216 protein-coding genes, 3 tRNA genes and 1 pseudogene (2 of these 220 only partly in view) are annotated in these 226,036 nt (G+C 64.0%); 112 read left to right on the top strand and 108 right to left on the bottom strand.

Annotation, left to right across the window (positions count from 1 at the left end; all coding sequences use genetic code 11):
• Both VE26_RS16335 and VE26_RS16330 read left to right on the top strand, forming a co-directional pair.
• A protein-coding gene (locus tag VE26_RS16335) for a DNA-3-methyladenine glycosylase (RefSeq protein WP_046106476.1) crosses the window boundary here: on the top strand, positions 1–49 show its 3' portion. The gene continues 515 nt to the left of window position 1, outside the view; only the last 49 of its 564 coding nucleotides appear in the window; its start codon lies beyond the left edge, outside the window; it ends in the stop codon at positions 47–49.
• A 183-nt stretch (positions 50–232) separates the two neighbouring features.
• A complete protein-coding gene (locus VE26_RS16330) occupies positions 233–547 on the top strand; it encodes a hypothetical protein (protein ID WP_046106475.1) in 315 nt (104 codons plus the stop codon).
• Positions 548–568: 21 nt separating this feature from the next.
• Here VE26_RS16330 and VE26_RS16325 read toward each other — a convergent pair whose 3' ends face one another.
• From VE26_RS16325 to VE26_RS16295, 7 genes are all read right to left on the bottom strand, one after another.
• Positions 569–2,578, bottom strand: a complete 2,010-nt coding sequence (locus VE26_RS16325; RefSeq protein WP_046106158.1) for a beta-N-acetylhexosaminidase — start codon at positions 2,576–2,578, stop codon at positions 569–571.
• A 90-nt stretch (positions 2,579–2,668) separates the two neighbouring features.
• Positions 2,669–3,535 carry a MurR/RpiR family transcriptional regulator gene (locus VE26_RS16320; RefSeq protein ID WP_046106157.1) on the bottom strand — a complete coding sequence of 289 codons (867 nt, stop codon included), beginning with the start codon at positions 3,533–3,535 and terminating at the stop codon, positions 2,669–2,671.
• Between the two features lie 30 nt (positions 3,536–3,565).
• Positions 3,566–4,642, bottom strand: a complete 1,077-nt coding sequence (locus tag VE26_RS16315; protein ID WP_046106156.1) for an ABC transporter ATP-binding protein — start codon at positions 4,640–4,642, stop codon at positions 3,566–3,568.
• 75 nt (positions 4,643–4,717) lie between these two features.
• The gene (locus tag VE26_RS16310; RefSeq protein ID WP_046106474.1) at positions 4,718–5,920 is read right to left on the bottom strand and encodes an extracellular solute-binding protein; all 1,203 of its coding nucleotides are present in this window, start codon (positions 5,918–5,920) and stop codon (positions 4,718–4,720) included.
• Between the two features lie 56 nt (positions 5,921–5,976).
• Positions 5,977–6,819, bottom strand: a complete 843-nt coding sequence (locus tag VE26_RS16305) for a carbohydrate ABC transporter permease (RefSeq protein ID WP_046106473.1) — start codon at positions 6,817–6,819, stop codon at positions 5,977–5,979.
• Between the two features lie 89 nt (positions 6,820–6,908).
• Positions 6,909–7,796, bottom strand: a complete 888-nt coding sequence (locus tag VE26_RS16300) for a carbohydrate ABC transporter permease (RefSeq protein ID WP_046106155.1) — start codon at positions 7,794–7,796, stop codon at positions 6,909–6,911.
• A gap of 19 nt (positions 7,797–7,815) precedes the next feature.
• A complete protein-coding gene (locus VE26_RS16295; RefSeq protein ID WP_046106154.1) occupies positions 7,816–8,967 on the bottom strand; it encodes a Gfo/Idh/MocA family protein in 1,152 nt (383 codons plus the stop codon).
• A 362-nt stretch (positions 8,968–9,329) separates the two neighbouring features.
• Between VE26_RS16295 and VE26_RS16290 the strand changes: the two genes are divergently transcribed.
• From VE26_RS16290 to VE26_RS16275, 4 genes are all read left to right on the top strand, one after another.
• A complete protein-coding gene (locus tag VE26_RS16290) occupies positions 9,330–9,818 on the top strand; it encodes a hypothetical protein (protein WP_046106472.1) in 489 nt (162 codons plus the stop codon).
• Positions 9,819–9,938: 120 nt separating this feature from the next.
• Positions 9,939–11,129, top strand: a complete 1,191-nt coding sequence (locus VE26_RS16285) for an MFS transporter (RefSeq protein WP_046106153.1) — start codon at positions 9,939–9,941, stop codon at positions 11,127–11,129.
• Positions 11,129–12,562: a M81 family metallopeptidase gene (locus VE26_RS16280; protein WP_046106152.1), complete on the top strand. Its 1,434-nt coding sequence runs from the start codon at positions 11,129–11,131 to the stop codon at positions 12,560–12,562. The genes VE26_RS16285 and VE26_RS16280 overlap by 1 nt, the downstream gene beginning before the upstream one ends.
• A 55-nt stretch (positions 12,563–12,617) precedes the next feature.
• Positions 12,618–13,382 (top strand): DeoR/GlpR family DNA-binding transcription regulator, encoded by a 765-nt coding sequence (locus VE26_RS16275; protein ID WP_046106151.1) that lies wholly within the window; start codon positions 12,618–12,620, stop codon positions 13,380–13,382.
• On the opposite strand, the gene VE26_RS16270 is transcribed toward VE26_RS16275, so the two are convergent.
• A complete protein-coding gene (locus VE26_RS16270; RefSeq protein WP_046106150.1) occupies positions 13,379–14,110 on the bottom strand; it encodes a copper homeostasis protein CutC in 732 nt (243 codons plus the stop codon). The two genes, VE26_RS16275 and VE26_RS16270, sit on opposite strands and share 4 nt — an antisense overlap.
• A complete protein-coding gene (locus VE26_RS16265) occupies positions 14,107–15,021 on the bottom strand; it encodes an ROK family protein (RefSeq protein ID WP_046106149.1) in 915 nt (304 codons plus the stop codon). The genes VE26_RS16270 and VE26_RS16265 overlap by 4 nt, the downstream gene beginning before the upstream one ends.
• Positions 15,022–15,119: 98 nt before the next feature.
• On the opposite strand from VE26_RS16265, the gene VE26_RS16260 reads away from it, so the two are divergent.
• Positions 15,120–15,836 carry a class I SAM-dependent methyltransferase gene (locus VE26_RS16260; protein WP_052715967.1) on the top strand — a complete coding sequence of 239 codons (717 nt, stop codon included), beginning with the start codon at positions 15,120–15,122 and terminating at the stop codon, positions 15,834–15,836.
• Here VE26_RS16260 and VE26_RS16255 read toward each other — a convergent pair whose 3' ends face one another.
• The 19 genes from VE26_RS16255 to VE26_RS16165 form a co-directional block, all read right to left on the bottom strand.
• Positions 15,837–16,484: a ThuA domain-containing protein gene (locus tag VE26_RS16255; protein WP_046106148.1), complete on the bottom strand. Its 648-nt coding sequence runs from the start codon at positions 16,482–16,484 to the stop codon at positions 15,837–15,839.
• A 1-nt stretch (position 16,485) separates the two neighbouring features.
• Positions 16,486–18,117: an acyltransferase gene (locus VE26_RS16250; RefSeq protein ID WP_046106470.1), complete on the bottom strand. Its 1,632-nt coding sequence runs from the start codon at positions 18,115–18,117 to the stop codon at positions 16,486–16,488.
• A gap of 44 nt (positions 18,118–18,161) precedes the next feature.
• Positions 18,162–19,172: a hydroxyacid dehydrogenase gene (locus VE26_RS16245; protein ID WP_046106147.1), complete on the bottom strand. Its 1,011-nt coding sequence runs from the start codon at positions 19,170–19,172 to the stop codon at positions 18,162–18,164.
• The gene (locus VE26_RS16240; protein ID WP_046106146.1) at positions 19,169–21,022 is read right to left on the bottom strand and encodes a DUF2264 domain-containing protein; all 1,854 of its coding nucleotides are present in this window, start codon (positions 21,020–21,022) and stop codon (positions 19,169–19,171) included. The genes VE26_RS16245 and VE26_RS16240 overlap by 4 nt, the downstream gene beginning before the upstream one ends.
• Complete coding sequence (locus tag VE26_RS16235) at positions 21,022–22,056, bottom strand: ABC transporter ATP-binding protein (protein WP_046106145.1); 1,035 nt, start codon at positions 22,054–22,056, stop codon at positions 21,022–21,024. Before VE26_RS16235 ends, VE26_RS16240 begins: the two co-directional genes overlap by 1 nt.
• The gene (locus VE26_RS16230; protein WP_046106144.1) at positions 22,053–23,072 is read right to left on the bottom strand and encodes an ABC transporter ATP-binding protein; all 1,020 of its coding nucleotides are present in this window, start codon (positions 23,070–23,072) and stop codon (positions 22,053–22,055) included. The genes VE26_RS16235 and VE26_RS16230 overlap by 4 nt, the downstream gene beginning before the upstream one ends.
• A complete protein-coding gene (locus tag VE26_RS16225) occupies positions 23,062–24,195 on the bottom strand; it encodes an ABC transporter permease (RefSeq protein WP_052715966.1) in 1,134 nt (377 codons plus the stop codon). Before VE26_RS16225 ends, VE26_RS16230 begins: the two co-directional genes overlap by 11 nt.
• Position 24,196: 1 nt before the next feature.
• Positions 24,197–25,189 (bottom strand): ABC transporter permease, encoded by a 993-nt coding sequence (locus VE26_RS16220; RefSeq protein WP_046106143.1) that lies wholly within the window; start codon positions 25,187–25,189, stop codon positions 24,197–24,199.
• 226 nt (positions 25,190–25,415) lie between these two features.
• Positions 25,416–27,314 carry an ABC transporter substrate-binding protein gene (locus VE26_RS16215; RefSeq protein ID WP_046106142.1) on the bottom strand — a complete coding sequence of 633 codons (1,899 nt, stop codon included), beginning with the start codon at positions 27,312–27,314 and terminating at the stop codon, positions 25,416–25,418.
• A gap of 404 nt (positions 27,315–27,718) precedes the next feature.
• Positions 27,719–28,726 (bottom strand): LacI family DNA-binding transcriptional regulator, encoded by a 1,008-nt coding sequence (locus tag VE26_RS16210; RefSeq protein ID WP_046106141.1) that lies wholly within the window; start codon positions 28,724–28,726, stop codon positions 27,719–27,721.
• 73 nt (positions 28,727–28,799) lie between these two features.
• The gene (locus VE26_RS16205; RefSeq protein WP_046106140.1) at positions 28,800–29,660 is read right to left on the bottom strand and encodes a 2-hydroxy-3-oxopropionate reductase; all 861 of its coding nucleotides are present in this window, start codon (positions 29,658–29,660) and stop codon (positions 28,800–28,802) included.
• The gene (gene hyi, locus VE26_RS16200) at positions 29,657–30,442 is read right to left on the bottom strand and encodes a hydroxypyruvate isomerase (RefSeq protein WP_046106139.1); all 786 of its coding nucleotides are present in this window, start codon (positions 30,440–30,442) and stop codon (positions 29,657–29,659) included. The genes VE26_RS16205 and hyi overlap by 4 nt, the downstream gene beginning before the upstream one ends.
• Before the next feature lie 3 nt (positions 30,443–30,445).
• Entirely contained in the window at positions 30,446–31,363 is a 918-nt protein-coding gene (locus tag VE26_RS16195) for a sugar phosphate isomerase/epimerase family protein (protein ID WP_046106138.1), read from the bottom strand.
• A gap of 11 nt (positions 31,364–31,374) precedes the next feature.
• Positions 31,375–32,406: a Gfo/Idh/MocA family protein gene (locus VE26_RS16190; protein WP_046106137.1), complete on the bottom strand. Its 1,032-nt coding sequence runs from the start codon at positions 32,404–32,406 to the stop codon at positions 31,375–31,377.
• Between the two features lie 16 nt (positions 32,407–32,422).
• Positions 32,423–34,120 carry an ABC transporter ATP-binding protein gene (locus tag VE26_RS16185; protein ID WP_046106136.1) on the bottom strand — a complete coding sequence of 566 codons (1,698 nt, stop codon included), beginning with the start codon at positions 34,118–34,120 and terminating at the stop codon, positions 32,423–32,425.
• Positions 34,121–34,132: 12 nt separating this feature from the next.
• Positions 34,133–35,227, bottom strand: a complete 1,095-nt coding sequence (locus VE26_RS16180; protein ID WP_425283881.1) for an ABC transporter permease — start codon at positions 35,225–35,227, stop codon at positions 34,133–34,135.
• A gap of 87 nt (positions 35,228–35,314) precedes the next feature.
• The gene (locus VE26_RS16175) at positions 35,315–36,301 is read right to left on the bottom strand and encodes an ABC transporter permease (protein ID WP_046106134.1); all 987 of its coding nucleotides are present in this window, start codon (positions 36,299–36,301) and stop codon (positions 35,315–35,317) included.
• A 128-nt stretch (positions 36,302–36,429) separates the two neighbouring features.
• A complete protein-coding gene (locus tag VE26_RS16170; protein ID WP_046106133.1) occupies positions 36,430–38,541 on the bottom strand; it encodes a family 10 glycosylhydrolase in 2,112 nt (703 codons plus the stop codon).
• Between the two features lie 82 nt (positions 38,542–38,623).
• Positions 38,624–40,552 carry an ABC transporter substrate-binding protein gene (locus VE26_RS16165; protein ID WP_046106132.1) on the bottom strand — a complete coding sequence of 643 codons (1,929 nt, stop codon included), beginning with the start codon at positions 40,550–40,552 and terminating at the stop codon, positions 38,624–38,626.
• 223 nt (positions 40,553–40,775) lie between these two features.
• On the opposite strand from VE26_RS16165, the gene VE26_RS16160 reads away from it, so the two are divergent.
• Positions 40,776–41,756 (top strand): LacI family DNA-binding transcriptional regulator, encoded by a 981-nt coding sequence (locus tag VE26_RS16160; RefSeq protein WP_046106131.1) that lies wholly within the window; start codon positions 40,776–40,778, stop codon positions 41,754–41,756.
• A 160-nt stretch (positions 41,757–41,916) separates the two neighbouring features.
• Here VE26_RS16160 and VE26_RS16155 read toward each other — a convergent pair whose 3' ends face one another.
• The 5 genes from VE26_RS16155 to VE26_RS16135 all read right to left on the bottom strand — a co-directional run bounded on the left by VE26_RS16155 (position 41,917) and on the right by VE26_RS16135 (position 46,181).
• Complete coding sequence (locus tag VE26_RS16155; protein ID WP_046106130.1) at positions 41,917–42,951, bottom strand: sulfate/molybdate ABC transporter ATP-binding protein; 1,035 nt, start codon at positions 42,949–42,951, stop codon at positions 41,917–41,919.
• Between the two features lie 12 nt (positions 42,952–42,963).
• A complete protein-coding gene (gene cysW, locus VE26_RS16150) occupies positions 42,964–43,842 on the bottom strand; it encodes a sulfate ABC transporter permease subunit CysW (RefSeq protein WP_046106129.1) in 879 nt (292 codons plus the stop codon).
• Complete coding sequence (cysT, locus tag VE26_RS16145) at positions 43,826–44,668, bottom strand: sulfate ABC transporter permease subunit CysT (RefSeq protein ID WP_046106128.1); 843 nt, start codon at positions 44,666–44,668, stop codon at positions 43,826–43,828. The genes cysW and cysT overlap by 17 nt, the downstream gene beginning before the upstream one ends.
• Positions 44,669–44,805: 137 nt before the next feature.
• Positions 44,806–45,078 (bottom strand): hypothetical protein, encoded by a 273-nt coding sequence (locus VE26_RS16140; RefSeq protein WP_046106127.1) that lies wholly within the window; start codon positions 45,076–45,078, stop codon positions 44,806–44,808.
• Positions 45,079–45,152: 74 nt separating this feature from the next.
• Positions 45,153–46,181, bottom strand: coding sequence for a sulfate ABC transporter substrate-binding protein (locus VE26_RS16135; RefSeq protein ID WP_046106126.1), 1,029 nt, complete (start codon positions 46,179–46,181; stop codon positions 45,153–45,155).
• Positions 46,182–46,420: 239 nt separating this feature from the next.
• Here VE26_RS16135 and VE26_RS16130 point away from each other — a divergent pair, with 239 nt between their 5' ends.
• Positions 46,421–47,179, top strand: a complete 759-nt coding sequence (locus tag VE26_RS16130) for an SDR family NAD(P)-dependent oxidoreductase (RefSeq protein ID WP_200897259.1) — start codon at positions 46,421–46,423, stop codon at positions 47,177–47,179.
• On the opposite strand, the gene VE26_RS16125 is transcribed toward VE26_RS16130, so the two are convergent.
• Genes VE26_RS16125 through VE26_RS16115 form a run of 3 tightly spaced genes read right to left on the bottom strand, consistent with a single transcriptional unit; the run spans position 47,169 to position 48,821 of the window.
• On the bottom strand, positions 47,169–47,585 hold the full coding sequence (locus VE26_RS16125) for a DUF2177 family protein (RefSeq protein WP_046106125.1): 417 nt from the start codon (positions 47,583–47,585) through the stop codon (positions 47,169–47,171). The genes VE26_RS16130 and VE26_RS16125 overlap by 11 nt on opposite strands.
• Positions 47,586–47,595: 10 nt before the next feature.
• Positions 47,596–48,249 (bottom strand): ChrR family anti-sigma-E factor, encoded by a 654-nt coding sequence (locus VE26_RS16120; RefSeq protein ID WP_046106124.1) that lies wholly within the window; start codon positions 48,247–48,249, stop codon positions 47,596–47,598.
• Positions 48,246–48,821, bottom strand: a complete 576-nt coding sequence (locus VE26_RS16115) for a sigma-70 family RNA polymerase sigma factor (RefSeq protein ID WP_046106123.1) — start codon at positions 48,819–48,821, stop codon at positions 48,246–48,248. Before VE26_RS16115 ends, VE26_RS16120 begins: the two co-directional genes overlap by 4 nt.
• 285 nt (positions 48,822–49,106) lie before the next feature.
• Between VE26_RS16115 and VE26_RS16110 the strand changes: the two genes are divergently transcribed.
• Together VE26_RS16110 and VE26_RS16105 are read left to right on the top strand one after the other, a co-directional pair.
• Entirely contained in the window at positions 49,107–50,411 is a 1,305-nt protein-coding gene (locus tag VE26_RS16110; protein ID WP_244465719.1) for an NAD(P)/FAD-dependent oxidoreductase, read from the top strand.
• Entirely contained in the window at positions 50,408–51,148 is a 741-nt protein-coding gene (locus tag VE26_RS16105; protein ID WP_046106121.1) for a DUF1365 domain-containing protein, read from the top strand. Before VE26_RS16110 ends, VE26_RS16105 begins: the two co-directional genes overlap by 4 nt.
• Positions 51,149–51,215: 67 nt before the next feature.
• Here VE26_RS16105 and VE26_RS16100 read toward each other — a convergent pair whose 3' ends face one another.
• The 3 genes from VE26_RS16100 to VE26_RS16090 form a co-directional block, all read right to left on the bottom strand.
• Positions 51,216–52,154 (bottom strand): Gfo/Idh/MocA family protein, encoded by a 939-nt coding sequence (locus VE26_RS16100; RefSeq protein ID WP_046106120.1) that lies wholly within the window; start codon positions 52,152–52,154, stop codon positions 51,216–51,218.
• A gap of 84 nt (positions 52,155–52,238) precedes the next feature.
• Complete coding sequence (locus VE26_RS16095; protein WP_046106119.1) at positions 52,239–52,601, bottom strand: VOC family protein; 363 nt, start codon at positions 52,599–52,601, stop codon at positions 52,239–52,241.
• A 69-nt stretch (positions 52,602–52,670) separates the two neighbouring features.
• On the bottom strand, positions 52,671–53,924 hold the full coding sequence (locus VE26_RS16090; RefSeq protein WP_046106118.1) for a glycerate kinase type-2 family protein: 1,254 nt from the start codon (positions 53,922–53,924) through the stop codon (positions 52,671–52,673).
• 158 nt (positions 53,925–54,082) lie between these two features.
• Between VE26_RS16090 and VE26_RS16085 the strand changes: the two genes are divergently transcribed.
• Genes VE26_RS16085 through VE26_RS16065 form a run of 5 tightly spaced genes read left to right on the top strand, consistent with a single transcriptional unit; the run spans position 54,083 to position 56,877 of the window.
• On the top strand, positions 54,083–54,772 hold the full coding sequence (locus VE26_RS16085) for a DUF1045 domain-containing protein (protein WP_046106117.1): 690 nt from the start codon (positions 54,083–54,085) through the stop codon (positions 54,770–54,772).
• Between the two features lies 1 nt (position 54,773).
• The gene (locus VE26_RS16080; RefSeq protein WP_152658902.1) at positions 54,774–55,913 is read left to right on the top strand and encodes an alpha-D-ribose 1-methylphosphonate 5-triphosphate diphosphatase; all 1,140 of its coding nucleotides are present in this window, start codon (positions 54,774–54,776) and stop codon (positions 55,911–55,913) included.
• On the top strand, positions 55,910–56,476 hold the full coding sequence (phnN, locus tag VE26_RS16075; protein WP_160297860.1) for a phosphonate metabolism protein/1,5-bisphosphokinase (PRPP-forming) PhnN: 567 nt from the start codon (positions 55,910–55,912) through the stop codon (positions 56,474–56,476). The genes VE26_RS16080 and phnN overlap by 4 nt, the downstream gene beginning before the upstream one ends.
• A gap of 58 nt (positions 56,477–56,534) precedes the next feature.
• Positions 56,535–56,684 carry a hypothetical protein gene (locus VE26_RS18270; protein ID WP_046106114.1) on the top strand — a complete coding sequence of 50 codons (150 nt, stop codon included), beginning with the start codon at positions 56,535–56,537 and terminating at the stop codon, positions 56,682–56,684.
• Positions 56,671–56,877 carry a hypothetical protein gene (locus VE26_RS16065; protein ID WP_046106113.1) on the top strand — a complete coding sequence of 69 codons (207 nt, stop codon included), beginning with the start codon at positions 56,671–56,673 and terminating at the stop codon, positions 56,875–56,877. The genes VE26_RS18270 and VE26_RS16065 overlap by 14 nt, the downstream gene beginning before the upstream one ends.
• Before the next feature lie 69 nt (positions 56,878–56,946).
• On the opposite strand, the gene VE26_RS16060 is transcribed toward VE26_RS16065, so the two are convergent.
• Positions 56,947–57,162, bottom strand: a complete 216-nt coding sequence (locus VE26_RS16060) for a hypothetical protein (protein ID WP_046106112.1) — start codon at positions 57,160–57,162, stop codon at positions 56,947–56,949.
• A gap of 506 nt (positions 57,163–57,668) precedes the next feature.
• Between VE26_RS16060 and VE26_RS16055 the strand changes: the two genes are divergently transcribed.
• Positions 57,669–58,715 (top strand): LacI family transcriptional regulator, encoded by a 1,047-nt coding sequence (locus VE26_RS16055; RefSeq protein WP_046106111.1) that lies wholly within the window; start codon positions 57,669–57,671, stop codon positions 58,713–58,715.
• A gap of 9 nt (positions 58,716–58,724) precedes the next feature.
• Here VE26_RS16055 and VE26_RS16050 read toward each other — a convergent pair whose 3' ends face one another.
• Together VE26_RS16050 and rirA are read right to left on the bottom strand one after the other, a co-directional pair.
• Positions 58,725–60,539: an ABC-F family ATP-binding cassette domain-containing protein gene (locus tag VE26_RS16050; RefSeq protein ID WP_046106467.1), complete on the bottom strand. Its 1,815-nt coding sequence runs from the start codon at positions 60,537–60,539 to the stop codon at positions 58,725–58,727.
• A 246-nt stretch (positions 60,540–60,785) separates the two neighbouring features.
• Positions 60,786–61,262 carry an iron-responsive transcriptional regulator RirA gene (gene rirA / locus VE26_RS16045; RefSeq protein ID WP_046106466.1) on the bottom strand — a complete coding sequence of 159 codons (477 nt, stop codon included), beginning with the start codon at positions 61,260–61,262 and terminating at the stop codon, positions 60,786–60,788.
• Positions 61,263–61,443: 181 nt separating this feature from the next.
• Between rirA and VE26_RS16040 the strand changes: the two genes are divergently transcribed.
• Positions 61,444–61,782, top strand: a complete 339-nt coding sequence (locus tag VE26_RS16040; protein ID WP_280136897.1) for an HU family DNA-binding protein — start codon at positions 61,444–61,446, stop codon at positions 61,780–61,782.
• Here the strand turns inward: VE26_RS16040 and VE26_RS16035 are convergent.
• From VE26_RS16035 to VE26_RS16020, 4 genes are all read right to left on the bottom strand, one after another.
• On the bottom strand, positions 61,766–62,953 hold the full coding sequence (locus tag VE26_RS16035; protein ID WP_046106109.1) for an ROK family transcriptional regulator: 1,188 nt from the start codon (positions 62,951–62,953) through the stop codon (positions 61,766–61,768). The two genes, VE26_RS16040 and VE26_RS16035, sit on opposite strands and share 17 nt — an antisense overlap.
• Before the next feature lie 162 nt (positions 62,954–63,115).
• A complete protein-coding gene (locus tag VE26_RS16030) occupies positions 63,116–64,054 on the bottom strand; it encodes an aldo/keto reductase (protein WP_046106108.1) in 939 nt (312 codons plus the stop codon).
• A complete protein-coding gene (locus VE26_RS16025; protein WP_046106107.1) occupies positions 64,026–64,583 on the bottom strand; it encodes a hypothetical protein in 558 nt (185 codons plus the stop codon). The genes VE26_RS16030 and VE26_RS16025 overlap by 29 nt, the downstream gene beginning before the upstream one ends.
• Positions 64,556–64,948, bottom strand: coding sequence for a VOC family protein (locus VE26_RS16020; protein WP_046106106.1), 393 nt, complete (start codon positions 64,946–64,948; stop codon positions 64,556–64,558). The genes VE26_RS16025 and VE26_RS16020 overlap by 28 nt, the downstream gene beginning before the upstream one ends.
• A gap of 224 nt (positions 64,949–65,172) precedes the next feature.
• Between VE26_RS16020 and VE26_RS16015 the strand changes: the two genes are divergently transcribed.
• The 4 genes from VE26_RS16015 (at position 65,173) to VE26_RS16000 (ending at position 70,415) form a co-directional block, all read left to right on the top strand.
• A complete protein-coding gene (locus VE26_RS16015) occupies positions 65,173–66,762 on the top strand; it encodes an ABC transporter substrate-binding protein (RefSeq protein ID WP_046106105.1) in 1,590 nt (529 codons plus the stop codon).
• A gap of 68 nt (positions 66,763–66,830) precedes the next feature.
• Positions 66,831–67,811, top strand: a complete 981-nt coding sequence (locus VE26_RS16010; protein WP_046106104.1) for an ABC transporter permease — start codon at positions 66,831–66,833, stop codon at positions 67,809–67,811.
• A 13-nt stretch (positions 67,812–67,824) separates the two neighbouring features.
• Positions 67,825–68,775: an ABC transporter permease gene (locus VE26_RS16005; RefSeq protein WP_425283880.1), complete on the top strand. Its 951-nt coding sequence runs from the start codon at positions 67,825–67,827 to the stop codon at positions 68,773–68,775.
• Entirely contained in the window at positions 68,775–70,415 is a 1,641-nt protein-coding gene (locus VE26_RS16000; protein ID WP_046106102.1) for an ABC transporter ATP-binding protein, read from the top strand. Before VE26_RS16005 ends, VE26_RS16000 begins: the two co-directional genes overlap by 1 nt.
• A gap of 113 nt (positions 70,416–70,528) precedes the next feature.
• Here VE26_RS16000 and VE26_RS15995 read toward each other — a convergent pair whose 3' ends face one another.
• Positions 70,529–71,575: a Gfo/Idh/MocA family protein gene (locus VE26_RS15995; RefSeq protein WP_046106101.1), complete on the bottom strand. Its 1,047-nt coding sequence runs from the start codon at positions 71,573–71,575 to the stop codon at positions 70,529–70,531.
• A gap of 79 nt (positions 71,576–71,654) precedes the next feature.
• Here VE26_RS15995 and VE26_RS15990 point away from each other — a divergent pair, with 79 nt between their 5' ends.
• Entirely contained in the window at positions 71,655–72,380 is a 726-nt protein-coding gene (locus VE26_RS15990; RefSeq protein WP_046106100.1) for an SIMPL domain-containing protein, read from the top strand.
• 20 nt (positions 72,381–72,400) lie between these two features.
• On the opposite strand, the gene VE26_RS15985 is transcribed toward VE26_RS15990, so the two are convergent.
• From VE26_RS15985 to VE26_RS15965, 5 genes are all read right to left on the bottom strand, one after another.
• Positions 72,401–75,061: a bifunctional diguanylate cyclase/phosphodiesterase gene (locus VE26_RS15985; RefSeq protein ID WP_200897258.1), complete on the bottom strand. Its 2,661-nt coding sequence runs from the start codon at positions 75,059–75,061 to the stop codon at positions 72,401–72,403.
• Between the two features lie 128 nt (positions 75,062–75,189).
• Positions 75,190–75,600: a methylmalonyl-CoA epimerase gene (gene mce, locus VE26_RS15980; protein ID WP_046106099.1), complete on the bottom strand. Its 411-nt coding sequence runs from the start codon at positions 75,598–75,600 to the stop codon at positions 75,190–75,192.
• Positions 75,597–77,717: a methylmalonyl-CoA mutase gene (scpA, locus tag VE26_RS15975; RefSeq protein ID WP_046106098.1), complete on the bottom strand. Its 2,121-nt coding sequence runs from the start codon at positions 77,715–77,717 to the stop codon at positions 75,597–75,599. Before scpA ends, mce begins: the two co-directional genes overlap by 4 nt.
• Positions 77,717–79,696, bottom strand: coding sequence for an acetyl-CoA carboxylase biotin carboxylase subunit (locus VE26_RS15970; protein WP_046106097.1), 1,980 nt, complete (start codon positions 79,694–79,696; stop codon positions 77,717–77,719). The genes scpA and VE26_RS15970 overlap by 1 nt, the downstream gene beginning before the upstream one ends.
• A 10-nt stretch (positions 79,697–79,706) precedes the next feature.
• On the bottom strand, positions 79,707–81,239 hold the full coding sequence (locus VE26_RS15965; protein ID WP_046106096.1) for an acyl-CoA carboxylase subunit beta: 1,533 nt from the start codon (positions 81,237–81,239) through the stop codon (positions 79,707–79,709).
• A 121-nt stretch (positions 81,240–81,360) separates the two neighbouring features.
• Here VE26_RS15965 and VE26_RS15960 point away from each other — a divergent pair, with 121 nt between their 5' ends.
• Positions 81,361–82,773: a helix-turn-helix domain-containing protein gene (locus VE26_RS15960; protein ID WP_046106095.1), complete on the top strand. Its 1,413-nt coding sequence runs from the start codon at positions 81,361–81,363 to the stop codon at positions 82,771–82,773.
• Here the strand turns inward: VE26_RS15960 and VE26_RS15955 are convergent.
• Together VE26_RS15955 and VE26_RS15950 are read right to left on the bottom strand one after the other, a co-directional pair.
• Positions 82,770–83,324, bottom strand: coding sequence for a gamma carbonic anhydrase family protein (locus tag VE26_RS15955; RefSeq protein ID WP_046106094.1), 555 nt, complete (start codon positions 83,322–83,324; stop codon positions 82,770–82,772). The genes VE26_RS15960 and VE26_RS15955 overlap by 4 nt on opposite strands.
• Positions 83,325–83,337: 13 nt before the next feature.
• A complete protein-coding gene (locus VE26_RS15950) occupies positions 83,338–84,747 on the bottom strand; it encodes a protein adenylyltransferase SelO (RefSeq protein WP_046106093.1) in 1,410 nt (469 codons plus the stop codon).
• A 105-nt stretch (positions 84,748–84,852) separates the two neighbouring features.
• On the opposite strand from VE26_RS15950, the gene VE26_RS15945 reads away from it, so the two are divergent.
• Complete coding sequence (locus VE26_RS15945) at positions 84,853–85,533, top strand: HAD family hydrolase (RefSeq protein WP_152658899.1); 681 nt, start codon at positions 84,853–84,855, stop codon at positions 85,531–85,533.
• Between the two features lie 286 nt (positions 85,534–85,819).
• Complete coding sequence (locus VE26_RS17265; RefSeq protein WP_052715964.1) at positions 85,820–86,710, top strand: cell wall hydrolase; 891 nt, start codon at positions 85,820–85,822, stop codon at positions 86,708–86,710.
• Between the two features lie 55 nt (positions 86,711–86,765).
• On the opposite strand, the gene pckA is transcribed toward VE26_RS17265, so the two are convergent.
• Positions 86,766–88,358: a phosphoenolpyruvate carboxykinase (ATP) gene (gene pckA, locus VE26_RS15935; RefSeq protein WP_046106463.1), complete on the bottom strand. Its 1,593-nt coding sequence runs from the start codon at positions 88,356–88,358 to the stop codon at positions 86,766–86,768.
• Between the two features lie 268 nt (positions 88,359–88,626).
• On the opposite strand from pckA, the gene VE26_RS15930 reads away from it, so the two are divergent.
• The 10 genes from VE26_RS15930 to tsaE all read left to right on the top strand — a co-directional run bounded on the left by VE26_RS15930 (position 88,627) and on the right by tsaE (position 98,281).
• On the top strand, positions 88,627–89,343 hold the full coding sequence (locus tag VE26_RS15930; protein ID WP_046106091.1) for a response regulator transcription factor: 717 nt from the start codon (positions 88,627–88,629) through the stop codon (positions 89,341–89,343).
• A gap of 7 nt (positions 89,344–89,350) precedes the next feature.
• Positions 89,351–91,135 carry a sensor histidine kinase gene (locus VE26_RS15925; RefSeq protein WP_046106090.1) on the top strand — a complete coding sequence of 595 codons (1,785 nt, stop codon included), beginning with the start codon at positions 89,351–89,353 and terminating at the stop codon, positions 91,133–91,135.
• A 9-nt stretch (positions 91,136–91,144) separates the two neighbouring features.
• Complete coding sequence (locus tag VE26_RS15920) at positions 91,145–91,612, top strand: HPr kinase/phosphorylase (RefSeq protein WP_084620604.1); 468 nt, start codon at positions 91,145–91,147, stop codon at positions 91,610–91,612.
• Positions 91,613–91,754: 142 nt separating this feature from the next.
• Complete coding sequence (locus VE26_RS15915; RefSeq protein ID WP_046106089.1) at positions 91,755–92,159, top strand: PTS sugar transporter subunit IIA; 405 nt, start codon at positions 91,755–91,757, stop codon at positions 92,157–92,159.
• The gene (locus tag VE26_RS15910; protein WP_046106088.1) at positions 92,159–92,458 is read left to right on the top strand and encodes an HPr family phosphocarrier protein; all 300 of its coding nucleotides are present in this window, start codon (positions 92,159–92,161) and stop codon (positions 92,456–92,458) included. The genes VE26_RS15915 and VE26_RS15910 overlap by 1 nt, the downstream gene beginning before the upstream one ends.
• Positions 92,455–92,988 (top strand): GrpB family protein, encoded by a 534-nt coding sequence (locus tag VE26_RS15905; RefSeq protein WP_046106087.1) that lies wholly within the window; start codon positions 92,455–92,457, stop codon positions 92,986–92,988. The genes VE26_RS15910 and VE26_RS15905 overlap by 4 nt, the downstream gene beginning before the upstream one ends.
• Before the next feature lie 57 nt (positions 92,989–93,045).
• Entirely contained in the window at positions 93,046–93,558 is a 513-nt protein-coding gene (locus VE26_RS15900; protein WP_046106086.1) for a DUF2937 family protein, read from the top strand.
• A gap of 96 nt (positions 93,559–93,654) precedes the next feature.
• The gene (gene ahcY, locus VE26_RS15895; protein WP_046106085.1) at positions 93,655–95,058 is read left to right on the top strand and encodes an adenosylhomocysteinase; all 1,404 of its coding nucleotides are present in this window, start codon (positions 93,655–93,657) and stop codon (positions 95,056–95,058) included.
• 310 nt (positions 95,059–95,368) lie between these two features.
• Positions 95,369–97,816 (top strand): sensor histidine kinase, encoded by a 2,448-nt coding sequence (locus VE26_RS15890; RefSeq protein WP_046106084.1) that lies wholly within the window; start codon positions 95,369–95,371, stop codon positions 97,814–97,816.
• 36 nt (positions 97,817–97,852) lie between these two features.
• A complete protein-coding gene (gene tsaE, locus VE26_RS15885) occupies positions 97,853–98,281 on the top strand; it encodes a tRNA (adenosine(37)-N6)-threonylcarbamoyltransferase complex ATPase subunit type 1 TsaE (protein ID WP_046106083.1) in 429 nt (142 codons plus the stop codon).
• Here tsaE and VE26_RS15880 read toward each other — a convergent pair.
• Positions 98,268–98,732, bottom strand: coding sequence for a DUF1810 domain-containing protein (locus VE26_RS15880; RefSeq protein WP_244465718.1), 465 nt, complete (start codon positions 98,730–98,732; stop codon positions 98,268–98,270). The two genes, tsaE and VE26_RS15880, sit on opposite strands and share 14 nt — an antisense overlap.
• Positions 98,716–98,874, bottom strand: coding sequence for a hypothetical protein (locus VE26_RS18130; protein ID WP_160297859.1), 159 nt, complete (start codon positions 98,872–98,874; stop codon positions 98,716–98,718). Before VE26_RS18130 ends, VE26_RS15880 begins: the two co-directional genes overlap by 17 nt.
• Positions 98,875–99,024: 150 nt before the next feature.
• Here VE26_RS18130 and VE26_RS15875 point away from each other — a divergent pair, with 150 nt between their 5' ends.
• Positions 99,025–99,309: a hypothetical protein gene (locus VE26_RS15875; RefSeq protein ID WP_046106082.1), complete on the top strand. Its 285-nt coding sequence runs from the start codon at positions 99,025–99,027 to the stop codon at positions 99,307–99,309.
• A gap of 114 nt (positions 99,310–99,423) precedes the next feature.
• On the opposite strand, the gene polA is transcribed toward VE26_RS15875, so the two are convergent.
• The gene (gene polA / locus VE26_RS15870) at positions 99,424–102,342 is read right to left on the bottom strand and encodes a DNA polymerase I (RefSeq protein ID WP_046106081.1); all 2,919 of its coding nucleotides are present in this window, start codon (positions 102,340–102,342) and stop codon (positions 99,424–99,426) included.
• 206 nt (positions 102,343–102,548) lie between these two features.
• On the opposite strand from polA, the gene VE26_RS15865 reads away from it, so the two are divergent.
• Positions 102,549–102,929, top strand: a complete 381-nt coding sequence (locus tag VE26_RS15865) for a response regulator (RefSeq protein ID WP_046106080.1) — start codon at positions 102,549–102,551, stop codon at positions 102,927–102,929.
• An 8-nt stretch (positions 102,930–102,937) separates the two neighbouring features.
• On the opposite strand, the pseudogene VE26_RS18550 reads toward VE26_RS15865, so the two are convergent.
• Positions 102,938–103,279, bottom strand: a pseudogene (locus VE26_RS18550) (transglycosylase SLT domain-containing protein); the annotation flags it as partial.
• Positions 103,280–103,824: 545 nt separating this feature from the next.
• Between VE26_RS18550 and VE26_RS15855 the strand changes: the two are divergent.
• A tRNA-Arg gene (locus VE26_RS15855) sits at positions 103,825–103,901 on the top strand.
• A 137-nt stretch (positions 103,902–104,038) separates the two neighbouring features.
• Here the strand turns inward: VE26_RS15855 and VE26_RS15850 are convergent.
• Both VE26_RS15850 and VE26_RS17260 read right to left on the bottom strand, forming a co-directional pair.
• Positions 104,039–104,263 carry a hypothetical protein gene (locus VE26_RS15850; protein ID WP_046106079.1) on the bottom strand — a complete coding sequence of 75 codons (225 nt, stop codon included), beginning with the start codon at positions 104,261–104,263 and terminating at the stop codon, positions 104,039–104,041.
• A gap of 3 nt (positions 104,264–104,266) precedes the next feature.
• Complete coding sequence (locus VE26_RS17260) at positions 104,267–105,442, bottom strand: hypothetical protein (RefSeq protein WP_052715961.1); 1,176 nt, start codon at positions 105,440–105,442, stop codon at positions 104,267–104,269.
• A gap of 108 nt (positions 105,443–105,550) precedes the next feature.
• On the opposite strand from VE26_RS17260, the gene VE26_RS15840 reads away from it, so the two are divergent.
• The 14 genes from VE26_RS15840 (at position 105,551) to VE26_RS15775 (ending at position 120,423) form a co-directional block, all read left to right on the top strand.
• Entirely contained in the window at positions 105,551–105,886 is a 336-nt protein-coding gene (locus VE26_RS15840) for a PepSY domain-containing protein (RefSeq protein ID WP_046106078.1), read from the top strand.
• A complete protein-coding gene (locus tag VE26_RS15835) occupies positions 105,886–106,557 on the top strand; it encodes a response regulator transcription factor (RefSeq protein WP_046106077.1) in 672 nt (223 codons plus the stop codon). Before VE26_RS15840 ends, VE26_RS15835 begins: the two co-directional genes overlap by 1 nt.
• Positions 106,554–107,915: a sensor histidine kinase gene (locus tag VE26_RS15830; protein WP_046106076.1), complete on the top strand. Its 1,362-nt coding sequence runs from the start codon at positions 106,554–106,556 to the stop codon at positions 107,913–107,915. The genes VE26_RS15835 and VE26_RS15830 overlap by 4 nt, the downstream gene beginning before the upstream one ends.
• 232 nt (positions 107,916–108,147) lie before the next feature.
• Positions 108,148–109,386, top strand: coding sequence for an ABC transporter substrate-binding protein (locus VE26_RS15825; protein ID WP_046106075.1), 1,239 nt, complete (start codon positions 108,148–108,150; stop codon positions 109,384–109,386).
• A gap of 157 nt (positions 109,387–109,543) precedes the next feature.
• Positions 109,544–110,575, top strand: coding sequence for a carbohydrate ABC transporter permease (locus VE26_RS15820; RefSeq protein ID WP_046106074.1), 1,032 nt, complete (start codon positions 109,544–109,546; stop codon positions 110,573–110,575).
• Between the two features lies 1 nt (position 110,576).
• Positions 110,577–111,464 carry a carbohydrate ABC transporter permease gene (locus VE26_RS15815; RefSeq protein ID WP_046106073.1) on the top strand — a complete coding sequence of 296 codons (888 nt, stop codon included), beginning with the start codon at positions 110,577–110,579 and terminating at the stop codon, positions 111,462–111,464.
• A gap of 6 nt (positions 111,465–111,470) precedes the next feature.
• Positions 111,471–112,529: an ABC transporter ATP-binding protein gene (locus VE26_RS15810; RefSeq protein WP_046106072.1), complete on the top strand. Its 1,059-nt coding sequence runs from the start codon at positions 111,471–111,473 to the stop codon at positions 112,527–112,529.
• Position 112,530: 1 nt separating this feature from the next.
• Positions 112,531–114,063, top strand: a complete 1,533-nt coding sequence (locus VE26_RS15805; protein WP_244465717.1) for an amidase — start codon at positions 112,531–112,533, stop codon at positions 114,061–114,063.
• 104 nt (positions 114,064–114,167) lie between these two features.
• On the top strand, positions 114,168–115,496 hold the full coding sequence (gene hisD, locus VE26_RS15800) for a histidinol dehydrogenase (protein WP_046106071.1): 1,329 nt from the start codon (positions 114,168–114,170) through the stop codon (positions 115,494–115,496).
• A gap of 1 nt (position 115,497) precedes the next feature.
• Positions 115,498–116,262, top strand: coding sequence for an SDR family NAD(P)-dependent oxidoreductase (locus VE26_RS15795; protein WP_046106070.1), 765 nt, complete (start codon positions 115,498–115,500; stop codon positions 116,260–116,262).
• Positions 116,247–117,317 carry a LacI family DNA-binding transcriptional regulator gene (locus tag VE26_RS15790; protein WP_046106069.1) on the top strand — a complete coding sequence of 357 codons (1,071 nt, stop codon included), beginning with the start codon at positions 116,247–116,249 and terminating at the stop codon, positions 117,315–117,317. The genes VE26_RS15795 and VE26_RS15790 overlap by 16 nt, the downstream gene beginning before the upstream one ends.
• Before the next feature lie 79 nt (positions 117,318–117,396).
• Positions 117,397–118,434 (top strand): cupin domain-containing protein, encoded by a 1,038-nt coding sequence (locus VE26_RS15785; protein WP_046106068.1) that lies wholly within the window; start codon positions 117,397–117,399, stop codon positions 118,432–118,434.
• Positions 118,435–118,438: 4 nt separating this feature from the next.
• On the top strand, positions 118,439–119,566 hold the full coding sequence (locus tag VE26_RS15780) for a cobalamin-independent methionine synthase II family protein (RefSeq protein WP_046106067.1): 1,128 nt from the start codon (positions 118,439–118,441) through the stop codon (positions 119,564–119,566).
• 155 nt (positions 119,567–119,721) lie between these two features.
• Positions 119,722–120,423 carry an RraA family protein gene (locus VE26_RS15775; protein WP_342018457.1) on the top strand — a complete coding sequence of 234 codons (702 nt, stop codon included), beginning with the start codon at positions 119,722–119,724 and terminating at the stop codon, positions 120,421–120,423.
• A 53-nt stretch (positions 120,424–120,476) separates the two neighbouring features.
• On the opposite strand, the gene hisD (VE26_RS15770) is transcribed toward VE26_RS15775, so the two are convergent.
• Positions 120,477–121,775 carry a histidinol dehydrogenase gene (gene hisD / locus VE26_RS15770; protein ID WP_046106066.1) on the bottom strand — a complete coding sequence of 433 codons (1,299 nt, stop codon included), beginning with the start codon at positions 121,773–121,775 and terminating at the stop codon, positions 120,477–120,479.
• 170 nt (positions 121,776–121,945) lie between these two features.
• Between hisD (VE26_RS15770) and VE26_RS15765 the strand changes: the two genes are divergently transcribed.
• From VE26_RS15765 to VE26_RS15745, 4 genes are all read left to right on the top strand, one after another.
• Complete coding sequence (locus VE26_RS15765) at positions 121,946–123,388, top strand: NAD-dependent succinate-semialdehyde dehydrogenase (protein ID WP_046106065.1); 1,443 nt, start codon at positions 121,946–121,948, stop codon at positions 123,386–123,388.
• Positions 123,385–124,485 (top strand): Zn-dependent alcohol dehydrogenase, encoded by a 1,101-nt coding sequence (locus VE26_RS15760; protein WP_046106064.1) that lies wholly within the window; start codon positions 123,385–123,387, stop codon positions 124,483–124,485. The genes VE26_RS15765 and VE26_RS15760 overlap by 4 nt, the downstream gene beginning before the upstream one ends.
• Positions 124,485–126,398 carry an alpha/beta fold hydrolase gene (locus tag VE26_RS18545; RefSeq protein ID WP_244465716.1) on the top strand — a complete coding sequence of 638 codons (1,914 nt, stop codon included), beginning with the start codon at positions 124,485–124,487 and terminating at the stop codon, positions 126,396–126,398. The genes VE26_RS15760 and VE26_RS18545 overlap by 1 nt, the downstream gene beginning before the upstream one ends.
• Before the next feature lie 333 nt (positions 126,399–126,731).
• Positions 126,732–127,568, top strand: a complete 837-nt coding sequence (locus VE26_RS15745) for a division plane positioning ATPase MipZ (protein WP_052716005.1) — start codon at positions 126,732–126,734, stop codon at positions 127,566–127,568.
• Positions 127,569–127,584: 16 nt separating this feature from the next.
• On the opposite strand, the gene VE26_RS15740 is transcribed toward VE26_RS15745, so the two are convergent.
• The 3 genes from VE26_RS15740 to VE26_RS15730 form a co-directional block, all read right to left on the bottom strand.
• Entirely contained in the window at positions 127,585–128,745 is a 1,161-nt protein-coding gene (locus VE26_RS15740; RefSeq protein ID WP_046106062.1) for a GDSL-type esterase/lipase family protein, read from the bottom strand.
• An 18-nt stretch (positions 128,746–128,763) separates the two neighbouring features.
• Entirely contained in the window at positions 128,764–129,342 is a 579-nt protein-coding gene (locus VE26_RS15735; protein WP_046106061.1) for a TetR/AcrR family transcriptional regulator, read from the bottom strand.
• A gap of 76 nt (positions 129,343–129,418) precedes the next feature.
• Positions 129,419–130,456, bottom strand: coding sequence for a LacI family DNA-binding transcriptional regulator (locus VE26_RS15730; RefSeq protein ID WP_046106060.1), 1,038 nt, complete (start codon positions 130,454–130,456; stop codon positions 129,419–129,421).
• Positions 130,457–130,621: 165 nt separating this feature from the next.
• Here VE26_RS15730 and VE26_RS15725 point away from each other — a divergent pair, with 165 nt between their 5' ends.
• The 8 genes from VE26_RS15725 to VE26_RS15690 all read left to right on the top strand — a co-directional run bounded on the left by VE26_RS15725 (position 130,622) and on the right by VE26_RS15690 (position 139,791).
• Positions 130,622–131,656, top strand: a complete 1,035-nt coding sequence (locus VE26_RS15725) for a Gfo/Idh/MocA family protein (RefSeq protein ID WP_152658876.1) — start codon at positions 130,622–130,624, stop codon at positions 131,654–131,656.
• A 14-nt stretch (positions 131,657–131,670) separates the two neighbouring features.
• Positions 131,671–132,573 carry a sugar phosphate isomerase/epimerase family protein gene (locus VE26_RS15720; protein ID WP_046106059.1) on the top strand — a complete coding sequence of 301 codons (903 nt, stop codon included), beginning with the start codon at positions 131,671–131,673 and terminating at the stop codon, positions 132,571–132,573.
• 75 nt (positions 132,574–132,648) lie between these two features.
• Entirely contained in the window at positions 132,649–133,686 is a 1,038-nt protein-coding gene (locus VE26_RS15715; protein WP_342018456.1) for a LacI family DNA-binding transcriptional regulator, read from the top strand.
• Positions 133,687–133,794: 108 nt separating this feature from the next.
• Positions 133,795–135,024, top strand: a complete 1,230-nt coding sequence (locus VE26_RS15710) for an ABC transporter substrate-binding protein (protein WP_046106057.1) — start codon at positions 133,795–133,797, stop codon at positions 135,022–135,024.
• A 67-nt stretch (positions 135,025–135,091) separates the two neighbouring features.
• Entirely contained in the window at positions 135,092–135,994 is a 903-nt protein-coding gene (locus VE26_RS15705) for a carbohydrate ABC transporter permease (protein WP_046106453.1), read from the top strand.
• Positions 135,991–136,818: a carbohydrate ABC transporter permease gene (locus tag VE26_RS15700; RefSeq protein ID WP_046106056.1), complete on the top strand. Its 828-nt coding sequence runs from the start codon at positions 135,991–135,993 to the stop codon at positions 136,816–136,818. The genes VE26_RS15705 and VE26_RS15700 overlap by 4 nt, the downstream gene beginning before the upstream one ends.
• Positions 136,815–137,870: an ABC transporter ATP-binding protein gene (locus VE26_RS15695; RefSeq protein ID WP_046106055.1), complete on the top strand. Its 1,056-nt coding sequence runs from the start codon at positions 136,815–136,817 to the stop codon at positions 137,868–137,870. Before VE26_RS15700 ends, VE26_RS15695 begins: the two co-directional genes overlap by 4 nt.
• Positions 137,871–137,880: 10 nt before the next feature.
• A complete protein-coding gene (locus VE26_RS15690; RefSeq protein ID WP_046106054.1) occupies positions 137,881–139,791 on the top strand; it encodes a glycoside hydrolase family 127 protein in 1,911 nt (636 codons plus the stop codon).
• Positions 139,792–139,881: 90 nt separating this feature from the next.
• Here VE26_RS15690 and VE26_RS15685 read toward each other — a convergent pair.
• Positions 139,882–139,971 (bottom strand) — tRNA-Ser (locus VE26_RS15685).
• Between the two features lie 220 nt (positions 139,972–140,191).
• Between VE26_RS15685 and VE26_RS15680 the strand changes: the two genes are divergently transcribed.
• From VE26_RS15680 to VE26_RS15670, 3 genes are all read left to right on the top strand, one after another.
• Positions 140,192–140,515, top strand: coding sequence for a hypothetical protein (locus VE26_RS15680; protein WP_152658875.1), 324 nt, complete (start codon positions 140,192–140,194; stop codon positions 140,513–140,515).
• 71 nt (positions 140,516–140,586) lie between these two features.
• A complete protein-coding gene (gene msrA, locus VE26_RS15675) occupies positions 140,587–141,243 on the top strand; it encodes a peptide-methionine (S)-S-oxide reductase MsrA (RefSeq protein WP_046106052.1) in 657 nt (218 codons plus the stop codon).
• An 83-nt stretch (positions 141,244–141,326) separates the two neighbouring features.
• Entirely contained in the window at positions 141,327–141,725 is a 399-nt protein-coding gene (locus VE26_RS15670; RefSeq protein ID WP_052715960.1) for an MmcQ/YjbR family DNA-binding protein, read from the top strand.
• On the opposite strand, the gene VE26_RS15665 is transcribed toward VE26_RS15670, so the two are convergent.
• Together VE26_RS15665 and VE26_RS15660 are read right to left on the bottom strand one after the other, a co-directional pair.
• Complete coding sequence (locus tag VE26_RS15665; protein WP_046106051.1) at positions 141,707–143,527, bottom strand: hypothetical protein; 1,821 nt, start codon at positions 143,525–143,527, stop codon at positions 141,707–141,709. The two genes, VE26_RS15670 and VE26_RS15665, sit on opposite strands and share 19 nt — an antisense overlap.
• A 41-nt stretch (positions 143,528–143,568) precedes the next feature.
• Entirely contained in the window at positions 143,569–144,246 is a 678-nt protein-coding gene (locus VE26_RS15660; protein ID WP_244465715.1) for a TetR family transcriptional regulator C-terminal domain-containing protein, read from the bottom strand.
• A 138-nt stretch (positions 144,247–144,384) separates the two neighbouring features.
• Here VE26_RS15660 and aptA point away from each other — a divergent pair, with 138 nt between their 5' ends.
• From aptA to VE26_RS15605, 12 genes are all read left to right on the top strand, one after another.
• Positions 144,385–145,713, top strand: a complete 1,329-nt coding sequence (gene aptA / locus VE26_RS15655) for an omega-aminotransferase AptA (protein WP_483088777.1) — start codon at positions 144,385–144,387, stop codon at positions 145,711–145,713.
• 66 nt (positions 145,714–145,779) lie between these two features.
• Positions 145,780–147,276: a CoA-acylating methylmalonate-semialdehyde dehydrogenase gene (locus VE26_RS15650; RefSeq protein ID WP_046106048.1), complete on the top strand. Its 1,497-nt coding sequence runs from the start codon at positions 145,780–145,782 to the stop codon at positions 147,274–147,276.
• 157 nt (positions 147,277–147,433) lie between these two features.
• Positions 147,434–148,684: a Zn-dependent hydrolase gene (locus VE26_RS15645; protein WP_046106047.1), complete on the top strand. Its 1,251-nt coding sequence runs from the start codon at positions 147,434–147,436 to the stop codon at positions 148,682–148,684.
• A 76-nt stretch (positions 148,685–148,760) separates the two neighbouring features.
• Positions 148,761–150,212, top strand: a complete 1,452-nt coding sequence (gene hydA, locus VE26_RS15640; RefSeq protein WP_046106046.1) for a dihydropyrimidinase — start codon at positions 148,761–148,763, stop codon at positions 150,210–150,212.
• A 9-nt stretch (positions 150,213–150,221) separates the two neighbouring features.
• Positions 150,222–150,353: a hypothetical protein gene (locus VE26_RS18730; protein ID WP_280136896.1), complete on the top strand. Its 132-nt coding sequence runs from the start codon at positions 150,222–150,224 to the stop codon at positions 150,351–150,353.
• A gap of 47 nt (positions 150,354–150,400) precedes the next feature.
• Complete coding sequence (locus tag VE26_RS15635) at positions 150,401–151,237, top strand: ABC transporter ATP-binding protein (RefSeq protein WP_046106045.1); 837 nt, start codon at positions 150,401–150,403, stop codon at positions 151,235–151,237.
• Positions 151,238–151,277: 40 nt separating this feature from the next.
• On the top strand, positions 151,278–152,144 hold the full coding sequence (locus tag VE26_RS15630; RefSeq protein ID WP_046106044.1) for an ABC transporter permease: 867 nt from the start codon (positions 151,278–151,280) through the stop codon (positions 152,142–152,144).
• The gene (locus tag VE26_RS15625; RefSeq protein ID WP_046106043.1) at positions 152,141–153,244 is read left to right on the top strand and encodes an ABC transporter permease; all 1,104 of its coding nucleotides are present in this window, start codon (positions 152,141–152,143) and stop codon (positions 153,242–153,244) included. Before VE26_RS15630 ends, VE26_RS15625 begins: the two co-directional genes overlap by 4 nt.
• 20 nt (positions 153,245–153,264) lie before the next feature.
• Positions 153,265–154,242 carry an ABC transporter substrate-binding protein gene (locus VE26_RS15620; RefSeq protein WP_046106042.1) on the top strand — a complete coding sequence of 326 codons (978 nt, stop codon included), beginning with the start codon at positions 153,265–153,267 and terminating at the stop codon, positions 154,240–154,242.
• A gap of 269 nt (positions 154,243–154,511) precedes the next feature.
• A complete protein-coding gene (locus VE26_RS15615) occupies positions 154,512–155,405 on the top strand; it encodes a hypothetical protein (RefSeq protein WP_046106041.1) in 894 nt (297 codons plus the stop codon).
• 205 nt (positions 155,406–155,610) lie between these two features.
• On the top strand, positions 155,611–156,021 hold the full coding sequence (locus tag VE26_RS15610) for a VOC family protein (protein WP_046106040.1): 411 nt from the start codon (positions 155,611–155,613) through the stop codon (positions 156,019–156,021).
• Positions 156,022–156,128: 107 nt separating this feature from the next.
• Positions 156,129–157,256 (top strand): Gfo/Idh/MocA family protein, encoded by a 1,128-nt coding sequence (locus VE26_RS15605; RefSeq protein ID WP_046106039.1) that lies wholly within the window; start codon positions 156,129–156,131, stop codon positions 157,254–157,256.
• A 33-nt stretch (positions 157,257–157,289) separates the two neighbouring features.
• Here VE26_RS15605 and VE26_RS15600 read toward each other — a convergent pair whose 3' ends face one another.
• Positions 157,290–157,895 (bottom strand): hypothetical protein, encoded by a 606-nt coding sequence (locus VE26_RS15600; protein WP_046106038.1) that lies wholly within the window; start codon positions 157,893–157,895, stop codon positions 157,290–157,292.
• A 153-nt stretch (positions 157,896–158,048) separates the two neighbouring features.
• Between VE26_RS15600 and VE26_RS15595 the strand changes: the two genes are divergently transcribed.
• Entirely contained in the window at positions 158,049–158,942 is an 894-nt protein-coding gene (locus tag VE26_RS15595) for an NAD(P)/FAD-dependent oxidoreductase (protein ID WP_046106037.1), read from the top strand.
• Between the two features lie 17 nt (positions 158,943–158,959).
• On the opposite strand, the gene VE26_RS15590 is transcribed toward VE26_RS15595, so the two are convergent.
• Complete coding sequence (locus VE26_RS15590; protein ID WP_046106036.1) at positions 158,960–159,997, bottom strand: aldo/keto reductase; 1,038 nt, start codon at positions 159,995–159,997, stop codon at positions 158,960–158,962.
• 72 nt (positions 159,998–160,069) lie between these two features.
• On the opposite strand from VE26_RS15590, the gene trhO reads away from it, so the two are divergent.
• Together trhO and VE26_RS15580 are read left to right on the top strand one after the other, a co-directional pair.
• Complete coding sequence (trhO, locus tag VE26_RS15585) at positions 160,070–161,107, top strand: oxygen-dependent tRNA uridine(34) hydroxylase TrhO (RefSeq protein WP_244465714.1); 1,038 nt, start codon at positions 160,070–160,072, stop codon at positions 161,105–161,107.
• Between the two features lie 82 nt (positions 161,108–161,189).
• Positions 161,190–162,149: a LysR family transcriptional regulator gene (locus VE26_RS15580; RefSeq protein WP_046106035.1), complete on the top strand. Its 960-nt coding sequence runs from the start codon at positions 161,190–161,192 to the stop codon at positions 162,147–162,149.
• Here VE26_RS15580 and VE26_RS15575 read toward each other — a convergent pair.
• Positions 162,124–162,876, bottom strand: coding sequence for a LytTR family DNA-binding domain-containing protein (locus tag VE26_RS15575; protein ID WP_046106034.1), 753 nt, complete (start codon positions 162,874–162,876; stop codon positions 162,124–162,126). The two genes, VE26_RS15580 and VE26_RS15575, sit on opposite strands and share 26 nt — an antisense overlap.
• Before the next feature lie 102 nt (positions 162,877–162,978).
• Between VE26_RS15575 and VE26_RS15570 the strand changes: the two genes are divergently transcribed.
• Positions 162,979–163,494: a DUF2306 domain-containing protein gene (locus tag VE26_RS15570; protein WP_046106033.1), complete on the top strand. Its 516-nt coding sequence runs from the start codon at positions 162,979–162,981 to the stop codon at positions 163,492–163,494.
• On the opposite strand, the gene VE26_RS17255 is transcribed toward VE26_RS15570, so the two are convergent.
• Entirely contained in the window at positions 163,491–164,294 is an 804-nt protein-coding gene (locus VE26_RS17255; protein ID WP_052715959.1) for an alpha/beta fold hydrolase, read from the bottom strand. The two genes, VE26_RS15570 and VE26_RS17255, sit on opposite strands and share 4 nt — an antisense overlap.
• Positions 164,295–164,334: 40 nt before the next feature.
• A complete protein-coding gene (gene mbfA, locus VE26_RS15560) occupies positions 164,335–165,315 on the bottom strand; it encodes an iron exporter MbfA (RefSeq protein ID WP_046106449.1) in 981 nt (326 codons plus the stop codon).
• Positions 165,316–165,476: 161 nt separating this feature from the next.
• On the opposite strand from mbfA, the gene VE26_RS15555 reads away from it, so the two are divergent.
• From VE26_RS15555 to VE26_RS15535, 5 genes are all read left to right on the top strand, one after another.
• On the top strand, positions 165,477–165,866 hold the full coding sequence (locus VE26_RS15555) for a hypothetical protein (RefSeq protein ID WP_046106032.1): 390 nt from the start codon (positions 165,477–165,479) through the stop codon (positions 165,864–165,866).
• Between the two features lie 56 nt (positions 165,867–165,922).
• Entirely contained in the window at positions 165,923–166,444 is a 522-nt protein-coding gene (locus VE26_RS15550; protein WP_046106031.1) for a YcnI family copper-binding membrane protein, read from the top strand.
• Between the two features lie 62 nt (positions 166,445–166,506).
• Positions 166,507–168,096, top strand: a complete 1,590-nt coding sequence (locus tag VE26_RS15545) for a copper resistance CopC/CopD family protein (protein ID WP_046106030.1) — start codon at positions 166,507–166,509, stop codon at positions 168,094–168,096.
• 11 nt (positions 168,097–168,107) lie between these two features.
• Entirely contained in the window at positions 168,108–168,632 is a 525-nt protein-coding gene (locus VE26_RS15540; RefSeq protein ID WP_052715958.1) for a copper chaperone PCu(A)C, read from the top strand.
• Positions 168,633–168,635: 3 nt separating this feature from the next.
• Positions 168,636–169,226 (top strand): SCO family protein, encoded by a 591-nt coding sequence (locus VE26_RS15535; protein ID WP_046106029.1) that lies wholly within the window; start codon positions 168,636–168,638, stop codon positions 169,224–169,226.
• Between the two features lie 28 nt (positions 169,227–169,254).
• Here the strand turns inward: VE26_RS15535 and VE26_RS15530 are convergent, their stop codons facing one another.
• From VE26_RS15530 to VE26_RS15520, 3 genes are all read right to left on the bottom strand, one after another.
• Positions 169,255–170,508: an NAD(P)/FAD-dependent oxidoreductase gene (locus tag VE26_RS15530; RefSeq protein WP_046106028.1), complete on the bottom strand. Its 1,254-nt coding sequence runs from the start codon at positions 170,506–170,508 to the stop codon at positions 169,255–169,257.
• 163 nt (positions 170,509–170,671) lie between these two features.
• On the bottom strand, positions 170,672–171,583 hold the full coding sequence (locus VE26_RS15525) for a LysR substrate-binding domain-containing protein (RefSeq protein ID WP_046106027.1): 912 nt from the start codon (positions 171,581–171,583) through the stop codon (positions 170,672–170,674).
• A gap of 240 nt (positions 171,584–171,823) precedes the next feature.
• On the bottom strand, positions 171,824–172,717 hold the full coding sequence (locus VE26_RS15520; protein WP_052715957.1) for an extensin family protein: 894 nt from the start codon (positions 172,715–172,717) through the stop codon (positions 171,824–171,826).
• 102 nt (positions 172,718–172,819) lie between these two features.
• On the opposite strand from VE26_RS15520, the gene lepA reads away from it, so the two are divergent.
• Entirely contained in the window at positions 172,820–174,625 is a 1,806-nt protein-coding gene (gene lepA / locus VE26_RS15515) for a translation elongation factor 4 (protein WP_046106026.1), read from the top strand.
• A gap of 24 nt (positions 174,626–174,649) precedes the next feature.
• Here lepA and VE26_RS15510 read toward each other — a convergent pair whose 3' ends face one another.
• Both VE26_RS15510 and VE26_RS15505 read right to left on the bottom strand, forming a co-directional pair.
• Positions 174,650–175,177, bottom strand: a complete 528-nt coding sequence (locus VE26_RS15510; RefSeq protein WP_046106025.1) for a hypothetical protein — start codon at positions 175,175–175,177, stop codon at positions 174,650–174,652.
• A 59-nt stretch (positions 175,178–175,236) separates the two neighbouring features.
• Positions 175,237–176,058, bottom strand: a complete 822-nt coding sequence (locus tag VE26_RS15505; protein WP_046106024.1) for an alpha/beta fold hydrolase — start codon at positions 176,056–176,058, stop codon at positions 175,237–175,239.
• Positions 176,059–176,454: 396 nt separating this feature from the next.
• On the opposite strand from VE26_RS15505, the gene VE26_RS15500 reads away from it, so the two are divergent.
• On the top strand, positions 176,455–179,061 hold the full coding sequence (locus VE26_RS15500) for a PBP1A family penicillin-binding protein (protein WP_160297858.1): 2,607 nt from the start codon (positions 176,455–176,457) through the stop codon (positions 179,059–179,061).
• Between the two features lie 69 nt (positions 179,062–179,130).
• Here VE26_RS15500 and VE26_RS15495 read toward each other — a convergent pair whose 3' ends face one another.
• The 4 genes from VE26_RS15495 to VE26_RS15480 all read right to left on the bottom strand — a co-directional run bounded on the left by VE26_RS15495 (position 179,131) and on the right by VE26_RS15480 (position 181,618).
• The gene (locus VE26_RS15495) at positions 179,131–179,814 is read right to left on the bottom strand and encodes a L,D-transpeptidase (protein ID WP_046106445.1); all 684 of its coding nucleotides are present in this window, start codon (positions 179,812–179,814) and stop codon (positions 179,131–179,133) included.
• A gap of 55 nt (positions 179,815–179,869) precedes the next feature.
• On the bottom strand, positions 179,870–180,208 hold the full coding sequence (locus VE26_RS15490) for a hypothetical protein (protein WP_046106023.1): 339 nt from the start codon (positions 180,206–180,208) through the stop codon (positions 179,870–179,872).
• Positions 180,209–180,257: 49 nt separating this feature from the next.
• The gene (locus VE26_RS15485) at positions 180,258–181,007 is read right to left on the bottom strand and encodes a M48 family metallopeptidase (protein WP_046106022.1); all 750 of its coding nucleotides are present in this window, start codon (positions 181,005–181,007) and stop codon (positions 180,258–180,260) included.
• Between the two features lie 146 nt (positions 181,008–181,153).
• Positions 181,154–181,618 carry a DUF2852 domain-containing protein gene (locus VE26_RS15480; RefSeq protein ID WP_046106021.1) on the bottom strand — a complete coding sequence of 155 codons (465 nt, stop codon included), beginning with the start codon at positions 181,616–181,618 and terminating at the stop codon, positions 181,154–181,156.
• 181 nt (positions 181,619–181,799) lie between these two features.
• Here VE26_RS15480 and VE26_RS15475 point away from each other — a divergent pair, with 181 nt between their 5' ends.
• Together VE26_RS15475 and VE26_RS15470 are read left to right on the top strand one after the other, a co-directional pair.
• A complete protein-coding gene (locus VE26_RS15475; RefSeq protein ID WP_046106444.1) occupies positions 181,800–183,122 on the top strand; it encodes an ActS/PrrB/RegB family redox-sensitive histidine kinase in 1,323 nt (440 codons plus the stop codon).
• A 38-nt stretch (positions 183,123–183,160) separates the two neighbouring features.
• On the top strand, positions 183,161–183,712 hold the full coding sequence (locus VE26_RS15470; RefSeq protein ID WP_046106020.1) for an ActR/PrrA/RegA family redox response regulator transcription factor: 552 nt from the start codon (positions 183,161–183,163) through the stop codon (positions 183,710–183,712).
• A 111-nt stretch (positions 183,713–183,823) separates the two neighbouring features.
• Here the strand turns inward: VE26_RS15470 and gyrB are convergent, their stop codons facing one another.
• From gyrB to mutM, 6 genes are all read right to left on the bottom strand, one after another.
• Positions 183,824–186,277 carry a DNA topoisomerase (ATP-hydrolyzing) subunit B gene (gene gyrB, locus VE26_RS15465; RefSeq protein ID WP_046106019.1) on the bottom strand — a complete coding sequence of 818 codons (2,454 nt, stop codon included), beginning with the start codon at positions 186,275–186,277 and terminating at the stop codon, positions 183,824–183,826.
• A 98-nt stretch (positions 186,278–186,375) separates the two neighbouring features.
• Positions 186,376–187,491 (bottom strand): DNA replication/repair protein RecF, encoded by a 1,116-nt coding sequence (gene recF / locus VE26_RS15460; RefSeq protein WP_046106443.1) that lies wholly within the window; start codon positions 187,489–187,491, stop codon positions 186,376–186,378.
• 141 nt (positions 187,492–187,632) lie between these two features.
• Positions 187,633–188,754 (bottom strand): DNA polymerase III subunit beta, encoded by a 1,122-nt coding sequence (dnaN, locus tag VE26_RS15455; protein ID WP_046106018.1) that lies wholly within the window; start codon positions 188,752–188,754, stop codon positions 187,633–187,635.
• A gap of 373 nt (positions 188,755–189,127) precedes the next feature.
• Positions 189,128–190,576 (bottom strand): chromosomal replication initiator protein DnaA, encoded by a 1,449-nt coding sequence (gene dnaA / locus VE26_RS15450; protein WP_046106017.1) that lies wholly within the window; start codon positions 190,574–190,576, stop codon positions 189,128–189,130.
• A 905-nt stretch (positions 190,577–191,481) separates the two neighbouring features.
• Positions 191,482–191,748, bottom strand: coding sequence for a 30S ribosomal protein S20 (gene rpsT, locus VE26_RS15445; RefSeq protein ID WP_046106016.1), 267 nt, complete (start codon positions 191,746–191,748; stop codon positions 191,482–191,484).
• A 201-nt stretch (positions 191,749–191,949) separates the two neighbouring features.
• Complete coding sequence (gene mutM, locus VE26_RS15440; RefSeq protein ID WP_046106442.1) at positions 191,950–192,834, bottom strand: bifunctional DNA-formamidopyrimidine glycosylase/DNA-(apurinic or apyrimidinic site) lyase; 885 nt, start codon at positions 192,832–192,834, stop codon at positions 191,950–191,952.
• 95 nt (positions 192,835–192,929) lie between these two features.
• Here mutM and ubiE point away from each other — a divergent pair, with 95 nt between their 5' ends.
• The 7 genes from ubiE to VE26_RS15405 all read left to right on the top strand — a co-directional run bounded on the left by ubiE (position 192,930) and on the right by VE26_RS15405 (position 198,084).
• Positions 192,930–193,694, top strand: a complete 765-nt coding sequence (gene ubiE, locus VE26_RS15435; protein ID WP_046106441.1) for a bifunctional demethylmenaquinone methyltransferase/2-methoxy-6-polyprenyl-1,4-benzoquinol methylase UbiE — start codon at positions 192,930–192,932, stop codon at positions 193,692–193,694.
• 3 nt (positions 193,695–193,697) lie between these two features.
• Positions 193,698–195,239, top strand: a complete 1,542-nt coding sequence (gene ubiB / locus VE26_RS15430) for a 2-polyprenylphenol 6-hydroxylase (RefSeq protein ID WP_046106015.1) — start codon at positions 193,698–193,700, stop codon at positions 195,237–195,239.
• A gap of 90 nt (positions 195,240–195,329) precedes the next feature.
• Positions 195,330–195,929: a hypothetical protein gene (locus VE26_RS15425; RefSeq protein ID WP_152658868.1), complete on the top strand. Its 600-nt coding sequence runs from the start codon at positions 195,330–195,332 to the stop codon at positions 195,927–195,929.
• Positions 195,929–196,390, top strand: a complete 462-nt coding sequence (dut, locus tag VE26_RS15420; protein WP_046106013.1) for a dUTP diphosphatase — start codon at positions 195,929–195,931, stop codon at positions 196,388–196,390. The genes VE26_RS15425 and dut overlap by 1 nt, the downstream gene beginning before the upstream one ends.
• On the top strand, positions 196,341–197,111 hold the full coding sequence (locus VE26_RS15415) for a DUF2259 domain-containing protein (RefSeq protein WP_084620586.1): 771 nt from the start codon (positions 196,341–196,343) through the stop codon (positions 197,109–197,111). The genes dut and VE26_RS15415 overlap by 50 nt, the downstream gene beginning before the upstream one ends.
• Positions 197,101–197,832 (top strand): HesA/MoeB/ThiF family protein, encoded by a 732-nt coding sequence (locus tag VE26_RS15410; RefSeq protein WP_046106011.1) that lies wholly within the window; start codon positions 197,101–197,103, stop codon positions 197,830–197,832. The genes VE26_RS15415 and VE26_RS15410 overlap by 11 nt, the downstream gene beginning before the upstream one ends.
• A gap of 57 nt (positions 197,833–197,889) precedes the next feature.
• Positions 197,890–198,084 carry a hypothetical protein gene (locus tag VE26_RS15405; RefSeq protein WP_046106010.1) on the top strand — a complete coding sequence of 65 codons (195 nt, stop codon included), beginning with the start codon at positions 197,890–197,892 and terminating at the stop codon, positions 198,082–198,084.
• Between the two features lie 15 nt (positions 198,085–198,099).
• On the opposite strand, the gene fabB is transcribed toward VE26_RS15405, so the two are convergent.
• Both fabB and fabA read right to left on the bottom strand, forming a co-directional pair.
• Entirely contained in the window at positions 198,100–199,326 is a 1,227-nt protein-coding gene (gene fabB / locus VE26_RS15400) for a beta-ketoacyl-ACP synthase I (RefSeq protein WP_046106009.1), read from the bottom strand.
• Positions 199,327–199,416: 90 nt separating this feature from the next.
• Entirely contained in the window at positions 199,417–199,947 is a 531-nt protein-coding gene (gene fabA / locus VE26_RS15395; protein WP_046106008.1) for a 3-hydroxyacyl-[acyl-carrier-protein] dehydratase FabA, read from the bottom strand.
• Positions 199,948–200,121: 174 nt separating this feature from the next.
• On the opposite strand from fabA, the gene irrA reads away from it, so the two are divergent.
• From irrA to VE26_RS15365, 6 genes are all read left to right on the top strand, one after another.
• Complete coding sequence (irrA, locus tag VE26_RS15390) at positions 200,122–200,568, top strand: iron response transcriptional regulator IrrA (protein ID WP_046106007.1); 447 nt, start codon at positions 200,122–200,124, stop codon at positions 200,566–200,568.
• A gap of 109 nt (positions 200,569–200,677) precedes the next feature.
• Positions 200,678–201,514 carry an arylamine N-acetyltransferase family protein gene (locus tag VE26_RS15385; RefSeq protein WP_046106006.1) on the top strand — a complete coding sequence of 279 codons (837 nt, stop codon included), beginning with the start codon at positions 200,678–200,680 and terminating at the stop codon, positions 201,512–201,514.
• 3 nt (positions 201,515–201,517) lie between these two features.
• A complete protein-coding gene (locus VE26_RS15380; protein ID WP_046106005.1) occupies positions 201,518–202,117 on the top strand; it encodes a YdeI/OmpD-associated family protein in 600 nt (199 codons plus the stop codon).
• On the top strand, positions 202,117–202,656 hold the full coding sequence (locus VE26_RS17250) for a DUF1697 domain-containing protein (RefSeq protein ID WP_052715955.1): 540 nt from the start codon (positions 202,117–202,119) through the stop codon (positions 202,654–202,656). The genes VE26_RS15380 and VE26_RS17250 overlap by 1 nt, the downstream gene beginning before the upstream one ends.
• Entirely contained in the window at positions 202,653–203,549 is an 897-nt protein-coding gene (locus tag VE26_RS15370; RefSeq protein ID WP_046106004.1) for a ribokinase, read from the top strand. The genes VE26_RS17250 and VE26_RS15370 overlap by 4 nt, the downstream gene beginning before the upstream one ends.
• 96 nt (positions 203,550–203,645) lie before the next feature.
• Positions 203,646–204,023, top strand: coding sequence for a DUF4354 family protein (locus VE26_RS15365; protein WP_052715954.1), 378 nt, complete (start codon positions 203,646–203,648; stop codon positions 204,021–204,023).
• Between the two features lie 69 nt (positions 204,024–204,092).
• Here the strand turns inward: VE26_RS15365 and infC are convergent, their stop codons facing one another.
• Positions 204,093–204,629: a translation initiation factor IF-3 gene (infC, locus tag VE26_RS15360; protein ID WP_200897274.1), complete on the bottom strand. Its 537-nt coding sequence runs from the start codon at positions 204,627–204,629 to the stop codon at positions 204,093–204,095.
• Positions 204,630–204,784: 155 nt separating this feature from the next.
• On the opposite strand from infC, the gene VE26_RS15355 reads away from it, so the two are divergent.
• Positions 204,785–205,588 carry an alpha/beta hydrolase gene (locus VE26_RS15355; RefSeq protein ID WP_046106438.1) on the top strand — a complete coding sequence of 268 codons (804 nt, stop codon included), beginning with the start codon at positions 204,785–204,787 and terminating at the stop codon, positions 205,586–205,588.
• Here the strand turns inward: VE26_RS15355 and VE26_RS15350 are convergent.
• From VE26_RS15350 to VE26_RS15335, 4 genes are read right to left on the bottom strand one after another with little or no spacing between them, the layout of a single operon-like run.
• Positions 205,585–206,241: a GNAT family N-acetyltransferase gene (locus tag VE26_RS15350; RefSeq protein ID WP_046106002.1), complete on the bottom strand. Its 657-nt coding sequence runs from the start codon at positions 206,239–206,241 to the stop codon at positions 205,585–205,587. The two genes, VE26_RS15355 and VE26_RS15350, sit on opposite strands and share 4 nt — an antisense overlap.
• Positions 206,238–207,110, bottom strand: coding sequence for an SDR family oxidoreductase (locus tag VE26_RS15345; protein WP_052715953.1), 873 nt, complete (start codon positions 207,108–207,110; stop codon positions 206,238–206,240). The genes VE26_RS15350 and VE26_RS15345 overlap by 4 nt, the downstream gene beginning before the upstream one ends.
• Complete coding sequence (gene queG, locus VE26_RS15340; RefSeq protein ID WP_244465713.1) at positions 207,110–208,231, bottom strand: tRNA epoxyqueuosine(34) reductase QueG; 1,122 nt, start codon at positions 208,229–208,231, stop codon at positions 207,110–207,112. The genes VE26_RS15345 and queG overlap by 1 nt, the downstream gene beginning before the upstream one ends.
• Before the next feature lie 42 nt (positions 208,232–208,273).
• On the bottom strand, positions 208,274–208,954 hold the full coding sequence (locus VE26_RS15335) for a glutathione S-transferase family protein (protein WP_046106000.1): 681 nt from the start codon (positions 208,952–208,954) through the stop codon (positions 208,274–208,276).
• Between the two features lie 110 nt (positions 208,955–209,064).
• Here VE26_RS15335 and VE26_RS15330 point away from each other — a divergent pair, with 110 nt between their 5' ends.
• Entirely contained in the window at positions 209,065–209,877 is an 813-nt protein-coding gene (locus VE26_RS15330; protein ID WP_046105999.1) for an undecaprenyl-diphosphate phosphatase, read from the top strand.
• Between the two features lie 75 nt (positions 209,878–209,952).
• On the opposite strand, the gene VE26_RS15325 is transcribed toward VE26_RS15330, so the two are convergent.
• On the bottom strand, positions 209,953–210,585 hold the full coding sequence (locus VE26_RS15325; RefSeq protein ID WP_046105998.1) for a LolA family protein: 633 nt from the start codon (positions 210,583–210,585) through the stop codon (positions 209,953–209,955).
• Between the two features lie 105 nt (positions 210,586–210,690).
• On the opposite strand from VE26_RS15325, the gene VE26_RS15320 reads away from it, so the two are divergent.
• Positions 210,691–210,993 (top strand): hypothetical protein, encoded by a 303-nt coding sequence (locus tag VE26_RS15320; protein WP_152658867.1) that lies wholly within the window; start codon positions 210,691–210,693, stop codon positions 210,991–210,993.
• Positions 210,994–211,067: 74 nt separating this feature from the next.
• Here VE26_RS15320 and VE26_RS15315 read toward each other — a convergent pair whose 3' ends face one another.
• From VE26_RS15315 to VE26_RS15295, 5 genes are all read right to left on the bottom strand, one after another.
• Positions 211,068–213,782 carry a DNA translocase FtsK gene (locus tag VE26_RS15315; RefSeq protein ID WP_084620580.1) on the bottom strand — a complete coding sequence of 905 codons (2,715 nt, stop codon included), beginning with the start codon at positions 213,780–213,782 and terminating at the stop codon, positions 211,068–211,070.
• 250 nt (positions 213,783–214,032) lie between these two features.
• Positions 214,033–215,424, bottom strand: coding sequence for an ammonium transporter (locus VE26_RS15310; RefSeq protein ID WP_084620578.1), 1,392 nt, complete (start codon positions 215,422–215,424; stop codon positions 214,033–214,035).
• A 22-nt stretch (positions 215,425–215,446) separates the two neighbouring features.
• Entirely contained in the window at positions 215,447–215,785 is a 339-nt protein-coding gene (locus VE26_RS15305) for a P-II family nitrogen regulator (protein WP_046105997.1), read from the bottom strand.
• Between the two features lie 341 nt (positions 215,786–216,126).
• On the bottom strand, positions 216,127–217,488 hold the full coding sequence (locus VE26_RS15300; RefSeq protein WP_046105996.1) for an ammonium transporter family protein: 1,362 nt from the start codon (positions 217,486–217,488) through the stop codon (positions 216,127–216,129).
• 29 nt (positions 217,489–217,517) lie between these two features.
• Entirely contained in the window at positions 217,518–217,856 is a 339-nt protein-coding gene (locus tag VE26_RS15295; RefSeq protein ID WP_046105995.1) for a P-II family nitrogen regulator, read from the bottom strand.
• A 282-nt stretch (positions 217,857–218,138) separates the two neighbouring features.
• Here VE26_RS15295 and VE26_RS15290 point away from each other — a divergent pair, with 282 nt between their 5' ends.
• Complete coding sequence (locus VE26_RS15290) at positions 218,139–219,359, top strand: FAD-dependent monooxygenase (protein ID WP_046105994.1); 1,221 nt, start codon at positions 218,139–218,141, stop codon at positions 219,357–219,359.
• On the opposite strand, the gene VE26_RS15285 is transcribed toward VE26_RS15290, so the two are convergent.
• From VE26_RS15285 to VE26_RS15275, 3 genes are read right to left on the bottom strand one after another with little or no spacing between them, the layout of a single operon-like run.
• Positions 219,360–219,593: a Trm112 family protein gene (locus VE26_RS15285; RefSeq protein ID WP_046105993.1), complete on the bottom strand. Its 234-nt coding sequence runs from the start codon at positions 219,591–219,593 to the stop codon at positions 219,360–219,362.
• Complete coding sequence (locus VE26_RS15280; protein WP_046105992.1) at positions 219,593–220,252, bottom strand: LON peptidase substrate-binding domain-containing protein; 660 nt, start codon at positions 220,250–220,252, stop codon at positions 219,593–219,595. Before VE26_RS15280 ends, VE26_RS15285 begins: the two co-directional genes overlap by 1 nt.
• A gap of 12 nt (positions 220,253–220,264) precedes the next feature.
• The gene (locus VE26_RS15275) at positions 220,265–221,206 is read right to left on the bottom strand and encodes a thioredoxin family protein (RefSeq protein ID WP_046105991.1); all 942 of its coding nucleotides are present in this window, start codon (positions 221,204–221,206) and stop codon (positions 220,265–220,267) included.
• Positions 221,207–221,399: 193 nt separating this feature from the next.
• Between VE26_RS15275 and VE26_RS15270 the strand changes: the two genes are divergently transcribed.
• Positions 221,400–221,474: transfer RNA gene (locus VE26_RS15270), tRNA-Gly, on the top strand.
• Between the two features lie 73 nt (positions 221,475–221,547).
• Here VE26_RS15270 and VE26_RS15265 read toward each other — a convergent pair.
• The 4 genes from VE26_RS15265 to VE26_RS15250 form a co-directional block, all read right to left on the bottom strand.
• On the bottom strand, positions 221,548–222,027 hold the full coding sequence (locus tag VE26_RS15265) for an Rrf2 family transcriptional regulator (RefSeq protein WP_046106433.1): 480 nt from the start codon (positions 222,025–222,027) through the stop codon (positions 221,548–221,550).
• Between the two features lie 75 nt (positions 222,028–222,102).
• The gene (locus VE26_RS15260) at positions 222,103–223,608 is read right to left on the bottom strand and encodes a tripartite tricarboxylate transporter permease (RefSeq protein WP_046105990.1); all 1,506 of its coding nucleotides are present in this window, start codon (positions 223,606–223,608) and stop codon (positions 222,103–222,105) included.
• Between the two features lie 12 nt (positions 223,609–223,620).
• A complete protein-coding gene (locus tag VE26_RS15255) occupies positions 223,621–224,082 on the bottom strand; it encodes a tripartite tricarboxylate transporter TctB family protein (RefSeq protein ID WP_046105989.1) in 462 nt (153 codons plus the stop codon).
• A gap of 200 nt (positions 224,083–224,282) precedes the next feature.
• Positions 224,283–225,266: a tripartite tricarboxylate transporter substrate-binding protein gene (locus tag VE26_RS15250; RefSeq protein ID WP_046106432.1), complete on the bottom strand. Its 984-nt coding sequence runs from the start codon at positions 225,264–225,266 to the stop codon at positions 224,283–224,285.
• Positions 225,267–225,490: 224 nt separating this feature from the next.
• Between VE26_RS15250 and VE26_RS15245 the strand changes: the two genes are divergently transcribed.
• Positions 225,491–226,036 carry the beginning of a sensor histidine kinase gene (locus VE26_RS15245; RefSeq protein WP_052715951.1) on the top strand. It continues 1,338 nt past the right edge of the window, so 546 of the gene's 1,884 nt are visible here — the first part of the coding sequence; the start codon lies at positions 225,491–225,493; its stop codon lies off the right edge, out of view.

The raw sequence follows: 226,036 nt of genomic DNA, 5'->3' as shown, positions 1-226,036 counted from the left end.
CAGCTCCCCCTATCTCAGCCGTCCCCTGCCCCGCGCCCAGGATTTGTGAACGGCGCAGAGGCAACAGCGGGCTTGCGGCACCGTTGCTCGGAAAGGCCGGCGCGCGTCAACCGGACACGGTGGCATAGGGCATGGAGACGGTTTTTCCGGTTTCTCGCTCCAGTCCGCCTCAGGCGGATGGAACCCTTGTCCCACCCGCGTCGGCCATGGTTCTTTTTCAGGAGGTGTGATCATGCCCCAGGGAGACAAGGGCGCTTATACCGACAAGCAGAAGCGCAAGGCCGAGCATATCGAGGAGAGCTACGAAAAGCGCGGCGTCTCCCACGAGGAAGCGGAAAGCCGCGCCTGGGCCAGCGTCAACAAGGATGATGGTGGCGGCAAGAAATCCGGCTCCGGCCGTGGCGCGAAGACCGGTCACCCTGCCGCGCACAAAGGTGGCAAGAAAGGGGGGGCGGCTTCGGCCAGCCGCAGCGCCGCGGACCGCTCGGCCTCGGCCAAGAAGGCTGCCGCCACGCGCAAGCGCAATGCGGAGAACCGGGCGCACTGATGCTGCGCCCGGCCCGGGGTCCTAGAGCTTTTCTTCGTAATGGCCGTACATGATCGGCATCAGGCCCACCAAGGCCTTGAACCGTTCCCAGCTCTTGCGCTCGGGCAGGGTCCATCCTGCTTCGGCAATGGCCGACAGCCGCGGGAAGACCAGACGGTCGAAGATGGCGCGATCGGTCATGCTTTCGGACCAGATACAGCTCTGGATGCCCAGAAGATGCTTGAGCCCCTCCTCCGAAAATCCGTCTCTGGCCTCGAACTCATAGGTTTCCTGCGGGCCCGACCACCCGGCCCAGCCAGCGCCCGGCTCCGCCCAGGACACGCCATTGGCCATGTCGAGATAATAGCGCTGGCCGGGGGAGACGACGATGTCGAAGCCGCGCTCGGCCAGAGCGGCATTGATCTCCACATTGCGCCAGCCGATGACATAGGCCTTGTCCTTGGCCACCGCATCGCCATGGGCGGCTTCTTCCCAACCGCCGGTTATGGCGCCCTTGGACGCGATATAGCCGTGCACGCGCCGGATGAATTCGGCCTGGAGGATCGCCGTGGGCGAGCCCTCGATCTCGTCGGCGCCATGGTGATTGCCCAGCTGGTTGAACTGGGCCTCATGCTTGGCGCGCATGGCCGGGCCGGCCATCTTTTCGATCATGTCGAGCGCCAGCGGCGAGCCGGACCAGGCGGCCAGCGGCACTTCGTCCGCGCCAAGGTGGAAAATACCAGCCGGGAACAGCTCCAGCGTCTCGTCGATCACTGTCTCGACGAAGGTATAGACCGGCTCATGCGCGGGATTGAGGCTGTTGTTGGGAAAACCCTGAACCGACTGGTACTCACCCTGCTCACCGGGGTCGCGCAGTTCGGGCAGCGCCTGAAGCGCGGCATAGAAATGCCCCGGCATGTCGATTTCGGGGATGATGGCGATGGCCAGATCGTCTGCCAGCGCCACGATCTCACGCACCACGTCCTTCGAATAATAGCCGCCCGTGGGCTGCGGGCCCGAGCCGAGCAGCGGCGGCAGGGCCTTGCCATGGCCGCGCCAGGCGGCAATCTCGGTCAGGGCCGGATAGGCGTCGATCTCGAGCCGCCAGGCCTCGTCCTCGGTCAGGTGCCAGTGGAACTTGTTCATCTTGTTCCAGGCCATGATGCGGATCAGGCGGCTGACTTCGGCACCGGTATAGAACTGGCGCGCCACGTCGAGATGGCTGCCGCGAAAGGCAAAGCCGGGCGCGTCATTGATCACGCCCCCGCTAGGCCAGGTAAAGGTGCCCGGATAGTGCCGGGCGCCGCGCAGCATGTGCCCCAGGGTCACGAGGCCATAAAAGAGGCCCGCATGGGTCGAGGCGGAAACGCCGGCGCTGTTTTCGGAAAATGCGATCTCATAGGCTTCCGCGCCCAGCCCTGCCTTTTCGGTGACATGGACCGGCATGCCGCCCTCGGAGGCCGGGCGGACGATGGCTTCCACCGCAAAGAGTTCCGCGGTCAGGTCCGCAAAGGCGTCGGCGGCGCGAATGGCCAGTTCGCCCTCGGGCTTGAGGTCGAGCCCGACCGGGGCGATGCGGCTGCCCGTCGTGGCGACATGGTTGGGCCAGGGAATGATCGAATGGGCCACCGGCGCCTTGGCCGGCACGTGGAACCGGGCCGCACCCTTGAGCAGGGGCGCGTTATGCCCCTTGCCCTGGGTGGGAGCGGTAACGAGGGAGACGATATCGCCCCCCTCGAGCACGAGATAGGCCGAATTGGCGCCGTCGCTCCAATGCCGCAGACCATAGGATAGGCCGCGGGCCGTCGCCGTCCAGGTCTGGCCGGGCTCCAGCACGAAGCCATCGGGCGGCGCGATCAGGGTATGATTGGACAGGCGCTTGAGCAGCTTGCCGTTTTCGAGCGTGGCATGGGGATCGATGCGGGCGGGCCCGGAAAAGCCGAGCTGGAAATTGGCGATGGGCGTGTCGCCATGATTGGTCAGTTCAAGCCCATAGCCCAGCGGCTCCTGCTCGGTGGCAGGCGACCAGGTGGTGACGAGGGAAAATGACATTGGCAAAGTCCTGAAGCTATGGCGATTTGGAGGTCTTCGTCCGGGCGCGGGGGCAGGACGAAGGAGCGGAGCGTGGCATGAGAGAAGCCCTCAATCCCCCAAGGGCTGGGCATCATCCCCGTCACGGTTGACGACGAGCTGGTGCTTGATGCGGCGCATCGCGGCAATGGCCGAGCCGCCCAGCCGCGTGGCCATGGTCTGGGCCAGAATGTCGAGATTGGCGAGAAAGGCGTAGCGACCGGGCGTGGGCCGCAGGATATCCTGGTTTTCCCGCCAGGTGACGGGCAGGAACACGTCGGCCTGATCGGCCATGGCGGAGCCGGCGCGCGACATGACCACGCGCGGCAGGCCATACTCGCCGGCAATGGCCAGCGCCTTGACGAGCGGCAGGTTGTTGCCGGAGAGCGAGAAGGCAATGATGGCCGTACCGGGCGCTGCCGCGGCGGCGCGCATCATCTGTACCTGATGGTCGGTGGATGATGCGACCTTGAGGCCGAGCCGGAAGAAGCGCGCTTCGGCCTCCATGGCCAGCATGGACGATGAGCCTCCCGAACCGAAGGAGAGCATGTATTTGGATTTGACCAGTGTCTCTGCTGCCCGCTCCACCGCGTCGAAATCACAGGTCTCGAAGGTTTCGTAGACGGTGGACTGGATGCCGTTGACAACCCCTTGCGCGATTTCGCGCACCGAGCTTGGGCCCGAGGCCGGTGCGAAATAGCGCTGCCCGACGAACCGCGACTGGGCCAGGCGCACCTTGAAGTCGGCATAGCTGTCGCAGCCGAGACGCCGGCAAAAGCGGGTCACGGTGGGCGGCGAGACTTCGGCCTGCGCGGCAAGGTCCACGATGGACATCTTGAGCACGCTGTCGGCATCGCTCAGCACGATTTCGGTCAGGGCCCGCTCGGAGCGCGTGAAGGTGTCCTTCTCGGTCTGCAACAAACCTACGATATCGAGCATCGTGCCTCCCCTCACCGGCTGCGTGCCGGCTTAGTACACGGCCAGGCCTCTGGCGTCGAACAGGTGGACCTTGTCGATGGCGAAATTCATCTGCACGCTTTGGCCATCGGTCAGCTCGGGATTTCCCTCGAACAGCCCGATGAAGTTCTCTCCCCCCGGAAGGGTCGAATAGGTGATGGTGTGAATCCCCAGCTGTTCGACGATATTGGGTGTCGTTTCCAGCGTGAATTCACCGGCGCCAAGCCCCAGATGCTCGGGACGGATGCCCAGTGTTACGCTCTGGCCGGCAATTGCCGTGCTGGTGCGCGGCAATTCGATGGTGCCCAGCGAGCCCAGATCGATCAGCGCGCGCGACCCATTGGCCGAGCGGACGGTGCCGGAAATGAAGTTCATTTTCGGGCTGCCGATGAAGCCGGCGACGAAGAGATTGTCGGGCCGGTGATAGAGGTCGAGCGGCGAGCCGACCTGGGAAATGGTGCCGGCATCGAGCACGACGATCTTGTCGGCCATGGTCATGGCTTCGACCTGGTCATGGGTCACGTAGATCATGGTCGACCCGAGCCGCTTGTGCAGCTCCATCAATTCGATGCGCATTTCCGAGCGCAAAGCGGCGTCGAGGTTAGAAAGCGGCTCGTCGAACAAAAAGATTTTGGGCTGGCGCACGATGGCGCGGCCGATGGCGACGCGCTGGCGCTGGCCGCCCGACAATTGGCCGGGGCGATGCTGCAGGCGGGATTCGAGCTGGAGCACCTTGGCGGCAGCGGCAACCCGGGCGTCCACTTCGGTCTGGGGCAGTTTTTCGACGCGCAGCGGAAAGGCGATGTTTTCGTAGACGCTCATATGCGGGTAGAGCGCATAGGACTGGAACACCATGGCAATGCCGCGCTGCACCGGCGGCAGGTCGTTGACCACCCTTCCGCCGATCTCGATCTGGCCCTCGGAGACGTCTTCGAGCCCGGCGATCATCCGCAACAGGGTGGACTTGCCGCAGCCCGAGGGGCCGACAAAGACCACGAATTCGCCTTCGGACACGTCCAGGTCGATGCCCTTGATGATACGGGCTTCGTTGAAGGACTTTTCGAGGCGCTTGAGGCTCAATTGCGACATGGTTCGCGTCTCCGGCGATGCGGGGGATGGGTGTGCCGCCGCCCCTGCGGGCGGCGGCGGAGGTCTGGGAGGACCTTACTTGTACTGCTCGAGCTCGGCAGCGGCAGTATCGAGCGCAGCCTGCGGCTCGGCGGCACCGGTCACGACGGACTGGACCATTTCGATCATCACGTTCTGCAGGCCGATATAGTCGTTGAACAGCGGCTCGGGACCACCGAATTCGATGGAGGTCAGGAAGGGCTCCCAATAGGGGGTCGCCGCGACCAGTTCGGCCGTCTGGGGTTCGAGAGGACGAAGCGGGGTCAGGCCCTGCGCCATTTCGGCCGCCCACTGACGCTCGGGGGCAGTGATGAACTTGGCAAGGCTGGTTGCCTGCTCCTCGACGCCGGTGCCCTTGAACACGGCAAGGGCGTCGGTGATCAGCAAGGTGCCCGGGCCCTGGGCGTCGGGGCCGAGCGGCAGGGTGGTAACGCCCCAGTTCATGCCGGCTTCCTCGGCGCGCAGAGCCGCACCAACCGAGGCTTCGATCATGGCGACACCGCCATCGAGCCAGATGGCACGGACTTCGTTCTGCTCATAGGCAGTCGGACCCTCTTCGGAATAGGGCACGATGTCCTTGATGGCCTGGAGGGCGGCCAGCACCTGCGGCGAGTTGATGGTGATGTTGCCATCGGCATCGATGATCTGGCCGTTATTGGTGTAAACCCAATGCAGGAACTGGTGCATCGTGTTGTCGAACGTCTTGGCGACTAGGCCATAACCGGCGGCGTCGGTGTTTTCGGTGATCTGCTTGGCGAAAGCGATCTTTTCTTCCCAGGTCTTGGGCGGGGTCTCGGGGTCGAGGCCGGCTTCCTCGAACAGGTCCTTGTTCCAGAAGAAGGCCTTGGTCGAGAAAGCCACCGGCACGCCCCACTGGGTGCCATCGAAGGTCACTGTGTCGGGAACGTAATTATAGTAGGAGGCCTTTTCCTCGTCGCTCATCGGCACGGGCACGATCAGGTCGTTCATGGCGAACTGCTTGAGGGTGCGCGAGCCGACATAGGCGAGCGAAACCGGGGTGCCGGCAGCGGCGAGCGTCGTCACCTTGTCCTGGCACTGGCCCCAGCCCACGACTTCGGGGACGACCTTGAAGCCGGGATTTTCGGCTTCCCATTCGGCGAAGTAGTCGGCATAGCCGGCAGTGAGCTCGTCGCCGCAATTGATGAAGGTGATTTCCTTCACGTCCTGGGCAAAGGCGCCGGTCGCGGCGCTGGCCAGCGCCAGCGCGGATACGGCCATCAAACCGATAGTCTTGTGCATTATAGTCTCCCTTGATGCGGGCCCCCTCGGGCCCATTACTGCTTCACGGCGCCTGCGGTCAGCCCGGCGACGAGATAGCGCTGCAGGAACACGATGACGATCATGACCGGCAGGATTCCGACGAAAGACGCCGCCATCAGCTCGTTCCAGACCACTTCCTGCTTGCCGAAGAAGGCGAAGAGCCCGATCGGCAGCGGCATGAATTCGGTGCGGGAATTGAAGGTCAGCGCAAAGATGAATTGCTGCGCATAGGCGCCGATAAAGGTCATGATGGCGACCACGACGATGCCCGGCATGGCCAGCGGCAGGATGACCCGGCGCAGCGTATAGAGGCGCGATGCCCCGTCGACCCAGGCGGCCTCGTCCAGCTCGCGCGGAATGCGCAGCATATAGGTGCGCAGCAGCCAGATGGAGGACGGGATGAGGAAGGCCGCACCCGGCACGATCATGGCCCAATAGGTGTTGAGCAGGCCCAGCGTGCGCATCAGGCGGAAGAGCGGGATGAGCAACACAGCCCCGGAGAACATGTTGACCGCCAGGAACCCGGCCAGCATCAGCCCCGCGCCGGCAAAGTTGAACCGGGCAAAGGCATAGGCGGCGGGCACCACGATCGCGACCACGATCAGGGTGACGACGGTCGAGATAAAGAACGAATTGAAGATGTGCATGCCCAGCATCGGCACGGACGACCACATGCTGACATAGGCGTCGAAGGAGCCGTTCTTGGGGATGAAGCTATAGGGCCGCGAGAAGAGCTGCGCCAAGGGCTTGAGCGAGACCAGGAAGCCTTCGATGAACGGGGCCAGCACGAAGAACAGGAAGATCGCGATACCGACATAGAGCGCCAGGACTTCGTACCACTTGTAGCGGTCGATCATCGGCTTGGAGGCAGACCAGAGGCGACGCTGCGGCTTGACACTGACCTTGCTGTCGGCTGCGGCGATCTCGGTGGTGCGGGCGACGTCACTCATTTGGCTTCTCCCTGCTGGAGCTTGCGCACGGCGCGGAAGTAGACGAGGCAGAAGATCGTCACGAAGATCGAGATCACCACGGCACGGGCTGCGCCTTCGCCGTATTTGCGGCTGCCGATGGCGGTCTTGTAGGTGTCGATGATCATCGTCGTGGTAGAGCCCGAGGGGCCGCCCTGGGTCAGGATCCAGATGATGTCAAACGAATTGAAGGTGGCGATGAGCGAGAGCAGGCTCATGGTCACGATGGCCGGGATCATCAGCGGCACGGTGATGCGGCGGAACCGGTAGAAGCGTCCGGCCCCATCGGTCCAGGCAGCCTCGTGCAGGTCCTTGGGAATGGATTGCATGGCAGCCAGGAAGTAGATGGTGACCATCGGCACGCCGATCCACACGTCGGTGACGATGGTGGCCCAGAATGCGGTGTGACCATAGGCGAGGAAGGCGATCGGGCCATTGGTCAGGCCCAGGTTCTGCAACAGGCCCGAGATCATCCCGAACTGGCCGTTATACATCCAGCCCCACATGAAGATGCCGATGGCCATCGGCACGATCCAGGGCGGCATGGTGAGGATGCGGAACAATGTCTGGCCGGGAATGGCGGCATTGAGCAGCACGGCGCCGCACATGCCGATGACCATCTTCAGGGCGACCGAGAAGAAGGTCCAGATGAAGGTGCGGATGATGACGTCGGTAAAATTGCCCGCGCCGAAGATGCGCTCGTAATTGGCCCAGCCGACGAAGTCATAATCGGGCCGCAGCGAGGCATTGGTGAAGGAGAGGATGATCGTGTCCACCAGCGGATAGGCCACGATCGTGAGGATGTAGATCAGGGCCGGTGCCAGCAGGGCGAGAGCAAAGAGAGTGGCGCTTCTGGTGCTGGTCATCGGCCTGTCCCTATCCTTGTCAGCTGCGTCCGAGCGCGCTGTCGAAGCGCGTCCAGATGGCAGTCATGTCCACCACGGTCTTGTTGCGCATGGCTTCGTCCATGCTGAGCGCCAGCAATCCAGCTTCGAGCGCGTCGGTCACCGAAACCGGCAGGGGCGCCCCGTCATGCAGGTGCTTGAGAATATCCTCGGCCATCTGCTCGTCGGCACCGTAATGGGCGGACAGGTCGCTGGCCGTATAGGTCTTGTCCGCGATCCGGTCCTTGGTCCGGGCATCGGTGACCTTGAAGTAATTGCGGACGAAATCGCCCTCCGCCATGCCCTTGGCGCCGATCACCGCGAAGCGGCGGAAATCGTCGGGGACATTGAGATTGGTGTGGAAGGTCAGCGCCGCACCGTTTTCGTACTGCACGATGGCAGTCTGGAAATCGATGATGTCGCCATCGCTGTCGAAGACCTTGTCCGAGCCCAGCCAGCCGGACGGCTTGCGGTGATATTCGGTGAGGTCGTTGGCGCCGGAACCCTGCGGCGCATTGTCGGGCGTGAAGCTGCGCCGGCCGCCGAAGCTGGCGACATAGCGCGGGCGACAGCCCATGACGCCATTATAGAGATCGAGGTCGTGGCAGCATTTCTCCAGCATGAAGCTGCCGGCATATTTTTCGTAGCGCCGCCAGTCGCGCATGAAGAAGGCGCCGTGATAGGGCGGGATGTGCTCGGAGGCTTCGATGGAGGCGACCTGCCCCAGCGCACCTTCGGCCTGCGCCCTGCGCAAATCGACATAGAGCGGGGCGTAGCGCAGCACCAGACCCACCATGACCCTGTCAGAGCCATATTGACCGATCAGCTCGGCCAGCGCCATCGTGTCCTCGATCGTGGTCACGACAGGCTTTTCGGCAAAGATCTTAATGCCGCGTTCAAGGCCGATGCGGATATGTTCGAGGTGCAGATGGTTGGGCGAACCGACCATCAGCAGGTCGAGCTTGCCCTCTTCGATCAGCGCGTCGAGGTTTTCATAGGCCTTTCCGACGGAGACGCCATGCTCCTGGGTATAGGGCAGGCCGGCCGGGGCAGGATCGACATAGCCGACGATTTCGAAATCGTCCCGCGCCAGGGAAAACACCCGCGCCAGATAGCCCAAACGGTAGCCGAGGCCGATAATGCCTACCCGCATAGCAACGATGTTCCCTGCCTTATTAGACCGCCGGCCTCTTGCGGACCGGTGACGTTTGTGTAAACGATTTTCAAGACTAGGCACCTTCCCTGAGCAATGTCAACACACATTCGGCGGCCACACAATACCAATTTAAGCCACCTCGGAAAATGCCCAAAGCGCTTGCGTATTGCCGCATTTCTAGGCCGTTCGGACGCTTTTTATCGCGCATGAATTATAGACAATGCCGATGGAAAAGCGCAGCATGTCGCAATTGGTATCCATGCATCCTCTTTCACGAGGTCGCAGCGTGATGACATGGCTGAAAATATGAAACAGAAATGGTGGACGTGCATCAGCGCGCCGAAACCCAAGAGATCGAGATGAGCCTTTCCCAAGACCCCTTTGCCGACGACCCTGACCGTTCTGCGATCTGGACCATGCTGGTGCCGCGCGACATCCGGGCCTATGTCAATGCCGACTGGTCCATGGTGGAAGACGATTTCGTCGCCGACGATTTCCTGGGCCTGCATGGCAACAAGACCGCCAATCCCGATGGCTGGACCATCAGCTTTCCCACCCTCGCGCACTATCGCGAGGAATGGCTGCGCCAGGCTCATGAAGGGCGCGCCGTCGCCTATGCCGAGGACGTCGAGGCCGGCATCCACCGCGCCACGCGGCTAACCGAAATCGAGATCAGTGGTGATCGCGCGGTGGCCCACAAGAAGTTCGACGGCGAAATCAAGCTGGCCGATGGTGGCGTCGATCGGCTCAACTGGCAGACCCTTTATTTCTGTCGCAAGGTCGAGGGCCGCTGGAAACTCACCGGCTTCGTCGGCTACCTCCCCTATCCGATGGGAACCCCAGGCTAAGCGCCTGCCAGACTTGCCGTGCCAGGGCGTGACGCGCCCAACCCTGCCCTCCCCATCATGGGGAGGGGGCCGTATCCCCGCCAGCGGACAGACCGGTGGCCTCCCTTATCGAGTTGAGCCATGCCCCTCCTCACCCCCCAACGTCTCATCATGCTGGTCTTCTTCCTCCAGCCTGTCGCCTTCGGCTCCTGGCTGCCGCGCATTCCCGAAGTCCAGGCGGGCCTCGGACTTGGGCCGGCCGCCCTGGCGCTGGCCCTTCTCGGCATGCCGGTCGGCACTCTGCTCACCCTGCCCTTTGCCGGCCCGCTGGTGGGTCGGATCGGGGCGCGGACCACAATTATTGTCGGCTTCGTCTATTATGCCATCGCCGTGAGCCTGCCGGCCTTTTCGCCCGATCCGCTCCTGCTGTTCGTGGCGCTGATCCTGGCCGGCTCGGCCATTTCCTTTCTTGAACTCGGCCTCAATGTCGGCGCCGATGCGGTCGAAAAGGCCACCGGCCGCCTGATCATGACCAAGTCGCACGGATTTTGGTCCATCGGCATCATGGTGGGCAGCCTGATCGGCTCCGCAATGGCCGGACTGGGGCTTGCTCCACATTGGGCCATTGCCGCCGTGGCGCTGGTGACCCTGCCCATGGGTATTGCCGCAGGCCTGGCGCTGCCGCCCCTGGAGGCCGAGCAGGCTTCGGCCGACACGCCGCAGCGCTCCGCCTGGTCCCTCCCCAGCCCGGCCCTGATCGGGATCTGTCTCTTTGTCTTCGGCATCACCATGACCGAAGGCGCCATGGCCGATTGGTCGGCCATCTTTCTGCGCGATGCTCTCATGGCCGAAGGCGGCATTGTCGGCCTGGGCTATTCGGTTTTCGCCTTCATGGTCGCGGCGGGCCGGTTCGGCGGCGATAGCCTCAAGGCCCGGCTGGGCGCGGTGGGCACGGCGCGGCTCTGCGGCACGCTGGCCGTGCTCGGCGCGGTGCTCCTTTATCTCGCCCCCAATGTCACCATCGCCCTCATCGGGTTCGGCACGATCGGGTTCGGCGTTTCGGTCGGCTTCCCGCTGGCCGTCACGGCCGCCGCCGGCATTGGCGATCGCGCGGCGTCCGCCAATGTGGCCGTTCTGTCCTTCGTGGCGCTGACAGGGTTCCTCATTGGTCCGCCGCTGATTGGCTTTGTCGCCGAGCACAGCGACATCCGCATCGGTGTGGCCTGTGTCGTACCCTTCCTGCTGCTCAGCCTCTTTCTCACCGGCCGCCTCAGGGCGCGCCCGGTGACGAGCAAACATAATCCTGAAGCCGAGATTGCCGGGGTCCTCTGATGCGCATCGCCGTTGCTGGCCTGCATACCGAATGCAGCACCTATAATCCCGTCCTGGCCCGGGAAGCCGATTTCCGTGTTCTGCGCGGACCGTCCATGCTCAAGGATCAGTATTTCGATTTCCTGACGCACTTCCCGGCTGAGTTCATCACTATCCTGCATGCGCGCGCCATTGCCGGCGGTCCGGTGGCGCGTGGCGTTTACGAGGCGTGGAAAGCCGAAATCCTGGAGGGACTGCGTCAGGCCATGCCGCTCGACGGCGTCTACCTGGCCATGCATGGGGCCATGTTCGTCGAAGCCATGTTCGATGCCGAGGGGGATTTCATCGCGGCCGTTCGCGAGGTGGTCGGACCCGATGTGATCATCGCCGCCAGCTACGACCTGCACGGCAATGTCAGCCAGAAAATCGTCGACGCACTCGATATCTTTTCCACCTATCGCACCGCGCCCCATATCGATGTGCCCGATACCATGCGCCGCGCCGTCACCATGCTGGTGCGGGCCCTGCGAACGGGCGTGCGGCCAAAGCTGGCCTGGGCGCCTGTGCCGGTGCTCCTGCCCGGCGAGCGCACCTCAACCCAGGACGAGCCGGCCCGCAGCTTCTATACCCGCCTTCACGAGATCGAAGAACCGACCGGGATCTGGGATGCATCCTTCCAGGTCGGCTATGTCTGGGCCGACGAGGCCCGCGCCACGGCCTGCGCCGTGGTGACCGGCACCGACAAGGCCGCGATGCAGCATGCCGCCCGCGGCCTGGCCCAGGATTATTGGGACATCCGCACGCAATTTGTCTTCGGCATGGAGACCGGCTCGATCGCAGAATGCGTCGCGCGCGCCATTGCCAGTCCCACTCATCCCGTCGTTCTGGCGGAATCGGGCGACAATCCCACCGGAGGCGGCGTGGGTGACCGGGCAGAGATGCTCGCTGCCCTCATCGCCCGGGATGCGCAGGGCGTGATCTTTGCCGGCATTGCCGACAGCGTCGCGACCGAAGCGGCCTATGCTGCAGGCATCGGCGCCCGCATCGCCCTTCATATCGGCGCCAGCCTCGATCGGTCCAGCACGCCCGTCGATGTCGAGGCAGAGGTCCTCTTCCTCCTGTCCACGGACGAACCGCGCCTGCGCGAGGCGGTGGTCAGGATCGGCGGCATCGATCTGGTGCTGACCGCCCGCCGCCGCCCCTTCCACAACATTGCCGACTTCACCCGGCTGGGTCTCGACCCTGCATCGGCGCGGATTATCGCCGTCAAGTCCGGCTATCTTTCTCCAGAGCTCGGTCCACTCGCCAATCCGGGCATCATGGCGCTCTCGCCCGGCGTGGTCGATCAGTTCGTCGAGCGCACCGAACGCCACCATACGCCCCGCCCCTCATACCCGTTCGACACCGACTTCGATTTCGTTGCCGACGTGAAGTGGTCGGCGCGTTCGGCGTAGCGCTTTCGCAAGCACCTGCTTTCGTTTATTTACAAAACGAAAGCAGGTGAACCGAATGAACCCTTCGATGCGGCAGGCCAAGATCGTCGAGCGCGCGCGCCAGGATGGCGACGTCAGCGTCGAGATGCTCGTGGCCGCGTTCGGTGTCACCCCGCAGACGATCCGCAAGGATCTCAACGATCTCTGCGGCCGGGGCGTACTCAAGCGCACCCATGGCGGGGCCATGCACCCTTCGGGGGTCGAGAACGTGGAATACGAAGCCCGTCGCGGTATCGCCCCGGCCGAGAAGCGCGCCATTGGTCGCGCTGCCGCCGCACTCATTCCCGACCACGCTTCGCTGTTTATCAATATCGGCACGACAACCGAAGCGGTCAGCCAGGCGCTGTCCGGCCATCGCGGCCTCATGGTCATCACCAACAACATCAATGTCGCCAATCACCTGCGTGCCGTGCCCGGTACGGAAGTGGTGATTGCAGGCGGCGTTGTGCGTCCGGCCGATGGCGGCATCGTCGGCGAGGCTGCGGTGGATTTCATCCGCCAGTTCAAGGTGGATTTTGCCGTGATCGGCGTTTCGGCCATCGACCCGGACGGCGCCCTGCTCGATTTCGATTTCCGCGAAGTGAAAGTGGCGCAGGCCATCATCGCCAATGCGCGCCACGTGATCCTCGTCGCCGATTCCACCAAGCTGACGCGCACCGCGCCGGTGCGGATCGGCCATCTCTCGCAGGCACACAGCTTCATCACCGACACCTGCCCGCTCGACTCCATCCGCCAGGTTTGCGCAGAGGCCGGCGTGCGGCTGGTCGAAACCGGCAGTTAATCAGGTACCGCGCGCCGGTCGAGCACGGCCCGCAGCGCCATCACCTTGTCGCGGCTGGTAGCCCGGCGCGCCGGGCTCTCGAAGCCCAGCCTTCGGGCCGGGGCGCTGGCCGGATCGCCCGGCACCCCGCAGGAGGCGTGCAGCGCCTCAAGCGGCACGCGGTCGAGCAGGGCCGGGGCGGTGCTGGCATCGATGCCCGAGCCGGCCATGATGGCGATCCGGTCCCCGGCCACGGCCAGGGCTCGCTCCAGATCCTTTATCCCCTCCGGTGCCGTCGCCGCGCGTCCGGAGGTGAGGATGGTGTCAAAGCCCAGCGCAATGGCGGCTTCCAGCGCCTCCTCCCAGTCCGGGACGATATCGATGGCGCGGTGCAGCGTCATGCCGAGGCCCCCGGCTTCCGCCGCCAGCATGGCCAGGACCTCGAGATCGAGCCGCCCGTCGGGCCGGCTGGCGCCGAGCACAACGCCGTCCAGTCCCGCCGCCCGCATATGGGCAATCTCGGCCCGCATGGCCTCGACATCGCTCTCGCCGAAGACAAAGTCGCCCGGCCGCGGGCGGATCATGGCCCGCACCGGTACATTGGCGCGCCCGGCCAGCGCGACGAGGCCCGGGCTGGGCGTCAGCCCACCCAGTTCAAGCACCGAGCACAGTTCCACCCGGTCCGCCCCGCCCTCGAGCGCCGCCTCGAGGCCGGCGGCGTCATCGACGCAGATTTCGAGCAGCGTCATGCTCGCTCCTCCGAAAAGCTCAAGGCTGCAGCGCCGAGCAGGCCCGCATCGACGCTCAATTGCGCGGGCACCACCAGCGGCCGGTCGATCCGCCGCAGGATGGCGCCGCGCACATGCTCGTCGAGCCGGGCGATCAAAGCTGCGCTATTGCCCAGGCCCCCGCCCACCGGCACGATGTCGGGTCCGATAATGTTGACCACCAGCGCCAAAGGCTGCGCCACCAGCTCCAGATAAAGCGCGATGGTTGCGGTCGCGTCAGGCTCGTCCTGTTCCCAAGCCGCGACGATCTCGGTGCTGGCCAGGGTCCGGCCATGCAGATGCTGATGCAGCCGTTCGAGCCCCCGCGCGCCACCGACCGTATCGAGGCACCCCGACTGACCGCAACCGCAGGCGAAATGGGGCAGATGGTGCGGCGGCACCTTTGTTTCGGTCGCAACGATCGTGCCATGCCCCCATTCTCCCGAGAGCCCGCCCGCCCCGCGCAGCAGCCTGCCCTCGGCAACGATGCCCCCGCCCACGCCGGTCCCCAGGATCGCGCCGAACACCACGCGGTGTCCTTTGCCCGCGCCGGCATGGGCTTCGGCGAGGACGAAGCAATCGGCGTCATTAGCGACGAGCACCGGCCGGTCCAGCAATTCAGCCAGCTCATCGCCCAGGGCGCGCCCGTCAATGCAGGGAATGTTGGCGACCTTTACCCGACCGTTCTCGGGGTCGACGACGCCGGTGATCGATATCGCCACCGGGCTGCCGGCCGGCGCTCCGCCTTGGGCGATAAGGGTACGCATGGCGGCGGCGAAGGCAGCAAAATCCTGCTGCGGCGTCGGCAGGCGCCCGATGGACTCGATGACGTCGGGCCCCGGGGCTCGTGCGGCCTTGATCGTGGTGCCGCCGATATCGAAACAGGTGCGCATGAGGGGTCCCTTCTGAGGGCATTTAGGACGGCGGATACCCGGCAGGCAAGCGCCACTTCCCGCTAGCGCATCAGCCCGGCGCGCGGCACTATGGGCCCATGAGCACCGACCTTTATCCCGCCGACTTTTATGCCGAACGGCGCCGCCACACCGCCTATGCGGCCCAGCGCCTCCTCGCCGCCCTGCCGCCGGGCCTGGCGCGCGGCAGGATCGCCGATATCGGCTGCGGCACCGGAACGTTTCTGTCGGCTGCGCTCGAGGCCGGCGCCCACTTCGCCTTCGGCATGGAGGGGGAATGGGTGCGTCCCGACATGCTCGACAATGCGCGCATCCAGTTCCAGCCGGCCGATCTCGAACGCGGCTTTGCCGGGCCCGCCGTGGACCTGGTGCTCTCGCTCGAAGTGGCCGAGCATCTCTCGCCCGGGCGCGCGGAGAGCTTTGTCGCCGATCTTTCGCGCATGGCGCCCGCCGTCCTCTTCAGCGCCGCCATTCCCGGTCAGGGCGGGGTGGGTCATGTCAACGAGCAATGGCAGAGCTATTGGGCCGAGCTCTTTGCCGCGCAGGGATATAGTGCGCACGACGTCATCCGCCCCACGCTCTGGACCGACGAGGCCGTACCGGCCTGGTACCGGCAGAATGCGGTGCTTTATCTGCAGTCTGAGCTTGCGGGGCAGCTGGGCCTCGTGGCAATCGCGCCGGGCCAGCTCGATCGCGTCCACCCCGCCTTCTGGGCCCGCGCCAATCGCGAACTCAAATATGCCGATGCGCTGCCCGAATCCGAAGTGCTGCGGCGCCAGGCGCAGCAACAGCAGTAGTCAGCGCGCCGCCCAGAGCAGGCCGCGTTTGAGAATCGTGCGCACCTGCGGGATGTCCAGCTCGTCCGCCGTGTGGCCGAGCGACGAATAAAACACCCGCCCCTTGTCATGCGTTGTGGTGAAGACGACGGGCATGACCACATCCTTGCGCCAGGGATGGACCGCACCCGAAAAGGTCGTCGTGGCCAGCACCTCCACTGCCGGGTCGTAGTTGAGGTAATATTGCTCGGAGGTGTGCTCGAAGCTCTCGATTCCGGCCATGATCGGGTGATCGGGGCGGGTCACATCGACCCTATAGGTCAGGATATTGCCTGGATGCTGCACCCAGTAGCAGCTGGCCGCGTAGCGGAAGGGCACCGAGGCGCGAAAACTCGTCGCCAGGCCCATATGATAGCCGGCAAGCCCCGTCCCGGCGCGAATGGCGGCAATCAGATTGGCCATCTTTTCGGGCGCGAGCGTGCCATCGGTGATGACCGGCACGACAAGAGCGTTGCTGCCCACATCCTCTGCGCCCAGCGCGTCATAATCGGACGTCACCGTGACGGCAAAGCCCTCCTCTTCGAGCAGGCCGCGCACCACATGGGCCCCGCGCTCGGGCGTGTGCAAGTCCATCCCGCCCCAGACGACGAGCGCTTTCCTGTCGGCCATTCTACACTCCCAATCCTACCGCTTCGGTCCGGTGCACGCCTTTGGGCACGAAGGCGAAATCACCCTCGAGCCTGAGCAGTCTTGCCGCCAGATGCATCACCGAGAGCCACATTTCGGTGCCCTGCAGGCCCGCCACCTGCCCATCGGCAAAGGCGAAACCTTCCCCGTCGATCCAGCGCTCGCCTGCCCGCGCGATGACGCGGCAGGCAATGTCCTCGGCTTCGGCGCGGCGATGATCGGTCTGCCGGAGACAAAGCCATAGCGGATGGATGGTGTCGAGCAGGTTGCAGGCCGTGTAGGTCGCGCCCGAAAATCCACCATGATTGCGATAATTGAGCAGCACCGAGTCGATGGCTTTTTCCGGGCTGGGCACGGTAATGCCGAACTGGGCATAGGTGCCGCGCGTCAGCCGGTAGAAGCCATTGACCGGCTGCAGCAATCCTTCTTCCCGCGTCGGCGCACCCCAGAGGCCCGAAGCCCGGTCCTGATGCAGGGCCAGCCAGCCGAACAGCGTGTCGCGCGTCGGGCCGGAGGTGAAATAGCGCGCATTGAAATAAAGCGCGGTGCCGATGGCATCGACGGCGGCACCCGCGCCCCAGGCCCGGGTTCGCCAGGGCAGTCCCTCCAGCCAATGACAAAGGTCGGGCGCCGCAATTTCGACCGCTTCGACCCTATGCAGCAATTGGCTGCCCAGCACTTCGAGCGCATAGCCGGCGGCAAGGATATTATAGAGGGCCAGCCCGTCGTCGCGCAGGGCCATGCCCGGCTTGGGCGGCTGATAGGGATCGGGAAAAAGGCCCGTCTGCCGGTCCTGCACCGCCTGCAGGCGGGCAATGGCCCGGGGCACATCCAGCCCCTCGGGCACGCTGCCAAAGCCGGCCGCAATCTCGATGGCGTCGCAGAGATGGCGAATGCTCCGGCGCGCCTCACCATGGCTTTCGCGGGAGAGATAGTCGCCCTCCTCCCGGTTGCGCGCCAGCACGTCCTGATATTGGCCCAGTGCCCGCGCGCCCAGCGTCTCAAGCTGGGTGCGCGCATCAGTCGTGCGGCTGCGCCCGCGAAACCGCAGCACCCTGGCCGGCACGCCGCCGACGATGGCCAGCGGCGGCACATCCCTGCTGACCACCGAGCCGGCCGCGACCACGGCGCCGCGCCCGATCGTTACACCGTCCACCACGACCGCATTGGCGCCGATCCACACATCGTCCTCGATGACGATGCCGCGGGTGGCATGTTTCTGGGTCCAGATCGGCTGGTCAGGGTCATCGAAACCGTGGTTGAAACCCACGAGCGAAGCGTGGCTGGCAATGCGCACGCCATCACCGCAGCGCACCTGGCCTGAAATCATGGCATAGGCATTGACCGTGCAATGGGCACCGAAACATACATCTCCGCGCACCAGGGCATGTCCCCCGATCCAGCTTTCCGCGCCCAATTCCAGGCGTGTGGTGAAGATCGCCGCCCTCTCGGCCACATAGGCCGTGGGATGGAATGTCGCCCCCGCCCGCGTGGAGAGCTCTGTCTGCCGCGCCCGATGGTCTGCGCTGTCGATATGTTCCGGCTTGCGATCCCAGGTGAGAAATTGCAGGCGGGCCTGTTGCCAGGCGTCGTCGTCCTGGTTCTCATCGGACATCGCGCCCGCGCCTGCCGCGTCGGATGAGGGGGAACCCGCCGCCATCACGCCAGTCTCTCCAGCAATTCGGGGGCGATCTCGTACAGCATGGGCTCGCCCCGGACAAAGCGCTCCACCTCCTCCACCGCCATCAGCCCCAGCCGCGCCCGCTCGGTGCCGATCGCGCCGGCAATGTGCGGCGTCAGGAACACATTGGGCAGGGCGAAGAAGGGCGAACCGGCTTCGGGAATTTCGGGATCGGTGACGTCGATGACAGCATGGATGCGCCCGGTCTGCAACTCGGCCAAGAGAGCCGCCTCGTCGATCAGGGCGCCGCGAGCCGTATTGATGAAACCTGCGCCTTCCCGCATCAGCTTGAGTTGTCGCGAGCCGATCATGCCACGGGTCGAGGGCAGTGACGGCGCATGCACCGAGACCAGGTCGGCGCGGGCCATGAGCACGTCGAGGTCGACCAGCTCGGCATAGTCCGTCACCGGATCGCCCGCCTGCACGAAGGGATCGTAGAGAATGACGGTGAAGTCGAACCCGGCCAGCATGGAGGCCACCTTGCGGCCGATGCGCGAGGCGCCCACCAGCCCGATGGTGCGGCGGAAATTGCCGATATTGGCGTCCATGAGAGCATAGGAAGAGCGGCGGCTCGGATCGGCGCGATAGAGATCGCGCAATTCGAAGGTGCGCTTATTGGCAAAGAGAATTGCTGCCAGGGTAAACTCGGCTACCGGCACGGCATTGGCTTCCGCAGCATGGGTCACGTGGATGCCTCGCCCATAGGCGCTGGCATCGACCGTGAACTTCACCGTCCCGGCGGCATGCGCGATCAGCCGCAGATTGGGGGCGGCTCGCAGCACGTCCGGGGTGAGCATGGGACAGCCCCAGCCGGTGACGAGGATTTCCGCTGCCTCCAGCACATTTCGCGCGCCCGGGTCGGAGAAATTCTCGATGGGTGTCTCGGAGATCACCTCGCAACAGGTCCGCAGGCGCTCCATCGCATCGGCTTCAAACACATGCCGCGTCTTGTCGGCCCTCAGGGCAAAGGCAAGTTTTGGCCGCATCAGAACCGCTCCGGCACCAGGATGGCGCTAACCTCGACGCCCTTTTCGGCAAAGAGCGCTTCGAGTTGATCGAGGTCGGGGGCGGCGGGGGGATGAGACAAGGCCCGATCGGCCGCATCCCCCGCGGGCAGGGCCATGGCGGCAGTCATCAATATTGTTTCGCCGGCTGCAATCGCCCCGCGCAATTGCGGCACGATGGTCTTGGAGGCGATGAGATTGGTGTTCGGCAAAGCGCGGAAAGCCCGCCCCTCGCGTTGGCCGGCAAGATCGACAATGGCGCTGAGATCGGTCTGGCTCTTGGCGACCGCGCGGCCCGCCTCGTCGATATAGGTGTCGGCATTGAGGTCCGCCCGGGCAATGGCAAAGCCGCCTTCGGTGGCGTGCAGGGCCCTTGGCGTGCGGATGCGGTGGACGCGCACGTGCCAATCGCCCTGCGGCACCAGCCAGGTTTCAACGCTGACATCCTCCCAGGGCTTCCAGCGGGAAAACAGGCTGTTCTCGGCAATGAGCGCGGTTTCGAGCGCCTCGCGGACACGGTAATGGCGATTGTCGTCGGAAAAGGCCAGCGCCCCGTCGAAGGCGCCGGACTGATAGGCCCGCTCGTCCACCTCAACCGAAAAGCCATAGCGGCTCGAGTAGACGAACTTGGCATATTTTTCGGTGCCGTGGCGCATCTGCCAGTTCTGCTGGCCGCTGGAGAGCGCCACCACATTGCCCCTGGTATGCTGCATGACCATGCCGGGATGCCGCAGCGGCACCGGCGTCTGGTCAAAGTCGGCCTCGACCTCCTCGGCCGTCCAGAACGGATGGTCCTCGGGCAGCGCCAGCGGCAGGAAGGCTTTCAACGCCCAATAAGGCGAGCCGGCCGAATTGTAGCTCTCGGACATGAAGAGGTTGGGGTAGCCATAGCCGATGGAAAGGATGCCATCGCGGTCGGCAATCGGCAGCTTGCTCCACCAGCGCAGGTGGCGCATGAAATGGCCCTTGACGACGCCCCAGGGCAGCGCCTCGACATCGGCAAAGGCCAGCGCACCCCAGAAGCCGCCGCAGGCGAAGCGATAGGTGAGGCTGCGCCCGAAGGCCAGTGTGCCGCCATCCTCGTCGAACCAGTGCTGGATGTCCTTGGCAAAGAGCCGCGCCCGTTCCTTGTAGTCGGCCACGCGCTTGTCATCGCCCTTGGCGAGCTTTGCATAGATCAGGCCATAGAAATGCATGGCGAAGGGAATGTAATGATCGATGCGGCGGATAGCGCCGTCGCGATACCAGCCGTCGTCGATGTAGAAGTCCTCCAGCTCCGCGAGATAGGCGTCGGTCAGCGAGCGGTCGAAGTCGACACCGCATTGCTCGAGGCCCAGATCGACGAGGATGCGGAAGAACTTCCAGTTATTGGGCGCGTAGTCGAATTGACGCGCATGCTTGAGATAGGCGGCAAGATTGTCCTTTGCCCGTTGCGGCAGCGGTTCCCAGACCAGATGGGGCAGCATTTTCATGGTGAAGCCGATGGCGGCGAGTTCCACCATGCGCTGGTCGGTCGAATTGACCTGCCCCCAATATTCGGGATGGTCGGGGTCGGTGCCATTGGCCAGACCCTGCCGGTAGATTTCCCAATGATCGAAGTCGCCGCCCCCGGCGGCCAGCGGCGTCAGGCCCCAGAGCGGGCGGGCGAAGCCTTCGAGATCGGCAGCGGCGCGATCGAAATGGGCGCCGGCGCCATCGAGCCGGACGCGAGCCCCGCCTTTGGAAAAATAGGGCAGCAAGGGCGCAAACAGATCGCGCAGGCCCTTTTCGACATCGGCACGGCTTTTGAGCGGGTTGCCGAACAGCGGATTGGCGGAGGCGGGATCATAGGTCATCAGGCAGGCACCTTGTTTGGCGCATCGTCATAGGCGCCGTGGAGTTCGAGCGTTTCGGCAAAATGGCAGGCGGCCAGCTGGGCCGTGCCGTTGACGGAGCGCAGCGCGGGCTTTTCCTGCCGGCAGAGATCGGCGGCGTATTTGCAGCGGGTGTGGAACGGGCATCCGACGGGCCGATTGCCCAGATAGGGAATTTCGCCCTTCAGTTCCTTGTTGCGCCCCTTGCGCCGCGTGGGATCGGCAATCGGCAGCGCGTCGAGCAGCATTTCGGTGTAGGGGTGGCGCGGTCGCTCGAACAGCATCTCGGTGGGCGCGTTTTCCACCACATGGCCCAGATACATCACCACCACCCGGTCGGCGATGTAATTGACCACGCCCAGATCGTGGCTGATGAAGATATAGGTCAGCCCGAACTCGGCCTTGAGATCGTCGAGCAGGTTCAGCACCTGCGCCTGGATTGAGACGTCGAGTGCCGAAACCGCCTCGTCGGCGATGACCAGCCTGGGGTCCAGCACCAGCGCCCGGGCAATGCCGATGCGCTGGCGCTGGCCACCCGAAAAGGCATGCGGATAGCGGCCGGCCGCATCGGGCGCGATGCCCACCTTGGCGAGCACGTCATAGACCTTGTCCTCGAGCGCCCGCCCCCGGGCGATGCCATGGACGCGCAGGGGTTCGGCAACGATGTCGAAGACGCGCATATTGGGATTGAGCGAGCTCATGGGGTCCTGGAAGATCATCCGGATCTCGCGCCGCCACGGCTTGAGCTGGCGCTTGCCCAGGCCGGTCAGCTCCACCTTGGCCTTGTCGCGCGGATGATAAAAGACATGGCCATGGGTCACCGGCTGCGCCTGGATGATGCAGCGGCCCAAAGTGGTCTTGCCGCAGCCGCTTTCGCCCACGATGGCGAGGGTTTCGCCGGCCTCGACCTCGAGCGAGACGTCGTTGAGCGCCACCAGTTCACGCGAGGCGCCGAACAGGCCTCCGCCCAGCGTATAGATCTTGGAGAGATTTTCGACGGTCAGCAGCGCGGTCATGCCAGCTCCTTGGTCTGGACCTGTTCGAGCAGGTGGCAGCGGGCGATATGGTCGGGGCCGAGCACCGTGCGGGCCGGGGCTATGCCGGCGCAGGGCTCGAAGGCATAGGGGCAGCGGCTGGTAAAGGCGCAGCCCTGGGGCCGGTCGCGCGGCGAAGGCACGTTGCCCTTGATCGGGGAGAGCCGGACGCGGTCGGCCTTGCGCGACAGGCGCGGCACCGAGTTCATCAGCGCCTGGGTATAGGGATGGCGCGGCTGGCGGAACACGTCGTGGACGTCGCCCTGCTCCACCACGTCGCCCAGATACATGACCGCGATCTCGTCGGCGATCTCGGCCACCACGCCCAGATCATGGGTGATGAAGAGCATGGCCATGCCGTAATCGTCCTGCAATTGCCGCAGCAGGTCGAGGATCTGCGCCTGCGTCGTCACATCCAGCGCGGTGGTCGGCTCGTCGGCGATCAGCAGGCGCGGCGTACAGGCCAGGGCCATGGCGATCATGGCGCGCTGGCGCAGCCCGCCGGACAATTCAAACGGATAGGCATTGGCGCGATCCTTCGCGCCGGGCACCCCGACCTGGTCGAGCACCTCGATGGTGCGCTGGCGAGCCTGTTTAGGGTTCAGCCGCTCATGCAGGATGATGATCTCGTCGATCTGGTCACCGATCGTATGGACGGGCGACAGCGAGGACATCGGCTCCTGGAAGATCATCGAAATCTGCGCCCCGCGGATGGCGCGCATGGCCTCGCTGTCGGGCTTGAGCCGGGCAATGTCGACAGCCCCGCCCGCCCCGTCGAACAGGATCTTTCCGGTGCGGATATCGGCATTGCGGTCGAGCAGGCGCAGCACGGCCCGGGCGGTCACGGACTTGCCGCAGCCGCTTTCGCCGACCAGTGCCAGCGTCTTGCCCGGGGTCAGCGTCAGGTCGACCTGGCGCACCGCCTCGATATCGGCCTCGTCGGGCGAGGTGAAGGAAATCGACATGTCGGTGATGGTGACAATGGGACTAGCGGCCATGGGGATCAGCGGCGTCACGAAGGCCGTCTCCGAAGAAATTGAGGGCGAGGATGACCACGACCACGCAGATGCCTGGGGTCAGCAGCCAGGGCGCAGTGGCGAGCGTGCGGATATTCTGCGCTTCCTGCAGCAGCGTGCCCCAGGAAACGATGGGCGGCTGCAGGCCGAGGCCCAGGAAACTGAGCGCGGTTTCGGCCAGGATCATGCCGGGAATGGCCAGGGTTGCCGCGGCGATGATGTGGCTGGTGAAGATGGGCACCATGTGGCGGGTGATGATGCGCCAGTCGCTGGCGCCATCGAGCTGGGCGGCGGTGACGAAATCCTCGGTGCGCAGGCTGAGAAACCGCCCGCGCACCACGCGCGCCAGTTCGGTCCAGCCGATGAGGCTGAGGATGATGGTGATGGCGAAATAGGTCTGGAGCGCGCTCCAGTCCCTGGGCAGCGCCGCGGCCAGGCCCAGCCAGAGCGGGATGGTAGGCATGGAGCGGATGAATTCGATCACCCGCATGACCGCGCTGTCGAAGACGCCGCCATAATAGCCGGCAAAGCCGCCGATCACGATGCCGAAGAACAGGCTCAGCGTCACCCCCGCCAGCCCGATGGAGAGCGAAATGCGCGTGCCATGGATCAGCCGGCTCAGCAGATCGCGACCCAGCCGGTCGGCACCCAGGATATAGAAGGGATCGCGCGGGTTCTCGACACCCATGAGCTTGACCGACATGGGGATGAAGCCGGCGAGCTGATAGGGTTCGGAGGGCGCAAAGAACCTCACCGGGATGATTTCCTCGGGGTCGATGACGAAGGTGCGGCGCATGGCGGCCGGGTCGACCTCGGAGCGATAGCCATTGACATGGGGCTGGAAGCGCCAGCCATCTTCATCGGCAATGATGAAGTTGAGGCCCTGGGGCGGCGCATAGGTGTAGCGGGCGCTATAGGCGGACGGGTCGGTGGGGGCGAGAAATTCGGCGAGCGCTGCCACGAGGTAGAAGGCGACAACGATCCAAAGGCTCACCACGGCCAGCTGGTGCTGGCGGAAGCGCCGCCACATCAGGCCCAGTTGCGATTCCCGGCGGACCTTGGCCGGGCTCAGCTCTGCGGGTGGGGCAATGGTTTCCGTGGCCATGTTATTTGCTCCCATAACGAATGCGGGGATCGATCCAGGCCAGAAGCAGGTCCGAGATCAGCGTGCCGATGACGGTGAGGACGCCCAGCAGCATGATGATCGCCCCAGCCAGGTACATGTCCTGGCTGGTGAGCGAGCGCAGCAGCAGCGGGCCGGCAGTGGGCAGGTTGAGCACGACCGAGACGATGACCGAGCTCGACACCAGGGCGGGCAGCAACCAGCCAATGGTGGAGACCAGCGGATTGAGCGCCACGCGCACGGGATATTTGAGGATCACCTTCCATTCGGGCAGGCCCTTGGCGCGGGCGGTCACCACATAGGGCTTCTTGAGCTCGTCGAGCAGGTTGGCGCGCAGGATGCGGATCAGCTCGGCCGTACCGGCGGTGGCCAGGACCAGCACCGGCGCCCAGGCCCGCGACAGGAAATCCATCAGCTTGGGCAGCGACCAATGCGCGTTCTCGAAACCGGGCGAATAGAGCCCGCCTATGGTGGTGCCGAACCAGACGAAGCTGAGATACATCAGCAGCAGCGCCATGAGGAAATTGGGAATGGCGAGGCCGATGAATCCGGCAATCGTCGCCAGATAATCGCCGAGCGAATATTTCTTGACCGCCACATAGATGCCAATGGGCAAGGCAATGGTCCACATGACCAGTACGGCAAGGCCTTCCACGAGGAGCGAATTGCCCAGTCGGCCCCAGATCAGGCTGGTCACCGGCGCCTTCCATTCAAAGCTCTGGCCAAAATCGCCGCGCGTCAGGATGCCGGAGATCCATTTCCAGTACTGCACGATGAACGGCTCGCCGAAGCCATATTGGTTGCGCAGTGCCTCGATCATGCGTGGGTCGACCCGTTCGCCCTGGGCGGACAGGGAGGCGACATAGGTGGTGAGATAATCGCCAGGCGGCAGCTGGATGATGGCGAAGGCCACAAAGCTTACCGCCCAGAGGGTCAGCACCATGGCGATCAGGCGGTTGGTGACGAAACGCAGCATTGGCGTCTCCTGAATAACTGGGGCCTTTGGTCCGCTCCCCCAGGGGGAGAGCGGTTCGGGCGAGGCGCTGGGTCTTCCACGATCAGGGAAAACTGGATGGCTCAGCACCCCACCCAGGCTCCCTCCCCTCAAGCGGCGGGAGGCGATGGAGCCGACGCGGCGGAAGCCTTGTCTCAGCGCCCCCGCGGCTCATGGGAAAGCCGCGGGAGGCCGGGAGGGACCCGTTCTAGTCGAAGTACCACTGGAACGGGTCGTAGGGGGCCGGGGTGGGGAACAGATAGGCGTGCAGCATCGGCTCGGCGATGTTCCGCATATTGTTCTTGGCAATGTAATAGCCATTGCCCGGCAGCGAGACACCGATGACCGGGAAGTTCTCCTTGGCGATGGCCAGGATCTGCTTCATCAGGTCGTCGCGAACGGCGGGATCACCTTCGCCGCGCAGCTGGGTATAGAGATCCATCTGCTCTTTGGCCCAATCGGCGGGCTCTTCGGCGATTTCAGGATCGCTGCCATTATACCAGGCCTGCCAGCGGAAGGCCCAGACGGATTCCGCGCCGGAGGGCATGTAGTAGCGCGGCTCCTGGATGACATCGAGGCCGCCGTCACCCTGCCAGATCTGGGCGTCGTAATCGCCGACCAGGCGCTTGTCGTAATAGAGCGTGCGATCGATGTTGTTGAGTTCGATATTGATGCCGCCGGCCTCGAGCTGGAGCTGCATCAGTTCCATCATGTCCACCCATTCCGACCGGAACGAGGAGATGAGATCGATGGTGACGTTGAGCGGGGTGCCGTCGGCAAAGGTGTAGTAATCGCCATTGCGCACCAGACCGGCCGCCTCGAAGGCCGCTGCGGCGGCATCGGGGTCGTATTCGGTATATTGCTTGGCCATTTCCTCGTCATAGAAGGGACTTTCCGGGCGCGGCGCGGCCTGGAAGGGTTCGCCCTGGCCGGTGAAGACCACGTCGATGATTTCCTCGCGGTCGAGAAGGTGGCTGATGCCGATGCGGAAATCCTTGTTCTGGAACAGCTCGCGGCGCTTCTCATCCACGTGGTTGAGGTTGAACTGCAAAACCAGCGTGTTCATGTTGGAGGGCACATTGGCGCCCAGGCGATAATCGCCCTGCTCCTGACCGTCGAAGAACAATGGCTGGTTGACCACAGTGGCGATATGGCGATCCTGGAAGTCGATCTCGCCGTTGAGCGCCATCAGCGTGATCTCTTCGAGCGAGTCCGAGACGCGCATGTCGAGCCGGTCGATATAGGGCAATTGGTTCCCCTCGGTATCGACCTTCCAGTAATAGGGATTGCGCACGAAGGTGGCGCGGGTGGCGTCGCCCGTCAGGGGCTGCTCGACCATCCAGGCATTCATGAAGGGCAGTTCGGGATTGCCCCAGCGAATGGTTTCTGTGGCCCAGCCGCAGCGGTCCTCCATCCAGGCTTCCCAAGTCTCGAAGCCCGCCGCCTGCGCTTCCGCGCCGGCATTCTCGTTATAAGCGGGGTAGAACTGGCTGCAATATGCCTTGTTGAGCGATACCAGCGTCAGGCCGTTGACGCTGGCCAGCTCGTCCATGATGACGCCGTTGGGATTTCCGAAGACGAGGCTGAACGTCGTATCGTCCACGACCTCGACGCTGACCGGGTTCTGCGGGTTCTTGATGAAGGTGCCGCCGCCATAGGTCGGCTCGGAGAACAATTCGACGGCAAAGGCAATGTCCTCGCTGGTGAACGGGGTGCCGTTGTTCCACTTGAGGCCGTCGCGCAGCTTGAACGTATAGGTGCGCGAATCCGCGCTGACTTCCCAGCTTTCTGCGAGGTTGGGAATGATCTCCTTCCACTCCCGGTCATAGCGGACCAGCCCGTCATAGGCCACGGTGCGGGCGATCCAGGCATTGTCGAGGCCGCCGCGCAGGGCGCTGCGCCAGGTGCCGCCATAGGTGCCGATGCTCTCCACCGGCTCGATGACCAGCGGATTGGCCGGCAGGCGCTCTTCAAGCGGTGGCAGCGCGCCGCTCGACACCAGCTCGTCCAGCATGGGCGCCTGCTGCGACAGGGCCGGCCCGGATGCGGCCAGCAGGGCCATAAAGGCCACCGCGCCGCTCAAGCCCAAACCAGAGACATTTCTCATTCGTGTTCCTCCCTTTGCCCGGATCGGTCCGGATGTGACGTCGAGGCCGCGCGTCCTCCCGCGCGCCTCATCTCTCCTCCGACCGGATCGTCTTTCCGGTCTTCCCCACTGCCTTGCCCGTCCGTTCGCCGGATTTTGGCGCTAAGGCCGCAAGGACAGTGTCAACGCTAACAAGGTGCTGACCTCAGGGGGCGAAGGGCAGCGTCAACGCTTGCAAGTTACACATGAGATTGCGCAAGATTCAACAAATTTGCGTATTTCACGCAATTATTGCAATTTTGCGGAATTTGCGTCGCGGCGACAAGCGGATGGGTTATCCGGTCCGCAGTACAGGGGCCGGCTTTTCAACATCGTCGGGAAAAAACTTCGAAAAAAATTACCGCCTGACGCGGTTGCCGACGTGCTCAACCAATGCGGCGGACGGTCTCGCCTTCCACCAGCGTCAACCCGACTTCGAGCTGCAATGGGGCCTGTTCGCCTTCGAGCTTCATGGCCATGAGCCGCACGACGCCCCGCCCGATGCCTTCTCGGTCCACCCGTACGGTGCTCAGTCGCGGACTGGCCATGCCGGCAATGGGCAGATCGTCAAAGCCCATGAGCGAAAAGCCCGCCGGCATTGGTGAATCGGCGCCCAGCAGGCTCTCGATCATCGTCACCGCCACGCTGTCATTCCAGCAGAATACCGCTGTGACATCGTGCTTGCCGGCCATCAGATCTTCCAGCAATTGGCGGCTGGAATGTTCGTTGGAGATGACCACGACCCCTTCGGCGCCGGGATATTCGGCCATTGCCGCCTCAAAGCCGAGCCGGCGCTGCCGGATCGTGGGACGGTGGTGATAGGTATAGTGCAGGATGCGCCGATGTCCGTGGTAGAGCAGGAATCGCGTCGCCATGCGGGCGCCGTAGAAATTGGCGGGCGAGACGGTACTCAACCGCATTTGCGGGTCCGAGCCATTGGCCAGGACGAGGGCGATTTCGGCATCCTCGCTCCAGCGGATCGTTTCGTCGTCCGGGTCGATGCCGGCCAGGATCACCCCGTTGGCACCGGTCTTGGCCACGTGGCGCCGCAGGAAGTCGAGCGTCACCATATCCTCGTTGACGAGGCGCACGTCGAGCGCCAGCCCGACCTCGTCGGCCTGGGCCCGCATGCCCTCGACAATGCCGTGGTAGAAGCTCGCCAGATTGCCGATGGCACTGCTCAGCGGCACCAGCGCCAGCGCTCTCTTGTCGAGATTGCCGGTTTGCGGGGGATGCTTGGACTTGTAGCCCAGCATGCGGGCGACGCGCTGCACGTCGCGCCGCACCCCGTCGCTGATGCCGATCTCGTTGGCGAGCGCGCGGGACACGGTGCTGACCGAAACGCCCAGTTTTTCCGCGATGTCGGCCTGGCTCGCGCGTCTCGTGGGCGCCATGGTGCAATCCTTTACTGCCTCAACGCAATATTTGCGTTTCCGAGGCAGATCAAGCGCCGCTCAGGCTAGCCGATCACTTTTCCTGCATAAGCGCAAAAATTGCCGAGTGATCCTTGTCCCCCAGCCCCTTGGCCATCGCCCGGTCCATCATCTGCGCCAGGCTCGCCGCATGGGGCAAGGACAGGTCCAGCGCCTTCGCCGCCTCCATGGCCAGGCCGATATCCTTGCGGTGCAGGCGAATGCGGAAGCCCGGCTCGAAGGTCTCATTGACCATGCGCTCGCCATGAACCTCGAGGATGCGTGACGCTGCAAAGCCGCCCATCAGCGCCTCGCGTACCTTGGCCGAGTCAGCACCGGCTGCCTTGGCGAGCAGGAGCCCCTCCGCCACCGCTTCGATGGTGAGGCCGACGATAACCTGGTTGACCACCTTGGCGGTCTGTCCTGCACCCACCTCGCCGATGCGGGTAATGTTCTTGCCCATGATCTCGAACAGCGGCCAGGCGCGATCGAAATCGGCCTCGGAGGCCCCCACCATGATCGTCAACGAGGCGGCCTTTGCACCCACTTCGCCGCCCGATACCGGGGCATCGACATAGCTGGCGCCCTTTTCGCCGATACGTGCGGCGAAGTCCTTGGTGGCCACGGGGGAAATCGAGCTCATGTCGATAACCATTTTGCCGGCCGAAAGCCCTTCTGCAACGCCGTTGGCTCCGAAGAGAACCGCTTCCACATCGGGTGTGTCGGGCACCATGAGGATGATGATCTCGGCGGCCTCGGCGACGGCCTTTGCACTATCGAGGGCTGTCCCGCCAGCCTCGACCAGGTGCTGCGAGATGTCCTTGACCCGATGGAGAAACACCTCATGTCCGGCCGCGATCAGATGACCTGCCATGGGGCGGCCCATGACGCCAAGGCCGATGAAACCGATCTTCATGCGCGTGTTCTCCATTCGTTGAACCAGCCCAGACCGGCAGAGGTACCGGCGAGCGGCTTGTATTCGGCACCGACCCAGCCGTCATATCCGGCCTCATCCAGCGCCTTGCAAATATTGCGATAATTGATCTCGCCCGTCCCCGGCTCGTTGCGTCCCGGATGGTCGGCGATCTGCACATGAGCGATGCGCGATTGCAGGCGTTCGAAGGTGGGCAGGAGATCACCCTGCACCACCTGCATGTGATAGAAATCGTACTGCAAGTGGACATTGTCGTGCCCGACCGCCTCGGCGATGCGCTCGAAATCGTCCGTGGAATTGACGAGAAAGCCGGGAATGTCGCGGGGGTTGATCGGCTCGAGCAGAAGCTTGATGCCGGCCTCGGCCAGGCGCGGCGCGGCATAGGCGAGATTGTCGATCAGGACCTGTTCGAGCGCAGCGCGATCATGGCTAGCTGGCGCGATTCCGGCGAGGCAATTGATTTGCATGCAGGCGGTGGCCTGGGCGTAGGCGATAGCTGTCTCCACGCCCTGACGGAACTCTTCGACGCGGTCGGGGTGGCAGGCAATGCCCCGCTCGCCAGCGCCCCAGTCGCCGGCCGGCAGGTTGAACAGGGCCTGGGTCAGATTGTGCTGCTGCAAGAGGGCAGCAACTGCCTGCCTGTCCTGATCGTAGGCGCCGACATATTCGATGGCTTCGAACCCGTCATTGGCGGCAGCCGCAAAGCGCTCCATGAAGGGCAGATCTGTATAGAGCATTGAAAGATTTGCCGAAAAACGGGGCATGGATCAGGCTCCCTTCAACGGGCCGGGATAGGGGATGAAGTCCCCGCCGCGACAGGATTTGAGATAATTGAGCGCATGGACCTGGCCGACCATTTCGAGTTCCTCGCGATAGACCGGATCATGCCAGCCTTCGATATCGATGGCGCCGGTATAGCCGACGAGGCGCAGTTCGGAGATGACATCGGCCCAATTGGTGTCGCCGAAGCCGGGCGTGCGCATCCAGACGGCCTTTTCCTTGCCACCGAAGCCGTGCTTCTTGATCACGTCCCAGCGGATGGTGGCGTCCTTGCCGTGAACGTGGAAGAACTTGTGACCCCATTCGCGGATTTGTGGAATGGGATCAATGAGATAGGCCATCTGGTGGCATGGCTCCCATTCAAGGCCCAGATTGTCTTCCGGCAGCTCGTTGAACATCATCGACCAGGCATCGGGATTGTGGGCGATGTTCCAGTCGCCGGTGGCCCAGTTGCCGCCGTGCATGGCGCAGTTTTCAAAGGCAATTCTGACCCCTTTGTCGGCAGCGCGTTTCGAGAGCTCGCCCCAGACCTTCTTGAACTGGGGCAGGCTTTCCTCGATGGGGCGATTGCGGATGCGGCCGGTGAAGCCGGCAATGCAGGTGGCGCCGAAATGGTGGGCATTGTCGATCAATGCTTCCCAGCCACGCAGAGTTTCGACGTCTTTATCCTTGTCTTCCAGAGGGTTACCGAACATGCCCATGGTTGAGATGGTCACGTCGCGATCGCCGATCGCCTCCTTCATGCGCTTGGCGAGTTCCGGAAGGTCCTTGTTCACGGTCTGCCAGAAATAGGGCTCGATGCTTTCAAAACCGTGCGGCAGGATCTTTTCGAGATAGCCGATCGGGTCGGGTTCGTGCCCACGGATCATGGTGCCGATGCGAATGGCTTTGGGGTCTATAGCCATGAAATATCTCCTTAAATTACGATCTCGACGCGGCGGCCCTGCTCGCTGGCGTCGATGGCGCCCAGCACCATGGCGAGACTTTTTATATTCTCGCTGCCCACGGTTTCGGGTATCGGCCCGCCCTGGGTGGCGCGGATGAAATCGGTGATCACGCCCATATGGCCGCCGATGCGATCGGCGGGCTCAAGTGCTGGAATTTCAAGGACTTGCGTGTCGGGCAGAAGTCTTCCGGCCTCATGGGGCAAGCTGTGTTCGGCGCGGATGTCATCGGCGCCGTCCCAGAGAATGGAGCCTTGCGTGCCGGTAATGCGCCAAGTGCTTTCCCAGCTCGTGCGCAGGCCCGGCGCGCACCAGGACCCCCGGTAAGTCATTACAGCGGCACGCGAAAATCGGAAGCTGGCGAGAGCCGAGGAATCCCGTTCATACCAGCTGGCCTTGGGATTCCACTCCTCGGCATAGGCCGACACGGCCACATCGTCGGCAAGGAAGCGCGCGGCGTCGAAAGTGTGGACGGCCATATCGAGCAAAAGCACGTGCGGCATGGTCTCCCGGAAGCCGCCGAAATGCGGGTCGAGGAAAAAATCGCAATGAAGTCCAGTAACTTCGCCGATGGCCCCGGAGGCGATCAGCCGGCGGATGCGGCGTAGCTGGGCGAGGTAGCGACGGTTCTGGATGACGACGTGGAGACGCCCTGCGGCCTGGGCCCGGGCGACCAAATCCCTTGCCTGATCAAGGGTTTCGGCCATGGGCTTTTCGGAAAGAACATGGGCGCCCGCGGCGAGTGCTGTCGAGACGATTCCGTGGCGTACTGCGGGAATGGCAACATCGAGCACGATGGCTGGATTGTGCTTTTCCAGCATCGGTTTAAGGTCCGTGCCGATATCGGGATTGATCCCCTGTTCAGCGGCGCGGGCCTCGGCATTGGCAGGATTGAGGTCGACGATGCCGACGATGTCGACGCCGCCGATGGACTTGATGCAGTCGAGCCATTTGCGGCTCATGGCACCGGCACCGACCAGCACGGCCTTAGCATTTGAGGTCATTTGGCTAGCAGACTGTTCACGTTGAGAGTGTGGAAAGGCGCGTACGGTGCAACATGCGCTTGTTACGCGGATCGGGATTGGGCACCGCCGAAATCAGGGCGCGGGTATAGGCCTCGTCGGGCTCGGTGCAGATCTTTTCCGCGGACCCGATCTCGACCAGCTTGCCCCGATGCATGACGGCGACCCGGTCGCAGAAATAGCGAACGACCGAAATGTCGTGCGAGATGAAGATGAAGGAGAGACCGAGCCGCTGCTGGATGTCGAGCAGCAGATCGAGGATCTGGCTGCGGATCGACACGTCGAGGGCCGAGGTGGCCTCATCGGCGATGATGACGCGCGGATCGAGGGCGAGCGCGCGGGCGATGCCGATGCGCTGGCGCTGCCCGCCGGAGAAGGCGTGGGGGTAGCGCTCCATCACATCGGGGGAGAGTCCGACCAGACGGAGCAGTTCGGCGACTTTTTCATCGATCTGCTTTTGCGTGCGCCTGCCCTCGACGACCAGTGGATCGCCTACGATTTGCCGGATGGTCATGCGCGGATTGAGCGAGGCATAGGGGTCCTGAAAGATCAGGCGCACGTCGGCGTGGAATTTGCGGAGACCCGACTTGTTGAGCCCGGTGACGTCGATGTCATTGCCCTGGCGATCCTTGTAGATGACCTGGCCCGATGTCGGCTCAACGGTGCGCAGGATGAGGCGACCCAGCGTGGTCTTGCCCGAGCCGCTTTCGCCGACAATGCCGAGATTTTCGCCGGCATTGAGCACGAGACTGACATCGTCCACGGCCTTGACGGCAAACTTCTTGCCACCCAGGAAGCCCTTGGCGCCGCCATAGGTCTTGGCAAGGTTTTTGACGACGAGGATCGGTTCAGGCGCAGCATCGCGGATGGCGCGGATTTCTGCGGGCTGTTCGAGCTTTTGCGTCGAGGCCAGAAGGCGCTGCGTATAGGGGTGCTGCGGCGCGTGGAAGATGGTGTCGACATCGCCGGTCTCGACGATTTTGCCGAAGCGCATGACGGCGACATCGTCGGCCACTTCGGCCACGACACCCATGTCATGGGTGATGAGCAGCATGGCCATGCCGCGCTCGGTCTGAAGCCGCTTGATGAGATCGAGAATTTCCGCCTGAGTGGTGACATCTAGAGCGGTGGTCGGCTCGTCGGCAATGAGGATGTCCGGGTTGCAGGCGAGTGCCATGGCGATCATGGCGCGCTGGCGCATGCCGCCGGAAAACTCGAAGGTGTAGCGGTCGGCCATTTCCGCCGGATTGGGGATTTCCACCTGCCCCAGGAGTTCGATGGTGCGAAGGCGGGCAGCCTTCTTGTCGAGGCCGGAATGAAGGCGCAGGACTTCGTCGATCTGGCTACCGATGGTGTGGACCGGCGAGAGCGAGGACATCGGCTCCTGGAAGATGAGGCCAATGCGGGCGCCGCGCACCGCACGGACCTGCGGTGCGTTCGCAGCCAGTTGGGCCAGATCGGTTTCCTGGCCCTGGGTGCGCAGGATGATGCGGCCCGACACCATGTGGCCGGGGCGATCGACAATGCGCATGAGCGAGCGGGCGGTGACCGATTTGCCGGAGCCGCTTTCGCCCACGAGAGCCAGGGTGCGGCCGCGATGAAGCTCGAAATTCACGTCGCGCACGGCATGCAGGATATGGGTGCGCAGGTGGAAGTCGAGGGAGAGATTTTCGACGCTGAGAACGGGCTTTTCCATTTGTCTGTGTCCTCAGGTTTCGTAGGGGTCAGCGGCGTCGCGCAGACCATCGCCGAAGAAGTTGAAAGAGAGCACGGCCACGACCACGGCAAGGCTCGGCCAGATCAGCAGCCACGGCGCGGTGGAGATGGAGCGGATATTCTGCGCGTCCTGCAGCAGGACGCCCCAGGAAACCACCGGCGCCTTGAGCCCGACGCCGAGGAAGGAGAGCGAGGTTTCGGCAATGATCATCGAGGGTACGGCCAGGGTGACGACGGCCAGGATGTGGCTCGTCAGCGAGGGCAGGATATGGCGGAAGATGACGCGGCGTTCGCCCGAGCCGTCGAGCTTGGCGGCGGTGACGAAATCCTCGTTCCTGAGCGCAAAGAAACGACCACGCACCTCGCGCGCCAATCCGGTCCAGCCCAGGAGCGAGACGATGATGGTGATGACGAAATAGACGTTTATCGGTGACCAGGTGAGCGGGATGGCGGCCGCCAGCCCCAGCCAGAGCGGAATGGTGGGCATGGCCGAGACCACTTCGATGACGCGCTGGATGGCTGTATCGACCCAGCCGCCGAAATAGCCGGAGATGGAGCCGAGCACGACGCCGAGGAACAGCGACAGCGTGACCCCGATAAGGCCGATCGACATGGACACGCGCGTCCCATAGACGAGGCGGCTCAAGAGGTCCCGGCCCAGCCGGTCGGCACCGAGCAGGTACATGGTGTCGTTGGGATCGAGTGGGCCGATCAGGTGACGATTGGCGTCGAAGATGTTCCAGAGCTTATAGGCCGGGCCTTCGACGAAAAAGCCGATGGGAATGATGACATCGTCATCCACCACGAAGGTGCGGCGCAGGGCGGCCTGATCGATCTCGACGCGATAGCCCTTCACATGCGGCTGGAATTCGCCGGCATTGTTGAAAAGACCGATGGTCTGGGGCGGTGCATAGGTGAACTGGGCGCGACTGGTGTCGGGGAGGCCGGGCGCGAGGAATTCGGCAAAGGCGGCGACCAGATAAAGTGCCAGGATCACCCCGCCGCAAAACAGGGCCACCTTCTGGGCGAGGAACTTGCGCCAGATCAGTTTCCACTGACCGGCAGCGGCATCGGAAATGGGGTCCATACCGGGCTTGAGCCCGGAAATGGCGGGACCATGTTCCTCTTCGATGACCTTGGCGTCGAGGGCGGGAGAGCTACTCATGCCATCACCTCAATTGTACCGGATGCGCGGATCGAGCAGCGCCAGCAGGATGTCGGAAATCAGCATGCCCACAAGGGTCAGCACGCTGAGCAGGAGAATGAAGCTGCCCGCCAGATACATGTCCTGGGCCACCAGCGCGCGCAGCAGGAGCGGCCCGGCGGTGGGCAGGTTGAGCACGATGGCGGTGATGGTGACACCCGAAATGAGGTCTGGCAGCACCCAGCCGATGGCGGAGACGAAGGGATTGAGGGCGATGCGCACCGGGTATTTGAGGATGACCTTGTATTCCGGCAGGCCCTTGGCGCGGGCGGTGACCACATAGGGCTTGGATAATTCGTCGGTGAGATTGGCGCGCAGGATGCGGATCATGGCGGCGGTGCCGGACATGCCGATGACGAGGATGGGGATCCACAAATGCAGAATGAGGTCCCAGAGCTTGGCCCAGCTCCAGGGCGCATCGACATACTCTGGCGAGAACAGCCCGCCCACCGACTGGCCGAAAAAGCGGAACGAGACATACATCAGCGTCAGGGCCAGGATGAAGTTAGGCACGGCCAGGCCAATGAAGCCGAAGAAAGTAAAGACGTGATCGCCGATGGAATTGCGGCGCACTGCCGAATAGATGCCGATGGGCAGCGACACGGCCCAGACCAGCAACAGAGCGGCAAAGGAAATGGCGAGGGTGGACCCCATGCGCGACCAGATGACCTCGGCCACTGGCTGGTTCCACTCGAAGGAAAAGCCGAAATCGCCGCGGGTCAGGATGCCCCACATCCATTTGCCGTACTGCACCCAGACGGGCTGATCGAGCCCATATTGGCTGCGCAGCCGTTCGACGGTGGCCGCATCGATGGGCGCGCCGCCATCGGCGAGGGTGGACATCAGCGAGGTGAGGTAGTCACCGGGCGGAAGCTGGATGATGGCGAAGGAGATGATCGACATGCCGAACAAGGTCGGGATCATGTAGGCCAGTCGCTTCAGGATATAGTTCAGCATTGCCGTTCCTCTTTCGGCCTTGCGGGGAGATTCGGCGCCGCGCGCCGGATCCGGGGGTTTGGTGCAGGGGCAGGCCCCTCACCCGCCGCTTCGCGTCGACCTCTGCCCGAGCGGGAGAGGTGAAGGGGTTATGCCCAGAGCAGGTGCACCACTTCCATGGTCTCGATCTCGGTGATGTCGAGGCTGGCGCGATTGCCCTGCACTGTCACGATCAGCTCGGTGCCGGACACCAAAAGGCTGGCCGAGCGAAGGGTTTTGCCCTCCGGAATTTCGATGGACACCTTGAGCGGGCCGACCGGCCAGGTGTCGCGGAGCGGACCCTTCATCATCATGGGATTGGTGAGATTGAGAATGCAGAGCGTGCGGCCATCGGCGCTGTCATGCAGTCCCAGATCGAAGACGCCGCGGCCCTCGAGGGTGACCTCGGGCGCCTTGCCCAAGGCCCATTTGACAGCATTGGCAATGAGCAGGCCCTGGTCGGGAGCCAGGTAGGTCCAGAACACCTCGCCGATATTCCACGGGATATAGGCGATGCGGCCACCGGCAGCGGTGGTGCGGGCGGAGACGCCCACGCCCTGGGGCGGCAGGCGCGGATAGACTTCCTCCATGGGCAGATCGGGGAAATCAGGCACGGTGAGGAAGGGCTGATCGAGCTCGGTGGTGGGCGCAACCGCCACCAGCTCAGTGCCGCCGATGATGCGCTGGGAATTGTGGAAGCCGCGATTGATGGGGTGCACGCCATTGATGGCGACGTAGGAATTGCGGACCTTGTCGCGGGGCGGGCTTTTCATGGTCACACCGAAGACGTCGGCGAGACCGAAATCGGAGCGGGCCTCGCCCTTTTCGTCATAGAGCGAGGTCTGGTGCGCGGCCACGACCGACCCGCCGCCGGCGACGTAATCGCGGATGGCCTGGCACTGTTCGTCTGAGAGATAGGTGGCATTGGCCAGGATCACGACCTTGAAGCGCTTGAGCGCCTCGGCGGTCATCACCTGATCAGAGATGAATTCGAAGGGCAGCCGGGCTTCGACCAGCGCCTGGTAGAAGCCCAGGTCGTTGAGCTCGGCCAGGTGGCGCTTGTCCGGGTCCCAGTGGCGCAAGGTGGTGGCCGGATCGATGACGGCGATTTCGGCCGTGGGCTCGGTGCCGGTCAAGGCCGCTTCGACCTTTGCATGCAGGCGGAATGCGTTGGCGGTGGGCTCGACCCAGCGGTCGTCGGGAATGCAGGCGTTGAACTTGGTGAACCAGGGGAAGAGGCCCTGGGTGATGCCGGCATGGATCCATTGCTCGATTTCGGGACCGGACTGCACCGAATCCTTCCAGCGCGGGATTTCCTCGGGCCCGATCGAGGTGATGAGGCCGACCGGGCGATCGCGGAAGGTGGCGCGGATGCGCTTGCCGTTGCGGCCTGCCGACCAGGCCGGCTCGACATTGCGGCGCCCCTGATGGTCCACGAACAGGATGGGGCAATGCTTCTTGATGACGGAGAGATCGAACTCCATCAGCGAGGAGCCGCTCATATTGGGAATGAAGCTGGCATGCGGCTTGACCTTCTTGACCTCGTCATCCCAATGGGCGACGAGCCTGGTCAGGGTCGTGCGGCGCCAAGCGGCCCAGGCCTGCCAGACCGGATCGGCGGCAAGGCTGGTTTCGGGCAGGTCATAGCCGGAATAGGCGCGGAAATTGTCTTCGCAGGCCTTGCAATAGCAGACGCCATGGCCCTGCCAGCGATTGCCGAACACGGCGTCGATGTCGTACTTCCCGGCGATCTCGACGATGACCTTCGTCATGAAATCGAAATTGTAGCTCGAATAGGCGCAGGTGACGTAGATGCCGGGCATGGCCCAGTGCTCGCGTGGCTGGCGATCGACGGTCAGCGAGACCCATTCGGGATGGGCCTCGGCGGCATCGGCATGGATGGCGTGGGGATCGACGCGGGCCATGACATGCATGTCGAGCTTGCGCGCCTCATCGACCAGACGGCCGAACGGATCGGTGTCGCCGATGAACTTGGAGACGTAGTGCAGCGGGATTTCGCTGGGATAATAGGCGATGTAGCCGCCCGCCGAGAGGCAGAGGGCGTTCGACTCTGTGCGCCGGAAGACATCGACCCAGAAATCGGGATCGTAGCGCTGCGGATCGTCCTCGACGAAGGTCAGCTGCGTCCAGCGCGTGGCGCTCTTGTACCAATCGGGGCTGCGCAGGCCAGGCGCGGTGGGGCTGTCTTCGAGCTTGAGCATCGGGGGGAGGTCCAATCTGGCAGAGGGGGGCACCGGCGGCAGGAACCGACCGCCGGCGCAGAGAGCTGACGCGGGAGGGGCGTCAGCTGATGTAATATTGTTCCGGGTTGGTCGGCGCCGGCGTCGGATAGCCCCAGGAATTGGGCATGGATGGCGCCATGTTGCGAATGCGGTTGGCGACCACGCCATAGCCGTCCATGGGCAGGGTGATGCCGAAGACGTAGAACTGGTCGGCGGCGATCTGAATGATCTCGGCCATCAATTCGCGCTGCTGATCCTGATCGCCGGTCTGACGCACCTGGTTGTAGAGCTCGAACTGGCGCTGGGTCTCGGCCGAGGGCTCGACGGCATCGGGCGAGGACGGATCGTTGTACCAGATCTGCCAGCCCTTGGCGTAGAAGGCCTCGGTGGTATTGGGGAAGTAGTAGCGCGGATCGAGCACGGCCGAGATGCCGCTATTGCCGCCGAACTTGTGCACGGTGGCGTCGTATTCGCCGCCCTGGCGAACGCGCACTTCCCAGAGCGAGCGATCCATGGTGCGCATCTGTACGTCGAGCCCGACGGCGCGGAGCATGGGCAGGACCAGCTGGAAGCTGTCGACGAAGGTCTGGCGCACCTGGTCGATCTCGAAAATGATCGAGAGACGATTGCCGTTTTCCATCAGGCGATAGCCTTCGCCGTCCTTGTTGGGCATGAGCGCATCGAGCAGCTCATTGGCGCGGGCCGGGTCGAACTCGGTATATTGGGTGGCGAGCTGCTCGTTATAGAGCGGGTCCTCGGCCCGGATAGAGGGCTGGGCGGGGGCGCCCTGGCCGATGAAGATGGTGTCGATGACGGCCTGCCGGTCGATGGCGTGGCTCAGCGCGATGCGGAAATCCTTGTTCTGGAACAAGGCGCGCTTGGTCTCGTCCGGGTGGGTGAGATTGAGCTGGAACACCATCTCGTTGGGCTCGGTCGAGGTGGTGGTGTAAAAGCCGTAGCGGCCGGTTTCCTGCCCGTCATAGAGCACGGCGCGATTGGCGGGCGTGGCGATCCACTGGTCGATGACGTCGATCTCGCCCTGCAGGGTTTTGAGCAGCAGCACCTCGTTGTCGGCGGCCACGGCATAGGTGACGCGATCGATATAGGGGAGCTGGTTGCCCTCGGTATCGACCTTGAAATAGTAGGGATTGCGGTCGGCGATGGAGAAATCGGCGGATTCCCCGATGGGCTGGACGATCTTCCAGCCGTAGAGGGTGGGGATGTCCTTGTTCTTGAAAATCTCGCCGTCGACGGCGATGCCGCTCATGATCTGGAACAGCTGCACCCAGCCGGTCATGCCGCGATCCTGGGCCAGTTTATCGGCGTCGGGATTGTACTTGATGTGGAACTGCTCGAGGTAGTGACGCGGCGTGCGGGTCGCGCGGTCGTCATTGGCCCAGGCGAGGCGCATCGGCAAAAGACCATTGGGCTGGCTGAAGATGATCTGGAAGGTGGTTTCGTCCACCTTTTCGAACCGGGCCATGGAGCCATCGGTGGAGCGCAGGGGGGTCGGAGCGCTGACGGTCAGCTCTTCGTTGAGCAGCACGTCCTCGTAAAAGAACATGATGTCGTCGGTGGTGAAGGGCTGGCCATCGGACCATTTGTGCCCTTCGCGCAGCTTGAAGGTATAGACGGTGGCATCCTCGTTGGCTTCGTAGCTTTCGGCCACATTGGGGATGACGCCGGTGAAATCGGGCGTGAAGCGCACCAGCGGCTCGTAGCCCTGGTAGCGGTGCATCATGTTGAGCGAGCCACCTCCGACCAGAGCCGCGCGCAGATCGCCGCCATATTGGCCGATGCTCTCGAGCGGCTGAACCACCATGGGATTGAGCGGCAGGCGCTCGGCCAGCGGCGGCAAGGTGCCTGCGGCGACAGCCTCGGCCAGAGCCGGCGCTTCCTTGAGCGGCGCCTGGGCGAAGACGGGAATGGCGGGGAGCAGCATAGCGGCGCCGGTGGCAGCCAGAAATGTCCTGCGGGAAATGGTGGTCATCGTGGTTCCTCCTCCGCCCGGGCGACCTAACATGTCACTCTTCGAGCTAACGGAAGCTTCACAGCACCAAACTGTTAGGTCAATATGTTTTTCGAAATCGTTTCCGAAATTTGATCGCACTGGCTAAAACACTGCGCATTAACAGCATTTTCGCGACTTCAGGGCTGCGCTTGCGCATAATTTCTGGCGTGATACAACCTAACGAATTGCGCGAGAGCTGCCTTTGAAGAAAGTTACGCTTCAAGACATTGCCGACAAATTGGGTGTGTCCAAATTCGCCGTTTCGCGCGCCCTTTCCGGCAAGGATGGGGTCAGCGAGGAGACGCGCCTGCGCATAGAAGGCAAGGCGCTGGAAATGGGCTATCTGCGCGCCGCCGACATGATCCCGGCACAAAAGGTCATCCAGATCGTGTTTGCCGAACACGACCCGGTCAACAGCGAATTGTGGATGCAGATGCAGAACGGCATCCAGTTCGAAGCTGCGGCGGCCGGCTATCAGCTGCACACCCATTGGGCGCCCGATGCCGAACGCGCCCAGGCCATCGCACTTTCCGGGGTCGGCATCATTCTCGTCGGCCAGCATGGGACGGAGATCGTTTCGGCGCTGGGAGCCTCTGGCCGGGCCATGGTGCGGCTGGGCTGGGTGCTGCCGCTGGAACAGACCGATCAGGTCAGCGGCGCCGACCACGAGGCCGGCAATGCGGTGGGCCAGTATCTGCTGGCGCGCGGACACAAGCGGGTCGGCTTCGTGCATGGCAGCCGGGTGCTGCGCGGCCGCATGGAGCGCCTGTTCGGCCTGCGCGAGGCACTGCTCGCGGACGACGACGCCTCGGTCTGCGAAATCCAGTTCAATGCCGACAATCCCTTCGCCCAGTCGTTCCTGGGGCTCAAGGCAGAAGGCGACATGCCGACCGCCCTGTTCTGCTCGCATGACAGCCTGGGCGTCTTCGTGGTCTCGGAACTGCACCGACTGGGCTATCGCGTACCAGAGGACGTCTCGGTGATCGGCTATGGCGACTTTGCCGCCGCCACCCAGATTTCGCCGATGCTGACGACGCTGCGCCTGCCGGGCGGCGACATGGGGATTGCCGCGCTGCGCCTATTGCTCGAGCGCATGGACGCGGACCGACGGCAATTGCCGCCGCGCCGGCTGATGCTGGTGCCGGAGCTGATCGAGCGCGATTCCGTGGCCGATCTGCGATAAGAGTTGGGGGAAGAGCGCCCTTGCGTTTGACTGCGCTTCGACAGTCATCCCGTGTCGCGCCCGGCCAGCACCCGCGAGCGGAGGCCCTCCAAGCCGAGATCGCCGCGTTCGCGAGGATAACTGCGAGCACGCCCCGACGGCGTGAGCGGAAAACCCGATGCTATAAAGCGGGGAACAATTGCCAGCGCCTGGGGCGGAAGGCGATGCGGGAGCGTTCATTGGCCGGATGATCGAACGGCAGGTCGATCTCGACGCGATGGGCGGCGCCGCCCAGTTCGAGCTCGACACGGCGCGTACCCCCTACCCTGCGGCTCGACGCGACGATACCGGCAAGAGCCGCATCGCCTTGGACGAGTTCAATGTCATGGGGACGGAAAAACAGGCGCGCCGGCCCCTGATGCCCGGGAGCCGCGACACCGATCGGGCGGTCGCCCAGCCAGAGATCGCCTTTTTCGGCGGTGACGGCCAGCTCGCTCGATTCACCGATGAAGCCGAAGACGAAGGGCGAGGTGGGCGTGTCGTAGACGCTGTCGGGCGTCCCGACCTGTTCGATGCGCCCCTGGCTCATGACGCAGAGGCGGTCGGCGAGTTCCAGCGCCTCTTCCTGGTCATGGGTGACGAAAATAGTGGTGTGGCCGGTGCGGTCATGGATTTCGCGCAGCCATTTGCGCAGCTCGCGCCGGACCTGGGCATCGAGCGCGCCGAAGGGCTCATCGAGCAGCAGGACCCTGGGTTCGATGGCCAATGCGCGGGCAAGAGCGACGCGCTGGCGCTGGCCGCCGGACAATTGATTGGGATAGCGCTTTTCGAGCCCGGAGAGCTGAACCAGATCGAGCAATTCGAGGGCGCGGCGGCGGATTTCACCGGCAGCCGGGCGGCTAGAGCGCGGGCGCACCTTGAGGCCGAAGGAGACGTTTTCCAGGATCGTCATGTGCCGGAAGAGCGCGTAATGCTGGAACACGAAGCCGATGTTGCGCTCCTGAACGCTTTTCTCGGACGCATCCTCGTCGCCGAAGAAAATCTTGCCCTCGGTGGGCCGTTCCAGCCCGGCAATGAGCCGCAACAGGGTGGTCTTGCCCGATCCCGAGGGCCCGAGCAACGCAATCAGTTCGCCCGAATGGATGTCCAGCGACACATCGTGCAGAGCTGGAAACTTGTCGAATTCCTTGCGGACGTTTTGAACGCGTACTTCCATTGAACCTTCCTGTCAGTGACCCCGGCCGGTGGCGGCGAGTTCTTCGCCAAAACGCCATTCCAGGGCCGACTTAAGCACGAGAGTAACCAGGGCCAGCAAGGCCAGGAGCGAGGCCAGCGCAAAGGCCGCCGTGCCCTGATACTCGTTATAGAACATTTCCACCTGCAGGGGCATGGTGGTGGTCTGGCCGCGGATCTTGCCCGAAACCACGGCCACGGCGCCGAACTCGCCCATGGCGCGGGCATTGCACAGCAGCACGCCATAGAGCAGGCCCCACTTGATATTGGGCAGCGTCACCCGCCAGAAGGTCTGCCAGCCCGAGGCGCCAAGCGAGAGCGCGGCTTCCTCGTCGCCGGTGCCCTGGTCCTGCATGAGGGGGATCAGTTCGCGCGCCACGAAAGGGAAGGTCACGAAGATGGTGGCCAGGACAATGCCGGGAACGGCGAACAAGATCTCGATGCCGTAGGACTTGAGCCACGGCCCCAGGACGCTGCCGGTGCCGAAAAGGAGCACATAGACAAGGCCCGAAATCACCGGGGAAACCGAAAAGGGCAGATCGATCAGGGTGATGAGGAAGGCCTTGCCCTTGAACTCGAACTTGGCGATGGCCCAGGAGGCGGCAATGCCGAAGACAACATTGAGCGGTACGGCAATGGCGGCCACCAGGAGCGTCAGTCGGATGGCCGACTGGGCATCGGGGGTGGAAAGGGCCGCCAGGAAGCCGCCGATATTGTTGCGGAAGGCCTCGATGAAGACGGCCACGAGCGGCATGACCAGGAACAGCGCCATGAAGGCGAGGCCGATCAGGATCAGGGACCAGCGAACCCAGACCGGCTCGTTGGTCGGCGAGACGCGGTGTGCGCGAGCGCGCAATCTAGTGGCCATAGCCATATCTCCTGCGGCTCCAGGCCTGAATGAGATTGATGACGAAAAGCATGGCGAAGGAAATGGCCAGCATCACCGTGGCGATGACGGCGGCGCCGGCATAATTGAACTCTTCGAGCCGGATGACGATCAGGAGCGGCGCGATTTCCGAGACAAAGGGAATGTTGCCGGCAATGAAGATGACCGAGCCGTATTCGCCGACCGCCCGGGCAAAGGCGAGCGCGAAACCGGTGAGGATGGCCGGCGCTAGGCTGGGGAGGAGAACGCGCGAAATGGTCTGGAAGCGGTTGGCGCCGAGAGTAGCGGACGCCTCCTCGACCTCCTTACTGGTCTCTTCGAGAATGGGCTGGATGGTGCGCACCACGAAGGGCAGGCCGATGAACACCATGGCGATAGTGATGCCGATGGGCGTATAGGCAACGCGCACGCCGAGCGGGGCCAGCACCTGCCCGACAAAGCCATTGGGTGCATAGATGGCGGTGAGCGCAATGCCGGCCACGGCAGTGGGCAGGGCAAAGGGCAGGTCGACCATGGCATCGAAGATGCGCCGGCCGGGAAACCGGTAGCGCACGAGGACCCAGGCGATCAGCGTGCCGAAGACCACGTTGATGCCGGCAGCGATGAGCGCGGTCACGAAACTGGTGCGCAGGGACGCGAGCACGCGCGGATCGAGCGCCATGGACCAGAAGCCGTTCCACCCGAGCCCCGCCGACCGCAGCACCAGTGCAACTAGGGGCACCAGAATGATCAGCGAGAAATAGGCGAGCGTAAAACCCATCGTCAGCCCGAAACCGGGAATGACGCTGGCTTGGCGGATGCGAAACACACTCATGCCGTGTGCTCGAAGGACATTAAAGCTCGAAGCACGTTCCGGCCCCCTTGACTGGTCCTAACCCTATGCGATCGGTCGTGTTTCTCAAGTTATCGATCCGACAAGTTTACGGGTGATGATAGAAATTCGTTCTGCGTTCAGCGCCAGAAGCGCCATGTCCGTTTTCCAGCATTGTCGGCGCCGATAGAGAAGGGGAAGAAATATCCTGGATTGTCGCCTGACGCGGACGCATGGCTAGGCTCCGGCGCCTTGCCGTTAAGAGACCAGGCATCCTGTTCGGCGCGGGTGAGGGGAACGGCGCCCTGGGCCGGATCGGGCAGACCGCCGAAGAAGTTGGCTTTGGCGGGGGCTTCGTCGCCGGCGTGGCGGGCCAGCTTACCGGGGCCGAATATTCCAAAGAAGTGAACCATGTCAGTCTCCCAATGCGGTTGCGGGGCCAAAGACAGGTGCGGCCGGCTGTTCGGGCCGGCCGCGGGATCGAATGTTACTGGGTGGGACCGGAATAGATCTGGTCGAAGATCCCGCCGTCGCCGAAGAAGGCGGGCTGGGCTTCGCGCCAGCCACCGAAATCCTCGATGGTGACGAGGTTCACCTCGCCGAAGCGGGCAATGTCCTCGGGGGCCGCGGCGTCCGGATTGGACGGGCGGTAGTAATGCTTGGCGGCTATCGCCTGGCCCTCATCGGAATAGAGATAGTCGAGATAGGCCTGGGCGACTTCGCTATTGCCCTTGCGCTCGGCATTGCCGGGGACCAGGGCCACTGGAGGTTCGGCCAGGATCGAGACCGAAGGCGTCACGATGTCGAAGGCGTCGGGGCCGAGTTCCTCAAGCGCCAGATAGGCCTCGTTTTCCCAGGCGAGCAGCACGTCGCCAATGCCGCGCTGCACGAAGGTGGTGGTGGAGCCACGGGCGCCGGTATCAAGGACGGGGACGTGCTTATAGAGCTCGGTGATATAGTCCCGCGCCGTGTCATCGCTGCCGCCATCCTGCGCCTTGGCCCAGGCCCAGCCTGCGAGCAGGTTCCAGCGCGCGCCGCCCGAGGTCTTGGGATTGGGGGTGATGACTTCGACGCCCTCGTCGATCAGGTCGCCCCAGTCGGCAATGGCCTTGGGATTGCCCTTGCGGACGAGGAAGACGATGGTCGAGGTGTAAGGCGCGCTGTTATTGGGCAGGAGCGTGCGCCAGTTTTCCGGGATCAGGTTCGGATTGGCATCGGAAATGGCATTGATGTCGCTTTCGAGCGCCAGGGTCACGACGTCGGCTTCGAGCCCGTCGATCACGGTGCGAGCCTGGGAGCCGGAGCCGCCATGGGTCACCTGGATGGCGACGCTTTCGCCCTTGGTCTCTTGCCAATGGCGGACAAAGGCCTCGTTGAACTCGCGGTAGAGCTCGCGCGTCGGGTCATAGGAGACGTTGATCAGCGTCTTGTCCTGGCCATGCGCCGTCAGGGCAAAGCCCATGGCCAAGGATGCGGCGAGGGCGGTATAGGCGAAAATCCTGGCTGTCCGTTTCATCGGAACCTCACGAGTGATGATGATGAAACCCTATCAAGTCAGTCGGGATTGAAAAGGCGCAGACTTGCCCGCCAAAGCCGCAGTATAGAAAATTTTACTCTCAAACTCTGCCAGGGCTACCAATTGGCACAATATCATTCTGAACTTTCGGCGTGAACTCTGTGCGCCTTGCGCAGGATGGCGTGCCTCGGCCGGCCCCAGGCAGGACCTGGGGCATCCAAAAGCGGGGTCGAGACGTAGTGACTTTCATCGAACAGGAGACGATCATCATGGCCGCAGGCGAGAAAATCTGGATCATCGGGGGCAGCAGCGGCATCGGTGCCGCGCTGGCCGAGGCCTATGCGGCGCGCGGCGCGCTGGTGGTGATTTCCGGGCGCAAGCAGGAAGCGCTGGACGAGGTCTCGGCCCGGCTGGGCGGCCAGGTGCGCGGCGTGGCCGCCGATGTCAACGACGTGGACAGTCTCGCGGCCGCCGCCTCAGCCCACGGTCCGTTCGACCGGGTGATCACGACGGCCGCAATCTATGATCCCGGCGCGGTGCTCAAGGCGGACCAGGAAAAGGCCGAGAACATCATCGTGGCCAATCTCACTGGCACGTTCAACGTGGCGCGGGTAGGCGCAAAACATGTGCGCAAGGGTGGGCAGGTCGTGCTGTTCGGCTCGGCCGCAGCAATTTTCGGGCTGCCACAGGGGCAGGTCTACTCGGCCACCAAGGCGGGCATCGTCAACCTGGCGCAAAGCCTGCGCGCCGAATTGTGGCCGGATGTCGATGTGCGGCTGGTGACGCCGGGCTTCGTGCGGACGCGACTGACGGACCAGAACACGTTCGAGATGCCGGCGATCCTCGAGCCTGAGGATGCAGCGCGGCGGATTCTCAAGGGACTGGACGGCAAGAGCTTCGAGGTGGCGTTCCCGCGCCGGCTGATCTGGCCGCTGCGCCTTCTGGCCGCTCTACCGAAACCGATCGCCTTTGCGCTGAGCGCGCGGCTCAAACAGTGAGCCGCGCCGCCCAATAACCGCCCAGGGCCGCCGCGCCGGTGACGAAGCCGCCCCAGAGCAGATCGACCGCGCTGACCTTCCAGGACCAGTCCTTGAGGGTGGCGAGGTTGGTCATGTCATAGGTGCCATAGGCAATGAGGCCCAGCGCGATGCCGGCGACCAGCGCCCAGACCCAGGACTGGGCATTGAGGGCGGGCACGACGGCAAAGCCGACCACGCCCACGACGTAGAAGAGATAGAAGACGCCGGCAGCGACGACATTGGGCCGCTCGAGCAGCAGATGTCCGATTTCGGAACGATAGAAACCGATGGCCAGGAAACCGAGCCAGATGAAGTCGAGAGCGAAGAAGACAACGGCTGAACCAGCGTAAGCTGCGAGCAGTGTACCGAACGATAATCCAGCCAATTGGCCCTCCTCAGATCCCAAACAATGGTTGCACCAGACGCACGAGGCGGCTGCGGAACTTCAACGGCGCATCGGTGATGGCCAGGCAGATGCAATCTTCATCGGTGCCGGCAATGGGCTGATGGGTCAGCTCGCCATCGGCCTCTTCGAGATCGCCCGGACCGAAATGATCGACTTCGTCGTGAAAGCTGCCCTTGAGCACCAGCGTCAGTTCACGGCCGCCATGGCTATGTTCGGGCACCGGCTTGCCGGCCGGAATTTTCAGCAGCCGAGCCTGCGTCTCGCCATCGTCGATCTTGATCATGCATTGATGACCAGCGCCGATATTGCGCCATTTGATGTCGGCCAGATTGCCGACATAGGAGCGCAAGGGCTCGGGCAGTTCGCTGCTGGCCATGGACCGGCGCGGGCGGGTATCGGCGCGGCTGGGAGCGGGGGCCTCGCCCAGACGGGATTTCAGCTGGTCCCAGGCATCGGCAGGACCCTGAACGGGTTCGAGCGCGTCGACCAGCACACCGGCCGCGGCCTCGACCAGGTCCAGCCGCTTGCGGCAAGGGGGGCACATGGCCAGATGCGTGGCGACGGCAAGGGACCAGCCTTCGGCAAGGTTGCCGGAAGCATAGTCGAGCAGCAATTCTTCACTGATGTGGTGCTTGACGCTCATTTCACATCCTCCAGCGCGGCGCGCAGGCGCCCAAATGCGAGGCGAATGCGGGATTTGACGGTGCCGATGGGCAGGCCGAGCTGTTTGGCGATCGTGCTGTGAGAGGCTTCATCGAAGAAAGAAAGGCGGATCAGGTCAACCTGTTCCTGGGGGAGAGTCTGCATTGCTTTATGTAAGGCATCGTGGCTTTGCCGCTGTTCCATGAGGTTGGCGGCGTCAGGTTCGGGATCGGCGGCGAGGGCTGGATCATTGGGGTCGAGTTCGGGCCGACGCTGCTTGCGCCAGGCGTCGATCCAGATATTGCGGGCGATGGTGAAGATCCAGGCGGAGGCGGGGCCACGGGAGGGATCGTATTGCCCCGCCTTGCGCCAGATCGCCAGCATGGTCTCCTGCATCAGGTCCTCGGCCGCCTGCGCATTGCGCGTCATCTTCAACAGATAGGCGCGAATACGCGGTGAGTAGTCCTGGAACAGGGCTTGAAACGCGTCCATGTCGGCATGGGCGGCGATCGCGATGATCTGTCTGCTCACATCCTCGGCTGGGGCCGTGGCTCGTTCCTGTTCCGTGTTCACCGGCAGATGTCCATTCCTCGTGCGCGACGCAAGGGGGCGCCGTGCTGGTAGCACAGCATTGTCGCATGGGCCGGCAAATGGGTAAATCGCAAGTGTCATGCCCTCTCTACGCCGTGAGAAAAAAAGCGGATCACAAGTCCGAATAAAATTCGGCAAGACCCTAATGGGATGCGATAATCGGGGCTTCGGCATGATCCGAAGCGCGGGGCGGATCGTAGCGCCTCCATATCATTTGGGACCTCAATTATGTATCATGACCCCGCCGCCTTTTCTGGTTCCCGACCCATGCGGCAGCGCATAGCCGTCATCGGAAGCGGCGTGTCCGGCCTGTCGGCCGCCTGGCTGTTGTCCAAGACCCATGACGTGGTGATCTACGAAGCCGAGGGCCGCGTCGGGGGTCATGCCAACACGATCGACATACCCGGAACGGGTCCGGTCGATACCGGCTTCATCGTTTACAACAATCGCAATTATCCCAATTTCGAAGCCATGCTCGCCCATCTGGGCGTCGAAAGCATCGCCACCGAAATGTCCTTTGCCGCCTCGCTCGACAATGGCGACTTCGAATATTGCGGCGAGGGTATCCTGGGCATGCTGGGCCAGCGCCGCAATGCGTTCCGCCCGCGCTTCTGGAGCCTCTTCCGCGATCTGCTGCGGTTTTACAACGAAGCGCCAAAGGTATTGAACCATCCGGACCTACGCGGATTGACGCTGGACGAATATCTGCGCCGAAACAATTATTCCCAGTCCTTCGTGGAAGGGCACCTTTTGCCCATGGCAGCGGCCATCTGGTCTTCCAAGGCAGAGGATATCCGTTCCTACCCGCTCTTTGCTTTCGTGCGGTTCTTCGAAAGCCATGGCCTGTTGCAATTGCGCGAGCGCCCCAACTGGCGCACGGTCAAGGGCGGCAGCCGCAGCTACGTACAGACGCTGCTGGGCGAATTTTCCGGTGACGTGCGGCTGTCCACCCCGGTCGCCCGCGTCGAGCGCGACCCCAAGGGCGTCACCGTGATCGACGCCAACGGTCATGCGGACCGCTTCGACAAGATCCTGATCGCCAGCCATGCCGACCAGGCGCTGGCCATGCTGGACCGCCCCGAGGCTCTGGAAGCCGAATTGCTGGGCGCGTTCGACTATACCGAGAACCTGGCCGTGGTGCACACGGACAAGAGCCTGATGCCGCGTCGCCGGCGCGTCTGGTGCTGCTGGAACTACATGTCCAACGGCAAGGAAGACGAGGAAATGCTCTGCGTCACCTATTGGATGAATGCGTTGCAGAGCCTCAAGGGCCAGGACATTTTCGTGACGCTCAATCCCAATCGCGATCCGGCGGGGGAAGTGGCGCGCTTTTCCTATACCCATCCCCTGTTCGACACCAAGGCGATCCATGCCCAGGAAAATCTCTGGCGCATACAGGGGATGAACAATACCTATTATGCCGGCGCCCATTTCGGCCGCGGTTTCCATGAAGACGGGCTGCAATCTGGCCTGGCTGCCGCCGAGGCCATGGGCTCGATCCCCCGTCCCTGGTCCGTGCCCAACCCCTCGGGCCGCATCACCCTCGCGCCGCTCGAAGCGCTGGTGGCATGAGCCTGAACTCGGCCATCTATGTGGGCCATGTGGTCCATCACCGGCACCGCCCGAAAAAGCACTTCCTGCGCTATCGGGTGTTCTCGCTGCTGATCGACATCGACGAGCTGGCCGAGCTCGATGGCCTGCGCTGGTTCGCGCATAACAAGCGCGCGCTCTTCAGCTTTCGCGACAGGGACCATGCCGATGGCGGGAACCTTCGGGATTGGGCGCGCGCGCAACTGGCGGCCGAGGGATTGCCGGCGCCAGGCCGCATTCGCATGCTGTGCTATCCGCGCATCCTGGGCTATGTCTTCAACCCGCTGACCGTATGGTATTGCGATGACGAGGACGGGACGCCGCTGGCCACGATCTACGAGGTGCACAACACCTTTCACGAGCGGCACACCTATGTGCTGCCGGTAGCGGCCGAAAAGCAGGAGGCGGACAAGGCCTTCTACGTGTCACCCTTCATCGACATGAACTGCCATTACGCGTTCAAGCTCAGTGCGCCCGGTAAATCGGTCCTCGTGTCGATCAACGAGACGCAGGACGGCGCGCCGCTGCTCTATGCGGCCTTTGCCGGCAAGCGTCGAGACCTGAGCGATGCCAATCTCATCAGACTGTTCTTCAGCCATCCCCTGATGACGCTCAAGGTGACCGCGGGCATCCATTGGGAAGCGCTCAAGCTCATCGCCAAAGGCATCCGGATCCGCTGGCACAGCGACCGCAAGAAGGCGGCGGCGGGCGAGCCCTGAAGTCCTCCCTGCCCCCGGAAAGGGAGCCCCACTCGTCAGACGGGGCCCTGCCCGACCTCTTGCGTCATCACCACTCGAAGTCGGGGCCGTTTTCGCGGGCGCCCATGAGGAAGACGTCGCTCATCAGGCGCAGTGGGGCGGCGTCCACATCGCTTTCATGGGCATCGAGCAGGTTGGCGAAGCGCTCATAGATGCCTGCATATTCGGCATCGCCATGCTCGAGGACGACCTCGTCATTGACGCGCAAGGTGCGGCCACCGCGCTCGAGCTTGACCGCATTGCCCTTGCCGGTGGTGAAGGCAATGGTCCAGATTTCCCCGCTTTCTTCGAGCCAGTTGAAGCCGCAGGACATTTCGGGGCGATGCGGCTGGCCGGACTTGAAGCCGATCTCGACGTCCACCGGGGTCTGTCGATTGGCCGGGAAGGTGAGCCTGGCGCTTTCCACGAAAACCGGAAAGGGCATGACCTTGGTGAAGATCGAAAAGGCGTTGATGCCGGGATCGCAGACCCCGAAGCCGCCCGGCTCCCAGACCCAGTCCTGGCCCGGATGCCATTTGCGCACGCTTTCGCGCCAGTCGATGCGGACCGATTGCACACCCTCCTCGGCCAGCAGCGCCTTGGTGCGGTCGACCGCGGCATTGTACTGGCTGTGCCAGGTCTGGAACAGCACGCGGTCGAGACGGGCGGCGTGGGCGATAAGGTCGTCGAGCTCGGAAATGGTGGTGGTGGGGGGCTTTTCCATCATCACGTCCTTGCCGGCATCGAGCGCCTCGCGGACATAGGTGTGGCGGATGCCCGGGGGGGTACAGATGGAGACAAGGCCGATCTCGGGCATGGCATCATAGAGCGCGGCGGGGGTCTTGAAGACCGGCACGTCGCCATGGCCGATGCCGCGGGTGGAGACCGTGGCGGCGAGCTCGAAGTCATCGGACGCGTCAATGACCGGCAGATGCTGGTCCTGTGCGATCTTGCCGACGCCGATGACGGCGATTTTACGCTTGGCCATGCCTAAACTCCCTCGAAGCGGTGCCGCTATAGAGCAGAGCCCGCCCCTTGCTGCCAAGATCAAGAATGCAGAAAAGTATGATTTTTATCCGGGCAAAGGACCGGACGCCGGCTCCCAGAGCTCGATGGGATTACCCTCCGGATCATGGATACGGGCAAAGCGCCCGGTTTCTGGGCTGTCCCATTCCTGCGGGCGGGTTTCGACGGCAATATCGGCGGCGCGCAACTGGCCGATCAGGGCATCGAGGTCGTCGACGCGCAGATTGATCATCCATTGCCGGTCGGCAGGGAAATAGTCGGTCTCTTCGCGAAAGGGCGCAAAGATGGTCGGGCCGGCAGCCTGGGACCAGAACTCGGCGATACCCAGATGGGTCTCGTACCAATGCGCCAGCGCCTTGGTGTCACGGGCGCGAAAGAAGAGGCCGCCGATCCCCAATGCCCTGGCCATGATGCCCTCCTGCTCTCCGGTGAGCAGGCTCGCGCCTTTGCGGGCAGGGAGTCAAGCGGGATCGGGGCGCTAGCGGATGAGGATGGCGCGGAAATCGTTGACATTGGTCCCGGTGGGGCCGGTGACGAAGAGATCGCCGATGGACGCGAAGGCGGAATAGGCGTCGTTGTTGGCAAGGGCGGCCTGCGGATCGATGCCAGCCTGACGCATGCGGCTGGCCGTGGTGCCGTCGACATGGGCGCCGGCATTGTCCTCGGAGCCGTCTATGCCGTCCGTATCGCCGGCAAGCGCGCTGACATTGGGCAGGCCATCGAGGGCGATGGCCAGGGAGAGCAGGAATTCGCCATTGCGTCCGCCCCGGCCGTTGCCCCGCAGGGTGACAGTGGTTTCGCCGCCGGACAAAAGCACGACGGGGCGGGTGAAGGGGCGATTGCGCTGGACGATTTCGCGCGCCAGAGCGGCATGGACCCGGGCGACGTCGCGGGCTTCTCCTTCGATGGCATCCGAGAGGATGGCCGCTTCGACGCCCTGGCTGCGGGCATAGCCAGCCGCCGCCTCGAGCGAGAGCGCGGCCGACGCAATGGTGACCACGCTGTTGCGCGCAAAGACCGGATCGGCGGCATCGGGCGGCAGATTGCCCTCGCCGGAAAGAAGCTGTGCGGCGGGCGCGGGCAGGTCCAGCCGGTAGAGCCCGGCGAGGCGCCGTGCTTCGGCCCTGCCCCCGGTCAGCGGCAGGGTGGGGCCCGAGGCGACGAGCGCCGGATCGTCGCCCGGCACATCGGAGACGACCAAGGTCGCAACGCGGGCGGGCGCGCAGGCCGCGGCCAGCCGACCGCCCTTGATGGTGGAGAACTGGCTGCGAATGAGGTTCATCACCCCGATCGGGGCGCCCGAGGCGAGCAATGCCCTGTTGATGTCCTGCTCGTCGGCCAGAGTGAGACCGGCGGCAGGCGCCGGCAGCAGCGAGGAGCCGCCGCCCGAGATCAGCGCGACGACGAGATCGTCGGCAGTCAGGCCGGAGACGAGCTGCATGAGGCGGCGGGCCGCTTCAGCGCCGGCCGCATCGGGCACCGGATGGGCAGCCTCGACGATTTCGATGCGTTCGCAGGGCTCGGCATAGCCGTAGCGGGTGACCACAAGGCCGCTCAGCGGGCCAGGCCAGGCCTTTTCGAAGGCGCGGGCCATCTGCGCGGACGCCTTGCCGGCGCCGATGACGATGGTGCGTCCGCGCGGCGGCTCAGGCAGGTGGCGCTCGACCGCCAGGGCCGGCTGGGCCTGGGCAACAGCCTCGTGAAAGAGCGTTTCGAGCAGGGAGCGGTCCATGGCGGGCTGTCCGGGCTGGCAGGAGAGACGCCGCTCTTGTGGCCAGCAAGACCTGTTTTGTCCAGACCTAACGCAGATGCGCCAAGGGCGCGACGCGCGATAAGCCTTGTCAAACACTCGACACATAGGTCCACTAGCTCGGCCCCACAGGAGTTTTCATGCCGCAAAGATTCGCCATTTACTACGCGCCGGACGTCAATGACGCCCTGTGGGACCGGGCGACGGTCTGGCTGGGACGGGATGCGGATACCGCTGCGCTCGTCGAGGGCGCCGTGGCCGGGCTGGAGCGGACGCGATTGCTCAACCTGACGCAATCGGCCGGCCGCTATGGCTTTCACGCCACCCTCAAGCCGCCTATGGCCCTTGCCGAAGGGCGAAGCGAGGAGCATTTGCGGGCCGCGCTCGAGGATTTTGCCCGCGTCACCAGGCCGGTGGCGCTGGGGCCGCTGACGATCGGGGATATCGACGGCTTCCTGGCGTTGATCCCGGATGGCGAAAACCCGGAACTGCAGGACCTGGCCGGACGGATCGTCGATCATTTCGAGCCGTTCCGCGCGCCGCTCGATCCGCGCAGCCGCGAGGCGCGGGCGCAAACGGGCCTCAGCCCCCGCCAGCTGGAACTGCTCGATGCCTATGGCTATCCCTATGTGCAGGACGAGTTCCGCTTTCACATGACGCTGACCGACCGGCTGGAGGGCGAGGACCGATCCGAGCTTTATGACAGCGCGCGCATCTGGTTCGGGCCGGTGCTCGAGACGCCGATGCACCTGGACCGGCTGGTGCTGTTCCACGAACCGGACAGCGGAAAGCCCTTCCGGCGCATCGCCGAATTTGCCTTCAAAGGATAGAATCGTGTCGCAAACCGTCTTCACCAATGCCCGGATCGTGCTCGCCGACGAGGTCGTGACGGGCAGCGTGAGCCTGGTCGATGGGCGCATCGCTGCCATCGATACCGGGCCGTCCCGCAGCGGCGAGGATTTCGATGGGGACTACCTGATCGCCGGGCTGGTCGAATTGCATACCGATCACCTCGAGAACCATTACCGGCCACGGCCAGGGGTGTTCTGGGACCCGATGGCGGCCCTGCATGCCCATGACGTGCAGATCGCCGGATCGGGCATTACCACCGTGTTCGACGCCGTGCGCATCGGTTCGGATGCCGACCTGCCCAACATGCTCGACCATGCCCGCCAGATGGTGGAGGCTGTGCGTAGCGGTGGCGCAGCGGGCTGGATGCGGGCCGAGCATTTCATCCATCTGCGCTGCGAATTGCCCAGCCATGACGTGGTGGAGCATTTCGAGACGCTGGCCGACCATCCCAAGACGCGGCTGGCTTCGGTGATGGACCATACGCCCGGCCAACGACAATTCCGCTCGCTGGACGATTACAAGCGTTTCTACGCCAAACAGATGGGCGGCACGGCAGAGCAATTGCAGGCCTTCATCGATGCGCGGCAAGCCGAGCACGAGCGCTATTCGGCAGCAAACCGGCAGGCCATCGTGGCACGGGCCCACGAGCTGGGCCTGGCCATTGCCAGCCATGACGACGCCACGCTCGCCCATGTCGAGGACGCCGAACGGGACGGCGTGGCCATTTCGGAGTTCCCGACGACGCTCGAGGCCGCATCGGCAGCCCATGATGCCGGCCTTGCCATCTTGATGGGGGCGCCCAATGTGGTGCGAGGCAAGTCTCATTCGGGCAATATCTCGGCCACGGACCTGGTGGCGGCAGGCCTGCTCGACATTCTCAGCTCCGATTATGTGCCCTTTGCGCTGTTGCAGGCGGCCTTCCTGTTGCCCAGCCGGGTCGAAGGCCTTGACCTCAGCCGGGCCTTGGCTACCGTGACGATGAATCCGGCCCGCGCCGCCGGACTCGATGACCGGGGCGAGATCGCCACCGGCAAGAGAGCCGATCTGGTCCGCGTCGCCGCCAATGCGCCGCTGCCGGCAGTGCGGTCCGTCTGGCGCGAAGGATTGCGGGTGAGTTGAGCGACAGGCCAGCGGGTGTATTGGTTCTGGTGATCGGCCCCTCGGGGGTCGGCAAGGACACGTTGATCGGCGGCGCGCGCAAGGCGCTGGATGGCGACAAGCGCTTCAGCTTTGTTCGCCGCCTCGTGACCCGTCCGGCCGATATCGACCTCGAAGATCATGTCAGCCTGGACCCCGACGAATTCGAACGGGCGCGCGCCGCCGGGCGCTTTGCCCTTACCTGGGAAGCCCATGGGCTGCATTATGCCCTGCCCATCGGGGTGGATACCGACCTGACCCTGGGGCGGGTGGTGATCGCCAATATATCGCGCCACGCCGTACCGGCGGCACTGGCAAAATATCCGCTCTGCCGGGTCGTGCAGGTTTCAGCCGAAATCTCGCTGCGTGCCGAGCGGCTGGCGCGTCGTGGCCGGGAAGGCCGTGACCAGATCGTGGCGCGGCTGGCGCGGGAAGGCGCGGCTTTGCCGGCCGATATCAGCCCCATTGTCATCGACAATTCCAGTTCGGTGGGCATCGGGGTCACCGCTTTCGTGATGAGCCTGCGCGCCATAGCCGAAGAATGAACAATTTCGCCCCTGATGCGTTGGCGTCACGAGGAACCAAAAGCGTCAGGAGTTTTCCTTGTCCCGTAACGGTCTTTTTGCCGTGATCGCCGTATTGGCCATCGCGGTCGTTGCTTTCGCCATCTACACCTATCAACAGGAACAGGCGCGCCCCGGCATCGAGGTTCGCGTGGACGACACGGGGATTTCGATCGATGGAAACGGCTGATCCCAACGGCACAATGCGTCGCCAGGCCATAGCCACCGCGCTGGCCGCCGAAATCGAACGGCAGGCGCAGACCGGCGCCTCGCGCATCGACGTGGAGGCTCTGGCCGAAGCGGTGGAGACCGCCCTCGACCCCACGCCACCCATTTCGGAAGGCAAGCGCCCGTCCGAGCTCAACGCCACCAATGACGGCTAGGCCGCCCCGGCGCTGCATTCAGTGGTTTGATGAGAAACTGACAAGCCGGTGGTCCTCCCACCGGCTTTTTCATGCGCTCTCGCCGCTCGCAAGTGCGTCGCGCACGGCCAGATGGGCCATTTCCACATTGGGGAAACGCTGCCCGTCTATAGCAAAGGCCGGGAGCTTGACCGCGAGGAACCGGAAGCCCCCGGCATCGGGCACGACAACACCCTGCGGCTCGCCGGCCACTTCGATCACGATGGGCCTGACACGTTCGGCCCTGTTCAGACTGTTTTCCTGCATTTGTGGAGTCTCCACTTGCGCGTCGGGTCATCGACGGCGCGCCTCCAGTTCGGAGGGCAGCACCTTGGCCAGCAACGCGGGTTCTATCGGGGTTTTGAGACGGGGATGTGACGGGTGGTCACATTCGTTTCGAGCGACAGGACCCTTGCCAGCGTTTGGCGCGATAATGGTGGAGTACTACGGTCGAACACACGGCATGGAGAGTGAAGGTCGTCGATGTCGTCATCGTCATTCCTTTCCTTGCGGTGTTGGACGGATCAGGGTTGGCCACACCTTTGGCGCAGCAAAAGCAAGATAGGCGAGCATTTGCGCTTTTGCCAGAGTGCGGCGATGCGTAAAGCGACGAAAAAGCGAAAAAGCCTGCTCCACTTTCGTCTACCCGCGATAATCTGACTTAGCAAGTCATATATCGCCGCCAGTATCTCGCTTGCGCGAAGGCGTGCAATCTGGTCTTGTTTTCGACCAATATAGCGTCCCCGCCGGCCTCGGCGGGTGGGAGGGGAAGAGTGTCCGACGAAGAGTTACCGCCCGCCACGCGCGGCAAGCGGGGCGCAAAGCCGTCCGGCAAACCCACACTCAAGACCATAGCCCAGATGACGGGACTGGCTGTCACCACCATCTCGCGGGCGCTCAACAACGCCCCCGAACTGGCCCAGGAAACCCGCGACCGCGTCCAGAAGATTGCCGCTGAAATCGGCTACCTGCCGGACCGGGCGGCCTTGCGCCTCAAGACCGGGCGCACCAATGTCATCACGCTGATCCTCGAGCCGGACGAGCAGATCTATGGCTTCGGCACCAACCTGGTGACAGGGATCACCGAAGCGCTGCGCGATACACCCTATCACCTGGTGATCACCCCCCTGTTCCGCAATGTGCCGCCGCTCGACCCCATCCGCCATATCGTGCGCAACCGCATGGCCGATGGGGTGATCTTCTCGAAGGCCGAGACCTATGACGAGCGCATCCGCTTCCTGCTCGACAACGATTTCCCCTTTGTCAGCCACGGCAGAAGCCTTTGGCCGGAGCCGCATGCCTATGTCGATTTCGACAATGACAGCTATGCCTATGGCGCGACGCGACACCTGGCTGCAAAGGGCTGCAAGAAGGTGTCGATTATCCTGCCCGACAGCGCGCTCACCTATACCGACCATCTGCGCAACGGCATCATCCGGGCTGCGGCGGAAGCGGGCATCGCCCATGAATTTGCCGCCGACGTCAATCTGGGCAGCCCCACCGACGCCATCCGCAATTACGTGATGAAGCGCACCAAGCGGGCCGATCCGCCCGATGGCTATGTGTGCGCGTCCGAAGTCTCGGCCCTGGCGGTGATCGGCGCGCTGACCGATGCCGGCAAGATCCTGGGCGAGAATGCCCATGTGGTGACCAAGCAGTCGACCTCGATGTTCATGCAGTTCCAGCCCAAGGCGGAAACCGTGCAGGAAGATTTCGCCGAGGCCGGCCGCAATCTGGGTTCGATCCTGCTGCGCCAGATCACCGGGGATACCGAGGGGCTGCACTACCTGGCCCAGCCCCACTTCGACTGGAAGGACTAGACGGCGACTTCAGCCCCCGGCCTCGAGTTCTTCCCGCAGCATTTCAAGCTCGAGCCATTGCTCCTCGGCGGCCGCCTTGCGGGCTTCCGCCGCTTCAAGTGCCTTGGACCGGGCCGCAAACCCGGTGGGGTCCTTGGTGTAGAAGGCCGGGTCCGCCAGCGCAGCATTGAGGGCGCGGATCTCGGCGTCGAGCTTGTCGATTTCCTTGGGCAGGGTTTCAAGGGCATGCTTGTCCTTGAAGCTCATCTTGCGCCTTGTGGCCGCGGGCGGCGCCGGCTCGGCCCTGGGCTTTTCGGCCTTCGCCGCCTTTTCGACGGTCCTGGCGGTGACACCCTGCCCGCGCTGGGCCACCATGTCGGAATAGCCGCCGGCATATTCGGTCCAGCGCCCGTCTCCCTCGGCCATGATCACCGAAGTGGCGACGCGGTCGAGGAAGTCGCGATCGTGGCTGACGACGACGACGGTCCCCGCATAGTCGGACACCATCTCCTCGAGAAGATCGAGCGTTTCGAGGTCGAGGTCGTTGGTGGGTTCGTCCAGCACCAGGAAATTGGAGGGCAGCGCCAAGGCGCGGGCCAGGGCGACGCGGGCCCGCTCGCCGCCCGAAAGCTTGCCGATGGGCGTATTGGCCTGCTCGGGCGTGAACAGGAAGTCCTGCATATAGCCCATGACGTGCTTCTGCTCGCCATTGATCTTGAGGGTGTCACTGCCGCCGCCCGTCAAGGCGTCGCGCAGGCGCGTCTCGGGTTCGAGCCGGGCCCGGCCCTGATCGAGCATGGCCAGCTCGATGGCCGCGCCGAGCTTGATCGTGCCGCTATCAGGGGCAAGCAGGCCGGTCAGCATCTTGATGAGCGTGGTCTTTCCGGCCCCGTTGGGCCCGACGATGCCGACGCGGTCGCCGCGCAGCACGCGGGTGGAAAATTCGCGCACTACGGTCCGCGCGCCGAAGCTCTTGGAGATGTTCTCGGCTTCCGCCACGAGCGCGCCGGAGGTCCGCCCTTCGCTGACCGCCAGGGTGACATTGCCGGTGACCTTGCGCTGGTCGCGCCGGTCCTGACGCAGATTGGCGAGCTTTTCCAGGCGCCCGACATTGCGCTTGCGCCGGGCGGTGACGCCGTATCGCAGCCAATGCTCCTCGCGCACGATCTGGCGATCGAGCTTATGGCGGTCCTTTTCCTCCTGTTCGAGCACCTCGTCGCGCCAGCTTTCGAAGGCGGAAAAGCCGCGTTCGATGCGGCGGGTGACGCCGCGGTCGAGCCAGACGGTGGAACGGGAGAGATCGGAAAGAAAGCGCCGGTCGTGGCTGATCAGCACCATGGCCGAGCGCATCTGGCTCAGTTCATCCTGCAGCCATTCGATGACCGGCAGGTCGAGATGGTTGGTGGGCTCGTCGAGCAGGAGCACGTCGGGCTGAGGCGCCAGCACCCGCGCCAAAGCGGCGCGGCGGCCCTCGCCGCCCGAGAGACTGGCCGGGTTTTCGTCGCCGGTGAGGCCCAGGGCATTGAGCAGGTATTGAGCGCGATAGGCATCGTCGCCAGGCGCCAGGCCCGCCTCTACATAGGCAAGCGTGGTGGCATAGGCGCTGAGGTCGGGCTCCTGGGGCAGGTAGCGGATGGTGGCGCTGGGTTCGGCGAAGCGCTTGCCGCCATCATGCTGGACCAGGCCAGCCGCGATCTTGAGGAGAGTGGATTTGCCCGAGCCATTGCGGCCGACCAGCGCGATGCGCTGGCCCGGCGAAACGATGAGCTCGGCAGCTTCGAGCAGGCGCGTCCCGCCAAAGGTGAGCTGGATATCCTGGAGCGTAAGAAGCGGTGGGGCGGCCATGATGTGTCCGGAAAGAATTGGCCCGGATAGAGCATAGCGGGCCATGCAGATCAATGATGGCCAGGAAAAAGGCCGGTCAGGACGTTGAGGATCCTGGCCGGCCCGGGGAGACGGCAGCAGCAAGCCCCGTCAGCTCCAGCGCGCCGACCCACAGGCCCCAAGGGGTCGCGAGCGCCATGGCCCCTAACAACCATTTTAAAAGTTGATTGTCAAACTCATATTTGACTCACGTGGTCAGATTTTGCGTCAGGCAGCCGTTATGGCGGCGATGCTTTCATTGACCGCGTCGGCTGTGGAAATGCCCAGTCGCTCGCGGATGGAGCGCTTCTTGCTGGCCAGATCGGCGATGGTGTGGCGGCTCAGCACCTCGAAGAACGCGCCCAAGGCCTCGCGCAGTGCGCCGTTGAGGTCGCATTCCCCGATCAGGGGACAATCGGCGCCGTCCTCGAAACACTCCGCCAGAGCGAAGTTCTCCTCGGTGAGGCGAATGGTGTCGAGCAAGGTGATCTGGTCAGCCGGCTTGCCCAGCTTGATGCCGCCATGGCGCCCGCGCACGGTCTGAAGCAGTCCGTTCTCGACGAGCGGCTTGATCAGCTTGAACAGGAACAGCTCGGAAATCCCATAAGCCCGGGCGATCTCGGCCACACGGCTCAACCCAGGTTCATTGACGGCGCAATAGACCAGCGTGCGGATGGCATAATTGGATTGGCGGGTCAGTCTCACGAGCAGGCATTCCTTGACGAAAGCGCCGAATGGCAGGGTTCGGTGAATGTGCCGCAACTTATAACCATTCTAAAAAATGTCAATTAATCCTGAAACACGATGTCATGATTTTTGGGCGCGAGAGGTGCTGGACAAGGGTTTATGTTCTCGTTAGGAATTTAATTGGTGGAGGGTTCCTTAGGTGGATAAAACCGTAACGCGTGCAATGCTTTCGCAGCGGGTGGCGGAGACGACCGATCACGCTCGGCCAGATGTCGACGCGCTTGCCCGGCAGATGTTCGACCTGATCGGCGAGGCGCTCAAGGGTGGGGAAACCGTCAAAATGACGGGGTTCGGCACCTTGCAGGTCCGCTCGCGGGCCGAACGGCTTGGCCGCAATCCGCGCACGGGAGAGACCTATACGATCGTACCGCGCCAGACCGTTATCTTCGTGCCGGGCGGCAAATTGCGCGAGGCGCTCGACATTGCAGCGCAGAAGGCCGAAGCGGGCAAGGCAGGCGACGCTAAAAATACCGGTTGAAGAGCGTCAGCTCGGCGGCGCCGATGGCGGGTGCCAGGCCCCCATAGACCCCGATCTGTACGGGGGGCACTTCGAAATCGATGACCGGCAGCGCGCCCAGTTCGGCCTCGACGCGGCGCGCCAGCTTTTGGGTCCATTCCGGATCGAGCACGCTGTCAATGATAACCAGAGGGGCCTCGACCAGGGTGGTGGCATTGAAAATGGTGCGCGCCAGCGCCCTGGCGCTGTCACCCAGCCAATTGTCGGCTTCCTCTTGAATATCGGGCCAGTCCCATTGGGAGACGGGAATGTTGCCCGGACCCTTCCCGATGGCCTTTAGCCTGTCGGCAAGGGCGGAGACCGAGGCGACCGAATAGACCTGACGCAGGCCCCCTGCATCCAGCTGCACCAGCATCATGCCCAGATTGGCGGCATTGCCGGTCGTCCCGTGCCAGAGCGCCCCATCACCGACCACCCCGGCCGCCACGTAATGGGAGACGAGAAAATAGAGCACATTGGCGGGGCGCGGCTTGGGGAGGGCGATCAGCTCTGCCCAGCAGGCTGCGTTGCCGTCATTGAAGAGCGAGACATCCAGGGCCGTGCGCTGACGCAATTCTGCCGCGACATCGACATTGCGCCAGGGGTCGGACTGGGCGGAGGACCACCCCACCCTGTCGAGCTGGTCGGCCATGCCCCCGGGCAGGGCCACGCCGAGGTCATAGAGGCGTTCTGCACCTTCGGCGGGGAGAGAGGCGCGCAATTCCGCGACGAAACGCGCGATCTCGTCGAAAATGCTGGTGGCGTCGGGATAGGCAAAGTCGATGCGGCGATGCTCCAGCACCTGGGCGTGCATGTTGAGCAGCAAGACGTCGAGATGGGTCCATCCGAGCTCGACGCCAATGGCAAAACCACCATCGCGCTTGAGCAGGATAGGCGTAGCGGGCTGGCCCCGCTTGCCGCGCAAGGCCTGCCCACGCTCAATGAGGCCATCGCGTTCGAGGCCGGACAGAATGGCCGAGACGGTCTGTGGCGCAAGGCCGGAAATGCGCGCTATCTCGGCATTGGAGACGCCGGAATTGAAGCCGACGACCATAAGCACGGTCTTTTCGTTGGCTCGTCGCAGGCCTTCATGCCGTATGGCCCGCCCACCGGCATCGAAAATATCACGTGTGGAACGGGGTGGCTTGGACATGGCGCGGACCCGGATCAGCGGCGCGCCAGATGCGCGCCGTCCTCTTTGCGTCGAGTTGAGAAGGCTTTGCCGCGACAAAAGCCGCGACCGAAAGGCGCAGCATCATGGCAAAGCCTTGGCGATGCGCCAAGCCCCTAACAGGACTGAAGAAGTTCGTCCCGATCAGGCACCTGCGGCGGTCAGCTCCCGCTCGATTTCCTCGGGCAGGGTCAGCCGCACGCCCTTGGCGAGGCTCCTGACCTGTTCCACCGAGGTTGCCGAGGCGATGGGCGCGCTGACACCCTTCTGCGCCACCAGCCAGGCAAGGGCGATCTCGGCCGGGCTGGCCTCGAGCGCGTCTGCCGCCTTGTCCAATGCGGCCAGCAGGCGCTGCCCCTTGTCATCGAGATAATGGGACAGGCCACCACCGCGCGGCGACTGGCCGAGATCGGCGCTGGAGCGATATTTGCCGGTGAGGAACCCGGAGGCGAGGCTGTAATAGACGATGGCGCCCACCTCATTCTCGAGCAGGTAGGGGCGCAGAGCATCGAACTCGGCACGATCGTACAGATTGTAGCGCGGCTGGGTCACTTCATAGCGCTGCAGGGTCTTGACGATGGCAGTCTGCTGAGCCGCCTGCATCATCTCAGTGGTGAAGTTGGACGCCCCGATCGTGCGCACCTTGCCGGCCCGGATCAACGTGTCATAGGCGGCCAGGGTTTCTTCATGATCCGTGTCCGGATCTGGCCAATGGCTGAAATAGAGGTCGATGTAATCGGTCTGGAGGCGCGCCAGCGACGCTTCGACACCCGCCTTGATGGCATCGGCCTTGAGCCCGCCGGGCTGCTTGGCCGAGTTGACCTTGGTGAAGATGTGGACGCTTTCGCGATTGCCACGGGCCTTGAGCCATTTGCCGATGATGGTCTCGCTCATGCCGGGCGGATTGCCGGGCACCCAGTTCGGATAGCCCTCGGCGGTATCGATGGCGGTGAAGCCGGCTTCGACATAGGCGTCGAGAATGTCGAAGCCCCTGGCCTCGTCCACGGTCCAGCCGAACACATTGCCGCCCAATACGAGCGGCTCGATCACCAGTTCACTGCGTCCCAGGGGGCGGCGGTTCATCATGTTCTCCTTGATCGGTTTCGGCCTCAACGTCCGGGGGGCCATTTCGTTCTGCGGCAGGGGACCTGGGCGCGCACCAGTAGAGCGCCTCGCCGATCGCCTTGAAGGAGCCCTTGAGGTCGATATAGGCAAAGCCGGCTTCCGGATCGTCTTCATGACGCAGGTAAACGAAGGTGCCCTGCTGCAGCCGCTCGAACAGGCCGCCATCGGGGTCGAGCAGACGCGCCCCATAGGGCGACGGCGCCTCAATCGTATCGAAAGAGCGGTCCTCCCGGTCCAGCGTCATCTGCCAGCGCCCGGCCACGCCCATTGCGCGGGTGGAATGGATGTGGATACCCGGGGTGAAATCATCCTCGCAGCGCACGGCCAGGCAGGTGAAGCGGCCCGGCTCGGCGGCGCGATCACAGCCCAGGCTTGCCCGATCGCCCTCGCCGGGCAGGGGCGAATAGTGCCAGCCAGGCGTCTGGGCCGAGGCGGGCGGCGCCAGAAGCAGGGCGGCGATCAGCGCCGCGGCTCGATGAGATCCCATTTGTTTCCATAAAGATCGGCGAAAACGGCGACCCTGCCATAGGGCTCGTCACGCGGCGTCTCGAGAAAACGGACGCCGGCGGCCAGATAGCGCGCATGATCGGTGGCAAAGTCATCGGTTTCGAGAAAGAGCATGACGCGGCCGCCGGCCTGATTGCCGATGGCCTGGTGCTGGGACGGACCAACGGCGCGGGCCAGCAGCAATCGTGCTCCCCGCCCCGATGACGGACCAACGCAGACCCAGCGCTTGCCACCGCCCAGATCGCTGTCCTCGAACAGCACGAAGCCCAGGACATCGCGATAAAAGGCGATGGCCTCATCATAATCGGCAACGACAAGGGCGACGGTGGCGATGGCTTGACGCATGGGCCCATGACATGCGCCGCGACCGCGTCCCGGTCAAGCCAGAGCGGGCGAACTGATTTGCAAAAAACCGTCCATACTTGTGGATAGGCATTAGGCAGGTCAGTAAATTGACCAAATGGTCAGCGAATATCGTTGCGCTCCTTTTCAATCTAGGCTTTTGTGTGGCCCAAGCCTCCGGCGCCTCGGCGCTGAGAAGGCGTTTGTCAAGGAACGGGAGACTATCCATGCACTCATCACTGACCCGCATCGCGGCGGTTCTTATCGCCTCCACGATGCTCGCCGGTGTTGCGAATGCCGAAACGATCCGCTGGGCGCGCTCTTCGGATGCGCTGACTCTGGATCCGCATTCGCAGAACCAGGGCAATACCCACACGCTCGCCCACCACATCTATGAAACCCTGGTCGGCCGCGACAATGACGGCAACCTGACCCCGCGCCTGGCCACCGAATGGGCCCTCAAGGACGGCGATGACACCGTCTGGGTGTTCAAGCTGCGCGAAGGCGTGAAATTCCACGACGGCGCCGACTTCACCGCCGAGGACGTGGTCTATTCCATGACCCGCGCCAAGAGCGAATTTTCCAACATGCGGCAGCTGCATGCCGAAGTGGAATCGGTCACTGCAGTCGACGACTACACCGTCGAGTTCAAGATGGTCGGCCCCTCGCTGATCTACCCGAACAACCTCACCAACACCTTCATCATGGACAAGACCTGGTCGGAAGCCAACGACCTGGACGTGGTGCAGGACTTTGCCAGCGGCGCGTCGAACTATTCGGTTCTCAACACCAATGGCACCGGCCCTTACACGTTGGTTTCGCGCGAGCCGGACGTGCGCACCGTGCTGGCCTATAACGAAGGCTGGTGGGGCGAGCAGCCGGAAGTCACCGATATCGAATATATCGTGATCGCCGATGCCGGCACCCGCGTCTCGGCACTGCTCTCGGGCGAAATCGACATCGTCCAGGACGTGCCGCCGCAGGATATCGAGCGCCTCTCCAATACCGAAGGCTTCAAGGTCGAGACCGGCCCGGAAAACCGCTTCATCTATTTCGGCTACAAGTTCGGCGATGAGCCGCTGAAGTCGTCCAACATCACCGACAGCAACCCGTTCAACAACCCGCTGGTGCGCGAGGCCATGGAACTGGTGCTCGATCGCGATGCGATCCAGCAGGTGGTGATGCGCGGCCAGTCGATCCCGACCGGCATTCCCAACCCGCCCTTCGTCAATGGCTGGACCGAAGAACTCGACGCCTACCCGGCTCCCGATGTGGAACGCGCCCGCGAGCTGATGGCCGAAGCCGGCTATGCCGATGGCTTTACCGTCACCCTCGACACGCCGAACAACCGCTATGTCAACGACGAGGCGATCTCGACCGCCTATGTGGGCATGCTCGGCCAGATCGGCATCCAGGTTACCCTGGCTTCGCGTCCCGTCGCCGAACACTCGCCGCTGATCCTGGCGAGCGACACCGACTTCTACCTCCTGGGCTGGGGCGTGCCGACCTTCGACAGCGCCTATGTCTTCAACGACCTGATCCACACCAAGGAAACCGGTGAAGACGCCGAACTGGGCGGCTACAATGTCGGCATGTACTCGAACCCCGAACTGGACGAGATGATCGTCTCGCTCGGCGTCGAGAGCGACGAAACCGTCCGCAACCAGACCATTGCCGACATCTGGGAAGTGGTGAAGGCCGACCGCGTGCTGCTGCCGGTGCACAACCAGGTGCTCGCCTATGCCATGCGTGATGGCGTGACGCTGCCGGTCCAGCCGGAAAACCAGCCGAACATGACCACGGTCACCTTCGAGTAAAGCCTATCCATCCCGAGCCGCCGCGTGGAGTCACGTCTCCCGCGGCGGCTCTCATTTGAGGGGGCGCCATGCTCGCCTTTATTGCCCGGCGGCTCTTGCAGTCCGTCCTCGTCATGCTTGTGGTGGCGTTCATCGCCTTCCTGGTGTTCCGCTATGTCGGCGATCCGCTCGCCGCCTTGATGAGCCAGGAAGCGCGCCAGGCCGATTTCGACGCGGCGCGCCAGCGTCTCGGCCTCGACCAGCCCTTCTACATCCAGTTCTTCACCTTCGTGGGCAACGCGCTCCAGGGCGAATTCGGCATTTCCTATCGCCTGCAGCAGCCGGTGAGCCAGCTGATCCTCGACCGCCTGCCGGCCACGATCGAGCTTGCCTTCGCCTCCTCCATCATCGCCCTGATCGGCGGCGTGGTCTTGGGCATCTACACCGCCCTGCGCCAGCGCGCCTTCTCCACCGGCGTGATCATGACCCTGTCGCTGGTGGGCGTCTCGCTGCCTACATTCCTCATTGGTATCGGTCTGATCTATGTCTTTGCCGTCGAGCTGAAATGGCTCCCCTCCTTCGGGCGCGGCGAAGTGGTGGCGCTGGGCTGGTGGCGCACGGGGCTTCTCACCCAGTCGGGCCTGCGCTCGCTGATCCTGCCCGCCATCACGCTCTCGCTGTTCCAGCTGACGCTGATCATGCGCCTCGTGCGCGCGGAAATGCTGGAGGTGATGCGCACCGACTATATCCGCTTCGCCAAGGCCCGCGGCCTCAGCAAGCGGGCGATCAATTTCGGCCATGCGCTCAAGAACACCATGGTGCCGGTGATCACCATTACCGGGTTGCAGCTCGGCTCGGTCATCGCCTTCGCCATCATCACCGAGACGGTGTTCCAGTGGCCGGGCGTCGGCTCGCTGTTCGTCAATTCCGTCGCCGTGGTCGACGTTCCGGTGATGGCCGCCTATCTCGTCTTCGTGGCGCTGATCTTCGTGGTCATCAACCTCATCGTGGACATCCTCTATTTCATCGTCGATCCGCGCCTGCGCGACGGCGCCAGAACCGGGAGATAAGATCTTGACGGATCTGCCCCATTCCCCAGAGCAGCCGGTGCCGGCTGCCAAGACCTCGCGCTGGAAGCTCTTCTGGACTTCCGACGTCATGTGGTCCTATCGGCATTCGCCAGTCGCCATCGTCGCCTCCATCGTGGCGACGGTGCTTATCCTCATGGCGGTGCTGGCGCCGCTGATCGCGCCCTATAATCCGTTCAACCCGGCGACGCTCAATCTCATGGACGGGTTCACCCCGCCCAATTCGAACTCGATGTCGGGCAAGTATTTCGCGCTGGGCACCGATAGCCAAGGGCGCGACGTGCTCTCGACCATCATGTATGGCTCGCGCGTGTCGCTGTTCGTGGGCCTGATGGCAACGCTCTTCGCCATGCTGATGGGTGTCAGCCTGGGCCTGGTTGCCGGCTATGTCGGCGGTCTGGTCGATGCCATCATCATGCGCGTTACCGACGTTCAGCTCTCGTTCCCGGCCATTCTCATCGCGCTTTTGATCTTCGGGGTGGCGCGCGGCATCATTCCGCCCAACCAGCAGGAAGGCGCAGCCATCTGGGTGCTGATCATCGCCATTGGCCTCGCCAACTGGGCGCAGTTCGCCCGTACCGTGCGTGGCGCAACCATGGTGGAGCGGCAGAAGGACTACGTGGCGGCGGCCCGGCTGATGGGCGTCAATCCGTTCATCATCCTGTTGCGCCACGTCCTGCCCAACGTCGTCGGTCCGGTGCTGGTGATCGGCACGATCGGGTTGGCCCTGGCCATCATCGAGGAAGCCACGCTTTCCTATCTGGGCGTCGGCGTGCCGCCCACCCAGCCCTCGCTCGGAACGCTGATCCGCATCGGCCAGCAATTCCTGTTCTCCGGCGAATGGTGGATCCTGCTGTTCCCGGCCATCACCCTTGTCCTGCTCGCCTTGTCGGTCAACCTCCTGGGTGACTGGCTGCGCGATGCCCTCAACCCGAAGTTGCGCTGATGACCGAGCCCGTTCTTTCCATCAGGGACCTCGTCGTCGAGTTCCCCTTCCGCGATGACGTGTTCACTGCCGTCAACGGCGTCTCCTTCGACATCATGCCCGGCGAAGTGGTCGGCGTGGTGGGCGAGTCGGGTGCCGGAAAGTCGATGACCGGTTCAGCCGTCATCGGCCTCATCGAGCGGCCCGGCCATATCGCTGCCGGCGAAATCCGGCTCAAGGGCGAGCGCATCGACAACCTGCCCGAGGAGCAGAAGGCCAAGCTGCGCGGCAAGCGCATCGGCATGGTGTTCCAGGATCCCCTGACCAGCCTCAACCCGCTCTATACGGTGGGCCAGCAGCTGATCGAAACGATCCGCACGCACCTGCCGCTATCGGAAGCCGAAGCGCGCCAGAAGGCCATCGACCTGCTCTCGGAAGCCGGCATTCCCAAGGCCGCCGAGCGCATCAATTCCTATCCGCACCAGTTTTCGGGCGGCATGCGGCAACGCGTGGTGATTGCTCTGGCCATCGCCGCCGAACCGGAACTGATCATCGCCGACGAGCCGACTTCGGCGCTCGACGTGTCGGTGCAGGCCCAGATCATCAAGGTGCTCAAGAAGCTCTGCGCCAATCATGGCGCCGCCGTCATGCTCATCACGCACGACATGGGCGTGATCGCCCAGACCGCGGATCGCATGGTGGTGATGCACCAGGGCAAGGTGGTGGAAACCGGCACGGTTGGCGACATCATCCGCCGGCCGCGCGAGCCCTATACGATCAAGCTCATCGATTCCATTCCGACCATCAAACGCCAGGACGACGCCCCGGCCGCGCCGGAAGCAGCCAACGATGCCGGCGCCTATGTGCAGGTGCGCAACCTGGTGCGGGATTTCGAGATCGGCGGGGGCAGCTTCACCAAGCTGCTGCCGGGAAAAACCGAACTGTTCCGGGCCGTAAACGATGTGAGCTTCTCCATTCCAAAGGGCGAAACTTTCGGTCTCGTGGGGGAATCGGGTTCGGGCAAATCCACCTGCGCCAAGATGATTGTGGGCCTGTTGCGTCCGACCTCGGGCAATATCCTGGTGGACGGGCACGATATCTGGGCCGGCGGGGAAGGCCACAAGGAGCGTCGCAAGCGCGTCCAGATGATCTTCCAGGACCCTTATGCCAGCCTCAATCCGCGCTGGCGCGTTGCCGATATCATCGCCGAACCCATGCGCACGCTGGGCATTGCCCGCAATCGGCGCGAAGTGGACGACCGGGTTGCCGAATTGCTGCGCCGCGTGCGGCTCGACCCCTCGGTCATGCGCAAGTTCCCGCATGAATTCTCCGGCGGCCAGCGCCAGCGCATCGCCATCGCGCGGGCATTGTCGAGCCAGCCCGAATTCATCGTCTGCGACGAGCCCACTTCGGCTCTCGACGTTTCGGTGCAGGCGCAGGTGCTGGAACTGATGAGCGAATTGCAGGCCGAATTCGGCCTCACCTATCTGCTGATCAGCCATAACCTGGCCGTGGTGCGGCAGATGTCCACTGCCGTGGGCGTGCTGCATAATGGCGTGCTGGTGGAAAATGGCCCAACCGACGCCATCTTCGACAATCCGCAGGCGGACTATACCCGCATGCTGCTCGATGCCGTGCCGGACATTTCCAAAGTGGCGTAAAGCGCCCTTGGCCCTCTCCCAAGGGAGGGGGCCTTACCCGACAATCGGACGCTGCCCCCTCTCTAAAGCCGTTAGCCCGCTAAGGGCGTGCCCGGCCCGCGAACCGACCGGCCTTACCCTCCTTGCAAAACCTCTACGCGCCGGCCTTCCCTGCCGGAGCGGATCAGCGCGTCGATCAGGCGGTGCACATTAAGCGCCGTGTGCCCGGTCGAGCGCGGCGGGCGCCCTTGGTGGACGGCCAGGATAAAATCCTCGATCTGGGCCTGGTGCCAGTCAAAGGGGAATGCCATGGGGTCGGCGCCGCCGCCGCCCAGGCTCGCTTCGCCGATGGTTTCGCTGCGGCCATCCATCCAGTTGAGCGTCAGGTTGCCGCCGGTCAACGTGGCGGACGCCCGTTCGAAATTGAGGGTCAGGCTTTCCGGGCCGCCGGGAAAATTGGCGGTGGTGGCCATGAGCCCGCCGACGGCGCCATTGGCGAATTCCATGCCGCCGGCGACGAAGTCCTCGGTTTCCATGCGGTGCAATCCGGTCGTCGCCGAAAGGGCGGTCACGGCCCTGACAGGTCCCGTCAGACTGAGCATCAGATCGAGCGAGTGGATGGCCTGGGTGATGAGCACGCCGCCACCATCCTGGGCGAAGGTGCCACGTCCGGGCTTGTCGTAGTAGGCCTCCTGGGACCGCCACCACGGCACGAGCAGCTGCGCGGCATGAAGCGGGCCCAAGGTCCCGCCGGCCACCTTTTCAGCCAGAGCCATGGATGCCGCGCGAAACCGATGCTGGAAGATGATGCCGAGCGTGACACCGGCCGCATCGCAAATCCCGACAATGCGTTCGGCCGCCTCGACGCTCCGCTCCACCGGCTTTTCCATGAGCACATGCTTGCCGGCGGCGGCCGCAGCGGCGACCAAGGGCTCGCGCGCATTGGGCGGCGTGATGATGAGGATGGCCTCGACTGCGGGATCGGCCAGCAAAGCTTCGTAGCTCCGGGCGGCAGGCAGATCATATTCGGAGCAGAAGCGCTCCAGTTCCTGCCTGTCGCGACGCCAGACGCCCCGGACGTCGACCTTGTCGCGCAGCGCCTTGAGCGCCAGCGCGTGCGGCTTGGCGCCCATCCCGGCACCCACCACACCGATCCCGAAACGTGCCTGTTCATTCCCCATTCAGCCCGAGCCTCCTCTGCCTTTATCGCGCCACGATCGCGGCGCTCAGTGCCCCTCAGGGGCATTATAGGGGACTATCATGAAATTGGTGGGTGTTGTTGCGGCGTTGCTGGTCGCTATCGGCATTTCGCTCGGCGGCTGGTTCATCGGAACGGCGCTGGTCGAGAGCCGGCAACCCTTGCGCACGGTGACGGTCAAGGGCCTGTCCGAACGCGCCGTACAGGCTGATCTGGGATTCTGGCCGATCCGGTTCGTCGCCACCGGGCCGACACTGCAGGCCGCACGCACCAGCCTTGAGGCTTCGGAAGCCTCGGTGCGCGGCTTCCTGGGCGATCGCGGCTTCGCCGAGGGCGAAATCCAGGTGCAGAACGTGCTCGTGGAGGACCGGGCGGCCGGATACAATGCCGGTTCGACCCCGGACGAATACCGCTTCGTGCTGACCGAGGACATGCTGGTGACGACGGATAAGGTCACCGAACTGGCCGATGCCAGCCGCTCGGTCGCGGATCTTCTGCGCCAGGGCGTGGTGTTCTCCTCGGACAGCTACAGCGCCGGCGCCTCGTTCGTCTTCACCAATATCAATGACCTCAAGAGCGAAATGCTGACCGAGGCCACCACCCGCGCCAAGGAAACCGCCGCGCAGTTCGCCACCGAATCCGGCGCGCAGGTGGGCGATATCCAGACCGCCAACCAAGGCGTGTTCGAGGTATTGCCGGCTGTCGAAATTCCCAATGACCGGCCGGAAAAGCAGATCGACAAGAAGGTGCGCGTGGTCACAACGATCACCTATTTCCTCGTCGACTGAACCTTTGTTGAGCCGGCCTCTCAGCCGACCTGCCGCCAGGACTGCCCGGCAAGGAATGTCGAGAATGCGTTCGGGCTCATCGGGCGGGCCAGGGCATAGCCCTGAAGAATATCGCAGCCCAGATCGGCCAGGATTCTGGCATGCTCCATGGTTTCGACCCCCTCGGCGACGATCTCGATATCCATGGATTTGCCGATATCGACGATGGAGGCCACGAGCTGGCGCTGAGCCGGCTCTTCGAGAATGGGCAGGACCAATTGCCGGTCGATCTTGAGGCGGCGGGGATGGAGTTTCTGCAGCGATACGATCGAGGCATAGCCGGTGCCGAAGTCGTCGATCTCGACATCGATGCCCAGATCCTTGATCTGCTCGATATTCCAGGCCACGAGGCCGTCACTTTCATCCAGATAGATCGACTCCACCAGCTCGAAGGCGAGCCGGCCCGGTGGCAGATCCAGATCGCGCAGGCTGCCGACGAGACCCTCGTCGTGCAGGCGTCGCAAAGAGACGTTGACCGAGACACGCGGGACGACGAGCCCATTGCGCTCCCAGCCGCGCAAGTCATGGAGCGCCCGGTCGAGCACGATGCGGTCGATCTGGGCCATGACGTTGAGTTCTTCGGCAACGGCCATGAAGGTATCGGGGCCCTTGAGGCTGCCCGAGGGGTGCTGCCAGCGGACCAGCGCTTCGACGCCCGCCAGATCCAGGCTCTGGGCATGGAACTGGGGCTGGTAATGATTGACGAAGGCGTCGGTATCGAGCGCCTGCAGGACCTCGTCGGCGACGCGCTTGGTGTTGACCACTTCGGACTGAAGCGCGGCCGAGAAGAATTCGTGGCGGTTCCGGCCCCTGCCCTTGGCCCGGTAGAGGGCGATATCGGCATTGATCAGCAATTGCTTGACGTCAATGCGCGCATCCCGGCTGACGGCGACCCCGATGCTGACGCCGAAGCGACATTCGTGCCCGTCATGCAGGGCCGGCTTGCGCATTTCACGCACGATGCGCTCGGCCATCTGGTGCAGTCTTCCATCATTGTCGCCGGCGCTGGAGACGATGACGAATTCGTCGCCGCCGATGCGAGCGATGAAATCGGTCTCATGGCAATTGGCGCGCAGCACATTGGCGGTGTGGACGAGCATGGCATCGCCGGCGGCATGGCCGAGCGTATCGTTGATCTGCTTGAACCGGTCGAGGTCCATGTGCAGCAGCGCAATCGAGCCGGAGCCGAGATAGCCATTGAGCGCGTGTCGGGAAAGCGTTTCATCGAGGAATCGACGATTGGGCAGGCCTGTGAGGCTGTCGTGCAGGGCGTTGTGCTCGATGCGGCTGCGCGCCAGCTCGAGCTCGGCTGCCCGGGCCTCGGCCTGGCTCTTGGCGAGGCGCAGATCCTGATTGAGCAGCACGTCAGCCGTCACGTCCCAATTGACGCCGATGACCTTGTCGGGCTGGTCGGGCTCGGAGAAACGGGCGGCGATCGAGCGGACGTGTCGCACTTCGCCGCTGGGCAGGACGATGCGGTAATCGCTTTCGTAACGGCCCACGGCGATCTGCTCGCGGAAGTCCTGTTCGGCACGCTCGCGGTCTTCGGGATGCACGGCGTTGCGCCAATGAGCGTGGCTGCGCAACGTGCTGTCCTGGGGCAGGCCATAGAGCTGGCTGGTGCGGTCGTCCCAGTTTTCGACGCCACTGAGCAGATCGAGTTCCCACACGCCCACCTTGGAGACATCGAGCGCCAGATTGAGCCGGCGGGTCAGGCGCGCCAGATCGGTTTCACGGGCGCGCAGCTGGCGGATGTAATCATGCCGCTGGCCGACCATGCGGGCTGTGAGGGCGATGGGAAAGAGGATCAGCGCGCCGGCCAGGATCATGATGCCGCGCATGGCCCAGATGCCCGACGGATCCGGCAACCAGCCGCCGGAGGGAATGGCCGAGATTTCCCAGGTGCCAGAGGGCAGGATCACCTCGGCGGTGACAGGATTGCGGTCACGGATATCGGGCCCGAAGAAACGCTCGCCGCTTCCGCCCAGGCCATCGTGGCCAGTTATGGAGATGTGGAGGTCAAGCTCCGGATCGGTCAGCCCGCTATCGGCATAGAGGCGATCGACATCGACCACGGCGGAGACCACCCCCCAGAAGCGGCGATCCGGCCCCTCCCCGACATGGACCGGAAAGCGACCGACGAAGCCCTGGCCGCCCTGGACCAGGTCCACGGGGCCGGCAATGTTAAGCCGGTCGGTCAGCATCACCTTTTCCACGGCCGGCCATTGTGCGGGCATCTTGCGATAATCGAGGCCGATAGCTGCCTGGTTGCCTTCGAGGGGATAGGTCATGCGAATGACCAGATCGGGCGCCGCGGCAACGGAGCGCAATTGGCTGTCCTCCTCGAACAGGCGGCGCGCCAGGGCATCGTAGCGGGCCTGGTCCATGTTCGGCTCGGTGCTGATGGTGGCCACAAGGCCCTTCACCAATTGCACATTGCCCGAAATATTGCCTTCGAGCTTGGCGCGGATGACCGAAATCTTGGCGAATGTATCGGCGCGCAGCCGGCTTTCGGCCAGTTGCACATTCTGCCGATCAAGCAGGATGAATGACACGAGGATGATGCCAAGTGCCACCAGGACGGGCACGAGCATGGTGCGCCGCCAATCCCCGCGATGTGTGTCGTCGCCAGCCCTGATCATCAAGACGCCTGTTCAATGCAGCGTTCTTTTCACCCTTGCACAGTCTAGTTGCGGGGGCTGAAGACGAGCTTAAGGCGGGCTGCAAAAATGCGCGTGGTAAAGCAACGGTAAAAGCGAGATGGGACCGCTCAGCGCCCGACCTGTTCCAACTCGATCAGGGTGCCGTCGAAATCCTTGGGATGGAGAAAGATGACCGGCAGACCATGAGCGCCGGTGCGGGGCTGTCCGTCGCCCAGAACGCGGGCGCCCTGCCCCTCCAGCGTCTTTATGGCGGCCAGGATATCGGGCACCTCAAAGCAGAGATGGTGCATGCCACCCGCAGGATTTTTCTCGAGAAACGCGGCGATGGGCGAGTTTGCGCCCAATGGCTCGAGCAGTTCCACCTTGGTGTTGCCGGTATCGATAAAGATGACACTTACCCCGTGCTCCGGCAGCGCCTGTGGCGCGCCGACACTTGCGCCGAGCCGGTCGCGATATTTGGCAGCGGCAGCAGCGAGGTCAGGGACGGCAATGGCAATGTGATTGAGGCGGCCGATCATCGGTTGGACAGCCTTCCCTCGATTTCGTTGAGCACCGAGAAGGCTGCGTCGAGCACGTTGGTGCCCGGGCCGAAGATTGCGGCCACGCCGGCCTCGTAGAGCATGTCGTAATCGGGCTCGGGAATGACGCCGCCGACAATAACGGTGACGTCGCCGAGCGCCCGCGCCCTGAGCGCGGCAACGAGCTCGGGCACCAAGGTCTTGTGACCGGCGGCGAGCGATGAGACGCCCACCGCATCGACCCGCAGCTCTTGAGCATGGGCCGCGACTTCCGGCGCGGTCTCGAACAGGTCGCCCATATGTACGACAAAGCCCAGATCGGCAAAGGCGGAGGCGATGATCTTGGCGCCGCGATCATGGCCATCCTGCCCCATCTTGGCGATGAAGATCGCTGGCGCCCGGCCTCGCGCCGCCCGGAAGGCGTCGATGCGCGCGGTGACCGACTTCAGCTGCGGATCGTCGCCATATTGGCCTGCGTAGACGCCGGAAATCACCCTCGTGATCGCCCGGTGGCGCCCGAAGACGTCTTCCATAGCCTGCGATATTTCCCCCAGCGTGGCGCGGGCCCGGGCCGCCTCGATGGCGGCTTCGAGCAAATTGCCCTCGTCCTTGGCCGCATATTCGCGGAGCGCCGCGAGCATGGACTGACAGCGGGCCTCGTCGCGCGTGTCGCGGAGGCGCTGCAATTGCGACACCTGCTCGGCACGGACCTTGGCATTATCGATCTCGCGAACCTCGATGGTCTCCTCGACATCGACGCGATAGCGATTGACCCCGACAATGACGTCCTCGCCGCGGTCGATGCGGGCCTGACGCTGGGCCGCCGCCTCCTCGATGGCCATTTTCGGCCGACCGGAAGCAACGAATTCGGTCATGCCGCCCTGTTGCTCGGCCTGCTCGATCAAGGCGCTTGCACCCGCGACCAGGTCGGCGGTCAATGCCTCGATGTAATGGGAGCCCCCCAGGGGATCGACCACGTCGGTGATGCGGCTTTCATGCTGAAGGATCAGCTGGGTATTGCGGGCGATGCGGCTCGAAAACTCGGTCGGCAAGGCGATGGCCTCGTCGAAGGAATTGGTATGCAGGCTTTGCGTGCCGCCCAGCGTTGCCGCCAGCGCCTCGATGGTGGTGCGCACGATATTGTTGTGCGGGTCCTGCTCGGTGAGCGAGACGCCCGAGGTCTGGCAATGGGTGCGCAGCATCTTGGACCGCGGGTCCCTGGCACCCAGATCGGTCATGATCCGGCTCCAGAGCTGACGCGCGGCGCGCAGCTTGGCGACTTCGAGGAAGAAGTTCATGCCGATGCCAAAGAAAAAGCTGAGCCGCCCGGCAAAGGCATCGATATCGAGGCCTTTTGCCTGGGCCGCGCGCACATATTCCATACCGTCGGCCAGCGTATAGGCCAGCTCCTGCACCGCCGTCGCCCCGGCCTCGTGCATGTGGTAGCCGGAAATGGAAATGGAATTGAAGCGCGGCATGCGCTGGGCGGTATGCGCGATAATATCGCCGACGATACGCATCGAGGGCTCGGGCGGGTAGATATAGGTGTTGCGGACCATGAACTCCTTGAGGATGTCGTTCTGGATGGTCCCTTCGAGCTTGTCCTGGGTGACGCCCTGTTCTTCGGCGGCGACGATGAACATGGCCAGCACCGGGATCACCGCGCCGTTCATGGTCATCGAAACGCTCATCCGGTCGAGCGGAATGCCGTCGAACAAAACCTTCATGTCCTCGACGCTGTCGATGGCGACACCGGCTTTGCCGACATCGCCAACGACCCGGGGATGGTCGCTGTCATAGCCGCGATGGGTGGCAAGGTCGAAGGCGACCGAGAGGCCCTTTTGCCCTTTCTCCAGCGCCTGACGATAAAAGGCATTGCTCTCGCGGGCCGTGGAGAAACCGGCATATTGGCGGATGGTCCAGGGACGATTGGCATACATGGTGGCCCGTACGCCGCGGGTGAACGGCTCGACGCCGGGGATTTCCCCGTCATCGCCCAGATAGACAGGCTTCACGCCGATGCCGCCATAATCGCGATCCAAGGCGGAAAGGGGCGTGTCCTTCAGTTCTTTCTGGGCAAGCTTTGCCCATTTTTCATAATTGTCTTTGCCGGACATCACACCGCCTCGAATTCGATCATGACCTGATCCACCGCCAGGACGGCACCGGGCACGACATGGACCTTGGAAACCCGGGCCCGCTTTTCGGCCTTGAGCACGTTTTCCATCTTCATGGCTTCGACGATGGCGAGCGTCTGGCCGTCCTCGACAACGTCGCCCTCGCTGACATCGATGCGAACCACCTGGCCCGGCATGGGGCAGAGCAGGAACCGGCTCATATCCGGTGGGACCTTGACCGGCATGTGTTTCAGATATTGCGCCACATGGGGCCGCAGCGCGAGCACTTTGAGGTCAGCACCGCGATAGCGGATGCGGAAGCCTGAGGTTGTCGGGGTGACCTTGAGCACGGCATGACGCCCGCCCGACCAATCGAGATGGGCCAAGCTGTCGCCAGGCTGCCAGGTGAGCCGCACGGCCTCGGATCGCCAGTCGAGATCGACGAGGATGTCGGGCCCGTGCTGGTGCAGGACCACTGTTTCTGCACGCTCGCCGACCTGCACATGCCATTGGCTTTCGCTTTGCGCGCCGCCGCGGCGCTGCTCGCGCCGGGCCATGAGCATGGCGGCTGCGGCGATGACATCGAAATGTTGATCCTCGCATAGAGCCCCGCCGGAGAACCCGTCCGGGAATTCCTCGGCAATATAGCCGGTGGTCAGCCGCCCCTCGCGGAACCGCTCCTGCTCCATCACGGTCGAAAGGAAAGGCAGATTATTGCCCACGCCCTCGACCTCGAAGCTATCCAGCGCAATCGCCATGGCATCGACCGCCTGCAGCCGCGTCGGCGCCCAGGTGCAGAGCTTGGCGATCATCGGGTCGTAGAAGGTGGAGATTTCGCCACCTTCGAAGACGCCGGTATCGTTGCGCACGACCAGCGTTTCCGACGCGCTCTCCGTCGGCGGTCGGTAGCGGGTCAGCCGCCCCGTGGAGGGGAGAAAATTGCGGTAGGGGTCTTCGGCATAGAGCCGGCTTTCGATGGCCCAGCCCTTGCGCTCCACCTGGTCCTGGGCCAGCGGCAATTTCTCGCCATTGGCGACGCGCAGCATCATCTCGACCAGATCGAGACCGGTGATCAATTCGGTCACCGGATGCTCGACCTGCAGGCGCGTGTTCATTTCGAGGAAGTAGAACTTGCGGTCCTTGTCGACGATGAATTCGACCGTGCCGGCGCTGCGATAGCCGACGGCTTTGGCCAGCGCCACAGACTGCTCGCCCATGGCCTGGCGCGTCGCCTCGTCGAGGAAGGGGCTGGGTGCTTCCTCGATCACCTTCTGGTTGCGCCGCTGGATCGAGCATTCGCGCTCGTTGAGATAGAGCACGTTGCCATGGCCATCGGCGATCAGCTGGATTTCGATATGGCGCGGCTCGGTGACGAATTTTTCGATGAAGATGCGATCATCGCCGAAGGAGGAGGCCGCCTCCGACCTGGAGCGCTCGAAGCCTTCGCGGGCTTCGGCATCGTCGTGGGCGATGCGCATGCCCTTGCCGCCACCGCCGGCCGATGCCTTGATCATGACGGGGTAGCCGATTGAGCGGGCGATGGTCACCGCGTGTTCGGCGTCGTCGATCAGGCCCATATGGCCGGGCACGGTGGAGACGCCGGCCTCGGCAGCGAGTTTCTTACTGGTGATCTTGTCACCCATCGCCTCGATAGCCTTGGGCGGCGGGCCAACAAAGATGATGCCCTCGGCTTCGAGCGCCTCGGCAAATCTGGCGTTTTCGGAGAGGAAGCCATAGCCGGGATGCACCGCCTGTGCACCCGTGGCTTTGCAGGCGGCAATGATCCTGTCGATCTGAAGGTAGGAGTCCTTGGCGGGCGAAGGGCCGATATGAATGGCCTCGTCGGCCATGCGGACATGGAGCGCTTCCCGATCGGCGTCGGAATAGACCGCGACGGTGGCAATGCCCATCTTCCGCGCCGTCTTGATGACCCGGCAGGCAATCTCGCCGCGATTGGCGATGAGGAGTTTGGTGATCATTTTTCTCTCCTCACAGCGGAATATTATCGTGCTTCTTCTTCGGCCCCTGCACGCTCTTGTGCCGGAGGGTCGAGAAGGCGCGGATGACGCGGCGCCTTGTGCCATGGGGCATGATGACGTCGTCGATGAAGCCGCGTTCGGCGGCGACGAAGGGGTTGGCGAAACGGGCTTCGTAGTCGGCGGTGCGCTGGGCGATCTTGTCCTTGTCGCCCAGTTCGGAGCGATAGAGGATTTCCGTCGCGCCCTTAGCGCCCATGACGGCGATCTCGGCCGAGGGCCAGGCGTAGTTGATATCGGCCTTGATGTGCTTGGATGCCATCACGTCATAGGCGCCGCCATAGGCCTTGCGCGTGATGACGGTGACGAGCGGCACGGTCGCCTCGGAATAGGCAAAGAGCAGTTTTGCGCCATGCTTGATGATGCCGCCATATTCCTGCGCGACGCCGGGGAGGAAGCCGGGCACATCGACAAATGTCAGGATCGGGATTTCGAAACTGTCGCAGAAGCGGATGAAGCGGGCGGCTTTCTTGCTGGCATTGATGTCGAGGCACCCGGCCAGCACCAGGGGCTGGTTGGCCACGACGCCCACCGTATGCCCATCGAGCCGGATGAAGCCGATGAGGATATTGCCGGCGTGGTCCTTCTGGATTTCGAGGAAATCGCCCTCGTCGGCGACGGTCTCGATCACCTCGCGCATGTCGTAGGGCTTGTTGGCGCTGTCGGGGATGATGGTATCGAGCTTGTCGTCGCGCCGGTCGACGGGATCGTGGCTCGGCAGGCGCGGCGGCTTCTGTCCGGCGGCCAGGGGCAGGTAGGAGAACAAGCGCCGCACTTCGAGGAGGGTCTCGATGTCGTTGGCAAAGGCAGCGTCGGCGACCGAGGATATTTTCGTGTGGGTGGAGGCGCCGCCGAGCTCTTCCTGGGTGACCGTCTCATTGGTGACGGTTTTCACCACATCCGGGCCGGTGACGAACATGTAGCTTGTGTCCTCGACCATGTAGATGAAATCGGTCATGGCCGGGGAATAGACCGCCCCGCCGGCACAGGGGCCCATGATCACCGAGATCTGCGGCACGGCGCCACTGGCCTGCACATTGCGCCAGAACACGTCGGCATAGCCGCCCAGAGAGGCGACGCCTTCCTGGATGCGTGCGCCGCCGGAATCGTTGAGACCGATGACCGGGGCGCCGTTCTGCATGGCTAGATCCATGACCTTGCAGATCTTCTGGGCATGGGTTTCGCTCAGCGAGCCGCCAAAGACGGTGAAATCCTGGGAAAAGACATAGACCAGCCGGCCGTCGATCGTCCCCCAGCCGGTGACCACGCCATCACCAGGGATGATGGTTTCCGCCATGCCGAAATCACGGGCGCGATGGGTGACGAACATGTCGTATTCTTCAAACGAGCCGGGATCGAGCAGCACGTCGAGCCGCTCGCGCGCGGTCAGCTTGCCCTTGCCGTGCTGGATATCGATCCGCCGCTGCCCACCCCCCAGGCGTGCATTGTCCCGCTTGGCCTCGAGAGCGGAAATGATGTCCTGCATGAGCGTGCCTCCGATGGTCTGACCGGACCTTAGCCCGACGCGACGCCGACCCCAAGACAGGAAAAGGCGGGACTGCTACAAACACACACAGGCAAGCATGTGATTTTGTGAGGTTGTGAAGATGGCGGCGCGAAAAGTGTTTGCCGGAGCAAAATTGCGGGCCCTGCGCGCCCAGCACCGCCTGACTCAGAGCGAGCTGGCGCTGCGGCTCGATATTTCCGCGTCCTATGTCAACCAGCTCGAGTCCAACCAGCGCCCTCTCACCGCATCGGTCATGCTGGCGCTGGCGGAGGCGTTCGACCTGGACCTGGCCGGGCTGGCCACGGACGCCTCGGACCGGCTGGTGATGGATTTGCGCGAGGCACTGGCGGATCCCGTCTTTGGCGAAGTGGTACCCAACCTGCAGGAGCTCAAAAGCGTCGCCAGCACAGCACCAGACATGGCCCGGGCCGTCCTCGCGCTCTATGGCGCCTATCGCAAAAGTACGGAACGCCTGGCCGGCATGGATGCAGCCCTGTCGCGGGACCCGCAAAGCGGGGTGGCCAGCGCCTATGAGGATGTGCGCGATTTCTTTCACTATGCCGACAATTACATCGATCCGCTGGACCGGGCGGCAGAGGCGGTTTCGGATGAATTGGGCCCCCTCGGGCCAGACCGACTGCGTCGACTGATCGACTATTGTGCCGAAACACATGGCATCAGGGTGGTGCTGGACGTGCCAGTGCGCCCCGACACCCTGGTGGAGTTCGATCGTTCTAGCCGCCTGCTGCGCGTCAATGCGCATCTCGAGCCGTCCAGCCAGTTCTTCCGCATCGCCTCGACCCTGGCCGGGCTCGAACAGGCCACGCTGATGGATGCCCTGCTCGACGAGGCCAGCTTTTCGGCACCGGAGGCAAGGCCGATCGCGCGGATGGGGCTGGCCAATTATTTCGCGGGGGCCCTGCACATGCCCTATGGATCGTTCCTCAAGGCGGCAGATGCCTATCGGTTCGATATCGAAGAGCTGGCGCGCGTGTTCGGCGCGAGCCTCGAACAGGTGGCGCACCGGCTTTCCACCATGCAGCGGCCGCGCGAAAAAGGCGTGCCCTTCTTTTTCGCCCGGGTCGATGCTGCCGGCACGATCACCAAGCGCCATTCGGCGACGGCGCTGCAATTTGCCCGCTTCGGCGGGGCCTGCCCGCTGTGGAACGTGCATCGCGCCTTCGAAGCGCATGGCCAGATTATCCGGCAATTGGCAGAGACGCCGGACGGAAGACAATATCTGTGCCTGGCCTGGAGCCACGAGAAGCGCATGGGCGGCTATCGCGGCACGACGCGCCGCTATGCCTATGCCCTGGGCTGCGAGATTTCCCATGCCGGGCGGCTCGTCTATGCCGACGATCTCGATCTGACGCGGACCGGGTTCGAGCCCATTGGGATTTCCTGCCGCATCTGCGAGCGCCGCGCCTGTCCGCAGCGGGCGGTCCCCCCTTTGGCGTCGGCTATTTCAGTTTCGGCCGACCGGCGCAACGTGGTGCCCTACGACATCGGCTAGGCGGGATCGAAATCGGGATCACGGCGATCGAAGGGCTTCAGGCCGGACGCAAAGCGGCGGGCGTTCTGCACATAGCGATCGGCCGAAGCCGCAAGCGCCTCGACACCCTCGCGGTCGATTTCGCGCACGACCTTTGCCGGTGCGCCCATGACCAGGCAATTATCAGGAATGACCTTGCCCTCGGTCACCAGTGCATTGGCCCCGATCAGGCAATTTTTCCCGATGACAGCACCATTGAGCACGGTGGCGCCCATGCCGATAAGGGAATTGTCGCCAATGGTGCAGCCATGCACAATGGCGCCATGACCGATGGTGACGTTTTCGCCAATGCACAGGGGATAGCCGCGGTCGGTGTGCAGCACGACATTTTCCTGCACATTGGTGCGGGCGCCGATGGTGATGGTTTCGATATCGCCGCGCGCAACGACCCCGAACCAGATCCCGACTTCGGGGCCGACGACGACGTCCCCCACTAGGGTCGCATTTGGGGCAATGAAGCCGATATCGGGGTCGATCCGCGGAGCAATCTCGTCCAGCGCGTAGATGGTCATGAAAATCCCTCCCTCAAGGCTTGATGCCGTAGGCATCGCGCATCTGCGCGATTTCCGAAAGGGCGTTTTCGAATGCTGTCCAGTCATCGGCCTCCGCCACCGGGGCCCAGATCGCCTCGACATCATCGATCAGCATGGTCCGCGGCCGTGTCCGCGCGAAATAGGCGTGGTCGAGGTTGACGTCGACGCTGGGGCCATAAAGTTCGAGTAGATCGGCCACCGGACGGAACGCCTCGCTGGCATAATGGTGGGCGGCAGGACTGCGTGCGGCACGCAGGCTGCTGAGGGCACCGCCGCGCCAGTCGAAAAAGAACTGCTCGTAGGGCGATTGGCTTGCAGAGAGAAATCCGAACACTGCCGTCACCAGGGCACCGTCCTGCTCCAGCGCGCGCGGCTCAAGCCCCAGTCGACGCAATATCTGCGCCGGCAGCTCCGCCCGAAACCGCGGCCAGATCGTATTGAGCGCCGGCTCGAGCTGTTCGATGGAAGAGACTGGCACGAGGCATTCGGCCAGCCGCGTCAGGTTCCATGCCAAGGTGTCCGGCTGGCGCCCGAAAGCATAAAGGCCGGTCTCATCGAAATAGGCGGCAGTAAAGTCCGGATCGTAATGAGGCAGGAACCGCCAGGGCCCGTAGTCGAAGCTCTCGCCGGTCATGTTGATATTGTCGGTATTGAGGACGCCATGCACGAAGCCGGCGGCGGTCCACTGGGCGCCCAGCCGCGCGACTTTGGCCACCACCGCCTCGAGAAAAGCGGCGGGTTTGTTCGGCGTGTCGGCCAGCTCGGGGTAATAATTGGCGACGCAATAGTCTACGAGGCGCGCCAGATTCTCCGTGTCCTCCAGATAAGCCAGCCGCTGGAATGTGCCGATGCGGATATGGCTGTGGCTGAGGCGGGTCAGCGCGGCCGAGCGCGTCGGCGAGGGCTCGTCGCCCCGGTAGAGTTGCTCGCCGGTCTCGACCAGGGAAAAGCTCTTGGAGGTATAAACGCCAAGGGCTTCGAGCATTTCGGTGGCCAGCACTTCGCGCACACCGCCCTTGAGGGTGAGCCGGCCGTCGCCACCGCGCGACCACGGCGTCTTGCCGGTGCCCTTGGTGCCGAAATCAAGCAGGCGGTGATCCACCGGATCGATGCATTGGGCGAAAAGGAACCCGCGCCCGTCGCCGAGATCGGGATTGTACGAGCGGAATTGATGGCCGTGATAGCGCAAGGCCAGAGGTTGGGTCAGCGATCCAGCAAGGGGCTCGAAGCGACCGAAATGGGCCAGCCAGCGCGTCTCATCCAGCATATCAAGGCCGAGGCGCCGGGCCCAGCGCTGATCGCGGTGGCGCAGGATGGTTCTGGGAAAATCGATGGGGGCGACGCGATCATAGAAGGCGTCGCCGAGTTCTTCGTGGCGGCGGGCTGGCATAAACTGGCTCATGGCAGCCGAACGCTATCATGGCCGAAACGGTTCGTCGCCAGCAGGAAAGCCATGCACAGGACAGTCTGGCGGATGACACAAATGGGGCCTATAGGTCCAGGAATGATGCCCGCTTCCGACACGCTCCGCCTCCGCCCCTTCCAGGCCGCCATTTTCGACATGGACGGCACGCTGCTCGACACGGAAGCGGTGTTTCGCGAGATCGTCTACGATGTCTGCACCGAACTGGGCTTCGAGATGACCCATGACGTGCATCAGTCCATGGTCGGCTCCAGCCATGAACGCACCAACCAATTGCTGATCGAGGCCTATGGCGTGGCGTTCCCCTATGCGCTGTTCGACGAGAGGTGCCGCGTCACCATGCGCGAGCGCAGTCACGCCGGTGTTCCGGTCAAGCCGGGTGCTGTGGAGTTCATCACCGAATTGAGAGACCGCGGCATCCCCACCGCAGTTGCCACCTCTTCGCGCAATCCCCATGCCGCCCATCATCTGGGGGCAGCAGGGCTGCTGGACCTGTTCGAAACCGTGGTGACGCGAGACGACGTGGTCCATCCCAAACCGCATCCCGAGCCCTATCTGACGGCGGCCAGGCGCCTGGGCGTGGAGCCTGTGCATTGTCTAGCACTCGAAGACAGCCATGCCGGCGTGCGCGCCGCCCATGCTGCCGGCATGCAGACGATCATGGTGCCCGACCTCGTGGGACCCAATGCCGAAATCGAGGCGCTGGGCGTCTCGGTCGTGCCGAGCCTGATGCTGGTGCACCTGGCCGCGTTTGCCCGCGACTAAGAAGTGATTAACCATGTCGGGTAATGGATAAAACCTTATCGAATGCGGTAAGGCCCCCTTCAGCACGACCCAAGCTCCTGCAAAACAAGGGTTTCCTTGCTTTCTCTGCTCCGTTAACCCTGTCTTAAGTCGCTAACGGCTATGGTTAACCAGCCGTAAATTTCGACTTCCATCCCGGACGGCGCTTGGCTAGTGTGCAGCCGGGAAGTGACAGGGTGCCCCAAACGGCATCCTCCAAGAAGGTCCGCCGGATATGGCTGGCAGGACCCAGGGGTTAGGACGGGGCATGATATCGGACCGGCAGCAATTCTTGGCGCGCGCGCTTTCGCCGGTGCTGGCCCTTTGTGCCGCCGCACTCGTGCTTTTCGTGATCGTCACTCCTGCCCAGGCCGATACGACAGTCACTCTGCCCGAAACGATTCCGGTCGCCATTGCCGAATTGCGCACCCAGCCGGCCATTGGGGCGACACGGGTTCCGCTTGCCCCCGGCGAGCTGTCGCTGACGCCCCAATTACTCGCCAATTACGGTCAGCGTCAGCTGGCCCTGCGTTCGGTGGACGTCACGCTTGCCGGACCGCAGCCTGAACTGACGCCGGACCTGCTCATGGGCTATATCGGCCGAGCTTCCTATGGCGGCAATACGGCCCTTTCAGCCATTGCCAGTCTTGCCGGGCCGGCGCCACGTCCGCAGCCGAGCGTGACGTCCGACATGCTGGCCGGCTATGTCCAGTCCGGCTACGAGCCGATGGAAAAGCGGCTCGAGCGCGCCGATACCGAGCGCGATTGCTTGGCCCAGGCGATCTATCACGAAGCGCGCGGCGAGAGTGCTGAAGGACAGCTGGCCGTGGCCAATGTGATCGTGAACCGCGCCCGTTCGGGGGAATTTCCGGACTCCCTGTGCGGCGTGATCTACCAGAATGCCAATAAGGGCCTCTATCGGTGCCAGTTCACCTTTGCCTGTGACGGGCGAGACAATACGCCGGGCGAACGCCGTGCCTGGGCCAAGTCCAAGGATCTGGCGCGCGAAGTCTATGCCGAGTTCGCACAAGGCAAGGACATCGGCGTCCTGCCCGGATCGGCGCTCTATTACCACACGACGGCCGTGGCCCCGTCCTGGTCACACACGTTCAGTCGCGTGGCGGCGGTGGATTCGCACATCTTCTATTCGCCGAACTGAGCTTGCCATCTCGGCAGACGAAAAGGGCGCCCAAGAGCGCCCTTTTGCTTGTCGTTCATTCCGCCGCCATCTGCAGCCGAGGCCCTGCCTCAGCGTCGGCCTCGGGGCCGAATTTCTCGAAATTCGCCCGGAAAAGCCCGACAAGCCTCGTGGCCTGGGCGTCGTAGAGCTCGGGATCGGGCCAGGTCCGGCGTGGATCCAGCAGGCGTTCGTCGATGCCCGGGACGTTGAGGGGCACCTCGAAGCCGAACAGGGGATCAAAGCGCATATCGGCATGGTCCAGCGCTCCATCCAGCGCCGCGCTGAGCAGCAGGCGGGTCGAGGCGATGTCGATGCGCTTGCCCTGACCATAGGCGCCGCCGGTCCAGCCGGTATTGAGCAGCCAGGCCTGAGCGCCGCTGGTGCGAAGGCGTTCGGCCAGCATCTGACCGTAGACGCTGGGGTGCAGCGGCATGAAAGGGGCCCCGAAACAGGCCGAAAAGGTGGCCTGTGGCTCGGTGATGCCACGCTCGGTACCGGCGACCTTGGCGGTATAGCCGGACAGGAAATGGTAGACCGCCTGGTCAGGGGTCAGGCGGGCCAGCGGTGGCAGGACGCCAAAGGCGTCGGCGGTGAGGAAGACGATCGTGCGGGGCGTGCCACCGACGCCGCCGCGCGCCACAGAGGGGAGCACGTCGAGCGGGTAGGCGGCGCGCGTGTTTTCGGTGAGCGTTACGTCGTCAAATGCTGGCACATTGTGAGCGTTGAGCACGACATTTTCGAGCACGGTGCCGAAACGGCGGGTTGCGGCGAAAATCTCCGGCTCGGCACTGGCCGAAAGCTTGACCGTCTTGGCGTAACAGCCCCCTTCGAGGTTGAAAACACCATCCTCGCTCCAGCCATGTTCGTCATCGCCGATCAAGGGGCGGGCCGGATCGTTGGACAGGGTGGTCTTGCCCGTGCCCGAAAGACCAAAGAACAGGGCAGCCTCGCCATCGGGCCCGAGATTGGCCGAGCAATGCATGGGCAGCACGCCGCGCGCCGGGGCATGGAAGTTGAACAGCGAGAACACCGACTTCTTGATTTCACCGGCATAGAGCGTCCCGGCGATCAGTACGAGGTTGCGCGTCATGTCGAGCGCGATAACGGTTTCGGTGCGGCTGCCGTGGCGGGCCGGGTCGGCCTTGAAATGGGGCGCATGGACGATGGTGACCGGCATGGCGGCATCGGAAGCGGCAATGTCCTCGCCGCGCCGGATCAGCAGATTGCGGATGAAGAGCGCGTGCCAGGCGCTGGGCGTGACGACCGTCACGTCATATTGGTGGCGCGGATCGGCGCCGGCCAGAAGATCCTGGCGGTAAAGCGACTGCCCCCCCAGGTGCGCGCGAATGTCGGCCAACAGCACATCGAAATGGTCCGGGCTCATGGCGCCCGAATTGTCCCACCAGACGCTGGCATCGGTGCGCGCATCGCGGACGATGAACTTGTCCTTGGGCGAGCGGCCCGTATAGGCCCCGGTGGTCACCGAGAGGGCACCATCGGCGGTCAATACGCCATGCCCCTGCCCGAGCGAAGCGGCAACCAGGGCCGGCGCATTGGCGTTGTCGCTAAGCGATGTGGCGGCTGCGGACAATGCGGTCCGAAGGGCGTCGTGATCGAACGCTGTCATCTTGATCTCCACGCGCCGCAATCAATGCGGCCTATGGACGGCAAAATAGGGAGCGATACCGGCCGCGAACCATCCGGAAATCGGTCGTAAGACTGAAGTTGCATCGCACGGAACTTGTATGGAACCCGCGGAGAATTGGCACGAGACTTTGCACCAGACTTGGCCGTGCCTTATTTAATGCGTAATTGTCGCCTGCAACGGGCGCAAATACCTGTCAGCGAACCGGCAGGGCTTTGACCTTGCAGCGTCACGAAGAGAAAGGCAGACCATGCCAAAAATCGCCCTTGTGGACGATGACCGCAATATTCTCACCTCCGTTTCCCTCACGCTGGAAGCCGAGGGCTACCAGGTTGCCACCTATACCGACGGTGCCTCGGGACTGGAGGGGCTGACCAGCGACAAGCCGGACCTGGCCATTCTCGATATCAAGATGCCGCGCATGGACGGTATGGAATTGCTGCGCCGCCTGCGGCAGAAGTCCGATGTGCCCGTCATCTTCCTCACCTCCAAGGATGAAGAGATCGACGAATTGTTCGGGCTCAAGATGGGCGCCGACGACTTCATCACCAAGCCGTTCAGCCAGCGACTGCTGGTGGAGCGCGTTAAGGCGATCCTGCGCCGTTCGGCACCACGCGACCCCGTCGCGGCGGGCACAGGCAGCGCCGAGCCCGCGCCCAGCAAGGCGCTGATCGAGCGCGGCGCGCTGGTGATGGACGAAGAACGGCATACCTGTACCTGGAAAGGCCAGCGGGTCACGCTCACGGTCACCGAATTCCTCATCCTGCAGGCGCTTGCGCTGCGGCCGGGCGTCGTCAAGTCGCGCAACGCGCTGATGGATGCCGCCTATGACGACCAGGTCTATGTCGACGACCGCACCATCGACAGTCACATCAAGCGGCTGCGCAAGAAGTTCAAGTCAACCGACGACGACTTCGAGATGATCGAGACGCTCTATGGCGTCGGCTATCGCTTCAAGGAGCAATAAGGCACAAGTGGCCGTCCTGGACCCACAACTCGACGATCCCGATAGCAAGAGAGACGAGCCCCCTGCCGGCGCGGCGAAAACGCCCGGCAGGAAAAGGCGACGTTTTATCCTGCGTCCGGTCGCCCGGGTTTTCGGCGCGATCGGACGCTTCGTCAATTTTGCCATTTTTTCCAGCCTGACGCGGCGCATCGTGGTGCTGAACATGGCGGGCCTCTTGGTTCTGGTGGTGGGCATCCTCTACCTCAACCAGTGGCGCGCCGGCCTGATCGATGCCCGGGTGCAATCGCTGCGCGTGCAGGGCGAGATCATCGCCGCGGCCATTGCCGCCTCGGCGACGGTGGACAGCGACATCATCTCGATCAATCCCGACCGCCTGCTGAATGCCCAGGGGGCCAATGTGTCCCCGCTTTCCTATTTCGACCCGAGCCTTGAATTTCCCATCAGCCCGGAGCGGGTGGCGCCGCTGCTGCGCAACCTCATCACTCCCACCCGCACCCGGGCCCGCATCTATGACCAGGGCGGCCTGCTGATCCTGGACAGCGACAATATCTATGCCCGGGGCGAGGTGTTGCGCCGCACCATCGACACCAGCCAGCCGAGCTTTTTCCTGGCCGATTGGTGGAATGCCATCATCTCCTGGGCGCCGGGGGACAATTATCCAACCTATCAGGAATACCAGGCCGATGAAGGCGCGCGTTATCCCGAAGTCGCCTCGGCGCTTCAGGGCGCCCCGGCCGATTTCGTGCGTGTCGACAGCCAGGGACAATTGGTGGTTTCGGTGGCGGTGCCGGTCCAGAGGCTGCGCGCCATAGTGGGGGCGATCCTTTTGTCCACCGCGCCGGGCGATATCGATTCGGTGGTGGCGCAGGAGCGCTGGAGCCTGCTGCGCATCGCCCTGATCGCGGCAGGGGTGCAGATCGTGCTGTCGCTGCTGCTGGCCGGGACCATTGCCGGCCCGATGCGGCGGCTTTCGGCAGCGGCCGAACGGGTACAGACGGCAGGCGATGCGCGCGCGGAAATCCCCGACCTCACCGACCGGCCCGACGAGATCGGTCATCTGTCAGGCGCGCTGCGGCGCATGACCGACGCGCTCTACAACCGCATCGAGGCCATTGAGCGCTTCGCCGCCGACGTGGCCCACGAGCTGAAAAACCCACTGACCTCGCTGCGATCGGCCGTCGAGACGCTGCCGCTGGCAAAGCGGGCGGAGGACCGGGCACGCCTCAACGAAATCATCCAGCACGATGTCAAACGCCTCGACCGGCTGATCACCGACATTTCCAGCGCCAGCCGGCTCGACGCCGAACTGGCGCGCGAGAGCGCCGAGCTGGTCGATGTCGAAAAGCTGGCGGAGGCCATGGTCGCCATCCAGAAGGACATGGCTGCAGGCCGCCGGGTCGAAGTGGTGATGGGCAAGCGCTCGGGACGCGGATCGACGACAATCAGCGGCCACGAGAGCCGGCTGGCGCAGGTCTTTGCCAACCTGATCGACAATGCCGTGTCATTTTCGCCCGAAGGCGGCACCGTGACGGTCGCCATCGGCACCGAGGGCGATGCAATCACCGTGACGGTAAGCGACGAAGGCCGCGGCATCACTGGGGACACCGCCAAGATCTTCCAGCGGTTCTATACCGACCGCCCCGAGACAGAGAGCTTCGGCAATCATTCCGGCCTTGGTCTATCCATCTCCAAACAGATCGTGGATGCCCATAAAGGCACGATCCGGGCGCATAATCGTACCGACCGGTCGGGCGCGGTTTTTACAATTGTATTGCCAAGAGCGCGCAAATAGACTTGGGGCATGAGCAAGCCACAAAACATGCACGGGACCGGATTGGTCCTGGGCGATACGGGAATATTGCTGCGCGGCCCATCCGGTGCGGGAAAATCCGTTTTGTCGATGGCCTTGCTGGATCGCTGGGAAGGCCGGGGGCAAAAGGCGTTCCTGGTTGCGGACGACCGCGTGGATATCCGCGACGACGGCGATTTCCTGACCATGCTGGCGCCGCCGCAACTGGCCGGACTGATCGAATTGCGTGGGCGGGGCATCGTTTCCCGGCCGCATGTCGAGAGCGCCAGGCTGCATCTGGTCATCGACCTCGTCCCCGAATTGATGCGTCTTGTGGAAGAAGAAGAGCTGCAGACAGAGCTTTTCGGACATGACGTGCCGCGCGCTCCGGTGCCCCAGGCCGGCATCGTGAGTCTGGGCCACCAGGAATTGCTGGTGGTCGAGGCGGTGCGCGCAAGCCTGGAAGCCGCAAAGACGTGACAATTTACCCCTTGCAAGGCCGAAGGCGGGGGACAAAGGTGTGCGCGAATGTTCTGTCAGCGCCCGATGACAGGACCGTTTGGGGCTCAGGGACGAAAACCGCGCAGGGATGTGCCATGGTTCGTTCGATTGGGGAAAGTGCATGATCGGATTGGTTCTGGTGACCCACGGCGCGCTTGCCGACGAATTCAAGCTGGCCATGGAACATGTGGTGGGACCGCAGGAGCAGATCGAGACCATTGCCATCGGTCCCGAAGACAATGCCGAAGCGCGCCGCGAGGACATCCTCAAGGCTATCGACCGTGCCGATAGTGGCGACGGCGTCATCATCCTGACCGACATGTTCGGCGGCACGCCCTCGAACCTGGCAATCTCGGTGATGCAGAACCGCCATATCGAGGTGATCGCAGGCGTAAACCTGCCCATGCTGGTCAAGCTCGGACGCGTGCGCGGCGAGATGAGCATGGAAGATGCGGTCAACATTGCCCAGGAGGCGGGCAAGAAATACATCACCGTTGCCAATGCGGTCCTGGGTGGAGCCAGCTGATGGATGCGAGCAGGGCGGTTGCCCAGCAATTAACCATCGTCAACCGCAAGGGCCTGCATGCGCGGGCTTCAGCCCGCTTCGTGCGTACGGCTGAATGTTTCGACGCCAATATCAGCGTGATCAAGGACGGCACCTCGGTGGCGGGAAATTCCATCATGGGGCTGATGATGCTGGGGGCGGGCCCCGGCGCCACGATTTTGGTTCAGGCGAGTGGCAAGCAGGCACGCGAAGCGCTCGAAGCGATCACCGAACTGGTCAATAACGGCTTTGACGAGGACGTGGACGGGGCCGAGGCGTGAACGATGGCGTGATCCTTGCGGATTACGACCCTGCCTGGGCCAGACGTTTCACCATTGAGCAGGACCGGCTGCGCGCGGTTCTAGAACCCGAGCCGCTGACCATCGCGCATATCGGCTCGACCGCGATCATCGGCCTGGCCGCAAAACCGGTCATCGACATCCTGATCCATGTTGCAGACCGCGCGCAGGCGCTGGCCTCGATCCCGGCGGTCGAAGCGCTGGGCTATGCCAATGTGCCCAATTATGTCGATCCGCACCGGGTGGTGCTGATCAAGCGCCGCGCGGACGGGGAGCGGACGCATCATGTGCATGTGCACAGCGACGCCGACGAAGTGCGACGGCACCTGATGTTCCGCGATCGCCTGCGGACCGACCCGGTCGCCCTTGCCGATTACGCCGCGCTCAAGCGGGATCTGGCGCAGCGCTTCCCCGCGGACCGGGCGGCCTATTCCAAGCACAAGACCGCCTTTATCGACGCGATGGTGCTGGGCATGGGCGGGCCGGCGCGCAAGACACCCTGGAACCCCTGACTTTTTCCTGCCGTTTCCTGGGTCCATGGTGAGGGCTTGATCCGAGGGGAGGCAGGTTTGCGGCGATTGATTGCGGGGGTCGGCGGCATCGCTCTGGCAGCGAGCCTCAGCCAGTTTCCAGAATATGCCCAGCAATATACCCAGCGCCTGGGCGGCGCGGTGGATGAGTTGCGGGTCATCACCGAGGATTTCGACCGGGCGGCGCAGGCCGGCGGCATGGACCGGCAAGGTGCGCTGCAACGGTACAGCGTTTCGAACGACACGTTCCTGGCCGGGCGCGGGACGAGCATGGCGCAGACCTTCATGCGCTACGAGCAGCTCAGCGCGACGCTGGCGCGGATAGAGGGCGCCGGCCCGCTGGAGCGGCTGCAAACGCTGCCGGCCTATCTCGACAGCGATATCGGCCAGCGCACGCTGGAAAATTACCGCCCCGCCATGCCGGTAACGGTGGAAGGCGTGCTCTATGCCGGCGCCGGCTTCATCCTGGGCTATCTGCTGGTCTCGGGCATCGTGCGGTTCTGCGCCCTGCCCTTTCGCCGGCGGCGCCATGGCCATGTCTACCGGGCGTGAGTGCGGCATATAAGGATTTCTTTATATCCGTCATTGATCGGTAAGGACTGCTCCCGTATAGGAAGAGCAAAGACCAATCCTGCTGTGGAGCCAGCCATGACCAAGAGCGCGACCGATTATTCGGTCAAGGACATTTCCCTCGCCGATTTCGGGCGCAAGGAAATCTCCATTGCTGAAATCGAGATGCCGGGCCTGATGGCGATCCGCGAGGAATATGCCGCCAGCCAGCCGCTCAAGGGCGCCCGCATCGCCGGATCGCTGCATATGACGATCCAGACCGCGGTGCTGATCGAGACGCTGGTGGCGCTGGGCGCCGATGTGCGCTGGGTGTCGTGCAACATCTTCTCCACCCAGGATCATGCCGCCGCCGCCATCGCCGCAGCGGGCATTCCCGTCTTTGCGCACAAGGGCGAGACGCTGGAAGAATATTGGGACTTTACCGACCGCATGATGGAATGGGGCGATGGCGGCACGCCGAACCTGATCCTCGATGATGGCGGCGACGCCACCATGCTGGTGCTGACCGGCGCCAAGGCGGAGACCGATCCGTCGATCCTCGACAAGCCGGGCAACGAGGAAGAGGAAATCTTCTTTGCCACGATCAAGAAGCGCCTGGCCCGCAATCCGGGTTTTTATTCGGCGATCCGCGCCAATATCAAAGGCGTGTCGGAAGAGACGACGACAGGCGTGATGCGCCTTTACCAATTGCATGCCAAGGGCGAGCTGCCCTTCCCGGCTATCAACGTCAACGACTCGGTGACCAAGTCGAAGTTCGACAACAAGTATGGCACGCGCGAAAGCCTGGTCGACGCGATCCGGCGCGGCACCGACGTGATGCTGGCCGGCAAGGTCGCCATCGTGTGCGGCTATGGCGATGTGGGCAAGGGCTCGGCGGAATCGCTGCGGGGCGCCGGCGCCCGCGTGCTGGTGACCGAAGTCGACCCGATCTGCGCCCTGCAGGCCGCCATGGAAGGGTTCGAGGTGGTGACCCTGGCCGAGGCCGCACCCCGCGCCGACATCGTGGTGACCGCGACCGGCAATCGCGACGTGCTGATGGTCGATGACATGCGCAAGCTCAAGGACATGGCCATCGTCTGCAATATCGGCCATTTCGACAACGAAATCGACGTGCTCGGCCTGCGCAATTTCAAGTGGACCAATGTCAAGCCGCAGGTCGACCTGATCGAGCAGCCCAATGGCAACCGCCTGATCCTGTTGTCAGAAGGGCGCCTGGTCAATCTGGGCAATGCCACCGGCCATCCGAGCTTTGTGATGTCGGCATCGTTCTCGAACCAGACGCTGGCCCAGATCGAATTGTGGACCAATGGCGCCACGATCGAAAAGAAGGTGCATGTGCTGCCCAAGCACCTGGACGAGAAGGTCGCCGAGCTGCACCTGGCCAAGCTGGGCGCCAAGCTGACCAAGCTGACCCCGGTTCAGGCCGACTATATCGGGGTGACCGTCGACGGCCCGTTCAAGTCGGGCGAATATCGCTACTAAGACGCAGGCCTCAACTTTTCTGCGCAAAGCCCGGCCAATCGTGCCGGGCTTTTACACTTTTTAAAGGTTTCTGTTTCGTTCTCCGGTCAAGCGCTTTCCGCCACATTTGCCCGCAACGCACAGCCATGAAGACTCTTTTGCCCGATTCCCCTGCCCGCTATGGTTCAGTGATTCGGGCGGCGCGGGGACATGCCGCCTGTCGGGGGCAGCCGGGACAGAGCATTGTCCTGCGTCAGGCCGCCCTGTCTTTAAGTGGCGTACCGGCCGTTCTGGCCGGGTTTGCACAGCAATGAAGCGAAAGAGGGCACGCATGGCGCCGGAACGGCTCCGGAAGCATTTGGGATTCGCAGCGATCGCGAGCGCACCCCTCACCCTGATCATGGCCGCCCCCGCTCTGGCCCAGGGTTTTGTTCCGGCACAGCTGGGCGGCATCGCGCCCCTCGCCGTTGCGCTGGGCGCCGGCGGCTTTGCGCTGGCGTCGATGGCCATTATCCGCACCATCCAGGCCGAGAGCCGTGCCGCGCGGCGCCGCGCCGCCGACCAGATCGCCAATCTGCGCGCCATGGTGGACGAATACGAAAACCTGATTTCCGGCAGCAATGAACTGACGGTGCTCTGGAGCGACCAGGGTGCGCCGCGCATTCTGGGCCAGGCCGGAACGGTGCTGCCCGAGGGGCGCCAGCCGCAGAGCCTGCTCAACCTGCATTCCTGGCTCGGCGCTGCCGAAGCCAATCGCCTGGGGGACCTGCTGGACGAACTGCGCCTCCAGGGCCGCGGATTCACTGCCAGCGTGCGCACCTCCGAGGGCAAGGTGGTGCGGGTGACGGGCTGGACGATGGGGACCGGGGCAGCCCTGCGCCTGCGCCCCGCCTTTACCCAGCCCAGCGACGAAGCCGCCCTTGTGGCCGACACGAGCGCCGAAACCGCCAGCGACGACAAGCAAAGCGCCCGCACCATTCTGGGGCTCCTGTCGCTGCCAGCCTATCTGCGCGATAGCAACGGCAGGCTGTGCTTTGCCAACAGCGCTTATTGCGCGCTGGCCAAGGCCCTGGGCAAGACCTGCTCGGAAACCGAGCCGACCGAAATCATCGAGCCGGGCCTGCGCGCCCGCAACCAGGGCCATCCCGGTGGCGTCCTGGTCGACCTGGGCGACAAGGGGCGTTTCGAGCTGGTCGAAAGCGCTCTGCCCGAAGGCCTTGCCGGTTATCTGCGCCCACAGGAAGCGGCACGTGCGCCGGTCGAGTCGGGGCTCGCCCATATCGGTGGCATCATCGATGCGCTGGCCACCCCGATCGCCATTTTCAATTCGCGGCGGGAGCTGACCCAGTTCAACGCTGCCTATGCCAATCTCTGGAACCTCAGCCGCGCCTTCCTCACCCCCGGGCTCGACGAACGCGCGATCCTCGACAAATTGCGCACGCTGGGCATGCTGCCCAACCAGGTGGATTACCATACCTGGCGGGCCAAGCACCTCGAGAGCTATGAGCGCAAGGCGCCCTTCGAGGCCGACCCGTGGCACCTGCCCGACGGGCGCACCATCAAGGTGATTTCCGCCCCCGCCGGCCCCAATGGCGGCGTCATCTACGTGTTCGAGGACCTGACCGAGCGGCTGGAGCTGGAAAGCACCAACAAGGCGTTCACCAATGTGCTGCGCGAAAGCATGAACGCGCTGAGCGAAGCGGTGGCAGTGTTCGGCACCAATGGGCGGCTGACGCTGTCCAACCCGCAGCTTTCCAAGCTGTGGAAGCTGCCGATGAACGCCTTTGGCAGCAGCCCCCATATCGACCAGTTGGCCGAGGCCAGCGGGCAGGCCATTCCCGAGGACGGCGCTACGATCTGGCGCGACCTCAAGCGCTCGATCATCGATCTCAACCCCACCCGCACCGACCGGCATGGCCGGATCAACCGCTCCGACGGGCGGCTGATCGACTATGCCATTACCCGGCTGCCCGACGGGCAGACGATGATGACCTTTCTCGATGTCACCGAAAGCGCCTCCTATTCGAAGGTGCTCAAGGAGCGCAACGATGCCCTGGTCGCCGCAGACCGGCTCAAGGACGCGTTCGTGGAAAACGTCTCCTATGAACTGCGCAGCCCGCTGACCAATATCATCGGCTTTGCCGATCTGCTTTCCGACATGGAGGGGGGCAGCTTCAACGCACGGCAGCGCGAATATATCGACTATATCCGCGCCTCCTCGGTGACGCTGGGCGTGCTGATCGACAATATTCTCGACCTGGCATCGGTCGATGCCGGCATTGCCGAGCTCAATCCCGAGCCGCTCGACGTGATGGCGCTGGTCGACAAGGCCAAGGCCGGGATCACCGCGACCTTCCCAGAAGTTGCGGGCGACGCACCCAATCTCGTCATCGACATCGAGCCGGACCTTCCGGTCTTCGTCGCCGACCGGACGCGCATCGTGCAGGTGCTCTACAACCTGCTGTCCAACGCCGCGCGGTTCTCGCCGCCGGGCGGGGAAATCCGGCTTTCGGCCAGCCATCGCGGCGACCGGATGATCTTCGTCATCGAGGACGAGGGCCCCGGCATTACTGACGAGATGAAGGCCGCCATCCTGACCCGGCTGGACGGGCCGCAATCGGGTGGGCGGCAACGCGGCGCGGGGCTGGCGCTCTCGATCGTGCGGACCTTCGTCAACCTCCATGGTGGCACGATTTCGGCGGAAAAGCGTGAGCCCAAGGGCAGCCGCATCATCGTCAACCTGCCGCTGGACAGCGCCCTGGCCGGCGTGGCCGAATAGGCCTGGGCCCGAAGCGGGCAAAGGGGCGGACCCGACATGGACGAGCGCGAAACCTTTCTGGCAGACGATGCGGCCACTGCCGCGTTCGGCGCTGAAATTGCCGCCCAGCTCAGGGGCGGCGACATTGTCAGCCTCGAGGGGGATCTGGGCGCCGGCAAGACGGCACTGGCCCGCGCCATCATCCGCGCACTGGCCGGAGACGCGGAGCTCGAAGTCCCCTCGCCCACCTTTGCCATAGTGCAGCCTTACGAGACCGAAGCCGGGCCGGTCCTGCATGCCGACCTCTACCGCCTGGCCGATATTGCCGAAGTGGACGAGCTGGGACTTATGGACGACGACGCCGCCATCATCTTGGTCGAATGGGCGGCGCGCGTCCCCGAAATGGCGGCAGCGGCAACGCTGATCGTCAGCCTTGTCATTCCACTCGGCGGGGATGGACGGCTGGCCCGCATCACCCGCCGGTAGCGCCCAGGAGCGCAAGGGTGCGGGGGTCTTCCGCGCCGGAATTAAAGGCGTCGAGCGCCCGGGCGAAGAGGGGCTCGCCCGGCACGGCGCGGGCAAAAAGCGTCATCGACGAGATGAACTTGAGATCATCGGGTGCGCCGAAAATGGCATGCAACGCTCTCGGCGCCATTCCATCGGGTGCATGGAGCAGCACGGCGCGCGTGGTTTCGAGCAGACGCGCGCCAAGTACCGGGTGAGCGGCATAGGCGCCGGCTTCGGCAAGGCCCTGGAGCGCATAATGGCGGGCCATGTCGCTGTGGCCGAGGCCCGCAAGCTGGGGAAAGATGAACCACATCCAGTGGGTGTCCTTCCGCCCGGCGCGCAATTGCTGGAGCACCTGCGGATAGACCTTGTCCTGCGCGGCAAGGAACCGGGTCACCATGGCGCCGTGGACATCACGCAGGCTGGTCATCTTCGGGCTTGGGCTTGGGGTGATCGGGATCGTGCACCTTTTCAAATTCGCCGGCCGGCTGCTCGGCGTCCTCGCGGCCCTCGACCAGCGATTTCGTGTCGTCGTTCTGGCCGGCATTGCCGGGCTGCTCGCGATGAGGCATGGCGGTCTCCTTTTGCGGTTCCGCAACAGGAACGGCAGGGGGCGGATGCGGTTGCAGCCGAGCCTTAACCCTTCGTTCACCATCACCAGGGGTTTTTGGAGCCCAGCGCGCGGCCATGCATTGCATTTATATCAAATGCGAGGCAGCCCCATGGCTTATTCAGAACACATGCCCGACGCCTATATCGCCGAATTCCTCGATCTGGCGCGCTCGGCCAATGTCGATTTCGACATCGTTCACGACCGGCTTCACATGCGCATGGTCAATCCCGACTGGGCCATGTGGTCGCCCATCCGCCACCTGCTGGACGAGATCGGCACTGACCGCATCGAAGCCTTTGTCCGCAGCGAAGCCGCCGCGCGCGACGTGGTCGATCGCAGCGCCGAGGCCAGCGCCGAGCGCCTGAGCCTGGCAGCGGAGGCAATGCGGGGGTGAGTTTTTGCGCTCAAGCTTTTTGAACATTGCGTGTCACCCCGGCGCAGGCCCGGGCCCAACGGACCGCATTTCTAGCCCGTTGGAGACGCCTCCAATACTCTGCTCACTGCCAAATCAGTGCGCCTCGTCCCAGTTCCTGGCCGCATGCGCATCCACCTGAATCGGCACGGATAGCATGACCGCCGGTTCGGCGGCTTTTTCCATGACGCGCTTGATCACCGGGATGGCCACCTCTTCCGTGCCCTCGGGGACTTCGAAAATCAGTTCGTCGTGGACCTGGAGCAGCATGTCGGCTTCGATGCCGGCCTTTTTCAATTCGCCTTCCATGCGGATCATGGCGCGGCGGATGATGTCGGCGGCGGAGCCCTGGATGGGGGCATTGATGGAGGCGCGCTCGACAAAGGCCCGTTCGGAGGGATTGCCGGAGTTGGCATTGGGGAACTGGATCTTGCGGCCGAAAATGGTGGTGACGTGGCCATCGGCCTTCACCCGCGCCTTCTGGGCGTCCATGTAATCCTTGATGCCGGGGAAGCGCTCGAAATAGGTCTTGATATAGTCGCCGGCGACGCCGCGCTCGATGCCCAGCTGGTTGGCGAGGCCGAAGGCGGAAATGCCGTAGATGATGCCGAAATTGATGGCCTTGGCTCTACGGCGCACTTCGCTTGGCATGCCTTCCACCGGCACGTTGAACATTTCGGACGCCGTCATGGCGTGAATGTCGAGACCCTCTTCGAACGCATCCTTGAGCGCCTGGATATCGGCGATATGGGCGAGGACGCGCAATTCGATCTGGGAGTAGTCGGCCGAGATCAGCACCTTGCCCTGAGGGGCGACGAAGGCGGTGCGGATCTTGCGGCCATCCTCGGTGCGGACCGGAATGTTCTGCAGGTTCGGCTCGTTGGAGGAGAGCCGGCCGGTCAGAACGGAGGCCTGCTGGTAGGAGGTATGAACGCGGCCGGTGCGCGGGTTGATATAGGTGGGCAGGGCATCGGTATAGGTGCCCTTGAGCTTGGTGAGCTGGCGCCAATCGACAATGGTGCGGGCGAGGGGAATGCCCTTGAGGGCAAGGTCCTCGAGCACGTCGGCCCCGGTGGACCAGGCGCCGGTCTTGGTCTTGGTGCCACCCTCGAGCCCCATCTTGTCGAAGAGGATTTCGCCCAATTGCTTGGGAGAACCGAGGTTGAAGCTCTGCCCGGCCAGCTCATGGGCCTCGGCTTCAAGCGCGGCGGCGCGCTGGGCGAAATCGCCCGAAAGGCGGGCCAGGATCTGCCGGTCGACCATGATGCCGCGCGCTTCCATACGGGCGAGAACCGGCGCCAAGGGGCGTTCCAGGGTCTCGTAGAGATTGGTGGCGTTTTCGGCGGCGAGGCGCGGTTTCAGCACATGCCAGAGGCGCAGGGTAACATCGGCATCCTCGGCGGCGTAGCGGGCCGCAGCGGCGATTTCGAGCTGATCGAAGGTCTTTTGCGCCTTGCCCGTGCCAGCGAGCGCGCCATAGGTGATGGTCTTGTGATCGAGCCAATGCTCGGCCAGGACGTCGAGGCCGTTATAGCGCGGGCCATCGAGCGCATAGGAGATCAGCATGGTGTCATCGATCGGCGCCAGGGCGATACCGTAGCGTTCGAGAACTTCCATGTCGTATTTGACGTTCTGCCCGATCTTGAGGATCGAGCGATCCTCGAGCACCGGCTTGAGGCTGTCGAGCACGGCGCCGATGGGCAGCTGGCCCTCGACCAGGCCCCCGCCCCCCAGCAGGTCCCCGGGATTGGCGTGGCCCACCGGGATATAGCAGCCCTGGCCCATTTCGGTGGAGAGGCAAATGCCGACGAGATCGGCCTGCTGGGGGTCGAGGCTATCGGTCTCGGTATCCACCGCCACATGACCCTTGGCCATGATCCTGTCGACCCAGGCCGCGAGCTGCTCGGGCGTGGTGACGATCTCATAGGCCTCGTAGTCGAGCGGGATCGCCTTGACCCGCGCATGTTCCTCGGCAGCGAGGCGGGCAGGACCGGTGCCGGGCACGACATTGGCGGCCAGTTTGGCCTTGGCGACGGAAAGCGACGTGGATTTCTGTGGCGCACCGACATCGGTGCTGCCCCCGGCCCGGAGCTCGGGATCGGGCGCGAAATCGTCGGGATCGGCCTCGAGCAAGGCAGCAAGGCGCTTGGTGATGGTAGCAAATTCCATCGCCTTCAAGAACGGGAACAGCGCCGAGGGGCTCATGGGCTGGCGAACGAGGCCATCGAGGTCGATCTCGACCGGGACCTGGCGCTCAAGGGTCACGAGGCGCTTGGAAATCCTGGCCAGCTCGGCATTGTCGATCAGCTTCTGGCGGCGGGCGGGCTGCTTGATCTCTTCGGCGCGGGCGAGCAGGGTTTCGAGATCGCCATAGGTATTGATGAGTTCGGCGGCCGTCTTGACGCCAATACCGGGCACGCCGGGGACATTGTCGACGCTGTCGCCGCACAGTGCCTGGACATCGATGACCTTGTCGGGTGTGACGCCGAACTTGGTGAAGACCTCGTCGGGGCCGATCCAGCGCAGCGGCGGCTGGCCGGGGCGGGGAATGGTATCGAGCAGGCGAATGGAGCCGTCGGGCTCGACCAGCTGCATCAGGTCCTTGTCGGAAGAGGCAATGGTGACCTTCATCCCCGCATCGCGCGCCATGCAGGCATAGGTTGCCATGATGTCGTCGGCCTCCCAGCCCTCCATTTCGATGGAGGGAATGGAAAAGGCGCGGGTCGCCGAACGCGTCAAGGGAAATTGCGGCACCAGTTCCTCGGGCGCCGGCGGGCGCTGAGCCTTGTACTGGTCGTAGATGTCGTCCCGGAAGGTCTTGCCCTTGGCGTCGAAAATGACGGCCATATGCGTGGGCGCCTCATCGGCGTCCATGTCCTGCGTGAGCTTGAACAGCATGTTGCAAAAGCCCTGGACACAGCCCACCGGCAACCCGTCGGACTTGCGGCTCAGTGGCGGCAAGGCGTGGAAGGCGCGGAAAATATAGCCCGAGCCATCGACGAGCAGCATATGCATGAAACGATTCCTCTTCGGTTCCGAGCGCAGAGTTTAGCCGCTCGCACCCTGATATGGCACCCATTTTTGCCCAGGCCTGTCAGCAGCGGCCGGACTTTTTGCACTGGACCCAACTTCGCCACTTTCATAGGCTAGCCAAGCCGCGCAAATATGGGGCGAAGCCTGCCCCCGAAAGCCAGTAGCGGCCGAAAGGATTAGTTGTGACAGTGAGCCCGCAGCAGGGCCTCGGCGCCACCATTCTGGTGGTCGACGACGATGCCTTGATCACGCTGAACATGGTGGATCAGCTCGCTGACCTCGGTCATACCGCACTCGAAGCCTATTCGGGCCGCGAAGCGCTGGCCATCCTGCAGCAACGCAGCGACATCGCCATGCTGATCACCGATTATTCCATGCCCGGAATGAGCGGCGTCGAGCTGGCCGAGGCAGCCCTGGCGCTGCACCCGGACCTCGCCGTGCTGCTGGCAACCGGCTATGCCGAATTGCCCGATGGCAATGGCTGCGCCCTCCCCCGTATCGAAAAGCCGTTTCGGGAAGACGAATTGCGCGCCAAGATCGAAGAATTGCTGGCCACGGAAGCCGGCTAGGCCCGCGCTCAGCGCAGGCCGCTCTTTTGCAACAGCCCCAGACGCTTGGCGTCGTAGTAATAGCCGCGGGCATAAAATTGCACCGCGCGATCCTCGTTGCCGCCGGCGGTGACATAGGCACCGGCCAGGTAGCGCACCGCGTAACGCAGATTGGTCTCGGCATCGAGCAGGCCGCCGGCCTCGCCGGAAAAACCCATGCCGCGCGCCGTCGCGTGGCTGATCTGCATGAGACCATAATAAGGACCGTTGCGGGCAGCAGGATTGTAGCCGCTTTCACGCACGATCACCCGACGCACGAGGTGTTCGGGCACATCATATTCATTGGCATAATGGGCGATAAGCCCATCCAGCTCGCCGCGCGTACCGCCCGCATAGGCCATGACGAAATCGTCGGCAGCCCGTGGCACCGCCGCGGCAGCGGGCACATGACCTTCAGGAGTCTGGGGCGCCATGCTGGCAATGGCAGCACTTGCCGTTGCAGAGCGATTGCCTGGCAAGGGCTTTATGCCGGCAATCGAACATCCGGTCAGAACCAGGACAGAGGCAAGAGTGGCGATCATGGGGAGCGGCCGAGCCGTCATACGCAATCCTCTATGTGCCCCATTTCCAATCCTTGTGGCGCTAAAGCGCAATCACGGCGGCTTGATGGCGGAAATGCGACACAACCGCAAGTGTTATCGGGCAGGGCTCTTAATTGAACGCCGTCTCTGCTTGCAAGGCAAGTGGTTAAGAACGTGTTTACGCCGGCGGGTGCTGGTGCAGGAAGAGCGGCTGGATTTGAGCTTTGGCTGGAAGATCTGTGGCGCGCCTCCTCCGCGCACAAATCTTTGCAAATTTGGGCCGTGGCGCTTCCACCCGCCCCGATTTTCGCGTAAGCACTGCGCCAGGCAATTGAGCACCCGTAGCTCAGCTGGATAGAGCGCTGCCCTCCGAAGGCAGAGGCCACAAGTTCGAATCTTGTCGGGTGCGCCATTTTTGGCTGAGAGAGCTCTCAGCCAGGCCTTTCTCTCATTTGATTATTGAAATGATGTCGATGCCGGCATGCGGCTGGCTAGCCCTCGTGCAGCATAGCGAAAGCCCGCATCTGGGGGATGCGGGCTTTGCAGGGTCTAGAACAGGCGGTCCCAGATCGGAGGGCCGGGGAGTTCGTCGAGCAGCCAGATGGCGGCTAGAATTGCCAGCGCGATGAGGCCGATGCGCGGCCAGGGATTGCCTTCCTCGCGCATAGGAGGCGGGTTGTGTGCCCCGGCTTCGAGGCGGCCGATACGGCTGGCATGATCGGCCTGAATGGCTTCGAGGCGCGCCAGGCGCTGGTCGAGATACGGATCGGTCATGGCTTAGAAACCCTGGCGCACCAGGCGTTCCCGATAGACCTCGCCGGCAAAGTCGACATGGAGCCGAACGGTCTCGCCTTCGGGATTGACGGCATCGACCTCGACATGGCGTGGCTTGGCCTCGACATCGCGCACTTGATAGCCCGCAGCCTCGACCGAGGCGATGATTGCTGCCTCGTCAAAAGCGGCTGCAGGAGCCGCCCGGCCGTCGTCGACCGAGATGGCGCCGACCCGGTCGTCAAAACCGATTTCGACCTCGATCTCGCGGCCGGCTTCGGTATAGCCCTCGACCTTATAATGGCGCGGGCCCACCTCGAATTCACGCACGTCGACGATGCCGCGCTCGGCGATCACGGCCTGTACGCCCTCGGGCAGGAGCGGGGTGAGAGAAAGGGCATCGCGCGGGGCATCGTCGTCGAGATCGAACTTTCGCAGCGTACCATCAAGGCCAAATTCGATCTCGAAATCGTGCCCAGCCTCGGTATAGCCCTCAAGCTTGAAATGGCGGGGGCCGGCTTCATAATCATGGAGGTCGACCAGGCCGGCCGCGCGCGCCGCAGACGCGACATTGTCGGGAAGAAGCGCCAGAAGGTCGACACTGGAGGCCCGGACATCGTCATCCACGTCGAGTTTGCGCAACGTCCCATCGAGCGCGATTTCGATCTCGAGGGCGCGGCCATCGGCATCGCGGCCCTTGAACTCGAAATGATTGCGACCGCGATCGTCGAGGCGCAGATCGGAAAAGCCCATGGCTTCGATGGCTGCACGAGCACCAGCTTCATCAAGAGGCGCTGCGGCGGCAGCAGCGGGAACCGGAGCGGCGGGCGTTGCCGGCGCCACAACGGGCGCTGGATTGGCCGCCGGGCGCGGGGCCGAAAGGACTTCGGTACCGTCCTGCCGGGTAATGGCGCTGGCAAGGAAACCATTGGGCGTATCGGTGCCGACAATTACGAGAGCATCACCCGTGCCGATCGCGGCGCCTGCCGGCAATTCGCCCTGGGCCTCGACCAAAACGCGCCCTTCGCCATCCTCGAGAATGAAGCGATTGCCGAAAACCTCGCCGACACGGCCCTCGATGACCGTGCTGGAAAGACTGTCGAGCGGCACCTGGGCGAGGGCCAGGCCTGCGGGGGCCGCCAGAAGGGCGGCTGCGACCAGGGTGATCTTGGAAAGGGACATGGCTTTCTCCTGTGGTTGGTGTGAAACATCCCTAGCAGGAGGGCATTGAACCCAGCTGGAACTGCGCGGTTCAATTTCGGTTCAGGCTTTGCCTGCTATTGTGTGGCGATGAAACGCTTGATTGTCATGCCCGTTCTGGCGCTTGCGCTGATGCTGACCGCTCCGATGCCGGCTTGGGCGCAGGCTCCTGCTGAAGAGTCAGCGCAGGATGCGCTGCTGCCCATTACCGGCGCCATGGCGGCGGTGACGGCGCGCTTTGACGGGCAGATCGTGGCCGCCGAACTGCAACCGGGACGCCCTGAGGACATGACCGACATTGTCTATGCCTTTCGCCTGCTGACGGCGCGGGGCGACATCCTGGCCTTGCGCGTGGATGCGATGAGCGGGCAGATTCTGGAGGTCGATGGCCGGGGCCTTGTGGATGCGCGGCGGAGACAAAACTGATGCGGGTGCTGGTGGTCGAAGACGATGAGAGGATCGCGGCCGGCCTTATCGCCGCACTCAATGAAGGGGGCTTTGCCACCGACCGCGCCGCCGACGGCACGGAAGGCGAATATCTGGGCCAGACCGAGACCTATGACGCGGTGGTGCTGGATCTGGGCCTGCCGGGAATGGACGGCATCGCCGTGCTCGAGGCCTGGCGCAAGGCGGGGCGGGCCATGCCGGTGCTGATCCTGACCGCGCGGGAGGAATGGTCCGAAAAGGTACGCGGCTTTCGGGCGGGAGCCGACGATTACGTGACCAAGCCCTTCCGCATCGAGGAAGTGGTGATCCGGCTGCGCTCGCTGGTGCGGCGGGCGGCAGGACATGCCAGCACGATCCTCACCTGCGGCCCGCTGGAATTCGATACCCAGATCGGTCTCTTCACCCGTGACGGCCTGGCGCTGAAGCTGACCGCCTTCGAATATCGGGTCCTGGCCTATCTCATGCACCACCCGGAACGGGCGGTGACGCGCACCGAATTGTCGGAGCATCTTTATGACCGGGACACCGAACGCGACTTCAATTCGCTCGAAGTGATCATCGGGCGGTTGCGCCGCAAGATCGGGGCCGGACTGATCGAAACGGTGCGAGGCCAGGGCTACCGTCTCGGCGCCAGCCCGGAGGCGCAATGATCGGCAGGCATTCGCTGGCGCTCAGGCTGATGGTGCTGGCGCTGGGCGCCAGTCTCGTGGCGCTGGTGGCGGCCGGGCTGGTGATCTCCGGCCTGTTGCGCACATTCGTGGTCGAGACGTTCGAAACCAATCTCAATGCCACCATGGTGGCGCTGATGGCCAATACACAATTCGACGAGGATGCCGGCAGGCTGCGCCTCGACGCCTCGGTTGCCGACCCCCGGTTCGAGCAGCCCTTTTCGGGCTGGTATTGGCAGATCGCCGATGCCGATCAGGTGCTGATCGGCTCGAGCTCGCTCTGGACGGACACCCTTGGGTTGGGCCTGGCCGAGCCGGATGGCAGCGTGCGCCGACGGATGATGAGCGGACCGCAGGGGGAAAGGCTATTGGTGCTGGAGCGCGACTTCACCGCGCCTGGCGGCACCGGGCGACTGCGCGTTTCGGTGGCCATGCCGGAAGCGCTGATCGAGGCCGAGGTGTCTCGTATCGTGGGCCCGCTGATCTGGTCGCTGAGCCTTTTGGGGCTGGGGCTGAGCCTGGCCATCATCGTCCAGGTGCGCCTGGGGTTGCGCCCGCTGCGGCAGGTGGAGGCCGATCTCCGGGCGATCGAAACCGGACAGCGGGACACCCTGCCGGCTGCGCGGCACGACGAGCTTGCGCCGCTGGTGGCGCAGATCAACAGCCTTCTGGCTCATTCGCGCAGCACCATCGAGCGAGCGCGAACGCATGTGGGCAATCTCGCCCATGGGCTCAAGACGCCGCTTTCGGGCCTCGACGCGCTTCTCGCTCGCAGCGCCATGCCGGAGGCGGAACGCACCGAGGTCGAGACGCTTTCGGCCAGCATGAACCGGATGATCAGCCAGCACCTGCGCCGGGCCCGCAGCGCCGGCGCCGTCGGCATTGCCGGGGCGCGCACGCCCCTGGGCGCGGTGGTCGACGACCTGCTGCCGGTGTTTCGCGGCATCTACGCGGATCGGCAGCTGGCGTTCAATGTCAGCGGGGACAAGGACGCGATCTTTGCCGGCGAGCGTGACGATCTCGAGGAAATGCTGGGCAATCTCATCGACAATGCCGCCAAATGGGGGCGCAGCCGGATCGATATCGCTGTCGAAACGCCGCCGGCCGGCAAGATCGCCGTGACCGTCTGCGACGACGGGCCGGGCATGGACGACGCCCAGTTCGCGCTGGCGCGGGAACGCGGGCGGCGGCTGGATGAGAGCCGACCCGGCTCAGGGCTCGGCCTTGCCATTGTGAGCGATCTCACGGCACTCTATGGCGGCGCACTAAGGCTCAAGCGCGCCGATCTCGGCGGGGTCGCGGCGTGCCTGGAACTCCCCGCTGCGCCCACGGGCAACTGAGTTCTGACAAACCGGGCTTTCGCGAAAATTTGAAGTGCGTTTTGCATACGCATGCAAAAACTGTTGCATTCGTATTCAAGCGCACATACCAATTGTGACGTGCGGAAGACATGGCTGGTCGAAACCGGGGTCGAGGGCGTCGGGAACGGGCAGCTGCGGGAGCGTAATCGACAACAGGAGATGGTCGGCGCACTGGTCAAAGGGAAGCGCCGTTCACCGTCAGGAGAACGAAATGAAACTATTGCTGAAGACCACCGTATCGCTGGGCGTGCTCTGCCTGACGGCCGGTGCGGCCTTTGCCGAATGCGGTATCGAGGGCACCGGCTCGGTGCGCATTCTGTCCAATGACTTCGAGGCCCTGCGCCTGGTCAACACCACCGCGGCCGAATGTGCCGGCGGCTCGGTCACCGTGACCTCGAACGCCACGGCCGAACACAAGAATATCCAGGTTCCGGCCCTCACCATCAACCCGGCCGAGTACAGCGTGGCCGTGGTGGCCAACAATTCCATCGTGCCGCTGCTCAATGACGACCTGATCCGTCCGCTGGACGACCTGATCGCCCAGTACGGCCAGGACCTGCAGCCCAACCAGCTGATCAAGATCGATGGCAAGACCATGGCCATCGCCTTCATGGGCAATGCGCAGCACCTGTTCTATCGCAAGGATATCCTGGATCAGGCCGGCATTGCCGAGCCCAAGACCTATGAGGACATCCTGGCCGCTGCCGAGAAAATCAAGGCCGATGGCCTGATGCAGTATCCGCTGGCCGCTTCGGACAAGCCCGGCTGGGATCTGGCTGCCGAATTCGTGAACACCTATCTGGGCACGGGCGGCGAATTCTTCGCCACCGGTTCGGCCGAACTCGACATCGACAACGCAAACGGCCTCAAGACGCTCGAGACCATGAAGGCACTGACCGCCTACATGGATCCCGACTACCTGACCTTCGACGCCAATGGCATCCAGGCCGAATACAAGGCCGGCAATGTCGCCATGATGGTGCAGTGGGGTTCGCTGGCCGGTGACATGCTCAATGGCGAAGGTGCCGCCGACGGTGTGGTGGAAAACACCGTGCTGGCCGCCGCTCCGACCGTTGGTGGTGGCAGCGTGCCGGCCGTGGCCCTGTGGTGGGACGGCTTCACCATCGCCAAGAACATCTCCGATGAAGACGCCGCCGCCTCGTTCCAGGCCATGGTGCACGGCATCAGCCCCGACATGGTCGCCGCCAACCCGACCGTCGCCACCTGGCTGGTGGCCGGTTACGAGCCCGGCCCGGCTGCTGTCGGCGTGATCGCCACCGCCAATGCCGGCGCCCGCGCCTATCCGATGCAGCCCTATATGGGCCTGCTGCACACGGCCCTCTCGGTCGAACTGGCCGAGTTCATGGCCGGCTCGGAAAGCGCAGAACAGGCTCTGGCCGACGTCAAGGCCGCCTATGACACCGCTGCCAAGGAAGGCGGCTACCTCTAAGGATATTCGGCCAGCCGGCCGCATAATCCTGCACATCGCGAAGGGGTCCGCGCCAGATCGCGAAGGACCCCTTCGCCCCCGCACCTCCCGGGCCCGGGCGGTGAAGGCGGATCGGACCGCTGCGCCCCATTAATTTGCCGCGTCAGGGAGGCATTGCATGCCGCACAAGACATTCTTTGCCTTCATCCTGCCCTCGCTGATCGCGATGGTGCTCTTCATCGCACTGCCCATCGTCTCGGTAGTGGTGCAGAGCATGCATGTCGAGCATGGCCGCATTCTGGTTTCGGTGGAGAATTGCCAACCGTTCGGGGGGTGCACGACCGAGACGCGCGTCGACACCGCTGCCATGGCGCAATTGCGGGCCGAACAGCCGATGGGCCAGTTTAACGGCTTTGGCACCTATCTCAACCGGGGCCATCTGGCGGTCAACGAAATCGGCGCCATCCTGGCCAACAACACTGGCCTGGGCGACATCGTCAGCCGCATCTACAACCTGCCCTTCTATAAGGCGCTAAGCTTTACCCTGGTCTTCTGCTTCGTGGTGACGCCGCTGGCCATGGGCCTGGGCTTCATCATCGCGCTGGGCGTCAACACCATCCCCAAGATGCTCAAGGGGCCGGTCATCTTCTTTTCGCTGCTGCCCATGATCATCACGCCGCTGATCGGCTCGCTGATCCTGTACTGGATGATCCAGCCCAACGGCATAATCGGGGCCAATCTGCGCGTCCTGTTCGACGATCCGACACTGTCACTGCGCCAGTCACCAGTGCTGACTTGGCTGTCGCTGCTGTTCTACGGGGTCTGGACCAATGCCCCCTTCAGCTTCGTGGTGTTCTATGCGGGCCTGCAGACCGTGCCTGCCGATACGCTGGAATCGGCGATGATCGACGGCGCCAGCCGCTGGGAGCGCATCCGCTACGTGGTGATCCCTCACCTGGCACCGCTCGCCACCTTCGTGGCGCTGGTGCAGCTGATGGACAATTTCCGCGTCTTCGAGCCGATCGTGGGCTTTTCGGCCGAGGCCAATGCAACATCCCTCAGCTGGCTGATCTTCAACGATCTTTCCGGCGACGCGCTGTTGTTCGGTTCTGCCGGCGCCACCTCGGTCATCACCATTATCGGTGTCATCATCCTGCTTACCCCGGTGCTGATCCGCACCTGGCGCGAATTCAATCACAAGGTGGTCTGACATGACTGGATCGAGTGTCTCCCAACGCCGCCCGTTGGCAATGAACATCGTGATCTTCGGGCTCCTGGCGATCTGGATCGTGCTGGCCGCTTTCCCCTTCGCCTGGACGGTGTGGGGATCGTTCAAGGTCGAGCCGGACTTCTTCTCGCGCCAGAACTGGATGAACGCCATTACCGGCCCCTTCACCCAGCGTCAGCATGGCGCCCCCTTCACCGGCGACGGCTATTACGGCGCCTGGGTCACCCGCGAATTCTGGCGGGCCGTGGGCAATACGGCCATCGTGACCGTTTCGGTGACCGTGATCTCGCTGACCCTGGGCACGCTGGGTGGCTATGCCCTGGCCCGTTCGGGGCACCGCTATGCGTTCTGGATCCTCATCGCGGCTCTGGTGTTCCGCGCCATGCCGCACATTACCCTGGTCTCGGGCTATCTGCTCCCCTTCTTCCAGCTCAATGTCTGGGGGGTGCTGCCAACCACGATCATCGTGCTCGTGGCCATCAACCAGCCCTTTACGCTGTGGATGCTGCACTCCTTCTTCCTGTCCATTCCAAAGGACCTGGACGAGAGCGCCATGGTGGATGGCTGTACACGTTTCCAGGCCTTCCGCCGCGTCATCATTCCGGTCATGTGGCCGGGCGTGGTGACGACGGGATTGTTCAGCTTCCTGCTCGCCTATAATGACTTCGCGGTAACCTCGATGCTGCTCAGCGCCGACAACCAGACCATGGTGCCCAAGATTTCGAGCTTCCTCGGCTCGGTGCAGGAGCAAGGCAATGTCATGTTTGCCGTGGCTGCCGTGGTCTCGGCTACCGTGCCGCTCTTTATCCTCGTCCTCTTCTTCCAACGCCAGATCGTCAGCGGCCTGACCGCCGGCGCAGTGAAAGGCTGATCGCAAATGGCCCAGATTCGTCTCAAGAACGTATCCAAGCGCTGGAGCAATTTCGTCGGCGTCGATAATTTCAACCTCGACATTGCGGACCAGGAATTCCTGGTGCTGCTGGGGCCCTCGGGCTGCGGCAAGACCACCACGATGCGCATGATCGCCGGCCTCGAGGACATTACCGAGGGCGAAATCTGGATCGGGGACCTGCTGGTCAACAAGCTCGAGCCCAAGGATCGCGACATTTCCATGGTGTTCCAGAGCTACGGGCTCTATCCGAACATGACGGTCTACGAAAACATCCGCTTCCCACTCAAGGTGCGCAAGGTGCCCCAGGAGCAACACCACGAGCGCGTCATGGCGGCCAGCAAGATGGTGGAACTGGACGATTTCCTCGAGCGCCGGCCCGCCGCCCTCTCGGGTGGCCAGCGCCAGCGCGTGGCGCTGGCCCGCGCCATCGTGCGCGAGCCCAATGCCTTCCTCATGGACGAGCCGCTGTCCAATCTCGATGCCAAGCTGCGCGTCTCGACGCGTGCCCAGATCAAGAACCTGCATCACACGCTCAAGCGCACCACGATCTATGTGACGCATGACCAGATCGAGGCCATGACCCTGGCCGACCGCGTCGTGGTGATGAGCAAGGGGCTGATCCAGCAAGTCGGCACCCCGATGGAAATCTACGACCGCCCGGCCAACACATTCGTTGCCAGCTTCATCGGCTCTCCGGCCATGAACCTGGTGCATGGCGATATCCAGGATGGGGTCTTTACCGGCACCAATATCCGCATCGAGGGGCTCTCCAAATCGGTCAAGGGGCCGGTGACGCTCGGCTTCAGGGCCGAGGACGCGACGCTGGCGGGTGAGACCGGCAATATTTCGGCGCCGATCTATTCGGTCGAGCTCCTCGGCGAAGCCACGATGATCGCCATGCGCGTCGCCGGCGAACTGGTCTCGATCAAGGTCGGCAAGGATTATCGCGCAGAGATCGGCGACATGGTGCGGGTCGACATCGCTCCAGCCGCCTGTCACCTGTTCGACCGCACCAGCGGCACTCGCATCGAGACGACCGCCTAAGATGGCTGCCGCCAAGCCGCAGCCGGCCGATCGTGAGGGCAATGTGCAGGACGGGCTCGACGCCGCGCTGACACGGCATGGCCTTGATGTGTCCCCCGCCGAGCAGGTCGGACTGCGCCAGCTCGTGGGCTGGATGCAGTCCGGCATCGCCGCTCTGCCCGAGGAGGCTTCGCCTGGCGCGGCTCGGGCCGCGCTCGATCTGAGCTTTGTCGAACAGGGGCGGCTGCTGCGGAACGGGACATTTACCGCCCGGGCTCTGACAGAAGCCTGTCTCGAACGGATCACGGCGCGCGATGGCGCCTATCGAGCCTTCTATGCAGTGCTGGCGGAGCGTGCTCTGGCCGATGCCGAGCGGGCCGACAGCGAGCTGGCCAATGGCCACGATCGCGGCCCGCTGCACGGGATCCCCGTCGGCATTAAGGACCTCATCGATGTCGCGGGCGTGCCGACGACGGCCGATGCGCCCGGCCGCGCCGACGCCCTTGCCGAAGCCGATGCGCTGGTCGTATCCCGGCTGGCCGAAGGCGGCGCGGTGATCGTCGGCAAGCTGGCCACCTATGAATGGGGCACTGTGGGCCCGGACAAATCGGGGCTGTTTCCCCCGGCCCGCAATCCCTGGAAGCTCGACCACATTACCGGCGGCTCGTCCTCGGGCAGCGCCGTGGCAGTGGCGGGCGGGATGCTGCGCACCACGCTTGGCACCGACACCGGGGGCTCGCTGCGGGGTCCGGCATTTTATTGCGGGGTCGTGGGGCTCAAGCCGACGCTAGGCCTTGTGCCCGACACCGGCACCCTGCCCATGGCCGCGAGCATGGACCATGTCGGGCCGATAAGCTCGAGTGTGGCCGAAGCGGCCCTGACGCTCGACGTTATCGCCGGCAGCCAGGCGTCCAGGCTCATCGGGACCTCGATCTCCGGACTGCGCATCGGCTATGGCCGGGACTGGTTCGCACAGGATCCGCAGACCATGCCTTGCGTGCTCGCAGCCATGGATGCGGCCATGTCGACGCTTTCCCAGCTCGGGGCTGTGATCGAAGAGGTGAGCCTGCCCGATTATCCGGCTATCGAAGTGGCCGCCGCCGCTGTGCTGCACAAGGAAAGCTTCGACTATCACGCCGCCAATCTGCGGGACCATCCGCAGGATTATGGCCGCCGCTGTTTCCTCAGCCTCGCCGCCGGGTTGGCGCTGACGGATGAAGAGGTCGCGCGTGCCCGTCGCGCCGGCGCAGCCTTCCGCGCCGATGTCGACCGCCTGCTGGGCCGCTTCGACGCCCTGGTCACCGTGGGCGCACTCACCACCGCCCTGCCCGCCGCGCCATTCGAGAAGGAAGCGGTGTGGACGCCCATGCGAACGATCGGGTTCAATCTCAGCGGTCACCCGGTCCTGGCGGTGCCCGTCGGGTTTGATGACGGATTGCCCATGGGCATGCAGATTATCGGTCGGCACCATGACGAAGCGCGGATCGTGCAAATCGGCGACGCCTTCGAACACGCCACGGACCATGCGGTGCAAAGGCCGCCCGGGCTCTCCTGACATTTCTGCGGCGAGGCGATTTCGCCTCCGACCAATGTTTCAGTTTACAGTTTTGCATACGTATGCAATATGGTGCATTACAGAACAGACGAGGAGCGGCGAACATGCCAACCTGGCTCAAGCGCGGTAAGGATGTCGAGGAGCGGGCGGAAGCCGACCGGCAGGTCCGGGCCACTGTCGAGACCATCCTGGGCGATATCGAAAAGCGCGGCGACCAGGCCGTGCGCGAACTCAGCCAGAAGTTCGACAAGTGGGAGCGCACCGATTTTCGCCTCAGCCAGCGCGAGATCGACGATTGCCTGGCGCAATTGACCGACCAGGACCTGCACGACATCGAATTCGCCCAGACCCAGGTGCGCAATTTCGCCCAGGCGCAGCGCAACACGATGACGGACCTTGCCATCGAGACGCTGCCGGGCGTGACGCTGGGGCACAAGCATGTGCCGATCAATGCCGTGGGCTGCTACGTGCCCGGCGGCAAATATCCCCTGCTCGCATCCGCCCATATGTCGGTGATCACCGCCAAGGTCGCCGGCTGCGCGCGGGTCATCACTTGCGCTCCGCCTTTCGGAGCCAAGCCGGCACCGGCTGTCGTCGCCGCACAGGCGATGGCCGGTGCCGATGAAATCTACGTGCTCGGCGGCATCCAGGCGATCGGCGCCATGGCGATCGGTACCGAGAGCATCGATCCGGTCGACATGCTGGTGGGCCCCGGCAATGCCTTCGTGGCCGAGGCCAAGCGGCAGTTGTTCGGCCGCGTGGGCATCGACCTTTTCGCCGGCCCTACCGAAACGCTTGTGATCGCCGACGAAACGGTGGACGGTGAAATGTGCGCCACCGACCTTTTGGGCCAGGCCGAACACGGCCCGACGAGCCCGGCGATCCTGCTCACCAATTCGGAAAAGCTGGCGCGCGACACCATGGCGGAGATCGAGCGCATTCTCGACATCCTGCCGACCGGCGAAATCGCCCGCAAGAGCTGGGAGGATTTCGGCGAAGTCATCGTTTGCGAGAGCTACGAGGACATGCTGGCCGTCGCCGATGGCATTGCGTCCGAGCATGTGCAGGTGATGACCGACCGGGACATGTGGTTCCGGGACAACATGACCAATTACGGCGCACTGTTCCTGGGACCGCGCACCAATGTTGCCTATGGCGACAAGGTCATCGGCACAAATCACACCCTCCCCACGATGAAGGCAGCGCGCTATACCGGTGGCCTGTGGGTGGGGAAATTCATGAAGACCTGTACGTGGCAGACCGTTACGAGCGATGAGGCTTCGGCGATGATCGGGGAATATGGATCGCGCCTCAGCATGCTCGAAGGCTTTGTCGGCCATGCCGAACAGGCCAATGTGCGCGTGCGCCGCTATGGCGGTCGCAACGTGCCCTATGGCACCGGTGCCAGCCCGCGTCCGCAGGCGGCCGAATAGAATGGCCCTGCCCCGCACCCCCAGCTTCCGTCTCGACGGCAAGCGTGCCCTTGTCACCGGGGGCACGCGGGGTATAGGGCTGGGCGCCGCCGTGGCCCTGGCTGAAGCGGGAGCCCATGTCACCATTGCCGCCCGTACGGCCAGCGACATCGAGACCGTCGTCTCCGAAATGGCCGCAGCGGGCCTTGAGGCCGAGGGCGTGGCGCTCGACATCACTGACAATCGTGCGGTCAAGACCTATGTCGCGGACGTCGAGCCGTTCGACATTCTCGTCAATTCGGCGGGGACGGCCCGCCATTCGGACTTCGCCGACATCACCCCAGCCGATTACCAGGCGGTGATGGACGTCAATCTGGGGGCGACGATCTTTGTGTCCCAGGCGATCGTCAGCCGGCTGATCGAAACGGGCAAATCCGGCTCGATCATCCACATCTCCTCGCAGATGGGACATGTGGGCGGGCCGCGCCGGGCGGTCTATGCCGCGAGCAAACATGCTGTGGAGGGCCTGACAAAGGCCATGGCAATCGAGCTGGGGCCCAATAATATCCGGGTGAACACGGTGTGTCCCACTTTCGTGGAAACCGAGTTGACGGCCAAGAACCTGAGCGACCCGGACTTTCGCAGCTGGGTGCTCTCGAAAATCAAGCTTGGCCGGCTGGGACGAGTGGAAGACATGATGGGGCCGATCGTGTTCCTGGCCTCCGAAGCCTCGGGGCTGGTGACGGGAACGTCCCTCTTGGTGGATGGCGGATGGACATCGGAGTAAGAAAACCGGGCGTCACGTCCAGCCAGGTCGCCGAGCATGCCGGCGTCTCGCAATCGGCCGTGTCCCGTGCCTTTACGCCCGGCGCTTCGATTTCTCCCAAGACGCGCCAGAAGGTCCTGGCGTCCGCCAAGACGCTGGGCTATCGGCCCAATGCCATTGCCCGCTCGCTCATCACCAATCGCTCGCGCATCATTGCGGTGGTGATGGCATATCTCGAAAACCTTTTCTATCCCGACGTGCTTGAAGAGCTGGGACGCGCCCTGGCCGCCGAGAATTATCACCTGCTGCTGTTCACCGGGTTCATGGATCGCGACAGCGACCCGGTTTTCGATCAGCTTATGCAATATCGCGTCGACGGCATCATCCTCGCCTCGACCTCGCTCTCCTCCGAATTGTCCGAGGAATGCGCCACCGCTGGCATTCCGGTGGTTCTCTTCAACCGGACGACCGAGCGCGACGCGGTTTCGAGCGTCACCACCCGCAACCGTGAAGGCGGCAAGCGCATCGCCGATTTCCTCGTGGCCGGTGGTCACACCAGCTTCGGCTATATTGCCGGTCTGGAAAACTCCTCGACCAATCGCGACCGTTTCCAGGGCTATGCCGAAGGTCTGGCCGGCCACGGCATAACCGAGATCATCGTTGAAACCGGCAATTATTCACGCAGCGAAGCGCAGGATGCGGCGCGACGCATGTTTTCACTGACGAAACGGCCGGAAGCGCTGTTCGTCGCCAATGACCACATGGCCGTGGCGGTGATGGATGTGGCGCGCTACGAATTCGGTCTGCGTATCCCCGAGGACATTTCCATTGTCGGCTATGACGATGTCGGCCCCTCGACCTGGTCTTCCTATGGCATCACCTCGATGAGCCAGCCGGTCAAGCGCATGGTGGAGGCCACGGTCGACATCCTGATGGACCAGATCGCCAGCGGCGAAATCGAGGCGGAACACCGCATCCTCAACGGCGACCTCGTCGTGCGCAGCTCGGCACGACTGCCCCAGAGCGGCATCGTCGCGCGAGACGGACAACAGATTTACCGGCCCAGGGAGGGATGATGCCTGTTTCCGCCCTCATCCGGCCCGCTTTACGCCCTCTTATGCATACGAATGCAATTCGACTGAAAGGATTGTCCCCATGACCAAGTGGACGCAGACTGAAATGGAAAAGCGCCTGGTGCGCTATGCCGATCTCAAGGGTTTGCGCAATGCGTTCATCGACGCGCGCACGCCCGGCTCGGATCGCAAGGAAAACTTCACCATCATCGGGCCGGGCGTTTCGGAAAATCCCGCCCAGGTGGTGCATATCCCCGAGGCCCACGGCTTCAATGTCGGCGCGGCCCGCCAGCCCTTCGGCTGCACCAATTCCCAGCACAGCCACCTGACCGCCGAGACCTTCGTGGTCCATACCGGCAAGTGGCGCTTCGTCTTCGGCGCCAACAAGGACGAAGGCTATCTCGATGTCGAACCCGGTGACGTGGCGACCGTCCCCACCCATATGTTCCGTGGCTTTGAAAAGCGCGACGAGGGCACCGGCTTTCTCTACGTGGTGCTCGGCCATGATGATCCGGGCAAGGTGGTCTGGGCACCATCGGTTTTCAAGATGGCCGAGGATTTCGGGCTGAAGCTGCTCAAGGGCGGCAAGCTGATCGACACGACGCTGGGCGAAAAGGTGCCTGAGGGTGCCGAACTCGAACAGCCCCCCAGCGCCGAAAAGCTCAAGGAACTGGCCACCCCGCCGATCGAGGAACTGGCCAAATACGCGCTCAAGCCTGAGCAGATGAAGGCGAACCCGAATTCGCCGCTTGCCGGTGAAGGTGTCGAAGAGGCTGCGCTGATCGGTGACGTGGACGCCCAGGACGGCTTCAAGGCCGGCCCGATCATCGGCCACTGGGACCATGGCTTTGCACTCCGCCGCCTGAAGCTGGAAACCGGTGCGACGATCCCGGCCCATAGCCGAAGCGAGCAGGAAGTGATCTTCGTGCAGTCCGGCACGCTGGAAGTGAATTGGGCCGATGGCTCGATCATCATGGGTGCCGGCGATACGCTGACCGTTCCGGTCGGGCTGGCGCATGGCTTCCGCAACCCGGCTTCGGCCGATGCCATCGCCTTTGTGGTGCGTGGCGCCTCGGCCCCAGCCGCGCCGCACTTCGCTACCGCACAAGCCGCAGAGTAAAGCCATGGCACACAAGATCCTCACCACCCATGTCGGCTCGCTGCCGCGCTCCAAGCAGGTGACGGACCTTGTGTTCGCCCGCGAAGCCGGCGTCCCGATCGAGGAAGCCGGCTTCAATACCATCATCACGGCAGCGGTGAATGACATCGTCGCCCGGCAAAAGGCGGCGGGCATCGACCTGCCTTCCGACGGGGAGATGAGCAAGATCTCCTATGCCACCTATATCAAGGATCGGCTGACCGGTTTTGATGGGGACAGCTCGCGCAAGCCGCCGGCCGATCTCGAACTGTTTCCCAATTTCCTCAAGCGCCAGGCCAGCAGCGGCGGCACGCCGACCTATCGCCGGCCCAAGTGCGTCGGCGAGATCACGGTCAAAAGCCTCGAGCCGCTGCGTGAGGACGTCCGCGCTTTCCAGGCAGCCCTCGATGCCCATGGCTATGCCAGGGGCTTCATGAATTCGGCGACGCCGGGCGTCATTGCCCTGTTCCAGCCCAACGAATTCTACAGCACCCAGGACGAGTATCTCGAAGCCGTCGCCGAAGGCATGCGGGCCGAATATGAAGGCATTGTCGATGCGGGCTTCATCCTCCAGCTCGACGCGCCCGATCTCGGGCTCGGCCGGCACATGATGTACAAGGACCTCGACGACGACGGTTTCCTCAAGGCGGCGGGGCAGCATATCGAGGTGATGAACCATGCGCTGCGCAATGTGGATGGATCCAAGGTGCGCATGCATGTGTGCTGGGGCAACTACGAAGGCCCCCATATCTGCGACATTGCGCTCAAGAAAATCCTGCCTGGCCTGCTCAAGGCCAAGCCGCGCGCGCTTCTGTTCGAGGGCGCCAATCCACGCCACGCGCATGAGTGGATCGACTGGAAAAATGTCGACCTGCCGGATGATTACGTGCTGATCCCGGGCGTCATCGACTCGACCTCCAATTTTGTCGAGCATCCTGAACTGATCGCGCAGCGCCTGCAGAATTTCGTCGATATCGTTGGCGCCGAGCGGGTCATTGCCGGCACCGATTGCGGCTTCTCGACCTTTGCCGGCTTCGGCGCTGTGGACCCCGATATCGTCTGGGCCAAGCTCCGGGCGCTGAGCGAAGGCGCGGAGATTGCAAGCCGACACTGATCGAGCGGCTTCGTCACCACCTCTCCCTTTGGGGGAGAGGTCGGCGTGCAGCGCCGGGTGAGGGAGCCTTTTCTGAACGAGGGGCAGGCCCCCTCACCTGACCCGAAGGCGGGTCGACCTCTCCCCAAAAGGGAGAGGTGAAGAGGAGAACCCAAGTGCCAACCATTTCACCCGAAACCCTCGCTGCCCTGCGGGGCGCCGATACCCCGACCGTCTGCAATGCGCTGGAACACGTGATGGGCGGCCGCACGGCGGAAGGCTTCACCAAGACCCCTGTCGTCTGTGCCGATCCCGCCCTGCCCCCGATCGTAGGCTTTGCACGCACGGCCAAGATCCGCGCCTCGTCGCCGGCGCAGAAGCCGGCGGCTGAAGTGCGCACCCTGCGCATGGCCTATTACGAATATGTCGCCGAGGGCGAGGGCCCCAATGTGGCCGTGATCGAGGACACCGATTTTCCTCATGCAATCGGCGGGTTCTGGGGCGAAATGCAGGTGGCCCAGCACAAGGGGCTGGGCATCGCCGGTACCCTCACCAATGGGGTATTGCGGGATCTCGGCATGCTCGACGAGGGCTACCAGGTGATCGCCGGATCGGTGGGGCCAAGCCACGCCTTCGTGCATGTGACCGAACTCGATTGCCCGGTGACGGTCTTTGGCATGAGCGTGCGACCGGGCGACCTGATCCACGCGGACCGGCATGGCGCCGTGGTCATTCCCGCCGAGCATATCGAGCGCATGGCCTGGGCCATCGACGTGGTGATGCGCAAGGAAGTGCCAATCCTGACGGCTGCACGCGCACCGGGCTTTACGGTCGAGAAGCTGAAGCAAGCCTGGCTTGAAGCGGACAAGATCAGCTGAACTGGTCTTCTTCCCAAAAGAAGAAAAAGGCCCGCTTGCGCGGGCCTTTCGTTTTAGTGGGCCTTGGATTGCATCCGATCGAGCCGCAGTTGGGCGGCACGGCGGTGGCCTTCAAGGCCCTCGCTGGCCGACTGGCGCGCAGCGGGCGGGGCAACCTGTTCGACGCCGCGTTCGTCGAGCCATTGATGGGTCGCGATCTTGACATAGGCACCGACCCAGAGGCCGCCGGTATAGGCGCCTGCGCCCATGGTGGGGAGCGTGTGGTTGGTGCCTGAGCACTTGTCGGAATAGACGACGCTGGCCAGTTCGCCGATGAACAGCGAGCCGTAATTGCGCAGCTTTTTCGCGAAACCCTTGGCGTCGGTGGTGTGGACCTGCAGATGCTCGGCAGCGATGAGGTCGGAATAGCCGATCATGGCCTCTTCGCTGTCGCAGACGGTGATCTCGCCGTAATTGATCCAGGCCTCGCGGGCCGTGTTGGCGGTCGAGAGCGTTTCGAGCTGCTTTTCGACTTCGGCAAGCGTGGCTTCGGCCAGGGCGCGATCGGTGGTGATGAGACCGACGCGGGTGCGGATGTCGTGCTCGGCCTGGGCGAGCAGGTCGGTGGCGATCATCTCGGCATCGCCGGAGCTGTCGGCAACAACGAAAATCTCAGACGGGCCAGCGAGTTGGTCGATGCCGACAGGGCCAAAGACCTGGCGCTTGGCCTCGTTGACGAAGGCGTTGCCGGGGCCGACGATCTTGTTGACAGCCGGGACGCTCTCGGTGCCATAGGCCATGGCGGCGATGGCCTGGGCGCCGCCGATGCGGAAGATGCGGTCAGCGCCGGACAGGGCACAACCGGCGATCATGGCCTTGTGGGCGTTGGGCGGGAGGCAGGCGATGACCTCGTCGACACCGGCAACCTTGGCCGGGACGATGGTCATTATCGGAGCAGATAGAAGGGGATAGCGGCCACCGGGCACGTAGCAGCCGACGCGCTGGATGGGGATGACGCGATGACCCATGTGCACGCCCGGCAGGGTCTCGACCTCGAGCGGCAGGATGGTGGCGAGTTGCGCCTCGGCGAATTTGCGCACGTTGGCGATGGCGAATTCGGTATCCTTGCGGGTCTGCGGATCGAGTTCGGCCAGCGCGGATTCGCGTTCTGCATCAGTGACTTCGAACACTTCGAGGTCGGATTTGTCGAAGCGGGAGGAATAGTCGCGCACGGCCGCATCGCCGTTTTTGCGGACATTGGCGATGATCTCGCTGACCAATGTTTCCACCGGTGCATTATCGCTCACCGAGGACCGCTCGGGGGCCTTCACATAGGACACGCCGGGAAAGGGCGCTGTTGCGTTTTCAGTCATCGAACTTGGCTCCGCGAGTGGCATCTGGCGGCAATTGGCTAGCAGACTGTTAGCGTTGAGCGCCGCCCAGGGTGGATGATTTGATCTTGCATACGTATTCAAAATTTGCCAGAGTTTTTTGCAGGAATGGGTTCTGGCCGTGGTCACTGTCGGCACCCGAGGAGACTCGCATGCACTATCCGCAGACCGACCTGTTCATCGCCGGAACGTGGCGAAGGTCGGCGTCGGGCCAGACCACAGAGGTCCGCAATCCGGCAAGTGGTGAAGTGATCGGGCAGGTCGCCAAGGCGACCGCTGCAGATCTCGACGAGGCTATTGCAGCGGCTTGCGAGGGTTTTGCGCAATGGCGCCTCGTACCCGGCTTCGAACGCGCCACCATCCTGCGCCGCGCGGCCCAGCTGCTGCGCGAGCGGGTCGAGGCCATGGCCCCGCTGATCACCATGGAGCAGGGCAAGCCGCTCAAGGAAGCGCGGGCCGAAATTTTCTTTGCGGCAGAGGTGACCGAATGGTTCGCCGACGAGGCCCGCCGCACCTATGGCCGGCTGATCCCTGCGCGCGAACCCGAGATTTCGGCGCAGGCGGTCATGGAGCCGCTCGGGGTCATTGCCGGGCTGACGCCCTGGAACTACCCGGTGGGGCAGGCGGTCCGAAAGATCGCAGTCGCCCTTGCGGCGGGATGCTCGATCATCGTCAAGGTTGCCGAGGAAACGCCGGCGGCAGCCGCCGAGATGGTGCGGGCCTTCAATGATGCCGGCCTGCCAAAAGGGGCGCTGCAACTGGTCTTTGGCGACCCGGGGATGATCTCGAACCATCTCATCGGCCATCCCGATGTGCGCGGCATCAGTTTTACCGGGTCCACCGCCGTCGGCAAGATGCTGACCGGGCTTGCCGGACAGCATCTCAAGCGCTGCGTGATGGAGCTGGGCGGGCATGCCCCGGCCATCGTCTATGGCGATGCCGATCTGGATGGCGCTGCCGCCGCCCTTGCCGGAGACAAGTTTCACAATGCCGGGCAGGCCTGCATTGCGCCGACGCGGATCCTCGTGGAAGACCACGCCCATGCTCGCTTCCTCGACGGTTTCGTCGCCGCAGCAGAAGCCGTGCGTCTGGGCGATGGGTTCGATGCGGCCTCGACCATGGGCCCCCTGGCCAATGGCCGCCGGATCACGGCACTGACGGCGCTCGTCGAGGACGCCGTGGCGCAAGGCGCCCGGCTCGTCACCGGCGGACCGGGCGGGGAAAATCGCGGCTATTTCTTCAAGCCGACCGTGCTGGCAGATGTTCCGATGACGGCGCGGATCATGAATGAAGAGCCTTTCGGACCCGTGGCGATCATCAACCGCTTCACCGGAACCGATGCTGCCCTGGCCGAGGCCAACAGGCTGCCCTATGCGCTGGCGGCCTATGGCTATTCCAGCGATGCGGGGCATATCGAGGCCATGCGCCGCTTCATCCGCTCGGGCATGGTCTCGATCAATCACAATGGCCTGGGCTATCCCGAAGTGCCGTTCGGCGGCATCCTGGATTCCGGCTTCGGCGACGAGGGCGGCATCGAGGCGCTGCGCGAAATGATGTATACCCGCTTCGTCTCGGTGCGGAGTGTTGCCGCATGAGGGCCGCCGTTCTGCGCTCCTTCGAGCGCGACATGGATATCGAAGACGTGCCGGTGGCCGATCCGCGTGACCGCGAAGTGCTGGTGCGGATCATGGCGACCGGCGTTTGCGCCAGCGACCTGTCGACCATTCGCGGCAAGACCAGCGCCGCGCTGCCGCTGATCCCCGGGCATGAAGCGGCCGGAATTGTCGAGCGGGTCGGCTCGGGCGTATCCAAGGTGCAGCCGGGCGACCGGGTGGTGCTCAGCTGGGCGCCCAATTGCGGACATTGCTTTTACTGCCAGGACAGCCATCCCACGCTGTGCGATGTCTATGGCGGCGCAGCGAGCAGCGGCGGGCTCTGGGACGGGACCAGCCGGCTCGGGCCCATCGGGGCGCCGATCCGGCATTATTCCTGCGTCTCCTCCTTTGCCGAACTGGCCGTGGTGCCCGAAACGGGCTGTATCAAAATCGACCCCGACGTGCCCTTTGCCGTCGCGGCGCTAGTGGGCTGCGCGGTGACGACGGGCTTTGGCGCGGTGATCAATGACGCGGCTGTGCGCGCAGGTGACGCCATTGGCATAATGGGTGTGGGCGGGGTGGGCATCAATGCCATCCAGGCAGCAAGGCTGGCCGGCGCCGAGACCATCATTGCGCTCGATACCAATATCGGGAAGGCCGAGCTGGCGCGCGCCAACGGGGCCACCCATTTCATCAACGCGGCCGACAGGGATGGGCTGGAGCAGGTGCGGGCGCTGACCAGTGGACGCGGTGTGGACCACATGGTGGAATGCACCGGGCACCCGGCCGCAATGTCGGCAGCCTATGCCATGACGCGCCCGGCCGGAAATGTGGTGATCGTGGGCATTGCGCCAAAGGGCACCGATCTGGCCGTTCCGGCTATCGGTTTTCCCGGATCGAAAAAGCGCATCATCGGGTCCATCTATGGCGGGGGCGTGCCGGAGCGCGACATCACCAAGATCCTGGCGCTCTACCGGGCGGGGCGCCTGGCGCTGGACAGCCAGATTGGCAAGAGGATCGGCCTTGCGCAGGTCAACGACGCGCTGAAATGGCTGGAACAGGGCGTTCAGGCCCGCACCATCATCGAGTTCGCCTGATGAACGCAGCGGCCAAACCCAGTATCGAGACAAAGGGGCAGAGCCTGCCCTTGCTGATGCTCGCCGGAACGGCATGCGATGCCCGCCTCTTTGCGCCGCTGGTTGAGCTGCTCGGCCAGGAGCGCGTCACCATCGTCGAGATGAACGGCGCCGAGACAACGGCGGCAATGGCCCAGGCCGTGCTGAAGGGTGCGCCGGAGCAGTTTGCGCTGCTGGGCTTTTCGCTGGGCGGCATCGTGGCGCTGGAAATGGCCGCGCAGGCCCCCGGGCGGTTGGCAGGACTGGCGCTGGTCAACACGACGCCGCGCCCGGACCCGGAGGCCAATGCCAGCACCCGGCGCGCGGCGGTGGGCAAAGCGCGCAACGAGGGCATGGATGGCTATGTGCTCGACGCCTGGACCGAACTGGTGTCGCCGGCCAATGCGGAAGACGAAAGCCTCAAGGCACTGATCCTCGACATGGCCCGCAAGGCAGGGGTCGATGCCCTTGCCAGCCAGTCCGAGATCGCCATCAACCGGGTCGACAGCCGGCCGCGGCTTTCCGATATTGCCGTTCCTACACTGGTGCTGGCCGGGGAAGACGAGCGCGTCTGCCCGATCGCGGCGCATCGCGAAATCGCCGACGCCGTTCCCGGCGCCCAGTTCTTTACCATTCCCAAGGCCGGGCATTTCGCCCCGCTTGAAAATCCGGCCGGGCTGGCGCGTCATATACGCGACTGGCTGGGCCGGCTCGCACCGAACCCAAAGTGGCCGTCCACGACGCAAGGAGAGATTATGAGCGACCCGACGAGCAATCCCAAGACCAAGGGCGCCTCAGCCGTCGCGCTTGACGAATCCGTGCTGCAGGTGGAGCGCCGCGACTATCCCGACCTCGCCCCCACGAACCGCCCGCGCAGCCAGTCGCTCGACGGCTTCGACGACATCTATACCGACATCGTCGACTACATCATCCGCTGCACCCACAAGATCTGGGACGAGCGCGATATCGGGCTGATCTATACCCATTACACGCATAATTGCGTGCTCTACGGCACCACCGGCACGATCTATAACCGCGAAGACGTGGTGCGTGATACGATCCAGCGCCTCGTCTCCTTCCCCGAGCGCCGCGGCATGGGCACGCAGGTGATCTGGAACGGCAACGACAAGGACGGCTTTTATACCAGCCACCTCGTCACCGGCTCGGGCCGCCACACCCAGTATGGCCATCTCGGCCAGCCGACGGGCAAGCCCTTCGTCAGCCGCACCATTGCCGACTGCATGGTGCACCGGAACAAGATCTACCGCGAATGGGTCGTTGCCGATCAGATGGCGATCATCCAGCAGTTGGGGCTCGACCCGAACCATTTTGCCATGCGCACGGCCAAGCAGAAATTCGCCGCTGGCCTGACCTCGCTCGATATCGGCGAGAACCGCCGCTTCCTCGGCCAGACGCCGCCGCAGGACCAGGCCGACCTGTCGCTGGCCCACAATGACGTGGAAGCCCAGACCATCGAGATGCTGCACGAGGTGTTCACCAAGCGCATGTTCGGCCGCATCGCCCAGGATTATGCGCCCAATGCGCAATATCACGGGCCGCTGATGAAGGAGCTTTATGGCGTTGCCGCCATCATCCACCAGCATCTGGGCCTCATCGGCTCGCTGCCGGACGCCTCCTACGAAATCCAGCATGTGGCCTCCAATCCCTGCGAGGAAGGCGGCACCAAGGTCGCCGTGCGCTGGATCATGGAAGGCCATCACCTGGGCTATGGCATTCTGGGCTCGCTGGGCGACCCGACCGGCAAGCGCGTGCAAGTGATGGGCATGAGCCATTATCACTGGAAGGACGGCAAGGTCGTCGACGAATGGAATGTCTATGACGAACTGAGCCTTCTGGTGCAGGTCAAGCTGGGCCAGCTGGCCGAAGGCGAATAAGCCGATCTTTTCGGGGGCCGCGATCGTGCCGCAGAGGGCGCGATTGCGTCCCCCGATGTCTTTCGAGGCTCGGCCCTGCTGCCGGCCGGCCACCTCGGAGGGGCTGTGCCAAACCGGCCCGATGGCGGGCGGGGGCCAGATCCCAAACCGCAGCACAGCCACCCAAATGCCGAAAATCTTCCACGGCGACCCTGTCGGCGTGCGCTTCGGCATGGCCGCGCGCTGATGACCGAGCGGTGGAGAGGCCATCGCAACCCAGCCAATTTTAGGTCTTTGTTAACCATGAAGTCGGTTCATGGCAGCACGATATCGGCCCTGATTTGGAGCGGACAAATGGCGTATGGCGGCACCCATGTGATCGTGGTGGGAAATGAAAAGGGCGGCTCGGGCAAGTCGACGACCGCGCTGCACCTGGCCGTCTATCTGCTGCACCAGGGCTATGGGGTGGCGACCATCGACGTGGACAGCCGCCAGCAGACCCTGACCCGCTATATCCGCAATCGCCGGGCCAGTGTCGAAACCAGCGGGCGGGACATTCCCCTGCCCCGCCATGTGCACCTGCCCACGGCCTGGGGCGATTCCATCCGCGAAAACCAGAAGGTGGAACTCGACATCTTCACCCGGGCCATGGACGAGCTGGCCGGTGCGGTGGACTTCGTCATCATCGACACGCCCGGTTTCGACGGCAATCTGGCGCGCCTCGCCCATGGCGCTGCCGACAGCATCGTCACCCCGATCAATGACAGCATGATCGACCTGGACGTGCTGGCGCGGATCGACCCCAAGACCGGCCAGCCGCTGGAAGCCAGCCCCTATTCGCGCAATGTGCAGAAGGCGCGCGCCGAGCGACAGGCGCGCGACGGCGGGCTGACCGACTGGGTGCTGGTGCGCAACCGCATTTCCAATCTGGGCTCGCACAATGCCAGCCGCGTGCAGGACATCGTCGAGCGGCTGGCGCAAGGCCTCAATTGCCGCGTGGCGGACGGGATCGCCGAGCGCGTGATCTTCCGTTCGCTGTTCCTGGCGGGCATGACGGTGTTTGATCCACTCGATGCGGACCTCCTGGGCGGTGCGCCGTCGATGTCGCATGTCAATGCGCGCCAGGAATATCGCGCCCTGGTTTCGGCGCTGCGCCTGCCAGAGAATACCAGGATGTCGCTTTCGGCGTGACTGGCCGGCAGGCGACCTAATCCGCCAATATCCTGCCCAGACGCTCGGTGAAGCGCTGGCCGATCAGCGCATGGATCTCTGCATCAGGATGGAGCCCGTCCGGCAGAGGCAGGATCGCATTATCCGCCTCGCCATAAAGATCGCGCCCGTCGAGATAGGCGATGTGGGGATCGTGCCGGGCGCGGCGCGCCACAATGGCGGCGAGCCGTTCGCGGATGCTGACCAGAGTGAGCTTGCCAGCGGCCATCTCGGCCGGATCGCCCGACGCGACAAAACCCAGACGGCCTTGACGCAGGGCCTCGGGATCAAAGCGGCCCGGGCCTGGCGTGGTTTCGTGGATGGGGCAGAAAATCGGCGAGATGACAAGGAGGGGAATGTCGGGATGCCCCTCGCGCAGAGTGTCGAGAAAGCCTTCCACGGCCGGACCGAAAGCGCGCATTCGCATCAGGTCGAGATTGAAGAGGTTGATGCCGATCTTGATGCTGAGGAGGTCGGCCGGGCGGTCGCGCATGGCGCGGGCGGTGAAGGGATCGAGCAGGGCGCTGCCGCCAAAGCCGAGATTGGTGAGATCGAGGCCGAGATTTCGGGCCGCGATGACGGGCCAGATACCGGTTGGCGAGGTCGCGTTGGAGCCTTGGCTGATGGAGCTGCCATGATGGACCCAGCGCTTTTCCCTGCCCGAAACGATGGGAAGCAGCGGGGCATCCGAGCGCAAGGCGACGAGCTCGGTGGTCTCGTCATGGGGCAGCCAGAGCGTGACGCGCTTGGCGCGTGATGGCAGATTGTCAAAGCGCAGGATCTGCGGCGACCCGGGAATGGGCGTGACGCTGCCCTGGGCCATGTCGATCTCGAGGACCATGCCGCCCAAGGCGCGGCGCTGCTGGACGAGGACATCGTCGATGCAGAGATCATAGACGCCGTCGGGGCGCGGCGGCATGCCCAGATAGCGCCTTTTGGTCGGCAGGGTTTCGAGCGCGATGGTGCGCGCCTCGGTGGTGAAATCGAGGCGCACGCCGGAGGGCTGGGACTGGGCCATGGCCAATTGCGGGTCGCTGTTCTGCGCCAGCGCGGTGGCAGGCAAGCGATGGGGCAACAGGCCCGTGGGGCGATGCTCGAGCCAGAAGGCCCCGCGCAGGATGGCGTCGTCGATCGGCGTGGTGAAAGCAAGGTCGGTCATAGGATCACGAAGGTCGATTCAAAGGGAAGGAGGGGAGCCCCAGGTCGAAAGCGTCGCGTGCAGCGCATCGAGCCCGCGCAGGAAGGAAGTCTCGGCGTCCGGGGCGCTGTGATCGAAACTGCCCGCCAGCGAGAGCAGGGAAAAGCCGAGCACGAAGGACCCCACGAGGCGGACCGCATGGACTTCGTCCGCCTGGACGAGGCCATAGCTGCGCAACATGGCAAGGCTCAGCCGGGAGAGCCGCATGCCGTCGCTGCGCCGGGCATCTTCCGGGACGAGGGGGTAGCGCGCCGCAGTGAAAAGCCCGGGATGATCGCCGGCGAACCGCAGATGCGCCTGGGCAAAGGCGACGAGCGCATCGCGGCCGGAGCGGCCGGCAATACCGGTTTCGACACGGTCGGCCAGCTGAGTGAGGGCGCGGAAGGCGAGGCCGGTGCGCAGGTCATGCGCATTAGCGATATGGGAATAAAGGGTTGGCAGGCGCACATCGAAATGGCGCGCCAGATCGGCAAGCGTTAGGGCGTCAAAGCCCTTCTCATCGGCCAATGTGCCGGCAGCCTCGATCAGTCGATCCCGCGATAGTCCCGCCCTTGGCATGGCCCAAATCCTAATGAAGTTAGCCAATAAGCTAATATCATTAGTTTTGGTTTGGCAAGAGGGGCGGTACGGAGCCTTAAGGCGGCGCCGGCATATCGCTCTGACCTTCGACCAGTTCGAGCGGCATGACCTTGCGCACGATGCCGAGGGGATAGTGATGGGCATAGGCCGGCATGGTGGCGAGCAGCGCTTCGGCCAAAGCAGTGCCCAGATCGCGCAGCGACAGACGGAAGCAGGTGAGCCTGGGCACGAGAAAATGGGCTTGCGGGCTGTCGCGGCCGATCAGCGCGAAGTTTTTTCCGGGCACGAGGCCGACCTGATAGAGCCCGTTATAAAGGCCGACCGACATCACTTCATTGGTGAGCACGAAGCCGGTAGGACGCTTGTCGGCCGGCATGGCCGCGATGGCATGGGCGACCTGATGACCGCCGCGTTCATTGGGAAAGACGCGGAAGACCAGGTCCGGATCGAAGGCGATGCCATGTCGCTCGAGCACCTGCCGATAGGCGTCAACGAAGACGAAGCCGAGATTGATGTCGTCGAGCGGCGCGAAGACGCCGATGCGCCGGTGGCCCTTGGCGACGAGCCGCGACACCCCCACGTTCGCCATGCCCTCGAAATCGAGGTCGAGCCAGGGATGGCCGGCATCGGTCTGCGAGCGTCCCAGCGCGACGAAGGGAATGTTGCGGCCGGCGAGGAAGTCGATGCGGTGATCCTCGCGCTTGGTGGCAGAGATCATCAGCGCATCGGCAAAGCCCCGCGCCACGACGCGCTGCAAATAGGCATCGGGGTCTTCTTCGGACGAGCAGAGCAAGGCGACGAGATCGAGCTGATGGCGGGCGAACACGGCCTGCACGCCATCGAAGACGCTCATGAAGAACACATCGCCCTCGCCGGTGATTTCCGAACCCGTCTGCATCATGAAGCCGACAACGCCGGTGGCGCCCTTGCGCAGGGCGCGTCCCGCCTGATTGGGCACATAACCGATGGCGGCAGCGGCTTCGAGCACGCGTTTGCGGGTGTCCTCGCTGACGTCCGGCTTGCCGTTCAGCGCCCGCGAAACGGTGCCGATCGACACATTGAGATGCTGCGCCAAACGCTTGATGCCGGTCATGATCGGGGGACATTCTCCACAGGGGCCCGCCGGGCCAGAAACGTTTACGAAACCCTATTGACTCCCAATCAGCCCCGAAGATAGCGTCGTAAACGTTTACGGGACTGCGTTTCGTGATGCCGCACAAGACGGCACCGGCTCGGGAAAGTCCAGAGGGAGGACATCGTGACGTTTCGAGCGGTGCTGGCCGGATGCGGCGGCATGTCCAGCGGCTGGCTGACGGCCCTGACCACCAATCCCCTGCTCAAGGGCCGGGTCGAGATCGTCGGACTGGTGGACCTTGCGCCAGGCCTTGCCGCGCAGCGGGCGGCCGAATTCGGGCTCGTGTCCGCGCAGACGGGTACCGATCTCAATGCCATGCTGGACGGCACGAGGCCGGACCTGGTGTTCGACGTGGTGATCCCGGCCGCGCGGGCGGGCGTGGTCGAGACAGGGCTGGCCCATGGCTGCCACGTGCTCAGCGAAAAACCGATGGCGACCAGTATCGCCGAAGGCCGCGCCCTGATCGAGGCGGCCCGGAAAGCGGGCAAGGTGCACGCCGTGGTGCAGAACCGCCGCTTCATCGCCGGGGTGCGCCGCATTCGCGCCCTGATCGAGAGCGGCGCGCTGGGCGAATTGACCGCTCTGCATTGCGACTTCTTCATCGGCGCCCATTTCGGCGGCTTCCGCGAAGAAATGGAACACGTGCTGCTGGTCGACATGGCCATCCACACCCTCGACGCCGCGCGCTTCATGGCCGGCAAGACGCCGCTTTCGGTCTATTGCGAGGAAACCAACCCGAAAGGCTCCTGGTATCGGCATGGCGCGGCCGCCAATGCGATCTTCAGCTTTGCGGACGACGTCGTCTTTACCTATCGCGGCTCGTGGGTGGCGGAAGGGGCCAATACCAGCTGGGAAGGCGCCTGGCGCATCATCGGCACCAAGGGCACGCTGACCTGGGACGGGGGCGAGGTGTTGGAGGCCAAGGTGGTGGCGGGCGCGGAGGGCTTCTTGCGCGACGTGGAGCCCATTGCCATTCCCGAGGCGCGCGAGCGGGCGCGCATAGAGGGCCATGCCAGCGTCATCGCCGACTTTCTCGACGCCATCGAAGCGGGCCGCCCGCCGGAAACGGCCAGCGCCGACAATATCAACAGCCTTGCCATGGTGTTCGCCGCGATCGAAAGCGCCCGCACCGGCCGGCGCGTCCCTATCCAAACCTGAAGGACCTGACCCCCGTGAACGATCCAGCCAAGGCCATCCGCATCGGCACCATGATCAGCGCTTCGGCCGGCAAGGCCGCCGAGAGGATCGGCGCACTCGCCGATATGGGCTTTGAAAGTTTCGAGCCGTTCTTCTGGCAGACCACCAATGGCCAGGACCTGGCCGAACTGGGCAAGCGCAGCCTCGACGCCATCGAGGACCGCGACATCACCATCTCGACCCTGGGCATGTTCGGCAATCCGCTCGAGGACCAGGACATGGACCGCCAGACCCTGCAGGGCTGGAAGGACTGCATCGACAATGCTCACCATTTCGGCGCGACCTGCGTGGCCGGCTTTACCGGGCGGGTGCGCAACAAGCCGCTGACCGAGAGCCTGCCGCAATACAAGAAGGTCTGGACCGAACTGGCCCAGCGCGCTGCCGACAAGGGCGTCCGCATCGCCTTCGAGAATTGCGCCATGGACGGCAATTGGGCGACCGGTGACTGGAACATCGCGCACAATCCCGATGCCTGGGAGCTGATGTTCAACGAGACGCCGCAGGACAATATCGGGCTCGAATGGGAGCCTTGCCACCAGATGGTCTATCTTATCGACCCCCTGCCGCAGATCCGCAAATGGGCGCCCAAGATCTTCCACGTGCATGGCAAGGACGCCACCATTCGCTGGGACGTGATCCGCGAGCACGGTATTTTCGGCAAGGAAAAGTTCGTGTTCATGCGCACACCGGGCTTCGGCGACAGCAATTGGACCGACATCATCTCCGAATTGCGGCTGGCTGGCTGGAGCGGCTCGATCGACATCGAGGGTTGGCACGACCCGGTCTATCGCGACCGGCTGGAAATGACCGGCCAGATGCACGCGCTCAACCACCTGAAGGCGGCGCGGGGCGGCGTCTTCGTGGATATAGATGGATAAGTATGACTATTGACCAGCATTGAGAAACCGTTTTATCAAAGGTGAGAAAAGGGTTTTCCTGTGAGGTATGCCGAGGTGAGCAAGGCTGAACGCATTCGCATCTATGACGTTGCCCGCGTGGCCGGCGTCAGCGTCGCGACGGCCTCCAAGGCGCTGAACGATACCGGGCGCATGACCGAAGCGACGCGGATGCGGGTCAAGCAGACGGCCGCAGCGCTCGGCTTCCGCCCCAATGCCATGGCCCGCGCCCTTACCCGGCAGCGCAGCTTCACCGTGGGACTGCTCACCAACGACACCTATGGTCGCTTCACCCTGCCGGTGATGGCCGGGATCAACGAGGCGCTCGTGGACCAGGGCGTCTCGGTTTTCCTCTGCGGCATCGAGGATGACGCCACCCTGGCGCGGACCCATGTCGATGCCATGCTCGACAAGCAGGTGGATGGCATCATCGCCACCGGCAAGCGCATCGACCGTCGCCTGCCGGTGGATCTTTCCAACCTGCCGGTGCCGGTCGTCTATGCTTTTACCCAAGGCCCCGAGGACGCCGTGACGCTGGTGTCGGACGATGACCAGGGGGCGCGGGCAGCGATCAGCCACCTCCTGGCGCTGGGCCGCAGGCGCCTCGTCCACGTCACGGGACCGGAAAGCTTCGCGTCGGCGCAAAACAGAGCCAAGGCCTTCCGCGACCTGGCGGGCGAAGGCGCCCCGATCCTTCATGGCGACTGGTCGGAGGCCTGGGGCCATGCGGCCGTCGCCCGGCTCTGGGCCGAAGCCGGCGTGTTCGATGCCGTGTTCTGCGGGAATGACCAGATTGCCCGCGGCGTGGTCGATGCCTTGCGCGAGCGGGGGCTCGTCGTGCCGCGCGACGTGGCGGTGATCGGCTTTGACAATTGGGAGATCGTCTCGGCGGCGACGCGGCCGCCGCTGACCACGATCGACATGAATCTCAAGGAACTGGGCCGCGAGGCCGGACGCCTGATCCTCGAGCTTGCCGAGGGCAAGACGGTGGAGCCGGGCGTGCGGACGCTGCCCTGCAGGCTCGTGATGCGACAATCCTGCGGCGGCGCCACAGGCGCCGTCCGCGCGGAGGGGGAGGCGCTTCAGGAGGTCTAGGCAAGTGCTGCCACAGGCGTTGCAGCGCCCGTGGCAGCGAGGAAGAGCCGCAAGGGCAGGGAAGCCCGGGCGGCACATGGAGCGGCCGAGGCCGCAAGGGAGGATATAATGCAGTTTACCAAGCTCGGTCTATTGGCCGGACTCGCCTTTGGCGCATTGGTCGCGGCCACGCCGGCCCAGGCCCAGGTGACCCTCAAGGTCTGGTCGATCGATGGCGTCGACCGCCCGGGGATCGCCGATACCTATTCCAAGGAATTCGACGACGCCAATGAGGATATCGTCGTCGAATATCGCGCCATTCCGTTCGACGAGATCGTCAACGAGACGCTGCGCGCCTTTGCCACCGGCAACGCGCCCGACATTGTCTCCTTCGACAATCCCGATTTCGCGCTGTTCTCCTCGCGCGGCGCCATGCTCGACATCACCGACCGGGTGGCCAATTCGGAGATCATCAGCCAGGCCGATTATTTCGAAGGCCCGCTCAACTCGGTGACCTGGGACGGCAAGCTCTATGGCCTGCCCAAATATACCGACACGATCGGCATCTTCTACAACAAGGATCTGTTCGCCAAGGCGGGCCTCTCCGAGCCGCCCAAGACCTGGACGGAAGTGGCCGATTATGCCGAAAAGCTGACCGACCCGGCCAGCAATGTCTATGGCATCACCTTTTCGGCCCGCGCCGGCGAAGAAGGCACGTTCCAGTTCCTGCCCATCATCCAGATGTCCGGCGGCGGCGCCGACAAGGTCAATACCGAGGGCGCGGCCCAGGTTCTCGATATCTGGAAGAGCCTGATCGACAATGGCTATGCCAGCCGCGACGTGCTGAGCCTGGGCCAGTGGGACTCCACCGGCGTGTTCAATTCGGGCAATGCCGCCATGGCCATTTCGGGTCCCTGGGAAATCGACCGCATGGTCGAGGATGCCCAGTTCGACTGGGGCGTGGCGCTCCTGCCCACCATCACCGAGGCCGATCAGAAATCCTCGGCGCTGGGCGGCTTCAACTGGGGCATCATGGCCAATACCCAGCACCCCGACGAAGCCTTCCGGCTGCTCGAGTATTTCGTGGACCAGGAAGACCGCATCTTCCCCGAATTCGGCAATCTGCCGGCGCGTGGAGATATCGAACTGCCGGTGACCGGCGAGGCCAAGAAGGACGCGGCGCTGGTCGTCTTCCAAGAACAGCTGCAATATGCCCAGCCGCGCGGCCCGCATCCGGAATGGCAGAAGATTTCCAAGGCCATCTATGATGCCGAACAGCAGGCGCTGACCGGGCAGATGTCGTCCATGGACGCGCTGAACCAGGCCCAGGCCACCATCGACACGATTTTCGGAAACTAGTCCTCCCGACTGGGTCGGCCGGGCTCGTCCCGGCCGGCATTTCCGCTTTCGGCGCATGGAGGATCCGATGCCGCGCTTTTCCGCCTGGCTCCGCGACGGAGTGGGATTTGACATCCTGCTGGTCGGGGCAGCCCTGCTCTTTCTCGTCGCGCTGGCCGGCGCACCGCTGGTCTATAACGTGCTGATGAGCTTCCAGCAGGTGGACATGTTCACCCTGGGCTCGCTCATCCGCCCCTTCGTGGGCTTCGACAATTACGTCGCCGTGGTGCGGCAGCCCGAATTCTGGCTGGTGACGCGCAATACGCTGATCTTCGTCTTCGGCTCGATGAGCGGTCAATTCGTGCTCGGCTTTGCCCTGGCGCTGTTTTTTGCCCAGAATTTTCCCGGCGCCTCGACCATTCGCGGGCTGTTCCTGGTTTCCTGGGTCATGCCGGGGCTGGTGGTCGGGGGCATCTGGAGCCTGATCCTGGCCGGGGATTACGGCGTGCTCAACGTCATCCTGCGCAGCCTGGGCATCATCCAGTCCAATATCTTCTGGAAATCGGACCCGAGCTTTTCCATCTGGGCCGTGATCATCGCCAATATCTGGCTGGGCCTTGCCTTCAACATGCTGCTGCTTTCGGTGGGGCTGGCCGCCATTCCCAAGGACCTCTACGAAGCGGCCGAACTGGACGGCGCCAATGCCTTCCAGCGGTTTTGGACCATCACCCTGCCGATGATGCGGCCGACGATCGGCGCGGTGCTGTCGCTGGGGCTGATCGGCACGTTGCAGCAATTCGACCTCTTCCCGGCGCTGACCGAGGGCGGGCCGGCCAATACGTCCAATGTCGCCGGGTTCTGGTCCTGGCAACTGAGCTTCCAGCTCTACGACTTCGCCAAGGGCGCCACCGTCTCGGTGATGATGTTCCTGCTCGTGCTGTTCGCATCGGTGATCTATGTGCGCTCGACGCGCCACGAGGTGCGCGGATGACCCGGACCTATACACCCTGGTTCCTGCTTGCAATCGCTCTGGGCCTGGCCGCGATCTACCTCTTCCCGCTCTACTGGATGTATATCACCAGCATCAAATCGGGCTCGGAGATCTTTGCCAATCCGCCCACCTTCTGGCCCACCAATCCCAATCCAGCGGTGTTCGCCGATGTGTGGGCGCGGCGCGCCATGCCCACCTATCTGTGGAACTCGGTGGTCATTGCCGGGGGCGTGACGGCACTGACCGTGGTGCTGGGAACGGGCTGCGCCTATGTGCTGGCACGGTATCGCAATGGCTGGATCGATGCGGGGCTGTTCTGCATCCTGATGCTGCAGGTGCTGCCGGCCTCGGTGATGATCACCCCGATCTTCGTGGGCTTCAACCAGGTGGGGCTGCTGAACTATCCCCGCACGGCGGTGATCCTGGCCGCAGCGGCTAAGGCCATGCCCTTCTTCGTGGTGCTGGTACGCGCCACCTTCATGAGCGTGCCGCGCGAACTGGAGGAAGCAGCGCTGGTTGACGGCAATTCGCGCATCGGGGCCTTCTTTTCCATCGTGTTGCCGCTGGCCCGCAACGGCATCCTGGTCTGCGCCATCCTCACCTTCATGAGCGCATTCGGGGAATACATCTATTCCAAGTCGATCATCCAGAGCCCGGCCCTGCAGCCGGCCAGCGTGGGACTGTCCGGGTTCCTGGGCCCCAATTCGACCGACTGGAACGCCATTATGGCCTATTCGGCGATCTATGTGACGCCGATCCTTGCAGCCTTCGTCATCCTGCAGCGCCGCATCGTGGCCGGCCTCACCTCGGGAGCCCTCAAATGAATGCCCAGATCCAATTGACCGCCATAGACAAGCATTACGGGGGCTTTCACGCGCTGAAATCGGTGTCGCTGACCATCGAGAAGGGCAGTTTCGTTGCGCTGGTCGGCCCGTCGGGTTGCGGCAAGTCCACCTTGCTGCGCTCGATTGCCGGGCTCGAGACGATCAGCTCGGGCGAGATGGAAATTGCCGGCAAATCCATGAATGGCGTGCCGCCCCGGCACCGCGACATCGCCATGGTGTTCCAGTCTTATGCGCTCTACCCGCATATGAGCGTGGAAGAAAACCTCACCTATTCGCTGCGCCTGCGCGGGATCAGCAAGGCGGAATGTCGCCAGAAGGCGGCCGAAGTGGCCCAGACCACCGGGCTCACGCCCCTGCTCAAGCGCTATCCGCGCCAGCTTTCGGGCGGACAAAGGCAGCGCGTTGCCATGGGCCGGGCCATCATCCGCAATCCCAAGGCGTTCCTGTTCGACGAACCATTGTCCAATCTCGATGCGGCCCTGCGCGTACAGATGCGCAAGGAAATCCGTGCGCTGCATGACCGGCTGGGGGCGACCTCGGTCTATGTCACCCATGACCAGATCGAGGCCATGACCATGGCCGACTGGGTGGTGGTGATGCGCGACGGCATCATCGAGCAGCAGGGCAAGCCGCTCGATCTCTACGACCATCCGGTCAATCGCTTCGTTGCCGGCTTCATCGGCTCACCGGCGATGAACTTCCTCGAGGGGCAGATCGGGGCGGACGGCAAAAGTGTCGCGCTGGCGCAGGGCGGCACCCTGCCCCTGCGAAGAGCCCTCGCGCCAGGCCTGCCGGTCGTGGCCGGCATAAGGCCCGAGCACCTCGAAGTCGGCGCGGACGGGGCCAGCTTCCGGCTCGAGGTGGGGAGCGTCGAATCCACAGGCTCGGCAACTTACCTCACTTCGCCTGACGGCACGTTCCAGCTGGTGCAGTCGGACCGCAGTGCGCTCGTCGCCGGCGACAGCATTCCCCTGTCCATCGATCCGGCCCGTGTCCACCTTTTCGATCCCAAGACCGGCATCGCTCTTTAAAGGCTTCTCCATGTCCCGCTACGCCCCCGTCCCCTTTCCCCAGGTCAAGCTCGAAGGCCAGTTCTGGCGCGAGCGGCTCGACACCGTGCTCGACCGGACCGTGCCCAGCCAGCATCGCAAGCTGGCCGAATACGGCATTCTCGATTCCCTCAAGCTGCCCGATCCGCCCCCGCCCCTGCGGTTTCCGCGCCACCCGAACGGCTTTACCGTGCAGGTGTTCTGGGACAGCGACGTGGGCAAATGGATCGAGGCGGCAAGCTATGCCCTGGCGCATCGGCGCGACGCCGATATCGAGGCCAAGATCGAGGCAGCGATCGACGACCTCGAAAAGGCCCAGGCGCCGGACGGCTATCTCAATTGCTGGTATCTGGGCCGGGAGCCGGACAAGCGCTGGACCAATCTGCGCGACAACCACGAGATGTATAATGCCGGGCACCTGCTCGAGGGCGCCATCGCCTATTTCCAGGTGACCGGGCGGCGACGCTTTCTCGACGTGATGGAGCGCTATCTCGACCATATCTATGCGACCTTCGGCACTGGACCGGGCCAGCGCCCCGGCTATGACGGGCACGAGGAAATCGAGCTGGCGCTGATGAAGCTCTATTACCTCACCGGGATGCGCAAGCACCTCGACTTCGCCGCCTATCTCGTCAACGAACGCGGTCGCCAGCCCCATTACTTCGACTGGGAGCGCGAACGGCGCGAGGCCGGCGAAGCCAAACAGCGCTACGTCTTTGCCAATTACGAATATTCCCAGTCCCACAAGCCGGTGCGCGAACAGGACAAGGTGGTGGGGCATGCAGTGCGTGCCATGTATCTCTACACCGCCATGGCGGACCTGGCGGCCGAGCTCGACGACGCCGACCTGCAGCGCGCCTGCGAGGTGCTGTGGAAAGACGTGATGGACACCAAGATGTATGTGACGGCGGGGCTCGGCCCCTCGGCGCATAACGAGGGTTTTACGCACGATTTCGACCTGCCCAACCAGACGGCCTATGCCGAGACCTGTGCCTCGGTGGCGCTGATCTTCTGGGCGCAGCGCATGCTGCATCTGGGGCTCGACGGCCAATATGCCGACATTCTCGAACTGGCCATGTTCAACGGCGCCCTGTCGGGTCTCAGCCGCGATGGCGAGCATTATTTCTATGCCAATCCGCTCGAAAGCGACGGCACCCCGACCCGCTGGGACTGGCATACCTGCCCCTGCTGCACCATGAACGTGAGCCGGCTCGTGGCCTCTGTGGGCCAGTATTTCCTCTCCACGGCGGAGGATGGGGTGGCCTTTCACCTTTATGGCGGCATCGCCTCGCAGGTCGAGATCGCCGGCACGACAGTGGGGCTGCGGGAAGTGTCCAACTATCCCTGGTCGGGCGAAATCGCGATCCATGTCGATCCGCAGGAACCGGCGGCCTTTGCGGTGAAGCTGCGCATTCCGGGCTGGTGCGAGGGCGCCAGCGTCACTGTCAACGGCACTCCGATCGGGCTGGATATAATCGAAAACGGTTATGTCACGATCGATCGTCGATGGGCGGCAGGCGACGTGATCGGGCTCGACCTGCCGATGCCGCCGGAGCGTCTTTATGCCCATCCCGGGGTGATCATGGATGCAGGGCGCGTGGCGCTCAAGCGCGGCCCGCTGGTCTATTGTCTCGAGGAAGCGGATAATCCCGGCGGCCGGGTGCAGCGGCTCAAATTGCCGCGCAACGCGCCCCTGCAGCCGGAAATGCGCACCGATCTCTTCGACGGGGTCGTCACCCTCAGGGCGGATGCCACGGCAATCGAGGAAACCAGCTTTACCCAGCTCTATCGCACCAAGCCGCCAAAAGAAGCCCCCGCCACGCTCACGGCCATTCCCTATTTTCTCTGGGCCAACCGCGGACGCGGCTCTATGGTGGTCTGGGTGCCCGAGGCAACGGCCTAAGCCATACGCCGGGCCTGCCATGCGGGCCCGGCACACCAGCGCTACACCGCGCGCAGCGGCATCACGATCCGTTCAGTGCAAAATGGAAAATGGCGGAGAGAGAGGGATTCGAACCCTCGAGACGGTTCCCCGCCTACACACTTTCCAGGCGTGCGCCTTCGACCACTCGGCCATCTCTCCGCATCGCGCAATGCCGGGCTGGAAAAACCGGATCCGCACCCCGGAGGGCCGTTGCGAGCGAGGCGCAATATACCCATGATCGTTTCGGGCGCAAGGGATCACTTTGGTGATTGAGCGATTGTTTTTTAGGAATTCACCGGCCATCTTGGGCCCCGACGGCGCAAGGCCGTGATCCGGGCGGAGACGGCCCGGCATGGGGCGACGGGCACAGGGAATTTTCATGCGGCTTGTGCTGAGACTATTGGGCACCTGGCTTGTGGGGCTGGCGCTGGTTCTGCTCGTCGTCGACGGCACGCGCTCGCTGGCCGGCAATGCCATCGTCTTCACCAGTTTCGGGCAGGCCTGGTCGCAATTGCATGAGCCGAGCCTTGAGGCGGTGACGCGCTTTTTCGAAAGCCGGTTCTTTGCCGACCTGCTCGATCATGTGATGCAGGCCATCCTCTCCTATCCCGCCTTTGCCGTGCTGGCGGTGCCCGGGGTGATCCTGGCGCTGGCCGGGCGGCGCCCGCGCCGCGAACGCTTTCTGCGCCAGGAACAGATCTAGGGCGGGAGCCAGCAGGCCCCCTGACAAAATGGCGGCACCGTTCCTATATAAGGAGCCGAAAGGAGCACCTCATGTTCTTCCGCCAAAAACCCGCCACCCTGCCTTCCGCCGCCGACGCCCTGCCCGGGCGCGCCCAGGAAATGGCCGTGGCCAGCCAGCATTATGTCAATGGCGCCCCCCTCAAGAGCCCCTATCCGGACGGGGCCGAAATCATCTATCTGGGCCTGGGCTGCTTCTGGGGCGCTGAACGCCTGTTCTGGCAGATGCCGGGGGTGATCGTGACCGCCGTGGGCTACCAGGGCGGGCACACGCCCAATCCCAGCTACGAGGAAACCTGTTCGGGCATGACCGGCCATACCGAGGCGGTCAAGGTCGTCTATGACCCGAAGGTGACAAGCCTTGAGACCCTGCTCAAGACGTTCTGGGAGGAGCACGACCCCACCCAGGGCATGCGCCAGGGCAATGACGTGGGCACGCAATATCGCTCGGCCATCTATACGACCACGCCTGAACAGGCCGAGATCGTAGCCCGGAGCCGCGATGCCTATCAGGCGGCCTTGCGGGCACGGGGCCTCGGGCCGATCACCACCGAGATCGCCCCAGCCGGACCGTTCTACTACGCCGAGACCTATCACCAGCAATACCTGGCCAAGAATCCCAATGGCTATTGCGGTCTGGCGGGCACCGGCGTCAGCTGCCCGATCGGGCTGGGCGTTGCCGCCCAATAGTCTTGGCGCCTGCCCGGGACACTGCAACAATCAGGGCGTCGGCAGCGCTGCCGGCGCCCTTGCCGTATGGAGGCCCCGCCCCGATGCCGCCCCTGCCGATCATGCACCGCGCCGTGTTCGAACCCTTCGTGCTCAGCTTGAAGGGCGCGACATTGGTGCGGCAATGGCGCGACGATTCGGTGGCCAAGGTCGGCGGCAAGATTTTCTGCCTGCTCGATTGCGATCCGGGGGAAATCTGGCTCAAGGTATCGGACATGAGCTTTGCGCTGATGACGGAAATGGACGGTATTCGCCCGGCGCCCTATTTCGCGCGGGCCGGCTGGGTGGCCATTTCGCATTTCTCCCCGCTCACCGACGCCGAGATACGCGTCTATATCGGCGCCGCCCATGGTCTAGTCGCGCAAAAGCTCAGCCGCAAACAGCGTCAGGCGCTTGGCCTTGATGAACCGGCCGGCGACGCCGGTCAGGGCAGGATCGCATAAAGGTCGAGCGGGCCGGGACCTGGCACCTTGACGATCCAATCGGGAAGCGCGTCCGCCGCCATCATGGTGAGAAGCGTGCCTTCGACGCCCAGCCCCTCGCCACGCATCTCGGGCATGGCTTGACAGGTGACCACGAGGCCCAGGCCGCGTTGGCGGGCAATATCCCGGGCCGCGTCCGCTGGTCCATTGAAGAAACGGAACGTATCGAGAATGCCGCGCTCGTTGCGATGATAGGGCGCGGCGACCACCGCATGGGGCGTCTCGAGCAGGATATGGCCCCCCAGATCGATCGGCGCCATGATGCGCTCGGGTGGCAAGGCGCGCAAGTCGGCAAAGGCGGAGCCGGCGAGGCAAGCCCGACGACCGGACAGTGCCTCGGAAACCCTTTGCGCGCGCTCCTGGGGGAACAGCGACACCACGATGGCCGTGGCGAGCATGACGACCAGTCCCGACGCGCTGAGCCAGGCGCCGATGACGCCGAGCGCCCCTGACAGGCGCGGCCTTTCCAGATAGGCCCGGCGCGCAAAAAGGATGAGCCAGGCAGCGCCGGGAATGGCGGGGAGGATGGCCAGACGGGCGCCGCGCACCTGCGCCAGCATGATGCACGCAGTGGTGAGAATGAACACCAGCAGGATGAGCCATTCAAGACGCCGCCCACGCTCCTGCCGGAGTGCCAGCAGCGCCCCCGCCAGCCCGACCAGCACCGGCACGGCGGCGCCCATGGCAAAGGCAGGCACATCCTTGAGCGCTTCGGGCCAGGACTTAGCCTCGACGATGCCGGCGATCCAATGGTCGCGCAGCCAGGGATCGAGATCGGCATAGGGGCCGCCGAGGCACAGGGGGAACGCCGTGATGACGACAATGACGGCAAGCCCGGCGAGCCCTGCCAGCAGGGCAAACCGTTGCCAGACATGACGCGGCGCCGGCAGGCGGGACAGAGCGACATAGCCGCCACCGACGATCACCCCGGCAAGGACATAGACGACGGAAAGCCCGTCGCAGGCCGGCGCGAGCCAGGATGCGGGCGGCTGCGCCAATGCCAGGTGCAGGACAAGACCGAGTGCGAAGGCCAGCCCGAAGCGACCGAGATTGCCCCGGGCCTCGGCGGCAAAGGCGTAGGACAGACCGAAGGCAACGATGACGGCCAGGACGCCGGGCAGCGATTCGACGGCGATGGCCAGGGCGGTGGCCGCGACGAGCCCCGCTATCCAGGACCAGAAAGACCGGCGCAGGGAAAGGAGAGACGCGAGCAGCCCGGCCATGACCAGGACGATGACGACGTTGTGGTGATCCACCCGACCGGGCGCGAATTCGGCAAGGAATGCCGGCGCCAGAAGCGGCAGGACCAGCGCGGGCAGGAGACCGGGGCGCCCGAGCAGCGCCAGGCCTGTCCGGCCCGTGAGATAGAGGGCAAGGCCGAGCAGCAGGAAAGGCCAGACAGTGCCGGCAAATTGCAGAGCGCCCTGACGGCCCGCAAAGGGCTCGGACAGCAGGACCAGCCCGGCCAGCGGCAGATCGACCCAGCGTGACCAATGAATCTGGGTGCCGAAGGGGGTGTCGAGCCGATATTGCAGGTGATCGTACCAGGCTTGGCCGCCCAGAAAATCGCTGACAACGACCATGCGCATGGCATCGTCCGTATCAGCAAAGAAGGGGACGTCGGCGCCTCCGGAGAGGGCGCGCAGCAGCAATCCCCCGGCCGCCATGGCCCAGACCACGAGGAGGAGGAGCCAATCCCGTCCATGCAGAGACGTTTCGCGCTGTGGCATGGTGACGACCTTGAGCAGAGCTGGCCCCACCATGCCCGGCGCCGGTTAATGCAATATGGACCTGTCTTGCCGTTTCAGGGCGTCGGCTTGAGCCCCTGGCGCGGGCGGGGCGTCAGCCCATGCATGAACAAGTGCTCGAGATAGCGCGCCGCATCGTCGAAGCGCCCCTCACCATTGCGGTTGCGGCCAAGCACAGCGCGGACCTGGACATCGAAATCGGCGTAATGCTGAGTGGTGGCCCAGATGGAAAAGATCAGGTGGTAGGGATCGGTGCGGCTGAGCTTGCCCTGGTCCATCCAGGCGGTCAGCACCTTGGCTTTTTCATCGACCAGGCTCTTGAGGTCGACCTCGATCATATCGATGACATGTTCGGCGCCACGCAGCATTTCATTGGCAAAGAGCCGGCTTTCGCGCGGGAAGTCGCGGGCCATTTCGAGCTTGCGGCGGATATAGGACCGGATTTCGGTAAAGGGATCGCCCGTCTCGTCCATGTCGCGCAACGGCGCCAGCCAATTGTCGAGAAGCTCGGAAATCAGCCGGCGGTGGATCTCTTCCTTCTTGGGGAAATAGTAGAGCAGGTTGGGTTTGCTCATCCCCGCCACCTCGGCGATCTGGTCGATCGTGGCGCCGCGAAAGCCGTGCACGGAGAACACTTCGAGCGCCGCCTCGAGAATGATGTCCTGCTTTTCCTTTTGAATGCGGGTCAGCGGACGCGGCTTTGCCGGCGCGACGGAAGAGTCGGCGGATTTCACTTTTCGCGGTGCCATTTTCGCCTTGCGGGAATGTGTAGGGATGCTAACATTTTTCCAACTGGTCAAAATTTCTTGGGTTCGCGAGCGCGCGTCAAGGCCCAAACGGAAACCAGTCCAAACATTCGGGAGCGAGAGTTCGTGTCCACTTCATCCACCGTTGCGCCAAACGACCTCAGCGCCTTCTGGATGCCCTTTACGGCAAACCGGCAATTCAAGAAATCGCCGCGCATGTTCGTGGCCGCCAAGGACATGCATTATACCACCAGCGACGGCCGTCAGGTGCTGGACGGGACTGCGGGTCTCTGGTGCGTCAATGCCGGCCATGCCCGTCCCAGAATCGTCGAGGCCATCGCCAAACAGGCGGCCGAACTCGATTACGCGCCGGCTTTCCAGATGGGTCATCCCAAGGCATTCGAACTGGCCAACCGGCTGGTCGATCTGACGCCCGACGGGCTGGACCATGTGCTCTTCACCAATTCGGGCTCGGAATCGGTGGAGACCGCGCTCAAGGTGGCGCTGGCCTATCAGAAGGTGATCGGCCAGGGTTCGCGCACCCGGCTGATCGGGCGCGAGCGGGGCTATCACGGCGTCAATTTCGGCGGGATTTCGGTGGGTGGCATCGTAGCCAACCGCAAGATGTTCGGCACGCTGCTGACCGGCGTCGACCACATGCCCCATACGCACAATATCAAGCAGAATGCCTTTTCGCGCGGCGAGCCGGAGCATGGCGTCGATTTGGCCGACGAGCTCGAACGCATCGTCACCCTGCATGACGCCTCCACCATCGCCGCCGTCATCGTCGAGCCGGTGGCCGGCTCGACCGGCGTGCTGATCCCACCGCCGGGTTATCTCAAGCGCCTGCGCGACATCACCAAAAAGCACGGCATATTGCTGATTTTCGATGAGGTCATCACCGGTTATGGCCGGCTCGGCACGCCGTTCGGCGCCGATTATTTCGGCGTGACGCCCGATATCATGGTCACTGCCAAGGGCCTCACCAATGGCGTCATTCCGATGGGCGCGGTCATGGTCTCCAAGGAGATCCACGACGCCTTCATGACCGGGCCGGAACATCTGATCGAGTTCTTCCACGGCTATACCTATTCGGGCAATCCGGTGGCCTCGGCCGCCGGCCTTGCCACGCTCGAAACCTACAAGGAAGAAGGTCTGCTCTCGCGCGGGGCAGAATTGGCCAAGGCATGGGAAGACGGGCTTCATTCGCTCAAGGGCCTGCCCCATGTCATCGATATCCGCAATATCGGGCTCGTGGGGGCGATCGAATTGCAGCCGATCGAGGGGGCGCCGACCAAGCGCGCCTTCTCGGCCTTCCTCAAGGCCTATGAACAGGGCGTTCTGATCCGCACGACGGGCGACATCATCGCCCTCAGCCCACCGCTGATCATCAGCGAGAGCCAGATCGACCAGATCGTCTCGACCCTGGCCGGCATCCTCAAGACGCTTGAGTAAAATGGAACAAACATTCTATAGGTTCAAATATAGAATTTTTATTCCTGCCAAGGAGAGGATTGCCTGATGCAGATCATCGAGAATGCCATCGGCGGAAAGCGTTCCGTATCGTCATCGACGCGTCGCGTGCCGGTCTTCAACCCCGCAACGGGCGAACAAAGCGCAGAACTGCCGCTGTCCACACTGGCAGAGCTTGACCAGGCCGTGGCCAATGCCGTCAAGGCACAGGTCGCCTGGGGCGCCACCCCGCCGATGAAACGGGCGCGCGTCATGTTCAAGTTCAAGGCATTGCTCGACCAATATGCCGACGATCTGGCGCGCGAGATTTCCAAGGAACACGGCAAGGTGCACGACGATGCCCTGGGCGAAGTGGCGCGCGGCATCGACTGCGTGGATTTCGCCTGCGGCATTCCGCATCTGCTCAAGGGCGAATTCTCCCGCAATGTCGGGCCCAATATCGACTCCTATTCCGACCGCCAACCGCTGGGCGTGGTTGCGGGCATCACCCCGTTCAACTTCCCGGCCATGGTGCCGATGTGGATGTATCCGGCGGCCATTGCCTGCGGCAATGCCTTCATCCTCAAGCCTTCCGAGCGCGACCCGTCTGCGCCGATGCTGGCCTGGAACCTCTTCATGGAAGCCGGCCTTCCCGAAGGCATCCTGCAGGTCATCCACGGCGACAAGGAAATGGTCGACGGCATTCTCGACCATGCCGACATCAAGGCGGTCTCTTTCGTCGGCTCCACGCCGATCGCCGAGTATGTCTATCAGCGCGGCACCAAGGCCGGTAAGCGCGTCCAGGCGCTGGGCGGCGCCAAGAACCACATGATCATCATGCCGGACGCCGATCTCGATCAGGCTGCGGACGCATTGATGGGCGCCGGATACGGCTCGGCCGGCGAGCGCTGCATGGCGATCTCGGTGGCGGTGCCGGTGGGCCAGGAGACGGCCGATGCGCTGGTGGCAAAGCTCAAGCCCCGCGTCGAAAGCCTCAAGATCGGTCCTGCGACCGACAAGGACGCCGAAATGGGTCCTGTCGTCACCAAGATGCACCGCGACAAGATCGTGGGCTATATCGACAAGGGCGAAGAACAGGGCGCAAAGCTCGTGGTCGATGGCCGCGGCTTTACGCTTCAGGGCTACGAGAACGGCTATTATGTCGGCGGCACTTTGTTCGACAATGTCGAGCCGCATATGGACATCTACAAGGACGAGATTTTCGGGCCGGTCCTCTCGGTCGTGCGCCGCGACAGCTTCCAGGATGCAGTCGACCTGATCCATGGCCACGAATATGCCAATGGCACGGCGATCTTCACCCGCGACGGCGACGCCGCCCGTGAATTTGCCGACAAGATCGAAGTGGGCATGGTGGGCATCAACGTGCCGATCCCGGTACCGGTGGCCTATCACTCCTTCGGCGGCTGGAAGAGGAGCCTGTTCGGCGATCACTCCATCTACGGACCCGAGGGCGTGCATTTCTATACCCGCCTCAAAACCGTCACCACCCGCTGGCCCGCCGGCATCAAGGGCGGCGCGGAATTTTCCTTCCCGAGTGTGAAGTAGGAAACATGGTCAGCGTCGCTTTCAAATCGCTGACCGTCTTTTCTCACTCCTTGCGGAGCGGGCAATATCCGCTCCCTCTCTCTTCCTTCTGGCCCTGCCGCTCGCTGCACCGCGACGGCGGGGCTTTTTGTTTCGATCTATTTTACGAGCACGCAGCATGACCTCTCCCGGCGAAAACCTTCGGATCAATGGCGAACGGCTCTGGGAGAGCCTGATGGACATGGCCAAGATCGGGCCGGGCATTGCCGGGGGCAATAACCGGCAGACGCTGACCGACGAGGACAGGCAGGGCCGCGCGCTGTTCCAGCGCTGGTGCGAAGAGGCGGGCCTCACCATGGGTGTCGACAAGATGGGCACCATGTTCATGACCCGGCCCGGCAGCGACCCCGATGCGCTGCCCGTCTATATCGGCTCCCATCTCGATACCCAGCCCACGGGCGGCAAATATGATGGCGTGCTCGGTGTGCTGGCCGGCCTCGAAGTCGTGCGCTCGATGAATGATCTCGGCATCAAGACAAAACACCCCATCGTCGTCACCAACTGGACCAATGAGGAAGGCGCGCGTTTCGCCCCGGCCATGCTGGCCTCGGGCGTTTTTGCCGGTGTCATCCCCATCGACCACGCCTATGCGCGGCAGGACATGGACGGAAAGACGTTCGGCGAAGAACTGGAGCGCATTGGCTGGGTGGGCGACGAAGAGGTCGGCGCGCGGAAAATGCACGCCTATTTCGAATATCACATCGAGCAGGGGCCCATCCTCGAGGCCGAGGAAAAACAGATCGGCGTCGTCACCCATTGCCAGGGGCTGTGGTGGCTCGAATTCACCCTGACCGGCAAGGAGGCTCACACCGGCTCGACACCGATGACCATGCGCGTCAATGCGGGCCTTGCCATGTCGCGGATCATCGAGATGGTGCAGGAGGTGGCCATGGCGGCGCAGCCCGGCGCTGTCGGTGGCGTTGGCCAGGTCAAATTCACGCCCAATTCGCGCAATGTGCTGCCGGCCAAGGTTGTGTTCACCGTCGATATCCGCTCGCCTGATATCGACAAGCTCAACGGCATGCGGGCGACGATAGAAAAGCGCGCGGCCGAGATCTGCGCCGGAATCGGGGTCGGCTGCGCGGTCGAGGCGATCGGGCATTTCGATCCTGTGACGTTCGATCCGACGCTGGTGGGCCGGGTGCGCTCGGCGGCCGAAAAGCTGGGCTATAGCCATATGAACGTGATTTCGGGCGCCGGCCACGATGCCTGCTGGGCGGCAAAGGTAGCGCCGGCAACGATGATCATGTGCCCCTGTGTCGATGGGCTATCGCATAACGAGGCCGAGGAAATTTCGCCCGAATGGGCGGCGGCGGGATGTGACGTGCTGCTGCATGCAGTCTTGGAGACGGCGGAGATCGTGGACTAAACCGAAGAATTCGGACCCGTTCCGCGCTCAGGAGAAGGCGCGCGGACGGGCAGACTATAAGGACAGGGAACGAATTATGAGCACAGTCATCAAGGGCGGCACGGTTGTTACTGCCGATCTCAGCTATGAAGCCGATGTCAGGATCGAGGGCGATGTGATCGTCGAGATCGGGCAGAACCTTTCCGGCGACGAAGTGCTGGACGCAAGCGGCTGCTATGTCATGCCGGGGGGGATCGATCCGCATACCCATCTCGAAATGCCGTTCATGGGCACCTATTCGGCCGATGATTTCGAGAGCGGCACCCGGGCGGGGCTGGCGGGCGGAACCACCATGGTGGTGGATTTCTGCCTGCCCAATCCCGACCAGAGCCTGCTGGACGCGCTCAAGATGTGGGACAACAAGACCGGCAAGGCCTCAGCCGATTATTCCTTCCACATGGCCATCACCTGGTGGGGCGAACAGGTGTTCAACGAGATGGCCGAGGTGGTGGATCGGGGCATTACCAGTTTCAAGCATTTCATGGCCTATAAGGGCGCGCTGATGGTCAATGACGACGAGATGTTCGCGTCATTCCAGCGTTGCGCGGCACTGGGGGCCCTGCCCCTGGTCCACGCCGAAAACGGCGACGTCGTCGCGGCCATGACGGCAAAGCTGCTGGCCGAAGGCAATAATGGGCCCGAAGGCCACGCCTATTCGCGCCCGCCGGAAGTCGAGGGCGAAGCCACCAATCGCGCCATCATGATCGCCGACATGGCCGGCGTGCCGCTCTATGTGGTGCATACGAGCTGCGAACAGGCGCATGAGGCCATTCGCCGGGCGCGGCAGAAGGGCATGCGCGTCTATGGCGAGCCGCTAATCCAGCACCTGACGCTGGATGAAAGCGAATATTTCAATCCCGACTGGGACCATGCGGCACGCCGGGTGATGTCGCCGCCCTTCCGCAACAAGAGCCATCAGGATTCGCTCTGGGCCGGGCTGCAGGCAGGCTCGCTTTCCTGCGTGGCCACCGACCATTGCGCCTTCACCAGCGAACAGAAGCGCACCGGCATCGGCAATTTCGCCAAGATCCCCAATGGCACGGGCGGTCTCGAGGATCGGCTGCCGGTGCTCTGGACCGCGGGGGTCAATACCGGGCGGCTGACGCCCAATGAATTCGTGGCGGTGACCTCGACCAATATCGCCAAGATCCTCAATATGTACCCGAAGAAGGGAGCGGTGATGGTCGGTGCCGATGCCGATATCGTCGTGTGGGACCCCAAGCGCAGCCAGACCATCAGCGCCAAGAACCAGCAGTCGGTCATCGACTACAATGTGTTCGAAGGCTTCGAGGTCACCGGCCTGCCGCGCTTCGTGCTGAGCCGGGGCAAGGTGTCCATCGTCGAGAACGAGGTCAAGGCGGAGCCGGGACATGGCAAGTTCGTGGCGCGCGAGGCGAAAAACCCGGTGAACCGGGCGCTTAGCCAGTGGAAGGAAATCGTCGCGCCGCGCAAGGTGGAGCGCAGCGGCATTCCGGCGACAGGTGTTTAGCCGAAAGCCATGCTGATGAAAAAGGAGGCACATGCCGAAAAGGGCGGGATGAAAAGGGATAAAAATCCTGCATCTGCGGAGATCGGCATGGGTCTTGCAATGAACTTGCCAAAGGCAAGCGCGATCGGGATGGCGGGATGAAGACGCCCCGCCTCCTTTCGTGCAACGAGTTTTGAGGGGCCGAACTTTTGTCCGATACGTCGTCCAGTCATCCTGCGGCACTTGCACCGGGCGAGAGCGCCCCGGTCGTAGAGGCGCGCAATCTCGGCCTCACCTTTCCGACCGGCGACGGCGACGTTGTGGCTCTGAGCGACGTCAACCTCACCATCAACAAGGGCGACTTCGTTTCCTTCATCGGCCCCTCGGGCTGCGGCAAGACCACTTTCCTGCGCACGATTGCCGACCTCGAAAAACCGACATCAGGCACGCTGACCGTCAACGGCCAGACGGCAGAGAATGCGCGCAAGGATCGGGCCTATGGCTATGTGTTCCAGGCGGCGGCGCTTTATCCCTGGCGCACGATCGAAAAGAACGTCGCGCTGCCGCTCGAGATCATGGGCTATTCGAAGGCCCAGCAGGACGAGCGTATCAAGCGGACCATGGACCTCGTCAATCTCTCGGGCTTCGAGCAAAAATATCCCTGGCAATTGTCGGGGGGCATGCAGCAGCGCGCCTCCATAGCCCGGGCTCTTTCCTTCGATGCCGATCTCCTCCTGATGGACGAGCCGTTCGGGGCACTGGACGAAATCGTCCGCGACCATCTCAATTCCGAACTGCTCAAGCTCTGGGAGCGGACGCAAAAGACCATCTGCTTTGTCACCCACTCGATCCCCGAGGCGGTCTATCTATCCACCAAGATCGTGGTGATGTCGCCGCGCCCGGGGCGCGTGACCGACGTGATCGAGTCGCCACTTCCCCGGGAACGCCCGCTCGATATCCGCGAGACACCGGAATTTCTGGAGATCGCGGCGCGGGTGCGCGACGGGCTCAGAGCCGGGCATAGCTATGACGAGGGGATGGTTTGATGGGGGGCCTCACCTATCCCCCGTGCAGGGACCGGTGCGCATGACCCGCATCATCCCCGTTCTCACCGTTCTCGCTGCCATCGGCCTCTTCTGGTACGCCATGGCCGTGCATATGAATGCACCCTGGCAGAATACGCTCAATACCCGCGCGGGCCTTGAAAACGTGGCTTTGCTCGATTTCGCACAGCAGACCTGGGCGCAGGACAAGCCGGTCCTGCCGGCGCCGCATCAGGTGGCTACCGAAATCTGGAATGCCACGATCGGGCTGGAATTCACCTCGCGGCGTTCGCTGGCCTATCACGCCTGGATCACGCTCTCGGCGACGCTTTTGGGCTTTGCCTTGGGCACGGTTCTGGGCGTGGCCCTCGCCGTCGCCATCATCCACAACGATGCATCCGACCGCTCGCTGATGCCCTGGATCATCGCCAGCCAGACCATCCCCATTCTCGCCGTCGCCCCCATGGTGGTGGTGGGGCTGGGCGCGGTGGGACTGACCGGCCTCGTGCCCAAATCGCTGATCTCGATGTATCTGAGCTTTTTCCCGGTGGTGGTCGGCATGGTCAAGGGCCTGCGCTCTCCCGAAGGTATCCAGCTTGACCTGATGCGCACCTATGATGCCACGCCCTGGCAGACATTCTGGAAATTGCGCTGGCCTGCCGCCATTCCCTTCCTTTTTGCGTCGATGAAGGTGGGGATCGCCATTTCGCTGATCGGGGCGGTGGTGGCCGAACTCTCCAATGCTTCGGGCGGGGGGCTGGGCGTGCGGCTTCTGACCGGCTCCTATAATGGTCAGACGATCCAGATCTGGGCGGCGCTGTTCATCGCGGCCGGCCTTGCCGCCGTGCTGGTGGCGATTGTCGGCAGCACCGAGAAATGGGTCAACGGCCGGATGGGGGTGCGGGCATGAGGCTGTCCAATCTGCAACTCTATCTGCTGCTGGTCGGCGGGGGCGCCGCCATGCTGGGCCTTGCCCTCAGCCTTCCGACGCTCGGCAATGCGCCGCTCGTGCTCATCTTCTTTGTCCTGGCGACGCTCCCCCTGTTCCGGCTCGCCAAGCCGCTGAGCCTCTGGCTCGACGGGCTGATAGCAATCTTCGGAGCGGTGGCGCTGATTGCCTCCCTGCCACAGGGCGCGTCGATGCCGCTGCATCACTGGCTGGCGCTGTTCTCGGCCTGGGCCTTCGCCTGGCTGTTCGTCGAACGCCTGTCGGCGGCGATCCGCGCCGGCACATTGCCGGAAACCGGCACCAGCCTGATCATTCCCGTAATCTTCGGGCTGGCGCTGCTGGCGATGTGGGAAGTGGTGACACGAGGGGCGAACGTGCCGGCCGTGCTCTTGCCGCCGCCCTCGGCCATCGGAGCGCGCATGGCGGCCGAGACCGGCATCCTCTGGGCCGATTTCGTGCAGACCTTCATCCGGTCGGTCCTGCCCGGCTATGCCATCGGGTGCCTGGCGGGACTGGGCGTTGCGATCCTCGTCGACCGCTCGCCTTTCCTCAAGGCCGGGATCATGCCGATCGGCAATTTCATGTCGGCTCTGCCCATTATCGGCATCGCACCGATCATGGTGATGTGGTTCGGCTTCGACTGGCAATCGAAGGCGGCTGTCGTCGTGGCGATGACCTTCTTTCCCATGCTGGTCAACACCGTCGCCGGGCTCAATGCCGCCTCGGTGATGGAGCGCGACCTGATGCGCACCTATGCTGCGTCCTATTGGCAGACACTTTTCAAGCTACGCCTGCCCGCCGCGGGGCCGTTTATCTTCAACGCCCTCAAGATCAACTCGACTCTGGCCTTGATCGGCGCAATCGTAGCGGAATTCTTCGGGACGCCCGTCGTGGGAATGGGCTTCCGGATATCGACCGGGGTGGGGCGTCTCGCCATCGACCTGGTCTGGGCGGAGATCGCTGTTGCGGCGGTCGCGGGGTCCGCCTTCTACGGGGTGATCGCCCTCATCGAAAGGGGCGTCACCTTCTGGCATCCGTCCGTCCGTGGTGGACGGGCGTAACAGGGAAAAGGGAACGACAAATGAAGAAGATCATCACAGGGTTGATGGCCGGCGTGCTGGCGCTGTCCGCAGCCCCGGCCGCCATGGCGGCCGATGCGCTGACCCTGCAGCTCAAATGGGTCACGCAGGCGCAGTTTGCCGGCTATCTCGTCGCCGAGGCCAAGGGGTTCTACGACGAGGAAGACCTGGACATCACCATCCTGCCCGGCGGTCCGAACATTGCACCCGAACAGGTCATTGCCGGCGGCGGCGCCGACATCATCGTCACCTGGATGGCGGCGGGCATGGCGGCACGTGAATCGGGCGTGCCATTGGTCAATATCGCCCAACCCTTCAAGCGCAGCGGCCTGATGATGATCTGCCCGACCGAAACCGGCATCACGTCGGAAGCCGATTTCCCGGGTCACACGCTGGGCGTCTGGTTCTTCGGCAACGAATATCCGTTCTTTGCCTGGATGAACAAAATCGGCCTTGCCACCGATGGCTCGGAAGGCGGCGTTACGGTGTTGCAGCAAAGCTTTGACATCCAGCCGATGATCCAGGGCCAGGCGGACTGTATCTCGGTCATGACCTATAACGAATATGGCCAGGCGCTCGATGCCGGTTATGGCCCGGACAACCTCACCATCTTCAACTATACCGAAATGGGCAACGACCTGCTCGAAGACGGTCTCTACGTGATGGAAGACACCCTGTCCGATCCGGCCAAGGTGGACGCCTATACGCGCTTTGTCAGGGCCTCGATGAAGGGTTGGGCCTATGCGCTCGAAAACCCCGATGAAGCCGCTGAAATCGTGGTGGAGATGGACGAAACCGGCGCGGCCGAATTCGACCATCAGCGCTATATGGTAGAGGAAGTGTCCAAGCTGGTCGATGCCGAAGATCCGGCGCTCGACATGGCCACCTATGACCGCACGGTGCAGGCCCTGCTCGATCAGGAAATCATCACGGCGACCCCCGAAGGCGCCTATACGACGGCAGTCACCGACGGCCTCTAGAATTAGCCTGGGTTACACGCGCGCGGAGCGGGAAAGCAATTTCCCGCTCTTTTTGTATCGTCGTGCCGTATTTTTCAGCATCACTTATCCACCATTTCGCCGCATTCGGAACAAAAGCCGCTCCCTCGCCGTTGCAGGACCACTAGCGTCACAAAGAAGAGGGCTAATCATGAATTCCATCATCTATCTCGTCGGCCTCGTGGTCATCGTCATGGCCATCCTGTCGTTCATCGGCCTCGCTTGAGCGCCAACACCCAGGAGGGCAGACTATGAGTATTGAATCCCCCGGCATCGCCGTCGTGGAAACCGGCTCCACCACAGGGCGCGAATCCTCCAGCTATGTGGATTGGCCCGCCATCTTCGCCGGTATCGTCTTCGCCTCGGCCGTCTCGCTGGTCCTGATCAGCTTCGGCTCGGCCATCGGCCTGAACTTTGTCGGCTTCAACGCGCGTGAAGGGGCCCCGGCCTTCCTGATCGCCATCGGGGCCGCGTCGTGGTTTCTGTGGGTCCAGATCTCGAGCTTCATGGCCGGTGGCTACCTCGCCGGTCGCCTGCGTCGTCGTCACTTCGACGCCACGGAAGACGAGAGCGATATGCGCGACGGTGCGCACGGCCTGCTGGTCTGGGGCGGTGCACTGATCATCGGCGCCATCCTGGCGGTCGGTGGTGTCGGTGCCTTTGCCAATGCTGCCGGCAATGCGGTCGCCACCGCCACGGTTGCGGCGTCGAACACCGCCGAAGGCGCTGCCGACAATATCGATCCTAATGCCTACTTCATCGACACCCTCTTCCGTGGCAATACCGCACCGGATGCCGAGGGTTCGCGCGCTGAAGCCGGTCGGATCTTTGCCCAGGCTGCGCTCGGCGATGGTACGCTTGCCGCCGACGACCGCACCTATCTGGCCAATGTCGTTGCCGCCAATACGGGGCTGTCGCAGGAAGAAGCCCAGGCGCGCGTCGATCAGGTGGCAGCCAATGTCGAAGCGGCGCGCCAGCAGGCTATCGAGGCGGCCCGTGTTGCTCGCAACACCGCCATCATCGCCGCTTTCCTGCTTGCAGCATCTTCGCTGGTCGCAGCCATCGGCGCCTATTGGGCGGCTCAGAAGGGTGGCAATCACCGCGACAAGAACACCGCCTTCACCGACGTCTTCCGTCGCTTCTAACCTGGCAGAGAGAGGAGAAATACCATGTTCAAGGGTCTAGCGCTCTGGCTGCTCGGCGTGCCGATCTGGCTCATCATCATCATCTTCCTGGTCACCTGACCAGACAGGCGGGGCTCAGGCCCCGCCTTTTTCGATCTTGAAGCACCCTGTCAGCATCTGACGCAGTCATGGTCTTATCTCGTTGGGTCACAACCGGGAGATCAGGATGCGCTTCACCTCACTTTTTCCTTTGCTGCAAGTCGAGAACCTCGCCAGAAGTGCGGATTTCTACCGCCGTCATTTCGGGTTCGTGCCGGTGTTCGAAAGCGACTGGTACATGCACATGAAGGGCGATTGCGATCATCCGCATGAACTGGCCATCATCCATTACGACCACGACAGCATTCCCGAAATCGGCCGCGTGCCCAGCCGTGGGGTGATCCTGAGCTTTTATGTCGAGGACGCGGCGGCCGAGGCGGCGCGGATCGAGAAGGCGGGCATTCCTATCGTTCAGGCCCTGCGGGACGAGGTGTTCGGACAGCGGCATGTGATCGCCGCCGATCCCGACGGCATCCTCATCGACATCATCACGGCTATCGAACCCGACCCGGACTGGCTCAAGGCGCAGATGGGGTGATCTGGGGCCAAAGGGGGGGCGCATTGGAGTCAATTCTCTTGCCACCCCCTTCCGCCTCTGCCTGCATGCCGCTAGTCTGATGCACGTACATCTGGGAGGACGCGCGCATGTCTGACAAGCGCCTCGGTATCGGTTTCATCGGTACCGGCAATATTTCTTCGGCCTATCTCAAGGCCATTCTGGGCAAGGACGGCATGCCGGGCTTCCCGGTTCTCGACATCAAGGCCCTGTCCGACATGCGGCCCGAAGCGGCGACGGCACGTGCGCAGGAATTCGGCCTCCGCTCGCTGAGCGTGGACGAGATGCTGGCCGATCCCGAGATCGACCTGGTGATCAATCTCACCATTCCTCGCGCCCATGTCGATGTGGGCCTGAAATGCCTTGCCGCCGGCAAGCACGTCTATTCCGAAAAGCCGCTCGGCATCACCTTCGCCGAGGGCCGCAAGCTGCGCGACGCCGCCAATGCGGCAGGCCTGCGCATCGGATCGGCTCCGGACACGTTCCTGGGCGGCGCCCATCAGCAAGCCCGAGCCGTTCTCGACAGCGGGGTCCTTGGCCAATTGGTGGGGGGCACCGCCTATATGCAATGCCCGGGCCATGAAAGCTGGCACCCCGATCCGGCCTTTTACTATGATCTGGGCGGCGGCCCCATGCTCGACATGGGACCCTATTACATCACCGATCTGGTCAACCTTTTCGGGCCCGTGGCGAAGGTCTCGGCCATGTCGTCGCGCCTGCGGTCGGAACGCACCATCACCTCGGAGCCCAAAAAGGGCCAGGTCATGCCCGTGCATATCGATACGCATGTGACCGGCACGCTGGGCTTTGCCAATGGCGCGATCGTCCAGATCGCCATGAGCTTCGATGTGGCCGCGCACAAGCACGTGCCGCTCGAAATCTATGGCACCGAGCAGACGATGATCGTGCCCGATCCGAACCACTTTGGCGGTGCGGTCGAATTGCGGCCACGCGGGCGCGATGCGCAATGGCAGGACGTGACGATCGGGCAGCCTTATGCGGATGGCAATTTCCGTTCGCTCGGCGTGGCCGACATGGCCCTGGGCATTCTCGAAAACCGGCCGCATCGCGCCAATGGCGATCTGGCGCTGCATGTGCTTGAAGTGATGGAAGCCTTCGAGCATGCCGCGCGCGACGGCCGCATCGTCGACATCAAGACCCCTGTCGAGCGTCCGGCGCCGTTGTCGGAGAGCCTCACAAACGGCCGGCTGGCCTGATCCCCTCGGCCCCTTCCCGCCGGGAGGGGCCGTTTAATAAAGCCCCAGGCGCCCGGCGGCTTCCCCGTCGAAATAGAGGGTCACCTCGGCATCGAATTCGGGACGATACTCTGTGCCGTTGGCATATTGCCTTTGGGTGAGGGTGATGGTCTCGGCGGCCTCGTCATGGCCGCGATAGAGGTAATCGAAACATTCGGCGCTGCCGGACGTGTCGATGACGCCAGCAATCTCTACCTTGAGCGCCGCCAGTGCCCGGCCGGTAATGGCGGCTCCCGTCGCACGATCCTCGGCGCGCACACTGGGCACCCAGTCGTGGCCGATGTCGCAGATATAGCGTCCGTCGCGCAAGTTCCCCTTGCCGATAAAGCTGATGGTGACGGCGTCGTCCCAGGCATTGGACAATTCATAACTGACCGCGTCGCCGTCGATGGCGAGATAGATGTCCGACCAGGCGCAATTCCCCTCGCGCTGGTTATAGCACCAGCGTTCGGCACCCAGCATGAGCGTCGCCACATCCGCGATCGGCAAGAGCTTGCCGGGCTTGAAATGCCCGACGATCGCCCGGCTTTGCGCATCGAAGGCCCCGGCAGGCAGACTGGCGGCAAAAAGAACGGCAAAGGCAATTCCAGCACGGCGCATGTCATCCTCCCGCTCGATGCATCGATCCTAACGCCGGCAGCCACGTTTGCACCAGTGGCTTGACTTGCCATGACACACGAAACATATTGAGTTACGTATCTATGGTCACGGGCTGTCCCCGTCGCCATCCAACGCACAATCGAGGAGCGGCCCATGCAGGACGTGATCATCATCGGCGGTTCGTTTGCGGGCCTCGCCGCCGCCATGCAGCTGGGCCGCGCACGTCGCAAGGTCACGGTGCTCGATACCGGGCTCAACCGGAACCGCTATGCCGAGGCGGCGCATAATATCCTGGGGCAGGACGGCGTGCCGCCGGGCGACATCCTCGCCAAAGCCCGGGCCCAGGTCGCCGCCTATCCGAGCGTGACGCTGGTTTCTGGCCGCGCAGACACGATCAGCGGCGAGGATGGCAATTTCACCATCACCACCGAGGATGGCCGCACGATCGGCGGGAAAAAGCTGATCCTGGCCTATGGCATCGTCGACGACTTCCCCGATATCGACGGCTTTGCCGCGTGCTGGGGCAAGACGGTCATCCATTGCCCGTTCTGCCATGGCTATGAGGTGGCAGGGCGCCCCTGGGGCCTGCTCTATTCATCGCCCATGTCGCTGCATGGACCGGTGCTCTACGCCAACTGGACCGATGACATCACGCTCATCCTGGACGGCAATGCCATTATCGACGCCGAGCGGCACAAGTTGGAACACCGCAAGGTGCGCATCGTCGAGGGCGGCATCAGGGCCATCAACCACCAGGATGGAAAGCTGGAGAGCCTGACACTCGACGATGGCAGCACGCTCAAACTGGCGGCGCTCTATGCCCATCCCCGAAACCGCCCTTCGGCGACGCTGCATGAACAGCTCGGGCTCGAGATGAAGGAGACGCCCACCGGCGAAATGGTCGCGGTCAAGGACATGCAGGCCACATCGCGCCCCGGCGTGTATGCCGCCGGGGACCTGTCCATGGCTATGCATTCGGTGACCTTCTCGGTCAATTCCGGATCGCTGGCGGCCATGGGCGCCCTGCACTCGCTGATGATGGACTGACGCCCAGCCGGTCCGGACTAGCGCAGCCAGCCCTGCGGGCGGGGATGAAGTTCCATCTGCCCGTTCTGGGTGGCCGCATCGATGGCCGCGATCTCTTCATCGGAGAGATCGAGATTATTGAGCACGCCCAGATTGTCCTTGAGCTGTTCGAGCGTGCGCACGCCGATCAGCGCCGAAGTCATCTCCTTGCGCCGCAGCACCCAGGACAGCGCCAGCTGCACCATGGACTGCCCCCGGGCACGGGCAATCTCGCCGACCTTGTCCACCGCCTCCAGAACGCGCGGCTCGATATGGCTGGCCCGCAGCGAGCCATTGGGGTTCTCGCCCCGCGTGCCTTGCATCTGGCCCGAATTGTACTTGCCCGAGAGCACGCCCTGGGCCAGCGGCGAGAAGGCAATGACGCCGATGCCCAGTTCGCCGCAGGCATCGATGGTCTTGTCGTTCTCGATCCAGCGGTTGATCATCGAATAGGAGGGCTGGTGGATGGTGGTGGCCACGCCCATGTCCTTGAGGATGCGATGGGCCTCGCGGGTCTGCTGCTCGGGATAGGAGGAAATGCCGACATAGAGCGCCTTGCCGGATTTGACGGCATGGGCCAGCGCGCCCATGGTTTCCTCGAGCGGGGTGTCGGGATCGTAGCGGTGGGAATAGAAGATATCGACATAGTCGAGCCCCATGCGCTGCAGCGACTGGTCGAGGCTGGCCAGGAGATATTTGCGGCTTCCCCATTCGCCATAGGGGCCGGGCCACATATTGTAGCCAGCCTTGGTGGAGATGATCATCTCGTCGCGATAGGGGCGGAAGTCGCGGGCCATGACCCGGCCGAACAGTTCTTCGGACGAGCCGGCGGGCGGACCGTAATTGTTGGCGAGGTCGAAATGGGTGACGCCCTGGTCAAAGGCATAGCCGAGGATTTCCATGGCACCCGGATAGTCCCGCGTGCCGCCGAAATTCTGCCAGAGGCCCAGGCTCACCACCGGCAGCTTGAGGCCCGATTGGCCGGAGCGACGATATTGCATGCTGTCATAGCGTGCGGGATCGGCCCGATAGGTCATGAAAAGTGCTCCCGATATGTTGGCTGCAACCGCCCGTGACGCCGGGACCGGTCTTTGCTATGAGCGTGGCAAATGAAAGCGCAAAGCTCATCCTCGATGTCCAGTCTGCCCCAGCCCGATCATCCAGACAAGGTGATGGCGCTCTATAAATTCGCCGCCCTGCCGGACGTGGAGGCGCTCAAGGCGCCACTGGCCGCCTTCTGCTGCGCGCGCGCCATAAAGGGCACGCTGATCCTCGCCCCCGAGGGGATCAACGGCACGGTTGCCGGAACACCGGAGGCCATCGATGCCCTGGCCGATTACCTCTTCGCGCATGGTCCGTTCGGCGACCGGCTCGCGGGGGCAGAGGTCAAGTATTCGTTTGCCGACAGCGCGCCGTTCCTGCGCATGAAGGTGCGGGTAAAGCCCGAGATCGTCACGCTGCGCGCGCCGCAGGTCGATCCCAACAGGCAGGTCGGCACCTATGTCGAGCCCGAGGACTGGAACGGGCTGATCGAGCGCAACGATGTCGTGCTGGTCGATACGCGCAACGATTATGAGGTGGGCCTGGGCACGTTCCAGCGCGCGCTCGACCCCAAGACCGCCAATTTCACCGAGTTCAAGGATTACGTGGCACGCCATCTCGATCCGGCGCGCGACAAGAAGGTGGCCATGTTCTGCACCGGCGGCATCCGCTGTGAAAAGGCCTCGTCCTACCTCCTCAGCCAGGGTTTTGAGGAAGTCTTCCACCTCAAGGGCGGGATCCTCAAATATCTCGAGGTGATCCCCGAGACACAAAGCCGCTTTTCGGGCGAATGCTTCGTGTTCGACGAGCGCGTCTCGGTCGGCCATGGGCTCGAGCCGGGCCATGCCAGCCTTTGCCGCGCCTGCCGGCATCCGCTGACCGAGAACGATCGGCAGCACGAGGATTACCATGAGGGGATTTCCTGCCCCTATTGCAAGGCCGACAAAGCCAAGCATGAAGCGGCCGCCGAGCGGCAGCGTCAGATGGAGCTGGCCCGCCAGCGCGGCCACGCCCATATGGGCGACGCCGCCGGGAGCGATGCCGAACGCCGCCGCCGGGAGAAAAAGGCTCGGGCCGAGCAATCCCGCCAAGCCAACAAAGCCTGATTTGCGTCGATCGCCGTATAGACTTTGCAAATGCCAGAGCACATAGAACGGTCAGACACGCCAAAGCGCATAAGCCTTTTCTATGGACCTCGACCAGCTCCGCACCTTTGACCGCATCGTTCGCGACCAGTCCTTCACCAAGGCTGCGGCCTATCTCAACATCACCCAGGCTACCGCCTCGATGCGCATCAGGGCGCTGGAACAGCTCCTGGGCGTGACCTTGTTCGTGCGGGGTCGCACAGTGACGCTCACCGACCAGGGCATGACCTTCCTGCCCTATGCGCGACGCATCATCGGCACGGCGCAGGAAGGCCGCGAGGCGTTGCGCCGGGTGGAGCGGGGGCGCGTCTCGATTGCCTCCCTGCGCACGCTGGTCTCCCCGCTCATCACCGAAAGCCTCATCCGCTTCCAGGAGCATTACCCATCCGTGGACGTTGTCGTGCGGGAGGGCCGGCAGGGCCAGATCGCGGCCATGCTGCATGAGCGCGAAGTGGAAATGGGCATACTCTGCTGGCCCAATATCGATCCGCTGGTGGTCGATCTCGAGCCTCTGGTCATTATGCGGGAGCGCGTGCCGCTGGTGGTGGCCGCCGATGTGGCGGCGCGCCTGTCGAGCCGGCCGGAGATCGCCGAGGTCCTGGCGCTGGTGCCGCGCGTCATCGCACTACGCTGGTGGCAGGCCGATCCCGAAACAGCGGCGGCGCTGGTGCGGCTGGCCAAAACCAGCGTCGAACTCCCCACCGGACCGGCGCGACGGCTGGCGATCAAGGGCGAGGGTCTGGGCTTTTTCGTCAATTCGGCCATTGCCGATGACGTCAAGGCAGGGCGGTTGGTCGAGATCGCCCCTGTCGATTTCGAGCCACTGCATCGCGACACCGCCATGGTGGTGCGCTCGCTTGCGGCCCTGGAACGACCGATGCTGGCCGACTTCATCCGCGAAATCGCCCTCGAATGCGCCAAGATGGGCGAGATCATCGACGATCGCCTCGACAAAGTGGTGCCGAGAAAGCCTTGGCCTAAACCAGCAATCCCGCATCCCTGACGGCGGGCAGGAAGGTGCGGCTGACCGGCACGAGCACCCCGGTTTCGAGTTCGAGTACCGGCTTGCCCCCGATCCTGCGTCCGCGCCGGACCGCATCGAGCGCCACCCAATGCGAGCGATGCACCTGAAGACCCCTGATCGGGGCCGTCTCGCGGATGGCGTCGGAAAGCCGCATCAGCACCAGCGTCGTGCCCCTGTCGGTGGTCACATCGACATAATGGTCGGAGACGGCGATATGGAGAAGTCGCCCGCGCTGCGGAAGCGGCAGACGATCTAGGAGGGCCGGCGCGGCGCCATCTGGCAGGCCTTCCACATCGTCGCTGCGGACGAGAACATGCACCGCGCTGGTGACGAGGGCCGCAATGGGGATCGTATAGGCCAAAAGCGCCCAGAGGCTCATCGCTTCGGTTCCCGTGCCGAAGACCATCCGGTTGAAAATCCAGACGCAGAGGGCAATGGGCAGGCCGGCCAGCGCACCGCCGACAAGGACCGCCACGAGGTCAGGCAGGCGCCCGCCGATGGCATGAAATACCCAGCGCTCGATCAGCAGGCAGAGCGCCGTCGTTCCCGTCACCACGGTCAGCCAATAGGCAAGGCGCGGCACGACGGGCATGTCGAACGTGCCGAACGGGCCGACCATGCCCATGATCAACCCGGTGGCCGCGAGCACGATCCAGGCCTGCGGACGGCGCGCCAGGTCCTGCAGTTCACGAAGCGCCAAATGCATGGATTGGGTGTTCACGAAAGCAGGGGGCCTTTGGCGAAGAAGGATTTGCGCGCGGTACTCTAGTGCGAAAGCTGGGCAGTACAAGACCAACGGAGCCCGCCAATGTCTCTCGAACCGCTGCTCAGCGCCTCGCCCACTATCCAGATCCATGCCTTTGCCGCCATGGGCGCCTTTGTGCTGGGTGGCATCGTCCTGTTCCGGCGCAAGGGCGATGGCCCGCATCGTCGGCTCGGGCGCTTCTGGGTGATCCTCATGCTCGTTACGGCGCTGAGTTCGCTGTTCATCTGGCAGACGCGAACGTTCGGCCTGTTCTCGCCGATCCACCTCCTGTCCCTCTTGACCCTGGGAAGCCTCTGGCTGGGTATCCTTTATGCCAGGCGCCGCAATATCAGGGCGCATATGGCGGTTATGCAATCGCTCTATCTCGGCGCGCTGGTGATCGCCGGCTGGTTCACCTTCATGCCCGGGCGGATCATGAATAAAGTGGTGTTCGGTCCGGATGGCGGTTCACCGCTGGCCAGCGCGGCGTTCCTCGCCACCAGCATCATCTTCGGCGCCGCTCTCGTATGGCTGGTGCGGCGCGCCAGCGGCCACTTCCGCCGGCCTCGCCCGGCCTAAGGGCAATCGTGCCAGAAGGCCAGCAACGTTGCCCGCCAAAGGTCCGTCGCATCGAGATTGGCGCAATGGCCGCCCTCGGGCAGGTCGACGATGCGCCAATTGGGGCGTCGGCGCAGTGTCTCGAGCTGGCCGAGCAGTGCGCGGTTCACTGCCCTGTCTCGCCCGCCCACCATAACCAGGCCGGGCCCGGCCCAGGCCCGCGCCGCTGCAAGCAGATCATAGCGGGTGATATGGCCGATCATGGCCGTGACGGCAGCGCCGTCATAGCGATTGAGCAGGGCCTCGACCAAGGGCCGCGCCGCGCGGTTGCGTGTGGTCGACCACGCTGTCATCCGCGCCATCGGGCCCCGCCCGGGGAAACGATCGATCGCGGGCATGAACGCGGCGGTCCATCGCGGCAGGCTCAGCGCCAGCGCCGTTCCGAAGAGAGATAGCGAGGCAAAACGCCCCGAATGGCTGGCGACCAGGGTCAGGCCGATAATGCCGCCCAGGGAATTGCCCACCCAATGTGCGCGGTCGATCCCAGCATGGTCGAGCATGTCAATCTGGTCCTGCGCCAGCCTTTCGAGGCCGTAGCCCGCGTCAGCGCCGGTTTGGGGAACGCCAGAGGCGCCGTGGCCACGCAGATCAGGCGCGATGACGCGAAACCCATGCTGGGCGAAAAACCGAGCATCGAGGGTAAACTGCTCGGCGCCCGCGCCCAGTCCATGGCAGAGGACCAGAGGGACACCATCGCGCGCGCCAACATCCCAATAGACGAGCGGCGTGCCATCGCTGGCCGTGAAACGTTGTACTTCCATGGGTGACGATATAGGGGAACACGGCGCGCGCAGCCAGTCTTCAGGCACTGCCGATCAGGATGCCGGCGGCAAAGACCAGGGCGCCGCCCAGGACCACCTGCAAAGCGGCACGCCAGAACGGGGTTTGCATGTAGCGCTGCTGAATGAAGGCAATGGCCCAGAGTTCGACCAGCACAACGAAGACGGCGACGCCGGTCGCGACCCGGAAATCGGCGATCAGGTAGGGCAAGGCGTGTCCCAGACCGCCAATGGTTGTCATGATGCCGGCAGCCAGGCCCCGGCGAATCGGCGAGCCCCGTCCGGTCAGCCGGCCATCGTCAGAGGCAGCTTCGGTAAAGCCCATGGAAATGCCCGCACCCACGGCGGCGGCGAGGCCCACGAGAAAGGTCTGGTGCGTATCGCCGGTGGCAAAGGCAGCGGCGAAAACCGGCGCCAGGGTCGAGACTGAACCGTCCATCAGCCCGGCCAGTCCCGGCTGGACATAGGTCAGGACAAACTGGCGATGCGCTTCACTGGCTTCCCGCTCGCGGCCAGGCCGGCCGAGAACCGTCTCGTCGATCTGGTCAGCGCGACGGGCGTGCCCTTTTTCGGCTGCGGCTAGATCGCCCAGAAGCTTGCGGATGGGCGCGTCGGTCACGAGAGCGGCAGCGGCGAGATAGAACCGATAGGCGCCTTCTTCCATCTCCCAGACCTGTTGGCGCGCCTGGTCGAGCGTCAGCGTCTTTTGCAGCCAGAGCGGCTTGCGGGTGAGAAAGCCGCGCACATGTTCGCGCCGGATCGGCACCAGATGGGTGCCGAAGCGCAGTACGTAGAGATCGAGCAGGCGCCGGCGGTGTTCGTCCTCCTCGGCTGCCATGCCCTCGAACAGGGCGGCGCTGCCGGGATAGGTCTCGCCCAGGCGGGTGGCATATTCGGAATAGATGCGCCCGTCTTCCTCTTCGGCGGCAATAGCCAGCGACAGAATTTCGCGCTCGGAAAGGGTCGAGAAATCGCGGCGATTATCGGGCCAGAGACGCAGCATGGCAGCCTCGAACTTTAGAATGATTCCAAACAATGCTTAGAACGATTCTAAGTTAGGTGCAATGAGAATCTGTGCTGCGACACTTTGGGTGCAGCCCATGGCGTGGTTGGCGCTTGTGGGTCGGTGCGCGTCGGGCTATTGGCCAGAGGACGAGGAGCCCGATGAACAACAGCCGGCGGACAATGATGCGCGAGATGGGAGCCGCTTTTGCGGTTCTGGCCATCTATGTGCTGACGTTGCTGTTGCCGCTGCATCAGGCCGCGGGATTGCAGCGCGATCTCAACGCCATCGGCTATTCGACGCTCGATGCCTGGTCGGTCTGCCAGCCCATGGCGCAGGACGAGAATGGCGATCCGGCTTCCGCTGCGGCCCTTACCTGCCCGGCCATGGGCATCGCCAAGCAGCAGCTGGCCGCAATCCTGCCGCCGGCCCTCGTCGTCGAGGTCCCCACCACCGCCGACATCATCCATTTTGCGCAGGCGCCCCCGGCGCAGAAGAGCGTGCGACCCGATCATTTCGGGCAATCGCGCGCGCCTCCCGTCACGGTCTGATTCATTTTCCTGGCGGCATGCCGCCTATCAGACCCTTTTTGACTGGAGATCATCCGATGATCCGCACTTTTGCCCGCGCCACACTGGCCGCAACCACCCTCTTTGCCTTGGCTGCCCCGGCCTTTGCCCATGCCACGCTCGAAGTCCAGGAGGCCGCGATCGGCTCCGGCTTCAAGGCCGTGCTGCGGGTACCCCATGGCTGCGGCACCGAAGCCACCCATACCGTCCGCATCCAGATCCCCGAGGGCTTCTTCTCGGTCAAGCCGATGCCCAAGGCCGGCTGGGACCTCGAAACCGTCACCGGCCCCTATCAGAACACCTATCTCAACCACGGCACGGAGGTGGCCGAGGGCGTCAAGGAAATCGTCTGGTCCAACGGCAATTTGCCCAACGAATGGTATGACGAATTCGTCTTCCGGGGCACCTTTGCCGACACGCTCGAGCCAGGGAAATTCTACTTCCCGGCCATCCAGGAATGCGCCAATGGCGAGGAAGCCTGGATCGACACCGACGAAACCGGCGACATGCCCGCACCCAGCCTGACTCTGGTCCCTGCCGCGAGCGGCGCCGGTCACTAGGACCCGGTCAGGGCGGGGCCGCTGCGCCCCGCCCGCACGCCCCTTGAGCACAGGAGAAGCCGATGATTGCCGTCGTCGCCCGCCTTGTCGCGCCTCTGTTCGCCCTGGCCTTCATGCTGGCCGGCGCGGTGCCGGTGCTGGCGCATGCACAGATGCTCTCGAGCGTGCCTGCGGCCAATGCCATGCTCGCACAGGCACCCGCAGAGGTCAGCCTCGTCTTCAACGAGCCGGTCAGCCCGCTGGTCATCACCCTGATCGGCCCCGGCGGCGACAGTCTTGACCTGACCGCCACGACCATGGGCGGAGAGACGGTCGTCGTGCCTCTGCCGGCCGAAGTCGACGAAGGCACGCATGTCCTCAGCTGGCGGGTGGTGTCGGTCGATGCCCACCCGGTCGCTGGGTCCGTGGTCTTTTCCATCGGCAGCCAGAGCGGAACGGTTCCGGACATTGCCGCCGCCTCGCTCGCCACCAGCATCCTGCTCTGGGCCAGCAAGACTGCCTTGTTCGCGACCCTGTTTCTGGGGCTGGGCACGGCAATCTTTGCCCTTGCCGCGCCCTTGCCGGATCAAGCCCGCAGGCTGGCTGGCGCAGTCAATCTTCTCGGCCTCGTCGTGGCACCCGTCAGTCTTGGCCTTCACGGCGCCGATGCGCTGGGCGTGACCCCCATGGGCTTGTTCTCGCCCGATGCCTGGGTGACGGGCTATGCCACGCGCTATGGCCTGACGACGATGCTGCTGGTTGCGGCGCTGCTGTTTGGTCTGATCTCGCTCCATCGCTTTCGCGTCCTGGCCCTGATCGGCTGGGGACTGGCTGCGCTGGCGCTGGCGCTGAGCGGCCATGCCGGAGCTGCCGAGCCGCAATGGCTGACCCGCATTGCAGTAGTCCTTCATATTGCCGGCATCCTGTTCTGGATCGGCGCGCTGTTGCCGCTCTCGATCTGGCTGCGCGAACAAAGCCATGCGGCTGACCGGGCGCTGCGGCAATTCTCGCGCTTCATCCCCTTTGCCGTCGCGCCGATCCTGATTTCGGGCGGGGTGCTGGCCGCTGTCCAGATGGGGCCGCCCGGCCCGGCCTGGCTTGCCCCTTATGGCGTCATTCTTGCGGCCAAGCTGGGCCTGATGATCGCGCTTCTGGGTCTGGCGGTGTGGAACCGCTTCCGCCTGACCCATCCCGCGCTTGAGGGCACAATTCGGGCGCGCGGCCAATTGCGCAAGGCCATCCTTCTCGAGATCGGGCTGGTCCTTATTATCTTCGCGCTTGCCGCGGGCTGGCGGTTTACCCCGCCGCCGCGTGCCATCGCAGCGGCGGCAGTTTCGGCCGAAGAGGCGTCAGCCCCGCTTTATGCGCATGCCATGGATCAAGAGGTCATGGCTGACCTCGTGATCACGCCGGGCCGCGCCGGCCCTGTCGCCATCGATATCGGCCTCACCGACCTCCTCGGCGCCCCGGTCGAACCCTTGACTGTCGAATTGACCCTGTCGGCACCGGAACTGGGAATCGAACCGATCAAGGTGCCTGCAACGCTCCGTGACGGGCTCTGGCGCGTCGAGGGGCAAACCATTCCGCTCCCGGGACCCTGGGATTTCACTCTTGATTTGCGCCTGGATCGGTTCACGCTGGCGCGTGTCCGCACCCAGATTATTCTGCCTTGAAAGGACAGACCATGACCCGATATCGTTTCGCCGTCGCCCTCACCTTCGCTGCCGCCGCAGCCTTGGCGCCCGGCCTGCCCGCCTGGGCCCAGGCCACTGCGAGCCATGCCGACGCCCCCCTGCAGGACGCAGCACCGGTCACTATCGGTGCGATCGAGATTTCAGGTGCCTTCACCCGCGCCACCTTGCCCAATGCGCCGGTGGCGGGCGGCTTCATGACCATCACCAATACCGGCACCGAGGACGATCGCCTGGTCGGTGTCGAAACCGGCATCGCCAAGGAAGGCCAAATTCACGAAATGGCCATGGAGGGCGATGTGATGAAAATGCGCCAGCTTACCGATGGCCTTCTGATCCCGGCCGGTGAAAGCGTGTCGCTGGCGCCGGGCGGCTATCACCTCATGTTCATGGGCCTCAACGCCGCTATTGCCGAGGGAGACGCGGTGCCGGTGACGCTCATTTTCGAGAAGGCGGGCACAATCACCCTGGACCTGATGGCCGGCGGCACGGCCGCGTCGCAGGCCATGGGGCACTAACAAATGCGCCTTTTGCATCTGCGCACGGCGCTCTGGTCGCTCGTGGCAGTGGCGGCTCTCTCCGCCACCGGGCTCTATGCCTATACGACAATGGTCCGGCCCACTTCGGTGGCCGGGCTGGGGCAAGGGGATTACCGGCTGCAAACCGCGGACGGGGAAACCTTTACCCGCGACAGCCTCACGGGCAGCCCGTCCATGCTGTTCTTCGGCTTTACCCATTGCCCGGAAGTCTGCCCCACCTCGCTGGCCGAGATGACGAGCTGGTATGACCGGCTGGGCGCTGAAGCCCGGGACCTCAAGGCCTATTTCGTCACTGTCGACCCCGAGCGCGACACGGCCGAGATCATCGGCGACTACGTGTCGTGGACGAGCCATGTGACCGGCCTCACCGGCTCGCCGGAAGAGGTCGAAAAGGCCGCCAAGGCCTGGGCGGTATATTACGAAAAAGTGCCGCTCGAAGGAGGCGATTACACCATGGACCATACCGCCTCGGTGTTCCTGCTCGACCGCAATGGCGACTTCCAGGGCACTATAGCCTATCGCGAAAGCAGCGACACGGCGATCGCCAAGCTCCGCCGGTTGATCGGAAGCTAGGCACGCAGGCGCTGCCGGGCCTGGCGGCTCAGGCCCCCAGAAACCGCCCCATGCGGAAGGGGTGCACGTCGATGGCAGTGTCTTCGTGCGTCATCATCTGGGCGAGAAGCTCCCCGGTTGCCGGCCCGAGCGTAAAGCCGTGATGGGCATGGCCGATGCCCACATATAACCCGGCATGGCCAGGAGCCTGGGAAATAATCGGCATCATGTCGGGGGTGCAGGGACGCGCCCCCTTCCACGGCTGGGGGTCGAGCCGGGCACCGAGCGGAAAAAGCTCGCGCGCCGCCTTTTCGGCCTTGGCCAGCTGGATGGGTGTCGGCGCGGCATCGCGGAGCGAAAATTCGGCGCCGGTGGTGATGCGAATGCCCGCGGCCATGGGTGCCATGGCATATCCGACCTCGGGGTCGAGCAGCAGGTGACGCAGAGCGGCGTCATCGGCAGCGGCATAATGCATGTGATAGCCGCGCTTGACGAATAGCGGCAGGCGATAGCCCAGCGGTTCGAGCACATCGGGCGCCCAGGGGCCGAGCGCAATGACGGCCTGCCGGGCGCGCAGGGCTTGCCCATCGACCCGGGTGATCCAATTCGCGCCGTCCTGGCGCAAGCCGTCGGCCGCGCCGTGCACGAAGGTGCCGCCCAGCTTTTCGAAGAGGCCGAAGTAAAGACCCACCAGCGCGCCGGGGTCCTTCACGGTCCAGGGATCGGTCCAGTGGATGGCGCCGACCAGCTTGCCCAGCAGATTGGGCTCGGCTGCCTTGAGCGCTGGCCAATCGAGCGCTTTGTAGCCGATGCCGAACTGTTCGTGGTCGCCCTGGGCCTTGCGGATTTCCTTTTCGAACTTGTCCTGGCTGCGAAAGGCAAGATGCCAGCCATAGCGGGAAATCAGCGCGTCCGCCTCTGGCCCCACGGCCTTGATGAGATCGTCGTGGGTCAGGATGGAGCGTCCGATCAGCGGCGCATAGGATTGCACGACCTTGCGATAATGGTCGGGGGACGATTCCCACCAATAGCGCAAGAGCGGTGGCGCCAGCTTGGGCAGCGCCAGCGGTTCATAGCGGGCAGCCGTGGACAGGTGCAGCCCCACCTGCAACAGGGTCTGCAAGTCGCGGGGGAAAGCATGGGGGCGCACGCCTTCGCGCTGGATGATGCCGGCATTTCCGAAACTGGTTTCCCGGCCCGGCGCGCTCTTGTCGACAAGGGTGACGCTGCGCCCGCGCCGCAACAGGTGGATGCCCGTCGCGATCCCGACAATGCCAGCGCCCAGAATGATGACGTCGTCCATGCTGCCCTCGCCTCTTTGCTTTGCAGTCTAGCAGAGCACAGGCGGCAGTTTTCGTCTATCTGCGGCGCTCACGCCCAGATTCTGGGATGAACGCAGCGCCACCTGCCGAATAAGCACAATAAATTTGCAGAAATACACCAACTGGCAGGACGGAATGCGCTTGCTAATCCGCAGCCTGAAACCGGTACCCACGGGCGCTGGCGGCCGTTTCGGCAGCGAGCCAGTCGCGGAACAGCTTGAGCTTGTGGCTTTCCCGGCGGCCCTGCGCAACGGCGAGGTAATAGCCGCGCGGACTGCGCACCGGATGCTCGAAAGGCCGCACAAGCCGCCCGTCGCTGACCGCATCGGCACTCATCATATCGGCGGCCAGCAGCACGCCCTGCCCATCGATGGCCGCATCGAAGGCCAGGGAAGCATCGGAATAGTGTGGACCGGAAAGCTTCATCTTCGGATCAACCCCGGCGCTGGAGAGCCAGTTGGGCCAGTCCAGCATGGAGGTATTGTCGGCAATAACCGGCACCCCGGCCAGATGCGCGGGCGTCGACAGGCGCTCCAGCAATAGCGGCGAGCAGACAGGCTGGTACTCTTGCCCGCCGATCAGGCTGGACCGGGTGCCCGGCCAGTGGCCATCTCCGTAGCGGATCCCGCAATCGATGTCGGGCCGCGACAGGTCCACCATTTCCGCGGTGACGTTGAGGCGCACTTCCAGCCCCTGCGGCAGGGTGGCGAATTTGCGCACGCGCCAGATCAGCCAGCGTGACGCGAAGACGCTGCCCACCGTGACATTGAGGACGCTGTCATGGGCGCCGTTCAGGCCGGCCAGTCCCTCTTGCGATTGGCCGAACCCGCCCGAAAGCAGCGGCAGCACGGCGAGCAGGGCCGGCAGGGGGCGCAGGCCCTGTGGCGTACGGGCGAAGAGTTCGACGCCCAGCCGCTCCTCGGCGCGGCGCAAATGCTGGCTGACGGCCCCGACTGTTACGCCCAGTTCCTCGGCCGCCGGCGCCAGCGCCCCGCGCCGGGCCACGATCTCGATGGCCCGCAGCGCGTTGAGGGGAATGGGAAAGCTCTTGCTCATATAGATTTTCTATAATGAGGCGGATAAGGTTGTCCATTGCCCGATTGGGGTGCGCGGCGCATGGTCAGATCATTCCCGAACTCATTCACCGGAGACAGAAATGTCCTTGCTCCGCCGCCTTTTGGCGCGGCTGCGCCCCGTGCCGCGCCCACATACCTTGCCGCATCCGGACTGCCTCGCCCTCCGCGACTGGGCCGATCTGCCCGTGCATCATCCCCGATAAAATCAGGTCCGCCAACGTCACTCGCAAATTCGCGCCGTGCAGGCCTGACCGTGACAGCCGAGATCGAGGTGCAAATGATCCTCGTGCTCGGCATTGGCTTCGGGCCCCAGAACGGTGGTGAAGCGTGCGCAGGCCGCGCCATGGGCCTGGCGCAAGAGCCTGCCTTCAGGCGCCGAGGCGGGGAGCCAGTCGGCTTCGACAGCAATGTTCGTGCCGTCTTCCAGGGTGAAGCCGACCACATCGAGGGCATTGGCAAAGCCGTGCTCGGAGACAAAGCTCTCGTCGCCGCCATTGCGATTGCGGCACATCATCGAGGTGCCGGTATTGAGCGTGGTGACGGGTGTCTTGAGCGCGGCCGTCGCATAGGCATCCACCTCGGCCACCCAGTCGGCCAGCGCGTCGGCCATGGCGCAATTGGTCGTGACGGGGCTCGAAAAGCCGATCTCATGCCCATTGGCGCTGACGGCGTTTACCGAGAGCGGCGACCGCTCTTCGCAAATGCCCTCGGTTATGGGCGGCAGCATCTCGCCCACCACACGGCCCGAGAGCAGGGCGGGGCAAGCGGTCTGATAGACGCGGTCCGGCTCGGCACTGGCTGACGGCTCGACAACGCCGGAGGCTGGGGCCGCCGTGTCGGGTTCGGGCTCGGCGGCGATCTCGGCCTCCTGTGCGTCCTCGGGCCGGGGTCTTGGCAGAGGCGGCGCATCGGTCGGCTCCTCCGCTTCGGCTCCAGGCCGTTCGGCTGCAGGCGTGGGCGGCACGGGCCGCACCGGCTCAGGCGCCGGACGCGGGGCGGCGCGCTGAGGCACGAGCTCTTCCACCAGGTCCTGAAGAGGCTGAAAAATATCCTGCGCAGCCAGAGGCGGGGCCGCAGCGAGAAGGATGGCGAGGGCAAAGGACATGGCGCGCATGACCTCTGCAACGCGGTGTGCCCGTCCACCGTTGCGCAAAAGCCCCGTTAAGCCTACGGAAACCATCTTTCTTGGGCCCCGGGCTTCTGCTATCAGCGCGCCATGACCACGCCGCTCAGCAATATCCGCAATTTTTCCATCGTCGCTCATATCGACCATGGCAAGTCCACGCTCGCCGACCGCCTCATCCAGATGACGGGCGGGCTCGATCTGCGCGAAATGAAGGAACAGGTTCTCGACTCGATGGATATCGAGCGCGAGCGTGGCATCACCATCAAGGCGCAGACCGTCCGGCTCAACTACAAGGCCAAGGACGGGCAGGATTACGTGCTCAACCTCATCGACACGCCCGGCCACGTCGACTTCGCCTATGAAGTGTCGCGCTCCATGGCCGCCGTCGAGGGTTCGCTCCTGGTCGTCGATGCCTCGCAGGGCGTCGAGGCGCAGACGCTGGCCAATGTCTATCACGCCATCGACGCCAATCACGAGATCGTGCCGGTCCTCAACAAGGTCGACCTGCCCGCTGCCGATGTCGAGCGCGTCAAGACCCAGATCGAGGACGTCATCGGCATCGATGCGTCCGAGGCGGTGGAGATTTCGGCCAAGACCGGGCTCAATATCGATGCGGTCCTCGAGGCCATCGTCACTCGCCTGCCCGCACCCAAGGGCGAACTCAATGCCCCGCTCAAGGCGCTGCTCGTCGACAGCTGGTACGACACCTATCTGGGCGTCGTGGTGCTGGTGCGCATCATCGACGGGGTGATGAAGAAGGGCCAGCGCATCCGCATGATGGCCTCGGGCGCCGTCTACGAGCTGGATCGCGTCGCTGTCACCACGCCCAAGCTGGTCGAGGTCAAGGAACTGGGCCCGGGCGAACTGGGCGTCTTTACCGCCTCGATCAAGGAAGTGGCCGATACCAATGTCGGCGACACCATCACCGAGGACAAAAAGCCCACCCAGAACGCCCTGCCCGGCTTCCGTCCGGCGCAGCCAGTGGTGTTCTGCGGCCTGTTCCCGGTCGATGCCTCGGACTTCGACGAGCTGCGCGCCGCCATGGGCAAGCTCAGGCTCAACGATGCCAGCTTCTCGTTTGAAATGGAAACGTCGGCTGCGCTGGGCTTCGGCTTCCGCTGCGGTTTCTTGGGGCTGCTGCACCTCGAAATCATCCAGGAGCGCCTCAGCCGCGAATTCGATCTCGATCTCATCGCCACCGCCCCTTCGGTGGTCTATGAGGTCGAGCTGACGAGCGGGGAAACCATGCATCTGCACAATCCGGCCGACCTGCCGGACGTGATGAAGATCAAGGAAATCCGCGAGCCCTGGATCAAGGCGACCATTCTGACGCCGGATGAATATCTGGGCGCCATCCTCAAGCTCTGCCAGGACCGGCGCGGCATCCAGACCAACCTGTCCTATGTCGGCCAGCGTGCCATGGTTGAATACGAATTGCCGCTCAACGAAGTGGTGTTCGATTTCTACGACCGGCTGAAGTCGATCTCCAAGGGCTATGCCAGCTTCGACTACCAGCTGGGCGAACATCGCGAAGGTGACCTCGTCAAGCTCTCGATCCTGGTCAATGCCGAACCGGTCGATGCGCTCTCCATGCTGGTGCACCGCAGCGTGGCGGAATCGCGCGGGCGCATCATGTGCGAAAAGCTCAAGGAGCTGATCCCGCCGCACCTGTTCGTCATTCCCATCCAGGCGGCCATCGGCGGCAAGATCATCGCCCGTGAAACCGTCCGCGCCATGCGCAAGGACGTGACGGCCAAGTGTTATGGCGGCGACGCTACCCGCAAGCGCAAGCTGCTCGAAAAGCAGAAGGCGGGCAAGAAACGCATGCGCCAGTTCGGTTCGGTGGAAATTCCCCAGGAAGCCTTCATCAAGGCCCTCAAGATGGGTGACGACTGATCGGTTCGTTTGCAGCTTGCCCGGTCAAGGCAGGCTGAAGGACGAGCGCGCGCAGTCATTGGCCTGCCAATAGCGGTCCACCGGCGTGTAGGCGCCATAGGCGAGTTGCTCGACCAGGGCGGCAAAAGCCATGGCCCGGCATTCATCGGGGCCGGCAACCACATGCACCATCTCGTGAAGCATGGTCAGCCGCCGCAGAGCATCGGCGCCAGTGCTGGAAAATTGCGGGCAGAGCACGAGCCGGACGCGCCCGTTCTCGGGCGGAATGCGCACATAGGCGGCAAAGCGCGCGCAGGCACCGCTTTTATCCTGGGCCTCGGCGATATCGAGCGCAATTTCTCCGCCCCAATGGCCTGAAACAAAGCGACCATATTGTAGGGCATCGGCATAGGCGCGCGTGTCGACGCCCATGGTCTGGGCGCCCAATTGGGGAGCTGCCCGGGCATAGGCGTCAAGCGCATCGGCCCGTGCCTGGGCGACGGGCTGGGCCTGAGCCACATTGATGGTCAGCAGAGCAAAGGCGGCAAGAAGGACCGGTTTGAGCAAGCGCATGGCCCTTCTTGCCTGTTAAGCGGGGCAGCCGGCAAGAGGTCACCGACCGCGCCCCCCGCTTATCGCTTGAGGAAATCCAGCAGGTCGGCGATCAGCTGGTCCTTGTGCGTTGCAAAGAGCCCGTGGGGGGCGCCCTCATATTCCACGAGGGTCGAATTGGCGATGCCCTTGGCTGCCGCACGACCGGCCGCATCAATCGGCACGGTCTTGTCGGCGGTGCCATGCACGATCAGCGTCGGCACGGAGAAGCTCGCGAGGTCGGGACGGAAGTCGGTGGTCGCGAAGGCTTCGGCACAGGCCAGGGTGGGGCGCAGACCCGCCTGCATCGCCACGAGCCAGGCGTGATGGGCCTCATCGTCCGAGGTGGGATGATCGAGCAGCGACAGACCGAAGAAGGTCTTGAAGAAGTCCGTGAAGAACTTGGCCCGGTCCGCCTTCATGCCCTCGGTCATCCCGTCGAACACATCCTGGGGCGTGCCGTCGGGATTGTCCGCGGTCTTGAGCATATAGGGCACGACCGAGGCAACGAGGCCAGCCTGTGTGACATTGCGGCCGCCATGACGCGACATGTAGCGGGCCACCTCGCCTCCACCCATGGAAAAACCGATCAACGCGGCGTCTTCGGCATCTGTGGCTTCGATCACATCGGCGAGGTCATCGCTGAGCGTATCGTAATCATATCCGGTCCAGGGCTGGTCGGAGCGGCCGAAGCCACGCCGATCATAGGCAATGGCGCGATAGCCGGCATTGGCGAAGGCCAGGGCGCCATCGTCCCAACTGTCGGCCGAGAGCGGCCAGCCATGAAGAAGGATGACGGGACGACCTTCGCCCCATTCCTTGAAATAGAGTTCAGTCCCGTCCCGGGTCTCGAGGTAAGGCATGAAGAAATTCCTTAAGCAATAATCTCATTCAAGCCCGAAATGGCTCCCGCGTTCCGCAATCGTGATCGTCGCAACACAAAGTGATCGACGTGTCCGGCCGGCAACACCGGAGGCAATCTCGTCCTCTGCCCCATAAACCGGCCACATTTGACGCGGAAAAGCGCAGTCGTGCTGCCATGAGCGGCGGAAGCGCCGGAGCTGGACCGGTTAACCGCTCGCTTACCAATTGTTTCCCTCAATGGAGGAACAAGGTAGAAGCAGCGTGATCCCCCTCTGCGACAGGTTTGCTTGATGGATTTCCGTATTTCGGCCGATGACCGTGTTGGTGCCCCTGCCGGCAAACAAAGCCGGCCGCAGCAACGCCCCGCGGCTAAAAGCCAGCGCGTCGAACCCCGCATGGCCGCAGCGTCGACCGGCATGGGCCAGACCATGGCCTTTTCGGTGGATACCGAGCGTCCGGCCGGCGGCAATGGGGGCGGCGGCAAGCCGTCGAAATCGGGGGGCAAACCGCCGCGCAAGGGCAAGGCCGAGCCTGCCCGGCCGCGCAAGAAGAAACGCCGCTCGGGCGGATTTCTCATCGGCCTTTTGTGGTGGGGCTTTGTCGCCTGCCTCTGGGGCGGGCTGGCCGTTATCGGCATCATCGTCTATTACGGCGCGCAATTGCCGGCCGCCAATACCTGGGCCATTCCCGAGCGTCCGCCCAATATCCGCATTCTTGCCGCCGATGGCACGCTGATCTCCAATCGCGGCCAGACCGGCGGCGAAGCGGTGACCTTCCGCGAACTGCCGCAATATGTGCCGGCCGCATTCATCGCCTCCGAAGACCGCCGCTTCATGAGCCATTTCGGCGTCGATCCGATCGGCCTGATGGCGGTTGCGGTGGAATCGGTGCAGGCCCGCGGCGTGACCCGCGGGGCGTCCACCATCACCCAGCAGGTGGCCAAGAACCTCTTCCTCACGCCCGACCAGACCCTGGGCCGCAAGGTCCAGGAAGCCATCCTTGCCGTCTGGCTGGAGCAGAACTTCACCAAGGAAGAAATTCTCGAACTCTACATGAACCGGGTCTTCTTCGGACAGGGTGCCACCGGCATCGAGGCCGCAGCCCAGACCTATTTCGGTGTCTCGGCGCGCAATCTCTCGCTCGGCCAGGCTGCGATGCTCGTGGGCATCCTGCCGGCGCCTTCTGTCTATAATCCCAAGACCAATCCCGACCGCGCCCGCGAACGGCAGCGCCTGGTGCTCAATTCGATGGCGCAGGAAGGCTATATTACCCGCGAGGAAGCCGATGCTGCCCGTATCGATCCCGACCAGCAGGTCCGCACTGTGGTGCGCGGCTCGGAATCCTACGTCGCCGACTGGGTCGAGAGCCTGATGACGTCCTATATCGGCGATATCGAGAACGACGTGATCGTGCAGACCACCATCGACTACAAGCTGCAGCGCGATGCCGAATTCATCGTCAAGGAAGCCGTGGCCAATGAAGGCAGCAATCGCGGCTTCAGCCAGGGTGCGCTGGTGGCCATGGATGTCGATGGCAAGGTGCGCGCCATGGTCGGGGGCGTCGATTACCAGGCCAGCCAGTATAACCGCGCCGTGACCGCCAAGCGCCAGCCGGGCTCGACGTTCAAGCCGTTCGTCTACTTGGCCGCCATGGAAAAGGGCTATACGCCCGATACTTTGGCCGAGGACGCCCAGTTTGAATACAATGGTTGGAGCCCGCGCAACGCGACCGGCAATTATGCCGGCACGGTAACGCTGCGGCAGGGTCTGGCCTATTCGCTCAACACCATTGCCGGGCGGCTGGCCATCGACGTCACCCCCGAAAAGGTGGTGGAAGTGGCCATGCGCATGGGCATTTCGTCCAACCTTACCCCGGTGCCGTCCATCGCGCTGGGCACCCAGGAAGTGAACCTGCTCGAGCTCACCAGCGCCTATGCTCCCTTCGCCAATGGCGGCAATGGCGTCATTCCCAACGTCATCACCAATATTTCCGATGTCGAGGGCAAGGTGCTCTACGAGGCCTCCGATGCCGGCCCCGGCCGGGTCATCGATCCTACCGTGCTGGCCCAGATGAACGACATGCTGGAGACGGCGGTGGAAGTTGGCACGGGCCGTGGCGCCAGCGTCGGCGGCTGGGAATATGCGGGCAAGACCGGCACGTCCCAGGAATCTCGCGATGCGCTGTTCGTCGGCTATACCTCGGCCATGGTCACCGGCGTGTGGCTGGGCAATGACGACAATCGCGGTACGCGCCTCTCCGGCGGCAACGTGCCGGCATCGATCTGGTCGCAGTTCATGGCCAAGGCGCATGAAGGGCGCAGCCCGGCTCCGATCCCGGGCGGCTCCTATGCCGGCCAGATGATCGCCCAGCAGATGATCGACCCCAATACGGGACAGCCGCTGATCGATCCCAATACCGGCCAGCCCATGGTGCAATATGTCGATGGCGGCACGGGCCAGCCGGTCCAGACCATGACCGACCCGGCCACCGGACAGACCTATGCCATTGATCCCACCACAGGCCAGCCGATCGAGGGCCTGCAACCGGTGCAGGGACAATCGGCCAATCCGCCGATCCAGACCGGTGTGATGACCGATCCGGCCACAGGCATGCAATATGATGCCACGACCGGCCAGATGATCACTGACGGCACGCAGCAGGGCGGCTGGGAACAGTTCGACCAGGGCCAGAGCGTCACCTATGACGCCAATGGCCAGGCCATCGACCCGGTGACCGGTTATCCGCTGCAGGGCCAGAGCAACGGCTTTGACAACAGCGCCCCGATCGATCCCGATACCGGCCTGCCGATGATCCTGGTGGTGGACCCGGCCACCGGCGAGCAGGTCTGGGTCCCCAGCGCCCCGGCCGCGCAGAACCAGCAGGTCTATGTCCAGCCCCAGCAACAGGGCCAGTTCGCCCCGCCTGCCGATATGGGCCAGCAACCGGTCTACCAGCAGCAGAATTCTCAGCGGACGCTGATGGACCTGATCTTCGGGAACTGACCTTTCTGACCACCACGCACAAAAAAGGCCCCGGGAAACCGGGGCCTTTTGCATTGGTAGCTTGTGTGCCTAGATCACGAGGATCGGGGCGCCGTTGGGCACCCGATCGTGCAGGTCGATAATATCCTGGAACAGCAGCCGGACACAGCCGCTCGATACGGCGGTGCCGATCGTGGCCACGTCCATGGTGCCATGCACCCGGTAGAGCGTGTCGCGATTGCCCTGGTGGATGTAGAGCGCGCGGGCACCCAGCGCATTGAGCAGGCCCGGCGGCTGGCCATGGCGATACATTTCCAGCTCGGGCTGGCGCTCGATCATTTCGGCGGGTGGGGTCCAGACCGGCCATTTGCGCTTGTAGGCGATGTGGCCCTTGCCGCTCCATTCGAAGCCGGCCCGGCCCAGGCCGACGCCGTAACGCATGGCGCGGCCATTGGGCATGGTGAAATAAAGGAAGTAATTGGCCGTATCCACCACCACCGCGCCTTCGGCCTCACCGGTGGTGTTGGCCACTTCCTGGCGCCAGTAGATCGGGTTCATCATGGAAATATCGGCCGCAGGAACCGGATGGTCTTCCTCGGGGCGCGCGGCATACATCGCCAGGATTTCGGGCGGAACAGCTGGCCGAACCGGCTCGGACGGGGCGGTACGGGTAGCGCCGGTGGTGGTACAACCGGCAAGGGCAAGGGCGCCGAAGCTGGCAAGACCAGCCAGCACGGCGCGGCGCGACAGGGTCGCGTCGGAAACAATCGACATCATCATATCCTCGGCCACAAAAGGCCATGAGCGGGAAGAAAGGGCGGGCTTTTCTTCAGGAGGATATGGGCGGTCGCAGCGGCAGCGGGTTGGACCAGCGCTGGTCGGTGGCATGAGCCTGCGGGATGGGCGCATCGCATTCCGGCGCCAGCGGCAATAACGGCGCGGTGACGGGAATGGCCTGGTGCGGTCCGCAGGGCATGACGATGCCCGAGCCAAGGTCGATCTCCCCGCGCTGGATCTGCACCACGACGGGAATGGCCACGTTGTTCTCGTCCACATGGTTGAGGACCACGATGGGCGTGCTGACATAGCGATGGGCATGCGCGGTCGTCGTCCCGGCAAGGGACGCGAAGGCGAAGATCAGCGCGATGAGGGCGACGAGGCGGTGCATGCGACCTGTTAGGCGCTCGATTGCGGCAGGAACGGGGCACGAAGGGGCCTCACGCCCCTTCTCCGGGCGCCTGCCAGGCCATTAGTGCGCGACCGTGTGCTTTTAGCCACGCCCGGCCTTTCGCCATGTCGGGCAAGGTGCGCTCGACCTCGGCCCAGAAGGCGGGCGAATGGTTCATTTCCAGAAGATGGGCCACTTCATGCGCTGCGACATAATCGAGCACGTGGGGCGGAGCCAGGATCAGTCGCCAATTGTAATTGATATTGCCAGTGGACGAACACGAGCCCCAGCGGCTCGACTGGCTGCGCATGCGCACCTGCCGGACAGTGACGCCCAACCGCGCCGCGTGCACCGCGCTGCGGGCCTGCAAATCCGCCAGCGCTTCGGCCTTGAGCCAGTCATAAAGCCGGCGCGGCAGATGTTCCGGGCTTCCCGGGACAAGCAGGATCGGGCCATCGTCGTCGGCGCCGGGCTGGACGCGACCGCGGAGCTGGCCCGAGGCGACGACGCGATGCGGCACACCCCGCAGGGGAAGATCAATGCCTTCAGCCAGAACCTGTCCCTGGGCCGTCCGCGGCAGGCGGGCTGCCAGCCAGTGCCGATGCCGATCGAGGAACGCCTCGGCATCGCTCCAGCGCGCCCCCTCGGGCACGCTCAGTAGCGGCCCGGTCGAGGGCAGCGACAGCCGGAAGGAGCGCGACCGCTTGCTCACCCGCACGGCGACAGCCGTCCGCACCCCATCGAGATCGACATGGGTGACGCTGGGCGGGACGGGTCTTTGCCGCAGGAAAGAAAACATCGGCACGGGAACAAAGGAATCGACTGCGCCAGTCTAGCGCCGCGCGCCGGGCAATGCGCATAAAAATGGCGCCCCTTTCGGGGCGCCGCAGTGGCCGTTGGGAAGAACCGGCTTCAGGAGATCGGGAAGTCGGGAGCTATAACGGGCTAGCCGTTATTTGGGTTGCCCCAGCTGTCCTGATTCTTTGGCGCCTGATCGCCGTAGCCCTGGCGGTTGCCGCGATGTTCGCTCATGAAGCGGTCGAATTCCTCGCGATCCTTGGCCTTGCGGAGGTTGGCCATATATTCGTGGAAGGCGTCGATCTCGGCGTCGAGACGGGCGCGTTCCTCTTCGAGGCGACGCAATTGCTCGGCACGATAATCGTCAAAGGCGGCATTGCCCGAGCTGGCATAAGTGCTGCGGCCGAAGCCGGCATTCTTGGTATTGCTGCGCACGTAGCTGCATCCTTTGTTCCAGTAGGCCTGGGCCTTGTCGGCAGAGCCGCCGAACTTCTCACCCCACAGGATGTAGCCGAGCACGGCCAGGCCCAGGGGCCAGAAGATCACAAAGCCAAGGACCATGAGGCCGATGGTCAGAGGCGACCATTGAGGTTTGATGATTGCTGTGTTCATGTCGTTCAGTCTCCCAGTCACGATGACCCTAAAATGGCCCCGGCCGGCACAGGATCAAGAATGTGCCTGTGGATTTTTTGGTCTTGAAATACGCGCAAACTTACCTAACGCCACTTGTGACAGCCGTCCGCGCCGCTGAAAATGGTGCCCGTTGCGTGAAAAAATGGGCTATGAGGAGGCCATGACCAGCCCCTCGCCGCTGCCCAATCTGTTTCCCGCCGGATGGCGCCCGCTGCGCCTGCAATCGCTGCTCGTGCTGCGCTGGCTTGCCGTGGTGGGGCAGACGATCGGCGTGCTCTTTGTCTATCTGGGGCTTGGCTTCCCGCTCCCGCTTCTGGCCTGTCTCGGGCTGATCGCGCTTTCCGCCGCGCTCAATATCGGCCTTGTCTGGCGCTTCGGCGCCAATATGCGGCTCACCCCGCGGGTCGCGGCGTTGCAACTGACCTTCGACCTCTGCCAGCTCGGGGGACTCCTGGCCCTGACCGGGGGGCTGCAAAACCCGTTCTCGCTGCTGCTGCTGGCGCCCGTTTCGGTCTCGGCCACGACGCTGCCGCAGCGCCAGACCCTCCTGATCGCGTTTCTGGCCTGCGCCGTCGCCTCGCTGATTTCCGTCGTGCACCTGCCCCTGCCCTGGGACCCGGCGGAGCGGCTGGTCTTTAACCGCATCTATGTCATCGGCATCTGGGTGTCGATCATTTGCGGCGTGGTCTTTATCGCCGCCTATACCAATAGGGTGGCCCACGATTCCCGCCAGATCGCCGATGCGCTCTCGGCGACCGAGCTGGCCCTGTCGCGTCGCGAGCAGCTGTCGGCGCTCGATGGGCTGGCTGCCGCTGCCGCGCACGAGCTGGGCACGCCGCTCTCCACCATCGCCCTGGCCGCCAAGGAAATGCGCGCCGAGGTGGAGGAGGGCAGCCAATTGGCCGAGGACGTGGAGCTGATCATCGCGCAATCGGCCCGGTGCCGGGCCATCCTCGCCAAGCTGCGCAATCTGGGCAACGAGCCGGCCGATCTCTTCGCCGAAGCCCCGCTTACCGACATCCTCGCCGAAGTCGCCCGCCCGCATGAAGGACGGGGAAAAGTCATCCTGTTCTATTCGGAAAAGGCGGCCGGCGCAGCGCCGGTCTTCCCGCGCTCGGTAGGGCTGCTCTACGGGCTGGGCAATCTCATCGAGAATGCCACCGATTTTGCCACCCAGACCGTGCGCATCGAAAGCGCCTGGGACCCGGCCGAGATCACCGTGTCGATCACCGACGACGGCAAGGGCTTTGCGCCCGAGCTCATCGCCCGGCTGGGCGAACCCTATCTCACCAGCCGCCCGCGCGATCCGGCGGGGAGCGACGCGCATCAACCGGGCGGGCTGGGCCTGGGCATCTTCATCGCCAAGACCTTGCTGGAGCGAACCGGCGCCCGGCTGCGTTTCGACAATGCCGAACCGGGCGGACACGCGCGGGTGACCATCGCCTGGCAGCGCAATGCATTGGACCTGCGATCCGGTGGGTGAATTTTGACGTATCGTCAGCAAGCGATTATGGAAAAGCCATGAACACGATCGAAGATCTTCTGGCGACCGATCCGAGCCTGCTGCTCGTGGACGATGACGTCGCCTTTCTGGGCCGCCTCGAACGCGCAATGGCGCGGCGGGGCTTCGAAGTACGCATTGCCGGCAGCGTTGCCGATGGCCTGGCGGCAGTGGCCGAACGCCCACCGGCCTATGCCGTGGTCGACCTGCGGCTCGAGGACGGGAACGGGCTCGACGTGGTGTCGGCCCTCCACCAGAAACGCGCCGATGCGCGCGCCATCGTGCTGACCGGCTATGGCAATATCGCGACTGCCGTCACCGCCGTGAAGCTCGGGGCAATGGATTATCTTTCCAAGCCTGCCGATGCCGACGATGTCATCAATGCTCTGCTGGCCACCGGCGAAGACAAGCCCGAGCCGCCGGAAAACCCGATGTCGGCCGATCGGGTGCGCTGGGAGCATATCCAGCGCGTCTACGAGCTCTGCGACCGCAATGTCTCGGAAACCGCGCGCCGGCTCAACATGCACCGGCGCACCTTGCAGCGCATCCTGGCCAAGCGCGCACCGCGCTGATGTCGGCTGCGAACTGAGCGGTTATCCATCAAGGCCAGGCCGGCTTCTGTCGGATGGCCCGGCCTGCTAAATCTCCCCACCGGGGAGATTTAGCCGCGTCGTGGCTACTGGCTAGACGTCCAGATTGGAGACGTTGAGGGCATTGTCCTGGATGAAGTCGCGGCGCGGCTCGACCAGGTCGCCCATCAGGGCGGTGAAGATCTGGTCGGCTTCGTCGGTCTGGTCGATCTCGACCCGCAGAAGCGTGCGGGCATTGGGATCGAGCGTGGTTTCCCAGAGCTGCTCGGCATTCATTTCGCCCAGGCCCTTGTAGCGCTGCAGCGACACGCCCTTGCGTCCGGCATCGGTCACCGCCTTGAACAGGCTCGCCGGGCCATAGATGGAGATCGTCTCGCCCTTGCGGGTCAGCGTCGGCACGCCGCCGAACAATTCGTCCAGCCGCTCGGCCAGCTGGCGGAGCTTGCGCGCATCCGCGCTCTGCAGCAGCGCCCGGTCGATCTGGTGGGTCTCGGTCACGCCGCGCACGGTCCGCGAAAAGGCCAGCGCCTCCTCGTCGGTGACCTGCCCGCTCCAGCCGCGCTCCAGCTCGTCGGAAATCCGGTCGAGACGATTGGCAACGCGCTTGAGCGTTTCCTCGCTGCGCTCGGGATCGGCCATGCCGTCGGGGTCCAGCCCGCCGACGATGGCGGCCTGCTCGACCAGGTTCCGATTGTAGCGGGTGTTGAGATTGTTGATGGCTTTGACGATGTCGCGCGACTGCTGGAGAATGGTCAGCAGGTCATGCCCGGCATGCTCGGCGCCGTCACGGGTCTTGAACACCGCATCCTCGATGCCGCCCTGGAGCAGGTAATCCTCCAGCGCCACCTCGTCCTTGAGATAGAGCTCGGACCGGCCGCGGGTCGCCTTATAGAGCGGGGGCTGGGCGATGTAGATATGGCCCCGCTCGATCAGCTCGCGCGTCTGGCGATAGAAGAAGGTCAGCAGCAGGGTGCGGATGTGGGCGCCGTCGACGTCGGCGTCCGTCATGATGATGATCTTGTGGTAGCGCAGCTTGTCCGGATTAAACTCCTCGCGGCCGATGCCGGTGCCGAGCGCGGTAATCAGCGTGCCCACCTGATCGGACGAGATCATCCGGTCGAACCGGGCGCGCTCGACATTGAGGATCTTGCCGCGCAGCGGCAGCACGGCCTGGTTGGAGCGGTCGCGGCCCTGCTTGGCGGAGCCACCGGCCGAGTCGCCCTCGACGATGAAGATTTCGGACTTTGCCGGATCGCGTTCCTGGCAATCGGCCAGCTTGCCCGGCAGCGACGAGATTTCGAGCGCGCCCTTGCGGCGGGTCAGTTCTCGCGCCTTGCGGGCCGCTTCGCGCGCGGCAGCGGCCTCGGCCACCTTGCTGACAATGGTCCTGGCCTCGTTGGGATGCTCCTCGAACCACTGGCCGAGCTTTTCGTTGACGATGTTCTCGACGGCCGGGCGCACTTCGGAGGACACCAGCTTGTCCTTGGTCTGGGACGAGAACTTGGGGTCTGGCACCTTGACCGACAGCACGCAGGTCAGCCCTTCGCGCGTATCGTCGCCCGAAAGCGTCACCTTTTCCTTCTTGGTGATGCCCGAGCTCTCGGCATAGCCGGTCACCTGGCGCGTCAGTGCGCCGCGCAGGCCGGCCAGATGCGTGCCGCCATCCCGCTGGGGGATGTTGTTGGTGAAGCAGAGCACGTTCTCGTGGTAGCTGTCATTCCATTGCAGCGCCACCTCGACGGTAATGCCGTCTTTTTCCGAGCGCATGACGATCGGCGTTTCGATCACCGGCGCCTTGGACTTGTCGAGATATTTGACAAAGGCTTCGAGCCCGCCCTCGTAGAACAGCTCCACCTCGACCGGCTCGGGGTGACGGCGGTCGGCCAGCAGGATGCGCACGCCCGAATTGAGGAAGGCCAGCTCGCGCAAGCGATGTTCGAGCGTCTTGAAGTCGAACTCCACCATTGTGAACGTGTCGGTCGAGGGCAGGAAGGTGATTTCCGAGCCGGAGCGCCCGTCATAGGTGCCGGGCTGCTTGTCTTCGACATAGGTATCCACGACCTTGAGCGGAGCGTCGGCTACGCCATGGGTGAAGCTCATCTCGTGGATTTCGCCATCGCGGCGGATGCGCAGCTTGAGAAAGACGGAAAGCGCATTCACCACCGAGACGCCCACGCCATGCAGGCCACCGGACACCTTGTAGGAATTCTGGTCGAACTTGCCGCCGGCATGGAGCTGGGTCATGATGACCTCGGCTGCCGAAACCCCTTCTTCCTTGTGGATGCCCACCGGAATGCCGCGACCATTGTCGATCACCGTGCAGGAGCCGTCGGCATTGAGCGTCACCGTGACGAGGTCGGCATGGCCTGCCAGGGCCTCGTCGATGGCGTTGTCCACCACCTCGTAGACCATGTGATGCAGACCCGAGCCGTCGTCGGTATCCCCGATATACATGCCCGGGCGCTTGCGCACGGCGTCGAGCCCCTTGAGCACCTTGATGCTGTCGGCGCCATACTCGTTCGGGGTCGGGTTTTCGCTGTCGCTCATGAGATCCGAATCAGTCGTTAAAACTCACGTTCCGTTCTATCGGAACAGGGGGCAAACCCCAAGGAAATTGGCCGTTTCGAGCCCATTTCCGGGGGATTTCAGGGCCGCAGCTCCAGCCGGCCGTCGCGGACCGAAATGCGCTGCGCCCGGTCACCCAGCGCCTCGAAGAGCATGGCGTCCGTGCCAGTGAGGAAACATTGCGTTCCCAGCCCGTCCAGCGCCAGGAAAAGCGCCCGCCTGCGGTCCGGATCGAGATGGGCGGCAATCTCGTCGAGCAGCAGGAAGGGCGTGATCCCCGTGCGCAAGCGCACCAGCCGCGCATGGGCCAGGATCAGCCCGATCAGCAGCGCCTTCTGCTCACCGGTGGAGCCGAGGGCTGCCGGCATGTGCTTTTGGGCATGCAGCACTTCGAGATCGATCCGGTGTGGACCCGATGTGGTGCGTCCTGCCGCCCGATCAAGGCTGCGCAGGGCATGCCAGCGTTGCGCAAGGAGGCTCTCCAGCGCTGCCGAGGTGGCCGGTTCGGGCACATCGTCGAACAGGGGCGTCAGCGACAGGATGGCCGCTGGGAAACTGGCATCGTCGAGACTCTCGGCGATCAGTGCCTGCAGCGAAACCAGGCTGTCGGTGCGGTTGAGATGAACCGAGGCGCCCAATTCGGCCATCTGCGCCTCTACCGCCGAGAGCCAGCGCGGATCGCCATCCTCCTCGAGCAGCCGGTTGCGCTGGCGCATGGCCTTTTCGAAGTCGGAGACGGCCGAGGCATGGGCAGGCACGAGCGTCGTCACGAGACGATCGAGAAAGCGCCGCCGGTCGCCGGCCGGGCCGGAAAACAGGCCGTCCATGGCCGGGGTCAGCCAGAGCACGCGCAGATAATCGCTCATCGCCTCGATGGAGCGGGCATTGGCGCCGTTGATGCGCACGCGCCGCCCGCCTTCGGGCGTCGCCCCCGTGCCGATATCGGCCGGGCCGTCATAGGCCTCGATGGAGGCGGCAACCGCCCAGGGCAGGTCGGAACCCTGCGATTGCAGCGTCTCAAAACTGGCCCCACGCAGGCCGCGCCCCGGAGAGAGCACAGAGACGGCCTCGAGCAGATTGGTCTTGCCCGAGCCATTGGAGCCGGTCAGCACGACATGGCGGGAATCGAGATCAAGCGCGGCCGAGGCATAATTGCGAAAGGCGGTGAGGCGCAGGCGGGAAATGTGGCGGATCATGATGTCACTCCGCGCCGCCCCCATTCCTTTGAGGTTGAAAGTGATCGAATATGCCGCACATCCGGGCCCTGAGAGCATAGCTCTTCAGGCCTCGTCAGCTCAAATCGCTCCACTGGCGCGATTTCCCCTTCGGGACGCAGCCTAGACCCGCATCGGCATCAGCACGTAGAGGGCGTTGGCCTCGCCCTCTTCCTTGACCAGGGTCGGGGAATTGGCGTCGTTGAACAGGAAGACCGCATTTTCCGAGCGGATCTGCTGGATGATGTCGAGCAGGTATCGGGCATTGAAGCCGATTTCAAACCCGTCAGTGTCGAAGTCGACGGCCACTTCCTCGCTGGCAGTGCCGTGATCAGGATTGGTAACCGAGAGCTCGAGGAGCCCGCTCTGCGCCGACAGCTTGACCGCCTTGCCGCCGCGATCCGAGGCGATGGTCGAGACACGATCCACCGCAATGGCGAAACCGGATTTGTCGACCAGCATCTGCTTGTCGTTGTTCTTGGGGGTCACGCGGTCGTAATCGGGGAAGGTGCCCTCGATGAGCTTGCTCAGCAGCACGACCGTGCCGACGGTGAAGCGGATCTTGGTGTCGGAGACCTCGACCTTCACGTCGCCGTCAACGCCATCGAGAAGCTTTTGGACTTCGCCCACGGTCTTTTTCGGCACGATGATGCCGTGCATGCCCTCGGCGCCAGAAGGCGCGGCGATTTCGGCGCGGGCCATGCGGTGGCCGTCGGTCGCCACGGCGCGGAAAAGGCTGCCCGTGGCGCTGTTCTCGACGGCATGGAAATAGATGCCGTTGAGGTAGTAGCGCGTTTCCTCGTTGGAAATGGCAAACTGGGTGCGTTCGATCAGCTCGCGCAGCGAGGCGGCGGCGATATCGAATTCATGGGCGAAGGCGCCCGATTTGAGATCGGGAAAGCTGTCCGGCGACAGGCAGGCGAGGTTGAAGCGCGAGCGGCCGGAAGTCAGCACCATGTTCTCGCCGCCATCGGTCTCGAGCCGCACTTCGGACCCGTCGGACAGCTTGCGGACGATTTCGTAGAGCGTATGGGCCGGCACGGTGGTCGAGCCAGGCGTCGAAACCATGGCCGGCAGGCTCTCGGTCACCTCGATGTCGAGGTCGGTGGCGCGCAGCTCGACGCGGTCATCTGCGGCCTTGAACAGCACATTGGCCAGGATGGGATAGGTGTTGCGACGTTCGACGACGCGATGCACATGGCTCAGCGACTTGAGCAGATGGTTGCGTTCGAGCGTGACTTTCATGTTCTCAACCTACCCTGACACTCAAAAACCCGCCCTTAAAGACGGCAAACCCCGGCGAACCGGGGCTTGGACATTTACAATTCGTTGATGAAAAGGCAAGGGCGGGCGGCGGATTGCCACGGGAAAGTGGCGATGGTGCCGGCCGCTGCGCGGGGTCTGCGGAATTCGCGCCCTGCGCCAGCCATCCGCCCGCAGGTCTCTCAGCCTGCTTCGGACGTTTGGCCCTAAAATCGCTTCACCGGAGATATCTTGCGCTGCGTGCCGCTGGAAGGCGCCTCTGGAATTCGTGCCCCTGCGAGCGTAGCTCTTCGGGCGGAGTCACATCAAAACGGTCCACCGGACCGTTTTGAGCCCGCCTTTGGCGGGTCGGTGACTACTCTTCCAGCATGCGCTTGAGCAGCTCGATTTCCTGGCCCAGTTCCAGGTCGTCCTTGATCATCTGCTCCACCTTGCGCACCGAGTGGAGTACGGTGGTGTGATCGCGGCCACCGAAGCGCCGGCCGATTTCGGGCAGCGAACGGGCGGTCAGCGCCTTGGCCAGATACATGGCGATCTGGCGCGGACGCACCACGTCGCGCGAGCGGCGGGCCGAGAGCAATTCGTTGCGCGGCACCTTGTAGTGGCGCGACACGGCCTTGAGAATGTCCTCGATGCGCACGCGCTTGGCGTCACGGGCCCGGATCAGGTCGGCCAGGGTCTTTTCCGCCAGCGGCACGGTGATCAGTTCGCCGGTCAGCTGGTTGGCGGCCACGAGACGATTGACGGCCCCGTCGAGATCGCGGCCATGGCTGACCACGGCCCGCGCGATGTAATCGATCACCGCATTGGGAAATTGCATGCCGAAGCGGGCATTCACCTGCTCGGCGCGGCGCTGCACGATATCGCGGCGCAGATCGAGGTCGAAGGTCGAGATCGGCACCACAAGGCCGCCGGAAAGGCGCGAGCGCACCCGCTCGTCGAGCATTTCGAGATCGCGCGGCGGCGCATCGCCGGCAACCACGACCTGCTTGGCGCCGGTCAGCAGCGTGCCCAGCGTATGGCCAAATTCGGTGGCTGACTTGCCCTGGAGGAATTGCATGTCGTCGATCAGCAGCAGGTCGACCCGACGCAGCCATTCCTTGAAGCCGAGCGCGCTCTGGCGCTGCACGGCGGTAATGAAATGGTACATGAAATGGTCGGCGGTCAGATAGACGATGTTCTTGGACGGATCGGCTTCCGAGACCGCATGGGCGATGGCATTGAGCAGGTGCGACTTGCCCAGGCCAACGGTGGAATGAATATAGACCGGATTGAAGGTCACGGTATTGTTGATCGCGGCATTGGCCAATTGCTTGGCGACGCCGAAAGCCATTTCGTTGGCCGAGCCGGCCACGAAGCTATCGAAGGTCATGCGCGGATCGATGGCGCTGCCCGAGAGGGCATCGCCCTTGGCATTGTCGCGGACGAGGCGCGGCGTCGCAGGCACGGGAGCGACCGGAACGGGCTGGGCGGAGGATGCAGCCGGGGCTTCCTGCGCCGTCTCGGTCGTGGCGGCGGCAAGACGCGGACGCGCCTGGCCATTGACCCGCATGGTCACCTGCAGGCGCCCGGCATCGGGCACGTCATGGCGGAAGGCTTCCAGAATGCGCTCGGCATAATGGGACTGGACCCAGGAGCAGAGGAAGCGGGTCGGGGCCGACAGATGCACGAGGTCATCGACCAGTTCCTCGAGCTCGAGACGGGCAAACCAGGACGTGAACACATCCTCGCCGACACCGGCCTTGAGGCGAGCCCGCACGCGGGCCCAGAGATCACGCTGGGTATCGGAAGCTGGATCGAGCATGACAGGTTTGCCGCCTTGGGTAGAGAGAGGAAGGGAGGGTGCGCTGGTCTCGGACCAGTCATCCCTTCCCGCAGTCGCCTGTCGCATCATTGGTTCTAGCCCCATTAATTCTATCGCCCGGTCCGCATAGCCCGGTCGTTGCTGTTGTTATCCGCTGCGTCCCGGCTCTTTCTGAACCTTTTTCGGACACAGCTCCGCCCCCACGCCCGCTCGACACGGGCGCACGTTTCCTTCGGTGGCGGACCACCGCTTCCCTATCGACCTATCCCTTGAACCCGGCCTGAACCGACCGGCGGTCTCTTCTGAACGTTGCCAAGTCCAATTTCACCGGCCACGCCGAGGCGCAACCAACAATATCTTCATCGGCTTTTACTCCCCGGCATCGCTGCCGGTACTGCCCCAAAACCAGGCCCGTTTCCGGTCCCGGCCGGTGGTTCAGAGGATCGTTCCACCCCTCTTTTTCCCCGCCGGCAAAAGTACATTAGTGGGTGGTTCTGGGACCCGCAACACGTGAATCATTGAAATAGGGGCTTGACTCTGAACTGAGGAAATCCGCACCCGCAGCCCTTGAAAAGGGCGGTCTGGCAAGGGCCTGTGACTCAACGCAGATTCCAACGCTTAGGGTAGAAAGCCATGGTGAAAAATTTATTCCACCTGACGCTGTTTTCATCTCCAGCGGCTCAAGCCGGGCCCCAGGGGCGATGCCTTCAAGGCATTGGAGTGTCTTGAAAAAAACGCCAGCGCACCCGCCAATCCCGTCGCATCGACTGTGTCACCCACTCGTCATGTGACACTTTGATGGCGGAAAAGCTTACCCCATGCACGTACCAACAAAAAGGGCTCCTTGCGGAGCCCGTTTTCGTCGTTCCGTGTCGGCCGTTCCGGCGCCACGGACCCTTGTGCAATCAGACCGCGAGAGCCTTCACGCGGCTGTTGAGGCGGGAGACCTTGCGCGAGGCGAGGTTGGCATGGACAATCCCCTTGCCGGCAGCGCGGTGGATTTCCGGCTCGGCAGCCTTGAGAGCAGCAAAGGCGGTAGCGTGATCACCGGCGGTGATGGCTTCCTCGACCTTGCGGATGAACGTGCGCACGCGGCTACGACGCGACTTGTTGACCGCGGTGCGGGCAGCAATCTTGCGGGTGGCCTTCTTGGCTGACGGCGTATTGGCCATGTGGTCCTCTTGAGCGTCCTGCCGGCCGGTCCTGCACCCTTGATGGCGCCAAATCCTGCCGGAATAAAATGAAAGCGGCGGCACGCTGCCGCCAAGTCGGTGGGTCTATAGGGGATAGGCGGGGAGGCGTCAACTGGATTCGGGGCTCGGACCCGTCCCGGTGCGCCACCTCTCTGCCGCCAGACCGGTGAGCGGTCCGGGTCACGGCGCTTTCTGGCACACCGGACAATAAAAGGTCGAGCGCCCCGATTGTACGATCCTTTTGACCACGCCGGTGCAGAGCGGGGTCGGACAGGGATCATCCTCCCGATCATAGACGGCGAAATTGTGCTGGAAATAGCCTGCGCCCTCGACGCTTCTGAAATCCCGGATCGTCGAGCCGCCCACCTCGATAGCCGCGATCAGCACTTCGCGCACGGCGGCGGCCAGCAGGTCCAGTGCCTTCTTGGGCGCACCATCGGCCTTGACCAGGGTTCTGGCCTCGATATCGGGCCGGATATGGGCGCGATGCAGCGCCTCGGCCACATAGATATTGCCCAGCCCGGCAACGACACGCTGGTCCAGCAGGGCCGCCTTGATCGGTGCCTTCTTGTCCTTGAAGGCTTCCGCCAGACCCTGCGCACTGAAATCATTGCCCAGGGGCTCGGGACCAAGGCCCTTGAGATATGGGCTCTCCTCGATGTGATCGTAAAGATCGATGAAGCCGAAACGGCGGGGATCGGCGTAGATCAGGTGGCTCTGGCCGTGGTCGGGATGGGTCACCTGGCAGATCATGTGGTCATGCTTGGGCGCCGTCCCCGGCTCGTAATAGCGCGGCGGCTTGTCGATGCCGTGTTCGGCAAAGCGCCACGAACCGGTCATGCCCAGATGGCTGAGCAGGGTCTTGCCGCTGGAGAGTTCGAGCAGGAGATATTTGGCGCGGCGCCCCACCTGCATGACGGTCTGGCCCTCGAGCGCAGCCTTGAGCCCCTCTGGAAAGGGAAACCGCAGATCCTTGCGATTGAGCGTCACCGCGTCGATCCGCGCTCCCGTGAGCCAGGGTTCGAGGCCTCGGCGGACGGTCTCGACCTCGGGCAATTCGGGCATGGCAATCTCCTTCACCCTGCGCGCCTTTGCGCATGGGCATTTTCCGACGCCTTATATATGGTGCGCGCAATTCATTCGAGCATCGAGGTCCGATCATGGCCCAGCCTGGCGAAACCACCCATTTCGGCGACCGCATCGTCGCCCTCGAGGACAAGCAGGGCCTGGTGGACAAGGTGTTCCACGACGTCGCCGACCGCTATGACCTGATGAACGACCTGATGAGCATGGGCGTGCATCGGCTCTGGAAAGACGCCATGGTGGCCGAGCTGGCGCCGCCCAAGGCCGGGACGCGTCCCTATCGGGTGCTCGACATGGCCGGGGGCACCGGCGATATCGGCGAGCGCATCGTCAATCGCTCGCTCGGCTATGCCGAGGTCGTTGTGTCCGACATCAATGCCGACATGCTGCGGGTCGGGGAAGAGCGCGCCACGGGCTGGCGCTATCCGGGTCAGGTCAGTTTCGTCCAGGCCAATGCCGAAGACCTGCCCTTCGAGGACAACAGCTTCGACGCCTATACGATCGCCTTCGGCATCCGCAACGTGCCGCGCATCCAGAAGGCGCTCGAGGAAGCCCATCGCGTGCTCAGGCGCGGCGGGCGCATGCTCGTGCTCGAATTCTCCCAGGTCGACCTGCCCGGCTTTGATGCGCTCTATCGGCTGTATTCGGATCGGGTCATCCCGCCCATGGGCCGGGTGGTAACGGGCGACGCGCAACCCTATCAATATTTCATCGAGTCGATCCGCAAGTTTCCCGAGCCCGGCCGCTTCTCCGCCATGCTGACGGAGGCGGGCTTCCGCCGCGTCAGGCACCAGAGCTTTACCGGCAATATCGCGACCCTGTTTTCGGGCTGGAAGATCTGACGCATGGGTCTGGGGTCTACCTTTCGCCTGATCCATGCCGGCTGGGTGCTGGCGCGCGAGGGCGCTTTTTCCATCCTGCCGGCCGAATCGCTGCCGCCGATGATGAAGCTGGGCATTTCCATGGCCCGGCTGATCGAGCGCCCCTCGGTGCGCCGGACGGGCAGTGTCGAGCGGCTCAACGCAGCGCTTCACAAGCTCGGTCCCAGCTTCGTCAAGTTCGGCCAGACGCTGGCGACCCGCCCCGATATCGTGGGCGCGCAGGCCGCCGCCGATCTCTCCGGCCTTCAGGACCGGATGCCGCCCTTCGACCCGGCGCTGGTGCCCACCATCCTCAGCGATGCCTTGGGCGCCAAGGCCGCTCAGCTGACCGAGATCAGCGCGCCCATCGCGGCGGCCTCCATTGCCCAGGTGCACCGCGCAATCCTGCGCAAGCCGGGCGACGCGCCCAAGCGGGTAGCGGTAAAATTGCTGCGCCCGGGCGTCTCCGAACGCTTCCACGCCGATACCCAGGCGCTTTATGCCGGTGCCCGCCTCGCCGAAGCCTTTGCCCCCGCCAGCCGGCGGCTGCAGCCCACCCAGGTGGTGCAGACGCTCGACCATTCCATGCGCCTCGAACTCGACCTGCGCCTTGAGGCCGCCGCCATTTCGGAAATGGCCGAGAACATCAAGGACGACGAGGGCTTCCGCATTCCGGAAGTGCAATGGGACCAGGTGGCGCAGAACGTGCTGACCACGACCTGGGTCGATGGCATCCCGATCCGCGACCATGCCGCCATCGACGCCGCCGGCATCGACCGCAAGGCGCTGGCCGCCAAGCTGTTGCAGGGCTTTTTGCGCCATGCCATCCGCGACGGCTTCTTTCACGCCGACATGCATCCGGGCAATCTTTTCGCCGATCCACGCAGCGGCGACGTCATTGCCGTGGATTTCGGCATTATGGGCCGGATCGGGAAGTTCGAGCGCCGGTTCCTCGCCGACATTCTCTACGGCTTCATCACCCGCAATTACCGGCTCGTGGCGCAGCGCCATTTCGACATCGGCTACGTGCCCGCCCATCAATCGGTGGACGATTTCACCCTCGCCATCCGCTCCATCGGCGAGCCGCTGCATGGGCGCAAGGCCACCGAGATTTCCATGGCCAAGGTGCTGGGCCAGCTCTTCACCATCACCGATCTCTTCCAGATGCGCACGCGCCCCGAACTGGTGCTGCTGCAGAAATCCATGGTGCTGGTGGAAGGGGTGGCGCGCAATCTCGATCCCGAGCTCGATATCTGGACCATTGCCGAGCCGGTCGTGGGCGATTGGCTGCGCCGCGAGGAAGGCCCGCTGGGCCGCATCGAGGATTTCTCGGGCCATCTCACCCGCATGGGCGAGGCGCTGGGCCGCGTGCCCAATCTCATTGCCCAGGCCGAGCTGGCGCTGGCCGAACACCGCGCCATGGTCGACCGCCCGCGCGACGGGCTGATGCGCTCCGGCATGCTGGCCGTGCTGGGGGCTGCCTTTGTGTTCCTGATCGTGATGACCTGGAAGATGCTGTTGAGCTGACAGCATCTTCGGGCCCGGGGGCTTGCAGCCCATAAGCCTTTCCGCCACCCTGACGGCAGGCGGCAGGATCGTTCGCCACTGGAGAAAGACATGCGCCTCATGGGTTTGGGAAAGACCATTGCGGTCGGCCTTTTGGGCCTGGCCCTTTCCGGCTGCGTGGATGTCGATATCGATGTGGCGCTGACCAGCGCGACCACTGCCCGCGCCACCATGACCCAGACCATGTCCGCCGACGTCTATGCCATGGTCAAGATGGATGCCGAGAGCGCTGAAACCAGCGAGCCCGGCTTCTGCGACGAAGGCGATCTAGTCGAAAACGCCGATGGCAGCGCCACCTGCACCATGACCGAACAAGGCGCCTTCGCCGATCTCGACCTCGGCCAGAGCGAAGGTGGCATCAGCTTCACCGCAGCCGGACCCGGCCTGGTGCGCCTGGCTCTGCCCACGGCCGAGCTCAATGCCGGTCTCGACCTGGACAGCGACATGGATGAACAGACACGGCAGATGGCCATGGCCTTCTTCGAGGGCCATTCCATCAGCGTCACCTTTTCCGGCCTCGAAATCGTCGACACCAACATGACCCGGTCCGCGGACGGGCTCAGCGCCAGTCAGGCCATTCCCATGACCGGGCTCATCGAGGGCACGCTGGCCCTGCCCGACGAACTCTTCGCCATCGTTCGCGCGCCCTGATGATGACCGACGTCACCATAAGCCTTCGCTTGCTGCCGCATGGCGCGGACCTGCCTCTGCCAGCCCTCGCCAGCACCGGCGCCGCCGGCGCCGATCTGCGCGCAGCGGTGCCGGCCGATGCACCGCTCCTGCTGCAACCGGGCCAGCGCGCCCTCGTGCCCTGCGGCTTCGCCATGGCTCTGCCCGAAGGCTTCGAGGCGCAGGTGCGGCCCCGCTCCGGGCTTGCCGCCAAGCATGGCGTCACCGTCCTCAACGCTCCGGGCACCATTGATGCCGATTACCGGGGCGAAGTCATGGTGATCCTGATCAATCTGGGCGAAGACGCCTTCCCGATCGCCCGCGGCGACCGCATCGCGCAGATGGTGGTCGCCCCGGTCGTCACACCCCGTTTTATCCTTGTGGAGGACCTGGATGCGACCGCACGCGGTTCAGGCGGCTTCGGCTCGACAGGCCGGGCTTAAGGCCTTCATGGCGGGCGCCCTCGCCGTCCTCCTGCTCTGTCTGGGTGCCATTTCCGCCCTGGCCGGAGACCGGGCGCTCATCAACTATCTCGGCTATTCCACCGATTTGCGCCATTTCGCCTTCGAGGAATTCGGCATCCAGGATGGCTCGGGCTTTGCCTATGCCAATGTCTACGTGATCGATCTCAGGACCGACAGCTGGGTCGCCGGCACGCCCATTAGGATGCGGAGCGACGATCAGGCGGTGACCCTGGCCACCATCCGGGCTCAGGCCATGACGAAAGCGGGCGCCGTTCTTGCCGATCTCGATATCGGCGTGCCGGTCGAGATTGCCGCTCTTTTGGGCGACGGCGTGCCCGACGCGGATGGCAAGAGCCTCGTCTTCGGCGCGCCGGCCTATCAGCCGGGCAGCGTGTCGGGGCGCCATGAGCTCAGCCTTTCCGCCTTTCCTGCCGAGGCGGCGAACCCCTGCATGGACTGGTTCGCAGCGGCGCCGCTGGGGTTCGAGCTTACCCTCTCCGAGGACGGCACTGCGCGGCGCGTGCACCGTGACGCGGCCCTGCCCGCCGCGCGCGGCTGTCCGCAGGATTATCGACTGCACAGCGTCGTGATGCCCTTTGGCGGGCTCGCCCTCGAGCATGCCGTGGCCATCGTTTCGAGCTATCCCGGCGGCTTCGAAGGCCCGGACCGGCGCTTCCTGGCGGTGCCCCTTGCCCCCTGATCCCCCGCTAAGCCCCGAGGAAACCCGGCGCTATGCCCGCCATCTCGCTCTCAAGGGCATGGGCGGCGCCGGACAGCAAAAACTCAAGGCTGCGCGCGTGCTGGTGGTGGGCGCGGGTGGCCTTGGCAGCCCCGCCATTGCCTATCTTGCCGCTGCCGGCATCGGTACGCTCTCGATCATCGATGCGGATGCGGTCTCGCTGTCCAACCTTCAGCGCCAGATCGTGCATGACAGTGCCGCAATCGGGCGGAACAAGGCCGAAAACGCTGCCGATTTCGCCACGGGGCTCAACCCAAATGTGCAGGTCGAGCCCCTGCCCCATCTCATCGGCCCGGACAATGCGGAAAGGCTGGTGCGCGGCCATGACATCGTGCTCGACGGCACGGACAATCTGGTGGCGCGCCGCGCGGTCGCCGACAGCGCCGCACGGCTGGGCGTGCCGCTGGTTTCGGGCGCGGTGTCGATGTTTTCCGGCCAGGTCACGGTCTTTGCCCCCCATCTGGGCGGGCCGCGTCACGAAGCGCTTTATCCGGCCGAGGCCAGCGATGACGCCCTGCCCTCCTGCGAAGCCAATGGCATATTGGGGCCCGTCACCGGCATCATCGGCTCGCTCATGGCCATGGAGGCGATCAAGCTCGTCACCGGCATCGGCACGCCGCTGATCGGGCGCCTATTGGTCTATGACGGACGCGACGGGCACTTTTCCGAAATTGCCTATTAGCGTCGCCGGCAACCTTCGAACGGCTCGCAGAGTTGCCGCCCCAAAGGAGAGCGCGGCATGAGCGATGATGACCTGACGGACGCAGAATTGGCAACGCTGGCCCGGTTTGCCGGACCTGAACAGCCCGAAGACGTCGACCCGCAGCATTTCGCCGCGCTCCTGGCCCTGGCGCTGCTCGAGCAGAAGGAAGGCGGCCCGGTGCTGACACGATCAGGCCGCGAGCGCCTCGCCGCGTGGAACGGCGCGCGCTGAGGACGCTGGGCCCCGTCAGGCGTCGGGGTGCTTGAAGACCAGGGCTGCGTTGGTGCCGCCAAAGCCGAAGCCATTGGACAGCACATGTCCCAGATCGACATCGTCGCGGCGCTGGCGAAGGATCGGCATGTCCTGGAAGGCCGGATCGAGCGTTTCGATATTGGCGCTCTCCGCGATGAAGCGATGCTTCATCATCAGGATCGAAAAGATCGATTCGTGCACGCCGGTGGCGCCCTGGCTGTGGCCGGTCAGCGACTTGGTGGCCGAAATGGGCGGACACTTGTCTTCATTGCCGAAAACGGCGCGCAGGGCTTCGATCTCCTTGAGATCGCCCACGGGCGTCGAGGTGGCATGGGGATTGATGTAGTCGATGGGGGCCTTGATGTTCTGCAGGGCCATGCGCATGCAGCGCTCGGCGCCTTCGCCCGAGGGCGCCACCATGTCGACCCCGTCCGAGGTCGCGCCATAGCCGACCACTTCGGCCCAGATCTTGGCGCCGCGCGCCTTGGCATGTTCAAGCTCTTCGAGCACCAGCACGCCCGCACCGCCGGCGATGACGAAGCCGTCCCGATTGGCGTCATAGGCGCGGCTGGCTTTGGCCGGGGTCTGGTTGAAGTCCGAGCTCATCGCGCCCATGGCGTCGAAGAGGTCCGAAAGCGTCCAGTCGAGATCTTCGTGGCCGCCGGCAAAGACGATGTCCTGCTTGCCCAGCATGATCTGCTCATAGGCATTGCCGATGCAATGCTTGGAGGTCGCACAGGCTGCGCTGATCGAATAATTGATACCCTTGATGCCGAAGGACGTGGCCAGCGTCGCCGAGGCCGTCGAGCCCATGGCCTTGGGCACGGCCAGCGGCCCGATACGCTTGGGGCTGGTATTCTTGCGGACGGTGTCGGCCGCTTCCACGATGGTGCGGGTCGAGGCCCCGCCCGACCCCATGACGATACCCGTCATGGGATTGGAAATATCGCCCGGCTCGAGGCCGGCATCGGCGATGGCCTGCTGCATGGCAAGATAATTCCAGGCCGCGCCCTTGCCCATGAAGCGGGTGACGCGGCGGTCCAGTGCCTCGAAGGGATCGAGACGCGGGTCGCCCTTGACCTGGCTGCGAAAGCCGAGCTCGGCATAATCCTCGGCAAAGACGATACCCGGCTTGGCGTGGCGCAGGCTGTCGGTGACCTCGTCGAGCGAGTTGCCGATGGAGGAAATGACACCCATGCCGGTGACGACAACTCGTCTCATATGATCCTCAGCTTGATAATTCTTCAGGGCGCCCGCAAGGGCGACGCCATCTTATATGGTACAGAACAAAGCGACTTTAAGGTCGTCGTCTCAGCCCAGTTGCCCGGCATTGGCCTGAGCATCGGTAAACAGACCAACGCGCAAGTTGGCTGCTTCGTAGATCACGTTACCGTCAGCCTTCACCCAGCCATCTGCAATGCCGAGCGTCAGTCGACCCTTCATGACCCGCTTGAGGTCGATGCCATATTCGACCAGCTTGACGTCGTTCGTCACCTGGCCGGTGAACTTGATTTCCCCGCCCAGGGCCCTGCCCCGGCCGGGTTGCCCGATCCAGGACAGGAAAAAACCGGTCATCTGCCAGATGGCGTCGAGGCCCAGGCATCCGGGCATGACCGGGTCACCGATAAAATGGCACTTGAAGAACCAGAGGTCCGGATTGACGTCGAGCTCGGCGCGTACCAGGCCCTTGCCATGGGTGCCGCCATTTTCCTGGATGTCGGTGATGCGGTCGAACATCAGCATGGGCGGCGCCGGCAGGCGCGCATCGCCCTGGCCGGGCAATTCGCCGCGGCCATGAGCCAGCAATTCCTCATATCCAAATGCGTGTTGCCGCTCGGCCATGGATTTTCCCCGCTCTGGTTCAGGCCTCGTCTCGTATAGAGGTGCCGAAGGGGGGTCAAGCGGTCGAGCCTGCCGCCCCCGGGCCGGCTCTTGGCGCGGCAACTTGTTTCCAAAGCCCCGGCCCCTTATAAGAGGCGCTGGATTACGGACCAAAAGACGAGCATTACCGGCCCCATGACCGACCGCATTACCGCCGCCCGGCCCCATCCGTCCCGCAAGCCGTGCCTGACGGCGGTGTTGCGCATGGCCGGCCTGCGCCCGACCCGGCAGCGCGTTGCCCTGGCCGAACTGCTGTTCGGCGGGCCGCATCGTCATGTCAGCGCCGAGCAATTGCACGGCGAGGCCGGCAGCGCCAATGTCAATGTCTCGTTGGCCACCATCTACAATACCCTGCATCAGTTTCACGAGGCCGGGCTGCTGCGCGAAGTGGCCATCGATGCGTCGCGCTCCTATTTCGACACCGATACCTCCGATCACCACCATTTCTACGTGGAAGACGAGCAGCGGATGATCGACATCCCCGCCGATGCGGTGACCTTCAAGTCGCTGCCCCGGGCGCCCGAAGGCATGGAAGTCGCCCATGTCGACGTGGTGATCCGCGTGCGCAAGGCTCCCATCTGATCGGCCGTGTCAAGCGGCATTGGCGCTCGTTGCCCGCTGCGAGGCGAGGTGACAAAGCCATTGCGCGCGACCATATTCGTCCCGGTTTCAACAGCACAAAAGGTGGTCGATGCCCGAAAAGGTCAATCTGAACGCCTATTTCGAGCGAATCGGCTTTTCCGGTTCCATCGCCCCCACTTTGGGGACCCTCGAAGCGCTGCATGCGCTTCATCCAGCCGCCATTCCCTTCGAGAACCTCGATCCGCTGATGGGGCGCAAGGTCAAGCTTGACCAGGCCAGCCTCGAGCAGAAGATGCTGGTCAAGGGGCGCGGCGGCTATTGCCTCGAGCACAACACGCTCCTGATGAACGTTTTGCGCGATCTCGATTACCCCGTGCGCGCCCATGCCGCCCGCATCCTCTGGGAACAGCCCGAGGGCGGCGCGACGATGATCAGCCACATGGTGCTGCTGGTCGAGATTTCGGGCAGCAATTATCTCTGCGACGTGGGCATGAGCAGTTTTACGCTGACCGCGCCACTCAAGCTGCGGGACGGGGTCGAGCAGAAGGTCGGCAACGACACGTTCCGCCTCTTGCGCGACGACGCCCTGTGGCGGCTCGAGGTCAGGGTGGGGGAGGACTGGCGCGGGGTCTATCAGTTCGACCTCGTCGAGCAGGGCCCGGCCGAGATCGAGGCCATCAACAGCCTCGTGGAGACCGAATATCAGAGCCGTGCTTTGCTCTACGCGGCGCGGATCGACGGGGAGGTGCGCAGCACCCTTTCGGGCAACCGGCTCAGCATCTACCGGCCGGGCGAACCACGCGAGCGGCGCCATGCCCCCGATGTCGAGACGCTCAAGGCGATTCTGAGCGAAGTGTTCCGCATTACCCTGCCCAGCGCCGAAGACCTCGACCCGGCCCTGGCCCGCGTGATCGAGGCGGCGCCGCCGGTCGAGCCCGAGGCGTAAGCCATGGCGCCCGTTTCGGTCCGGCTCGACAGGCTGCGGGAATTTCCCGATTTCCAGAGCTTTTATGACTGGCTTGCCGTCCACCACGCGAGCGAGGAAGAAGTCTGGATCCGCATCTTCAAGAAAGCCAGCGGCCACAAGACCATCAGCCCCACCGAGGCAATCGATGCGGTGCTCTGCTGGGGCTGGATCGATGCCATCAAGAAGAGCTGGGACGATCAATCCTATGTGCAGCGCTATTGCCCGCGCCGTCCCAAATCGGTGTGGAGCCAGGTCAATCGCGACAATGTCCAGCGGCTGACCGATGCCGGGCTGATGACCGACCATGGCGCGGTCCATGTCGCGGCAGCCCGGGCCGACGGGCGCTGGGATGCGGCCTATGCCACCACTCAGGCCCCGCCCGACGATCTGCTCGCCGCCATCGCCGCCAACCCGGCTGCGCAGCATGTCTATGACCAGCTCAGCGCCCAGAACCGTTTCGCCCTTACCTTTCGCACCATCGGCATGAAGACCGAGGCCGGACGCAGAAAAAAGATCGAGACCTTTGTGGCCATGCTGGCCCGGGGCGAAACCATCTATCCGCAAAAGCTGGAGCCGCGCTGATGCCGGTCTGGTGCGCGTTCCTCCGCGGCATCAATCTGGGCAAGCGGCAGATGCAGATGGCCGAGCTCAGGGCCTGTCTCGAGGCTGCCGGCTGCACCGAGGTCAAGACCGTCCTTGCCAGCGGCAATGTGCGGTTCACCGCCGATGGGGCCGAGCCCGCCCTGCGCGACCGGCTCGAAACCGCCATCGGCGCTCGCTTCGGCTTTAAGGTCGGCGTGGTGCTGCGGCCGGCCGAGACCATCGCGTCCATGCTGGCGGACAATCCCTTCGGCAGGCTCGATCCGAACGCCGACCTCACTCGCCATGTGGTGCTGTTTGATCAGAAGCTGCCGGAACACCTCGTCCTTGCCGATCGCCCGGGCGATACCGAAATTGTCGGCATCGGGGCCCGCGACATCTATATTGCAGCCTATAGGCAGCCCAATGGCCGCTATACCGAGCATGTGGAGGAGGTGCTGCGGCCCCTTTACTCCAGCCTGGCAAGCGGCACCCTCGACACGATGCGCAACTGGAACACGATAGAGAAGATTCTCAAATGATCACCGTTTTCGGCTCCACCAATCTCGACCAGATCGGCACCGTCACCCGCCTGCCCAAGCCCGGCGAAACCGTGGCCGGCGGCACCTTTTCCATGGCGCCGGGCGGCAAGGGCGCCAATCAGGCCTTGGCGGCGCGGCGGGCCGGGGCCCAGGTCCTGCACGTCTCGGCCGTGGGCGCGGATGCTTTTGCCGATCTGGCGCTGGACCTGCTGCAATCGGGCGGGGTCGATCTGACGCGGATGCGCAAGGCCGAGGCGGCCACCGGCATCGCCATGATCTTCGTGGATGCGGAGGGCGAGAATGTCATCGCCATCCTGCCCGGCGCCAATGGCACGATCGGCCCGGATGATGCCGAGCATGGGCTCAAGGACCTCTCCGCCTCGGACACGCTCCTCGTGCAACAGGAGGTTCCGCAGGCAGCCACGCGTCGCGCCCTTGAAATCGCCCGTGAGCGCGGCGCCCGCAGCATTCTCAATACGGCACCCTATCTGCCCGATACCGGCGCGCTGGCGCCTCTGGCCGATATCGTCATTGCCAACGAAACCGAATTTTCTCTGCTCTCGGGCCGCCCCATTGCCGAGCTTGATGCCGCCATGGCCGACTGGGTCGCCGAAACCGGCCGCACCATCGTCGTGACCCTGGGTCCCGAGGGCGCCCGCGCCATGGGCCCCGGCGGCGCGATCACCGTTGCCGCGCACAGGGTCGAGCCGGTCGATACGGTGGGTGCCGGCGACACTTTCTGCGGCTATCTCGCGGCCGCGCTCGATGCCGGCCTCTCGCTCGAAGACGCCATGCGCCGCGCTGCGGTAGCGGGAAGCCTCGCCTGTCTCAAGCCGGGAGCACAACCCGCCATTCCCCAGAGCGCGGATGTGGACGCGGTGCTTGCGGGCTAGCTCAAGCCATTTCCTTGCGAACGGGCGGTAAAGCAGTCAAACCGAGTGTCGTCACATTTGTCCGCTATCGATCTCCGCTCAATCCAAGAGGAGATCATGAAGACACAGATCCTGGCTGCACTTGCCGCATTCACCACCCTTGCCGTCGCGACACCGGCTCTGGCCAATGACGACATTGCCATCATCGCCACCGAACGAGCCAATGGCTCCATGGCTCTGGGTGACACCATCGCCTATAGCAAGTCCTTCGACATTGCCCTCACCAACACGGTGGACGAGCCGGTTGCGCTCGAAGACCTGTGCCTGGTGGCGGTCACTGCCGAGGGCGACACCTTCGTTCTCGACACGGTCGATGAAAGCCTGACGACGGGCATGATCGAGCCCGGCGCGGCGCTCAACGGCATCGCGGTCTTTTCATCCGATTCCATCACTGTCCATACCGCCAGCGCGGTGCGTGCCGGCAGCGACTGCTGACCGCTCCCCGCCGGCCGGGCAAAAAAAAGCGGGCTCGATGGCCCGCTTTTTCGTCTCTGGGTTCGGCGCTTATTTCGGCGCCAGAACCATCACCATCTGGCGACCTTCCGAGCGTGGCTGGCTTTCCACCTTGGCCACGGTTTCGGTCTGCTCCTTGACCTTGAGCAGCAATTGCATGCCCAGATCCTGGTGCGCCATCTCACGGCCGCGGAAGCGCATGGTCACCTTGACCCGGTCGCCATCGCCCAGGAAGCGGTGCACCGCCTTCATCTTGGTTTCGTAATCGTGGTCATCGATGTTCGGACGCATCTGAACTTCCTTGACCTCGATCACCTTCTGCTTCTTGCGCGCCTCTGCCGCTTTCTTCTGCGCGGCATATTTGTAGCGGCCGAGATCGAGCATCTTGGCGACCGGCGGCTGCGAATTGGCGGCAATCAGGACAAGGTCAAGTCCCTGCTCCTGCGCTTCAGCCATCGCGTCACGGGTGCGTACGATGCCGCGGTTTTCACCTTCTGCATCGATGAGCTGAACGTCGGGGCTGGTGATATCCTCGTTGGCAAGCGGCCCATCCTTCTGGGGCGCAACGGGTCTCATGGGACGGCGAATGGCAAGCTTTCCTTATTCTATTGTCAGGCGGGGCTGAAATCGGCCCTAAAATCGTGGTACCGGGGCGTAAAGTCAACTGGCAGGACCAGCGATTTCTTCGCTGTTGCGACCAGGAGACGCCAATGGTTTCCCAAGAGAAAAGCGATATTGCGCCCATGGGTTCCCTCAATTCGCTCCGCCTCGCCCTCGGACAGGGGCCGGAGGCCCGCCAGATCGCCGTCGAACATCGGAGCGGGGCCGCGCCTGGACTCTTCTGGCTCAACGGCTATCGCTCGGTGATGACCGGCGCCAAGGCCATGGCGCTCGATGCGCTGGGCGCTCAACGCGGCCTCGCCGTCACCCGCTTCGATTATTCCGGCGATGGACAATCGGGCGGCACTTTCGCCGATGGCACGATCAGCCGCTGGCTCGAGGATGCCGAGGCCGCCTTTGCGCTTGGCCCCGGGCCGCAGATTGTGTGCGGATCTTCCATGGGGGGCTGGATTGCCCTTCTGCTGGCGCGGCGCCAGCTGCAGCTGGGTCGCCCGCTCAAGGGTCTCATCCTCATTGCGCCCGCCGTGGATGCCACCAGCACGCTCCTGCCCGCCCGCATGACCGAGGCGCAGCGACAGCAGCTGGATCGGCAGGGCTTTTTCGAGCGCGACAGCCGCTACGGAGACGGACCCTATCTTTATACGCGCCGCTTCATCGAGGACGGCAACCGGCACAGCCTCTTCGGCCAGGTGATCGAAACCGGCTGCCCGGTCCATATCCTGCAAGGTGGACAGGACCCCGACGTGCCGCCGGCTCATGCCCACAAGCTCATGGCCCATATCCTGCACGACCCGGTCAGTCTCACTCTCATCCCCGATGGCGACCACCGCCTGAGCCGCGACCAGGATCTGGACTTGTTGCAGCGGATCGTGCTGGGGATGCTCCCGCCCGACGTCACCCCCGTAAAGGCGGGGATTTCCGCCTAGGACCTGGCCGCCGCCAACCTGCTCTTTTGAACGCCCATCTCGTCAAAGTTCTCGGGGGCCAGCCAGCGTTCAAATTCGGCGCGCAGCGCCGGCCATTCGCCGTCGAGGATCGAGAACCAGGCCGTGTCCCGGCTCTCTCCCTTGACGATCATGTCCTGGCGAAACAGCCCTTCATAGGTGAAGCCGAAGCGGGAGGCGGCTGCCTTGGAGGGCAGGTTGCGGTCATTGCACTTCCATTCGAGGCGTCGATAGCCCAGATCGTCGAAGGCGTGACGGGCAAAGAGATAGAATGCTTCTGTAGCAAGGCGCGAACGGGCCATCGGCAGGCCCCAATAGATGCCACCGATTTCCACCGAGCCCTGTTCGGGCCGGATGCGCATCCACGCCTGCTGGCCGACCGCCCGCCCGCTCGCATCATCGATCACGGCCACGTAGCGGTCGGGACCGGCTTTGCAGGCGAGGATACGCTCTTGCATCTGCGCGAGACTGGCGGGCGCCTCCGAGGGCAGCCAGCGATAGCGCTCCGCCCCGCCCGGCAGGGTCGAGACGGCAAAAAGATCGGCGGCGTGGCGGGCAGCGAAGGGTTCGAGCCGCACGTAACGGCCCACAAGATCGATCGGCTCCGGTGCCGATTTCGCCGGCTTGACTGTCATGGCTCGTTCTCCAGCACCTGGGCCAGGCCCGCGCGATAATTGGGGAAGAGCATCTCGATGCCCAGTGCCTGTTTGATGGCGCGATTGGAGACGCGCTTGTTGTCGCGGTAAAAGCTCCTTTGCATCGGTGTCATCTCCGCCGTCTCGAAGGGCATGTCGGGCGGAACCGGCAGTCCGATGAGCCCGGCGGCATGGGCGATGACGTCCTGGGGCGGCGCCGGTTCGTCATCGGCCATGTTGAAGGTGCCCTCGAGGCGCTTTTCCGCCGCAAGGGCGGTGACGCGGGCAATGTCCTCGACATGGATGCGGTTGAACACCTGCCCCGCCTTGATGATGCGGCGCGCATTGCCCTCGCGCAGCTTGTCGAAGCTCGAGCGGCCCGGGCCATAGATGCCGGCCAGTCGCAGGATGGTCAGCGGCACTCCGCGCGCCGCCGCATAATCCCGCCATTGCTGCTCGGCGATGACGCGATAATCCGATCGCATGTTGCGCGGCACGAGCGGGGCGCTTTCGTCGATCCAGGCGCCGTCGAAATCGCCATAGACGCCGACGGTGGAATAATAGCACAGCCATTCCAGCGCGCCCGCGGCATCGAGATCGGCGCGGTGATGGCGCAGGACCGGATCGCCCGTTTCGTCGGGAGCGATCGAGAGCACGACATGGGAAACCCCGCCGCGCAGGGCCGGGCCAACCATCGCGCCCGGCGCAGTGCCGTCGAAGACGAGGACGTTCCGGCGGGCATGGGTCAGCGCCTCGGCCTTTTGCGGGCTGCGCACGGTGCCCAATATCTGTTCGTAGCGGCCGGTCTCATCCATGACCGCTGCAGCGCGCTGCGCGGAAAAACCCAGTCCGAAGAAAAATGCCTGCATCACACCGTCCCGTCCCATTCTGCCCGTACCGTCTCGTCGCCTTCGCGCGCCAGATGCGCCTGCCTTAGCCCATCGGCCCGTTCGGGGTCGAGCCGCCGCAGCGCCCAGATCGCCGCGCCGCGCACCAGGGGGGAGGCGTCATCGAGCCTGTCGAGCACGGCGGGCACATGCCCGGCATCGCCGGAATTGCCGATGCAGATCAGCACATTACGCAGGAACCGCGCCTGCCCGATGCGCTTGACCGGGGAGCCGGAAAACAGCGCGCGAAACCCCGCATCATCGAGCTGCACCAGCTCGGCCAGCGCCGGGCGCTCGAATTCGGGCCGGCTGCGCAGCTTGGCCTCCCGGCTGATGCTGGCAAACTTGTTCCAGGGGCAGACTGCCAGGCAATCATCGCACCCATAGACGCGATTGCCCATGGGCCGGCGGAACTGGCGTGGAATGGCCCCTTTGTGCTCCACCGAATAATAGGCGAGGCACTTTCGCGCATCGAGCCTGAAGGGGGCGGGGAAGGCATTGGTAGGGCAGATATCGAGGCAGCGCGTGCACGAGCCGCAGCTTTGCGTGCCGGGCTTGTCCGCGGGCAGGTCCAGCGATGTGAGGATGGCGCCCAGGAACAGCCAGGAGCCGAAATCGCGGCTCACCAGCACCGAATGCTTGCCCTGCCAGCCCAGGCCCGCCGCTTCCGCCAGCGGCTTTTCCATCAGCGGGGCGGTATCGACGAAGACCTTGACGTCGGCGCCGGCGCGCTGGGCCAACAGCCCCGCCACTTCCTTGAGCCTGCCCTTGATAATGTCGTGATAATCGCGATTGCGGGCATAGGCGGAGATGATGCCGATATCGGGTTGCGACAGAAGCGTCATCGGATCGGTGTCGGGCCCGTAATTGACCCCGAGCAGAATGACCGAGCGCGCCTCGTCCCAGAGCCGGCGCGGATCGGCGCGGCGGGTTTCGGTCTCGGCCATCCAGTCCATGTCGGCGTGCCAGCCCTCGGCCAGGGCATGGGCCAGCTTGTCGGGCAGATCCGGGCGCGCATCGGCCCGGGCAATGCCGAAGGCGTCGAAACCCAGGGCCTGGGCGCGGCTGCGCAGCTCGGCGATGAGTTTTTGCGGATCAAGCAAGGGAACGCTCAGCCTTCACCCGGTCTTTCCGGCAAAAATACCCTAGAAGTCCAGATCGGCATAACCCCGGGCCGGCGGCATGGCCACGACGCGATCGTTGAGCAGGGTGCGGAAGGCCGGGCGCGACTTGATGCGCGAATACCAGTCGCGCGTTTCGGGCGGCACCTTGGACCAGTCGACGTCGCCCATATAGTCGAGCGTGGAAAAATGCGCTGCCAGCGCAAAATCGGCGAGGCTGAGCTCGTCCCCGCCCAGCCAGTTGCGGCTGGCCAGGAGCCAGTTGAAATAGAGCATGTGCTCGGTGAGGTTCGCCTTGGCCGCGCGCAGCACGGAGGGCTCCGGGGTCGCGCCGCGAATGTCGCGCTTGGCGATCTTTTCCTCCACGAGGTAGCGCGTCACCTCGTCATTGAGCTTGACCAGAACCCATTCGACCAGCCGCCACATTTCGGCGCGCGCCAGCGGATCGGCGGGAAACAGCCCCCCGACGATATCGGGCGTATAGAAATCCTCCACGGCATGGATACTGGCCATGATGCCCACCACCGCATCCTCGCTGTCGGTGAACAGGATGGGCAGGGTGGCGGCGGGATTGAGCTCGAGCAGGGCCTCCTCGCGCAGCCAGGGCTTGATCTCCTCGAGGTCGAGCGGCACGCCATATTCGGCGCACATCAGCCGCACGAGGCGCGATGAGGGATCGAGAGGATAATGCACGAGAGTGGGCATGAACGGGCTCTAATTGACGCAGGCCAGCCCTGCTCCCCTCGGCTTGGCGCAATGGCCGAACACGGCTAAGAGGAGGGCGAACGGCCCTTTGAAACGAGTTAGGGGATCAGATGAACGCCGATCAAGGTCTTTTTGTGCCCCTGGTGCTGGGAATTATCGAAGGGCTTACCGAATTCCTTCCCGTCAGTTCCACTGGCCACCTGCTTCTGGCTGGCCACTTCTTCGGCTTGAGCCAGCCGGCCACCTTCATCGTGCTGATCCAGCTGGGCGCGATCCTGGCTGTCATCACCATCTATTTCGCCAAGCTGGGCGTGCTGATCCGCGATGCCTTTGCCGGAAAGGCCTATGCCTGGCATTTTGCCCTGGCGGTAATCCTGGCCTGCCTGCCCGCCGTGATCATCGGGGTGCTGTTTCGCGAATATATCCAGCAGGTGCTCTACGAAACGCCGCTGGTGATCTGCACCACGCTGCTGCTGGGCGGCATCGTGCTGCTGATCGTCGATCGCATGCCCAAGAATGTTCGGTACGATGACATCTACCATTTCCCCTGGCATCTGGCGCTGATCGTGGGCCTGTTCCAGGTGCTCAGCCTCATTCCGGGCGTCTCGCGCTCCGGCTCCACCGTGGTGGGCGCCATGCTGTTTGGCGCGTCCAAGCGCTCGGCGGCCGAGTTCACCTTCTTCATCGCCCTGCCGATCATGACCGGCGCCTTCGGCTACGATCTCTACAAGAGCCGGGAGCTGATCGACATGAGCCTGGGGATCAACATCGCCATCGGCTTTGCCGCCTCGTTCGTGGTGGGTGCGCTGGTGGTCAAATACCTGCTCGACTTCGTCACCCGCCACGGCTTTGCACCCTTTGCCTGGTGGCGCATTGCCGTGGGCGGCGCGGGCCTGATCGCCATCCTGGTCTTCGGCCTCTAGCCTCTGCCAGTCGACCCCTCAATGCAAAAAGCCGCCCCAGAAGGGCGGCTTTTCTCTTATCGGCGATCGGAGCCCTCAGCGCCGCGACGGATCGCGGCTCGCATAGGTCGAGGGAATGGAGAAGAAGGCCGGGGGGATTTCGACGCCCTGCTGCACGTCATAGAGCGAGAAGGTCAGCTCCGAGCCCGAGGGCTCGACCAGGGTCCACTGCGCCAGGTCCTTGGTCTCGATGTCGAAGATCAGCGAGACCTGCACCGTGCCGGCGACGGTATTGTCGATCACCGTGATGCTGAGATAGCCGTCCGAGGTGGTGACGTCGACCACATTGGCGTTGAGCAGGTTGATCTCGCTGCCCAGGAACTGGCGCAGCGGAATGGAATCCTGCGGATAGGCGTAATAGGTCTCCTCGCGCCGGTCGAGCACGTAGAAGCCGCGTCCCTGCGAGACGATTTCCTCGCGGCTGGGCGGGGCATAGCGGAAGGCGATCTTGTCGGGCCGCTCGAGGAAGAACGTGCCTTCGGTGCGCCCGCCATTGGTATCGATCTGCAGGAAGCGCCCCACCATGGTGCGGATGGCGGTGTTGTGCGCATTGATCTCGGCGATGAGCTGCTGTTCCTCAGGCGCCAGCGCGCGGTCCAGGGCCAGGGCGGGAAAGGCCGGCGCCAGGGCAGCGGCGATACCGAGCATCAGGGCATGGCGTCGAATCATGATGGGGTTTCCTCGCAGGCTTCTGGTTGACGCTAATCTAGGCAGCAAATACGGCAAATGGTGGAAAGTTCCGCTTACTGTTTCGTCATCTGGAGACTTGCAGTCGTGAGATCAATCGCTTTGGCCGTTTTTCTGGGTGGCCTTGCAAGCGTGCCCGCCCTTGCCGCCCTGCCCCCGCATTATCAGCGCCAGGCTGAATTCGTCGCCGTGATAGAGGCGGCGACCGAGGCCCTGGGCATTGCCCATCCGGTCGAGGCCGTGCTCCTGGTCGAGACCGATCACTACGAGGTCAAGGCCGGCCCCTGCACGTTGTCGGTGCGCATCGTTGACACCGCGCGTGCCGAAGATCCGCCCATTGTCGGCCCGCGCCAGTTCGAGGCTCGCCCGGAAAGCCCTGTCTGCCGCTGAAACCGGCATCAGCGGGCAATAAAAAACCCCGGCGCCTCGCCGGGGTTCTTGATCTTGGGATGGGCCCATCGGGCTCAATAGCCGTCGGCATTGTTGCCGACGAGGATTTCGCGCTTGCCGGCATGGTTGGCGGGGCTGATCACCCCTTCCTGCTCCATGCGTTCGATCAGCGTGGCGGCCTTGTTGTAGCCGACGCCAAGGCGCCGCTGCACATAGGAGGTCGAAGCCTTCTTGTCGGTCAGGACGATATGGACGGCCTTGTCATAGAGCTCGTCGCCCGAATTGCCCCCGCCGCTGCCGCCGGCCGCATCGTCCCCGAAGCCGCCGCCGTCCTCGTCTTCCTCGGTGATGTTCTCGAGGTAGTCGGGCGTGCCCTGGCTCTTGAGATGGGTCACCACCGCCTCGACTTCGCTATCGGCCACGAAGGCGCCGTGCAGGCGCTTCGTGCGGCCGCCAGAGGCCATGTAGAGCATGTCGCCATTGCCCAGGAGCTGTTCGGCGCCCTGCTCGCCCAGAATGGTGCGCGAATCGATCTTGGAGGTCACCATGAACGAGATGCGGGTGGGGAAGTTGGCCTTGATCGTGCCGGTGATCACGTCCACCGACGGGCGCTGGGTCGCGGTCACCATGTGGATGCCGGCGGCGCGGGCCATCTGGGCGAGCCGCTGGATGGCGCCTTCGATGTCCTTGCCGGCCACCATCATCAGGTCGGCCATTTCGTCGACGATGATGACGATATAGGGCAGCGGCTGGAGATCGAATTCCTCGCTCTCGAAGATGGCCTCGCCGGTTTCGCGGTCGAACCCGGTCTGCACCGTACGGGTGATGACCCGGCCTTCCTTGGCGGCTTCGGCGACGCGCTGGTTGAAGCCGTCGATATTGCGCACGCCGATCTTGCTCATCTTGCGATAACGGTCTTCCATCTCGCGCACCGCCCATTTGAGCGCCACCACCGCCTTGTGCGGGTCGGTGACCACGGGGGTCAGAAGATGCGGGATGCCGTCATAGATGCTCAGTTCGAGCATCTTGGGATCGATCATGATCATGCGGCACTGCTCGGGTGTCATCTGGTAGAGCAGCGAGAGGATGAAGGTGTTGATACCCACCGACTTGCCCGACCCGGTGGTGCCGGCGATCAGCAGGTGCGGCATGCGCGCCAGGTCGGCGATGACGGGCTCCCCGCCGATGGTCTTGCCCAGGCAAATGGGCAGCTTGCCCTTCATCTTCTCGAAATCCGAGGACGCCAGCATCTCGCGGAAATAGACGGTTTCGCGGGTCTGGTTGGGCAGTTCGATGCCGATGGCATTGCGGCCGGGGACCACGGCGACGCGGGCCGAAATGGCGCTCATCGAGCGGGCAATGTCGTCGGCCAGCGAAATCACTCTGGATGACTTGATGCCGGGCGCGGGTTCGAGTTCGAACAGGGTCACGACCGGGCCGGGACGGACATTGATGATGTCGCCCTTGACGCCGAAATCCTGCAGCACGGCCTCGAGCTGGCGCGCCATTTCCTCGAGCCGGGCCGGAGCGTGCTCGGGCGAGGGGCCCAGACGCCTGGGCTCCGCCAGGAGGCTGAGCGCCGGCAATTCGAAGCCGGAGGGATCATCGAGGAAGGAGGGCTGGGCCTCGCGGAACTGGCGCTGGCCCTGGGCCGGGCGCGGCGCGGGTGCGGCCACTGGTACGCGCGGCGCCGCCGGGTCGGCCGGATGGAAGCGCGAATCGCCCCGCTGGGTGCGGCTCGGCATCGGCACATCGGCCACGAAGGGAACGGCGTCGTCCTCTTCGTCTTCCGGATAGTCGATTGCCGCGTCGTCGTAATCGGGCTGGGCCAGCACGCGGGCGGTGGGTTCGAAACTGGGTTCGACATGCTGGACCGGCGCATGGATATGGCGCTGGGGGCTTGCGACCACCGGCTCGGGACTGACCTCGACGCGCGGCGCGCGCCCCTCGAGCACCGGTTCGGCGTCATGGTCGAACGGCGCCATGTCCTCGCTGGAGCGGCTTTCGGCATGGGCGGCGCGGGCCCGGCGGAACGCGGTGCGCAGCGAATAGCCCATATGCACCACCGCGCCCATGGCCACTTCCACCAATGGATTGGGGTCGCGCTCGTCGTCTTCGACGGCCCTGCGGGCGGCGGCGCCCTTGCTGGCCTTGACCGGCACGGTGCTGCCCAGGCCCATGGCGATCCAGAACAGCGCCAGGGCCGGCGCAGCCAGGATGATGGCAAAGAGCGTGGAGGTCACCGGCTGCGGATCGGAACCGGCGATCATGGCGGCGAGATAGGCGAACATCATGCCGGCAAGGCCACCGAGCCCGGTGGGCAACGGCCAGGTTTCAGGCATGGCGATGAAGGAAAAGACCCCGGCGGCGAGAATGGTCGCGCCGATCCAGGCCAGGACGCGGCTGCCCAGGCGCATGACGGCGTGACGGCGCGCCATGGCCCAGCCCCAGAGCGCCATCGGCACGACCATGACGAGGCCGGCGAGGCCGAGGAACTGGAAGATCAGGTCGGCGATCACCGCGCCCGGAAAGCCCAGCCAATTGGCCGGCGCCTTGCTGGTGGCCAGCGACAGGGAAGGATCATCGACCGACCAGGAGGCGAGCGACGTCAGGATGATGGCGCAAAGACCCAGAAGGACCAGACCCGCAATCCGCAGGGGAATGCGGATGGCAATGGCCGGGGGCGGCGTGGGCGCCTTGGCGCTGCTCTTGGAACCGGAAGAACGGGTGCCGCTGCGCGAGGATACGGGGCGGACATCGTCGATCGTGGGGACAGGATGGCTAGGCATGGACACGCATTACTCTTTGCCGGCCCGCAAACCATCGAATGGGCCGATATGAGCCGCATGCTAGCGGTGTGTGGTTAATCGCGTGCTAACCATCAGCGATTGCCTTGCGCCTGTTTGAAAGACCCGGGTGTGCGGCCCATGCATTTGCGAGTGGGAAGCCTCTGTGGCGGGCCAAGAGGACATGAGCCGCACGCCCCGGCCTTCCGGAGCGGGGGTCGGGTGGCGGCAGGCCGCCACCCGGGCGATTGGGTCAGTTATAGGCGCGTTCGCCGTGGGTCGAGAGATCGAGACCGTCGCTTTCGGCAGCTTCGGAGACCTTGGCGCCACCAAAGAGCGCCTTGACGATCAGCATGGCGACGAGCGCCACGACACCGGACCAGACGATGGCGATGACCACGCCGGTCAGCTGCACCATGAACTGGCCGCCGATCGAATAGGCTGCCGCATCGCCCAGCGGGTAGCCACCCAGCGAGGGGGCCGCGACGACCGCGGTGCCCAGGGCGCCGACAATGCCGCCGACGCCGTGGATGCCGAACACGTCGAGCGAATCGTCGTATTTCAGCAGCGGCTTGAGGTTGACCACGGCCCACAGGCACACCACGCCGGCAATGGCGCCGAGCACGATGGCGCCACCCACACCGGCAAAGCCGGCGGCGGGGGTGATGGCCACAAGACCGGCAACGGCGCCCGAGACGGCACCCAGGGCCGAGGCATGGCCGCGGGTGACCTTTTCACCCAGGGCCCAGGCCAGGGCACCGGCGGCGGGAGCCAGGATGGTGTTGATCAGCGCCACGGCGGTCAGGGCATTGGCTTCGAGATTGGAGCCGGCATTGAAGCCGAACCAGCCGAACCAGAGCAGGCCCGCACCGATATAGGTCATGACCAGGTTATGGGGCGGGATGGGCTCCTTCATGTAGCCCAGGCGCGGTCCGAGGATGATGGCGGCGACGAGGGCGGCCACGCCCGAATTGATATGCACGACGGTGCCGCCGGCAAAGTCATAGGCGCCCATGCCGAACAGCAGGCCCGGGCCGGACCAGACCATGTGGGCCATGGGGACGTAGGAGAAGGTGAACCAGATGGCCAGAAAGGCCATCAGCGCCCCGAACTTCATGCGTTCGGCAATGCCGCCGACGATGAGGGTCGAGGTGATGCAGGCAAAAGTCAGCTGGAAGGCGATGAACACCAGTTCGGGCAGCTCGAACCCGGCCGAGAAGGTTGCCGCGGTCGATTCGAGCGTCACGCCGTTGAGGAAGAACTTGGAGAAGTCGCCCACGAAAGCGGAGAGCCCGCCCTCGGTGGGGCCGGCAAAGGCCAGCGAATAGCCATAGGCCACCCAGAGGATGGCGATCATCGAAAAGCCGAGGAAGACCTGGGTCAGCACCGAGAGGATGTTCTTGGCGCGCACGAGGCCACCGTAGAACAGGGCCAGGCCCGGAATGGTCATGACGATGACGACCATGGTGGAGACGAGCATCCAGGCCACGTCGCCCTTGTCGACCACGGCGGCCGGTTCGCTGGCGGCATCGGCAACCGAGGCGGCGGCCTCGGCGATGGGCTGTGCCGCGTCCTGGGCCCAGGCCGGCAGGGTCAGCAGCAGGGAGGCAAGCGCACTGCCCGCCAGTACTTTTGACATCTTCATTCTTGGTTTCTCCGGATGGGGGTCAGAGCGCGGAAGCGCCGGTTTCGCCGGTGCGGATGCGGGTGACCGCGAGCAGGTCGAGCACGAAGATCTTGCCGTCGCCGATGCGGCCGGTCTGGGCGGCATCGCGGATGGCGGTGCTCACCGCATCGGCAATGGCGTCATCGACGGCGATCTCGATCTTGAGCTTGGGCAGGAAATGCACGGCATATTCGGTGCCGCGATAGATCTCGGAATGGCCCTTCTGCCGGCCATAGCCTTTCACCTCGGTCACGGTCATGCCGTGCACGTCGAGCGAGTTGAGCGCCTGCCGGACCTCTTCGAGCCGGGACGGCTTGATGATGGCAACCACCAGTTTCATGTGACCCCCTTGGCGCCGAAGCGGCGCATGCTGGAACGATCACAGCAGACTCAAGCCGCGTGCCAAATGATCCGGCACGGAAAAACACAGTCTTTACATCATGTTAAGAATGCAGGGCGCAAAGCGACTCGGAATTGGGCAGAAAAGTGCCCAATTCGTGTGCAAGTTCGATCGGCATTGCCGCTCAATTGAGCAGCCTGGTGATCACTCTTGCCGGGGGTGTGCAGTCCGCGCGATTTGCGAGTGGGAAGCCTCTGTGGCGGGCCAAGAGGGACGCGAACTGCACGCCGCCGGCAAGCGGCGGGACGGCCGGGGCAAAAAGCCCCGCCCGTCCCCTGGATTTACTTGAACTCGGGATAGGCCTCGACGCCGACCTCGGCCACGTCCAGACCCAGCTCTTCGTCCTCGGCCGTTGGGCGCAGGCCCATCGTGGCCTTGAGGATCGCCCAGACGACGAGGCTGATGACGAAGACGAAGACGCCCACGGCAAGGATGGCCAGCAGCTGCACGCCCAGATTGGCATCGGGATTGGTGAAGACCACGGCGATGGTGCCCCAGATACCGGCGAACAGGTGAACCGGAACGGCGCCGACCACGTCATCGATCTTGAAGCGGTCGAGCAGCGGCACGGTGAAGACCACGATGGCGCCACCGACGGCACCGATCAGGGTTGCCGTGCCCAGACCCGGAGTGAGCGGCTCGGCGGTGATCGAGACGAGACCGGCAAGCGCGCCATTGATCACGAAGGTCAGGTCGACCTTCTTGTAGATGATCGCCGACAGCACGGCAGCGGCAAGCGCGCCACCGATGGCACCGGCATTGGTATTGGCCATGACGCGGCCCACATCGGCAATGTCACCGACAGTGCCCATGGCCAGCTGCGATGCACCGTTAAAGCCGTACCAGCCCATCCAGAGGATGAACATGCCGAGCACGGCGAGCGGCATGTTGGAGCCCGGAATGGCGCGCACGGTGCCGTCCGGATTGTACTTGCCCTTGCGGGCGCCCAGCAGCAGCGCACCGGCCAGAGCCGCCCAGCCACCGACAGAGTGCACGACGGTGGAGCCGGCGAAGTCGAGGAAGCCCATCTGGTCGAGGAAACCGCCGCCCCACTTCCAGGAAGCCTGGATCGGGTAGATCAGCGCGGTCAGCACGGCCACGAAAACCAGGAAGGGCAGGAGCTTGATGCGCTCGGCCAGGGCACCGGACACGATGGACGCGGCGGTGGCACAGAACATGACCTGGAAGAAAAAGTCGGAGCTGACGGTCGCATAGGTCAGGTCGGCGGCCTCGGCCGTCAGGCCGACCGGCTCGAGCACGGCAATGCCGATGGCGCCGAAAATGCCATCGATGATCCAGCCGTCGCCAGGATACATGATCATGTAGCCGACAAGATAATAGGCAAAGCAGGCCAGCGAATACATGGTGATATTCTTCAGGAGCTGCATGGACACGTTCTTGGTGCGCACGAAGCCGGCTTCCAGCATGGCGAACCCGGCCGCCATCCAGAACACCAGGATGCCGCCGAACAGCATCAGGAACGAATTGAGAATGAACTGAGTCTGGATCGCCGGTTCACCGGCGACCACCGCTTCCACGACCTCTTCGGCCGGGGCATCCTGAGCGAGCACCGGCAGCGCCAGCAGCAGCGAGGCGAGCGCGACGCCGCCTGCGATCTTTAGGGGAGTTTTGAACCCTGTCATTGTGTTGTTTCTCCTGAAGTCGGGTTGCGTCAGAGCGCCGACGCGCCGGTTTCACCGGTGCGGATGCGGGTGACGGCGAGCAGGTCGAGGATGAAGATCTTGCCGTCGCCGATGCGGCCGGTCTGGGCGGCGTCGCGGATTGCAGTGCTCACGGCATCGGCCAGGGCGTCGTCCACGGCGATCTCGACCTTGAGCTTGGGCAGGAAATGCACCGCATATTCAGTGCCGCGATAGATTTCGGAATGACCCTTCTGCCGGCCATATCCCTTGACCTCGGTCACGGTCATGCCGTGCACATCGAGGGAGTTCAGCGCCTGGCGGACTTCCTCCAGGCGTGATGGCTTGATGATTGCAACCACCAGTTTCATGAATGCCCCTTTTCTTGCCTTGCCATTGTTCGACAAGGCCAGGAGACTCAAGACCCGTGCCAAACTGGCGCAGATGCGCGAAATCTCCCGGAAATAAAGGGGTTATTTCCTTGGTGCGGCGACAGATTAGATTGTGGCAAAGCTGTGTCGCAGCAATAAGTGCACCATAATTGTGCATTTTTTCGATTTTGCATAAATTTTGCCACCATCAGGCTGCGGCATAGGGCCACTTGCTTTCCGGCCGCGCCGGGCAAACAACATTGGGACAAAGGAGCGCCAATCATGACCCTTTCAGCGCAGGCCCGATATGACGTCATCATCGTGGGAGGCGGCCCTGTCGGCCTGACCCTGGCGCTGGCCCTGGGGCGCTCGGCCCCCGGCATTCGCGTGGCGCTGGTGGACCGCCGCCCGCTCAGCGTGCCGCGCGACAATCGGGCCTCGGCCATTGCGGCCGGCGTGCGTCACATCTTCGAGGCGCTGGGCGTGTGGTCCGCCATGGCGCCCCAGTCCCAGCCGATCGCGGCCATGCGCATCACCGATTCGGGCGCCAATGACCTGGCCCGTCCGCTCTTTCTCGAATTTGACGGCGAAGCGGCCCCCGGCGAGCCCTTTGCCCATATGGTGCCCAACCAGGCCAGCGGCGGCGCGCTGCTCGAGGCGGCCTCCGGTCTCTTCGACATGGTGGCGCCGGCCGAAATCCTCGACTGGTCCGGGGATGGCGCCCTTGCCCGGCTGCACCTTGCCGATGGACAGGTTCTGGTTGCCCCGCTCGTCGTCGCGGCCGACGGCGCCAATTCGGGTCTGCGCCAGCGCGCCGGCATTGCCACCTGGGGACATGATTATCGCCAGACCGGGCTTGTCGCCACCATCGCCCACGAACTGGCCCATGAGGGCATCGCCTACGAGCATTTTCGCCCTGCCGGGCCCTTTGCCAGCCTGCCGCTGCCGGGCAATCGCTCCTCGCTGGTCTGGACCGAGACGGTGGAGGACGCGCCGCGCTATCTTGCCTTGCCGCCCGAACAGCTCGCCCTCGAGATCGAGGGCGTCATGGGCTCGACCCTGGGCAGCGTGACGCTCGAGGACAAGCTGATGGGCTTTCCCCTGCGCCTGCAGCTCGCACAGAGCTTCATCGGTCCGCGGCTGGCTCTGGTGGGCGATGCGGCCCATGTGGTCCATCCCATCGCGGGACAAGGCCTCAATCTGGGCCTCAAGGATGTTGCCGCCCTGGCCGAGGTCATCGTCGAGGCCATGCGCCTCGGGCTCGATCACGGGTCCGCGGACGTGCTCGAGCGCTACCAGTCCTGGCGGCGTTTCGACACGGCCTCGATGGCCGCGGTCACCGATGGCATGAACCGGCTCTTTTCCAACGATGCCGCGCCGCTACGGGCCCTGCGCGATTTCGGCCTCGGCCTTGTCGATCGCGCCGGCCCGATCAAGTCGGCGCTGATCAGGGCCGCTGCCGGCGGCTCCGGCCCCCGGCTGCTCAGCGGCCTGCCGATCTGATCAGGTGAGGTTGCGCGAGAGCCTTTCGAGCTCCTCGCCTTCGAGCGGTCGCGCTTCCTCGAGGCTGAGCAGCGGCACACCCTTGGTGATGGGAAAGGCCAGGCGTGCCGCCACCGAAATCAGCTCGTCGCGTCCTTCGGACAGCGTCAGGCGCGTCTTGGTCAGGGGGCAGACCAGCATTTCAAGAACGCGCGGATTGAGGGTGAAGCGCCTGCCGCCCGGCTCGCCGGCCATCAGTTGAGCGGCGCGGAATTGCCCCGCGCCATTTCGTACTCGGTCATGGCAATCAGGGTCTCTGCCCGCGCCTCGAGGGTCGGCGCTTCGAGCAGAACCTGCTTTTCGGCCGCGCCATAGGGCGACACCATGCAACAGAAATTGACGAGGTCTGCCGTGCCGGTCGATTCGATCTCTTCCCAGTTGAGCTCGATATTGGCGAATTGGGCATAGTCGCGCATCATGCGCACGAAGCGGGTGCGATCCACCCCTTCTTCCCCAAAATTGCGGGTAAAGTCGGAGGCAAAGGCCTCCGCATCGATTTCGCCCTGCCGATAGAGAGTCTCGGCGGGCACTTCGCGCACCAGCCGGAACCGCGCCACGCCTTCGAGAATGACGAAATAGCGGCCATCGCCGCTTTCCTCGAAATGGGTGATGCGCCCCAGACAGCCGATCGGATGCAGGGCCGACGCCCCCTTGGGGCTTTCCTCGCGGCTATCCTCGGGCTGGATCAGCCCGATCAGCCGATCGCCGGCAAGGGCCGCATCGATCATCTCGATATAGCGCGGCTCGAAGATATTGAGGGGCCGATGGGAGAAGGGCAGGAGCAGCGCCCCGCTCAGCGGGAAGAGCGGCACGATGGGCGGCAGGTCTGCGGGCTGGGCGGGACGCTTGGGCATGGGCTTGACCGATCAGGAGAACAGGGCCGTGGACAGCAGGCGCCGGCCCTTGAGGGTGGCGGGATCCTTTGGGCCCCAGGCATCGAAGAATTCGAGCAGCTTCTTGCGGGCGCCGTCCTCTTCCCAGGCGCGGTCGCGCTTGATGATGGCCACCAGCGCCTCGGCAGCCTCGATCTTGCGGCCTTCGGCATTGTGCACGATGGCGAGATCGAAGCGGGCCTGGTGATTGTCCGGATCGGCGGCGATGGCGGTTTCGAGCGCGGACGCCTCGGACAGGCCCGCCGCTTCCTGGCGAAGCCGCAGGGCATTGGCAAGGGCAAGGTAGGCATCGCCGCTGCGCTTGTCCTCGGGCAGCATGTCGAGGATGGCCTGCGCCTGGTCGGCTTCCCCGGCGCTCATATAGATGCCGGCCAGCCCGATAATGGCCTCGGCATTGTCCGGCAGGCGTTCGAGAATCATGCCGTAGACCTGGGCGGCCTGGCCGATCTCTCCGGCATCGCGGGCGGCCTCGGCCATCTTGAGGGCATCGGCGACCTGGGCTTCGAGCGAATCGGTCTGCGGCTGGGGCGCACCGGCGGCGGCGATCACCTTCTCAGCGAAGCGGCGCACCTCGCCTTCGGGCATGGCCCCCATGAAGCCGTCGACCGGGCGGCCGCCGGCAAAGGCGAAGACGGCAGGGATCGACTGCACGCCCAATTGGCCGGCAATCTGGGGATGCTCGTCGATATTGATCTTCACGAGGCGAATCTGGCCGGCCTTTTCCGCCACGACCTTTTCGATCGCCGGGCCCAGCTGCCGGCACGGACCGCACCAAGGGGCCCAGAAATCCACCAGAACCGGCACATCGAGCGACACATCGATGACGTCGGCCTTGAAACCGGCATCGCTGCCGTCGCGAACGAGATCTGTGGCACTGGGGGCGGCGGCGGGAGCGCCAGTGAGGGAAATTGTCATCGCGAAGGGCTCTCGATCGTGTTCAAACGCGCTTGTTGCGGCCTTTTTGCGCCCAGCGGCGGGTTGGTGGCAAGCCCTCTTTCCCACAGGTTTGAGAGAAGATGACAGCCAGAAGAAAAACTGGGTTGCAATCGGTCCGGCGATTGGGCATATAGCGCCCGTCGCCGCACTTACAAGGTGCAGCGTCTGGAGCGCGGGTGTAGCTCAGGGGTAGAGCATAACCTTGCCAAGGTTAGGGTCGTGGGTTCGAATCCCATCGCCCGCTCCAATTTCCTTAACGGGAAAAGCAGAAAAAGCGGTCCTTCGGGGCCGCTTTTGCTTTTCCGGGGTTCGGCCCGGCCTCAGCCGTTGGTCCAGCGATGCATTACCGCCTCGCCGATCTCTCCCGCAGCCTTCATCTTTGCAAACCGCCTCTCGAAATCCTGAGCGATATCGGAGACGCGGATAGAGGCGAATCGCGTCATCAGCAGCTGTTCGGCTTCGCTCAGCGTTTCCCCCATGCGCGCGTCCACCGCCCGTTCGACGAGACATGTCGCCACCTCCGCATCGGGACCGATATTGAAGAGCGCGGGTTCGCCGATGGCGCGATAGACGTCGAGCAGGCTGATTTGATCGAGCGCCCGCGCCAAAGTCCAGCCGCCGCCATGGCCTTTTTCGGAGGTGACGATGCCCGCCTCGCGAAACCCGGCCATCATGCGGCGCACCACCACCGGATTGGTATCGAGCATCTGGGCGATGCGCTCGGAGGTGGCGCGCTCGACGTGGCGGTCCATGTGGATCAGCACATGCAGCATGCGCGACATTCGGGTGTCTCTGGGCATTTTCGCCTCGGCAAGCAAGAAGGCCGGCACACTAGCACCGGCCTCCTCATGCAACAATGTGAAGTCCTTGAGGACTCAATCGTCCTCGACGAACACTTCCTTGCGCTTGCGCCGGATCGAGGGCAGCACCGCGATCAGCACTGCCGCCAGGGCCAGAACCAGAAGCGTTGCGGAAATCGGCCGCGTCACGAAGATCATCGGATCGCCGCGCGAAATGATCATCGCCCGCCGCAGATGCTCTTCGAGCAGCGGTCCCAGAACGAAGCCGAGCAGCAGCGGCGCCGGTTCGCAGCCGAAGCGGATCAGCAGGTACCCCACCGCCGCAAAGAAGGCGATCGCATAGACGTCGTAGATATTCTGGTTGATCGAATAGGTGCCGATGCAGGCAAAGAGCACGATCGCCGGGAACAGCACGCGATAGGGGATCGAGAGCATCTTTACCCAGAGCCCGATCAGGGGCAGGTTGAGGATGATCAGCAGCAGGTTGCCGATCCACATCGAGGCGATGATGCCCCAGAACAGAGCCGGCTGTTCGTTGATGACATTGGGGCCGGGCGTGATGCCCTGGAGGATGAAGGCGCCGATCATCAGCGCCATCACCGGATGGGCAGGAATGCCCAGCGTCATCAGCGGGATAAAGGAGGTCTGGGCGGCGGCATTATTGGCCGATTCGGGTCCCGCCACGCCCTCGATGGCGCCCTTCCCGAATTCCTCGGGATGTTTAGAGAGCCGCTTCTCGGCCGAATAGGAGGCGAAGGAGGACAGGATATGCCCCCCGCCCGGCAGGATGCCGAGCAGCGAACCCAGGCCCGTGCCGCGCAGGATGGGCATGGCGATGCGCCGGAAATCCTCGCGCGTCAGCCAGAGATTTTCGACCTTCTTGACCCCCACTTCGCGCTCGGTCTCGTTTTCTAGATTGCGCAGGATTTCGGCGATGCCGAAGACGCCCACGGCCACGGCCACGAAATTGAGCCCGCCGAACAATTCGCGCAGCCCGAAGGTGAAGCGCGGCGTGCCGGTATAGATGTCCTGGCCCACCATGCCGAGCAAAAGCCCCAGCACGATCATGGCCAGCGCCTTGAGAATGGAGCCATGGGCCAGCGCGATGGAGACGAGAAGGCCCAGCACGATCAGCGAGAAATATTCGGGCGCCCCGAAATTGAGCGCCGCGCGCGCTAGGGGCGGCGCGAAGAAGGCCAGGAGGAGCGTTGCCACCGAGCCGGCAAAGAACGAGCCGATGGCGGCGGTCGCCAGGGCCTGCCCGGCCCGTCCCTTGCGCGCCATCTGATAGCCGTCGATGGCCGTCACCGCCGAGGAACTCTCGCCGGGCAGGTTGATGAGGATGGCCGTGGTCGAGCCGCCATATTGGGCGCCGTAATAGATGCCGGCCAGCATGATCAAGGCCGTTGCCGGCCCGAGCGTGAAGGTGATCGGCAGCAGCATGGCGATGGTCGCGGTCGGCCCGATCCCGGGCAGCACGCCGACCAGCGTGCCCAAAAGGACGCCGATGAAACAATAAAGGATGTTGACCGGGTCGAGCGCGACCGAAAAACCCAGCGCCAGGGAGGAGATGAGATCCATTTTTGCGGCCTCCTAGAAGCTGAGCCAGGGGCCGAAGAGCGGCACCAGCATGCCCAGCCCGACCACGAAGATGAGATAACAGAGGACGGTGAGGCCCAGCGCGATCACGAGGGCCGAGAGCAGCGTGTTGCGCCGGCTCGAAATGGCAGTGACCAAGGCCGTGATTGCCACGACCGGGATGAAGCCCAGCCCCCTGATGGTGGCGGCAAAGAACAGGATCGTGCCCAGGACCAGCGCGATGCCCCGCCAGGGCCAGGCCGGGGGCGCCCCCTCGTCGGGCTTGCCGATGCCCTTGGCCGCCACGGCGATGCCGAGCGCCACGAGGATGCCGCCCAGCAGAACGGGCATGAAGCCGGGTCCCATGCGGAAAGGCGTGCCGAATTCATATTTGAGGGCTTCGAACGCAAAGTAGGTGCCGAAGGCCACGAACATCGCCCCCGAGGCCAGGTCATTGCGCGATGCATTGAGCGCCATTGTGTTGTCTCCAAAGCCGGATTCACTGCCGATCGAGCAAGCTCCGATCCATAGGCGTAGGCGTGGCCGCATCTCCCCTTGACGAGGGAGGTCGGGAGGGTGGGGGTGAGCCCCTATATTCTGGCTCACCCCCACCCCATCCCTCCCCCACGCGGGGGAGGGGGCAGGCCGGTAATTGCCGATAAATCGAGCCTTGGCCCTTACTGCGCCGACACGCCGGCTGCCGCGATCAACTCTTTCCAGAGGGCGATCTGGCCTTCGAGCGTCTGCGCCAGGGCTTCGGGCGTGGCCTGGTCGGCGGGCACCGGATAGGTGCCAAGCTCGGCAAAGGAATTGCCGACGCTTTCATTGGCCAGGGCCACCTGCAAGGCGCCGGTCAGGCGTTCGAGGATAGCCGGGTCGGTGCCTGCGGGGGCATAGAGGCCGTGCCAGATGGCGAGGTTGAAATTGTCGAGGCCACCTTCGGCCAGGGTCGGCAGGTCGGGCAGCACGGCGATGCGCTCGGGCGTCGTCACCGCATAGGCCTTGATCTCGCCGGCCTGGATCTGGCTCGTCGTATTGGTGGTCTGGTCACACATCATGTCGATCTGGCCGCCGAGCAGGTCGGTCATGGCCGGGCCCGTTCCCTGATAGGGGACTTCGGTCATCTTGGTGTCGAGCGCATCCATGATCAAAAGACCGCAGAGCTGGCTGGCAGCGCCGATACCGGCATTGGCATAGGTGATGTTCTCGCCGTTTTCCTTGATATAGGCGACGAGGTCTTCGAGCGTTGCCGGCTCGAAATCCTTGCGGGCCACCACGGTCATGGGCACTTCGGTGACAAGGCCGATGGGGGCGAAATCGGTCATGGGGTCGAAGGGCAGGCTGGCATAGAGCGCCGGGGCGGTCGACATGCCGATATGGTGCAGCAGAAGCGTATAGCCATCGGCATTGGCCGCCGCGACCTGGCCGGCGCCCAGCGTGCCACCGGCACCGCCGACATTCTGCACCACAACCTGCTGGCCCAGTTCGTCGCTCATGGCCGCGGCCACAAGGCGCGTCACCGTATCGGTTGGCCCGCCGGCCGCGAAGGGCACGACGATGGTTACCGGCTGGGTGGGATAGTCCTGCGCCACGGCGGCAGCCGCGCCAAGCGCGGAGGCGGCGAGCAGGATGGCGGACAGGGTCTTGAAGCGAACGTGCATGAATTCCTCCCAAAGAAACGATCCCGCTTCCTCCGCGGGATTGCCACAGGCTTTGCAAAGCCCGTGCCAGATCACAAATGCAAGGCAGATATGCATTTGCGCCGGGGCATGCTAAGAGTTTCGGCAAGAAATTGCCGGCTCTTCGGCGGTTATCCGGCAAGATCTTGCCGAAACAGGATTTCACCGTGCGAGCAGGCTTGCGCAATCTGTTGGGACGACGCCACTTGGTCAGCGCTGGACTGGGCCTGATCCTCGTGACGCTGGTCGGCTGGACCACATTCGAGATCGCGCTCAACGCCGCTATTCGCGACGCCGAGGAGCAGGCCCAGCGCCGCCTCACCCTTTTCGACCGCACGCTCGAGGCGATCATCGAGCGGTTCCATTATCTGCCGGTGGCCATTTCGCAATCGCGCGAGGCGCGGGCGGCGCTCGACGATCCGGACGATGCGGCGGCGGTCGAGGGTGCCAATGGCTTCCTGAGCAAGCTCAACGAAACCGCAGGCGCCGGCGAGATCTTTCTCATGGACGAAAATGGCAGCGTCGTCGCCGCCAGCAATTGGTGGACGCTCACCTCGCTGGTGGGCACCAATTATTCGTTCCGGCCCTATTTCGCCGACGCCATGGAACGCGGCAAGGCGCAATATTATGCCTTCGGCATTTCCACCAGCGTTCCGGGCTATTTCCTCTCCCAGCGGGTCGATGGTCCCGATGGCCCGATCGGGGTGGCGGTCACCAAGATCCATCTGGGCGAGCTCGAAGCCATCTGGTGG

Source organism: Devosia chinhatensis (assembly GCF_000969445.1).
GTDB lineage: Bacteria > Pseudomonadota > Alphaproteobacteria > Rhizobiales > Devosiaceae > Devosia > Devosia chinhatensis.
Note: the sequence above shows the minus strand (reverse complement) of the source record. Positions and strands in the feature narration are given on the sequence as shown.

What these genes read in the sequence shown, in the direction of transcription:
- VE26_RS16330 (WP_046106475.1), top strand. Translation starts at nt 233, where the DNA reads ATGCCCCAGGGAGACAAGGGCGCTTATACCGACAAGCAGAAGCGCAAG.
- VE26_RS16325 (WP_046106158.1), bottom strand. Translation starts at nt 2,578, where the DNA reads ATGTCATTTTCCCTCGTCACCACCTGGTCGCCTGCCACCGAGCAGGAG.
- VE26_RS16320 (WP_046106157.1), bottom strand. Translation starts at nt 3,535, where the DNA reads ATGCTCGATATCGTAGGTTTGTTGCAGACCGAGAAGGACACCTTCACG.
- VE26_RS16315 (WP_046106156.1), bottom strand. Translation starts at nt 4,642, where the DNA reads ATGTCGCAATTGAGCCTCAAGCGCCTCGAAAAGTCCTTCAACGAAGCC.
- VE26_RS16310 (WP_046106474.1), bottom strand. Translation starts at nt 5,920, where the DNA reads ATGGCCGTATCCGCGCTGGCGCTGGCCAGCGCCGCGACCGGCGCCTTT.
- VE26_RS16305 (WP_046106473.1), bottom strand. Translation starts at nt 6,819, where the DNA reads ATGATCGACCGCTACAAGTGGTACGAAGTCCTGGCGCTCTATGTCGGT.
- VE26_RS16300 (WP_046106155.1), bottom strand. Translation starts at nt 7,796, where the DNA reads ATGACCAGCACCAGAAGCGCCACTCTCTTTGCTCTCGCCCTGCTGGCA.
- VE26_RS16295 (WP_046106154.1), bottom strand. Translation starts at nt 8,967, where the DNA reads ATGCGGGTAGGCATTATCGGCCTCGGCTACCGTTTGGGCTATCTGGCG.
- VE26_RS16290 (WP_046106472.1), top strand. Translation starts at nt 9,330, where the DNA reads ATGAGCCTTTCCCAAGACCCCTTTGCCGACGACCCTGACCGTTCTGCG.
- VE26_RS16285 (WP_046106153.1), top strand. Translation starts at nt 9,939, where the DNA reads ATGCCCCTCCTCACCCCCCAACGTCTCATCATGCTGGTCTTCTTCCTC.
- VE26_RS16280 (WP_046106152.1), top strand. Translation starts at nt 11,129, where the DNA reads ATGCGCATCGCCGTTGCTGGCCTGCATACCGAATGCAGCACCTATAAT.
- VE26_RS16275 (WP_046106151.1), top strand. Translation starts at nt 12,618, where the DNA reads ATGAACCCTTCGATGCGGCAGGCCAAGATCGTCGAGCGCGCGCGCCAG.
- VE26_RS16270 (WP_046106150.1), bottom strand. Translation starts at nt 14,110, where the DNA reads ATGACGCTGCTCGAAATCTGCGTCGATGACGCCGCCGGCCTCGAGGCG.
- VE26_RS16265 (WP_046106149.1), bottom strand. Translation starts at nt 15,021, where the DNA reads ATGCGCACCTGTTTCGATATCGGCGGCACCACGATCAAGGCCGCACGA.
- VE26_RS16260 (WP_052715967.1), top strand. Translation starts at nt 15,120, where the DNA reads ATGAGCACCGACCTTTATCCCGCCGACTTTTATGCCGAACGGCGCCGC.
- VE26_RS16255 (WP_046106148.1), bottom strand. Translation starts at nt 16,484, where the DNA reads ATGGCCGACAGGAAAGCGCTCGTCGTCTGGGGCGGGATGGACTTGCAC.
- VE26_RS16250 (WP_046106470.1), bottom strand. Translation starts at nt 18,117, where the DNA reads ATGTCCGATGAGAACCAGGACGACGACGCCTGGCAACAGGCCCGCCTG.
- VE26_RS16240 (WP_046106146.1), bottom strand. Translation starts at nt 21,022, where the DNA reads ATGACCTATGATCCCGCCTCCGCCAATCCGCTGTTCGGCAACCCGCTC.
- VE26_RS16235 (WP_046106145.1), bottom strand. Translation starts at nt 22,056, where the DNA reads ATGACCGCGCTGCTGACCGTCGAAAATCTCTCCAAGATCTATACGCTG.
- VE26_RS16230 (WP_046106144.1), bottom strand. Translation starts at nt 23,072, where the DNA reads ATGGCCGCTAGTCCCATTGTCACCATCACCGACATGTCGATTTCCTTC.
- VE26_RS16225 (WP_052715966.1), bottom strand. Translation starts at nt 24,195, where the DNA reads ATGGCCACGGAAACCATTGCCCCACCCGCAGAGCTGAGCCCGGCCAAG.
- VE26_RS16220 (WP_046106143.1), bottom strand. Translation starts at nt 25,189, where the DNA reads ATGCTGCGTTTCGTCACCAACCGCCTGATCGCCATGGTGCTGACCCTC.
- VE26_RS16215 (WP_046106142.1), bottom strand. Translation starts at nt 27,314, where the DNA reads ATGAGAAATGTCTCTGGTTTGGGCTTGAGCGGCGCGGTGGCCTTTATG.
- VE26_RS16210 (WP_046106141.1), bottom strand. Translation starts at nt 28,726, where the DNA reads ATGGCGCCCACGAGACGCGCGAGCCAGGCCGACATCGCGGAAAAACTG.
- VE26_RS16205 (WP_046106140.1), bottom strand. Translation starts at nt 29,660, where the DNA reads ATGAAGATCGGTTTCATCGGCCTTGGCGTCATGGGCCGCCCCATGGCA.
- hyi (WP_046106139.1), bottom strand. Translation starts at nt 30,442, where the DNA reads ATGCCCCGTTTTTCGGCAAATCTTTCAATGCTCTATACAGATCTGCCC.
- VE26_RS16195 (WP_046106138.1), bottom strand. Translation starts at nt 31,363, where the DNA reads ATGGCTATAGACCCCAAAGCCATTCGCATCGGCACCATGATCCGTGGG.
- VE26_RS16190 (WP_046106137.1), bottom strand. Translation starts at nt 32,406, where the DNA reads ATGACCTCAAATGCTAAGGCCGTGCTGGTCGGTGCCGGTGCCATGAGC.
- VE26_RS16185 (WP_046106136.1), bottom strand. Translation starts at nt 34,120, where the DNA reads ATGGAAAAGCCCGTTCTCAGCGTCGAAAATCTCTCCCTCGACTTCCAC.
- VE26_RS16180 (WP_425283881.1), bottom strand. Translation starts at nt 35,227, where the DNA reads ATGGACCCCATTTCCGATGCCGCTGCCGGTCAGTGGAAACTGATCTGG.
- VE26_RS16175 (WP_046106134.1), bottom strand. Translation starts at nt 36,301, where the DNA reads ATGCTGAACTATATCCTGAAGCGACTGGCCTACATGATCCCGACCTTG.
- VE26_RS16170 (WP_046106133.1), bottom strand. Translation starts at nt 38,541, where the DNA reads ATGCTCAAGCTCGAAGACAGCCCCACCGCGCCTGGCCTGCGCAGCCCC.
- VE26_RS16165 (WP_046106132.1), bottom strand. Translation starts at nt 40,552, where the DNA reads ATGACCACCATTTCCCGCAGGACATTTCTGGCTGCCACCGGCGCCGCT.
- VE26_RS16155 (WP_046106130.1), bottom strand. Translation starts at nt 42,951, where the DNA reads ATGGAAGTACGCGTTCAAAACGTCCGCAAGGAATTCGACAAGTTTCCA.
- cysW (WP_046106129.1), bottom strand. Translation starts at nt 43,842, where the DNA reads ATGGCTATGGCCACTAGATTGCGCGCTCGCGCACACCGCGTCTCGCCG.
- cysT (WP_046106128.1), bottom strand. Translation starts at nt 44,668, where the DNA reads ATGAGTGTGTTTCGCATCCGCCAAGCCAGCGTCATTCCCGGTTTCGGG.
- VE26_RS16140 (WP_046106127.1), bottom strand. Translation starts at nt 45,078, where the DNA reads ATGGTTCACTTCTTTGGAATATTCGGCCCCGGTAAGCTGGCCCGCCAC.
- VE26_RS16135 (WP_046106126.1), bottom strand. Translation starts at nt 46,181, where the DNA reads ATGAAACGGACAGCCAGGATTTTCGCCTATACCGCCCTCGCCGCATCC.
- VE26_RS16120 (WP_046106124.1), bottom strand. Translation starts at nt 48,249, where the DNA reads ATGAGCGTCAAGCACCACATCAGTGAAGAATTGCTGCTCGACTATGCT.
- VE26_RS16110 (WP_244465719.1), top strand. Translation starts at nt 49,107, where the DNA reads ATGCGGCAGCGCATAGCCGTCATCGGAAGCGGCGTGTCCGGCCTGTCG.
- VE26_RS16105 (WP_046106121.1), top strand. Translation starts at nt 50,408, where the DNA reads ATGAGCCTGAACTCGGCCATCTATGTGGGCCATGTGGTCCATCACCGG.
- VE26_RS16100 (WP_046106120.1), bottom strand. Translation starts at nt 52,154, where the DNA reads ATGGCCAAGCGTAAAATCGCCGTCATCGGCGTCGGCAAGATCGCACAG.
- VE26_RS16095 (WP_046106119.1), bottom strand. Translation starts at nt 52,601, where the DNA reads ATGGCCAGGGCATTGGGGATCGGCGGCCTCTTCTTTCGCGCCCGTGAC.
- VE26_RS16090 (WP_046106118.1), bottom strand. Translation starts at nt 53,924, where the DNA reads ATGGACCGCTCCCTGCTCGAAACGCTCTTTCACGAGGCTGTTGCCCAG.
- VE26_RS16085 (WP_046106117.1), top strand. Translation starts at nt 54,083, where the DNA reads ATGCCGCAAAGATTCGCCATTTACTACGCGCCGGACGTCAATGACGCC.
- VE26_RS16065 (WP_046106113.1), top strand. Translation starts at nt 56,671, where the DNA reads ATGGAAACGGCTGATCCCAACGGCACAATGCGTCGCCAGGCCATAGCC.
- VE26_RS16060 (WP_046106112.1), bottom strand. Translation starts at nt 57,162, where the DNA reads ATGCAGGAAAACAGTCTGAACAGGGCCGAACGTGTCAGGCCCATCGTG.
- VE26_RS16050 (WP_046106467.1), bottom strand. Translation starts at nt 60,539, where the DNA reads ATGGCCGCCCCACCGCTTCTTACGCTCCAGGATATCCAGCTCACCTTT.
- VE26_RS16035 (WP_046106109.1), bottom strand. Translation starts at nt 62,953, where the DNA reads ATGTCCAAGCCACCCCGTTCCACACGTGATATTTTCGATGCCGGTGGG.
- VE26_RS16030 (WP_046106108.1), bottom strand. Translation starts at nt 64,054, where the DNA reads ATGAACCGCCGCCCCCTGGGACGCAGTGAACTGGTGATCGAGCCGCTC.
- VE26_RS16025 (WP_046106107.1), bottom strand. Translation starts at nt 64,583, where the DNA reads ATGGGATCTCATCGAGCCGCGGCGCTGATCGCCGCCCTGCTTCTGGCG.
- VE26_RS16020 (WP_046106106.1), bottom strand. Translation starts at nt 64,948, where the DNA reads ATGCGTCAAGCCATCGCCACCGTCGCCCTTGTCGTTGCCGATTATGAT.
- VE26_RS16015 (WP_046106105.1), top strand. Translation starts at nt 65,173, where the DNA reads ATGCACTCATCACTGACCCGCATCGCGGCGGTTCTTATCGCCTCCACG.
- VE26_RS16010 (WP_046106104.1), top strand. Translation starts at nt 66,831, where the DNA reads ATGCTCGCCTTTATTGCCCGGCGGCTCTTGCAGTCCGTCCTCGTCATG.
- VE26_RS16000 (WP_046106102.1), top strand. Translation starts at nt 68,775, where the DNA reads ATGACCGAGCCCGTTCTTTCCATCAGGGACCTCGTCGTCGAGTTCCCC.
- VE26_RS15995 (WP_046106101.1), bottom strand. Translation starts at nt 71,575, where the DNA reads ATGGGGAATGAACAGGCACGTTTCGGGATCGGTGTGGTGGGTGCCGGG.
- VE26_RS15990 (WP_046106100.1), top strand. Translation starts at nt 71,655, where the DNA reads ATGAAATTGGTGGGTGTTGTTGCGGCGTTGCTGGTCGCTATCGGCATT.
- VE26_RS15985 (WP_200897258.1), bottom strand. Translation starts at nt 75,061, where the DNA reads ATGATCAGGGCTGGCGACGACACACATCGCGGGGATTGGCGGCGCACC.
- mce (WP_046106099.1), bottom strand. Translation starts at nt 75,600, where the DNA reads ATGATCGGCCGCCTCAATCACATTGCCATTGCCGTCCCTGACCTCGCT.
- scpA (WP_046106098.1), bottom strand. Translation starts at nt 77,717, where the DNA reads ATGTCCGGCAAAGACAATTATGAAAAATGGGCAAAGCTTGCCCAGAAA.
- VE26_RS15970 (WP_046106097.1), bottom strand. Translation starts at nt 79,696, where the DNA reads ATGATCACCAAACTCCTCATCGCCAATCGCGGCGAGATTGCCTGCCGG.
- VE26_RS15965 (WP_046106096.1), bottom strand. Translation starts at nt 81,239, where the DNA reads ATGCAGGACATCATTTCCGCTCTCGAGGCCAAGCGGGACAATGCACGC.
- VE26_RS15960 (WP_046106095.1), top strand. Translation starts at nt 81,361, where the DNA reads ATGGCGGCGCGAAAAGTGTTTGCCGGAGCAAAATTGCGGGCCCTGCGC.
- VE26_RS15955 (WP_046106094.1), bottom strand. Translation starts at nt 83,324, where the DNA reads ATGACCATCTACGCGCTGGACGAGATTGCTCCGCGGATCGACCCCGAT.
- VE26_RS15950 (WP_046106093.1), bottom strand. Translation starts at nt 84,747, where the DNA reads ATGAGCCAGTTTATGCCAGCCCGCCGCCACGAAGAACTCGGCGACGCC.
- VE26_RS15945 (WP_152658899.1), top strand. Translation starts at nt 84,853, where the DNA reads ATGCCCGCTTCCGACACGCTCCGCCTCCGCCCCTTCCAGGCCGCCATT.
- VE26_RS17265 (WP_052715964.1), top strand. Translation starts at nt 85,820, where the DNA reads ATGATATCGGACCGGCAGCAATTCTTGGCGCGCGCGCTTTCGCCGGTG.
- pckA (WP_046106463.1), bottom strand. Translation starts at nt 88,358, where the DNA reads ATGACAGCGTTCGATCACGACGCCCTTCGGACCGCATTGTCCGCAGCC.
- VE26_RS15930 (WP_046106091.1), top strand. Translation starts at nt 88,627, where the DNA reads ATGCCAAAAATCGCCCTTGTGGACGATGACCGCAATATTCTCACCTCC.
- VE26_RS15920 (WP_084620604.1), top strand. Translation starts at nt 91,145, where the DNA reads ATGAGCAAGCCACAAAACATGCACGGGACCGGATTGGTCCTGGGCGAT.
- VE26_RS15915 (WP_046106089.1), top strand. Translation starts at nt 91,755, where the DNA reads ATGATCGGATTGGTTCTGGTGACCCACGGCGCGCTTGCCGACGAATTC.
- VE26_RS15910 (WP_046106088.1), top strand. Translation starts at nt 92,159, where the DNA reads ATGGATGCGAGCAGGGCGGTTGCCCAGCAATTAACCATCGTCAACCGC.
- ahcY (WP_046106085.1), top strand. Translation starts at nt 93,655, where the DNA reads ATGACCAAGAGCGCGACCGATTATTCGGTCAAGGACATTTCCCTCGCC.
- VE26_RS15890 (WP_046106084.1), top strand. Translation starts at nt 95,369, where the DNA reads ATGGCGCCGGAACGGCTCCGGAAGCATTTGGGATTCGCAGCGATCGCG.
- tsaE (WP_046106083.1), top strand. Translation starts at nt 97,853, where the DNA reads ATGGACGAGCGCGAAACCTTTCTGGCAGACGATGCGGCCACTGCCGCG.
- VE26_RS15880 (WP_244465718.1), bottom strand. Translation starts at nt 98,732, where the DNA reads ATGACCAGCCTGCGTGATGTCCACGGCGCCATGGTGACCCGGTTCCTT.
- VE26_RS18130 (WP_160297859.1), bottom strand. Translation starts at nt 98,874, where the DNA reads ATGCCTCATCGCGAGCAGCCCGGCAATGCCGGCCAGAACGACGACACG.
- VE26_RS15875 (WP_046106082.1), top strand. Translation starts at nt 99,025, where the DNA reads ATGGCTTATTCAGAACACATGCCCGACGCCTATATCGCCGAATTCCTC.
- polA (WP_046106081.1), bottom strand. Translation starts at nt 102,342, where the DNA reads ATGCATATGCTGCTCGTCGATGGCTCGGGCTATATTTTCCGCGCCTTC.
- VE26_RS15850 (WP_046106079.1), bottom strand. Translation starts at nt 104,263, where the DNA reads ATGACCGATCCGTATCTCGACCAGCGCCTGGCGCGCCTCGAAGCCATT.
- VE26_RS17260 (WP_052715961.1), bottom strand. Translation starts at nt 105,442, where the DNA reads ATGTCCCTTTCCAAGATCACCCTGGTCGCAGCCGCCCTTCTGGCGGCC.
- VE26_RS15840 (WP_046106078.1), top strand. Translation starts at nt 105,551, where the DNA reads ATGAAACGCTTGATTGTCATGCCCGTTCTGGCGCTTGCGCTGATGCTG.
- VE26_RS15835 (WP_046106077.1), top strand. Translation starts at nt 105,886, where the DNA reads ATGCGGGTGCTGGTGGTCGAAGACGATGAGAGGATCGCGGCCGGCCTT.
- VE26_RS15830 (WP_046106076.1), top strand. Translation starts at nt 106,554, where the DNA reads ATGATCGGCAGGCATTCGCTGGCGCTCAGGCTGATGGTGCTGGCGCTG.
- VE26_RS15825 (WP_046106075.1), top strand. Translation starts at nt 108,148, where the DNA reads ATGAAACTATTGCTGAAGACCACCGTATCGCTGGGCGTGCTCTGCCTG.
- VE26_RS15820 (WP_046106074.1), top strand. Translation starts at nt 109,544, where the DNA reads ATGCCGCACAAGACATTCTTTGCCTTCATCCTGCCCTCGCTGATCGCG.
- VE26_RS15815 (WP_046106073.1), top strand. Translation starts at nt 110,577, where the DNA reads ATGACTGGATCGAGTGTCTCCCAACGCCGCCCGTTGGCAATGAACATC.
- VE26_RS15810 (WP_046106072.1), top strand. Translation starts at nt 111,471, where the DNA reads ATGGCCCAGATTCGTCTCAAGAACGTATCCAAGCGCTGGAGCAATTTC.
- VE26_RS15805 (WP_244465717.1), top strand. Translation starts at nt 112,531, where the DNA reads ATGGCTGCCGCCAAGCCGCAGCCGGCCGATCGTGAGGGCAATGTGCAG.
- hisD (WP_046106071.1), top strand. Translation starts at nt 114,168, where the DNA reads ATGCCAACCTGGCTCAAGCGCGGTAAGGATGTCGAGGAGCGGGCGGAA.
- VE26_RS15795 (WP_046106070.1), top strand. Translation starts at nt 115,498, where the DNA reads ATGGCCCTGCCCCGCACCCCCAGCTTCCGTCTCGACGGCAAGCGTGCC.
- VE26_RS15790 (WP_046106069.1), top strand. Translation starts at nt 116,247, where the DNA reads ATGGACATCGGAGTAAGAAAACCGGGCGTCACGTCCAGCCAGGTCGCC.
- VE26_RS15785 (WP_046106068.1), top strand. Translation starts at nt 117,397, where the DNA reads ATGACCAAGTGGACGCAGACTGAAATGGAAAAGCGCCTGGTGCGCTAT.
- VE26_RS15780 (WP_046106067.1), top strand. Translation starts at nt 118,439, where the DNA reads ATGGCACACAAGATCCTCACCACCCATGTCGGCTCGCTGCCGCGCTCC.
- hisD (WP_046106066.1), bottom strand. Translation starts at nt 121,775, where the DNA reads ATGACTGAAAACGCAACAGCGCCCTTTCCCGGCGTGTCCTATGTGAAG.
- VE26_RS15765 (WP_046106065.1), top strand. Translation starts at nt 121,946, where the DNA reads ATGCACTATCCGCAGACCGACCTGTTCATCGCCGGAACGTGGCGAAGG.
- VE26_RS15760 (WP_046106064.1), top strand. Translation starts at nt 123,385, where the DNA reads ATGAGGGCCGCCGTTCTGCGCTCCTTCGAGCGCGACATGGATATCGAA.
- VE26_RS18545 (WP_244465716.1), top strand. Translation starts at nt 124,485, where the DNA reads ATGAACGCAGCGGCCAAACCCAGTATCGAGACAAAGGGGCAGAGCCTG.
- VE26_RS15745 (WP_052716005.1), top strand. Translation starts at nt 126,732, where the DNA reads ATGGCGTATGGCGGCACCCATGTGATCGTGGTGGGAAATGAAAAGGGC.
- VE26_RS15740 (WP_046106062.1), bottom strand. Translation starts at nt 128,745, where the DNA reads ATGACCGACCTTGCTTTCACCACGCCGATCGACGACGCCATCCTGCGC.
- VE26_RS15735 (WP_046106061.1), bottom strand. Translation starts at nt 129,342, where the DNA reads ATGCCAAGGGCGGGACTATCGCGGGATCGACTGATCGAGGCTGCCGGC.
- VE26_RS15730 (WP_046106060.1), bottom strand. Translation starts at nt 130,456, where the DNA reads ATGACCGGCATCAAGCGTTTGGCGCAGCATCTCAATGTGTCGATCGGC.
- VE26_RS15710 (WP_046106057.1), top strand. Translation starts at nt 133,795, where the DNA reads ATGCAGTTTACCAAGCTCGGTCTATTGGCCGGACTCGCCTTTGGCGCA.
- VE26_RS15705 (WP_046106453.1), top strand. Translation starts at nt 135,092, where the DNA reads ATGCCGCGCTTTTCCGCCTGGCTCCGCGACGGAGTGGGATTTGACATC.
- VE26_RS15700 (WP_046106056.1), top strand. Translation starts at nt 135,991, where the DNA reads ATGACCCGGACCTATACACCCTGGTTCCTGCTTGCAATCGCTCTGGGC.
- VE26_RS15695 (WP_046106055.1), top strand. Translation starts at nt 136,815, where the DNA reads ATGAATGCCCAGATCCAATTGACCGCCATAGACAAGCATTACGGGGGC.
- VE26_RS15690 (WP_046106054.1), top strand. Translation starts at nt 137,881, where the DNA reads ATGTCCCGCTACGCCCCCGTCCCCTTTCCCCAGGTCAAGCTCGAAGGC.
- VE26_RS15680 (WP_152658875.1), top strand. Translation starts at nt 140,192, where the DNA reads ATGCGGCTTGTGCTGAGACTATTGGGCACCTGGCTTGTGGGGCTGGCG.
- msrA (WP_046106052.1), top strand. Translation starts at nt 140,587, where the DNA reads ATGTTCTTCCGCCAAAAACCCGCCACCCTGCCTTCCGCCGCCGACGCC.
- VE26_RS15670 (WP_052715960.1), top strand. Translation starts at nt 141,327, where the DNA reads ATGCCGCCCCTGCCGATCATGCACCGCGCCGTGTTCGAACCCTTCGTG.
- VE26_RS15665 (WP_046106051.1), bottom strand. Translation starts at nt 143,527, where the DNA reads ATGGTGGGGCCAGCTCTGCTCAAGGTCGTCACCATGCCACAGCGCGAA.
- VE26_RS15650 (WP_046106048.1), top strand. Translation starts at nt 145,780, where the DNA reads ATGCAGATCATCGAGAATGCCATCGGCGGAAAGCGTTCCGTATCGTCA.
- VE26_RS15645 (WP_046106047.1), top strand. Translation starts at nt 147,434, where the DNA reads ATGACCTCTCCCGGCGAAAACCTTCGGATCAATGGCGAACGGCTCTGG.
- hydA (WP_046106046.1), top strand. Translation starts at nt 148,761, where the DNA reads ATGAGCACAGTCATCAAGGGCGGCACGGTTGTTACTGCCGATCTCAGC.
- VE26_RS18730 (WP_280136896.1), top strand. Translation starts at nt 150,222, where the DNA reads ATGCTGATGAAAAAGGAGGCACATGCCGAAAAGGGCGGGATGAAAAGG.
- VE26_RS15630 (WP_046106044.1), top strand. Translation starts at nt 151,278, where the DNA reads ATGACCCGCATCATCCCCGTTCTCACCGTTCTCGCTGCCATCGGCCTC.
- VE26_RS15625 (WP_046106043.1), top strand. Translation starts at nt 152,141, where the DNA reads ATGAGGCTGTCCAATCTGCAACTCTATCTGCTGCTGGTCGGCGGGGGC.
- VE26_RS15620 (WP_046106042.1), top strand. Translation starts at nt 153,265, where the DNA reads ATGAAGAAGATCATCACAGGGTTGATGGCCGGCGTGCTGGCGCTGTCC.
- VE26_RS15615 (WP_046106041.1), top strand. Translation starts at nt 154,512, where the DNA reads ATGAGTATTGAATCCCCCGGCATCGCCGTCGTGGAAACCGGCTCCACC.
- VE26_RS15610 (WP_046106040.1), top strand. Translation starts at nt 155,611, where the DNA reads ATGCGCTTCACCTCACTTTTTCCTTTGCTGCAAGTCGAGAACCTCGCC.
- VE26_RS15605 (WP_046106039.1), top strand. Translation starts at nt 156,129, where the DNA reads ATGTCTGACAAGCGCCTCGGTATCGGTTTCATCGGTACCGGCAATATT.
- VE26_RS15600 (WP_046106038.1), bottom strand. Translation starts at nt 157,895, where the DNA reads ATGCGCCGTGCTGGAATTGCCTTTGCCGTTCTTTTTGCCGCCAGTCTG.
- VE26_RS15595 (WP_046106037.1), top strand. Translation starts at nt 158,049, where the DNA reads ATGCAGGACGTGATCATCATCGGCGGTTCGTTTGCGGGCCTCGCCGCC.
- VE26_RS15590 (WP_046106036.1), bottom strand. Translation starts at nt 159,997, where the DNA reads ATGACCTATCGGGCCGATCCCGCACGCTATGACAGCATGCAATATCGT.
- trhO (WP_244465714.1), top strand. Translation starts at nt 160,070, where the DNA reads ATGAAAGCGCAAAGCTCATCCTCGATGTCCAGTCTGCCCCAGCCCGAT.
- VE26_RS15580 (WP_046106035.1), top strand. Translation starts at nt 161,190, where the DNA reads ATGGACCTCGACCAGCTCCGCACCTTTGACCGCATCGTTCGCGACCAG.
- VE26_RS15575 (WP_046106034.1), bottom strand. Translation starts at nt 162,876, where the DNA reads ATGCATTTGGCGCTTCGTGAACTGCAGGACCTGGCGCGCCGTCCGCAG.
- VE26_RS15570 (WP_046106033.1), top strand. Translation starts at nt 162,979, where the DNA reads ATGTCTCTCGAACCGCTGCTCAGCGCCTCGCCCACTATCCAGATCCAT.
- VE26_RS17255 (WP_052715959.1), bottom strand. Translation starts at nt 164,294, where the DNA reads ATGGAAGTACAACGTTTCACGGCCAGCGATGGCACGCCGCTCGTCTAT.
- mbfA (WP_046106449.1), bottom strand. Translation starts at nt 165,315, where the DNA reads ATGCTGCGTCTCTGGCCCGATAATCGCCGCGATTTCTCGACCCTTTCC.
- VE26_RS15555 (WP_046106032.1), top strand. Translation starts at nt 165,477, where the DNA reads ATGAACAACAGCCGGCGGACAATGATGCGCGAGATGGGAGCCGCTTTT.
- VE26_RS15550 (WP_046106031.1), top strand. Translation starts at nt 165,923, where the DNA reads ATGATCCGCACTTTTGCCCGCGCCACACTGGCCGCAACCACCCTCTTT.
- VE26_RS15545 (WP_046106030.1), top strand. Translation starts at nt 166,507, where the DNA reads ATGATTGCCGTCGTCGCCCGCCTTGTCGCGCCTCTGTTCGCCCTGGCC.
- VE26_RS15540 (WP_052715958.1), top strand. Translation starts at nt 168,108, where the DNA reads ATGACCCGATATCGTTTCGCCGTCGCCCTCACCTTCGCTGCCGCCGCA.
- VE26_RS15535 (WP_046106029.1), top strand. Translation starts at nt 168,636, where the DNA reads ATGCGCCTTTTGCATCTGCGCACGGCGCTCTGGTCGCTCGTGGCAGTG.
- VE26_RS15530 (WP_046106028.1), bottom strand. Translation starts at nt 170,508, where the DNA reads ATGGACGACGTCATCATTCTGGGCGCTGGCATTGTCGGGATCGCGACG.
- VE26_RS15525 (WP_046106027.1), bottom strand. Translation starts at nt 171,583, where the DNA reads ATGAGCAAGAGCTTTCCCATTCCCCTCAACGCGCTGCGGGCCATCGAG.
- VE26_RS15520 (WP_052715957.1), bottom strand. Translation starts at nt 172,717, where the DNA reads ATGCGCGCCATGTCCTTTGCCCTCGCCATCCTTCTCGCTGCGGCCCCG.
- lepA (WP_046106026.1), top strand. Translation starts at nt 172,820, where the DNA reads ATGACCACGCCGCTCAGCAATATCCGCAATTTTTCCATCGTCGCTCAT.
- VE26_RS15510 (WP_046106025.1), bottom strand. Translation starts at nt 175,177, where the DNA reads ATGCGCTTGCTCAAACCGGTCCTTCTTGCCGCCTTTGCTCTGCTGACC.
- VE26_RS15505 (WP_046106024.1), bottom strand. Translation starts at nt 176,058, where the DNA reads ATGCCTTACCTCGAGACCCGGGACGGGACTGAACTCTATTTCAAGGAA.
- VE26_RS15500 (WP_160297858.1), top strand. Translation starts at nt 176,455, where the DNA reads ATGGCCGCAGCGTCGACCGGCATGGGCCAGACCATGGCCTTTTCGGTG.
- VE26_RS15495 (WP_046106445.1), bottom strand. Translation starts at nt 179,814, where the DNA reads ATGTCGATTGTTTCCGACGCGACCCTGTCGCGCCGCGCCGTGCTGGCT.
- VE26_RS15490 (WP_046106023.1), bottom strand. Translation starts at nt 180,208, where the DNA reads ATGCACCGCCTCGTCGCCCTCATCGCGCTGATCTTCGCCTTCGCGTCC.
- VE26_RS15485 (WP_046106022.1), bottom strand. Translation starts at nt 181,007, where the DNA reads ATGTTTTCTTTCCTGCGGCAAAGACCCGTCCCGCCCAGCGTCACCCAT.
- VE26_RS15480 (WP_046106021.1), bottom strand. Translation starts at nt 181,618, where the DNA reads ATGAACACAGCAATCATCAAACCTCAATGGTCGCCTCTGACCATCGGC.
- VE26_RS15475 (WP_046106444.1), top strand. Translation starts at nt 181,800, where the DNA reads ATGACCAGCCCCTCGCCGCTGCCCAATCTGTTTCCCGCCGGATGGCGC.
- VE26_RS15470 (WP_046106020.1), top strand. Translation starts at nt 183,161, where the DNA reads ATGAACACGATCGAAGATCTTCTGGCGACCGATCCGAGCCTGCTGCTC.
- gyrB (WP_046106019.1), bottom strand. Translation starts at nt 186,277, where the DNA reads ATGAGCGACAGCGAAAACCCGACCCCGAACGAGTATGGCGCCGACAGC.
- recF (WP_046106443.1), bottom strand. Translation starts at nt 187,491, where the DNA reads ATGATCCGCCACATTTCCCGCCTGCGCCTCACCGCCTTTCGCAATTAT.
- dnaN (WP_046106018.1), bottom strand. Translation starts at nt 188,754, where the DNA reads ATGAAAGTCACGCTCGAACGCAACCATCTGCTCAAGTCGCTGAGCCAT.
- dnaA (WP_046106017.1), bottom strand. Translation starts at nt 190,576, where the DNA reads ATGCTCGATCCAGCTTCCGATACCCAGCGTGATCTCTGGGCCCGCGTG.
- rpsT (WP_046106016.1), bottom strand. Translation starts at nt 191,748, where the DNA reads ATGGCCAATACGCCGTCAGCCAAGAAGGCCACCCGCAAGATTGCTGCC.
- mutM (WP_046106442.1), bottom strand. Translation starts at nt 192,834, where the DNA reads ATGCCCGAATTGCCCGAGGTCGAGACCGTCCGCCGAGGCCTCGAACCC.
- ubiE (WP_046106441.1), top strand. Translation starts at nt 192,930, where the DNA reads ATGGCCCAGCCTGGCGAAACCACCCATTTCGGCGACCGCATCGTCGCC.
- ubiB (WP_046106015.1), top strand. Translation starts at nt 193,698, where the DNA reads ATGGGTCTGGGGTCTACCTTTCGCCTGATCCATGCCGGCTGGGTGCTG.
- VE26_RS15425 (WP_152658868.1), top strand. Translation starts at nt 195,330, where the DNA reads ATGCGCCTCATGGGTTTGGGAAAGACCATTGCGGTCGGCCTTTTGGGC.
- dut (WP_046106013.1), top strand. Translation starts at nt 195,929, where the DNA reads ATGATGACCGACGTCACCATAAGCCTTCGCTTGCTGCCGCATGGCGCG.
- VE26_RS15415 (WP_084620586.1), top strand. Translation starts at nt 196,341, where the DNA reads ATGCGACCGCACGCGGTTCAGGCGGCTTCGGCTCGACAGGCCGGGCTT.
- VE26_RS15405 (WP_046106010.1), top strand. Translation starts at nt 197,890, where the DNA reads ATGAGCGATGATGACCTGACGGACGCAGAATTGGCAACGCTGGCCCGG.
- fabB (WP_046106009.1), bottom strand. Translation starts at nt 199,326, where the DNA reads ATGAGACGAGTTGTCGTCACCGGCATGGGTGTCATTTCCTCCATCGGC.
- fabA (WP_046106008.1), bottom strand. Translation starts at nt 199,947, where the DNA reads ATGGCCGAGCGGCAACACGCATTTGGATATGAGGAATTGCTGGCTCAT.
- irrA (WP_046106007.1), top strand. Translation starts at nt 200,122, where the DNA reads ATGACCGACCGCATTACCGCCGCCCGGCCCCATCCGTCCCGCAAGCCG.
- VE26_RS15385 (WP_046106006.1), top strand. Translation starts at nt 200,678, where the DNA reads ATGCCCGAAAAGGTCAATCTGAACGCCTATTTCGAGCGAATCGGCTTT.
- VE26_RS15380 (WP_046106005.1), top strand. Translation starts at nt 201,518, where the DNA reads ATGGCGCCCGTTTCGGTCCGGCTCGACAGGCTGCGGGAATTTCCCGAT.
- VE26_RS17250 (WP_052715955.1), top strand. Translation starts at nt 202,117, where the DNA reads ATGCCGGTCTGGTGCGCGTTCCTCCGCGGCATCAATCTGGGCAAGCGG.
- VE26_RS15370 (WP_046106004.1), top strand. Translation starts at nt 202,653, where the DNA reads ATGATCACCGTTTTCGGCTCCACCAATCTCGACCAGATCGGCACCGTC.
- VE26_RS15365 (WP_052715954.1), top strand. Translation starts at nt 203,646, where the DNA reads ATGAAGACACAGATCCTGGCTGCACTTGCCGCATTCACCACCCTTGCC.
- VE26_RS15355 (WP_046106438.1), top strand. Translation starts at nt 204,785, where the DNA reads ATGGGTTCCCTCAATTCGCTCCGCCTCGCCCTCGGACAGGGGCCGGAG.
- VE26_RS15350 (WP_046106002.1), bottom strand. Translation starts at nt 206,241, where the DNA reads ATGACAGTCAAGCCGGCGAAATCGGCACCGGAGCCGATCGATCTTGTG.
- VE26_RS15345 (WP_052715953.1), bottom strand. Translation starts at nt 207,110, where the DNA reads ATGCAGGCATTTTTCTTCGGACTGGGTTTTTCCGCGCAGCGCGCTGCA.
- VE26_RS15335 (WP_046106000.1), bottom strand. Translation starts at nt 208,954, where the DNA reads ATGCCCACTCTCGTGCATTATCCTCTCGATCCCTCATCGCGCCTCGTG.
- VE26_RS15330 (WP_046105999.1), top strand. Translation starts at nt 209,065, where the DNA reads ATGAACGCCGATCAAGGTCTTTTTGTGCCCCTGGTGCTGGGAATTATC.
- VE26_RS15325 (WP_046105998.1), bottom strand. Translation starts at nt 210,585, where the DNA reads ATGATTCGACGCCATGCCCTGATGCTCGGTATCGCCGCTGCCCTGGCG.
- VE26_RS15315 (WP_084620580.1), bottom strand. Translation starts at nt 213,782, where the DNA reads ATGCCTAGCCATCCTGTCCCCACGATCGACGATGTCCGCCCCGTATCC.
- VE26_RS15310 (WP_084620578.1), bottom strand. Translation starts at nt 215,424, where the DNA reads ATGAAGATGTCAAAAGTACTGGCGGGCAGTGCGCTTGCCTCCCTGCTG.
- VE26_RS15305 (WP_046105997.1), bottom strand. Translation starts at nt 215,785, where the DNA reads ATGAAACTGGTGGTTGCCATCATCAAGCCGTCCCGGCTCGAAGAGGTC.
- VE26_RS15300 (WP_046105996.1), bottom strand. Translation starts at nt 217,488, where the DNA reads ATGACAGGGTTCAAAACTCCCCTAAAGATCGCAGGCGGCGTCGCGCTC.
- VE26_RS15295 (WP_046105995.1), bottom strand. Translation starts at nt 217,856, where the DNA reads ATGAAACTGGTGGTTGCAATCATCAAGCCATCACGCCTGGAGGAAGTC.
- VE26_RS15290 (WP_046105994.1), top strand. Translation starts at nt 218,139, where the DNA reads ATGACCCTTTCAGCGCAGGCCCGATATGACGTCATCATCGTGGGAGGC.
- VE26_RS15285 (WP_046105993.1), bottom strand. Translation starts at nt 219,593, where the DNA reads ATGGCCGGCGAGCCGGGCGGCAGGCGCTTCACCCTCAATCCGCGCGTT.
- VE26_RS15280 (WP_046105992.1), bottom strand. Translation starts at nt 220,252, where the DNA reads ATGCCCAAGCGTCCCGCCCAGCCCGCAGACCTGCCGCCCATCGTGCCG.
- VE26_RS15275 (WP_046105991.1), bottom strand. Translation starts at nt 221,206, where the DNA reads ATGACAATTTCCCTCACTGGCGCTCCCGCCGCCGCCCCCAGTGCCACA.
- VE26_RS15265 (WP_046106433.1), bottom strand. Translation starts at nt 222,027, where the DNA reads ATGCCCAGAGACACCCGAATGTCGCGCATGCTGCATGTGCTGATCCAC.
- VE26_RS15260 (WP_046105990.1), bottom strand. Translation starts at nt 223,608, where the DNA reads ATGGATCTCATCTCCTCCCTGGCGCTGGGTTTTTCGGTCGCGCTCGAC.
- VE26_RS15255 (WP_046105989.1), bottom strand. Translation starts at nt 224,082, where the DNA reads ATGGCGCTCAATGCATCGCGCAATGACCTGGCCTCGGGGGCGATGTTC.
- VE26_RS15250 (WP_046106432.1), bottom strand. Translation starts at nt 225,266, where the DNA reads ATGCACGTTCGCTTCAAGACCCTGTCCGCCATCCTGCTCGCCGCCTCC.